At 70.9% G+C, this 230,686-nt stretch carries 173 protein-coding genes, 3 pseudogenes and 6 riboswitches (2 of these 182 cut by a window edge); of the genes and pseudogenes, 88 read left to right on the forward strand and 88 right to left on the reverse strand.

Going from position 1 to position 230,686, the window contains the following annotated elements:
• From cydC to ACN27G_RS00900, 9 genes are all read right to left on the reverse strand, one after another.
• Positions 1 to 1,730 carry the 5' portion of a thiol reductant ABC exporter subunit CydC gene (cydC, locus tag ACN27G_RS00860; RefSeq protein WP_421490855.1) on the reverse strand. 34 nt of this gene lie to the left of the window's left edge, so 1,730 of the gene's 1,764 nt are visible here — the first part of the coding sequence; its start codon is at positions 1,728 to 1,730; its stop codon lies off the left edge, out of view.
• Positions 1,727 to 3,469, reverse strand: a complete 1,743-nt coding sequence (locus ACN27G_RS00865; protein ID WP_421490856.1) for an ABC transporter ATP-binding protein — start codon at positions 3,467 to 3,469, stop codon at positions 1,727 to 1,729. The genes cydC and ACN27G_RS00865 overlap by 4 nt, the downstream gene beginning before the upstream one ends.
• The gene (locus ACN27G_RS00870; protein WP_421490857.1) at positions 3,463 to 4,275 is read right to left on the reverse strand and encodes an ABC transporter ATP-binding protein; all 813 of its coding nucleotides are present in this window, start codon (positions 4,273 to 4,275) and stop codon (positions 3,463 to 3,465) included. The genes ACN27G_RS00865 and ACN27G_RS00870 overlap by 7 nt, the downstream gene beginning before the upstream one ends.
• An 8-nt stretch (positions 4,276 to 4,283) precedes the next feature.
• Positions 4,284 to 5,333, reverse strand: coding sequence for a FecCD family ABC transporter permease (locus ACN27G_RS00875; RefSeq protein WP_421490858.1), 1,050 nt, complete (start codon positions 5,331 to 5,333; stop codon positions 4,284 to 4,286).
• 68 nt (positions 5,334 to 5,401) lie between these two features.
• Positions 5,402 to 6,421: an ABC transporter substrate-binding protein gene (locus tag ACN27G_RS00880; RefSeq protein WP_421490859.1), complete on the reverse strand. Its 1,020-nt coding sequence runs from the start codon at positions 6,419 to 6,421 to the stop codon at positions 5,402 to 5,404.
• Positions 6,422 to 6,598: 177 nt separating this feature from the next.
• On the reverse strand, positions 6,599 to 7,147 hold the full coding sequence (locus ACN27G_RS00885; protein WP_421490860.1) for a hypothetical protein: 549 nt from the start codon (positions 7,145 to 7,147) through the stop codon (positions 6,599 to 6,601).
• A gap of 61 nt (positions 7,148 to 7,208) precedes the next feature.
• Positions 7,209 to 8,447, reverse strand: coding sequence for a hypothetical protein (locus tag ACN27G_RS00890; protein ID WP_421490861.1), 1,239 nt, complete (start codon positions 8,445 to 8,447; stop codon positions 7,209 to 7,211).
• Positions 8,448 to 8,669: 222 nt separating this feature from the next.
• Positions 8,670 to 8,909, reverse strand: coding sequence for a superoxide dismutase (locus tag ACN27G_RS00895; protein ID WP_421490862.1), 240 nt, complete (start codon positions 8,907 to 8,909; stop codon positions 8,670 to 8,672).
• A 38-nt stretch (positions 8,910 to 8,947) separates the two neighbouring features.
• Positions 8,948 to 9,562, reverse strand: coding sequence for a superoxide dismutase (locus ACN27G_RS00900; RefSeq protein WP_421497193.1), 615 nt, complete (start codon positions 9,560 to 9,562; stop codon positions 8,948 to 8,950).
• An 84-nt stretch (positions 9,563 to 9,646) separates the two neighbouring features.
• Here ACN27G_RS00900 and ACN27G_RS00905 point away from each other — a divergent pair, with 84 nt between their 5' ends.
• Positions 9,647 to 10,099, forward strand: coding sequence for a Fur family transcriptional regulator (locus ACN27G_RS00905; protein ID WP_421490863.1), 453 nt, complete (start codon positions 9,647 to 9,649; stop codon positions 10,097 to 10,099).
• Positions 10,100 to 10,541: 442 nt separating this feature from the next.
• On the opposite strand, the gene tsaD is transcribed toward ACN27G_RS00905, so the two are convergent.
• A complete protein-coding gene (tsaD, locus tag ACN27G_RS00910) occupies positions 10,542 to 11,636 on the reverse strand; it encodes a tRNA (adenosine(37)-N6)-threonylcarbamoyltransferase complex transferase subunit TsaD (RefSeq protein WP_421490864.1) in 1,095 nt (364 codons plus the stop codon).
• Positions 11,637 to 11,638: 2 nt separating this feature from the next.
• The gene (def, locus tag ACN27G_RS00915) at positions 11,639 to 12,160 is read right to left on the reverse strand and encodes a peptide deformylase (RefSeq protein ID WP_421490865.1); all 522 of its coding nucleotides are present in this window, start codon (positions 12,158 to 12,160) and stop codon (positions 11,639 to 11,641) included.
• A gap of 49 nt (positions 12,161 to 12,209) precedes the next feature.
• Here def and alaS point away from each other — a divergent pair, with 49 nt between their 5' ends.
• The gene (alaS, locus tag ACN27G_RS00920) at positions 12,210 to 14,879 is read left to right on the forward strand and encodes an alanine--tRNA ligase (RefSeq protein WP_421490866.1); all 2,670 of its coding nucleotides are present in this window, start codon (positions 12,210 to 12,212) and stop codon (positions 14,877 to 14,879) included.
• On the opposite strand, the gene ACN27G_RS00925 is transcribed toward alaS, so the two are convergent.
• The 5 genes from ACN27G_RS00925 to ACN27G_RS00945 form a co-directional block, all read right to left on the reverse strand.
• Complete coding sequence (locus ACN27G_RS00925; protein ID WP_421490867.1) at positions 14,867 to 15,337, reverse strand: Fur family transcriptional regulator; 471 nt, start codon at positions 15,335 to 15,337, stop codon at positions 14,867 to 14,869. The genes alaS and ACN27G_RS00925 overlap by 13 nt on opposite strands.
• A 105-nt stretch (positions 15,338 to 15,442) precedes the next feature.
• Positions 15,443 to 15,955, reverse strand: coding sequence for a MarR family winged helix-turn-helix transcriptional regulator (locus ACN27G_RS00930; protein WP_421490868.1), 513 nt, complete (start codon positions 15,953 to 15,955; stop codon positions 15,443 to 15,445).
• Between the two features lie 10 nt (positions 15,956 to 15,965).
• A complete protein-coding gene (locus ACN27G_RS00935) occupies positions 15,966 to 16,274 on the reverse strand; it encodes a GTP-binding protein (protein ID WP_421490869.1) in 309 nt (102 codons plus the stop codon).
• 289 nt (positions 16,275 to 16,563) lie between these two features.
• Positions 16,564 to 17,295 carry a helical backbone metal receptor gene (locus tag ACN27G_RS00940; protein WP_421490870.1) on the reverse strand — a complete coding sequence of 244 codons (732 nt, stop codon included), beginning with the start codon at positions 17,293 to 17,295 and terminating at the stop codon, positions 16,564 to 16,566.
• 139 nt (positions 17,296 to 17,434) lie between these two features.
• On the reverse strand, positions 17,435 to 18,835 hold the full coding sequence (locus ACN27G_RS00945) for a hypothetical protein (protein WP_421490871.1): 1,401 nt from the start codon (positions 18,833 to 18,835) through the stop codon (positions 17,435 to 17,437).
• Between the two features lie 115 nt (positions 18,836 to 18,950).
• A riboswitch (cobalamin riboswitch) is annotated at positions 18,951 to 19,083 on the reverse strand.
• A gap of 263 nt (positions 19,084 to 19,346) precedes the next feature.
• On the opposite strand from ACN27G_RS00945, the gene ACN27G_RS00950 reads away from it, so the two are divergent.
• The 11 genes and pseudogenes from ACN27G_RS00950 to ACN27G_RS01000 form a co-directional block, all read left to right on the forward strand.
• Positions 19,347 to 22,052, forward strand: a complete 2,706-nt coding sequence (locus ACN27G_RS00950; protein WP_421490872.1) for a prenyltransferase/squalene oxidase repeat-containing protein — start codon at positions 19,347 to 19,349, stop codon at positions 22,050 to 22,052.
• Positions 22,049 to 23,014 (forward strand): hypothetical protein, encoded by a 966-nt coding sequence (locus ACN27G_RS00955; protein ID WP_421490873.1) that lies wholly within the window; start codon positions 22,049 to 22,051, stop codon positions 23,012 to 23,014. Before ACN27G_RS00950 ends, ACN27G_RS00955 begins: the two co-directional genes overlap by 4 nt.
• Positions 23,015 to 23,060: 46 nt before the next feature.
• Complete coding sequence (locus ACN27G_RS00960; RefSeq protein ID WP_421490874.1) at positions 23,061 to 24,197, forward strand: CbiQ family ECF transporter T component; 1,137 nt, start codon at positions 23,061 to 23,063, stop codon at positions 24,195 to 24,197.
• Positions 24,194 to 25,813, forward strand: a complete 1,620-nt coding sequence (locus tag ACN27G_RS00965) for an ABC transporter ATP-binding protein (RefSeq protein ID WP_421490875.1) — start codon at positions 24,194 to 24,196, stop codon at positions 25,811 to 25,813. Before ACN27G_RS00960 ends, ACN27G_RS00965 begins: the two co-directional genes overlap by 4 nt.
• The gene (locus ACN27G_RS00970; protein ID WP_421490876.1) at positions 25,810 to 26,613 is read left to right on the forward strand and encodes an ECF transporter S component; all 804 of its coding nucleotides are present in this window, start codon (positions 25,810 to 25,812) and stop codon (positions 26,611 to 26,613) included. The genes ACN27G_RS00965 and ACN27G_RS00970 overlap by 4 nt, the downstream gene beginning before the upstream one ends.
• A 165-nt stretch (positions 26,614 to 26,778) precedes the next feature.
• Positions 26,779 to 26,998, forward strand: a riboswitch (cobalamin riboswitch).
• A 139-nt stretch (positions 26,999 to 27,137) separates the two neighbouring features.
• Positions 27,138 to 27,647 (forward strand): acyl-CoA thioesterase, encoded by a 510-nt coding sequence (locus tag ACN27G_RS00975; protein ID WP_421490877.1) that lies wholly within the window; start codon positions 27,138 to 27,140, stop codon positions 27,645 to 27,647.
• The gene (locus tag ACN27G_RS00980; protein WP_421490878.1) at positions 27,644 to 28,285 is read left to right on the forward strand and encodes a LysE family translocator; all 642 of its coding nucleotides are present in this window, start codon (positions 27,644 to 27,646) and stop codon (positions 28,283 to 28,285) included. Before ACN27G_RS00975 ends, ACN27G_RS00980 begins: the two co-directional genes overlap by 4 nt.
• 187 nt (positions 28,286 to 28,472) lie before the next feature.
• Positions 28,473 to 28,587: riboswitch (cobalamin riboswitch) on the forward strand.
• Between the two features lie 85 nt (positions 28,588 to 28,672).
• The gene (locus ACN27G_RS00985; protein ID WP_421490879.1) at positions 28,673 to 29,716 is read left to right on the forward strand and encodes a peptidase; all 1,044 of its coding nucleotides are present in this window, start codon (positions 28,673 to 28,675) and stop codon (positions 29,714 to 29,716) included.
• A 53-nt stretch (positions 29,717 to 29,769) separates the two neighbouring features.
• Complete coding sequence (locus tag ACN27G_RS00990) at positions 29,770 to 30,213, forward strand: hypothetical protein (RefSeq protein WP_421497194.1); 444 nt, start codon at positions 29,770 to 29,772, stop codon at positions 30,211 to 30,213.
• Positions 30,214 to 30,551: 338 nt separating this feature from the next.
• Positions 30,552 to 30,759: riboswitch (cobalamin riboswitch) on the forward strand.
• Positions 30,760 to 30,889: 130 nt separating this feature from the next.
• On the forward strand, positions 30,890 to 33,280 hold the full coding sequence (locus ACN27G_RS00995) for a ribonucleoside-diphosphate reductase subunit alpha (RefSeq protein WP_421490880.1): 2,391 nt from the start codon (positions 30,890 to 30,892) through the stop codon (positions 33,278 to 33,280).
• A pseudogene (locus ACN27G_RS01000) lies at positions 33,277 to 33,912 on the forward strand (ribonucleotide-diphosphate reductase subunit beta); the annotation flags it as partial. The gene ACN27G_RS00995 and the pseudogene ACN27G_RS01000, both read left to right, overlap by 4 nt.
• A 42-nt stretch (positions 33,913 to 33,954) precedes the next feature.
• On the opposite strand, the gene ACN27G_RS01005 reads toward ACN27G_RS01000, so the two are convergent.
• From ACN27G_RS01005 to ACN27G_RS01015, 3 genes are all read right to left on the reverse strand, one after another.
• Complete coding sequence (locus ACN27G_RS01005; protein WP_421490881.1) at positions 33,955 to 35,238, reverse strand: IS256 family transposase; 1,284 nt, start codon at positions 35,236 to 35,238, stop codon at positions 33,955 to 33,957.
• Positions 35,235 to 36,113, reverse strand: coding sequence for a reverse transcriptase domain-containing protein (locus ACN27G_RS01010; RefSeq protein WP_421490882.1), 879 nt, complete (start codon positions 36,111 to 36,113; stop codon positions 35,235 to 35,237). Before ACN27G_RS01010 ends, ACN27G_RS01005 begins: the two co-directional genes overlap by 4 nt.
• 726 nt (positions 36,114 to 36,839) lie before the next feature.
• On the reverse strand, positions 36,840 to 37,304 hold the full coding sequence (locus ACN27G_RS01015) for a winged helix-turn-helix domain-containing protein (RefSeq protein WP_421490883.1): 465 nt from the start codon (positions 37,302 to 37,304) through the stop codon (positions 36,840 to 36,842).
• A gap of 284 nt (positions 37,305 to 37,588) precedes the next feature.
• On the opposite strand from ACN27G_RS01015, the gene ACN27G_RS01020 reads away from it, so the two are divergent.
• Together ACN27G_RS01020 and ACN27G_RS01025 are read left to right on the forward strand one after the other, a co-directional pair.
• Positions 37,589 to 38,737, forward strand: coding sequence for a Shedu anti-phage system protein SduA domain-containing protein (locus tag ACN27G_RS01020; protein WP_421490884.1), 1,149 nt, complete (start codon positions 37,589 to 37,591; stop codon positions 38,735 to 38,737).
• A 476-nt stretch (positions 38,738 to 39,213) separates the two neighbouring features.
• The gene (locus ACN27G_RS01025) at positions 39,214 to 39,891 is read left to right on the forward strand and encodes a hypothetical protein (RefSeq protein ID WP_421490885.1); all 678 of its coding nucleotides are present in this window, start codon (positions 39,214 to 39,216) and stop codon (positions 39,889 to 39,891) included.
• Positions 39,892 to 39,988: 97 nt separating this feature from the next.
• Here the strand turns inward: ACN27G_RS01025 and ACN27G_RS01030 are convergent, their stop codons facing one another.
• Complete coding sequence (locus tag ACN27G_RS01030) at positions 39,989 to 40,417, reverse strand: hypothetical protein (protein WP_421490886.1); 429 nt, start codon at positions 40,415 to 40,417, stop codon at positions 39,989 to 39,991.
• 44 nt (positions 40,418 to 40,461) lie between these two features.
• On the opposite strand from ACN27G_RS01030, the gene ACN27G_RS01035 reads away from it, so the two are divergent.
• Complete coding sequence (locus tag ACN27G_RS01035) at positions 40,462 to 40,821, forward strand: hypothetical protein (protein ID WP_421490887.1); 360 nt, start codon at positions 40,462 to 40,464, stop codon at positions 40,819 to 40,821.
• 44 nt (positions 40,822 to 40,865) lie between these two features.
• Here ACN27G_RS01035 and ACN27G_RS01040 read toward each other — a convergent pair whose 3' ends face one another.
• From ACN27G_RS01040 to ACN27G_RS01060, 5 genes and pseudogenes are all read right to left on the reverse strand, one after another.
• Positions 40,866 to 41,207, reverse strand: coding sequence for a hypothetical protein (locus ACN27G_RS01040; protein WP_421490888.1), 342 nt, complete (start codon positions 41,205 to 41,207; stop codon positions 40,866 to 40,868).
• Positions 41,208 to 41,300: 93 nt separating this feature from the next.
• Positions 41,301 to 41,846 carry a hypothetical protein gene (locus ACN27G_RS01045; protein ID WP_421490889.1) on the reverse strand — a complete coding sequence of 182 codons (546 nt, stop codon included), beginning with the start codon at positions 41,844 to 41,846 and terminating at the stop codon, positions 41,301 to 41,303.
• Between the two features lie 454 nt (positions 41,847 to 42,300).
• Positions 42,301 to 43,140 (reverse strand): helix-turn-helix domain-containing protein, encoded by an 840-nt coding sequence (locus tag ACN27G_RS01050; protein ID WP_421490890.1) that lies wholly within the window; start codon positions 43,138 to 43,140, stop codon positions 42,301 to 42,303.
• Positions 43,141 to 43,168: 28 nt separating this feature from the next.
• A complete protein-coding gene (locus tag ACN27G_RS01055; protein ID WP_421490891.1) occupies positions 43,169 to 43,321 on the reverse strand; it encodes a hypothetical protein in 153 nt (50 codons plus the stop codon).
• A gap of 19 nt (positions 43,322 to 43,340) precedes the next feature.
• Positions 43,341 to 44,583: pseudogene (locus ACN27G_RS01060) on the reverse strand (IS256 family transposase).
• Between the two features lie 708 nt (positions 44,584 to 45,291).
• Here ACN27G_RS01060 and ACN27G_RS01065 point away from each other — a divergent pair.
• Together ACN27G_RS01065 and ACN27G_RS01070 are read left to right on the forward strand one after the other, a co-directional pair.
• Complete coding sequence (locus ACN27G_RS01065) at positions 45,292 to 47,241, forward strand: DEAD/DEAH box helicase (RefSeq protein ID WP_421490892.1); 1,950 nt, start codon at positions 45,292 to 45,294, stop codon at positions 47,239 to 47,241.
• Between the two features lie 240 nt (positions 47,242 to 47,481).
• Positions 47,482 to 50,640, forward strand: a complete 3,159-nt coding sequence (locus ACN27G_RS01070) for an AAA domain-containing protein (protein WP_421490893.1) — start codon at positions 47,482 to 47,484, stop codon at positions 50,638 to 50,640.
• A 173-nt stretch (positions 50,641 to 50,813) separates the two neighbouring features.
• Here the strand turns inward: ACN27G_RS01070 and ACN27G_RS01075 are convergent, their stop codons facing one another.
• Together ACN27G_RS01075 and ACN27G_RS01080 are read right to left on the reverse strand one after the other, a co-directional pair.
• The gene (locus ACN27G_RS01075; protein ID WP_421490894.1) at positions 50,814 to 53,318 is read right to left on the reverse strand and encodes a S8 family peptidase; all 2,505 of its coding nucleotides are present in this window, start codon (positions 53,316 to 53,318) and stop codon (positions 50,814 to 50,816) included.
• A 13-nt stretch (positions 53,319 to 53,331) separates the two neighbouring features.
• Positions 53,332 to 54,300, reverse strand: a complete 969-nt coding sequence (locus ACN27G_RS01080; protein WP_421490895.1) for an AAA family ATPase — start codon at positions 54,298 to 54,300, stop codon at positions 53,332 to 53,334.
• A 101-nt stretch (positions 54,301 to 54,401) separates the two neighbouring features.
• Between ACN27G_RS01080 and ACN27G_RS01085 the strand changes: the two genes are divergently transcribed.
• The 3 genes from ACN27G_RS01085 (at position 54,402) to ACN27G_RS01095 (ending at position 55,926) form a co-directional block, all read left to right on the forward strand.
• Positions 54,402 to 54,644 carry a helix-turn-helix domain-containing protein gene (locus tag ACN27G_RS01085; protein ID WP_421490896.1) on the forward strand — a complete coding sequence of 81 codons (243 nt, stop codon included), beginning with the start codon at positions 54,402 to 54,404 and terminating at the stop codon, positions 54,642 to 54,644.
• A complete protein-coding gene (locus ACN27G_RS01090) occupies positions 54,641 to 54,802 on the forward strand; it encodes a hypothetical protein (RefSeq protein WP_421490897.1) in 162 nt (53 codons plus the stop codon). Before ACN27G_RS01085 ends, ACN27G_RS01090 begins: the two co-directional genes overlap by 4 nt.
• A gap of 86 nt (positions 54,803 to 54,888) precedes the next feature.
• A complete protein-coding gene (locus tag ACN27G_RS01095) occupies positions 54,889 to 55,926 on the forward strand; it encodes a hypothetical protein (protein WP_421490898.1) in 1,038 nt (345 codons plus the stop codon).
• A gap of 2 nt (positions 55,927 to 55,928) precedes the next feature.
• Here the strand turns inward: ACN27G_RS01095 and ACN27G_RS01100 are convergent, their stop codons facing one another.
• Both ACN27G_RS01100 and ACN27G_RS01105 read right to left on the reverse strand, forming a co-directional pair.
• Positions 55,929 to 57,017 carry a hypothetical protein gene (locus tag ACN27G_RS01100; RefSeq protein ID WP_421490899.1) on the reverse strand — a complete coding sequence of 363 codons (1,089 nt, stop codon included), beginning with the start codon at positions 57,015 to 57,017 and terminating at the stop codon, positions 55,929 to 55,931.
• A 15-nt stretch (positions 57,018 to 57,032) separates the two neighbouring features.
• Complete coding sequence (locus tag ACN27G_RS01105) at positions 57,033 to 58,043, reverse strand: hypothetical protein (RefSeq protein ID WP_421490900.1); 1,011 nt, start codon at positions 58,041 to 58,043, stop codon at positions 57,033 to 57,035.
• Positions 58,044 to 58,606: 563 nt separating this feature from the next.
• On the opposite strand from ACN27G_RS01105, the gene ACN27G_RS01110 reads away from it, so the two are divergent.
• The 5 genes from ACN27G_RS01110 (at position 58,607) to ACN27G_RS01130 (ending at position 63,309) form a co-directional block, all read left to right on the forward strand.
• Positions 58,607 to 58,909: a transposase gene (locus ACN27G_RS01110; RefSeq protein WP_018735371.1), complete on the forward strand. Its 303-nt coding sequence runs from the start codon at positions 58,607 to 58,609 to the stop codon at positions 58,907 to 58,909.
• Positions 58,906 to 59,358, forward strand: a complete 453-nt coding sequence (locus tag ACN27G_RS01115) for an IS3 family transposase (RefSeq protein ID WP_421490901.1) — start codon at positions 58,906 to 58,908, stop codon at positions 59,356 to 59,358. The genes ACN27G_RS01110 and ACN27G_RS01115 overlap by 4 nt, the downstream gene beginning before the upstream one ends.
• Before the next feature lie 85 nt (positions 59,359 to 59,443).
• A complete protein-coding gene (locus tag ACN27G_RS01120) occupies positions 59,444 to 60,490 on the forward strand; it encodes a tyrosine-type recombinase/integrase (RefSeq protein ID WP_421490902.1) in 1,047 nt (348 codons plus the stop codon).
• A gap of 119 nt (positions 60,491 to 60,609) precedes the next feature.
• Positions 60,610 to 62,850 (forward strand): tyrosine-type recombinase/integrase, encoded by a 2,241-nt coding sequence (locus tag ACN27G_RS01125; protein ID WP_421490903.1) that lies wholly within the window; start codon positions 60,610 to 60,612, stop codon positions 62,848 to 62,850.
• A gap of 9 nt (positions 62,851 to 62,859) precedes the next feature.
• The gene (locus ACN27G_RS01130; protein WP_421490904.1) at positions 62,860 to 63,309 is read left to right on the forward strand and encodes an IS3 family transposase; all 450 of its coding nucleotides are present in this window, start codon (positions 62,860 to 62,862) and stop codon (positions 63,307 to 63,309) included.
• Between the two features lie 390 nt (positions 63,310 to 63,699).
• On the opposite strand, the gene ACN27G_RS01135 is transcribed toward ACN27G_RS01130, so the two are convergent.
• The 5 genes from ACN27G_RS01135 to ACN27G_RS01155 form a co-directional block, all read right to left on the reverse strand.
• Positions 63,700 to 64,371 carry a hypothetical protein gene (locus tag ACN27G_RS01135; RefSeq protein WP_421490905.1) on the reverse strand — a complete coding sequence of 224 codons (672 nt, stop codon included), beginning with the start codon at positions 64,369 to 64,371 and terminating at the stop codon, positions 63,700 to 63,702.
• 404 nt (positions 64,372 to 64,775) lie between these two features.
• Positions 64,776 to 66,302, reverse strand: a complete 1,527-nt coding sequence (locus ACN27G_RS01140) for an alpha-N-arabinofuranosidase (protein WP_421490906.1) — start codon at positions 66,300 to 66,302, stop codon at positions 64,776 to 64,778.
• Positions 66,303 to 66,342: 40 nt separating this feature from the next.
• Positions 66,343 to 67,008, reverse strand: coding sequence for a ThuA domain-containing protein (locus tag ACN27G_RS01145; protein WP_421490907.1), 666 nt, complete (start codon positions 67,006 to 67,008; stop codon positions 66,343 to 66,345).
• A gap of 2 nt (positions 67,009 to 67,010) precedes the next feature.
• Positions 67,011 to 68,018, reverse strand: coding sequence for a hydroxyacid dehydrogenase (locus ACN27G_RS01150; RefSeq protein WP_421490908.1), 1,008 nt, complete (start codon positions 68,016 to 68,018; stop codon positions 67,011 to 67,013).
• 97 nt (positions 68,019 to 68,115) lie between these two features.
• The gene (locus ACN27G_RS01155) at positions 68,116 to 69,132 is read right to left on the reverse strand and encodes a LacI family DNA-binding transcriptional regulator (protein WP_421490909.1); all 1,017 of its coding nucleotides are present in this window, start codon (positions 69,130 to 69,132) and stop codon (positions 68,116 to 68,118) included.
• A gap of 280 nt (positions 69,133 to 69,412) precedes the next feature.
• Between ACN27G_RS01155 and ACN27G_RS01160 the strand changes: the two genes are divergently transcribed.
• Both ACN27G_RS01160 and ACN27G_RS01165 read left to right on the forward strand, forming a co-directional pair.
• On the forward strand, positions 69,413 to 70,720 hold the full coding sequence (locus ACN27G_RS01160) for an extracellular solute-binding protein (protein WP_421490910.1): 1,308 nt from the start codon (positions 69,413 to 69,415) through the stop codon (positions 70,718 to 70,720).
• A gap of 25 nt (positions 70,721 to 70,745) precedes the next feature.
• Positions 70,746 to 71,720 carry a carbohydrate ABC transporter permease gene (locus ACN27G_RS01165; protein WP_421490911.1) on the forward strand — a complete coding sequence of 325 codons (975 nt, stop codon included), beginning with the start codon at positions 70,746 to 70,748 and terminating at the stop codon, positions 71,718 to 71,720.
• A gap of 5 nt (positions 71,721 to 71,725) precedes the next feature.
• Here the strand turns inward: ACN27G_RS01165 and ACN27G_RS01170 are convergent.
• Positions 71,726 to 72,025, reverse strand: a pseudogene (locus ACN27G_RS01170) (transposase); the annotation flags it as partial.
• 68 nt (positions 72,026 to 72,093) lie between these two features.
• Here ACN27G_RS01170 and ACN27G_RS01175 point away from each other — a divergent pair.
• From ACN27G_RS01175 to ACN27G_RS01205, 7 genes are all read left to right on the forward strand, one after another.
• Positions 72,094 to 73,041: a carbohydrate ABC transporter permease gene (locus ACN27G_RS01175; protein WP_421490912.1), complete on the forward strand. Its 948-nt coding sequence runs from the start codon at positions 72,094 to 72,096 to the stop codon at positions 73,039 to 73,041.
• Between the two features lie 50 nt (positions 73,042 to 73,091).
• A complete protein-coding gene (locus tag ACN27G_RS01180) occupies positions 73,092 to 74,042 on the forward strand; it encodes a family 43 glycosylhydrolase (RefSeq protein WP_421497195.1) in 951 nt (316 codons plus the stop codon).
• Positions 74,039 to 76,225 (forward strand): glycoside hydrolase family 36 protein, encoded by a 2,187-nt coding sequence (locus ACN27G_RS01185; protein ID WP_421490913.1) that lies wholly within the window; start codon positions 74,039 to 74,041, stop codon positions 76,223 to 76,225. The genes ACN27G_RS01180 and ACN27G_RS01185 overlap by 4 nt, the downstream gene beginning before the upstream one ends.
• A gap of 164 nt (positions 76,226 to 76,389) precedes the next feature.
• On the forward strand, positions 76,390 to 77,799 hold the full coding sequence (locus ACN27G_RS01190; protein WP_421490914.1) for an alginate lyase family protein: 1,410 nt from the start codon (positions 76,390 to 76,392) through the stop codon (positions 77,797 to 77,799).
• Positions 77,800 to 78,037: 238 nt separating this feature from the next.
• The gene (locus tag ACN27G_RS01195) at positions 78,038 to 81,574 is read left to right on the forward strand and encodes a hypothetical protein (RefSeq protein WP_421490915.1); all 3,537 of its coding nucleotides are present in this window, start codon (positions 78,038 to 78,040) and stop codon (positions 81,572 to 81,574) included.
• Between the two features lie 2,419 nt (positions 81,575 to 83,993).
• A complete protein-coding gene (locus ACN27G_RS01200; protein WP_421490916.1) occupies positions 83,994 to 84,719 on the forward strand; it encodes a DUF5343 domain-containing protein in 726 nt (241 codons plus the stop codon).
• Between the two features lie 237 nt (positions 84,720 to 84,956).
• Entirely contained in the window at positions 84,957 to 86,582 is a 1,626-nt protein-coding gene (locus ACN27G_RS01205) for a hypothetical protein (RefSeq protein ID WP_421490917.1), read from the forward strand.
• 183 nt (positions 86,583 to 86,765) lie between these two features.
• On the opposite strand, the gene ACN27G_RS01210 is transcribed toward ACN27G_RS01205, so the two are convergent.
• Both ACN27G_RS01210 and ACN27G_RS01215 read right to left on the reverse strand, forming a co-directional pair.
• Positions 86,766 to 87,242, reverse strand: a complete 477-nt coding sequence (locus ACN27G_RS01210; protein WP_421490918.1) for a hypothetical protein — start codon at positions 87,240 to 87,242, stop codon at positions 86,766 to 86,768.
• 696 nt (positions 87,243 to 87,938) lie between these two features.
• Positions 87,939 to 88,793, reverse strand: a complete 855-nt coding sequence (locus tag ACN27G_RS01215; protein WP_421490919.1) for a hypothetical protein — start codon at positions 88,791 to 88,793, stop codon at positions 87,939 to 87,941.
• Between the two features lie 269 nt (positions 88,794 to 89,062).
• Between ACN27G_RS01215 and ACN27G_RS01220 the strand changes: the two genes are divergently transcribed.
• Entirely contained in the window at positions 89,063 to 90,295 is a 1,233-nt protein-coding gene (locus ACN27G_RS01220) for a DNA sulfur modification protein DndB (RefSeq protein WP_421490920.1), read from the forward strand.
• A gap of 123 nt (positions 90,296 to 90,418) precedes the next feature.
• Here the strand turns inward: ACN27G_RS01220 and ACN27G_RS01225 are convergent, their stop codons facing one another.
• Both ACN27G_RS01225 and ACN27G_RS01230 read right to left on the reverse strand, forming a co-directional pair.
• Positions 90,419 to 90,559: a hypothetical protein gene (locus tag ACN27G_RS01225; RefSeq protein ID WP_421490921.1), complete on the reverse strand. Its 141-nt coding sequence runs from the start codon at positions 90,557 to 90,559 to the stop codon at positions 90,419 to 90,421.
• A gap of 982 nt (positions 90,560 to 91,541) precedes the next feature.
• Positions 91,542 to 91,670: a hypothetical protein gene (locus ACN27G_RS01230; protein ID WP_421490922.1), complete on the reverse strand. Its 129-nt coding sequence runs from the start codon at positions 91,668 to 91,670 to the stop codon at positions 91,542 to 91,544.
• Positions 91,671 to 92,480: 810 nt separating this feature from the next.
• On the opposite strand from ACN27G_RS01230, the gene ACN27G_RS01235 reads away from it, so the two are divergent.
• Complete coding sequence (locus ACN27G_RS01235; RefSeq protein ID WP_421490923.1) at positions 92,481 to 92,717, forward strand: hypothetical protein; 237 nt, start codon at positions 92,481 to 92,483, stop codon at positions 92,715 to 92,717.
• Positions 92,718 to 92,822: 105 nt separating this feature from the next.
• On the opposite strand, the gene ACN27G_RS01240 is transcribed toward ACN27G_RS01235, so the two are convergent.
• The 3 genes from ACN27G_RS01240 to ACN27G_RS01250 all read right to left on the reverse strand — a co-directional run bounded on the left by ACN27G_RS01240 (position 92,823) and on the right by ACN27G_RS01250 (position 93,833).
• Positions 92,823 to 92,969: a hypothetical protein gene (locus ACN27G_RS01240; protein WP_421490924.1), complete on the reverse strand. Its 147-nt coding sequence runs from the start codon at positions 92,967 to 92,969 to the stop codon at positions 92,823 to 92,825.
• Between the two features lie 153 nt (positions 92,970 to 93,122).
• Positions 93,123 to 93,599, reverse strand: a complete 477-nt coding sequence (locus ACN27G_RS01245) for a hypothetical protein (RefSeq protein WP_421490925.1) — start codon at positions 93,597 to 93,599, stop codon at positions 93,123 to 93,125.
• Between the two features lie 36 nt (positions 93,600 to 93,635).
• A complete protein-coding gene (locus ACN27G_RS01250) occupies positions 93,636 to 93,833 on the reverse strand; it encodes a hypothetical protein (protein ID WP_421490926.1) in 198 nt (65 codons plus the stop codon).
• A gap of 197 nt (positions 93,834 to 94,030) precedes the next feature.
• Between ACN27G_RS01250 and ACN27G_RS01255 the strand changes: the two genes are divergently transcribed.
• From ACN27G_RS01255 to ACN27G_RS01280, 6 genes are all read left to right on the forward strand, one after another.
• Positions 94,031 to 94,177, forward strand: a complete 147-nt coding sequence (locus tag ACN27G_RS01255; protein WP_421497616.1) for a hypothetical protein — start codon at positions 94,031 to 94,033, stop codon at positions 94,175 to 94,177.
• A gap of 351 nt (positions 94,178 to 94,528) precedes the next feature.
• Positions 94,529 to 95,692: an amidohydrolase family protein gene (locus tag ACN27G_RS01260; protein WP_421490927.1), complete on the forward strand. Its 1,164-nt coding sequence runs from the start codon at positions 94,529 to 94,531 to the stop codon at positions 95,690 to 95,692.
• Between the two features lie 509 nt (positions 95,693 to 96,201).
• Entirely contained in the window at positions 96,202 to 96,912 is a 711-nt protein-coding gene (locus ACN27G_RS01265; protein WP_421490928.1) for an ABC transporter ATP-binding protein, read from the forward strand.
• Positions 96,913 to 96,917: 5 nt separating this feature from the next.
• On the forward strand, positions 96,918 to 99,443 hold the full coding sequence (locus ACN27G_RS01270; RefSeq protein ID WP_421497196.1) for an FtsX-like permease family protein: 2,526 nt from the start codon (positions 96,918 to 96,920) through the stop codon (positions 99,441 to 99,443).
• A 98-nt stretch (positions 99,444 to 99,541) separates the two neighbouring features.
• Positions 99,542 to 100,669: a sensor histidine kinase gene (locus tag ACN27G_RS01275; RefSeq protein ID WP_421490929.1), complete on the forward strand. Its 1,128-nt coding sequence runs from the start codon at positions 99,542 to 99,544 to the stop codon at positions 100,667 to 100,669.
• Between the two features lie 38 nt (positions 100,670 to 100,707).
• Complete coding sequence (locus ACN27G_RS01280) at positions 100,708 to 101,367, forward strand: response regulator (RefSeq protein ID WP_421497197.1); 660 nt, start codon at positions 100,708 to 100,710, stop codon at positions 101,365 to 101,367.
• Between the two features lie 830 nt (positions 101,368 to 102,197).
• Here the strand turns inward: ACN27G_RS01280 and ACN27G_RS01285 are convergent.
• Positions 102,198 to 103,886, reverse strand: coding sequence for a hypothetical protein (locus ACN27G_RS01285; RefSeq protein ID WP_421490930.1), 1,689 nt, complete (start codon positions 103,884 to 103,886; stop codon positions 102,198 to 102,200).
• Between the two features lie 362 nt (positions 103,887 to 104,248).
• Between ACN27G_RS01285 and ACN27G_RS01290 the strand changes: the two genes are divergently transcribed.
• The 5 genes from ACN27G_RS01290 to ACN27G_RS01310 all read left to right on the forward strand — a co-directional run bounded on the left by ACN27G_RS01290 (position 104,249) and on the right by ACN27G_RS01310 (position 112,197).
• Positions 104,249 to 105,268, forward strand: coding sequence for a LacI family DNA-binding transcriptional regulator (locus tag ACN27G_RS01290; RefSeq protein ID WP_421490931.1), 1,020 nt, complete (start codon positions 104,249 to 104,251; stop codon positions 105,266 to 105,268).
• Positions 105,269 to 105,598: 330 nt separating this feature from the next.
• Positions 105,599 to 107,347, forward strand: a complete 1,749-nt coding sequence (locus ACN27G_RS01295; RefSeq protein ID WP_421490932.1) for an RICIN domain-containing protein — start codon at positions 105,599 to 105,601, stop codon at positions 107,345 to 107,347.
• Positions 107,344 to 108,954, forward strand: a complete 1,611-nt coding sequence (locus ACN27G_RS01300) for a S8 family serine peptidase (RefSeq protein ID WP_421490933.1) — start codon at positions 107,344 to 107,346, stop codon at positions 108,952 to 108,954. Before ACN27G_RS01295 ends, ACN27G_RS01300 begins: the two co-directional genes overlap by 4 nt.
• A 34-nt stretch (positions 108,955 to 108,988) precedes the next feature.
• Complete coding sequence (locus ACN27G_RS01305) at positions 108,989 to 111,601, forward strand: right-handed parallel beta-helix repeat-containing protein (RefSeq protein ID WP_421490934.1); 2,613 nt, start codon at positions 108,989 to 108,991, stop codon at positions 111,599 to 111,601.
• 32 nt (positions 111,602 to 111,633) lie between these two features.
• Positions 111,634 to 112,197, forward strand: a complete 564-nt coding sequence (locus tag ACN27G_RS01310; protein ID WP_421490935.1) for a sigma-70 family RNA polymerase sigma factor — start codon at positions 111,634 to 111,636, stop codon at positions 112,195 to 112,197.
• Positions 112,198 to 112,248: 51 nt separating this feature from the next.
• Here the strand turns inward: ACN27G_RS01310 and ACN27G_RS01315 are convergent, their stop codons facing one another.
• Complete coding sequence (locus ACN27G_RS01315; protein ID WP_421490936.1) at positions 112,249 to 127,929, reverse strand: hypothetical protein; 15,681 nt, start codon at positions 127,927 to 127,929, stop codon at positions 112,249 to 112,251.
• Between the two features lie 143 nt (positions 127,930 to 128,072).
• On the opposite strand from ACN27G_RS01315, the gene ACN27G_RS01320 reads away from it, so the two are divergent.
• The 3 genes from ACN27G_RS01320 to ACN27G_RS01330 are packed head-to-tail and all read left to right on the forward strand — an operon-like array spanning position 128,073 to position 129,747.
• Positions 128,073 to 129,089 carry a hypothetical protein gene (locus tag ACN27G_RS01320; protein WP_421490937.1) on the forward strand — a complete coding sequence of 339 codons (1,017 nt, stop codon included), beginning with the start codon at positions 128,073 to 128,075 and terminating at the stop codon, positions 129,087 to 129,089.
• Positions 129,090 to 129,113: 24 nt separating this feature from the next.
• Complete coding sequence (locus ACN27G_RS01325; protein WP_421490938.1) at positions 129,114 to 129,419, forward strand: hypothetical protein; 306 nt, start codon at positions 129,114 to 129,116, stop codon at positions 129,417 to 129,419.
• A gap of 22 nt (positions 129,420 to 129,441) precedes the next feature.
• The gene (locus ACN27G_RS01330) at positions 129,442 to 129,747 is read left to right on the forward strand and encodes a WXG100 family type VII secretion target (protein ID WP_421490939.1); all 306 of its coding nucleotides are present in this window, start codon (positions 129,442 to 129,444) and stop codon (positions 129,745 to 129,747) included.
• Between the two features lie 152 nt (positions 129,748 to 129,899).
• On the opposite strand, the gene ACN27G_RS01335 is transcribed toward ACN27G_RS01330, so the two are convergent.
• Together ACN27G_RS01335 and ACN27G_RS01340 are read right to left on the reverse strand one after the other, a co-directional pair.
• On the reverse strand, positions 129,900 to 134,462 hold the full coding sequence (locus tag ACN27G_RS01335; RefSeq protein ID WP_421490940.1) for an FtsK/SpoIIIE domain-containing protein: 4,563 nt from the start codon (positions 134,460 to 134,462) through the stop codon (positions 129,900 to 129,902).
• The gene (locus ACN27G_RS01340; RefSeq protein ID WP_421490941.1) at positions 134,462 to 135,832 is read right to left on the reverse strand and encodes a hypothetical protein; all 1,371 of its coding nucleotides are present in this window, start codon (positions 135,830 to 135,832) and stop codon (positions 134,462 to 134,464) included. The genes ACN27G_RS01335 and ACN27G_RS01340 overlap by 1 nt, the downstream gene beginning before the upstream one ends.
• 214 nt (positions 135,833 to 136,046) lie before the next feature.
• Here ACN27G_RS01340 and ACN27G_RS01345 point away from each other — a divergent pair, with 214 nt between their 5' ends.
• From ACN27G_RS01345 to metE, 6 genes are all read left to right on the forward strand, one after another.
• The gene (locus ACN27G_RS01345; RefSeq protein WP_421490942.1) at positions 136,047 to 136,301 is read left to right on the forward strand and encodes a hypothetical protein; all 255 of its coding nucleotides are present in this window, start codon (positions 136,047 to 136,049) and stop codon (positions 136,299 to 136,301) included.
• Positions 136,268 to 136,567, forward strand: a complete 300-nt coding sequence (locus tag ACN27G_RS01350) for a Scr1 family TA system antitoxin-like transcriptional regulator (protein ID WP_421490943.1) — start codon at positions 136,268 to 136,270, stop codon at positions 136,565 to 136,567. The genes ACN27G_RS01345 and ACN27G_RS01350 overlap by 34 nt, the downstream gene beginning before the upstream one ends.
• Before the next feature lie 23 nt (positions 136,568 to 136,590).
• On the forward strand, positions 136,591 to 136,788 hold the full coding sequence (locus ACN27G_RS01355; RefSeq protein WP_421490944.1) for a DUF397 domain-containing protein: 198 nt from the start codon (positions 136,591 to 136,593) through the stop codon (positions 136,786 to 136,788).
• Between the two features lie 337 nt (positions 136,789 to 137,125).
• Positions 137,126 to 137,332, forward strand: a riboswitch (cobalamin riboswitch).
• A 131-nt stretch (positions 137,333 to 137,463) separates the two neighbouring features.
• Positions 137,464 to 139,854 (forward strand): ribonucleoside-diphosphate reductase subunit alpha, encoded by a 2,391-nt coding sequence (locus tag ACN27G_RS01360; RefSeq protein ID WP_421490945.1) that lies wholly within the window; start codon positions 137,464 to 137,466, stop codon positions 139,852 to 139,854.
• On the forward strand, positions 139,851 to 140,903 hold the full coding sequence (locus ACN27G_RS01365) for a ribonucleotide-diphosphate reductase subunit beta (RefSeq protein WP_421490946.1): 1,053 nt from the start codon (positions 139,851 to 139,853) through the stop codon (positions 140,901 to 140,903). Before ACN27G_RS01360 ends, ACN27G_RS01365 begins: the two co-directional genes overlap by 4 nt.
• Positions 140,904 to 140,948: 45 nt before the next feature.
• Positions 140,949 to 141,163, forward strand: a riboswitch (cobalamin riboswitch).
• A gap of 115 nt (positions 141,164 to 141,278) precedes the next feature.
• Positions 141,279 to 143,516, forward strand: coding sequence for a 5-methyltetrahydropteroyltriglutamate--homocysteine S-methyltransferase (metE, locus tag ACN27G_RS01370; protein ID WP_421490947.1), 2,238 nt, complete (start codon positions 141,279 to 141,281; stop codon positions 143,514 to 143,516).
• Between the two features lie 153 nt (positions 143,517 to 143,669).
• Here the strand turns inward: metE and ACN27G_RS01375 are convergent, their stop codons facing one another.
• Together ACN27G_RS01375 and ACN27G_RS01380 are read right to left on the reverse strand one after the other, a co-directional pair.
• Entirely contained in the window at positions 143,670 to 144,650 is a 981-nt protein-coding gene (locus ACN27G_RS01375; protein ID WP_421490948.1) for an NADPH:quinone reductase, read from the reverse strand.
• A gap of 42 nt (positions 144,651 to 144,692) precedes the next feature.
• A complete protein-coding gene (locus ACN27G_RS01380; RefSeq protein ID WP_421490949.1) occupies positions 144,693 to 145,310 on the reverse strand; it encodes an ester cyclase in 618 nt (205 codons plus the stop codon).
• Between the two features lie 95 nt (positions 145,311 to 145,405).
• Between ACN27G_RS01380 and ACN27G_RS01385 the strand changes: the two genes are divergently transcribed.
• From ACN27G_RS01385 to ACN27G_RS01445, 13 genes are all read left to right on the forward strand, one after another.
• Complete coding sequence (locus ACN27G_RS01385; RefSeq protein WP_421490950.1) at positions 145,406 to 145,786, forward strand: winged helix-turn-helix transcriptional regulator; 381 nt, start codon at positions 145,406 to 145,408, stop codon at positions 145,784 to 145,786.
• Between the two features lie 106 nt (positions 145,787 to 145,892).
• Positions 145,893 to 147,296 (forward strand): serine hydrolase domain-containing protein, encoded by a 1,404-nt coding sequence (locus ACN27G_RS01390; protein WP_421490951.1) that lies wholly within the window; start codon positions 145,893 to 145,895, stop codon positions 147,294 to 147,296.
• Between the two features lie 58 nt (positions 147,297 to 147,354).
• Complete coding sequence (locus tag ACN27G_RS01395) at positions 147,355 to 148,923, forward strand: ABC transporter substrate-binding protein (RefSeq protein ID WP_421490952.1); 1,569 nt, start codon at positions 147,355 to 147,357, stop codon at positions 148,921 to 148,923.
• The gene (locus ACN27G_RS01400) at positions 148,920 to 149,993 is read left to right on the forward strand and encodes an ABC transporter permease (RefSeq protein ID WP_421490953.1); all 1,074 of its coding nucleotides are present in this window, start codon (positions 148,920 to 148,922) and stop codon (positions 149,991 to 149,993) included. Before ACN27G_RS01395 ends, ACN27G_RS01400 begins: the two co-directional genes overlap by 4 nt.
• Position 149,994: 1 nt before the next feature.
• The gene (locus ACN27G_RS01405; RefSeq protein ID WP_421490954.1) at positions 149,995 to 152,049 is read left to right on the forward strand and encodes a dipeptide/oligopeptide/nickel ABC transporter permease/ATP-binding protein; all 2,055 of its coding nucleotides are present in this window, start codon (positions 149,995 to 149,997) and stop codon (positions 152,047 to 152,049) included.
• Positions 152,049 to 152,798 carry an ABC transporter ATP-binding protein gene (locus tag ACN27G_RS01410; RefSeq protein WP_421490955.1) on the forward strand — a complete coding sequence of 250 codons (750 nt, stop codon included), beginning with the start codon at positions 152,049 to 152,051 and terminating at the stop codon, positions 152,796 to 152,798. Before ACN27G_RS01405 ends, ACN27G_RS01410 begins: the two co-directional genes overlap by 1 nt.
• An 11-nt stretch (positions 152,799 to 152,809) precedes the next feature.
• On the forward strand, positions 152,810 to 156,301 hold the full coding sequence (locus ACN27G_RS01415; RefSeq protein ID WP_421490956.1) for a serine hydrolase: 3,492 nt from the start codon (positions 152,810 to 152,812) through the stop codon (positions 156,299 to 156,301).
• A 1-nt stretch (position 156,302) separates the two neighbouring features.
• Positions 156,303 to 157,427: a M20 family metallopeptidase gene (locus ACN27G_RS01420; protein ID WP_421490957.1), complete on the forward strand. Its 1,125-nt coding sequence runs from the start codon at positions 156,303 to 156,305 to the stop codon at positions 157,425 to 157,427.
• A gap of 5 nt (positions 157,428 to 157,432) precedes the next feature.
• The gene (locus tag ACN27G_RS01425; RefSeq protein ID WP_421490958.1) at positions 157,433 to 158,428 is read left to right on the forward strand and encodes a GNAT family N-acetyltransferase; all 996 of its coding nucleotides are present in this window, start codon (positions 157,433 to 157,435) and stop codon (positions 158,426 to 158,428) included.
• Complete coding sequence (gene menC / locus ACN27G_RS01430; RefSeq protein ID WP_421490959.1) at positions 158,425 to 159,531, forward strand: o-succinylbenzoate synthase; 1,107 nt, start codon at positions 158,425 to 158,427, stop codon at positions 159,529 to 159,531. Before ACN27G_RS01425 ends, menC begins: the two co-directional genes overlap by 4 nt.
• 130 nt (positions 159,532 to 159,661) lie before the next feature.
• Positions 159,662 to 161,272, forward strand: coding sequence for a PucR family transcriptional regulator (locus ACN27G_RS01435; RefSeq protein ID WP_421490960.1), 1,611 nt, complete (start codon positions 159,662 to 159,664; stop codon positions 161,270 to 161,272).
• A gap of 229 nt (positions 161,273 to 161,501) precedes the next feature.
• Complete coding sequence (locus ACN27G_RS01440; protein ID WP_421497198.1) at positions 161,502 to 162,500, forward strand: hypothetical protein; 999 nt, start codon at positions 161,502 to 161,504, stop codon at positions 162,498 to 162,500.
• A gap of 153 nt (positions 162,501 to 162,653) precedes the next feature.
• Positions 162,654 to 163,406, forward strand: coding sequence for an SDR family oxidoreductase (locus tag ACN27G_RS01445; RefSeq protein ID WP_421490961.1), 753 nt, complete (start codon positions 162,654 to 162,656; stop codon positions 163,404 to 163,406).
• Positions 163,407 to 163,558: 152 nt separating this feature from the next.
• On the opposite strand, the gene ACN27G_RS01450 is transcribed toward ACN27G_RS01445, so the two are convergent.
• A complete protein-coding gene (locus ACN27G_RS01450; protein ID WP_421490962.1) occupies positions 163,559 to 164,392 on the reverse strand; it encodes a helix-turn-helix transcriptional regulator in 834 nt (277 codons plus the stop codon).
• A 219-nt stretch (positions 164,393 to 164,611) separates the two neighbouring features.
• On the opposite strand from ACN27G_RS01450, the gene ACN27G_RS01455 reads away from it, so the two are divergent.
• Positions 164,612 to 166,039 carry an aldehyde dehydrogenase family protein gene (locus tag ACN27G_RS01455; protein ID WP_421490963.1) on the forward strand — a complete coding sequence of 476 codons (1,428 nt, stop codon included), beginning with the start codon at positions 164,612 to 164,614 and terminating at the stop codon, positions 166,037 to 166,039.
• Positions 166,040 to 166,053: 14 nt separating this feature from the next.
• Here the strand turns inward: ACN27G_RS01455 and ACN27G_RS01460 are convergent, their stop codons facing one another.
• From ACN27G_RS01460 to ACN27G_RS01485, 6 genes are all read right to left on the reverse strand, one after another.
• The gene (locus ACN27G_RS01460) at positions 166,054 to 167,304 is read right to left on the reverse strand and encodes a TIGR02679 family protein (RefSeq protein WP_421490964.1); all 1,251 of its coding nucleotides are present in this window, start codon (positions 167,302 to 167,304) and stop codon (positions 166,054 to 166,056) included.
• Positions 167,301 to 171,704: a TIGR02680 family protein gene (locus tag ACN27G_RS01465; RefSeq protein WP_421490965.1), complete on the reverse strand. Its 4,404-nt coding sequence runs from the start codon at positions 171,702 to 171,704 to the stop codon at positions 167,301 to 167,303. Before ACN27G_RS01465 ends, ACN27G_RS01460 begins: the two co-directional genes overlap by 4 nt.
• Complete coding sequence (locus tag ACN27G_RS01470) at positions 171,701 to 172,936, reverse strand: TIGR02678 family protein (RefSeq protein WP_421490966.1); 1,236 nt, start codon at positions 172,934 to 172,936, stop codon at positions 171,701 to 171,703. Before ACN27G_RS01470 ends, ACN27G_RS01465 begins: the two co-directional genes overlap by 4 nt.
• Entirely contained in the window at positions 172,933 to 174,519 is a 1,587-nt protein-coding gene (locus ACN27G_RS01475) for a TIGR02677 family protein (protein ID WP_421490967.1), read from the reverse strand. The genes ACN27G_RS01470 and ACN27G_RS01475 overlap by 4 nt, the downstream gene beginning before the upstream one ends.
• Before the next feature lie 78 nt (positions 174,520 to 174,597).
• Positions 174,598 to 175,215 carry a DISARM system phospholipase D-like protein DrmC gene (gene drmC, locus ACN27G_RS01480; RefSeq protein ID WP_421490968.1) on the reverse strand — a complete coding sequence of 206 codons (618 nt, stop codon included), beginning with the start codon at positions 175,213 to 175,215 and terminating at the stop codon, positions 174,598 to 174,600.
• Between the two features lie 913 nt (positions 175,216 to 176,128).
• Positions 176,129 to 176,302, reverse strand: a complete 174-nt coding sequence (locus ACN27G_RS01485) for a hypothetical protein (RefSeq protein ID WP_421490969.1) — start codon at positions 176,300 to 176,302, stop codon at positions 176,129 to 176,131.
• A gap of 223 nt (positions 176,303 to 176,525) precedes the next feature.
• On the opposite strand from ACN27G_RS01485, the gene ACN27G_RS01490 reads away from it, so the two are divergent.
• Complete coding sequence (locus ACN27G_RS01490) at positions 176,526 to 176,723, forward strand: hypothetical protein (protein ID WP_421490970.1); 198 nt, start codon at positions 176,526 to 176,528, stop codon at positions 176,721 to 176,723.
• A gap of 154 nt (positions 176,724 to 176,877) precedes the next feature.
• Here ACN27G_RS01490 and ACN27G_RS01495 read toward each other — a convergent pair whose 3' ends face one another.
• The 4 genes from ACN27G_RS01495 to ACN27G_RS01510 form a co-directional block, all read right to left on the reverse strand.
• Positions 176,878 to 177,780, reverse strand: a complete 903-nt coding sequence (locus tag ACN27G_RS01495; RefSeq protein WP_421490971.1) for a DNA-processing protein DprA — start codon at positions 177,778 to 177,780, stop codon at positions 176,878 to 176,880.
• 179 nt (positions 177,781 to 177,959) lie between these two features.
• Positions 177,960 to 178,652 (reverse strand): hypothetical protein, encoded by a 693-nt coding sequence (locus ACN27G_RS01500; protein ID WP_421490972.1) that lies wholly within the window; start codon positions 178,650 to 178,652, stop codon positions 177,960 to 177,962.
• Positions 178,645 to 178,977: a hypothetical protein gene (locus ACN27G_RS01505; RefSeq protein WP_421490973.1), complete on the reverse strand. Its 333-nt coding sequence runs from the start codon at positions 178,975 to 178,977 to the stop codon at positions 178,645 to 178,647. The genes ACN27G_RS01500 and ACN27G_RS01505 overlap by 8 nt, the downstream gene beginning before the upstream one ends.
• Complete coding sequence (locus ACN27G_RS01510; RefSeq protein ID WP_421490974.1) at positions 178,974 to 179,540, reverse strand: hypothetical protein; 567 nt, start codon at positions 179,538 to 179,540, stop codon at positions 178,974 to 178,976. Before ACN27G_RS01510 ends, ACN27G_RS01505 begins: the two co-directional genes overlap by 4 nt.
• A 156-nt stretch (positions 179,541 to 179,696) precedes the next feature.
• Between ACN27G_RS01510 and ACN27G_RS01515 the strand changes: the two genes are divergently transcribed.
• The gene (locus tag ACN27G_RS01515) at positions 179,697 to 180,098 is read left to right on the forward strand and encodes a YbaB/EbfC family nucleoid-associated protein (protein ID WP_421490975.1); all 402 of its coding nucleotides are present in this window, start codon (positions 179,697 to 179,699) and stop codon (positions 180,096 to 180,098) included.
• 63 nt (positions 180,099 to 180,161) lie between these two features.
• On the opposite strand, the gene ACN27G_RS01520 is transcribed toward ACN27G_RS01515, so the two are convergent.
• Together ACN27G_RS01520 and ACN27G_RS01525 are read right to left on the reverse strand one after the other, a co-directional pair.
• Positions 180,162 to 180,482 (reverse strand): DivIVA domain-containing protein, encoded by a 321-nt coding sequence (locus ACN27G_RS01520; protein WP_421490976.1) that lies wholly within the window; start codon positions 180,480 to 180,482, stop codon positions 180,162 to 180,164.
• 147 nt (positions 180,483 to 180,629) lie between these two features.
• The gene (locus tag ACN27G_RS01525; RefSeq protein ID WP_421490977.1) at positions 180,630 to 181,187 is read right to left on the reverse strand and encodes a hypothetical protein; all 558 of its coding nucleotides are present in this window, start codon (positions 181,185 to 181,187) and stop codon (positions 180,630 to 180,632) included.
• Between the two features lie 267 nt (positions 181,188 to 181,454).
• On the opposite strand from ACN27G_RS01525, the gene ACN27G_RS01530 reads away from it, so the two are divergent.
• Entirely contained in the window at positions 181,455 to 181,652 is a 198-nt protein-coding gene (locus ACN27G_RS01530) for a helix-turn-helix transcriptional regulator (RefSeq protein WP_421490978.1), read from the forward strand.
• A gap of 577 nt (positions 181,653 to 182,229) precedes the next feature.
• Here the strand turns inward: ACN27G_RS01530 and ACN27G_RS01535 are convergent.
• From ACN27G_RS01535 to ACN27G_RS01550, 4 genes are read right to left on the reverse strand one after another with little or no spacing between them, the layout of a single operon-like run.
• Positions 182,230 to 182,667 carry a hypothetical protein gene (locus tag ACN27G_RS01535; protein WP_421490979.1) on the reverse strand — a complete coding sequence of 146 codons (438 nt, stop codon included), beginning with the start codon at positions 182,665 to 182,667 and terminating at the stop codon, positions 182,230 to 182,232.
• Positions 182,660 to 183,277, reverse strand: coding sequence for a hypothetical protein (locus ACN27G_RS01540; protein WP_421490980.1), 618 nt, complete (start codon positions 183,275 to 183,277; stop codon positions 182,660 to 182,662). The genes ACN27G_RS01535 and ACN27G_RS01540 overlap by 8 nt, the downstream gene beginning before the upstream one ends.
• Positions 183,274 to 183,534 (reverse strand): hypothetical protein, encoded by a 261-nt coding sequence (locus ACN27G_RS01545; RefSeq protein WP_421490981.1) that lies wholly within the window; start codon positions 183,532 to 183,534, stop codon positions 183,274 to 183,276. The genes ACN27G_RS01540 and ACN27G_RS01545 overlap by 4 nt, the downstream gene beginning before the upstream one ends.
• A 16-nt stretch (positions 183,535 to 183,550) precedes the next feature.
• A complete protein-coding gene (locus tag ACN27G_RS01550; protein WP_421490982.1) occupies positions 183,551 to 184,165 on the reverse strand; it encodes a MarR family winged helix-turn-helix transcriptional regulator in 615 nt (204 codons plus the stop codon).
• Between the two features lie 7 nt (positions 184,166 to 184,172).
• Between ACN27G_RS01550 and ACN27G_RS01555 the strand changes: the two genes are divergently transcribed.
• Together ACN27G_RS01555 and ACN27G_RS01560 are read left to right on the forward strand one after the other, a co-directional pair.
• Positions 184,173 to 185,507 (forward strand): cellulase family glycosylhydrolase, encoded by a 1,335-nt coding sequence (locus tag ACN27G_RS01555; RefSeq protein ID WP_421490983.1) that lies wholly within the window; start codon positions 184,173 to 184,175, stop codon positions 185,505 to 185,507.
• 137 nt (positions 185,508 to 185,644) lie between these two features.
• Complete coding sequence (locus tag ACN27G_RS01560) at positions 185,645 to 186,685, forward strand: zinc-dependent alcohol dehydrogenase family protein (RefSeq protein ID WP_421490984.1); 1,041 nt, start codon at positions 185,645 to 185,647, stop codon at positions 186,683 to 186,685.
• 126 nt (positions 186,686 to 186,811) lie between these two features.
• Here the strand turns inward: ACN27G_RS01560 and ACN27G_RS01565 are convergent, their stop codons facing one another.
• Positions 186,812 to 187,687 (reverse strand): universal stress protein, encoded by an 876-nt coding sequence (locus ACN27G_RS01565; RefSeq protein ID WP_421490985.1) that lies wholly within the window; start codon positions 187,685 to 187,687, stop codon positions 186,812 to 186,814.
• 378 nt (positions 187,688 to 188,065) lie between these two features.
• Between ACN27G_RS01565 and ACN27G_RS01570 the strand changes: the two genes are divergently transcribed.
• The 4 genes from ACN27G_RS01570 (at position 188,066) to ACN27G_RS01585 (ending at position 190,985) form a co-directional block, all read left to right on the forward strand.
• Positions 188,066 to 188,767, forward strand: coding sequence for a CBS domain-containing protein (locus ACN27G_RS01570; protein ID WP_421490986.1), 702 nt, complete (start codon positions 188,066 to 188,068; stop codon positions 188,765 to 188,767).
• 150 nt (positions 188,768 to 188,917) lie between these two features.
• A complete protein-coding gene (gap, locus tag ACN27G_RS01575; protein ID WP_421490987.1) occupies positions 188,918 to 189,928 on the forward strand; it encodes a type I glyceraldehyde-3-phosphate dehydrogenase in 1,011 nt (336 codons plus the stop codon).
• An 80-nt stretch (positions 189,929 to 190,008) separates the two neighbouring features.
• Complete coding sequence (locus ACN27G_RS01580) at positions 190,009 to 190,425, forward strand: Hsp20/alpha crystallin family protein (protein ID WP_421490988.1); 417 nt, start codon at positions 190,009 to 190,011, stop codon at positions 190,423 to 190,425.
• 89 nt (positions 190,426 to 190,514) lie between these two features.
• Positions 190,515 to 190,985, forward strand: a complete 471-nt coding sequence (locus ACN27G_RS01585) for a Crp/Fnr family transcriptional regulator (protein ID WP_421490989.1) — start codon at positions 190,515 to 190,517, stop codon at positions 190,983 to 190,985.
• Positions 190,986 to 190,988: 3 nt separating this feature from the next.
• Here the strand turns inward: ACN27G_RS01585 and ACN27G_RS01590 are convergent, their stop codons facing one another.
• The 4 genes from ACN27G_RS01590 to ppdK all read right to left on the reverse strand — a co-directional run bounded on the left by ACN27G_RS01590 (position 190,989) and on the right by ppdK (position 199,711).
• Positions 190,989 to 193,742 (reverse strand): cation-translocating P-type ATPase, encoded by a 2,754-nt coding sequence (locus tag ACN27G_RS01590; protein WP_421490990.1) that lies wholly within the window; start codon positions 193,740 to 193,742, stop codon positions 190,989 to 190,991.
• 93 nt (positions 193,743 to 193,835) lie between these two features.
• Positions 193,836 to 194,609, reverse strand: coding sequence for a pyruvate formate-lyase-activating protein (pflA, locus tag ACN27G_RS01595; protein WP_421490991.1), 774 nt, complete (start codon positions 194,607 to 194,609; stop codon positions 193,836 to 193,838).
• Complete coding sequence (pflB, locus tag ACN27G_RS01600; protein ID WP_421497199.1) at positions 194,606 to 196,840, reverse strand: formate C-acetyltransferase; 2,235 nt, start codon at positions 196,838 to 196,840, stop codon at positions 194,606 to 194,608. Before pflB ends, pflA begins: the two co-directional genes overlap by 4 nt.
• 192 nt (positions 196,841 to 197,032) lie before the next feature.
• Positions 197,033 to 199,711, reverse strand: a complete 2,679-nt coding sequence (gene ppdK, locus ACN27G_RS01605; protein WP_421490992.1) for a pyruvate, phosphate dikinase — start codon at positions 199,709 to 199,711, stop codon at positions 197,033 to 197,035.
• Positions 199,712 to 199,914: 203 nt separating this feature from the next.
• Here ppdK and ACN27G_RS01610 point away from each other — a divergent pair, with 203 nt between their 5' ends.
• The gene (locus tag ACN27G_RS01610; protein WP_421490993.1) at positions 199,915 to 200,394 is read left to right on the forward strand and encodes an OsmC family protein; all 480 of its coding nucleotides are present in this window, start codon (positions 199,915 to 199,917) and stop codon (positions 200,392 to 200,394) included.
• Between the two features lie 64 nt (positions 200,395 to 200,458).
• Here the strand turns inward: ACN27G_RS01610 and ACN27G_RS01615 are convergent, their stop codons facing one another.
• Together ACN27G_RS01615 and ACN27G_RS01620 are read right to left on the reverse strand one after the other, a co-directional pair.
• Positions 200,459 to 201,397: a DUF6282 family protein gene (locus ACN27G_RS01615; protein WP_421490994.1), complete on the reverse strand. Its 939-nt coding sequence runs from the start codon at positions 201,395 to 201,397 to the stop codon at positions 200,459 to 200,461.
• A gap of 46 nt (positions 201,398 to 201,443) precedes the next feature.
• Positions 201,444 to 202,217 (reverse strand): GntR family transcriptional regulator, encoded by a 774-nt coding sequence (locus tag ACN27G_RS01620; protein WP_421490995.1) that lies wholly within the window; start codon positions 202,215 to 202,217, stop codon positions 201,444 to 201,446.
• 625 nt (positions 202,218 to 202,842) lie between these two features.
• On the opposite strand from ACN27G_RS01620, the gene ACN27G_RS01625 reads away from it, so the two are divergent.
• The 4 genes from ACN27G_RS01625 to ACN27G_RS01640 all read left to right on the forward strand — a co-directional run bounded on the left by ACN27G_RS01625 (position 202,843) and on the right by ACN27G_RS01640 (position 206,269).
• Positions 202,843 to 203,862, forward strand: a complete 1,020-nt coding sequence (locus tag ACN27G_RS01625; RefSeq protein WP_421490996.1) for an ABC transporter substrate-binding protein — start codon at positions 202,843 to 202,845, stop codon at positions 203,860 to 203,862.
• Between the two features lie 158 nt (positions 203,863 to 204,020).
• A complete protein-coding gene (locus ACN27G_RS01630) occupies positions 204,021 to 204,809 on the forward strand; it encodes an ABC transporter permease (protein WP_421490997.1) in 789 nt (262 codons plus the stop codon).
• A gap of 102 nt (positions 204,810 to 204,911) precedes the next feature.
• Positions 204,912 to 205,334 carry a cold-shock protein gene (locus tag ACN27G_RS01635; RefSeq protein WP_421490998.1) on the forward strand — a complete coding sequence of 141 codons (423 nt, stop codon included), beginning with the start codon at positions 204,912 to 204,914 and terminating at the stop codon, positions 205,332 to 205,334.
• Positions 205,335 to 205,378: 44 nt separating this feature from the next.
• On the forward strand, positions 205,379 to 206,269 hold the full coding sequence (locus ACN27G_RS01640; protein WP_421490999.1) for a metallophosphoesterase family protein: 891 nt from the start codon (positions 205,379 to 205,381) through the stop codon (positions 206,267 to 206,269).
• 44 nt (positions 206,270 to 206,313) lie between these two features.
• On the opposite strand, the gene ACN27G_RS01645 is transcribed toward ACN27G_RS01640, so the two are convergent.
• The 7 genes from ACN27G_RS01645 to ACN27G_RS01675 all read right to left on the reverse strand — a co-directional run bounded on the left by ACN27G_RS01645 (position 206,314) and on the right by ACN27G_RS01675 (position 214,229).
• Positions 206,314 to 207,183, reverse strand: a complete 870-nt coding sequence (locus tag ACN27G_RS01645) for a class I SAM-dependent methyltransferase (RefSeq protein WP_421491000.1) — start codon at positions 207,181 to 207,183, stop codon at positions 206,314 to 206,316.
• 256 nt (positions 207,184 to 207,439) lie between these two features.
• The gene (locus ACN27G_RS01650) at positions 207,440 to 209,104 is read right to left on the reverse strand and encodes a transposase (protein WP_421490796.1); all 1,665 of its coding nucleotides are present in this window, start codon (positions 209,102 to 209,104) and stop codon (positions 207,440 to 207,442) included.
• 142 nt (positions 209,105 to 209,246) lie between these two features.
• Positions 209,247 to 209,981: a peptidylprolyl isomerase gene (locus tag ACN27G_RS01655; RefSeq protein WP_421491001.1), complete on the reverse strand. Its 735-nt coding sequence runs from the start codon at positions 209,979 to 209,981 to the stop codon at positions 209,247 to 209,249.
• Positions 209,982 to 210,375: 394 nt separating this feature from the next.
• Positions 210,376 to 210,564: a DUF397 domain-containing protein gene (locus ACN27G_RS01660; RefSeq protein WP_421491002.1), complete on the reverse strand. Its 189-nt coding sequence runs from the start codon at positions 210,562 to 210,564 to the stop codon at positions 210,376 to 210,378.
• Complete coding sequence (locus tag ACN27G_RS01665) at positions 210,555 to 211,358, reverse strand: helix-turn-helix domain-containing protein (RefSeq protein ID WP_421491003.1); 804 nt, start codon at positions 211,356 to 211,358, stop codon at positions 210,555 to 210,557. The genes ACN27G_RS01660 and ACN27G_RS01665 overlap by 10 nt, the downstream gene beginning before the upstream one ends.
• A gap of 1,143 nt (positions 211,359 to 212,501) precedes the next feature.
• On the reverse strand, positions 212,502 to 213,419 hold the full coding sequence (locus ACN27G_RS01670) for a hypothetical protein (protein ID WP_421491004.1): 918 nt from the start codon (positions 213,417 to 213,419) through the stop codon (positions 212,502 to 212,504).
• A 3-nt stretch (positions 213,420 to 213,422) separates the two neighbouring features.
• Positions 213,423 to 214,229, reverse strand: a complete 807-nt coding sequence (locus ACN27G_RS01675; protein WP_421491005.1) for a MerR family transcriptional regulator — start codon at positions 214,227 to 214,229, stop codon at positions 213,423 to 213,425.
• Between the two features lie 735 nt (positions 214,230 to 214,964).
• On the opposite strand from ACN27G_RS01675, the gene ACN27G_RS01680 reads away from it, so the two are divergent.
• Positions 214,965 to 215,699: a class I SAM-dependent methyltransferase gene (locus ACN27G_RS01680; protein ID WP_421491006.1), complete on the forward strand. Its 735-nt coding sequence runs from the start codon at positions 214,965 to 214,967 to the stop codon at positions 215,697 to 215,699.
• Between the two features lie 10 nt (positions 215,700 to 215,709).
• On the opposite strand, the gene ACN27G_RS01685 is transcribed toward ACN27G_RS01680, so the two are convergent.
• The 9 genes from ACN27G_RS01685 to ACN27G_RS01725 all read right to left on the reverse strand — a co-directional run bounded on the left by ACN27G_RS01685 (position 215,710) and on the right by ACN27G_RS01725 (position 228,883).
• The gene (locus ACN27G_RS01685) at positions 215,710 to 216,975 is read right to left on the reverse strand and encodes an MFS transporter (RefSeq protein ID WP_421491007.1); all 1,266 of its coding nucleotides are present in this window, start codon (positions 216,973 to 216,975) and stop codon (positions 215,710 to 215,712) included.
• Complete coding sequence (locus ACN27G_RS01690) at positions 216,972 to 218,240, reverse strand: D-arabinono-1,4-lactone oxidase (RefSeq protein WP_421491008.1); 1,269 nt, start codon at positions 218,238 to 218,240, stop codon at positions 216,972 to 216,974. The genes ACN27G_RS01685 and ACN27G_RS01690 overlap by 4 nt, the downstream gene beginning before the upstream one ends.
• Positions 218,230 to 219,795, reverse strand: a complete 1,566-nt coding sequence (locus ACN27G_RS01695; protein ID WP_421491009.1) for an alpha-amylase family glycosyl hydrolase — start codon at positions 219,793 to 219,795, stop codon at positions 218,230 to 218,232. Before ACN27G_RS01695 ends, ACN27G_RS01690 begins: the two co-directional genes overlap by 11 nt.
• 63 nt (positions 219,796 to 219,858) lie before the next feature.
• Positions 219,859 to 220,833, reverse strand: a complete 975-nt coding sequence (locus ACN27G_RS01700; protein ID WP_421491010.1) for an aldo/keto reductase — start codon at positions 220,831 to 220,833, stop codon at positions 219,859 to 219,861.
• Positions 220,833 to 222,245 carry a glycosyltransferase gene (locus ACN27G_RS01705; RefSeq protein ID WP_421491011.1) on the reverse strand — a complete coding sequence of 471 codons (1,413 nt, stop codon included), beginning with the start codon at positions 222,243 to 222,245 and terminating at the stop codon, positions 220,833 to 220,835. The genes ACN27G_RS01700 and ACN27G_RS01705 overlap by 1 nt, the downstream gene beginning before the upstream one ends.
• Positions 222,238 to 225,675: a DUF4915 domain-containing protein gene (locus tag ACN27G_RS01710; protein ID WP_421491012.1), complete on the reverse strand. Its 3,438-nt coding sequence runs from the start codon at positions 225,673 to 225,675 to the stop codon at positions 222,238 to 222,240. Before ACN27G_RS01710 ends, ACN27G_RS01705 begins: the two co-directional genes overlap by 8 nt.
• Entirely contained in the window at positions 225,672 to 227,444 is a 1,773-nt protein-coding gene (locus ACN27G_RS01715) for a class II aldolase/adducin family protein (protein ID WP_421491013.1), read from the reverse strand. Before ACN27G_RS01715 ends, ACN27G_RS01710 begins: the two co-directional genes overlap by 4 nt.
• An 86-nt stretch (positions 227,445 to 227,530) precedes the next feature.
• Positions 227,531 to 228,280 carry an HAD family hydrolase gene (locus ACN27G_RS01720; protein ID WP_421491014.1) on the reverse strand — a complete coding sequence of 250 codons (750 nt, stop codon included), beginning with the start codon at positions 228,278 to 228,280 and terminating at the stop codon, positions 227,531 to 227,533.
• Positions 228,281 to 228,307: 27 nt separating this feature from the next.
• Positions 228,308 to 228,883, reverse strand: a complete 576-nt coding sequence (locus ACN27G_RS01725; RefSeq protein WP_421491015.1) for a transaldolase family protein — start codon at positions 228,881 to 228,883, stop codon at positions 228,308 to 228,310.
• A 567-nt stretch (positions 228,884 to 229,450) separates the two neighbouring features.
• Here ACN27G_RS01725 and ACN27G_RS01730 point away from each other — a divergent pair.
• Complete coding sequence (locus ACN27G_RS01730) at positions 229,451 to 229,627, forward strand: hypothetical protein (RefSeq protein ID WP_421491016.1); 177 nt, start codon at positions 229,451 to 229,453, stop codon at positions 229,625 to 229,627.
• A gap of 174 nt (positions 229,628 to 229,801) precedes the next feature.
• A protein-coding gene (locus ACN27G_RS01735; RefSeq protein ID WP_421491017.1) for a LacI family DNA-binding transcriptional regulator crosses the window boundary here: on the forward strand, positions 229,802 to 230,686 show its 5' portion. 165 nt of this gene lie beyond the right edge of the window; 885 of the gene's 1,050 nt are visible here — the first part of the coding sequence; the start codon lies at positions 229,802 to 229,804; its stop codon lies off the right edge, out of view.

Raw genomic sequence — 230,686 nt, forward strand, 5'->3', positions numbered from 1 at the left:
ACGAGTTCGGCGTAGTGGCCGCCGCCCGCGACGAGGTCCTCGTGCCGACCCTGCTGCACGACCCGGCCGTCGTGCAGGACGACGATCCGGTCCGCGGTCCGGATCGTGGAAAGCCGGTGCGCGATGATCAGGGTGGTGCGGCCACGGATGATTCCGGTCATCGCCTCGGCGAGGACCCGTTCGGTCTCGGCGTCGAGGTTGGACACCGGTTCGTCGAGGACGAGGACCGGGGCGTCGGTGAGCAGCGCCCGGGCCAGGGCGACGCGTTGCCGCTGGCCGCCGGACAGCCGTGCGCCCCGCTCGCCGACCGTGGTGTCGTAGCCGTCGGGCAGCGCGGTGACGAACTCGTGCGCGCCGGCGGCGCGGGACGCCGCGACGAGGTCCGCGTCGGTGGCGTCGGGGCGGGCGAGGAGGAGGTTGTCCCGCACGCTGCCGTGGAACAGGTACGGGTCCTGCGGTACCAGGGCGACGAGTTCCCGTACCTGGTCGACCGGCAGGTCCCGCAGGTCGACACCGCCGATGCTGATCCGCCCCGCCTGCGGCTCCCGGAACCGCAGCAGCACGTGGGCGGTCGTCGATTTCCCCGCCCCGGAGTGGCCGACCAGGGCGACGCTGGTACCGGCCGGGATGTCGAAGGTGACGTCCCGAATCGCAGGCCGCCCGCCCGGCTGGTAGCCAAAGCTGACGTCGTGGAACGCCACGTCCGAGGCGGCCGGCATGGCGGCGTCTGCCGCACCGTGGTCCGGGACCGGGTCGGGGGTGGCCAGCAGCCGGATGATGCGGGTGGACGCTGCGGCGGCGAGATTGAGTTCCTTGGCGACCTCGGCGACGGTCGAGACCGGAGCGAAGCTGAACGCGGCGAGGACGACCGCGACCGGGAACGCGGCGGCCGGCATCCGCGCGGTGGCGGTCAGCCAGGCAGACGCGACCAGGACGGCGAGCATCCCGGCGGTGACCAGAGTGTCGACCGCCGCCTTCTCCACCCCGGCGCGGCCCGCGTGCGCCCGCTGCGCCCCGACCAGCCGCGCCGCCGCCCGGGCCACCCGGCCGCGGTGCCGCTCACCGGCGGCGAACACGGCCAACTCCCGCTGCCCCTGCACGGCGTCGACGACCTCGGCGGCGACCTCGGCCGCGGCGTCCTTAACCGTCTCACCCTGCTCCCGGGCCCGGCGGGCCAACCACACCGGAACCGTCGCGACGGCCAGCAGGACGGGTACGAGCACGAGCGGCAGCAGCGGATGGAACACCCCGAGGACGGCCAGCGTGGTGAACGGCACGGTGAGCGCGACGACGAGCGGACTGAGGGTGTGGGCGAAGAACAGTTCCAGGGCCTCGACGTCGGCGACAGCCGTGGTGGCCAGGGACCCGGACCGGGCTTTGTCGAGGCCGGCCGGCGCGACGCGGGCGAACGTGTCCTGGACGCGGTCGCGGACGTCGGCCAGGGCCCGGAACGCCATCGCGTGCGCCAGCAGCGACTCCAGCCACGGCAGCGCCGCCCGGGGCACGATCAGGGCGACGAGGAGCCAGAACCACGGCCACAACTGGTCTCGGTCGGCGCCGGTGGCGACCAGGCCGACCAGGTAGGCGCCGACCCCGGCCGCGACAATGATCAAAAGTTGGTTGAGGATGCCGGCGGCGACCGCGGCGGCGAGAAGCCGGCGGTGAGCGCGCAGCAGGGCGCCCATGTGCCGCAGCCGGACCCGCGCCGTCGTCGCCTGACCTTTGCTCATGTGGTGCCTGCCTGGGTGGTGACGAGGTGGTGGTAGACGGTCCCGGCGGCGAGGAGCTCATCGGGCCGGCCGTGCTCGACCACTCGGCCGCCGTCGAGGACGACGACGTGGTCGGCGCTGCGGACGGTCGACATCCGGTGCGCGATGACCAGCGTCGTGCGGTGCGCGGTGAGCTGCTCCAACGCTGCCTGGATACCGGCCTCGTTGGCGGCGTCGACCGCGGAGGTGGCCTCGTCCAGGATCAGGATCGGCGCGTCCTTGAGCAGCGCCCGGGCGATCGCCAGCCGCTGCCGTTCGCCGCCGGACAGCCGCGCGCCGCGTTCGCCGACCATCGTGTCGTAACCATCGGGCAGGGCGGTGATGAACTCGTGCGCCATCGCCGCCCGGGCCGCCCCCTCGACGGCCGCCTGCGCGGCGTCGGGACGGGCGAGGAGGAGGTTGTCCCGGACGGTGCCGTGGAACAGGTACGTGTCCTGCGACACCACCGCGATCATCGAACGGAGTACCGGCAACGGAAGGTCCCGCACGTCGTCGCCGTCGATACGGACCGCGCCGTGCTGCGGGTCGAACAGCCGCAGCAGCAGCGACACGACCGTGGTCTTGCCCGCCCCGGACCGGCCGACCAGCGCGGTGCGGGTGCCGGGCCGGGCGGTAAGGCTCACCTGCGACAGCGCGGCGGGCGCGTCGGCATGGTAGGCGAACGTCACCTCATCGAGGTCCACCCGTGGCGGACCCTCTCGCCGCCGTGCTGTCCGCCCGCCGCCAGAATGCGTCGCCTGGTCGACGACCGTGGGTGTCTCGTCGAGGAACGCGAACACGTTTTCGGCGGCGGCCAGCCCAGGGTAGGCGGCGTGGAACGCCTTGCCCACGTCGGTCAGCGGACGGAAACACTCCCGCGACAGCAGCAGGATCACCAGTAGCGTCGCCACATCGATCGCGCCGGACGCGGCGCGCAGCGCCCCGATTCCGACCGCGAGCGTTGTCCCGGCCGCCGCCGCGACACCGACGACCACCTCGTACGCGGCGGCGGCGGCGACCAGCCGGGTCGAGGTGCGGGCGAACCGCGCCGACTGCGCCGACAACTCGACGCCGCGCCGCCGGTGCGCGTTGATTCCCTTCAACGTCACCATGCCCTGCAACGCGTCGATTGTGTCGGCGTACAGGCCCCGGTAGTCGGCGAGCCAGCGACGCATCGGCGCGTCCATCACCCGCCGGGAGATCCGTGGGGCGGCGACCACCCCGAGCCCGCAGCCGGCGATCGTGATCCCGACGACCGGATCCAGCCAGCAGACGTAGCCGATCAACCCGACCGCGCCCACCGCTGCGGCGCCGAGCTGTGGAAGGAACGCCGAGAAGTACCGCTCCAGCGCCTCCACCCCGTCGACCAGCACGGACTGCACCTGCCCGGTCCGCACTCCGAGGGTGTAGCCGGGGCCGAGCGTGAACAGCTTGTCCAGCAGCCGGCCCCGCAGATCCTCCTTGGTCCGGCCCGCCACCGTCGCGGCGAGGACCTCACGGGCCCACAGCAGCACGGCCCGCACCGCCTGCAACCCGAGCGCGCCGGCCAGCGCGACGACCGCCGCGCCGAGGCCCCGACCGTCCAGGATGACCACCAGGACATGCGCGATCAGCAGCCCTTGACCGGCATAGCTGCCGGTGATCGCCACCCCCAACAGCACCAGCACCGCCAGCCCGGCCCGCCGACCGGCGGCCAGTCCGAGCAGCCGACGACTCAACACGAGCCCACCTCCCCGAACACGCCCCGCCCGCCACCGTCGCTGCCGACGTCAGCAGATCGAGGCGAGAGCAGCAGGCGGGGCCGGCCACTGACCGGATGAGCCACCACCTGCGCATCGACGCCAAACACATCGGCCACCAACTCCGGCGTCAGGACCTCGACCGGGTCACCGCCGGCGACGACCACCCCCGCGTCAAGGACATACACCTCATCACAGAACTGAACGGCGAGATCCAGGTCGTGCAGCGCCGCGAGAACGGTCAAACCCAGCGACCGGACCAGCGCCAGAATGTCGTACTGGTACCGCACGTCCAGATGGTTCGTCGGCTCGTCGAGCAGCAGCAGCGGCGCCTCCTGCGCCAACGCCCGCGCGATGACCAGCCGCTGCCGCTCACCGCCGGACAGACCCGCCGCCAGCCGCTGCCCGTACCCGGCGAGCCCGACCCGGTCCAACGCCCGGTCGCACGCCTCCCGATCAGCGAGAGTGTCGGCGGAGAACAGCCGCTTGTGCGGGATACGTCCCATCGCCACCACCTCGGCCACGGTGAACCCCGCAGACTCCGGCTCCTGCTGGGCCACCACCGCGACACGCCGCGCCGCCCGCCGCCCCGGCAGCGACCACACATCGTCCCCGCCGACCCACACCGCCCCCCGATACGGACGCAGCGCCCGGTACGCGGCGCGGATCAGCGTCGACTTCCCGCTACCGTTGCGGCCGACCAGCCCGACGAACCGGCCGGCCGCGACATCGACCTCGACGCCGCGCAGCACCTCGTGGCCGTCGAGGACAACGCCAAGTCCCGCCACCCGAAGCCTCACGACACCAGCCGCCCGTCACGGCGGCGGGCCAGCAGCCACAGGAAGAACGGCACCCCGACCACCGCCGTGACCACCGACAGCGGCAACTCCTGCGGCGCGTCCAGCAGCCGGGCGGCGATGTCCACCGACTGCAGGAACCCGGCACCCAGCAGCGCCGCGACCGGCAACAGCCGCCGATGGTCCGCACCGACCAGCATCCGCGCCACGTGCGGCACGATCAGCCCGACGAACGCGACCGCACCGGTCACCGCGACCAGAGCGCCGGTCAGCAGCGACGTCAGCACGAACATCTGCGCCCGCAGCCGGGGCACCGCCACCCCGAGCGACGTCGCCACCTCCTCACCCGCGCTGACCGCGTTGAGGACCCGCCACCGCGCCACGAGCAGCAGCAGCCCAACACCGACCACCGCCGCCGGCAGCCCGATGTTGTCCCACCGCGCGCCAGCCAGGCCACCGAGGAGCCAGAACATCGCCGACTGCGCGGCCCGCGCCGCGTCAGCCTTCTGCAGCAGGAACGAGTACCCGGCCTGGAACAGGTAGGCCAGCGCCACCCCGGCCAGCACCAGCCGACCCGGCGTCAACCGACCACCAGCGCGCGCCATCACATACACCAGCGCCATCGCCGTCAGCGACCCGAGGAACGCCGCCCCCGACAGGCCGAACACGCCACCGGCCCCGGAGACCAGGACCAGGACCGCGCCGAACGACGCCCCCGACGAGGCGCCCAGCAGGAACGGATCCGCCAGCGGATTACGGACCACGGCCTGCAGCACCGCGCCGACCACCGCCAACCCGGCACCGGTCAGCACCGCGAGCACCGCCCGGGGCAGCCGGTACTCCCACACGATCCGCTCCTGCACCCGGGTGAAGCCCTGCCCGTCCCACCCTGGCAGCAGGTGTCCGCCGATGATCCCGAGCACGTCCCCCAGCGGCACCCGCACCGCCCCGACCAGCACCGACGCGACCGTCGACGCGACCAGTAGCCCGACCACACCCACCAACACCAGCAGGTACGACCCCCGCCGACGACCCGCGCCAGCCGGCACCGCGACCGCACCGTTCACCCCGAAAACCGGCCGGGTATCCGTAGTGGGTGAGGCCGGGCGCTGCGTCGTCAACTCACCGCGTCCGGATGTAGGAACCGGGCGATCTGCCGCAGCGTGAGTATGTTGCGGTACCCCGGATGCTGACCCGCCGCCGGCAGCGCCAGATACCGTTTGCTTCGCGCCGCCGCCGACTCCGGCACTAGCGCCGACACCGTCGCGAACTTCTCCGCGGCGGTGGGCCCAGGAAGGTAGTCGGTGACGATCATCGCCGCCGGTCGGGTCGCGGCCACCTGCTCCACACTGGCGTCGAACAGATCGTCTGACGCGTCGGCCAACACGTTGACCCCACCGGCCGCCTCGACCAACTGCTGGGTCAGACCCGCCCCGCCGTACGCCCGCACCGGTCCGGCACCGCCGTCGGTGACCAGCACCGGCACCTTCGGCCGGCCCGCCACCGCCGTGCGGACCTCGGCGAGGATTGCCTCCATCTCCGCGACGACCTCCTCCGCCCGCTCCGGCACTCCGAAAATCCGGCCCAGGTCACGCACGTCGCGCAACGTGTCAGCGATCTGGAACCGTCGCTGCCCGGCGTCGTCGCACCACCCGCCGGTGAGGAACACCGGGGTCCCGGCCCCGGTCAGCTCATCGATGGTCGCCTCACCCCGGCTGGCGTTGAAGTTGTACCAACCCTCACTGATCACGAAGTCGGCGTCCTGCGCCAGCAGCACCTCCCGGTTCGGGAACGCGATCGAGTCGGAGATCTCCGGGATCCGCTCGTAGAGCGGCTTCTGGCCGGGCAGGAACCCGTCCGGCCCGTTCTCGGAGAAGTTGACCCGGCCGACGATCCGGTCCGCGAGACCCAGCGCGAGCATCGTCTCCAGCACCGGCTGATAGCCGGTCACCACCCGCCGAGGCGGGGACTCGAACGTCAGGGTACGGCCGCAGTTGGTCACCGTGACCGGAAAGCCTGCCGCCGTCGAACCGGCCACCCCCTGTGGATCAGGTTCGCTCGACCCGCAGCCCGCCGCCAGCAGGCACACGGCGAGCCAGGCCGCCACCGGTACGACACCACGCCACGGCCGCCCCATCTGCCACCCCCAACAGTCGTCGATCTCATCGGCACTGTTGCGAGTAGTGTGCAAGAGCAATATTGAGGTGACAAGACACGTTCCGTTCCGGGGATCGCGCGGCCTGACCACAACCGTGCACGGTGTCACTCCACCTAACCCGTGCAACGGTTCGACCGGCGGGATGATCCTGTCCGGTCAGCGCCTCGTTGACGGCTGGTGCGACGACGTGGGCGGGGACAGTAGCCCGGCGACGGCGGGACTGAATCGATCGATCTGCTGCCACAGATCGGGGGACTCGGCGGCTCGGGCGGCCACCAGCGCGTCGGTGTGGCGGAGGAACGCCAGATGCCGGCAGGCGTGGACGGCGACGTCGACCGGACGGACGACCCCGGGCGCGGGGGCAAGGGGGTCCTGCTGACCGAGGACCGGACCGGGCTCCACGGGAGCGGACTGGTCGGGCTTCGGGTGCGGGTCGGGTAGCGCCACGTAGGTGAGGACGATTCCGGTGTCCTGGAACCGCCACGAGGTCGAGTGCAACAGGACGTCCCCACCACGGCGGGACATCCCGGCGAGGGCGCGAGCCACCGCGTCAGGATGTTCGCCCTCGGTCAGCGCTCTGGCGCGTGCCCGGAACCGCAGCCCGCCCGGGCTGGTGCTGAGCAGGATGGTTTCGACCTCGACCGGCACCGCCGGTGCGGCTGGGGGATCGGTCAGGTCGGGTACGGCTGTCGCTCGGGATGTCACGATGCGCAGCATATGCAACTGCGAAAAGCTGGCAGCAGCGTTCGCGGGTGTCCGATGCCGGTCAGCCGGTCGACCTCACCCGCAGGGCCCAACGGGGACCGGCGGGTGTGTCGCGCAGGTGTACTCCCGCGGTGGCGAGGGACTCGCGAATGCCGTCCGCGGCAACGTAGTCGTTGCGCTGCCGCAGCCGCTCACGTAACGCGACGAGTGGCTCCACCAGCGGACGGATCCGCTCGCCCGGGTCCTGGAGCCCGGTGCTGGCCGCCTGGCCGAGCCGGACGACAAGGGTACGCAGCACCGTGCGGGCCTGCGCGCTGCCGTCGTCCTCCTCGGTGTCGGCCGCCCAGGTATGCACCGCCGTCTCCAGGTCGAGGACGGCGCCGACCATCGCCTCGACGTCACCGCGCCGCAGACCGTCATCGAACCTCGCTACAGCGCCGGCGGCTGTCTCGCTCAGCGTGGCCGGCACCGATCGAAGCGACGCTCGTCCCATCTCGTTCGCCGCCCTGGGTCGGGGAACGAGGGTTCGACCGTGGACCAGGTCCCGCAGCTCGGTCAGAGTCAGGGTCGCGCCAGCCGAAAAGACCGCGCTTTGCCCACCGCGGCGTACAGTCATGCCGCCCCGGCCGACCACTTCCAGGTTTCCGGCGGCGAGGTCGAGCAGCACGGCGGTGTGTTCGTCGACGCCGAGTACGGCGGCGTTGTCGGGTAGCTGCTGTTCGAGGGCGCGCAGGCGCGGCTCGCCGAGGTAGGCATACCGGGTGTCGTGGGTGCCGCCCTCGGTGTTGTCGTAGTGCGGGATCACCGCCACCGGCAGGTTGAGATGGCCGAACAGGTCGAGCCCGTCGAGCCAGTGCGGCGCCGCGCCGACCTTGTAGATCTCGTACACCGGCACCGTGAAGCGGCCCATCGTGGCCGCGGCAGCGGAGGCGAACACGACGACACCGTGTGGACGGACGATCCGGTCGTGCAGGACGTGGGTGGCCCGGTTGGCCCGCCAGCACGTCAGTGCGTACGTCGGGCTGCCTGGGCCGGAGAAGATCCAGTCGGCGTCGGTCAACGCCGCCAACGCCCGGTCGGTGCAATCGTCGCCGGTGCCTCGCAGACCGTCGGGGACCGTGATCTGTAGGCCGACGCTGGTGTGAAAGTACATCCGGGCGCGGGCGGAGATTTCGGTCGCGTTCTCCTGGAAGCCGTAGGGCGTGTCGAGCAGCACGGCCCGAGGCTCGGACCGGCCGATCAGGTCGACGAGTCGGCGGTGGACGGTCACCATCGTCGGGCTGGTCTCACCGGATCCCATGATCGCCACGACAGCGGATGCCGTCCCGGACCGCATAGGCCACCTCCCGGCTGGGGCCGAACGACGCCTCGACGCGCTGCCACCGTAGCCCGCTCCGCCGCACCATGTCACGGCCGGCAACGCTCGCACCCGTTACCGCCGGACACCCGGAACCCCGAGCCGGCGGGCCGGAAGGGGAACCCCCTTCCGGCCCGCGCGGCGGTGGGCCGAGCCCGTCCGCCGCTACCGGCTCCCCGACGGTGGCTGGTCCGCGGCGGTGGCGAGGTGCAGGGACAGTTCCCGGACCAGGTCATCCATCGACTGTCCCGACTGCGCCTGCAACAACCCCAACGCGAGGTCGGCTAGAAGAAAGAAGCCGAGGGTCTTCGCCGCCTCGGTAGGGAAGGCGGCGAGGAGGGCTTCGGCTCCGTCGAGGTCGCCGCGTCGGCGTGCGGCGACGACTCCAGCGGCACGTTGCACCATCTCGGCAGCGTGGACCGGATCGGGGTGGCCCACCGTACTCAGATCTTGGGTTGGCTGGCTCGGGCGGCGTCGAACCGGGCGGTGACGTCGGTCCAGTTGACCAGGTTCCAGAGCCGGTCGACGTAGTCGGGGCGGACGTTGCGGTATTGCAGGTAGTAGGCGTGTTCCCAGGCGTCGAAGACGAGGATCGGGGTGGAGCCCTGTCCGACGTTGCCGTGGTGGTCGTAGACCTGTTCGACGATGAGGCGGCGGCTCAGCGGTTCCCAGGCCAGGACGCCCCAGCCGGAGCCCTGCACGCCCTTGGTGGCGGTGGAGAGCTGTCCGGAGAATTTTTCGAAGGAGCCGAAGTGTTCGTCGATGGCGGCGGCGAGGTCGCCGTCGGGGCGGTCGCCGCCGTCGGGGGAGAGGTTGTTCCAGAAGATCGAGTGGAGTACGTGGCCGGAGAGGTTGAACGCGAAGGTCTTCTCCAGGCCGACGAGGGTGCTGTAGTCGCCCTTGTCACGGGCTTCGGCGAGTTGGTCGAGGGCGTCGTTGCTGCCCTTGACGTACGCGGCGTGGTGCTTGCTGTGGTGCAGTTCGAGGATCTCGCCGGACATGGCGGGTTCGAGGGCGCCGTAGTCGTAGGGCATGTCGGGGAGCGTGTAGACGGCCATCCAGAGCTTCCTTCCCAGTTCTGCCACGAAAGTGCTTCTGCCACAATATGGCAACAGCAGCGATCGGGGGGCGGCTTGGCTGGCGTGACGGAGAACGCAGACGATCGCGTGGCGGCGGCCCTCGTCGCGCTGCGCGACAGCGGCCGCCGGCGGACCCTGGCCCGGCAGGCGGTCCTGCAAGCGCTGGCCAACGCCACCCACCTGAGCGCCGCGCAGGTGCACGACCGAATCGCTGTGGCCGGCACCCGCATCGATCTATCCACGGTGCACCGCATCCTGACCGCCCTGGTCACGGCCGGGGCCGTGCATGTCGTCCCGGTCCGCGGCCGGCTCACCTACGGCCTCGCGGACCATCCCCACCACCACGCCGTCTGCGGGTCCTGCGGCGACCTGCGGCAGCTTCCACCAGACCTCGTGGACGCCCTGATCAAGGTAATGAACTTGAAGGATTTCACCGTCGACCGGGACGGCCGCGACGGTGGGGTGGTCGTCTACGGCCGGTGCGGCGCCTGCCGGCAGTTGAGCGAACCCGCCTGACGAGGAACCAGCTGGTCGCTGCGGCGCGACATGGTGGTCAGCCACTGGGGGAGTGCACCGGCAACCGGCCCGGGTCAGAGGTTGGCCGGAGCCGGAAAGTAGTGCTCCCACGACGATGCGAACGCTCTCGTCCGTGCATCTGCGCGTGGATGGACCCCGACGGAAGGATCATCACGGGCCGTCGGGGTCCTCAACCACTTTCACCAATACCGGACCTCGAACGGGATCCGAACGCGGACGGGGCCACGGCCAAGCGACAACGTCCGGCTGCAAGTATGAGGTTGTTGCCAAAGATATGCAACAGGGCTCGGAGTGCTCCTGGTGGATCGTCGCCTGGTGTTCAGCGCCTGGCCACGTTCGCTGAGGTTGTCGACGATGCGTCGGATCGAGGGCAGGCTCGCCGGTCGGGGGAGAGCCCGCTACGGAGCCGTGATCGCAGTACTCAGCCGCGGGCGTCTTCGGGTGGGTAACTGTTCCGGACGGCCGCTGCCGGCCGCCGAGGCTGGCCCGGACCGGACAGCAGTGCTCCCCGTAGCGGTGCTGACGGGTCTGTGGCGATGTCGAGTGGGCTGGGGGTGGCGTCGGTGCGTACCAGCAGGTCGCCGACCGCCGCGATCATGGCGCCGTTGTCGGTGCAGAGCACCGGGCGTGGCACGCGCAGGGTGATGCCGTGCGCCGCACACCGCTTCGCGGTGAGTGCCCGGACTCGGCTGTTGGCCGCGACTCCGCCCACCAGGAGCAGGGTGTCGATGCCGTGAGCGCGGCAGGCGGCGACGGCCTTGCGGGACAGGGTGTCGGCGACGGCCTCCTGGAACGAGGCTGCGACGTCGGCGACCGGCACCGGTCCGGGTTGGCGTTCGACCCAGCGGGCCACGGCGGTCTTGAGGCCGGAGAAGGAGAACCTGTAGGGCGGGTCGGACGGTCTGGTCAGCGGGCGGGGGAAGGCGATGGCGGCGGGGTCGCCGTCGCGCGCGACGCGGTCGATCGCCGGCCCGCCCGGGTAGGGCAGACCGAGGAGGCGGGCGACCTTGTCGAACGCCTCACCGGCGGCGTCGTCGGCGGTGTCACCGAGGTGGATGATCGGGTCGCGGGCCAGATCGCAGAGGAGCAGGAGCGAGGTGTGCCCGCCGGAGACGATGAGGGCGACGCAGCGTGACGGCAACGGGCCGTGCTCGAGTACGTCGACGGCGGCGTGTCCGGCGAGATGGTGCACCCCGTAGAGCGGCACGCCGAGGGCGAGGGCGTACGCCTTGCCGGCCGCGAGCCCGACCTGGACGGCGGTGGCCAGCCCGGGTCCGGCGGTCGCCGCGACAGCGGTGACCTCGGACAGGGCGACGCCAGCCCGGTCGAGGGCGTGCCGGACCATCGGCTGCAGGGCGTGCAGGTGGGCGCGGGCGGCGATCTCGGGTACGACGCCGCCGAACCGGGCGTGCTCGTCCATGCTGCTGGCCAGGGCGTCGCCGAGCAGGACGCCGTCGCGGACCAGTCCGACGCCGGTCTCGTCGCAGGAGGTTTCGATGCCGAGGACGAGCGACATGGTCAGTTCCAGAGCCGGGCTTCGGCGAGGAGTTCCTTGCGCTGCGCCTCGGGCAGGTGGTCGAGGTAGACGACGCCGTCGAGGTGGTCGGTCTCGTGCTGGAGACAGCGGGCGAAGTAGCCGGTGCCGGTGACCGTGATCGGGTCGCCGTGCAGGTCGACGCCGGTCACGGTCGCCAGCGCCGCCCGGGACAGTTCGGCGCGTGGGCCGGGCACCGACAGGCAGCCCTCGCTGTCGGTACTGATCCCGGCGAACGCGGCCACCCGCTGCGGGACCGGGTTGACGACGTGCCCGACCTGCCGGATGCCGTCGGCGTCCGGGCAGTCGTAGACGAAGACCCGCAGACCGACGCCGATCTGGTTGGCGGCCAGCCCGACACCCTGGGCGGCGTACATCGAGGCGAACATGTCGTCGATCAGGTCCGCCAGGGACCGGTCGAAGGTGTCGACCTCGGCACAGCGTCCGTGCAGCACAGGTGTCCCGTAGCGGGTGATCGGGCGGGCGGTACCCCGGCGAGTCGGCATACCTGCACACTAGCGGCACCTGCAATCGGGTGGCATGTAGGCTGTGTGGGTGCAGACGGCGGAAGTCAAGCGGCGCTACCTGGCGCATTTCGAGGCCAACGGGCACACGGTGGTGCCGTCCGCTCCGCTGCCGGCGATCGACGACCCGAACCTGTTGTTCGTCAATGCCGGCATGGTGCAGTTCGTGCCGTATTTCCTGGGCCAGCAGACGCCGCCGTTCCGGCGGGCGGTCTCGGTGCAGAAGTGCATCCGTACGCCGGACATCGACGAGGTCGGCAAGACCAGCCGGCACGGCACGTTCTTCCAGATGAACGGGAACTTCTCGTTCGGTGACTATTTCAAGTCCGGCGCGATCTCGCTCGCCTGGGACCTGGTCACCAAGCCGGTCGCGGACGGTGGTTTCGGGCTGGACCCGGAGCGGATCTGGCCGACGGTCTATCTGGACGACGACGAGGCCGAGGCGCTGTGGCGCAAGATCGGGGTGCCGGCGGAGCGGATCGTCCGGCGGGGCAAGGCGGACAACTTCTGGTCGATGGGGATCCCGGGGCCGTGCGGGCCGTGTTCGGAGATCTACTACGACCGGGGTCCGGCGTACGGCCGGGAGGGTGGTCCGGCGGTCGACGAGGACCGGTACCTGGAGTTCTGGAACCTGGTCTTCATGCAGTTCGAGCGGGGTCCGGGGACCGACAAGGAGAACTTCCCGATCCTGGGTGACCTGCCGGCGCGCAACATCGACACCGGCATGGGCCTGGAGCGGATGGCGGCGATCCTGCAGGGCGTCGACAACCTGTACGAGATCGACGAGGTGCGGCCGATCCTGGACCGGGCGGCCGAGCTGACCGGCCGGCGCTACGGGGCGAAGTCGGGGCACGCGGCGAGCGAGTCGCATCCGGACGACGTACGGCTGCGGGTGGTCGCCGACCACGTCCGGACCGCGTTGATGTTGATCGGTGACGGGGTGACCCCGGCGAACGAGGGTCGGGGTTATGTGTTGCGTCGGATCATGCGGCGGGCGATCCGGGCGATGCGGCTGCTCGGCTGGCAGGAGCGGGCGTTGCCCGAGCTGCTGCCGGTGGCGAGGGACTGCATGTCCCCGTCCTACCCCGAGCTGGCCACCGAGTTCGACCGGATCTCGCAGTACGCGTACGCGGAGGAGGACGCGTTCCTGTCCACCCTGCGGGCCGGTACGACGATCCTGGACACCGCGATCGCGGAGACCCGTTCGGCGGGTGGGGCGAAGCTCTCCGGCGACAAGGCGTTCCAACTGCACGACACGTACGGCTTCCCGATCGACCTGACTCTGGAGATCGCCGCCGAGCAGGGCCTGTCGGTGGACCAGGACGGGTTCCGCCGGCTGATGGCCGACCAGCGGGCTCGGGCCAAGGCCGACGCGCAGGCCCGCAAGACCGGCCACGTCGACCTGTCGGCGTACCGCACCGTGCTCGACGCCTACGGACCCACGGAATGGCTCGCCTACGAAACGCTACAGACCGAGTCCCGGGTGCTGGATCTGCTCGGCCCGTACGGCCCGGTGCCGGCCGTCAGCGAAGGCGACATCGTCACCGTCTTCCTGGACCGGACACCCTTCTACGCCGAATCCGGCGGCCAGGCCGCCGACGCCGGGGTCATCATCGGGCCGGCCGGCACCGCCGAGGTCATCGACGTGCAGCGACCCGTCAAGGGGCTCATCGCCCACCAGGTGCGGATCGTCGACGGCGTCATCACCGTCGACGACCGGGTGCAGGCCGTCGTCGACCCCGACTGGCGCACCGGGGCCCGACAGGCCCACTCCGGCACCCACGTCGTGCACGCCGCACTGCGGCAGGTCCTCGGTCCGACCGCGTTGCAGTCCGGCTCCTACAACCGGCCCGGCTACCTGCGCCTCGACTTCCCCTGGCGCGGCTCCCTGTCCGCCGCGACCCGCAGCGAGATCGAAGAGGTCGCCAACAGCGCCATCCGCGCCGACCTCCCGGTCACCGCCCACCACCTGTCCCTGCCCGACGCCCGCAAGGCCGGCGCGCTGGCGCTGTTCGGCGAGACCTACGACGAGACCGTCCGGGTCGTCGAGATCGGCGGCAACTGGTCCCGCGAACTGTGCGGCGGCACCCACGTGACCAGCTCGGCGCAGATCGGCGTGCTCGCCGTCACCGCCGAGACCTCGGTCGGCGCCGGACAACGCCGCATCGAGGCCGTCACCGGTCTCGAAGCGTTCCAGTACCTGGCCCGCGAACGCGATCTGGTCAGCCAGCTCGCCGAGCAGCTCCGCGCACCCCGCGACGAACTACCCGACCGGGTCGCCGCGCTCGTCGGCCGGGCCAAGGCCGCCGAACAGCACGCCGACCGCCTACAACGCCAACTCCTCGAAGCCCAGGCCACCCGGCTGGCCGGCAAACCGGCGTCGATCGGCGGCTACAACTACGTGGCGGCGACCGAAACGGCAGGCGCCGATCCGCGACAACTCGCCGAACTGGTCCGTGACGCACTACCGGCCGACCGGCCCGGCGTGGTCGCCGTCGTCGACGGCGCCCGGATCGTCGTCGCCGTCAACCCCAAGGCGCACGCCCTGGGCGCGTCCGCGGCCGACCTGGTCAAGGCGCTGCCCGGCGTCCGGGGCGGCGGGTCCGACGCCCTCGCCCAAGGCAGCGCGCCGGCCGTCGACGCCTCGACGACCTTGGCCGCGGTCGCCGATCTGCTGACCGACGCGCGTCAGCGGGCCTGACGCCTTGCCGGCGGTTCCGGGCCGCTGCCGGCGGCGCACCTCGGACAGCGGCCGAACAGCGCCAGCCCCGTACCGCCGAGATCGAACTCGCTGCACCGCTGCGCCTCGGCGACCGCCGACGCGAGCGCGGCGGCCTGGATCTCGGAATGCGACCCGCACCGGTCACAGACCGCGTGCACGTGCGGCCGCTCGTTGAGCCCGTACAACGCCTCACCTGGCCACGGCAACGGGTGCACCACACCCAACTCCGTCAACGCCGCGACGGTACGGTGCACCGTCGACACGTTCACCTCCGGCCGGGCCGCGCTGACCCGCTGGTGGATGGCGCCGACCGACAGATGCCCGGACGCGTTGGCGAGCACGTCGACCACCATGGTCCGCGCCAGCGTCCGCCGCACCCCGGCAGCCGTAAGAACCTCCCACGTCCTCGCCGCCCGCGCGACACCGTCGACCTCCACGACCCCGAACCTAGTCGCTATGACGCCCCGGTACGCAACTCCCACCCATCGTGACCTGCGTCAAGCGTCCCTGCCCCGGCGAATTCACGGCGATCCCTGTCCGTGTCACGGGCGGGGGCGCCGTGGATGCGGATGCGCGCTGACCCGGGCACGTTCCTTCGCAGGGTGCTGCCCGAGGCCGTCGTCGGCCGTACCGGTCTCGCCGATGATGGCGGCGAACACCTGCCGCGCGATGTCGAGAGCCGATGCGCCGAGCCGGGCGACGACCTGTCGTTCCAGGTCCGCCTCAAGCTGCCGGTCGATCTCGGTCGCGGTACGACCGGCCGCCGTGATGCGAAGCACCCGGTGCCGTATGTCGCCAGCCGGGCCGCACCGCCGAACGTAACCGCGCGCCTCCAGCGCATTCACCCGTCGCGCCGCCTCTCCCATCGGGATCCTCATCTCGGCGGCCAGAGCACCGACCGAGGCGTCGCCTTTGATCAGCTTCCGCAGGATCGGTATGAGCGCGCGGTTGAGGTCGGGACACCCGGCCCGGTCGAGCACTTCCGCGCGGTGGCGCTCGCAGGCATCGTCGGCGAGACGCAGCAACGAGATCAGATCGCGCTCGTCGTCATTCATGCCTGGGGCCTCAACCGGTGTGCCGGTCTGACCGGCGCATGTGGCTACGAATCCAGGCGGCGGCCTCGGTGGCACCGTTGTCGTTGGCAACCACCGCGAGCCGCCATTCACCGGCCAGCGTGCGGCAGAGCGTGGCGACCAGCGCCGTCTTACCGGCGCCGACCGGACCGCCGATACCGACCCGCAACGCCCGCAGGCCGGCACGCAGCGGCGCGTGCGGGTCGACCCCTGCATCGGGATGGCTGTGCGGCACCTCGTCGGGTTCGTGCTCGTGCGGTAGGGCGCTCGGGCGCCCGAGCGGTTCTGCGTCGACAGTCATCGGCTTTCGGCCTCTTTCCGCAGCTGGGCTGAGAAGTCGTCGAGTGAGGCTGCCCGGCCCGAGCGGACCTGTCGGGCAGTCGCGATGGACGTGCACGTAGGCGACGGATCGAGTCGACCGACCCGGCGCTCGGCACTGCTGCACCATATCGGCATATGCAATCCACTCGCATGTGATCGTTCGTCGCGAGCGGCGTCGACCGCGAGCCGGTCGGCCAGCACCAGGGTCGGTCACGCGGATGGCTGGACCGTGACGAATGCCGAGCCGTGACCGGACCGCCGCGAAGCAATCAGTGCGGGGCTTTGCGGGCCGGCCGGGTGAGCTGGGCGGTCAGCAGTCGGGGTGCTTCGGCGAGTGAGGGGCCGTACCAGGTCAGGTGCCGTCCGGAGACCAGGGCGCAGGGGGCGTCGGGGAATGCCTCGGGGCCGTCGGCGGGGGAGAACGGGTAGGGCTCGTCGGGCAGTACGACCAGGTCGGGTGCTGCGGCGCGTAGGTCGTCGAGTGTCGGCCGAGGGTACCGGTCGGAGGTGTCGGCGTAGAGGTTGCGTAGGCCGAGCCGGAGTAGCACGTCGGAGGTGAAGGTGTCGCCCCCGGCAACGATCCAGGGGCGCCGCCAGACCGGAACGATGACGGTGCGTGGCGGGATGGCCGGGGTGACGGCGGCCCAGGCGGCGCGGGCCTGTGCCAGCCACTCGGGCTCCTGACCGGTGCCGAGGTCTCGCAGCAGGTCGGCGAGTTCGTCGAGCGCCTGGTCGACGGTGCGGGGGTAGGTGAGCCGGACACGTACCCCGGCCGCCTCGATCGCTTCGGCGTCGGAGCGCTGGTTCTCCTCGACGTTCATGAGTACGACGTCGGGGTGCAGGGCGAAAATGCGGTCGAGATCCGGGTACTTGCTGCCGCCGACGCGGGGCACGTCCAGGTCGGCGGGGTGGGTGCAGTAGTCGGTGGCGCCGACGAGGAGGCCGGGCAGGGTGGCCGCGACGGCTTCGGTCAGCGACGGGACCAGGGACACCACTCGCATCGCTGTTCCTCCTGTCCGCGCTGGAGCGGGCCTATTCTGGCCGGTGCCGCGAGCCCACGCCCGGAGCGGGGCTCGCGGCACCAGCGGTAGAGGGCGTTCAAAGAGCTACCGCAGGAGCGGGCGGCGGTGAGGGGTCAGGTCACGAACCGTAACGCAGGTAGACGACGTCGCCGACGGTGATGGTTCCGCCGCGGGTGGCGCTTGTCGGGCTGCCGCCGTCGCGGGACATCTTCCAGGTGGTGGTGCCGGCGTTGGCGAGTCCGTTGATCGCGGTGATCGTGCCGGTGCCTGAGCTGGGGGTGACGGCGGTGACGCAGCCGGCGGGAGCGGCGCTGGTCGCGGCGGCGGTCAGGACGGTGCCGAGCGTCGTGGTGGCGGCGGTCGGGGTGAGGGTGACCGCGCAGGGCAGGACGGTGGTGCCGTTGTCGACGACGAGGGTGATCTTCGCCGGGGCGCCGGCGGTGAATCCGCTCGCCGCGACCCATCTCGGAGCGCCGGCCGTGACCGGGGTGGGCGGTGCGGCAGTGAATCCGCCGCCGCCGAGGGCGCGGACGGCGTCGACGGAGGCGTACCCGGAGGGGCTGGTGTCCGACGGCAGGTACTTGAAGCCGCCGCTGGACAGTTGCTGGGCGCGGAGGAAGTCGATCGGGGTGCGCCCGGCGGGGGTGGTGAAGTCGGCGCCCTGACTGGGGATGCCGCAGGCGTTGAGGCCGGAGACGGCCCAGCCGTTGGAGTCGGTGTTGGCCCCGAACATGGAGTTGAACGCGCCGGTGGTGTTGACGAGTTTGCCCTTGAGGAATGTCTTCGCCTGGACCACGTCGGTGTCGGTGTTCGGGACTCCGGCCGCGCAGAGGGCGGCCATGGCGGCGCCGGTCATGTCGATGTCACTGGGCGCGGTGAGCTGGGACGGGTTGCCCTCGGCCTGGCTGTAGTTCCAGCCGCCGTCATTGTGCTGGTTGTTGCGGATCCGGGTGACCGACAGGTCGAGCAGCCGCTGCGGGATCCGGGCGCTACCGGCCTGGGTCCTGGCCCCGGCGAGGGCGAGGACCGCGAAGACGGTGCCGTTGAAGTTCGCCGGTGGCCCGTAGTAGCCGGCGGTGCCGGTCTGCCAGTAGCCGACGACGTCGGCGACGAGGTTGCGGGAGGCGGAGACCCGGGCGGGGTCGATGCCGGCGGCGTAGGCGTTGAGGATGCCGCGTTCGTAGTCGGTGACGACCGGTGAGCCGCCGGGCCAGGAGACGGCGGCCAGGTGGGTCTGGTACGCGGTGCGGGCGTTCTTGCTGGGGTCGCCGGCCGGGTACACGTCGACCGGGTGGGTGCCGGCGGCGGCGAAGGCGCTGAACGCCCACTCCAGGGACAGGCCGGCGCCGGCGTAGCTGCCGTCCGGGGCTTGCAGGGTCTTGAGGTAGGCGACGCCGTTGTTGCGGGCGGTGGTGATCTGGGCCGGGGTGGAGGTCGCGGCGGCCGGCGTGGCAACTGCCACGACCAGCGCGGTGGCGGCCAGCGCGGCCAGGGTGAGAGCAGGGCGCTTGCGGCGCATCGGGTTCCTCCAGGTCGGGGCGCGACTCGGCCCCGAACCGCACCCCGGACCGGACGGTGACGGGCAGCGGACAGCGAGGCGGGGCCGGACCCATGGGCGCGTGGGACGGATACCGCAGCTGGTACATCGCCGCGTGGGTGTTCGGGCTCGGGCGCGAAGTCGCACCCCTACCGTTGCGCGTCAGCCCCGGACTTGTGACCGGGTTCCCCCACGCGTCGACGGCGGTGACGCTACGACAACGATCGACGTCGCGCTGTTACCCAGCCGACATCGGCGGGCGATTGACGCTGGCGAGACCACTGTGTTGCGATGGAGTGCTCCAGCACCCAGGGGAAGCCGGTCGAATCCCGGCACTGGCCCGCAGCCGTAGGTCCCGCACCGTCGGGACGAGTCGGATTACCTGGCTGGAGATGCGTCAGCGTCGTCGAGGTCACGATGCGGGTACCGCACCGGGAAAGGCACCGGGGCGGCGGCCGCGTCTACGCCGCTCACACCCCTGGAAGAGTCGTCCATGCCGTCCCTCACCCGCCGATGGTCCCGCCTCTGGGCCGCCGCCGTCGCACTGCTCACCCTCGGCGTCACCGCGGTGGCGGTGTCGACGGCCGCCGCCGCCGATCCGATCGAGGCGTGCACGCCCAGCAGCGGCGCGATGGTCGCCGTCGACTTCCGTCCGTGGGAGGGTCAGGTGCTGCGGGGCTGCGACGCGACCCCGACGACCGGCTTCGACCTGTTGCACGAGGCCGGGTTCACCACGGCCGGCACGGCACACGACGGGCCGGGCTTCATCTGCCGGATCGGTAACGCTGCTTTCGACGGTGGTACGCAGTATCCGACGCCGGCGCAGGAGGCGTGCCAGCTCACCCCGCCCGCGACCGCGTACTGGTCGTACTGGTACGCCCCGCCGGGGCAGGACGGGTGGACGTACAGCCCGCTCGGCGCGATGGCGAAGGTGCCCGGGCCGGGGGAGGTGCAGGCGTGGGTCTACGGCGGCACCGACATCGGTGGTACGACAGGAAGGCCGACCTTCACCCCGGACGAGGTCCGAGCCGCCGGCCCTACGCCGTCTCCGACCGTCTCCCCGACTGCCGGTCCCGGCGGGCCGGGCGCCCCGCCGACCGAGGCGCAGATCACCGCCGCCTCGTCCTACCTGGTCGGGAAGCTGACCGACGGTGACCATGTCTACAACCAGGATGGGCAGTTCGTCGACCACACCCGCAGCATCGTGGTCGCGACGGCGCTCGCCGCCGCAGGCGGGCAGGACCCGACCCTGACGAAGATGCGCGACTACCTTGCCGCGCACGTGGAGGCGGCGGTCCTCCCCGACGGTGCCGACGGGCTGCCCAACCAGTTCAACGCGGCCAACCTCGCGCTCCTGGTCACCATCACCGGCGGCGACCCGCGTGCCGTCGGCGGTCGAGACCTGTTGGCGGTGCTCACCGATCGGGTGTGTACGGCGGCCGACGCCGGCGCGGGCTGCACCGCGGCCGGGGACTTCGCCGGCTCGTACGCCCCGGTGACGCACGCGTTCGCGCTGCTCGCCCTGCGCCGCGCCGGGGTGACTCCACCGGCGGCCACGGTCGAGCGGCTGTTGCGGTGGCAGTGCGCCGGGGGTGGGTTCGCCGACTCGCTGATCGCGCCCGGTGACCCGTGCACATCGGACCCGGCGAACACCGGTGCGGCACTGCTCGCCCTGTCCGTACTCGGCGGGCACGATAGCGAGGTCACGGCCGCGAAGGCGTACCTGACGGGGACGCAGCAGGCCGACGGCGGCTACCTGCCCTACGTCGGTGCCGGGGCGTCGGACAGCTACACCACCGCGATGGCGGCGCAGGGGCTGCTCGCGGTCGGGGCTGCGGAGCCGGTCGCGGCGGCGCGCGGTTTCCTCGCCGCCCGGACGGCCGCCGACGGCGGCCTGAGCCCGGATGCGACGGTGCCCGAGTCGGACCTGGTCGCGACCTCGGGCGCGCTGCCGACCCTGGCCGGGCAGAATCTCGCCACCTTGACGCATCCGCTCGGTGGGGAGCCGCCGCAGGGCCCGACCCCGGATCTGGCCAAGGGTGTGGCGTGGCTCGTCGCACCGGCGCAGCTCGTCGACGGACGCTACTACGAATCGTTCCCCGGCTTTCCGGAGTTCGGGCTGACGATCGACGGCGCGTTCGCGCTGGCCGCCGCCGGCCTCGACGACGCCAAGCTGCGAGCGATCACCGATTTCATAAGCAGCGGCGGCAAGGTGGGCGAGAGTGAGTTCACCGTCGACAGTTGGCTGGGGATCGGCACCGAGTTTCCGTCCGGCGGCGCGATCGGCAAGGTCGCGCTCCTCGCCCAGGTCACCGGCTACGACCCGGCCACCTTCGGCGGCCACGACCTGATCACCGCCCTGCACGACATCACCTGCACCACGGCCGATCCGGCGACCGGCTGCGCCGCCGCCGGGAACTACCGCAATGCCCCGTCGGTGTTCGCGCAGGTCCTGGGCATCATCGCGCAACTGCGGGCCGGGCGGACGCAGGACGCCGCCGCCCCGATCGAGTTCCTCAAGAGTCTCCAGCGGGCCAACGGCGCGTTCCCGAGTCTGATCCCGGCCGAGGGCAGCGGTGACGAGGTCGACAGTACGGCGATGGCCGCGATGGCCCTGGCGATGCTCCCCGACGACCCCGACGCTGCCACCGCCGCTGACAAGGCCCTCGGCTGGCTGGCCAGCCAGCAGCAGGCCGACGGCGGGTTCCCCGGCGCGGCCGGTATCTCCACCAACTCCACCGCATTGGCGATCCAGGGGATGACGCTGCGGCGCGGGACCTACAGCACCCAGATCGGTAAGGCACTGGCGTTCCTGGCCGGGCAGCAGAACCCCGACGGTGGGTTCAACGTCGCGGCCGACGGGCAGGCAGGCTCCGACGTTCGCGCCTCGACCCAGGTCGTCGGCGGGGCCACCGGCATCTCGTTCGGCACCCTGCTACGCGACGTCCACGGCCTCGACCCCTCCCCGACGCCAACCCCGTCCCCGTCGACCTCACCAACCCCGTCGACCTCACCAACCCCGTCACCGTCGGTATCCAGCGAACCGAGCGCGACGCCGCCGCCGGACGCGATGCCGGTGACCGGCGGGTCGATCGTCTCGCTGACCCTCGGCGCGCTCGTCCTGATCATCGCCGGTGTGGTCCTGCTCGTCCTCGCCCGCCGCCGCCGGACCACCACCGACACGGCAGGCCGGTCATGATCCGCCGTATCGGCGCCGCCGTCGCCGCGTTGGCCGTGGTGCAGGCGGCGGCCGTCATCGCCCCGGCGGCCACGTACGCGGCGCCGCTGCCGTTGGGCCAGTGCACCACCCGATCCGGGGTGATCCTCGCCGTCGACTTCAGCCGGTGGGGCGGTCCGCTGCTGCGCTCCTGCGGCACCACCCCGACGACCGGCTACCAACTGCTCAACCAGGGCGGTTGGAAGACTGCCGGCACCGGACACGACGGGCCGGCGTTCATCTGCCGGATCGGGTACTCCGGCTTCCGCAACGGCACCCAGTATCCGCCGCCGAGCGAGGAGCGGTGTGTGCTGACTCCGCCGGCGTCCGCGTACTGGTCGTACTGGCATGCCGACCCTGGCGCGAACACGTGGGAGTACAGCCAGCTCGGGGCGATGAGCTACAAACCGAGGCCGGGAAGTGTCGATTTGTGGATCTTCGGGGGAACCGACATCGGCGGTACCAAGGGCCGGCCGACGTTCAGCCCGGACAGCGTCCGGGCCCACAACACCGCCCCGGTCCCGAACGCGCCACCGGCTCCGGCCCCGACGACCAGCCGGCCCGCTCCCGGCGGCAACCCACCTCCGGTGCAGGAGGCACCCGCGCCACCCCCCGCGACGGCCGACGGCGTTCCCGGCACGGTGCCGGTGCCGACTGGTCCGAGCGGCGTTCCCGGCGTGACCCCATCCGCCACGGATCTGCCGTCCGGCTCGCCGAGCCCGGCGGCGTCGGACGCCGGTGCGGGGGCGACCGGTGGCAGCAGCGCTCCGACGGTCGTCGACGCCGTCCCCACCCAGGCGGCACCCGCCGACCGTGGCTCGGCCGGCCCGCTGCTGATCACCGTGGTCGTACTCGCGCTGCTCGGGATCGGCGGCGCGGTACTCGGCTGGCGTCGGCGGCGTACAAGCCTCGACACCATGCCACCGGAGGAGCCGGCACCGTGATCCGCGCTCGGTGCAGCGCGCGTCCGGGCGCGGCCCCCGGTCCGGCGTGAACACGGCGGGCCTGCGCGCCGCGCGGCTGCCCCGAGGGCTGCATCCGGTCGCCTGGTGGCTGTGGGCACTCGCCCTGGCCACCGCGGCCAGCCGCACCAGCAACCCGCTGCTGCTGGCCCTCGTCTTCGCCGTACTCGGCTTCGTGGTCACCGCCCGGCGTACCGACGCACCCTGGGCCCGGGCGTTCCACTACTACCTGATCCTCGCGCTGTCGGTCATCGTCATCCGGGTCGTGTTCCGGATTGTCTTCGCCACCGGCGTCACCCCCGAGGACCACATCCTGTTCCGGCTGCCGCATGTGCCGACCCCGGACTGGTATGCCGGAATCCAGATCGGCGGCCCGGTGTCGCTGGAGGCCACCCTCTCCGCCGCGCTGGACGGGCTCCGGTTGGCCTGCCTCCTCTGCTGCATCGGCGCCGCGAACAGCCTCGCCAACCCGAAACGTGCCCTGAAGGTGCTGCCCGGCGCCCTCTACGAACTCGGCGTGGCCGTCACCGTCGCGCTCAGCGTCGCACCGCAACTCGTGGAGAGCGTGCAGCGGGTCGCCCGGGCCCGCCGGCTTCGCGCCGGCCGCTCCCGAGGGCTGCGGGCGGTACGCGCGATCGCGCTGCCGGTGCTGCACGACGCCCTGGACCGGTCCCTGCGGCTGGCCGCCGCGATGGACTCCCGAGGCTACGGCCGCACCGGCACCGCCACCCGCACCTCCCGGCGCCTCACCGGAGCCCTGATGCTCACCGGCATGGCCGGGCTGTGCGTCGGCGTCTACGGCCTGCTCGACCCGAGCGTGCCCCGCCCCGTCAGCCTCGGCGCCCTGGCCACCGGCATCGTCCTGAGCGTCACCGGCCTGGCCGTCGGCGGGCGGCGGGTCTCCCGCAGCCGCTACCGCCCCGACCCCTGGCAGTGGCCGGAATGGGTCGTCGCCGGCTGCGGCATTGTCACCGCCGTCGTCCTCACTGCCGGGACCGGCTACGACCCCGCCGAGCTGAACCCCGGCCTGTACCCGCTGGCGTGGCCGACCCTGCCCCTGCTTCCCACCGCCGCGATCCTGCTCGCGGCGCTCGCCGCGTTCGCCGCACCCCCACCACCACGGCCCAGACCGATCGCCGTTCCCGCCGCCGGAGCCCATTCGTGATTCGCTTCGACCACGTCAGCATCACCTACGCCGGCACCGGCCGACCGGCGCTGCGCGACGTCACGCTCACCATCGACGAGGGTGAACTGTGCCTGGTCGTCGGGCACACCGGATCCGGCAAGTCGACCCTCCTCGGCGCGATCAACGGCCTCGTCCCGCACTTCACCGGCGGCACCCTCGCCGGCCGGGTCACCGTCGCCGACCGGTCCACCGCCGAGCACCCACCGCGCGAGTTCGCCGAACTCGTCGGCGTCGTCGGGCAGGATCCGGTCGCCGGGTTCGTCACCGACACCGTCGAGGAGGAACTCGCCTACGGCATGGAACAACTCGCCCTCACCCCGACGGTGATGCGGACCCGGGTCGAGGAGACCCTCGACCTGCTCGGCCTCGCCGACCTGCGCCACCGGGGCCTGCACGAGCTGTCCGGCGGACAGCAGCAGCGGGTCGCGATCGGCGCCGCCCTCACCGCCCATCCCCGGGTGCTCGTCCTCGACGAACCCACCTCGGCGCTCGACCCGACCAGCGCCGAGGACGTCCTCGCCACCATCACCCGCCTCGTGCACGACCTCGGGATCACCGTCGTCCTCGCCGAACACCGCCTCGAACGCGTCATCCCGTACGCCGACCGCCTCATCCGCCTCGACGGCGACGGCACCGCCCGTTACGGCGACCCGGCCACCCTCCTTGCCGACAGCACCGTCGCCCCACCGATCGTGCACCTCGGCCGCCTCGCCGGGTGGGCACCGCCACCGCTGTCCGTCCGCGACGCCCGCCGACACACTCCCACCCTGCGGCAGCGGCTACCCACCACACCATCGGTCCCACACCGTCCCGCATGCGCCGACGGCGAGGTGGCGCTGACCGCCAGGGGAGTGGTGGTCCGGCACGGGCCGGTCGTCGCCGTTCGCGGCGCCACCCTCGACCTGCACGCCGGTGAGGTGGTGGCGTTGATGGGCCGTAACGGGTCGGGCAAGTCGTCCCTGCTGTGGGCGTTGCAGGGCGCCGGCCGCCGCGCCGGCGGCACGATCCGCACGGGTGGTTCCGACCCGGCCAGGGTCACCCCGGTCGAGGCCCGTCGGCTGGTCGGGCTGGTGCCGCAGACCGCCACCGACCTGCTCTACCTCGACACCGTCGGCGCCGAGCTCGACCAGGCCGACCGTGACGGCGCCACCCCCGGAACCGCCCGGCGGCTACTCGACGACCTCGCTGCCGGCATCGCCGACACCGAGCACCCCCGGGACCTCTCCGCCGGGCAGCAGTTGGCGCTGGTCCTGGCCATCCAACTGGCCGTCACACCCCGGGTGGTGCTGCTCGACGAACCGACCCGAGGACTCGACTACACCGCCAAAGCCGCCCTGGTCCGCACCCTGAACCAACTCGCTGGGCAACGACACGCCATCGTCGTGGCCACCCACGACGTCGAGTTCGCCACCGCCGCCGCCGACCGGGTCGTGGTGATGGCCGGCGGCGACGTCGTCACCGACGGCCCCGCCCCGACGGTCCTCACCGCCTCGCCGACCTTCGCCCCGCAGGTCGCGAAGATCCTCGCCCCGCTGCCGTACCTCACCGTCGGCCAGGTCGCCGCCGCCCTCGACACACCCCAGGCGCAGCCGTGACCGCCGTACAGGTCCCGGCCCGGGCGACCGCGACGATCGTGATGGCGTCGTTCGTCGGCCTCGTCGCCTTCCTGTGGCCGTTCGTCGTCGCCCCCGGCACGTTCGGCGCCGCCGAAACACCACCGCTGATGTTCGGCGCCCTGCTCGTCCTCGTCCTCGCCGTAGTATTCGCCGAGATCGCCGACCGACGCATCGACGCCAAAGCCCTCGCCATGCTCGGCGTCCTCTCCGCGATCAACGCCGCCCTACGGCCCCTCGGCGCCGGCACCGCCGGAATCGAAACCGTCTTCTTCGTCCTCGTCCTCGCCGGACGGGTCTTCGGCCCCGGATTCGGGTTCGCGCTCGGCTGCACCTCCCTGTTCGCCTCCGCCCTCCTCACCGGCGGCGTCGGACCGTGGATGCCGTACCAGATGTTCGGCTGCGCCTGGGTCGGCATGCTCGCCGGCCTACTACCCAAAGCAAATGGCAAGGCGGAGATCGCGCTGCTGGCCGGGTACTCGGCGGTCAGCGGCTACCTCTTCGGCTTCATGCTCAACCTGTCCTTCTGGCCGTTCTCCCTCGACCCCGACAGCTCCATCGCCTACCAACCCGGACTGCCGCTGCTCGAACAGTTCCAGCGGTACTTCGCCTTCTTCACCGTCACCTCACTCGGCTGGGATACCGGCCGCGCCGTCACCACCGCCATCCTCGTCACCCTCACCGGCCCGGCCGTCCTCGGCGCCTTCCGCCGCGCCGCCCGCCGGGCGAACTTCCACACCACACCGACCTTCGAACACACCCGGCAGGGCGCCGACCGGTGAGCGCGGTGACTGTCTCGCCCGAGCCGCCGGTCAGGCGGCCCGGCCGTTGCGACCCGCAGGGGATGACGGCGTACTCGCCGCCGTCGGCGCCGCGCTGGTGAGACGATCCGCACACCCCGCGCTGGAGGCCCCTTCCGAAGCCCACAACGTGGGACGGCGGCGGCTATCATCGGCGTCAGCGCTGGTTCGCCCCGCCCGTGCAGGCGGGGCGTCGTAAGAGGGAACCCGGTGAGAATCCGGGACTGCCCCGCAGCGGTGAGCAGGAACGACCGCCGTCAACGGCACTGGGCGCACCCGCGCCCGGGAAGCGACGGCCAGTAGGAGACCGGACCCTGGTCCGGACGTGCCCGCGAGTCCGAAGACCTGCCCGCGCCGCACACACCGACCGGGTGTGTGCTGCCGCCGGCCTCGCGGGTGGGCCGGGCGGACCGCGTACCCGTCCGGTACCGCCTACCACGGCGCCCGACGGTCGGTGTGGTCTGTCCTTCCTGCCACAGGTCACGACCACCTTCGGGGGACAACCCGTGCGCGACACGATTCTGCCCAACCGCCCACCGTCCGCATCGCAGCTGACCCTGTCGCAGATCATGGACCAGCACCACACCAACCTGATGGGCACCGTGCACGGCGGCCGGATCCTGAACCTGATCGACGCCGTCGCCGGCGTGGTCGCCGCCCGCCACTCCGAAGGCCCGGCCGTCACCGCCGCCATCGACGAAACCGCCTTCCTCCAGGCGGTACGCGTCGGCGACGTCGTGCACGTCGAGGCCCGGATCACCTGGGCCGGCCGGTCCTCGATGGAGATCGCCGTCACCGTCACCGCCGACCGGTGGGACCGCGCCGTCCCACCCACCCTCGTCGCCACCGCCCACCTGGTGATGGTCGCCGTCGACGACAACGGACAACCACGACCGGTCCCCGCACTACTGCCGGAAACTGACGATGACCGCCGCCGCTACCAGGAGGCGCAGATCCGCCGCGAGCACCGCCTGACACTGCGCCGCGCCCTCGCCAGCCAGGCCGGCCTGGCATGAGCGAGTTCGGGTACGTGCCGGCCGGAACCCTCGTCGGCTACCTCGCCGTGATCACCCTGTTCATGCTCACCCCCGGCCCGGACATGCTGTACGTGCTGGCCAACGCCGTCCGCTACGGCGCCCGGGCCAGCGTCGCCGCCGCGGCCGGCGTCGCCGTCGGCGAGATCATCCATGTGGCCGTCGCGATCGCCGGGCTCTCGGTCGTGATCGCCAACTCACCGACCCTGTACGCGACGATCCGGTACGCCGGAGCCGCCTACCTGATCACCCTCGGGCTGCTGGCCCTGCGCCGACCGGCGAATCCCCCGACCGCCCGGCAGGACGCGGCGCCGGCAACGATCGGTCTGGTCAAGGCGGCCGGTCGTGGCCTGCTGACCAACCTGCTCAACCCGAAGATGATCCTCTTTACGATCGCGTTCCTGCCCCAGTTCGTCGACCTGAACCGAGGCCACGTCACCGCCCAGTTCCTGGTCCTGGGCGCCGTCTTCGTCGCCGTACAACTCGCCGTCGACATCGCACTCGGGCTGGTCACCGGCCGACTTGCCGGCAGACTGACCACCGGCCGGCCCGCCCGCCTGCTGCATCGAATCAGCGCCGTGGCCTTCTTCGGCATCGGTGTACACCTCGCCATCGGATAACCCGCCCGACGACCCACGTCGGCGCCCCGACAACCGCCGACAGGGCGCCAGTACGAGCGGCCAGCCGAAGAGCGTGCCCGCACAGGCAGATCCGTGACTTCGGCTGCCCGGAGGGTCGCATGTCCGGAGAGTCTCAGCAGGACGGCCGTTGACGACACGAGCCCGGATGGCCACACTGACTGCAACATCGTGATACCTGTGCGTCGATGGGGGAAGTCCGGTACAAGCCGGCGCTGGCCCGCAACGGTAGGCGGCGAACATACGCCGCGAGCCCGAGTACCCATCGACGTACCGCAAGGTTCCACCACCCGTCGTGGCCCACGGGTCGGAGCCGCCCGGGAGCGGTCCCGGGTCGCGTCGACCGTCGGGCCGGAAAGGCACCGATTGATGGCCGCCCTCCTCCGGCACCGCACCCGCACCCTCCTCACCGGCGTACTCGCCACCCTCACCCTGTCTGTGGCTGTCGCTGCACCGGCCGCCGCACAATCCACCCTCAACCGTGTCGACGCCGCCGCAGGATGGCTCGCCCGCCAGATGGTCGACGGCGAACGGTTCGAAGTCGTCTTCGACGGCGTCGCCTACCCCGACCAGGGACTCACCCTCGACGCGATCTTCGCCTTCGCCGCCGCGAAAGTCGCCGACACGAACGCCAGCAACGCCACCGCCTGGTTGGCGCAACCGGCGGTCACCACCGGCTACATAGGCGACGGCACCGAGGCGTACGCCGGAGCGACCGCCAAACTCGCCCTCGGCGCACAGGTCCGCGGCCTGAATCCGGCAGCGTTCGGCGGTGTCGACCTGATCGCCCGCCTCCACACCCTGATGGCACCAACCGGTAGGTTCACCGACCGGTCCGCCTTCGGCGACTTCAGCAACATGTTCAGCCAGTCCTTCGCGGTGCTGGCACTCGACCGGGCGGGCGGAGCACCCCCGGCGGCGGCGGTGGCCTTCCTGGCCGGCGCCCGCTGCCCCGACGGCGGCTTCCCCCTGCTACTCGCCCAGGCCACCTGCGTCAGCGACGTGGACGCCACCGCACTGGCGATCCAGGCACTCCTCGCCGCCGACCGTCCCCTCGTCGCCCAGGCGGCGGCTCGATGGCTGGTCTCCGTACAGGCCGACGACGGGTCGTTCACCGCGAACGGGGTGGCCAACGCCAACAGCACCGGACTGGCCGCGCAGGCGCTCCGCACCGCCGGCCGGGTCGTGCCGTGGCTGCACGCCCGCCAGTTCCTGAGCAGTCTCCAGCAAACCTGCACCGCGCCCGCGGTGAACCGAGGCGCGATCGCCTACACCGACGGCGGGTACGACGCCACCACCGCGACCCGCGCCACCGCCCAAGCCGTCCCCGGACTGGCGGGCAGCGGCTTCGCCACCCTGTCCGCCGCCGGCTCCCACCCGGCCGCCCCGACCCTGGCGTGTCCGCACCGATGACCACCATGGGAGGTTCACCAGTGCCTATCCCGATCCGCCGCCACATCGCCGCACTGATCGCCATCATCGTCGTCGCGGCCGGGCTGGTCGCCGCCGACCCGACGCCCCGCCCGGCGCACGCCGCCGCGTGCAGCCCCGGCACCGGGGTCACCGTCGTCGTCGACTTCACCGCGTTCGGCCTCGGCGTGCAGACCGCCTGCTACCTCGGCGACCCACCCACCGGCCTGGCCGCCCTGCAAGGCGCCGGCTACACCGTCACCGGCACCCAACGCTGGGGTCTCGCGTTCATCTGCCGCATCAACGGACGACCGACACCGGCCGCCGAACCGTGCGTCAACACACCCCCGGCCAGCGCCTACTGGTCCTACTGGCACGCCCCACCCGGCGGCACCTGGTCCTACAGCACCCTCGGCGCCACCAGCTACAACCCCGCCCAGGGCACCGTCGAAGGCTGGCGATTCGGATCCGGCCAGGCACCCTCGATTTCCCCACCGTGACCTCGGCCCGCCTGGCCGACCGCCGTGCCGGTGGCCGGCCAGGCATGCCACCACCATGCGATGCCTCGGACCAAGACGGGGTGGGAATCCGGCACGACGCTCGGTCGGCGGACGGTCATCGTCGACGGGTTCCTGCCGCTATGGCGGGTCAAGGACCAGGGGACGACCGGGCCACGTGGGGTACCGCCCTGATCGGTCACCGGCCTGCGGCCGACCCGTCCGCGTCGCCGTTGGCGCGCGCCCGACTCCCATGGCGCTGGGGAAGTCGGGCCGCAAATCCTGCACCGTGACACGCCCGACACAGTATCTGGTGTTTCCTCCTTTCGTCGTGCCCATATATGGTGTTGTCCGCAGCTGGTTCGACTGTCAATCCATGGTGGTCGAGGCAAGAGGGAACCCGGTGGGAATCCGGGACTGCCCCGCAGCGGTGAGTGGGAACGACCGCCGTCAACGAAGCACTGGACCCTCGGGTTTGGGAAGCGACGGCCAGTAGGGACGAGTACGACGCCCGCGAGTCCGAAGACCTGCCAGCGCGCCGCACGCGTCGCGTGCGGCGGTCGAAGGCCGCGCGGGACGGCCGACGCCATCAGCCGGACCGCGGCAGGAATGCCGAGGGTGACCGGTGGCGTCCTCCCGTGCGCCCGTCGACCTCTTTGACAGGCGTGAGGAGGGGGACATGACCGCGACGCGAGAGCAGGTTGCACCGGACCAGGCGGTGCCGGAGCAGCGCCGGCATGTGATGCGGGTTTGTAAGCGTAACGGCGATACCGAGCCGGTGGACGTCAACAAGATCGTCAGGGCGGTGGAGCGGTGGGTCGCCGACCTGGACGAGGTGGATCCGCTGCGGGTGGCGACGAAGACGATCAGCGGGTTGTACGACGGGGCGACCACGGCCGAGTTGGACAAGTTGTCGATCCAGACGGCGGCCGAGTTGATCGGCGAGGAGCCGCAGTACTCGAAGCTGGCGGCGCGGCTGCTGGCCGCGTACGTGGACAAGGAGGTCCGCGGTCAGGGGGTGGCGAGCTTCAGCCAGTCGATCCGGTACGCGCACGGTCTGGGGTTGATCGGGGACGAGACGGCCGCGTTCGTGGCCCGCAACGCCCGCAAGCTCGACGACGCTGTCGACCCGGATGGTGATCGGCGGTTCGAGTACTTCGGTCTGCGTACGGTCGCGGACCGGTATCTGTTGCGGCATCCGGAGTCGCGGCTGGTGGTGGAGACGCCGCAGTACTGGCTGCTGCGGGTCGCCTGCGGCCTGTCGCAGACGCCCGGTGAGGCGATCGGCTTCTACCGGCTGATGTCGTCGCTGGCGTACCTGCCGAGTTCGCCGACGCTGTTCAACTCCGGCACCCGGCACACCCAGATGTCGTCGTGTTTCCTGGTCGACTCGCCGCGCGACGAGCTGGATTCGATCTACGAGCGCTACCACCAGGTCGCGAAGCTGTCGAAGTTCTCCGGCGGGATCGGCATCTCCTGGTCGCGGGTCCGTGGTCGCGGCGCGTTGATCCGGGGCACCAACGGCAGGTCGAACGGGATCGTCCCGTTCCTGAAGACGCTCGACGCCGGGGTGGCGGCGGTGAACCAGGGTGGTCGGCGCAAGGGCGCGGCCTGCGTCTACCTGGAGCCGTGGCACCCGGACGTCGAGGAGTTCCTGGAACTGCGGGACAACACCGGCGAGGACGCCAGGCGTACCCACAACCTCAACCTGGCGAACTGGATTCCGGACGAGTTCATGCGCCGGGTGGAGGCGGACGGGGACTGGTCGTTGATCGACCCGTCCGACGCGCCGGAGCTGCCCGACCTGTTCGGGGAGGCGTTCGACGAGGCGTACCGGGCGGCGGAGAAGAAGGCCGTCCGGACGGTGAAGGCCCGGGACCTGTACGGGCGGATGATGCGCACGCTGGCACAGACCGGCAACGGGTGGATGACGTTCAAGGACGCCTCGAACCGGCTCTCCAACCAGACCGGCGCGCCGGGCAACACGATCCACCTGTCCAACCTGTGCACAGAGATCCTGGAGGTGAACAGCGACGCCGAGACGGCGGTGTGCAACCTGGGGTCGGTCAACCTGGGCGCGCACGTCGCCGCGGACGGCGTGGACTGGGAGAGGCTGCGGGAGACGGTCCGCACGGCGGTGGTGTTCCTGGACCGGGTGATCGACATCAACTACTACCCGGCGGAGCAGGCGGCGGCGTCGAACCCCCGCTGGCGACCGGTCGGGCTCGGGCTGATGGGGTTGCAGGACGCGTTCTTCACGCTGCGCCTGCCGTTCGACTCACCGCAGGCGCGAGAGCTGTCGACCCGGGTACAGGAAGAGATCTTCCTGACCGCGCTGGAGACCTCGGCCGGGCTGGCCGAGCGGTTCGGCCCGCATCCGGCGTACGCCGAGACGCGCGCGGCGCGGGGCGAGTTGCACCCGGACCTGTGGGGTGCCGAACTCGCCCAGGTGGAGCGGTGGGCCGCGCTGCGGTCCGCGATCGCCGCGCACGGCCTGCGCAACTCGCTGTTGGTGGCGATCGCGCCGACGGCGACGATCGCGTCGATCGCCGGCTGCTACGAGTGCATCGAGCCGCAGGTCTCCAACCTGTTCAAGCGCGAGACGATGTCCGGGGAGTTCCTCCAGATCAACACCTACCTGGTGCGGGAGCTGAAGTCACGAGGGCTGTGGACCGCCGCGATCCGCGAGCAGATCAAGCGCGCGGAGGGCTCCGTACAGGGCATCACCGACCTTCCCGGCGACGTACGGGAGCTGTTCCGCACGGCGTGGGAGCTGCCGCAGCGGGCCCTGGTCGACCTGGCCGCCGCCCGTGCCCCGTACATCGACCAGTCGCAGTCGTTGAACCTGTTCATGAGCGCGCCGACGATCGGCAAGCTCTCCTCGATGTACCTGTACGCCTGGAAGTCCGGGCTGAAGACCACCTACTACCTGCGGTCGCGTCCCGCGACCCGGATCCAGCAGGCCACCGTCGCCGTCACCCCGGTCGTCAAGCCGGTCGTCGCGGTCAGCGACGACGAGGCGTTGGCCTGTTCCCTGGAAAACCCCGAAAGCTGCGAGGCCTGCCAGTGACCACCACGTCCGAAACCCGCACCACCGCCAGCACCGGCACCAGCTCTGGTGAGCGGCACCTGCTGCTCGACCCGGGCATGGACCTGACGCTGCGCCCGATGCGCTATCCGCAGTTCTTCGACCGGTTCAAGGACGCGATCAAGAACACCTGGACCGTGGAGGAGGTCGACCTGCACTCCGACCTCGCCGACCTGGCCCGGCTCTCCCCGGCGGAGCAGCACCTGGTCTCCCGGCTGGTCGCGTTCTTCGCCACCGGCGACACCATCGTCGCCAACAACCTCGTGCTCAACCTCTACCAGCACGTCAACTCCCCGGAAGGCCGCCTCTATCTCTCCCGGCAACTGTTCGAGGAGGCGGTGCACGTTCAGTTCTACCTGAACCTGCTCGACACCTACGTCCCGGACGAGAAGGAACGGTTCGAGGCGTTCGCGGCCGTGGAGAACATCCCCTCGATTGCCCGCAAGGCCGAATTCTGCTTCAAGTGGATCGACTCGATCTTCGAACTGCGGGAGTTGCGCAGCCGCGAGGACCGTCGGGCGTTCCTGCTCAACCTGATCTGCTTCGCCGCCTGCATCGAGGGACTCTTCTTCTACGGCGCCTTCGCGTACGTCTACTTCCTGCGCTCCCGGGGAGGGGAGTGTCAAGTTAACGGCTGATCTTGGTTTTTGAAATGGTCAGTGGTTGGCCGGGGTGAGCCGGCCCTCGAAGGCGATCTGGAACGCGTTGAGAGGTGCTTTCCAGCGCATGGTCCACCGGCGGCGGCCGTTGCCGGTGGGGTCGAGGCTCATCAGCGCCATGTACACACACTTGAGCGCGGCCTGTTCGTTGGGGAAGTGTCCGCGGGCGCGGACGGCCTTGCGGATGCGGGCGTTGACGGACTCGATCGCGTTGGTGGAGCAGATGACCTTGCGGATCTCGACGTCGAAGGCGAGGAACGGTACGAACTCGGCCCAGGCGTTCTCCCACAGCTTCACGATCGCCGGGTACTTCCGGCCCCAGGCCTCGGCGAACTCCAGGAACCGCTCCGTCGCCGCGTCCTCCGTGGGCGCGGTGTAGACCGGCTTGAGCGCTTTGGCGATCTTCTCCCAGTCCTGTCGGGCCGCGTAGCGGAACGAGTTACGCAGCAGGTGGATCACACAGGTCTGCACGATGGTGCGCGGCCATACCGCCTCGACCGCTTCGGGTAGGCCCTTGAGTCCGTCGCAGACGAGCATGAGCACATCAGCGACGCCGCGGTTCTTCAGCTCGGTGAGCACGTGCAACCAGTGCTTGGCGCCCTCGCCGCCGTCGCCGGCCCACAGGCCGAGGATGTCACGATGTCCGTCGACGGTGACCGCCATCGCCAGGTAGACGGGCCGGTTCGCAACCTTCCCATCCCGGATCTTCACGTTGATCGCATCGATGAACACGACCGGGTAGACCGAGTCGAGGGGCCTGTTCTGCCACTCGGCCATCCCGTCGACGACCTTGTCCGTGATCGTCGAGATCGTCTGCTTCGACACCTCGGCGCCGTACACCTCGGCCAGGTGCGCGGCGATCTCCCCGTGCGTCAGCCCCCGGGCCGACAACGACAACACGAGCTCATCCACCCCGGACAACCTGCGCTGGCGCTTGCGCACAATCTGCGGCTCGAACGTCCCCGCGACGTCCCGCGGAACCCGCACCTCGACCGGACCAACATCGGTCAGCACCGTCTTCGCCCGGGTGCCGTTACGGGAGTTCCCGGTGCCCTTGCCCGCCGGATCATGCTTGTCGTAGCCGACGTGGTCGGTGATCTCGCCCTCCAGAGCGGACTCCAGAACCCGCTTGGTCAGCTGCTGCAGCAGGCCGCCCTCACCGGTCAGCTTCAGCCCCTCACCGCGTGCCCGGTCCACCAGCAGCGCGATCAACTGCTCATCCGTGGCCGCATCCACCGACCCGCCTGCCGGCTCCTGCTCGATGGTGGTCTCGGTCGTCATCTGGCGCATCTCCCTTGATCAGCAGATCCGCCGTTAGTTGTACACACCCGTGCTTCGGTGTCCTGCCTGGTCCCGTTGACCATGACGACGAAGTCGTCCGCGTAGCGGACCAGTCGCCACGAGGGCAGGTCCTTGGCCCGGCGTTGTTCGCGTCGGGAACTGGTGGACAACTCACCGCCGCTGTCCCATGCCCGGTGCAGGTGCTCATCGAGCGCCGACAGGGCGATGTTGGCCAGCAGTGGGGAGAGGATGCCCCCTTGCGGCGTGCCGGTCCAGGTGTCCTCGATCTCGCCGAGTTCCGTCAGGAGCCCGGCCTTCAGGAACGCCTTGACCAGCGCCAGCACCCGTTTGTCCTTGACCCGCTTCCGGACGCGGTCCATCAGCGCCACGTGGTCGATCTCGTCGAAGCACGCGGCGATGTCCGCGTCCAGCACCCACCGGTATCCGTGGCTGCCGTAGAAGTGGATCTCGGCGATCGCGTCCTGGGCCCGCCGTTTGGGCCGGAACCCGTAGGAGACCGGCTTGAAGTCGGCCTCGACGATCGGCTCCAGCACCAGTTTCAACGCGGCCTGGACCACCCGGTCGGCGATGGTGGGAATCCCCAACCGCCGCACCTTTCCCGAACCGCCCGGCTTGGGGATCCGCTTCTCCCGCACCGGTAGCGGCCGGAACACACCCGCCTTGAGACGGACGCGTAGGTCGTCCAGGAACCCGGGAACACCGATCACATCCTCGACCACGGCGGCCGTCAGGCCGTCCACGCCCGCAGTGCCGGCGCCCCGGTTGCCAGCGACCCGTTCGAACGCCACGATCAGCGTCGCCGGGTCGTGCACGAGGTTGAACAGATCGTCGAACCGGCGGCCGGGATCGGCCACCGCCCAACGGTGAAGCTTGGCCTGCATCTCCGATACCCGCCGATGCGGTCCCGTGAGAGCCACCTCGATCGGAGCACCGCCATTCGGCGGCGCGTCTTCCGGCATTGCAGCGTCCTTCCCTTCTCGATACCGCTGCCGCCCTTCCCCATGCGCGCGGGCTCTCCCCGGCTCGGAGTACTACGGCGGCTCCGCCCCACCCGGCCCGTTCAGCGGTCGATGCGCCTATCCCAGGCCTGCGGACTGGCCGCCCGCCGCAGGGACCCCGACCAGGCGGTTCCCGTGTTCACTGCGATTCGCTCGTTGGAGGAGGAGCCCGACTGTGTCCCTGCGGCATCGCCACGGGTACGCCGTAGACCTTCCCCGTGGCCTCCCGGCCGGCTTCGAGATACCGGCCAAGGAGTTCCCCACCCGCCGAGGGTGGGTGCGCACCGCATCCGGCCCAGATCCGCCAGGTTTCGAGCCGGTGTAATCGTTAAGAGACGTAAAGACGCCGGTTCCTCGCGTACTCCTCTCCAACCCGCTCGCCGAACCCGCACCGTCTGGCAGTACCGACACGTCCCGGCTTTGTCAGGGCCGCTCCCACCCTCCCCAGCACCACCCGGGTCAGACTGCCCCCAGCTCCACCCACCTGCTACGACAGGTCAGCGGTGAAGGTCTCTCACCCCCACTCGAACCACAGCGCCTCACGGCGCAACTGGAAGCAGATCCAGGCGTTCCGCGCCGCCGCTAACCTCTTACCGACGGCCACCGCCGCCGGTGCCAGCTCGCGATCGCCTCGGGGTCACGTTCGACCGCCTGGCGGGTCGGTACCTGCTGGCTGTAGCCCATGCGGTGCAGCAGATAGGACACCCCGCGCAGGGTGTAACCGACCGCGAAGCGGCGTTCGATGACCTCGGCGACCCGGGCCAGGGTCCAGCGGGCGTCCGCCCAGCCGTGGGCGCAAGGACCTTCGTCAAGCATCCCCGCGAGTTCTTCGCGCTGGTCGACGGAGAGTTTGCAGTCTGAGCCACCCGGGCCGGCCGACGCCAGGGCGTTCGTTCCGCCAGCTACCCATCTACGTCGCCATTCACGGACAGACTTCTCGGAAACTCGCAGCTCAGAAGCGATCTGCGCGGTCGGTTTGGACTCTTCGAACATGGTCGCGGCCTCGATCCGGACCTTCTCACGCCGGACCCGGGCTGCCGCGTTCATGCCACCACCAGCCGGATACCTCATACCTCCGGCCTACCGAACCCATCGACCCAGATCACGCAGACACGCCGAGGGACGTCAGGCTTTCAACCTCTGTAGCAGCCTTGACGTCCCCGTCGGCGACTGGCCCACAGCGTGGGCGGCGCGTGCCTTACGGCCAGCGGGGCCCTGGCTAAGGTTGAAAACTGGGTGACGGCCCCCATTGGTGCTCGTCAGCCGATATCCGTGCTGCGTCGTACGAATGTTCCATCGACGTTCGGTGCATTCCTCGCTACAGTGCGGGCATGAGCCAGGAGGCGGCGGCCCAAGCGTTCCGAGTCCGCACCAAGACGCAGCGCAAGCCTCCCAACGTCTTGGAGTTCAAGACGGTTGATGTCAAGATCGGAAGAAAGGTCTTCAAGTCGGCAACCGTCTTGACGGTCTTCGACGAAGACACAGGCCAGATCAGACGACGCCAGATGATTGTGCAGACCTACGGTCGAAGCCTCAATGGTCCTGGCTTCAGTTTCGAGGACAAGCCGGAACACCGGTGGTACTGCGACGATAGAGAGATAGATGCAGTCAGAGAGCTGCTGAATGATGCATTCCCTGCCCCCGGAGTATACCAGTTCCCGGCGCACGGCTCGGCGGTGCAGCAACTGATTGCGGAGCTGGATGAGGGCCGTGTCGATGCAGATGCCGTCCACCGCGTCGTCACGGCTATCTGCAACGCTCCCGATTTGGCGGAAGCGCTTGCCCGGATGGATGAAGCGGGTGTTCTAGCGGACGTCATCGAACGCAACCGCCAGCTCCAGGGCCTCCGCAGGTGGCGCGACGTCGTGGAGGACCCCGCGAGTACCGAGCCCGACATTCAGAAGGTGCTGGACAAAGAATGGTGGGTTTTCGGGGGCCGCTACGTCAAGTCGGACGTCCGCCGGCAACTCGTGCCGGGAGATGAGCTGGACCTACTTTTGGTCCGGTCCGATGGATCTCTGCACGTAGTCGAAATCAAGCAGGCGAACATCCCCAAGCTGATCAGGGAGCACCGTAGCCACTACCGAGTCGGCAACGAAGTGCACGAGGCGGTCTCGCAGGCAGCCAACTACCTGCGGAGCCTGGATGAGCAGCGAGACTTCATCCTCAACCGCTTCAAGGTCGACCCACGCCGGGCGTCGGCAACAGTAGTTATCGGCCACCCGATGTTCGTTGATGCCAGAGTTTCGCAGGACGTCATTAACGAGACGATCCGAACTTACAACAGTCACTTGTCTCGCATCGAGGTCATGACGTTCGCAGATCTGATCGAGGGGGCTGAAGGGTCGTTCATGCTTACGGATGCGGAGGGCCTTAGCGACGGAGAGCGGGACGTGGAAGCGTACTGGCCGGAGCCCGAGGAAGACCCGTGGCCGGAACCAGCGTCGTACCGCGATCCTTGGGACGATCCGCCGTTCTAGCGTGCCGATCCGCTCGAAGGTCACCCTTGGGCAGGACCTGCTCGACTAGGGTCGGCGCGGATCGAGGCCGAAGCGGGTGTCAACTTATGTCGGTCTCGCAGCGCTTGATAGCCGAATCGCCCTGGCGTTGGCGTATCGGCGACGAGTACATCAAGGCGCGCCTCCGGTCGGTGCCTGACGGCTGCGACACATGTGGCGAACCTCCAACCAGCGCCTATTGATCAGTGCAATCTGCGGCGTCGACAATTTTCGTCACCTTCGCGATGCTGTTGGTGGTCACTCTGTCTTCAGTCCCAACTAACCGGCCCGCACCGTAGGCGTACAAGTCTTCCCGCTTTACAATGAGCGCCGGCAAAACGCCGACGTACTCCGCTCCAGCGGCGGCCGGACCGGTCAGGTCGGAGGCGTACAGCGCCGAACAGTCGCCTACCCGACAACTCCGTGACCGACGGCCCTCCGACGGCCATCATGCCCGCGTGACCGATCCCAGCTTGCCCCCTACACCGGGCATCTCCTGGAAGCGCCGAGCAGACGGCCTTTACCTCCCCGACAACCACGACCAGCCGCCAATAGGCACCGCACCGACTGAGGGGCGGCACAAGGTCACCGATTGGTTGCAAGGCATCGGCACCATGGTCGCAGCCGTCATCGCCGCTCTGGCCCTGCTCGTCGGAGCACAAACGCTCCAAGATCAGCAGCAGATTAATCGCGATCAGATGGCCTTGAACCAAGACGCCCGCGATCGGGCACTGAGGCGGTATATCTCTCGGGTGACATGGCGACAGGAGAAGGATGGCTATTTGATTCAGAATCGATCACCCGTACCCATGGTCGAAGGGCACCTCGTTACTCCAAGCATGGTTGTGTCGGAAGGGAAGATCGGTCCAAACCTGTTGGTTCGATTTTTCCTTGCATACGACATACCACCGTGTACGGCTATCGCCATAAGCGCGGAGGGTGGCCCCGAGGGTTGGATGCCAGCAGACACCTCCACCTTCTATTTTACAGACATCCTTGGGCGCTGGACACTACCCATGGGTATGGGACCCAGTCCCGGTGGTGCGCCCAACGATGAGCAGAAATATTTGGTCCCGAGTGGATATTTTCGTGAGAATGCGCGGCGAGAAATCACTGACTGCGGAGAAGGTGGCTGATGCCCTGCCGACACTCGGCAATCCGCTCTCGCAACACCATGTCATCCGGACTCGCCGTGCTCGAAACGAGCCGAACGAGTAGCCGCCCGGCTTAGGATCACCAGCGCAACGCAGACGGATCCAACGGCTCGTCCGCATAAATCTGGTCGTGGTAGCGCAGCACCGCAGCGACCGCAGCCTCACGCTGCTCGGTGGTCATCTTCTTCGTCACCCACTCCCAGCTGCCCTCCAGCCAGACCGTGTGCATCGCACCGTCCAGCTCGTCGGCCGGGCTACTGCCGGCTGCGGCCCGTCGGGCAGCCGACCACGCCTGCTCCTGGGTGTCGCCGAGCCACACCTCAACAGTGCCGAGGGGGCGTTCGTAGGTGCGGCGGGTGCCGCCGTCCGGGTCGACGCGGGCCACGACGGCGCGGGCGTGCTCATCGCCATCTGCGGGGATCCAGCCGATGATCCGGCCACCCCACACCTCGCTCTTGCCGTCACGGCTGACCTCCGCGCACCACAGCGGGTACGGCTGAGGGATCATGAAAGCTCCTTCGGGTAGGTCCAGGGGCGTTGAATCACATGTCGATGACAGTGCCGCACGAGGCGCGACAACAGGTGCGGGCAGAACCCGCCTACCAGCGGGCCGTCTGGGGTCTGCGGCTCGCACTGCTGGCGCCCGTGCTCATGGGCCTAGCCGTCGGCGGCGTCGCCCTCAACGTTCGGGGAACTGGCCTGGTCATCATGTTCGCGTTCCCGTTCGGGTCGATGGTCGTCGGTCTCGGACTGTCGTGGAGTTCGATCCTGCCGTTGATGAGGGTGCAGCAGACAGTGCTTGCGCCGTGCGGGTTGGACCGCTTCGAGCAGGCTGCGGCTGTGCGGGGCATGGTGCTCCGGGACGTGTTCGCAATCCGGGCCCCAAGACGGTCACCGCATCCAGAGGTTTGAAACGGGCAGGCGTCACCAACCGGACTCGCCGTGCCCGAACAGGCTCACAGCGCCCCCTCCGGGCCGAACACCGGCATCGACCCGAGCCGGTCCGGATGCACAAGGCAGTAACGAACCTTGTCGACCGTCGTGTCAGGAACCAGGTAGCCGGCCGTCTTCAACGACTCGACCATCTCCACTAACGGCGGGTCGTCCGGGTGCGGCTGCCGCTGGTCGACGGGCCGGATGACCCGGCCGAGCGGGAAATTCGCCAAGAAGACCAGGAACCCCTTCTCCGCGAACGTGATCTCCTCGTCTTCGATCCAGGCGCTCGGGATGTACGTCTGGCCGTCCTCTTGGTGCAAGTCGACGTCACAGACGATGTCTGGAATCTCGGGGTCGGCCATGAGCGGGTCTCGCCTCCAAACCGGCGTCGGGAATGTGGACCGGCCGGTAAGGCTCTGTCCCTGTCGGTCATCTCGTCGATGACGAGAAAGGGTTTAGGCGAACGGGACGGGCAGTGCGTCGCCGGGTAGAAGAACGACGAGGCCGTCAACGTCGGCAAGAAACCCACTGGCGTTGACTCCAGCGGGTAGCGTGAACATCTGGACCTGTAGGCCGGACGGAAGCGCCGCACGCCTGGTTCGTGGCAGCGCGCCCTTGTCACGTTCGATAAGCGTGAACGTCGATGGATGACCGAATAGACCGATGACCCCAGCGGGAATCCGATCCTCGCCGGGGACGTACAGAGAGCGGGCTCGGACGCCGGGCCCGATCCGCGCAACGTGGATGACGGACTTCTCCGAGATCTCCCTGTCCGCCATGGTGGGCATCTCCATCCGTTCTGCGGCGGTGATCCACCGGCAGCGATGCTCCGCGTCTGGCCGCGAAGCGAACCAGTCGGCGTCTCCGGCCACGATAGCTTCGACGGCTTGGGCGGCTGGGCAGGTAGGGTCATGAACGAGTTGCTGTCGCACGGAGCGGCGACCGCAGTCCGGGCATCTGATGCCGCCCGGATGACCGCTCCGCCCCTTCTTCTTCGACACGGGCTGACGGCTCCTCTCAGGTCGCTATCGGGTAGGAATCAGCCGGGCCGCCGTGCTCAAACGGGCTGGACGGCAGTCCGCGTTGATCACTCAAACGACGAGTAGGCGGATTTGGTAGCCCTGGTATAGGCCTGGATCGCAGGTAACGATCACAGCACCCACGGCATTGGCCTCATGGACAGTCCGCCGGGTCGCAAGATCACCCGGCCATGTTCCGATATCCAAGGCGCAATGCTCGGCTAGGGGTACTGACCGCACACCAGGCACCAGCAGCAGGGCGACCACTCGTTCGGCGTGTGATCAATGACCGCCTGCGCAACAGCCATCGCCGTTGTTGGAAGCAGCAAACCCACACGACCTGCCTCGCTGTCGTCCAGTAGGTCCATGAGGAGCGGATGGGCGTCAAAGAACGCTACAAGGGCGGATGCATCGAACACCCGCAGCGGGCGCGGGCTCATGCAACGTGGCGCCGGGGGTCACGACCCACGTAACGGGCGGCATCGGCATCCGCCTCGTCCTGCCGGCGCCGCCATTCTGCCTTCTCTTTTGCGTTCAGCGGACCTGGATGAGGCTTACCGATCGCGGCGCAAAACCGCTGCGAGGCGGTCTGGCGACGAGGTGTGCTCGATCCATCGCGCTGATGGCGAAGGTAGTCCACCACCGCATACTTCAGATCTTCAGGAATTTCAGGCGATTGCAAGATCGCTAGAAAGTCCTCGGCCGCGTAGTGAGCTGAACGTGCTGCAACAGCGTTGCTGTAGCCAACGGCGGCGAGCTGAATGAGAGGTATCCCAAGCGCCTGGTATAGAGGTCGTATCTCGTCTGGCGGACAGTACCCGCCAAACCCTGCCTCGATGAGAATCAGTCGATCAACGGGAATCCCGGACCGGCTGGCGAGTTCTTCTGAGGCCCAGCCCTTCTCCTTGCGGCCAACTCGGATGATCGCGCCAAGGGCCCGGCTTGCACGAGCCGCCTCCCTGGTCAGTTCGTAGCCAGCGTCATCCTCGCCAGCAGCGCTCGATGTCGCTCCCTCCGGCTCATCGATGTATCCAAGAGCTGCGGCTGCCTGTCGGGGATCAACATCGAGCACCTGGCAGACGGCGCGGACGTCGGCGGGCTTGGGGCTGTCAATGTTACCCCCTTCCCAGCGGATGATCGTCCGTAGCGGCAGACCGGCTTTCTCGGCGACTTCCGCTTGGCGAAGTTTGGCTCGCTCGCGAGCGCTGCGCAGAAGGGTGGCGAAGGCCTTGCCATGCTCGGAGCGTGGGGAGCGCTGCGGTGCGGGGTCAGCCATCTTCGGATGGTAGCGAGGTCGCGGCCGGTCAGGCGAGAGCTTCCGGCGTGGCGCGTGGCCCGCTTGAGCCGTAGCAGGCCAGCACCTGCCGGTCAACCTCGTCCATCTGTCGATCAAACGCCGCCTTTTCCTCGGGGTCCAGTGGGGTCACGTCCGCGCTGGTGGTGTAGGAGACGGCCATCGCGGGATCCGGTCTGATGTTATGCGGCGATCGGGGTGGGGTCGGGCTGGTCGGTGTCGTGTTGTTCGGTCTGGATGGTGACCATGCGGGCTTTGGTGAGTAGTTCCAGGCCCATGTAGCGGCGGCCTTCGGTCCATTCGTCGGTTTGCTCGGCGAGTACGGCGCCGACGAGGCGGATGATCGCCGGCCGGTTGGGGAAGATCCCGACGACGTCGGTGCGGCGGCGGATTTCTTTGTTCAGGCGTTCCTGTGGGTTGTTCGACCAGATCTGTCGCCAGATCTCGCGGGGGAAGCTGGTGAACGCGAGCAGGTCGTCGCGGGCGTGGTCGAGGTGTTCGGCCGCGGCGGGGAACTTGGCCTCGATCGTGGTAACGACCCGGGCGAACTGGGCTCGGACAGCGTCGGAGTCGGGTTGGTCGAAGATCGTGCGGACGAGGGTGGCGATCCACGGCTGCGCCGACTTTGGCACCTTCGTCAGTCGGTTGCGTAGGTAATGGGTCCTGCACCGCTGCCACGACGCCCCGGGCAGCGCGGCGCCGATCGCGGCCACGAGGCCAGCGTGGGCGTCGGAGATGACCAGGCGTACCCCTGTCAGGCCGCGGGCGGTCAACGACCGCAGGAACGCCAGCCAGCCGGCGCCGTCCTCGTCGGAGGCGACGTCCATGCCCAACACTTCGCGTTGGCCGTCGGCGTTGACTCCGACCGCGATCAGCGCGTGGACGTTCACCGTCCGCCCGACCTCGCGGACTTTCAACGTCAGCGCGTCCATCCACACGAACGGGTAATGGCCTGAGTCCAGGGGCCGGTTGCGAAACGCCTCGACTTGCGCGTCCAGGTGGGCGGCCATCTCCGACACCTGCGACTTCGACAGTTGCCGGATCCCGAGCTGTTCCACCAGCTTCTCCACCCGCCGGGTCGACACCCCGAGCAGGTAGGAGGTCGCCACCACCGACACCAGGGCCTCCTCGGCCCGCCGCCGGTGCGTCAGCAGCCAGTCAGGAAAGTAGCTGCCCTGCCGCAGCTTGGGGATCGCCAGATCGATCGTCCCGGCCCTGGTGTCCCACTCGTTGCCGGTAACCGTTGCGGGAGTTCACCCGCTCATCGCTGCGCTGTCCGTAACCGGCGCCGCAGATCGCGTCCGCCTCGGCGGACATCAACGCCTGCGCGAACGTTTCGATCATCGTCTGCAACACGTCCGGCGACGCGCCCTCGATCTGCTCGCACAGCAGCTCAACAGGGTTCACACTCTCTGACGCGGCCATCGCGTTCTCTCTTCCTTCTCTGACTTGGTCGTCTTGAAGGATCGACGCGATGGCCGTCTCTTATCTACGCAACACGCCTATCACGGGCAAGTCGTACACCACGTCCCTGGCAACCGCGCTGTGGCGGCCACCAGGACGGCCACATGGTGGGCGCGATGTCTGCCCTGTAGTGCGGATGGACGAGGCTACAGATGGTTTCCTTGCTGATCATGCCTCACACCACGCGTTATTACTTACGGCTCTGAGGCGGACGAAAGGGGCTCGATGTATGCCGAGACCTATCTGGGGTCGGGCGCCGCAGTAACGGGACTTTGTCAATCATCCATCGGACACGGCGGCACCGTTGTGACGGCGCGTGCAGGTGACGGAGGCTGAGTGTCCCGACGAGCCGAGGGAGTGGATGAGACTGTGGGGCGACGGGAGGCTGCCCAATCAGAGCCTCGGGACGCGACAGCGACATCATCCTTCGATCGGTCGGCCGCACGTGACGCATGGCGCCGCGGGCATGCACTGGTGGAGCAACTCGCCGCTCTTCGATCGGCCCCAGCGGCGGAGGAGCGCGAGGTAGGAAGGCTCTACCACCAGGCCCACGAAGCTACCGTGCTTGATCAGTTGCGTGCGATGCCGGTCCAGGAACTCCGGTCGGCAGGCCATCGTCTCCGACTTGTATCCAGCGTCGAGCGAGCGGGATACCGGACCGTCCTGAACGTGCTGCAGGCGCCGCAGGACGAGCTTGTACGCCTCCCAGGAGTAGGTGAACAGAGTGCGGCGGCGATGAAACGAGCGGCGAGGGACCTGCATCGCGTCGTTGAGCAGAACACCGCTGTACGCTTGGACGCCGACCGCAAGGATCCCGCGCTCGATCCGCTCCTGCGCGCCCTACGGGCACTGCGCCGCGTTACACAACTGCACGCCGACGCCGCCAGCCTCGGCTCATATTCCGCCGATCTGACGGACGCACTGCGCAGAGCCAAGCCAGCCAACAGTCGCATCCACCTGCTGCTCGCACGGCGAGCCACCAAAGCTGCTGCCCGAGCGGCGGCAGCGGACGTTGCACGACTGCTGACCGGCCGTCAAGCGAAAGCGGCCGTTGCTCTCCTTTCCGAGTGGACCCGCTCGATGGCGCAGGTGCACGCTGTCGGCCACGACGATCTGTGGGCGGAGTTCACGCGTGACGCCGCCGCCTACCACGCCCACCTGGAGCGCGTCAGCGGTAGGACGGCGGACGGTGCAGCCGCGCACGGCCATCTGCCCCAAGCTCTCCAGGATCAGGCCGCGCAGATCAGCCTTAACGTAAGCATGCTGCGGGTGACGCTGCGCGGTTATCAAGCGTTCGGCGTCCGGTACGCGCTCGCGCAGCGACGGTGCATCCTCGGCGACGAGATGGGGCTCGGCAAGACCATCGAGGCGATCGCTGTCTGCGCTCACCTCGCCGCCGGTGGCGAGCGTCACTTTCTCGTCATCTGCCCGGCGAGCCTCGTGGTGAACTGGCTCGGTGAGGTAGCCCTGCACAGCACGCTGACCGCCCACCGGCTACACGGGCCGCAGCGCGACGAAGCGATCGGCCAATGGAGCCGCGCCGGCGGCGTGGCGGTAACGACCTTCGAAACGCTGGGCAGGCTTGCCCTACCTGACGATTTCCGGCCGGGCCTGGTCATCGTCGACGAAGCGCAGTACATCAAAAATCCGGATGCCCGGCGGTCCCAGGCTGCCGCCGTCTTTCTTGCTCGCGCTCCTCGCGCCGTCTTCCTGACCGGCACGCCGATGATGAACCGGGTCGAGGAGTTCCGGAACCTCATTCGCTACCTCAACCCGCAAGTGGCAGCCAACATCAATGTCACGGACGGGTTGGCTGGTGCAGCCAGCTTCCGCCGCAAAGTCGCGGATGTCTATCTACGTCGAAACCAGAAGGATGTTCTCGCCGAGCTCCCGGACCTGATCGAGCTCGAAGACTGGGTGGAACTGGGCCGGTCCGAGGCGCGAACTTACCGGCAGGCGGTGCAGGACCGGAAGTTCGTCGACATGCGCCGCGCCGCCGTGGTCACCGACGGGTCAGAGGTACCGGCGAAGGTGGAACGGCTGCGCGAAATCGTCCAGGAGGCCGCCGACAACGGGTGGAAGGTCGTCGTCTTCTCCTTCTTCTTGGAGGTTCTGGTCCGCGTGCGAGCGAGCCTCCACGGTGCGCCGACATTCGTGCTCAACGGCACCGTTGCGCCCGCTAATCGGCAACAAATAGTGGACGAGTTCAGCGGCATCGACGGTCACGCTGTCCTGATCAGTCAGATCATAGTCGGAGGGGTGGGCTTGAACCTTCCGGCAGCGTCGGTGGTGGTGCTCACCGAACCGCAGCTCAGCCCGGCACATGAAGAGCAGGCCATTCGGCGGTGCTACCGGATGGGCCAGACCCGTGGGGTGCGGGTTCACCGGCTGCTCGCCAAGGACACCGTGGATCAGCGGCTGTTGGAGATGCTCGGACGCAAGTCCGCGTTGATCCGGGCCTACGCCCACGACAGCGTCGCGAAGAGAGCGGATCCGTTGGCTACCGACGGCCGCTACGTCGACCACGGCCTCCTCGCGGATGAGGCGATACCACTCGAACAGCGAATCATCATGGTCGAGCGGCAGCGTCTCGGGTTCGACAAGCGGCGGGTTTTCTGACAGCGCGATGGCGTCGGCCCAACTGCTCAGCGGGACTGAGGATGGGATCACCTCAGGCAATCCGGCGAGCGACCGGAGGTGATGGGCGTGGGGTGGCGCGAGGACGTCTGTGCCGTGGTCGACATGTGGAGGTCGACCGTCGGCGGTGCGAGCACGGCGACGTGGGGACGCGTGGGGCGGGCCCATGCGATGGGGGAGGCGGGTTGGTACAGCGTCGATCTACGTGGGTCGCGTGCCGACGTGGACCAGATCGACGCGCTGCGTGTGGCCGGCCCAACACGGCCGAAAGGGGAGGGCGGGTACCGGCTGCTTGAGGTGCTGCAGGAGGAACAGCAGCTACGGGTTCGGGTGGCCGAGTTCGTGGACCTCTCCGACGCCCATCTGTGGCAGCGACGCCAGTCTCCTGCCTATCTGCTGGATCGCCTGCGTGACGTTCTCGCCACGGTAGATCCGGCGGGACTGGCTGGAGATCTCGCCGCCGGCCGTCTAGCCGCCGTACCGCGGACGCTGGAGCATGTCGCGGGATTCACGCCGGCGCAGTGTGAGGCATACACGTCCTGTCTGCGTCCGGGGGTGCGGCTGGTGTGGGGACCGCCGGGTACCGGAAAGACGCGGGTACTCAGCGAGGCGATCAGTTCCCTGATCGCGGCCGGTAAGCGGGTCCTGCTGGTGTCGGCCACCAACATCGCCGTCGACAACGCCCTCGCTGGAGTCATGCGGCACCGTCGGCACCGTCCCGGAGATCTGATCCGTGTCGGGCCGCCCCACCTGCGGGAGATAGCCGCCGACCCCAACGTATCGCTCGCGCATCTCGTCAAGACCTCGCTGGCGGAGGCCGACAAACGGCGGCTGACCCTGCAAAACCAACTCCTGGTCCTCAAGCAGACAGTGAAGACCCTGCACGCCGTCGAAGAACTCGTCGCGGACTTCAGCCCCGAGGAGCATGCGCGTGCCCAGGCAGCGGTGGACCGGGATCGAGACATGCCTCGGCTGGCGCGACAGTTGGCGGACGCCGGTGACCACGTCACCGAACGCCGTCATGCTCTGACACAAGCCGATACCGCCGTCCAGGCGGCTCGTGTAGCGGTCGCGGAAACATCGGACTCCCGAACGGCCTTGGACGCACTCGACGACATCCAGCGGCAGGCCACGCTGGCCCAGCAGGAGGCCGACCGGGTCGCGGTGAAACTGCTCGCCGCGTTAGCTGAATGCGGGCGCATCGAGTCGGACATAACCTCAGTCCAGGACGGCGGAGCGTGGACCCGGGCCCGCAACCGGCGTCATCTGAGTCGACTTCGCGAGTTGCTGCAGGCGCAACGGGCGACGGTGGCGACGCTCGAAGAGCAGGTACAGCACAATCAGTCACTCCTCGCCCGGTTCCACCGCGCTACCCAACCTCAGGTCGTAGCACTGCGGGCCAAGGTGCGTTTCAGCCGCGATCAGGTCGACGCCCGCGACCGCGACTTGGCAGAAACGCAGCGTGTCCGCGAAGCGGCGGCCTCTGATCTGTCCGCAACGATCGCCGACCATGAGGCTGCTCAACAGCGGCTACTCGCAGCCGAGGCAGCCCCACGTGCCACGCCAGCACAGCGAGCCCTTGTCGAACGGGCCGACCGCTACCACCTGCTCGCCGAGTACGAGCGCATGCAGTCGTTGCGCCGCCGTGTGACGGCTGAAGCACCTAACCGGTCTCGCCTCGAGCAAGCACACGCCAAGGCACACGACGACTACGATCGCCTCCGCCGCGACGCGGAAAGCACCCTGATCCGCCAGGCCCGCCTGATCGCCACCACCCTCGCGCGGCTGCGCACCGCCAAGGTCCTCCTCGACGGCCCCTACGACGTCGTGCTCGTCGACGAAGTCGGCGCAGCCACCATCCCCGAAACCCTCCTGGCGGTGTCCCGCGCCACCACGACCGCCGTACTCCTCGGTGACTTCATGCAACTTGGCCCTGTCCTACCCAGGCCCATCGCCACCAGCGATCGTCCAGACGTGCAGCGCTGGCTGTGCGACGACGTGTTCGGACTGTGCGGCATCACCGTCGCCGCAGACGCGATCACCCACCCCGGCTGCACCGTCCTCGACGAGCAGCACCGGTTCGGTCACGACGTCATGCACGTGGCTAACGCCGTCGCCTACGACGGCTTGCTGCGCGCCGCGCCAAACATCCGAGTCCGAGACACCGACGACCCGGAAATCGTGCTGATCGACACCGACAGGCTCGGTGACCTCGCCATCGTACGAGCGACCGGCCCCAGCAAAGGCTGGTGGCCGGCCGGGGCACTCATCAGCCGAGCCTTGGCTGACTACCACCGCTCACGTGGGGAAACCATCGGCGTCATCACCCCGTACAACCTGCAAGCCGAAGCGACCCTCGAAGCGTTTCGCGATCGGGAGGAGACCGGCTCCCAATTCACTGAAGTCGGCACCGCTCACCGCTTCCAGGGCCGGGAGTTCGACGTCGTGGTCCTCGATCTCGTCGAGGACGACGCCCAGCCGCGGTGGATCGCACAGGCCAGCGCCTCCCGTGGCGGCTACGCCCGTGAAGGCCTCAAGCTGTTCAATGTCGCCGTCACCCGAACCAAGAACCGCCTCTACCTCATCGGCAGCCGGCGCCGCCTTGAACACGCGCCTCCTGACACGGCACTCGCCCGCGTCGCACCACTGCTCGGCAACAAAATCCGTACCGTACCGGCCGAACGGCTGATCACCGCACCGTCGGTACCTGAGCCTGACCGACCGGTGCTGGGAGAGTTCGGCACCGAGCTGGCCGAAACCCTGGCCCAACATGTCCGCGTCGCCGAGATCCAGGACGAGAAGCGGTTCTACGAAACCTTCGTCGACCATCTCGGGACCGCGCGCCACTCGATCTGGATGTGGGCCACCTGGACGGCAAATCGCACCAAGTCGGTGGCGCCTGTACTCGCCGAAGCAGTTGCGCGCGGCGTCAAGGTCGTTGTCTTCGTTCGCGATGCCAGGGACTACACGCAGGGAACCGACAACTCACAGCAGAACCTGACGACGCTGCGAGCAGCGGGCCCCACCATCGTGGAGATGTACAAGATGCACCAGAAGATCGTCGTCATCGACGAGCGGCTCGTGCTCCTCGGAAGCCTCAACGTACTCTCGCAATACGAAAGCCGCGAGGTCATGCTCGTCATGGAAGGCGGCCACTTCGCCCGGAAGTTACTCGAGCACGAACGCGCGGCGCAGTTCAGCCAGCCACCACCGCTGTGCGGAGCGTGTGGCAGCACAATGATCGCGCTACACCGTACCGCCAAGGGTTGGCGGTGGCGCTGCTACGCCCGCCGCCCTGAAAGCACCGAGACGCGAAAACGTACCTGCGGTTGGGCGGCAGAACCGGCCAAGCCGATCGGAGATTCGCCGCACAGCAGCTGAGATCGGTGCAGCCTGCACCATGACACGGGTTCGGTCGGTATTGATCGACCTGTCAGGACCGCGTCCGACAGCTGCTCGCCGGGCCACGCGAGGTCGCCTGAAGGAAACGGAGGTCCGCAGCCGCGCCAGCTGTGTGCCGATCTCGCGGGCGTGGCCGGCCGAATGGTGCTTGCTCATGCCCCGTTGATCTCGGTTTCGACTGGAACGGCGAGTTGTACGGCGATCGGTGTGTATAGGTCGACGTCCTGGCTGGCTGTGCGCAGGGAGACGATGAGGCTGTAGCGCAGGGGGAGACTTGCTCGGTCAGCGCGCCTGTTGTTCTTCCACCAGCCACCCACTGGGTGGACGGCGATAAGGCTGCAGTCAGCGAGCTCCGCTCCGTACCCTTCCCAGATGTCGTGGTGGAGTGAGCCGAGGTTGCGCTGGTAGCCCCCGACGAGCCAGCGCTCGGATCCACTGCGTGGACGAGCGCCTGCTTCTTCGTCCTGTGCTGCGCGGTTGACTCGGGCGACGAAGGCATCGAGAGGTTCGAGGGGTGCGTTCAGCTCGAATCGTAGGCTGTGCGAGGCGTAGGCGTAGCGGCGACGCCAGCCCCGGCGAGATGCGGTCGGTTCAATGAAATACGACAGGGTGACCCGTAGTTGCACCGCTGCGTCTGCGAGCCCACGGAGCGTCTCGGTCGGCCAGGGTAGTCGATGCAGGCGGAACCGTCGGGCGGTATGGTCCGGGCCGTCGAACGGAACAAACTCGTCTTGGGTTACCAGGGTGACAGCGTTGGCGCTGGACGTGAGCACGGCCGCTTCGGTTGGTACGCCCCAGCCGTAACGACGCAGCATGCTCTGTCGGGCGGTCTTCGTTGTTGCACCGTGGACATCGGCTCTCATGGCCGGCGTCCAATCGGCCTCATGGACCAGTAACCCCCGGATGGTCTCCGGCCAGTAGGACGGGTATTCCGCCATTGCCTTGGCCGCAAGTCGGGCCGCTTGCGCGGTGGCGGCGCTCGTGGCGTTGGCTGAGGCGAGGGCGAGGTCGTCTCGGGCTGAGGTGCTACGGACGGAAAGGAGCGGATGCCTGTCGTGGAAATCGACACCGTTGCTGAGGACGTTGCCGCCTTCCATGCAGATGTCCGGCTTGATCGGCCAGGTGCGGGTCGCGAACGACACCGACGTGCGACTGTGGGGGGAGAGTTCACCTCGGCGAGCCAGCGCTGTCCAGTCGGCGAGGGTTGGGTCCGTTGGAGGGTCACTCAGGTCGGTGCATGCACCTACCGTGAGCGCGTTCCAGGCGTGCGCCGGGTCCTCGATAGCCGAGGTGTCGCACAGTTCCCGGTGGTCGAGCCCTGGCTGCCGGTCCCGCACGTTGCCGGCTGAGATCAGGAACAGTCGAGCGGCACTGGGGTCGGGCTGCCCGATGAGCGCGATGCCAGTGTCCGATTGGCCAATGTCGGTCCCGACACTCAACGCGTCGATCGCCGCCGACCACAGTGAAGGCTCGCCGGCTCGCGCCTCGGGCGGCGCGGTGATCGGCATGCAGAAGGCGCGCCGCCGCTCCGGCGCTGACGTCTCGGCTGCCGCTGCCGCCTGAGCCGTGATTAGCCCGTAGGCGGTTGGATCGTTCAGGGCCGGCTCGTCGGGCAGGATCTTGACCGACTCGAGGCGATGCGCCAGCACAACAGGCCCGGTTCCCCACAGCAGAGAGTCGAGCGGGCCGTAAAGAGCGAGCCCAGCCATCAAGGTGCCGTGGTCACGCCGGTCCTCGCCGCTGTCGCCAACCACTGAGTGAACATCGGTAGCGTTGATCGACTCGGACAGCAGTACATGGGCCCGGCTTACACCACTGTCGAGGTGGCAGACCACGGGCGCCGCGGCCGAGGCAACCGTTGTGCGTTCCACGAGGTCCGTGGTCAGGTCGTCCTGCTCGTCCCGGGGAAAGTCCTCAACCGTGTCGGCGAACTCGGGGCGCCGGATCTCGGCGACGGGGACGGCGGTGAACGGCAGCGCGTGTAGGTCGTCCCAGCGGGCCTCCAGCCAGACCACGGTCCGGTCGACGAGATCCATACGCCGTTCAGACATTCGGAAGCGGTTGGCTGCGAACGCACGGAGTAGGTCCACTCCGTTGTCGGTTCGCGTCAGCCAAATCTCCCACCATGCCAGTCCCGTTGGCGGATCGCCGGAGGACTGCCAGAGATCACGAAGAATGCCGAACCGGATCGAGGCGATGTTCGCCACGAGGGCACGATTTTGCGGCTCTCCGGTGGCCGTGTCGCGTTGGAGGAAGTCCTCGAAGATCCTCAGAAACGCCGCACGGTACTCGTCGCTGACCCACACCACCGCGCTCTCGGGTCGGTCGTCGGCAGCCGGGTTGACCGCCAACAGCAGCCATTGCGGGCGCTTGACGCGGTGGTTCGACATGCGCTCAAGGGACTCCAGCTTCAACGGAAACGCCGGATCAGCCGCGTCAAGCACCAATATGATGCCGAGCGCCTTGAGTTCCTCCAGAGTCAAATCATCGGCTACCGCGGCGCGTTCAGCGTCCGCTTGACTCAGGGACCGGTGGAGGTCGCCGCGCAGTTTCGTCCCATGGGCCCGACGTTCCACGTCACGGATCCGTGCATTGCCCCCACCACTGCGGTTGAAGCTGCGGTCCTCGACACTGTGGGTGACGGTCAGATGCGCCAACGGCGCGGTCGGACTATTCACTGCCTGCCGTTCGACGCTCCTGCAACGCTCCGGTCAGGTCAGCCACCGCGATCTGCCTTTCGCCACGAAGAATGGCCTGCTTTGCGGCGGTTTCGGCAGCCTTGACCAACTCGGCGTGACTCAGCCCTGCCACATGGTCTTGAATCGCTGCCCATCGAACGCCCCGCCCCATCGAGCCAAGGCGGGCCTTCATAACCTCTGCTGCCTGTAGATCATCCGGCAGCTCGTACTTGATCGTCACGTCGAAACGACGAAAGAGGGCATGGTCAAGGATCGATCGATGGTTCGTGGCCGCCACGACGATGCTCTCGGCGTTAGCCTGCTCCAGAAAGATCAGAAATGAGTTCAAAATCCGTCGGGCTTCGCCGACATCATTACTGCTGCGATCCCCGCCAAGGGCATCGAACTCGTCGAAGAGATAGACAGCCCGCTGAGACGCCACAGCATCGAACACCGCCCGTAGCTTGCTCGCGGTCTCGCCGAGGTACTTGCTGAGCAGACTCTCCAAGCGGATGGTCAACAACGGCAAGCTCAACTCATGAGCGATCACCGCGGCGGTCATCGTCTTACCCGTGCCGGGAGGGCCTTCCAGCAAGAGTCGATGGACCGGGGCGAACCCATGCTCCGAGAGTGCCTGCCGTTGCCGCTGCTCATGCAGCACACGAGTGATCGCGTCCTTCAGGTGTGACGGACCGACAAGATCGCGAAGAGATACCTCCGGGAACGCCGCTGTGACGAGATCGGCCAAATCGCCCCGTGGGCGGGCGATCGCAGTGACCTTGCTCGCCACCGGCTGGCGCCGGGCAGCGTCGATCGCCTGCTTAAGATCGTTGGCCAGCGTGCCGTGCCCCTGTCGGGCCGCCTTCGCCGCCACCTGGAGCGCGACGGCATAGAACGCGGCGTCATCCCCGGCGGCGTGGCTACGCACGAGCGCCTTGATGTGCTCTCCCGACGCCGTCACAGGCCTGATCCCCCTCCACCAACTACAACCTAACCCAGCAGGACGATCACCTGTAGCGGTAAAACTTGACCGGTCGGAATTTACCACTACTCTTCGTAGGTGTGCCAGCAGGGCGCGCGAGGCGCGAAAACAGTCGATTTCGGGACCAAGCTGAGGTATTGGCTGCCCGACTCCGGACCCTGCGCGCTCACAGCGGCCTAACTCAGGAACAACTCGCCGGACGTGCCCAGGTTGCCGTGTCGACCCTGAGGAAGATCGAGTCGGGACGGGTGATCGAACCCGGCTACTTCACGATGCTGTCAATCGCCAACGCACTGGGTGTCGACCTACGCGAACTTGCGTGACCGCAACGCTGAGTCTCTACTCCTCGCTGTGGCAACTCGTCCGCGGCGGCGAGATCGACCACGTGGAGATCGGCAGCCGTCGGTACGACAGCCGGGAAGCCCTCAAGTCGTTCATTGAGGCCAACACCCGCCGCGGATCCCACTACCCGCACCGCTGAACACCGCAACTACCTGCGCCGCGTGCGGCCCCGTTCGGGTGAAGGTTGTTGAGGACGTCTTGGCACCGGGGTCGAGGTTCGCGACGATGGCCGCAGTGCTGTGCCTGCCCGCCACCCAGAAGCCACCGGCGACCGCCGCCGAGTTCCTCGATCTCCTGGAACAGGGCGGCGGATCAGTCCAGGTCGTTGGCCCATCGGACACGGTGCGGGCGGCATGGCGGCGGTTCCTGCACGCGGTCAAGCGATCCGGCGAGGTCCCGTCGGGCTGGCACTTACTGCATCGGGGCCGGGATAGCGGCGATCTGACCATGGAGTTGCGCCGTGGTGAGCATCCCTTCCGCGAGTATCAGCGTTCCGCGCAGCCGTCGCGCATCCCGGTCTCCGAAGAGTTGGTCGATCCGCACCCGGTGGTGAACCGGCTGCGCGACATGCCGCACCGGCTGCCCGCGTCGACACAGAACCGGTCGCGCACGCTGATGATCATCCAGGCTCTCGCGGACGCAGCCCAGGCAAGAGGTCATCGGGTGAAAAGCGGCCCGGAGGATGTTCTGACCGTCGTCGAGGTGGACGGTGAGGGGTACGGCGTCCGGATCTTTGAGGAGACCGGCGCACGGTGGTCGCTGCGCCTGGTTTTGCAGGTCGATGGTGCTGGTGGCGAGCCGGCGCGGTGGACCGATTACGCCCGGCGCCGGGTCGAGGACGATCTGGCCGAGGTGCTGGCGGAGATCGAGCGGCGTGCTGCGGCCGTGCGCGTCGAGCGGGAGACTGAACAGCGCGTGGAGCGGCAGCGTCTAGAGGACAAGCGTCAACGGCGGATCATTAAGCGACGCGACAAGGTGTTGCGTGCCGAGGTCGCCGCGTGGCGGCTGGCGCAGGACATCCGCGGCCACTGCGACGAGTTGGAGGTCGCGGGCATGCCGGTCGGCGACCCATGGCTGGTGTGGGCGCGCGAATACGCGGCCCGCATCGATCCGCTCGCCGACGCGCCGGGCCTGCCACCCGATGCCTCTCCGGACGAGGATGACCGCGACGAACCACGGGCTGCCCCGACGGACCGGGCTTCCGATTGTCTGCCGTCGTTGCCGAAGCCGTGGCACCCGAACCGGCGCTGGTACCACGGCTAATTTCAGTACCCTGCGCTGGGCAGGTACTGCCGCAGTTCGTCGTGCGTGGGCTTGGGCGTCTCGGGCGTGCCCGCCAGGGTGCGGCGTGGGTCGACGCGGTCGGCATGCTCGAACACCCATTGCGCCCAGGCGCGCACCTGTTCGGCGCGGGGTCCGTCAAGCTCGACGGCTGCGGCCAGCAGCGCTGCGCCGTACGCACGGGCGTCCTCAGCGAACTGGGCCTCCGCCAGCCGCCGGGCGATCACCTTTCGTCGGTGGTCCTCGGCGAACTCGCGTCGGGCCTCGGCCTCGGCCTGTTCTCGGCGGCGGCGGGCTTCCAGTTCGCGGCGGCGTTCGGCCTCGCGCTGCTGGACGAGCAGGTCTGCCCACCGCTCGATGAAGGTGAACACCTCGCCGAGCTTCTTGTGCAGCGGATCGTCGTCGGAGCCGGTCCAACTGTCGTACCCACGCCGACGGTGGGGATGTCGTTCGGTCATCCGCAAGGTCAGCGGCTTACCACGGGTCCCGTACAGCGAGAGCGGGAAGTCGTCGCGGCCGATGCGCACGACAAGCTTGCCGTGGTCGTAGTAGCGCGCCTCCCGCTCGAAGTGGACGGAGTAGCCGCGGAACTCGGCTTCATTGACGATGGCCTGCCATATCCGCCGCATCTTGACCAAGGGATACTGTCGGCGCGGCGCGCGCCACGAGTAGTCAGGGCCATACGTCATCCGGTCGGAGACATGCAACCCGTCAACCAGTTGTTCCACCAGAGGGTGCACGCTGGTCACCCTCGACGGCACCGGCACCACCCGACCCAGAAACTCCGTCGTACGCGGCAGCACCGGCTTGGGCGCCCACTCGCGCATCCGCGCCGCGAGTTCCTCCGGATCCGGCTCGGGCTGTTTCTCGTCAACCCGTTCCAGGTACAGGTTCAGCGATCCCGGTTTGCTCGACCGGTGCAGACGCTCGTGGCCCGCTCGCAGCAGCCGTAGATAGGCGACTTTCGAGGCGTGCCGCCACGCGGCCAGTTCCTCCTCGTCGATACCTTTCAGGGATAGCCGACCGCCCGCGGCGCGCACCCGCTTGATGACCTCTTCCGGTGTGATCTCCATCGTGGCCAGGTCCTGCTACTGATCCTCTTGCAGCTGACGGATCAGGGCCTGCCGCTCCTGCTTGTTCAAGCGACGCCGCAGGTCCCGTGCGGCCGTGACGACCGGGTCCGGAGGCGACGACGGTACCGGTGGTATCCGGATCTTTCCCAGCACGCCGAGCCGCCGCACGCCGCGCACCTGGCGCTGGTCGCACGCGTCATCGATGCACCGCAGCCCATTGCGGCTGGGATGCGCCGCCCGGTACGCCGCCGGATCATCTCGACACTCGACGGGGATGTAGTGATCAGTCCCCATGTGGCCGCAGTCCAGCTCCACCGTCCAGGTCTGGACCATCCGATCCGGGAGGCGCTCACCGAGAGCCACGATCTCAACGTCGAAGTCCGGGTCGTCGCCCCCGCAGCTCCGGCATACCAAGTAGTCACCGACCCTGTCCTCGACCTCCTCGCCACGCAGCACCTCGCCCGTGTGACCGCAGGCGAGCGCCACCGACCACCGCGTAAAGCCCATTCCCTCGTATTTCGGCTCGGGTTCACCAGGCTCGACATGGCGGACGGCCGTTCTACCGTCGTTGAACTGGCACGACCAGAAGACGGGGCACCGCGCCTGCTCCGGAGCAGGCTTGGAGGCGTCGGCGCGCCTCGCGAGCCAGAACTCTTCATGGCCGCATTCGGGGTCCAGCGCGTACGCGACGACTTCAGTCGGTTGCGGTAGCTCCGGTAGATGTATGCGGAGGAGCAGGTCGGCGACGACTGGGCCGAACCTCTCCGTCGCGGCTGCGCGGCCGTGCTCGCGTCGTTTGGCGTGCGCCGCAGCCCATTCGGGCCACTTGGCCCGAGCTTCGGCCAGTGTCAGCCGAAACGGCGCGGGTGCCGCCGTGCCCTCTTCGAGCCGGCGTACCACCTCCAATCGCTCCTCACGACGTCGCCTGCGCCGATCCACGTCATCAGCCCCGTCATTGCTGGCTACCATGCTCAGACCAACGAACGAGACGAAGGCATCGATGCTCCGCCGGCCCGATGCGCGCACACTCGCAGCTCGACACCCGTGCTAGAGGCTCCGGGTGGCGGCGGATGGGGCTCATTGGGCACGACCTCGGGTCCGTGACCTGGCCAAACGTGCGGGTAGTGGATCGCCGGCCACTTGGACCTGCGGTTCGCGTGGCGACGCGTCGACAGCCTCGTTTCTCTCACCCTCGGCGAGGTTCGCAGTCTCCTGGCGCACCTGATCACCCAGTCCGATCCTTCGACCACATCCATCGATGGTCACGATGGCGACGCCGTCGCCAATACCGCGCCAGAACAGCCCACTACCAGCGAAGACACCGACTTCACCAGGTACGGCGGGAACACTGGGCCTTGTGAGCACGTCGGTGATCAAGCTGATGGCCCGATCGAGACAGATGTTGATTGCTAAACCCCGCTGACTTGTGGGCGACATGAGGAGTGGACGAGTCGGCATGGGAGTTCCACATTTTTTGTGCTCACGCACGTGCTCACATATCAAGATCAAGTAGTGGGCCTGACCCGGTTTGACGGACATCCGAGATCAGGGGGCTGTGAGCCCTCGGGAGGATGTTCATCATGGAAGGCATGGGAAAGAAGCCACGCCGGCCGCGCAGGGCGTTCACGCCGGAGTTCAAGGCGGAGATCGTGGAGGTGTGCCGGCGGGGTGACCGTACGGTCGGTCAGGTCGCGAAGGACTTCGACCTGACCGAGACGGCGGTGCGGGACTGGGTCAAACAGGCCGACCTCGACGCCGGGACCCGTACCGACGGGCTGGCCAGCGCGGAGCGCGAGGAGTTGGCGCGGTTGCGGCAGGAGAACCGTCGGCTGCGTGAGGACGTGGACATCCTCAAACGGGCCACGGCTTTCTTCGCGAAGGAGACCCGGTGAACGTGTACCCGTTCATCGAGGCGGAGAAGGCGCAGCAGGGCAACGTGAAGCGTGCCTGTGAGCTGTTGAAGGTCTCCCGGTCCGCCTACTACCAGCACCGCGCCGCCGGCCCGTCGCCCCGCCAGCGGGTCGACACCGAGCTGGCCGAACGGATCGCTGAGGTGCATGACGCTTCGGCCGGCACCTACGGCTCCCCACGGGTACACGCCGAACTCCGCGCGCAGGGCCGGCGGCACTCCCGCAAACGGATCGCCCGGCTGATGCGCACGGCGGGTCTGTGCGGTCGGACACCGAAGCGGTGGCGCACCACCACCGTGCCCGACCCAGCGGCAACCCCGCGCCCGGACCTGGTCGGCCGGGACTTCACCACCAGCCCCGCCGACGTCGACACCCGATGGTGCGGCGACATCACGTACATCAACACCTGGGAGGGCTGGCTGTACCTCTAAGTTACGTGGAATCTGCTGTTATGTGGAATCTGTCTGGTGGCTGACTCTTGCCTCACGGCTGGGGTGGTGGCGGCGTTGAGCGACCGTGGAGTTGGTGGAGCGGTGGCCGGTACTCGACCGGCATGAGATGGCCGCGGTGTGGCTGCAGGTCTGGGTCGATCTGGGTCGGGCGGCGCGCACCATCGACGCGTACGGGCGCGGGCTGGCCGAGTACCTGGAGATGTGTGAGCGGCTTGGCGTCGATCCGCTGACGGCGGGTCGGGCGGACGTGGCGGTCTACGTGCGTGAGCTGACGCGGCGGCCGGGCCGTCTCGGCGTCAACGTGGTGTCGATCGAGTCGGGCGCTGGGCTGGCGAACGCGACGATCCAGCAGCGGCTGGTGCCGGTGCGGCTGTTCTACGACTTCCTGATGGAGGAAGGAGTGCGCCAGTCGAACCCGGTCGGGCGTGGCCGGTATACGGCGGGCCGCACGTTCGGCGGTGGGCAGCGGGGTCTGGTGCCGCGGTTGACGAAGCTGCCGTGGATTCCGACCGATGAACAGTGGCTGTCCATCTTGGACGTTGTGCGGAGCGAGTCGGCGCGCACCCGGGTGATGCTGGCGCTGGCCTACGACTGCGGTCTGCGCCGGGAGGAGCTGTGCTCGCTGCGCACCGACGATCTGGATCCAGGGCACCGGATGGTGCGGGTGCGGGCAGAGACGACCAAGAACAGGTTGGAACGGGTGGTGCCCTACTCGGCGGTGACCGGTGCGCTGTTGTCGGGGTATCTGGCCCACCGGGCGACGGTCAGCCGGATGCGCGGCGCGTTGTTCTTGTCCGAGTCGCGCCGCAATCATGGCCAGGCGCTGACGTTGTGGACGTGGTCGAAGGTCGTGCGGCGCATCGCGCTGGCCGCGCAGACGCCGCGGTTTTCCACCCACACCACGCGGCATCTGTGCCTGACTGACCTGGCTCGGATGGGCTGGGAGATCCATGCGATCGCCACTTTCGCGGGCCACCGCAGCACCGAGTCGACGATGCGCTATATCCACCTGTCCGGCCGGGACCTGTCCGCGCGGTTGGCCGCGTCGATGTCACAACTGCACGCGTGGCGGGTCGCTGCCCTCGCCGCGCTGGACGGGACCGGCCAATGAGCACCGCGCCGCTACGCCTTTCTACCGGCGGATCGTCTGCAGTAGACCACGCTGCTCTCGTTGAGGGTTCGGACGGATGGGACCGCCGGCCGCGGCTGTCCCCGGGTGAGGCCGCGGCGTTGGTCGCGCTGGACGCGAAGGCGTTGCGCCGCAACCGCTGCCGTGGCGTGCCCCGGCGCACTGCCCTGTCGTGGCGAGCGTTGTCGCGGCTGGTCGAACCTTTGGACGCCGCCTGCGCCGCCCTTCACGACGCTCACGGCGACCCGGTCCGGTTCGGCCGTGCCGGCCGGCAGGCCACCGCGATCGTGCTCGGCGGTTGCGCCACCGTGGGCCGGACGTGGTGGGGGTGGACCAGCTGGGACTGGGCCCGGCTGGTCGGCGCCAGCAGCCGGGCGTTCCGCGACGCGCAGCCACTACCGACCGAGGTCACGGTGCGCCCTTTCCTGCTCGCGCTGGGCTGGCTGCTGGGCGGGTTCACCGACTACCAGCACGTGGGCAACTTCAACCGGCTGCACTTGGCGCACCTGGTCTTCGGTGAGCAGCCGGTCGCCGCGGCGATGGAGTCGGTAAGCACGATCACGCAGGGGTGGGGCTACCGCAGCCAGACCGACTCCGAGGGCCGCTACCGGTTACCCGGGATCCTGGCCCAGGCTCTGCTGATCAACCGCAGCCCGCGGCTGGAGGACCTGACCACTGGGGCGTTCGCCGGCCTGCACACGCACCCGGCCAGCACCGGACGTCACCCGACCACGCTCTACACGCTGCAACGCGCGGTTGCCGGCCTCGGCCACTGCCAGCCTCCGGTGCGTCCCGGGTTCAACCACGCGCCGGGGTTGCCCGGCGTCCCGGCGGCCTGGGCGCAGGTTCTGCAACGCTGGTACGACACCTCGGCGCTGACACCCGACGTCCGCGCCAACATCCGCTGCAACATGGCCAAGACCGGACGGTGGCTGGCCGCCGAACATCCCGATGCGGTCGACCCACGCCGGTGGACCCGCGCCATCTGCGCTGCCTGGGTCGCCGCGGTGGACCGGATGACCGTCGGTGACTGGGTCGGCCGCCGCGACCACCTGCACGAGCGCATCGGCGCGCCGATCGCCCCGCGCACCAAGGCCCACATCCTGATGGGCACCCGCACCTTCTTCCGCGACCTGCAGGAGTGGGAGTGGATCCCCCGCAGGTTCGACCCAGCCCGCGCGCTCGCCGTCCCGCGCAGCGTCGCCGCCCTGATCGGCACCAACCCCCGCGTCATCGCCGACGACGTGTGGGCCAAGCTGCTGTGGGCCGGGCTCAACCTGCAGACCACCGACCTGCTCGGCACCGCCGCCGGCAGCTACTACCCGATCGAGCTGACCCGCGCACTGGCACTGACCTGGCTGTTCGCCGGCCTACGCAGCGACGAACTCACCCGGCTCCGCGTCGGCTGCATCCGCTGGCAGCACAACGGAACCCCCATCGCTGGCGACTCCCGCGACGTGCTCGCCGAGGACGCCGTCTGCCTACTCGACGTCCCCGTGCACAAGACCGGCACCGCGTTCACCAAGCCCGTCGACCCGATCGTCGGCCAGGCCATCGACGCCTGGCAGAACATCCGACCCGTCCAACCCAAGCGGCACGACCGCAAGACCAGCGAACACGTCGACCTGCTGTTTTCCACCCGCGCCCACCCGGTCGCCAAGGAGTACATCAACCGCACCCTCATCCCGACGCTATGTGCCAAGGCGAACGTGCCCACCAGCGACGTCCGCGGCACCATCACCAGCCACCGGGCCCGCTCCACCATCGCCAGCCAGCTCTACAACGCCAAAGAACCGATGACCCTGTTCGAGCTGCAAGCCTGGCTGGGCCACCGCAGCCCGAACAGCACCCAGCACTACGCGAAGATCACCCCGGCCACCCTGACCAAGGCATACACCGAGGCCGGCTACTTCGCCCGAAACCTACGCACCATCGAAGTCCTCATCGACCGCGACGCCGTCACCACCGGCACCGCCACCACCGGAACACCTTGGCAGCACTACGACCTCGGCCACGGCTACTGCAGCTACACCTTCTTCGAACAATGCCCTCACCGCATGGCCTGCGCCCGCTGCGACTTCTACACCCCCAAGGACTCCACCAAGGCCCAGCTGCTGGAGGCCAAGACCAACCTGCAGCGCATGCGCGCCTCGATCCCACTCACCGACGACGAACGCGCCGCCGTCCACGACGGCCAGGCCGCCCTCGACACGCTCATCAGCCGACTCGCCGACACCCCAACCCCCGCCGGACCCACCGCACGCCAGCTCGGCATCCCCACCACCGCCACCCTGCTACCCATCCTCAGCGTCACCCACAGCCAGGCCATTGAAAATCACTGATTCCACAGAATGGCCACCGTCATCGACCTGGCTACCCGCCGGGTCGTCGGGTGGGCCGTCGCCGACCACCTCCGCACCGACCTGCCCGCCCAAGCCCTGTCCAACGCCATCACGTCACGACGACCGACCGGGCCGGTGATCTTCCACAGCGACCGCGGCTGTCAATATACGAGCGGCCAGTACGCCCACCTCGCGAAGCGGCACAACGTCCAACTCTCAGCCGGACGCAAGGGGCAGTGCTGGGACAACGCCGTCGCCGAATCGTTCTTCGCCACCATCAAAACCGAGCTACTCGACCGGCGGGCCTGGCCCACCCGAGCCGCCGCCCGCACGGCGATCTTCGACTGGATCGAGGGCTGGTACAACACCCGCCGCCGGCACTCCACCCTCGGCTACCTCAGCCCCGCCGCCTACGAGGCCACCGCCTATACCAGCAGACCGCTCGGCAAGGTAGCGTGAGATCAACTTATCGACCCTGTCCGTCGAATCGGGTCAAGCCCAGTAGGTGTAATCGGCCGGTATTCGATGGCACGGGGTGTGATCCGGTTGTTTGAATATCTCCTGTTCGGAGCACGTAGCGACATCGGCCGGGATGGCGTGACAGAATTGTTACCTTACTGGCAGTGTGGGGGTCAGGGGTTCGAGTCCCCTCGGCTCCACCCAAAACCGCAGGCCAGCGGCATTTTCAAGCGATGCTTGTGAATGCCGCTGGCTTGGCGTCTCACATCGTCTCACGACGTGGAGGCTGTTGACCTCCTGGAGAGGGCCTGCTCCAGTGGTCGGAGCATGGCCAGGGCAACCCCAAAACCCTGCTTCACCGGAGTGTTTTCCCTGGCGATAGTGGCTGCATCAGCCCGTTGGTCCGCCCGGCTCGTCGAAGTTGGCCGGGCCCGAGACTGTCGGCGAGGCACCGCACCACATCGAATGTGTGGGGATCACGGGGCCGGACTCAATTCTTGGTTGGTCGATGTGGCAGCAGTAGGCGGCCAAGACAAAGGTCGGGCCCTGCCGCCGCCGTTCATGGCCGCGCGGACGCGTCGAGCTGACTTCGGCGCAGCAGCGCCAGCCACGTCCCGCCAGCGATCGCCATGAGCAGGCCGACGGCCACGAGCCCTGGGGGGAAGCCGGTCCACCGGGATGCCGCCGACCAGGGACGACGGGGGCCAGGGCGGCGGTCGCGGTGGCGGTCCACAGGGCCATGAGCCGGCCGCGCATCGCGTTGTCGGCGTGGCGCAGCAGCACGGCGATGGCCACCGGGCCGGACAGGACGTCGGCGGCGGCGACGGCCCAGCAGGCGAGGGCGAAGCCGACCGCGGGTGCCAACCCGAACGCCATGGTGGCAAGGCCCTCGCCCAGGCAGGAGAGGCCGAGTACGGTCAGTTGTCCCCGGGCGGGCAGCCGTTGGATGCGGGCGACGAGGACCGCCGCGGTGGTGAAACTGCGACTGCGTGACAGGCTGACCCGCAGGCTGCTGGACTCAGTCCCGGTGGGACAGCGGGCCGCCCGGTCGGCACCATCCACACCGCCGTCGCCGACGGTGTGGAGGCCCTCGACGCGTACGTCGGCTTCTGCCTGCCGCAGGCGGTGGTGAGCGTCGCCGGACCGGCGCTGGTCGTGGCGGTTCTGGCGTCGTTGATCCGGTCAGTGCGATGGTCGTCGATGTCTCGGGTGAGGGCGAGGCACGTGCGGAGGCGGATGCGCGCGCCGCCGAGGGAGCCCGGCTCTGCGTGCCGCTGCTGTTGGTTCCTCGGCGTGTCCCGGTGTTCCAAGTTGACCTTGACGGAGAGGGGGTGGCGGTGCAGATTGGCCCCCGGACCGGACTGTGCATGTTGACCAGGACCGGGTACGTGGGGCCGTGGTCGCCAATGCCCTGATCTGGTCCGGCTCGAGCGGCTTCACCCTCCCGCTGGCGCCTCTCCGCTTCATCAGGCCAGATCGAGCGAGACGGTGACGTAGGCGTGGGCGGGCAGGTCGACCTGAAGGCCGCGTGGGTGCGGGCGGACTCCGTCGTGGGTGGTGGGCGCCACGGCGGTGGGTGCAGCAGGGGTGTTGTGGGACTCGAGGCTCGGGGCGGTGAGGATGCGGGCGGTGTGGCCGGTGACGTCGCGGCCGCGCAGGTCCAGCACGAGCGTGGTCGCGTCCTGGGCGTGGAGATTGGACAGGGATACCAGGGCCGTGTCGTCCTTGGCTGTCGCCGACGCAGAGATCGTGGGGAACGGACGGTCCCCGGCGTGGGTGGTCGGGACGTCACGTAGGTGCACGGTCAGCGCGTGCGCGTCGTGGTGGGCGGTGTTCATCTCGAATACGTGGTAGGTCGGGGTCAGCACCAGGGCACCGGTGTCGGGATCGGTGAGGATCATGGCTTGCAACACGTTGACGGTCTGGGCGATGTTGGCCATCACCAGGCGGTCGGCATGGCGATGGAAGGCGTCGAAGTGGAGTGCAGCGACCAGGGCGTCGCGTAGGCCGTTCTGCTGGTACAGGAACCCAGGGTTGGTGCCCGGCTCGACGTTCCACCAGGTGCCCCACTCGTCGAGCACGAGCCCCACCTTCTGATGCGGGTCGTAGCGGTCCATCACCGTCGAGTGGCGGGTGAGCAGCTCATCGACGTGCGCCGCCCGGGACAGGGCGAGGTACCACTCGTCGGTCGTGAACCGGGTGGCCGAGCCCTTGTCCCCCCATGACCCGGTCATCGTGTAGTAGTGGAACGAGAGAGCCTGGAACGGCCCGGGTCGCGAGTCCGGTCCGGTCAGGTCGTCGAACGAGCGCATCAGCGTCTCGGTCCAGTGGTAGTCATCCTCGGCGGCGCCCGCGGCGATGCGGTAGACGGTATTGTCGCCGTGGTTGCGTACGTAGGTGCCGTACTGGCGGGCCATTGAGGCGAACTGCTCGGCGCGCAAGTGCCCGCCGCACCCCCAGGCCTCGTTGCCCAGGCCCCAGAACGGGACGCGCCAGGGCTCGTCGCGGCCGTTGCTGCGGCGCAGCGCCGCCATCGGGGAGTCGTCGCCTCGGGTGAGGTACTCGATCCACTCGGACATCTCGCGGACCGACCCGGACCCGATGTTGCCAGAGACGTACGGGTCGGCCCCGAGCAGCTCGCACAGGTCCATGAACTCGTGGGTGCCGAAGGAGTTGTCCTCGACCACGTCGCCCCAGTGGGAGTTGACCATCCGCGGCCGCTGGTCGCGTGGGCCGATGCCGTCGCGCCAGTGGTAGTCGTCTGCGAAGCAGCCCCCGGGCCAGCGCAGGTTCGGGATGTGCATTGCCCGCAGTGCCTGGACGACGTCGGTCCGGATGCCGCGCACGTTCGGGACTGGCGAGTCCTCGCCGACCCAGAATCCGCCGTAGATGCACCGGCCCAGGTGTTCGGCGAAGTGGCCGTAGACATGGCGGGAGACGACGGGGCCGGGCAAATCGAGGTCGATCACGGCGGTGGGAGCAGTCGAGGGCACGACGAGGCCTTTCTCTGTGTTCAGGGGTCAGGGCGGGGTGTCAGTGCGTGCCGGCGGCCCAACGTGCCAGGCGCTGGACCAGCGTCCGGTGGCCCGGGGCGGCATAGGAGGGCAGACCGTGCCCGAGGACGTCGACCGCGATCCGCGAGCGCCCGTGCGTGCGCACCCAGGCGGCCGGGTATCGCACACCGTCGTGGGTGAACTCGGCCACGACAGTCGAGTGGCCGAGTCGTTGCAGGCGCAGGTAGCGCTCGTCCACGATGTCGAAGTCGCTGAGGCCGGCCAGCGGGTCCGGTCCGGCCGGCGACGCGAGGACGTGGACCGTCGTCGTCCCGGCGGGCGGATGCCACGACAGGCCCGGTATCCACATCGCACCTGTCGCCGGTGCCCAGGCGGGGTAGTCCCGAAGGGACGAGACGGCTGCGTGCAGCGCGAGCACGCCGATGCCTCGCTCCAGCGCTCTGTCCAGGCCGTCCACCGAGGCCTCGGCGGGCAGCGCCTCGGCCTGGGCGCCGCGCCACGGGTCCCCGGCATCGACCACCAGCAGGCCCACACCGTCCAGACGCGTCATCGCCTCGTCCACACCGTCGACGGCGACCTCGAACCCGGTCTCGGCCAGGATGTCGGCGAGCCGTGCGGAGGTGAGCTCATAGGGGTGCCACGGGTCGGAGTAGCGCCCGCGACCGGACGCGATCCTCGCGCGCATTCTCAGGCCTCCGGTGCGGTGGGCAGAGGTTCGGGGTCGAGGGGCGGCAGGCCGGCGGCCAGCCGTTCGAGCTCGACGACCACACGTTCGCCCAGTCTCAGCAGCTCGTTGCCGATCGAGCCGGCCACGTGCGGAGTGAGCAGCACGTTCGGCAGGTCCCAGAGCGGGTGGTGCGGTGGGAGCGGCTCGGGGTCGGTGACGTCGAGGACGGCGTCGATGCGGCCCGTGCGCAGCTCGGCGACGAGGGCGTCGCTGTCGACCAGGCAACCGCGGGCGGTGTTGATCAGGGTCGCGCCGTCCGGCATCGCGGCGAGCTGGGCGGCGCCGATCATCCCGCGCGTCTCGGGAAGGTCGGGCGCCTGGACGGATACCACCGGACAGGTCCGCATCAGCTCGTCCAGCCCCGCGACCTCGACCCCGAGCGACCGAGCCTCGGCGTCGCTCAGGTATGGGTCGTGGACGATGACCTTCAGGTCGAAGGGCCGTAGCAGGTCGATCGTCAGGCGGCCGGTGGACGATGCGCCCACGATCCCGACCCGGGCGCCGTTGTTGCCGGCCGTCGCCAGCTCGGCCTCGCGGTCGATGAGGTCGCGACGGCGGTCGTACAGGCGTGCCGCGGGCAGGGCGCGCTTGCCCGCGAGCAGGATCGCCGCGGTGGCGAACTCTGCGACTGGCCGCGAGTTGGCCCTCCTGGCGTTGGTCAGCAGCAGCCTGCGGTCCCGGGCTGCGCGGCCCAGCATGTGTCCGGCGCTGCCGGTCGCAGCGAGCACGGCCCGCAACCGGGGCGCGGCCTGAAGGGCCTCGTCGGTCAGTCGTGGTGCGCCCCATCCGGCGACGAGCACGTCGGTGGTCGCGAGCGCGTCCCGCGCGGCTGCGGAGTCGAGCTCGTCGAGGACCACGTGGTGGAGGTCCGCGACGGCCCGCACACGGTGCCGCAGCGTGACGTCGAAGAGATGGTCGGCGAGCGAGGCGGGGCGCATCGTCATCGACACGCGCAGCCGGTCCGTCATCGGAAGCTCCGAGGGTTCGGGCGATCAGGCGGGATAACGTTATCCCGGAAGGGTGGCGGTTGCGCAAGAGGGTCGGGGCCACCGGCCCGGACGCGGTTCACCCGCGTGGGGCCGCGGTCGACTCACGCACGACGAGTTGGGGCACGACGACGCTGGAGGCCGTGTCGCCATCACCGTCGATGAGTCGTTCCAGCAGGCCGAACGCCCGTTCTCCGAGATCCTCGAAGTCCTGGTCGACAGTGGTCAGGGACGGTCGCCACATGGCGACCAGGGGCTGGTCGTCGAACCCGACGACGGAGACGTCCTGGGGGACGCGTACCCCGCGGTCAGACAGGGCGCGTATGAGCCCGATGGCGATCTCGTCGTTGCCGCAGAGTACGGCGGTCACGTCGTCGCGTCCGGCGATCCGTTCGCCCCAGCGGTAGCCGGATGCGGCGTCCCACTCGGCGTTCATCACCGTCGGCACGCTCGTGCCCACTGCCGTCAGTGCGGCACGCCAGCCGTCGGTGCGGCCCGAGTGCTTCCCCGCGGTCGGCCCGGCGACGTGGTGGACCGTGCGGTGCCCGAGCCGCAGCAGGTACGCCGTCGCCTCCCGGGCCGCGGTGCGCTCGTCGATGAGCGCCGCCGGGACCCCGCCCGGGCGGCGGGACCCGCCTCCGGCCACCACGACGGGCAGGCCGTCCGGGAGCAGGTGGCGAGCATTGATCCCGGCCCTGTCGAACTCCAGGACGATCGCACCGGCGGTGGGCTGTGCGAGCGCGAGGTCGACCGACCGCTTGAGGTCGTCGTCGCCAGACGCCACCACGGTGATCGTCACCGACATGCCGGCGCGTCGGGCGGCCGTCTCGATGCCTTGCAGGGTGCGCGCGTACCCGTAGTTGGCAGTGGCTCCCGACAGCACCGAGACCAGGGTGCGCCGGCCCGACCGCATGGAGCGGGCGGCCTCGTTCGGCCGGTAGCCGAGCGTCGCGATCGCACGGTGGACCCGTTGAGCGAGCTCGGGGGCGACGTACTTGGTCCCGTTGAGGACGCGCGAGACGGTCGGCACGGACACCTCAGCCTCGCGGGCGACGTCGGCCAGCACCGGTGCGCGATAGCCCTTATGCGTCCTCATGGATCGAGGATAGCGGGCTCGCGCGGAGCATCGTTTTCCTATGTCGCGTCAGGCGTCGATTGCCCGATGGCAACGAGTTGGTAACAAGCTCTTTACACTCTTCCCGGGGTGCCTAGGATAACGATATCCCGAGCGGATGTTCACTTGGTGCACGGTACGGCGGGGATGTCGGAACGACCCCGCCGGCGGCGTCGGCAGGGGTGTCGCATGCCGGTGAGAACGACTCCCCGTTCGACGGAGTGACGGGGAGGCGCACAGGCGGTCTCGAAGGAGAGAGCTGATGAGGATCAACCGCACCCGCTGGGTCTCGGCGGGGATCGCCGCGGCGGCGGCCCTGAGCCTGGCTGCCTGCTCCGGCGCGGAATCCAAGCCGCAAGGCCTTGTGTCCGTCGAGATCTGGGGCTGGGACGCCGAGGTCGGTAAGCAGATGGTCGATGCGTTCAACGCGTCTCAGGACGAGGTCAAGGCCACCTACGTGCTACAGGCCGACAACGTCGCGACCCAGACGAACTTCCGCAACGCCTTCGAGGCCCGCCAGCAGCTGCCGTGCCTGGTCCAGGGCTTCGGACCGCTCACCACGGCCGTGGTCAACGGCTGGGCGCAGGACATCACCGACGCGGTCACGCCGCTGAAGGACGTCTTCAGCGACGGCGCGCTCGCATCGGCGAAGGTCAACGACCGCTACTACGGCACCCCGACCGGCTCCGACGGCCAGTTCCTGATCTACAACAAGGCCACCTTCGACGCGGCCGGCGTGTCGGTTCCGACGACATGGGAGGAGTTCGTCGAGACGGGCCACACGCTCAGGGCCAAGGGCATCGACGTCACCAACCTCGCGGGCGAGGACCCGACCACACTCATCAATCTGTCCCAGATGGCGGGTGCCGAGTGGTTCGCGATCGACGGCGATCAGTGGGTCGTGAATTTCCTCGACGAAGGCACGCTCAAGGCGGCCAACATCATCCAGCAGCTGATCAACGACGACCTGGTGTCGAACCAGACATACCAGGACCGCCCGGCGCTGTACGCGTACTTCGACTCCGGCAAGATGGCCTCCACGCCGACGCAGTGGTGGTCCCTGACCGGGCTCAAGACCAACCTCACCGCATCGGCCGGGGACTGGGTAGCGACCGCGATCCCGCAGTTCGCGGGTGCCAGCAAGCCGGTCGCTCCCGGCCGTACGCAGCCGTCGTTCGTGCCGGTGGGCTGCGAGCACCCCGACGCCGTGATGGCCTATGTCGCCTGGGCGGCGTCCCCGGAGGGCATCAAGGCGGGCCGCAACAAGGAGACCGGCGCGGTCAGCTTCCCGACGCAGATCTCTGACCCCTCACCCTACGTCAAGGACATCATCCCCGACGGCCTCTTCGTCGACAATGCGCAGGCCGGCAACGTCATCGTCGAGGCGCAGGCGCGGGTCGTCGGCAAGTTCGAGCTCGGCCCGAACTACGACGCATGGTTCCCGGAGATGCAGGACCAGTGGGGCAAGGCCGTGGCCAGGGAGATCACCGTTGAACAGGCGCTCCGGGCGGTGCAGAACTTCGTGATCGCCGACCTCGACGCCAAGGGCATCGCCCACAAGGCCAGCTGATCACGATCGCGAGGCGAGGACACCGATGACCGCCATCACCGACCGGACCGCGTCCGGGACCATCAGCCGGAACGAGGGCGGTCCCGGTGTCTCCCTCCGCGGGCCACGCCTGCGCTGGCGCACTGTCGAGGCGTTGAAGGGGGCATCGCTGACGTTCCCGTTCCTCGCGGGGTTTGCACTCTTCGTGCTGGTGCCCGTCGTCATGGCGCTACGCGAGAGCGTGTTCGCCACGAAGTCGTCGGGGCTGGGCTTCGGGGGCCAGACCATCTCCTTCGTGGGGCTGGACAACTTCGTGGCCGGCGTCCAGGACCCGGTGTTCTGGAACGGGATGCTGCGCGTGTTCCTCTACGCGCTGATCGCTGTACCAGTGACCCAGTTCCTCAGTCTGGGCGCCGCCTTGCTGCTGGACGCTGCGCGGAGGCGGACAGCGGCACGGTTCCGCGTTGTGCTTCTGTTGCCGTACATGGTCCCCGGGATCATCGCGACGCTGATCTGGATCTACCAGTACAGTCCGGCGGTAGGGCCTCTGACCCAGTTCTTCGACCTGTTCGGTCTCCACCTGAACTTCTATTCCGCCGACCTGTTCTGGGTCTCGATCGGCAACCTCGCGCTGTGGGGTGCGTTCGGGTTCAACATGCTGATCCTCTACGGCGCGCTGCAGTCCGTGCCGCACGAGATCTTCGAGGCCGCGCGCCTTGACGGCGCGTCCGAGCTTCGACTGGCGTTGTCGATCAAGGTGCCCTTCGTGCGTGGATCGCTCGTTCTGACCTTGCTGCTGTCGATCATCGCCACACTCCAGCTGTTCAACGAACCCCTGCTCTTCCGCGCGGTGGCGCCGGAGGCGATCAGCAAAGACCTGACCCCCGCGATGATGATCTACAACCAGGCGTTCCAGGTGGGCAACCTCAACTACGCCACGGCACTGTCGATCATTTTCGCCCTCGTGGTCGGTGTGGCGTCGGCCGTGATCTACCGCGTGATGAACAAGGAGTTTCAATGACCAGGTCAAGCCGCGCTCGCGGTGAGTGGCGGTGAGGTATGGAACTCGCGGCCGTCGCGCAGCAGTGCCCAGATGACGTCGATCAGGCGGCGGGCCAGGGCGATCAGGGCTTGGGTGTGGAGTTTCCCTTCCCCACGTTTGCGCTGGTAGAAGGCCCTGGAAGGGCCATCGGGGTTGATCGCGGAGAGGGCGGCGAGGTAGAAGACGCGGCGCAGGCCGCGCTGGTAACGCCTGGGCCGGTGCAGGTTGCCGGGTACGCGTCCGGAGTCGCGGGGTACCGGGGCCAGGCCGGCGTAGGCGGCCAGCCACACCCCACCGCCCCCGGGCATCCGAGGCACCAACCCCAGACGATCAACAACCTTATGGAGCAACCATGAGTGACGCGGCCCTCACCGACGCGCCTGTGCCCGCCGCGCACGACGGGGGTGTCGCGGTGCGGACGAGGCGCCGTCGCCGTCGTACCGTCGGCTCGTCCGCCGCTGTGGCCGGCGGTTCCTCCCGGTGGGTCGTGCTCGGAGTCCTGGTGCTACTTGCCGTGTACGCCGTCGCACCGCTGTGGTGGCTCCTCGTCTCGGCGACCAAGAGCCGGGGCGACCTCTACCGCAGCAATGGCATGTGGTTCACCGAGTTCCACCTCGTCGAGAATTTGCAGGCGCTGTTCACCTACCAGGACGGCATCTTCACGCGGTGGCTGTGGAACACGGTGGTCTACTCGGGACTCAGTTCGCTCGGCCTGACGGCCGTCGCGCTCGCTGCCGGGTACGGCATCGCGAAGTACCGCTATCGCGGGCGCGGGTTGACGATGGGTCTCATCATCGGCTCGTTCCTGATTCCCGGCAGCCTGCTCATCGTTCCCACCTTCATCCTGTTCACCAGGATCGGCTTCTACGACACCGTCTGGGCGATGATCCTGCCGGGCATGTTCGGGCCGTTCTCGGTCTACCTCGCGAAGGTCTACGCCGAGGGCGCCGTCCCGAGCGAGCTCATGGAGGCCGCGCGGATCGACGGGGCGGGAGAGTACCGGATCTTCTTCTCCATGGGCGCCCGGATGATGTCGACCGCGGGCGCGACGATCTTCCTGCTGCACTTCGTCGCCACCTGGAACACGTTCATGTGGCCTCTGGTGTTCCTCAAGGGCGCCGACAAGTGGCCCGTGATGCTGGGCCTGTACTCGTGGCTGCGGCGCGGGATCGACAGCCAGTACGACCTCACGGGCCTCGTCATCACAGGCTCTCTGGTCTCCACCATCCCGATGGTCCTGCTGATGATCGCCATGCGGCGGTACTGGCGCTCGGGCGTGACCATCGGCTCCCTCAAGTGACGCCCCACCCGTCATCGGCTCCCACCCTCTCCCGGAGGCTTCCCTTGACCGTGCCCTCGTACGCCCCGCGCGGGGTTGTCGCGCCCGGCAGGCTCTTCGTCGACCAGCACGGCGAGGTCGCCCAGCTGCACGGTGTCGGCATCCAGCGGTACGACGGCGTCTTCTGGGCCTGGGGCGAGGACAAGACCCACGGCGGGACGTTCGGTGGCGTCGCCTGCTACTCCTCGCCGGACCTGGCGACGTGGACGTCCCACGGGCACGCGCTCGCCGTCGACGAGACGATCGGCGACCTCGCACCCGGGCGGGTCGTCGAACGGCCCAAGGTGCTGCGCAACCCCACCGGCGCGTACGTGATGCTGCTCCACGTCGACTCCGCGGACTACTCCGACGCCCGCCTCGGGTGGGCGGTGGCCGACCGGCCGCAGGGTCCGTACACCTACCTGCGTTCGGAGCGACCACTGGGCAACCTCAGCCGTGACATCGGCGTCTTCGCCGACGACGACGGCACCGGCTACCTGCTCAGCGAGGACCGTGAGCACGGCCTGCACGTCTACCACCTCGCCCCGGACCTGATGTCGGTGCGGGAGACCGTCGCCACGACCCTGACCGCTCCCGGTGACCACCCGGCCGGGCCCCACGGCTACGAGTCGCCCACGATGGTCAAGGCCGGCGGCCTGTACTACCTGTTCGGGTCCGAGCTGACCGGCTGGGCCACCAACGACAACCAGTACGCCACCGCACCGTCCCCGGCCGGACCGTGGAGCGAGTGGCGGGACTTCGCCCCGCCCGGGGCGGCGACGTACGACTCCCAGGTCTCCGTCGTCGTGCCCGTGCACGGCAGCGAGACGACGAGCCACGTGTACGTCGGCGACCGGTGGGATCCCGACGACCTGTACCACTCGACGCCGGTATGGCTACCCCTGCGGATCGAGGAGGGCCGGGCCGAGCTGGTGTGGCGCGATCGGTGGACGATCGACCCGGTCACCGGGGTGATCGCGTGACCGTCACCCTGCCCGGCCTCCCCGATGCCGACGAGCAATACCTGGAGTGGGGCAACGATGTCGTTCGGCTCGCCGTCGCACACGGCCCGGACGCGGCGCCCCGGCTCGTGGCGCTCTGGCACACGTCCGAGGCCCGGCCCGACCTGGCGGGCCTGCGTCGCTCCGCCCTGCCGGTCCTGGAGGTCGCCGTCCTCGGTGACGGCAGGACGGGCACCGCCGGCAAACGGCACGTCGATGGCGCAGCGGCGCAGCGGCTACGGCTGACGGGGCACCGGGAGCTGCGGGACGGGAACGTCTCGCGCCTGGAGCTGGACGTCGCCGAGGACGGGACCGGGCTGCGGGCGACCGTCGTCTACGAGGCCGCCGACGGCATCCCGGTGGTGCGGTCCCGGGCGCGGGTCACCGCCGTCCGCGAGGCGGTCCTGGACCACGCGACCACCAGCGCCCTGGGCGGGCTGGGGCACGGGGCGCGCTGGGAGAACGACCTGGGTGTCTGGCAGGCGGTCAACCCGTGGAGCGGAGAGTTCCGCTGGCACCGGGCAACGCTCGCCGAGCGCGGCCTGGTCGATGTCGGAATGGTCCGCTACGGGCAGATCGGCTCCAAGAACCGGGTCGCACTGACCTCCACCGGTGCCTGGTCGACCTCCGAGCACCTGGCGCAAGGCATCGTCGAGGACACCCGGACCGGGCGGATGGTGGCCTGGCAGGCGGAGACCAACGGCGCCTGGCACGCCGAGCTCGGCGACCGGTACGGGGACGTCTATCTGCTCGTGACCGGCCCGACGGCGGCCGAGCACCAGTGGGCCGGACGGGTGGGGCCCGCGACCTCGTTCGACACCGTGCCGGTCGGCCTCGCCGTCGTCCCCGGCCACCTCCACGGCCGTACGGCGACGTTGGGTGCAGTCGGTGCCGCCCTGACCGCGGACCGGCGTCGCAGGCGCCGGGCGCACCCGGACCACGACCGCCTGCCGGTGGTCTACAACGACTTCCTCAACGGACTCATGTCCGACCCGACGACAGCCCGTGTCCTGCCTCTCGTCGAGGCGGCGGCCGACCTGGGCGCCGAGTGCTACGTAATCGACGCCGGCTGGTACGACGACGAGTTCGGCGGCTGGTGGGACTCGGTCGGGGCGTGGCAGCCGTCGACCAACCGGTTTCCCGGCGGTGGCCTCGGCGCGGTGATCGACCGCATCCGCCACCTCGGCATGCGGCCGGGCCTGTGGCTCGAGCCCGAGGTCGTCGGCGTACGCAGCCCGGTGGCCCGGACCCTGCCGCCCGAGGCGTTCTTCCAGCGCGGCGGGCACCGGGTCACCGAGTGGGGCCGTCATCAGCTCGACCTGCGCCACCCCGCGGCCCGTGCCCACCTCGACGGGGTCGTCGACCGCCTCGTCGAAGACTTCGGCCTTGCCTACCTCAAGTTCGACTACAACGTCGACATCGGTCCCGGGACCGATGCCGGTGCCGGGCAGCCGGTCGGCAACGGGCTGCTGGAGCACGGCCGCGCGATGCTCTCCTGGGTTGCTGCCGTCATGGACCGGCACCCGGGCCTGGTCGTGGAGGGGTGCGCGGCCGGTGGGTCCCGCACCGACGCGGCCGGCGGGGCGGTGTTCCCCGCCCAGTCCCTGACCGACCAGCAGGACTTCCGCCTCATGCCGCCGATCGCGGCGGCCGCGCCACTGGCGATCGCACCAGAGCAGGCGGGGGTGTGGGCGTCGGTGGACGGGTCGATGACCGCTGAGGAGATCGCGTTCTCGCTCGTCACCGCGCTGCTCTCGCGGGTCCACCTCGCCGGCCGGATCGACACCCTGGACGCCGGGCAACGTGAGATCGTCCGCCAGGCCCTCGCGGTGCACCGCGACGTGCGGCGGGCCACGGCGCGCTCCGTCCCGGTGTGGCCGCTCGGCCTGCCGGCATGGCGCGACCCGTGGATCGTCCAGGGTGCCCGCGACGATGCCGATCTGTACCTCGCGGTGTGGCGGCGCCCGGCCGTCGGCGGCGGGCAAACGGAGGAGGCGCTGCGCGTGCCGTTGCCCGGCCTGAGCGCGGCCGGCGGGGTCGAGGTCCTGTTCCCGACCTGGGGCAGTCAGGCGGCAGCCGTCGTCGACGGCGGGACGGCGGTGGAGGTCAAGCTACCCGCTCCGCTGTCGGCCCGGCTGCTGCGGCTGCGGGTCACCGACCGGTGAGGAGGTGGGACAGCACAGCTAGGTGAATGGCATGGACCGGTTCCACCGTCGGGCCGACGTGGTCTCGACGCCGCGCCGAGAGGACCGTGAGATGAAGCGAAGTCAGTAAGGCCCGGATCGCGGCCGACTAGGACGGCCTGCTCGACGAGGCCGCCGCCCAGGACATGTCCGACTACTCCCTGGGTGGCTACGACGAGGACGGCACGATCACCGACGTCACCTTCGACAACCTGGTCATCAACGGCGAGCTCAATCACGCAGAAACCGTACTGGTATCTCACGTCGGATTTCCTTCCCCTGTACGCGAACGAGCACGGGCACAACCTCAAGTTCCGCCGATACGCGAATGGAGGCATGCAATGAGTCATGACCCAAGCCGAATCAGTCGCCGGAGTGTCCTGCACGGAGCGGTTGGTATCGCCGCAGCCGGAGCCGCCGCCGGAGTGCTCGGAGAGAAGACAGCGAGCGCCGCACCGCCCACGTTCACCCATCCCGGTATGCTGCACAACTGGGGTGACATCAACCGGGCCAAGGCGCGGGTGGCCGCGGGCGACGATCCGTGGCTGTCCGGCTGGAACCGGCTGACCGCCAATTCTCATTCGTCCAGCGGCTGGAGGCCGAACCCGCAGGAGACGATCGTCCGCAGCGCGACCGGCGGAAATTACGGGATCCTCTACAACGACATCGCCGCCGCCTACCAGAACGCCTTGCGCTGGAAGGTCGCCGGGACGCGCGCGAACGGCGACACAGCTCGGAACATCCTGAACGCCTGGTCAGACACGCTCACCTACATCGATGGTGACTCGAACCGGTACCTGGCCCTCGGCATCTACGGCTGGCAGTTCGCCAACGTCGCCGAACTGATGCGTGGCTACGACGGCTTCGACCTCGGGCGCTTCCAGGACATGATGGTGGACGTCTTCGCCGTGTGGAACCACGATTTCCTCGTGCGCCACAACGACACCTGCGACTCCCACTACTGGGCGAACTGGGATCTGTGCAACATGGCCTCGCTCATGGCCATCGGAATCCTCACCGACGACGGCGCCAGGTACGACGAAGCCGTGACCTATTTCAAGCAGGGCCTGGGCAGCGGCGCGGTCCGCCACGCAGTCCCGTTCCTGTATCCCGATGTGGACGGTTTCGACCTCGGTCAGTGGCAGGAGTCTGGCCGCGATCAGGCCCACTCCATCATGGGCATGGGTCTGATGGGCGCCATCTGCGAGATGGCCTGGAACCAGGGCGACGATCTCTACTCGTACGACGGCCGCCGCTTCATGAAAGCCGCACAGTACGTCGCGAAGTACAACCTGGGGATGACCGTGCCCTACACAAGGTACGCAAACTGTGAAGGGGTGACGCAGAACGTCATCTCCTCGGCATCGCGCGGACAGGTCCGGCCGGTGTGGGCGCGACTGCACTTCCACTACAACCGTCGGCTGTACCTCGACGACAGGTACATCTCCGCCATGTATTACGACCTTGCCGCCCCCGAGGGCGGCGGCGGTGACTACGGCCCGAACAGTGGCGGCTACGACGAGCTCGGTTTCGGCACTCTCATGTACGCCAAATAACCGGTCATCCAGTTCTAGAAAGAACCAAGCACGACGTTGAAGCGTCGGACGCTCCTGGCCTCGGCCGGGCTGGCGGTGGCGGACGGTTCGTTCGTCAAACTCCCCGCCCCGCTGTCGGCCCGGCTGCGGGTCACCTACCGGTGAAGAGGCGGGACAGCGCAGCGAGGTGAATGGCATGGACCGGTTCCGCCGTCGGGACGATGTGGACTCGACGTCGGTGCCGAGAGAGGACTGTGCGATGAAGCAAGCCAGTAAGGCCCGGATCGCCGCAGCGGTCGCCGCGGCGGTCGTGACCCTCGGCGGGCTGGTGGTGCCGTCGCCGGCCGCCGCCGGACCGCCGCCGGCCGCCGTCGACCCGGCTGCCGCAGATCTGGTCGAGATTCACCGGACCACCAGCGAGGCCGGGTTCTCCCACCCCGGTGTCGGACTGACGGCCGACAACCTGGAAAACATGCGGACCCAGGTGCTCGCGGGCGTGGAGCCGTGGGCGAGCTACTACGACGCGATGCGGCAGACGCGGTACGCCGCCGTCGACTTCCGCGCCTCCATCCAGGGGCCGACCGACGAGACACCGACCGCCACCGCGTACGACAACGCGAGCATGCGCTCGCGGCAGCACACCGACAGCATCGGCGCGATGACGCAGGCGCTGCTGTACCTGGTGACCGGGGACGAGGTCCACCGGGCCAACGCCCTGCACGTGGTCCGCACCTGGAGCAGCCTGGACCCGACTCGGTACCAGTACTTCGCCGACGCGCACATCCACACCGGCGTGCCGCTGTACCAGACGCTCGTCGCCGCCGAGATCCTCCGGTCGACCGAACCCGCGCGCGACTCCCTGGACGGGTACGACCTGCGCTGGACCGACCGTGACACCCAGCGGATCGAGGACAACCTGATCCACCCCGTGCTGGACACGTTCCTGTTCTCGCAGAACCGGCTGTGGAACCAGCACCTGTACGGCGTGATCGGTATGATCGCCGCCGCGATCTTCACCGACGACGCTGACCTGTACGCCGAGCGCGTCGAGTGGTTCACCGTGAACTCCACGTACACTCCGGAGATCCCGATCAACGGCGGCGACGTCAGCGGCTCCCTGGCCGACCTCGTGCGAATCATCGACGCCGACGACCCGGGCAACGCCACGGGCAAGGACTTCGTCCAGGTGATGGAGATGGGGCGCGACCAGGCGCACGCCGAGGGCGACATCGACCTGCTGACCGCGATCGCCCGCGTGGTGAACAACCAGGGCACGCGACTGCACCCGGTCCACGGCACCGTGTCGACCGCGGCGGACGCCATCAGCCCGTACGAGTTCCTCGGAAACCGGATCCTGGCCGGCGGCGACGTGTTCTACGCGTTCATGATGGGCGAGGATCTGCCCTGGGTCGACACGTCCGGCGGGCAGGGCAAGCTCGCCCAGGGCTATCGCGGGCGCGTGCGCGAGCCGATGTCCGAGTTGTACCTGCAGTACGAGTACGTGGCGGGCGTCGACGTCGAGCGCGAGGCGCCGTTCGTCGCCGAGACGTACGCCCACCGCGACGGCCCGCTGTACTACTCCGGGTCGAGCCTGGCCAACTTCTGGAACGAGTCCGGCTCCGACTTCACCGGTGCCGAGTACTGGGTCGCGTTCCCGCCCGAGCTCGCCGAGCAGGACGTCACCGTCCCGGCGGCGATCGGGCCCGAGCTGGGCCTGCAGCAGTTCGGTCACACGCTCGGCAAGGGCGCCAAGCACCTCACCGACCGCGACGGGACGGGGTTCGTCCGGCTCAAGGCGCAGAAGTCTGACGCGACGGTCGCGGTGCGCCGCGCCGTCTGGCCGGACCGCTCCCGTACCGCGCTGGTCGGCCTGAAGGTCCGGACCAACGGCGTCGCCACGCTCCGGGCAGCCCGCACCTCGGGCGACGAGCCGTTTGCCACGATCGAGGTCCCGGACACGCACGGGCGGTGGCGCTACGTCTGGATGGACGTCTCCACCGCGAGGGTGCCGCGCATCGGCGACAACATCGTCTACCTCACGGCCAGGGGGTCCCACGCCCACATCGACGTCGCTGCCCTGCTCGCCGACGCCAACGGCACGCTGAGCCCGCCGGTGCTCGGCGACGGCGCGGCACTCGACGTCGTCGCCGTCGCCGGGGAGCCCTACCGCCGACGGATCGCTGTCAGCGACCCCGACGGCACGTACGAGCTCAGCCTGCAGGGAGCGCCGAACGGCGTCCGGCTCGCCCCGGACGGGATGCTGACGTGGCTCCCGCGCGGCAAGGGCAAGGAGCGGGGGAGGTCGGAGTTCCTAGTCGTCGCGTCCGATGACAGGGCCGACACCACCCTGCCGGTAACCGTCACGGTCGCCCGCAACCGTCCGGCGGCGATCGACGCCCTGACGGAGGGCCTGCGGGACCGCGAGGTGTACACCACGACGACCTGGCAACCGGTCGCGGAGGCCCGCGCCGCGGCCGAGGCCGCCGTCGCCGGCACGGACTCGGCGCAGTTCGGCGCGTTGCTGGAGGACCTGCGGGTCGCCGTCGCCGGCCTCGAACTGCTCGAGCCGCGCCTGGCCGACGGGACGCTCGACTACTCGCGGATCGTGACGTCGCCGGACCTCTCGGCGTCCGCGCTCGCCGCGATCGTCGACGGCGACAACCAGACGTTCTGGGGCGACATCCGCCGCCCGAGCGTGCTACTCGACTTCGGTGCCGGCTACCGCTACCGGGCCGACGCGATCGGCTGGCTGGCTCGCGACACCTTCCCCGACCGCTCCCACGGCGCCAACGCCTACGGCTCGAACGACGGTGCCACGTGGACCCTGCTCACCGAGCGCCCCACCGAGGGGAGCGACGTGGAGATCGAGACGATCCCGGTCCGAGCGCAGGCCCGCGACCAGTGGTTCCGGTACCTCAAGCTGCAGGCCGACGAGCCGACCGGCGCGATCTTCTCCATGGCCGACCTGCGGATCGACGGCGACCGACGCGAGGTCGACCTGGACGGCCTGCTCGACGAGGCGACGGCGCAGGACCTGTCCGACTACTCCCGGGCGTCCGCCGTCCTGTTCACCCGCGAGATCGACGCCGTCCGTGCCGCGGCAGCCGAACCCGGTGCCGACACCCGGGCGCTCGCCGTCCGGGTTCTGGCGGCCTGGGACCTGTTGACGCCGCCGCCGTACCAGACGGCCGACGTCGTCCGGTCCTGGGTCACCGCCAGCACTCCGTCGTGGGACGGCACGAAGGACGCCGCAGCCAACGGCTGGGCGATGTTCGACGGCGACCCAGCGACCTTCACCGACACCCAGCAGGCCGCAGGATGGGTCAGCGTCGTGCCGCCGGACGGCACCACCCTGCACGTGAAGGCCGTTCGCTACCTGCCACGTTCCGGCTACGCCGGCCGGGCCGAGGGCATGCGGCTGCAGGGCTTCGCGGACGGCGGCGGAAGCTGGCACGATCTGGCCACGTTCACCGGCGCCAAGGAAGGGTGGAACCAGCTGGCCCTGCCGTCGGCGTCGGACACGACCGCACTGCGGCTGGTTTCCACGACCGGCAACACCAACATCGCCGAGGTGCAGCTCGTCACCAGTACCGTCGACAAGACCGCGCTCGACCTGTATCTGGACGAGACAGCCGACCTCGACCAGGACGACTGGACGGCCGAGTCGTGGACGGCACTCGTGGCCGCACGCACGGCGGCGGTCCCCGTCGCAGACGACGACGCGGCCGACCAGGCCCGGGTCGACGCCGCGGTGCAGAACCTGCAGGAGGCGCTCGCAGGGCTCGATCGCCGCTGACGAGACAGGGCGACCTCACACCGGAGCCCCGGTCGGTCAGCCACGCTGACCGGTCGGACTCCGGCTGCGCTCGCGCGTCGGACCGCCGGCGGCCCGGTGCCTACGGCGGCGCGATGTCCTGGCGCGGAGCCCGGACCACGCGGATCAGTGCCTCTCTTCAACTCGGCGATACGACGCCGCGCGGCGATCAGCTCGACCTGGTCCCTCGACGTGATCCCGGGAAGCTGCCCGGTGTATCAACTCCTGGCCACGCCAGGTATAGATGGTCTGGTCGCTGATCTGCAGGTCCCGGACCAGGTCTGCCACCGATCGGCCAGCCTTCAGTAGATCAAGGACTTTGCGGCGGAACACGGGTGGGCTGGTTGTTGATCTTCGGCGCCCCTCCCGGGCCGAATGGCCGTGAAATCTCACAACCGTCTCACGGACGGTCTGACAAGCCCCGGCGGAGGCCGATACGGTCCGGACTCTGACTGGGCCAGTGACCTGCGCGTTCGTCACGATCCGGCACTGCCCCGGCGGACTCCGACAGCCTGGCTGGTTCACTGGCAGTGTGGGGGTCAGGGGTTCGAGTCCCCTCGGCTCCACCCGAAACCGCAGGTCAGAGGCATTTTCAAGCGATGCTTGTGAATGCCGCTGGCTTCGCGTATCACATCGTCTCACGAGGTGGAGGCTGTTGGGCCTCTTGGAGTGGCCTGCTGCAGCGGTCGGAGCATGGTCGAGGCAGCCGCGAACTGTCCTTCTTTCCGGAGCGATGTGCCTGGTGGTAGTGGCTGCGTCGGCCCGTTGACCCGCCCGGCTCGTCGAAGTCTTGCCGGGTCCGAGACCGTCAGCGAAGCACCGCACCACATCGAATCTGTGCTGGTGTGGCAATGGGCCTGGGTAGCCGTGGAGTACCTGTCCGATGCCGTCCTGCCGGGGCTGCGGGCCGTGATCACTGCCGTTCGGTGTCGCGGTCTGACGATGGGGGTCGGAGGTCGGCGAGTGGCAGCTACCAGATCCGCTGGATCGCCGGGGTTCGGATTTGCGACGACCTCGTCGGCCGTCCGGCTTGGACCGTGTCAACGATGTAGCACGAGGATCTAGTCGCAGCTCTGCACGGCTTCGCCGAGGGCATGGGTGATGAACAGAACAGCCAGGCCGATGCCCTGTCGGCGAGTGGCGCAGGGTGATGGCGACGCCGGCCCGGGTGGAGACCTCCAGCATGGACGTCGCCTCGTCGGCGATTAGCAGCCCGGCTCACTGACGAGGGCGCGGCGATCGCGGCCTGTTGCCATTGCCCGCCAGATAGTTGGTCGGGGCGGATGCGGGCCAGGCCGGTGGGGAGCCCGGCCAGGTCGGGGGACCGGCTGACCTGGGCCGGGTGGTGTCGGCGTACAGGTCCGAGTGCAGAGGTAGGTACGGCTGCAAGTGCACACCGGCGCTGAGTTCGGTCTACGTCCGGCGACACGCCGCCTGGCCTGGTGGCGATCCGAGTCGTGACGTTGCGTGATGCTGTTGCTAAGCCCAGCCGTTTCCCCAGCGCGCGGATCTGCCGATGAGCGTGCCTGCCCCGGCGTGCTCTGACAGACTGGCTAGTTCAGAGAATGTGTGGAGGAGCGCAGGCCATTACAGGAGCGTGGGGCGGTCGCAGAGGGCTCGGGCGTCGGGCACTGGACACGCGCGGCGCGCGAGCAGGTTTCGCCTGGTCTGCAGCGCCGGCAACGTCATTACGGCAGCGGGTTTCCGGGAGTGTCGAGGTGCTGCAGGGGCTTCATGGCTCGGTCCTACCGCATCCAGGAGGCGGCCAGTGCCGCTGCTGCGAGAGCGGCGACGCCGGCGAGTCCTACGCCTCGGCCGGGTGCAAGCGCGACGTGAGGCTGGTCTCTTCCCACGGAGCTTCGTGTCGCGGTCGTCGAGCCGTCAGCGTTGTCATCGACGACCTTGTGCTAGTTCCTAAGCGTCTGGGTCGACCTTGACGTCTTCCACCGGAAACGGCACCCGCGATCGCAGTACGTTGTCTGGATAGTGCTCACGGCGGCAGACGGTGACAACCTCAAACAGCGCCCCGCGGGTCGGTGGCTGTATGGCAACCCGGGGCAGCCACCGATCATGCAGATCGCGCACCAAGACAGGTGTCCCTTCCTCGATCGCGCTAGGCGTGGTCTCTGGTTCATGTTCCAGGTCGACCAAGCTAGCTTCGCTGTCGGTTCGCATGCACCAAGTGTTGCAACGCCAGACCTGGCTTGCACCCTGCTTGCCTGGCAATCCTGAATCAGGTTCAGCCATGCCAGCGCCGACGTAGGTGGTCCAAGGGCGATCCCGGAGTTCGTCCGGGTTTGGCTTGTGACCAGAGCTGCTGCATCCTCCTTGCAATCCGCGCACGCTTCCGGCATCCTGAACCTCGTCCTTGACTGATCCAGGACGAGGTTTGGAGTGTCGGATGGCCCCGAGGAACGGCGAGTCGACGGTGATACCGGTCGCCTACATCTCGTTCAGCACTGTGACGGGTCTGCTTGATCGGCTGAGTGAGGGAGGCGTGCCGCATCGGATCGACCCGAGCTTCCTCGACAACTACGCCGGTGGATACCGGCCCACGATCTTGGCCTCCCTGCGCGCCCTGGGGCTCATCGACTCGGCGGGAACCCCGACAGACGTGCTCGACGCGCTGGTGCAGGCGGACGACCCTCAGCGTCGCAAGCTTGTAGGGGAGTTGGTTCGTGCTCACTACGGCTTTCTGCTGAAGCTGCCGAGCAACGCGACCCAGTCCCAGATGGAGGAGGCGTTCGAGCAGGTCGGGGTTCGTGGGGACACCCGCCGTAAGGCAGCCGCCTTCTTCCTTAAAGCGTGCGAATTTGGGGGCGTGTCGGTCAGCGCGCTGTGGCGAGTACCGAAGGTGCCCTCCTCGGCGGCGCGTCGGCCGTCGCGCAGGGCCTCGGCTGCTGGGGACGTGCCGGCCGAACCGCTGGCGGTGGCACCGCCAGTACCCGCTATCGGTGACGGGCTACCCGCTGAGATCGTCGGGTTGCTGCGCAAGATCCCGAAGGAGGGAGAGACTTGGCCCCCGAGTGACCGTAGGAGGTTCACGGTGGCATTGGAGGCCCTGTTCGACCTGTTCTACACAGACAGCGTCAGCCCTCAGCCGGAGCCGGCTCTTGACGGAGGCTAGCCCTCGCCGTCCTTTGGCTCGGACAGGCGAGATCGTGACGGAGACAGGCAAAGGCGGGAGCGGCTGTATGAGCAGCGGCTCCCGCCTGTAAGAAAGTTGCACCGAACCTCTGGCGATGCACGACAAGGATAACTCATGCCGCGTCCCGATCGTAAGACCTCGACGCCATCGCGTCCGCCTCGTCAAGGAACGCCCTCAAGTGTCGCAGGGCGAAGTCCCACGATCGAACGGTTTGTCATGGCTCGCCTGCTGGAGCTCGCCGACCAACGCAGCCCGTGGAATCGGGCCCTCTGGCAGGCTTCCAGCGCCCTCGCTATCCGGGAATGTCTGGAATATGACACTGCTGTACGGATCGATGGCATTTCCGGAGAAGGTCTGACATACGTCTCTACGTTCACCGCTGAACAGGTAGCCAACGACCCGGGATGCGGCCAGCCAGCCGCCCGTCAGCGTGTGACTGACCTTCTCGCTGTGGCCAGCACCGGCAAGAGCGCTGGAAAGCCGCTGTCGGAGGGCAACCACGATGCGCTGTCCCAGCTCGCCGGCCGCATCAGCGGTGGCTACCTGGCAGCATGGCATGCCGAGATCGAAGCTGGATTCCCCAGCGCAGGTACTCCGGGATCGGCGGCGGGCCCAGCCGAGCTGGTGGCGCGATGCATCGCGTCGCACTTGTTTGATGTCGGGTTCTCCGGCCACCACCTCCACGGATGGTTCCTCGCCGCCCAGCAGAGAATCTGCGACGGCGCTGATCCCCGCGCCGAGCTGCTGAAACTCGTTGCCGAGGCCGACACTGCAAGTCGCCGCCCGCTTCGTCAGTGGCGAGTACTCGTACCCGTGAATCAGAAGCCCCACCGTGCGGTCGACGACACTGAGGATCAGCTCTTGTCCGCCGAGGATCTGCAGCAGCTGTGTACCCGCAAAGGCTTGCGGCCCCCGCGACAAGGTACTCGCGGCGTCTGGGTGACGGTGACCGCGCGCGATGCTCACGCAGCGCTGGCGGAAGCCGATGCGGTCATCCGCAGGCTCGCCGCCCGAGCCCGGGTCGGCGGGCGCGGGACGCTGCAGCCCAGCGGTAAGGCATGGATTGAGGACGAGGCTGACTGGCGCAGCCTCGGAACGTGGGCGCCGGTCGCTCATCTACCCTCCGTGCAACGACATGACTTGCTCCTCGCCCCGCTGGACACCGATGAGGTGACCGCAACAGCACACGCGCAGCTCGATGACGCGCTGGAGTTGTTCGCCGCCCTAGACGCGTCCACCTCGGGCGCCTCCGTGGCCAGCGCCTGGGCGGCGATTGAGAGTCTCCTTGGTGGTCGGGCCCCTCGACCCGGCGTAGGAGCCGCCGACCGGCTCGCCGCGATCATCACCTGTTCCTACTCCCGAGCGGAGCTGAACGTACTCGCGCACAACTGGAAGATTCACGGCAGCGATCCGGTCGCCGAGCGCCTCGCCGCGACCGGATCCGTGACCTGGCGGCTCGACATCATCACTACCGCGCTGCGTGCCGCGGACGTACCGGCCCCCGTCGAGGTTGCCGATCCGGTCGGCGCAGCCAGGGCCATCGCGCTAGTGCGTAACCCTGCGGCCGTCCTCGTTCGGGTAAGACGGTACATCGAGGCATCGCTACGTCGGCTCTACGATCAACGCAACCGGATCATGCATGCTGCCAGGTTCAACTCAGTCGCACTGCCAGTTGCGCTGCGCACTACCCCCGCGCTCGTTGCGGCAGGGCTGGATCGCATTGTCAACGCAGCGCACGCGACTCCACCGATACCTCCCATGAAGCTGGCAGCTCGTGCGGACAATGAGCTTCATCTGCTCGCCACCCCGGCCGCTCGGCAGCCCCACCGCCTCCTCGACTAGCAAGGCCGTTTCAAGATCATTGTTACGGTGGGTAGTGGTCGCCGTGTTGGCGTGTCGAGTGTTGCCCGGCGCCGAAAATGAGGATGTCGGTGTCGTTTTCGGTGAGGACGTAGCGAACAATCTCGTCCTCACCGTGGCGGCCAGGTCCTCGCGGTGACGGATGGTCATCGTCACGGTGACGGCCTACTGCGGGCAGACTCGTCCCCCGAAGCCCGCATGTTGATCATCGAGCAATGAGGTGAGCAACCGCCCGCCGGTGAACATGACGATCAGCGTCCAAGCCGGCAGAGTGCGCTGCGCGTGACGCCGCCACGCGACCACGGCCGCCGCCAGCGCGGACAGGGCGTCACCCAGGACGCTGCCGGCCGGTTCCACCTGGTTGAGCACGTCCGCGTCGAGGCGGGCCGCCCGGGTGACGGCCTGCTCGTACAGCCTGTAGGGTGCCAAAACCTGTAGGGTGCCAAAACCTCGATTCCGGCTGCTGACCTGCGGTTTCGAGGATCGTTCAGGCTGCTCGGTGGTACTCGTTGATGTTTCTCCCAGCCGTCGTCGGCGTTGGACGACGCCGTCGATCGGTACAAGTACCTTCGGGTCGTGGCTGGGTGGCAACTGTCCCTCCACCCGGTGTCCGGCGTGGTGTAGGCGTTCGAGGGCTTCCATGCCGGTCGTGTCGACAGGGTGGGCGTCGACACGATGGACGGAGAAGTCATCCCGGAAGGTGCCACGCGTCCAGCCGACATCGGCGTATCCACCCGACCGTAGCCACCATCAGCAACCCGGGGCCCAACGCCGTACAGACCCTCGGGCAGAACACCGACCAGTAGGTTGACGTTGAGTTGTTCGTGCCGCTCGACGGGTGCGGTATGCCGCTGATGCGCGTGCTGATCCAGTCGAGCAGCCTACTGGTGTATTTCCCCGTCTCGGCCTGCGGCCATCGTCGTGGTGACGAGGCGGCCGGTCGGCTGGGGGCGGGCTTTCGTCGGTGGGGTTGGAGAACACCACCGGTGCGACGGACGAGACGTTCGTCCGTGGCGCGGCGGCCGGCTCGGGCAGCACCAGCTCCGGCTCGTCGGGCGGTCTCTGCCAGCCGGCAGCTGGTCGACCCGTACCGGCCGCCCGTGACGTCCAGCCTCGGCGGCTGGGACCGGCCGCGGTATCCCGGTCGGTCGGCGGGGACAGGTCAACCCGCATCCCCGCAGGAGACCAGATCACTGGCTGCCCTCTTGCGGGCCGAGGTCCACCGGGTGCGGCCGTGCTCGGTGCCGACGACGCGTTCTCGGCCGGGCGCAAGGCGTGCCGGATCTACGCCGACCGGTTGGACATTACGGGCATCCCCCGGCGGATGTAGGACACGGGTCACGGACGCGGCTGCTGACCGATCGCCTGCAGCTGTGCGACGGAGGCCGGCGGTTCCGCCAATTCGGGCAGCTGGTCGACGCCGTCCAGTAGCCGCCCCAGATGCGGGTACAGGTGCGGCAGCTGCCGGATGTTGCGCATCTTCCCGGCGGCCTGCAGCGCGTACAGGCCGCGGTGCGCCATGCTCAACGCCCCGTAGTCCAGGGGCTCGCGGTACTGCGCGATCCAGCCGTCGAAGACACTGGTGTAGTGGGGAAGTGCCAGGTAGGCCAGCTGGTATGGGGCGCGGATCGCGCCGATTGCGCCCTGCAGCAGCACGTCGCGCTCGCCGACCGGCAGTACGAGCGGGGCGCTCTGGTTCAGGCTGCCCTGGTGGACGGCCCGGTTGAGCTCGGGGTGCTGGGCAACGGTCGCGTCGACGAGCCGGCCGAAGCTGTCGGCCCACACAACCATATGCCCGTTGGTGGTCCCGTCCGGGTAGACGGTTGCCTTGCCATTCACGCCGATGCCGCCATAGGGCTGGCCGCCGCTGGCGACTTCCACGTACGCGGCCATCATCTCGGCGGCGAAGCCGAAGTGCCGCAGCGCTCCGACGATCTGGTAGCAGACGGGCAGGCAGGCGTTGACGGCTTTGCCGCTGAGTTCGAGGTGGACGGCCGTCAGGACGGCGTACAACGGCAACGCCTCGATCGGGCCGTTCACCAGCGAGCCGAGCATAGGGCTGCCCGCGTCCAAGGGCAGCACAGGCGAGTCAGGATCGAACGGCGGCCGCGGTGGTGGCGCGGTCAGCCTGGCCTCGGGGATGGGCCGGCGGACCGGCTCACGCCGCTGCCGTTTCGTGTTCCGCTTGCTCACCGCACCACTCCGATCAGGACGCACGCTTCCGGCGGCAGGCCGGAAGGCTGACCTGTCGCACGCTACGTCATCGGCGCAACACTCTTCGATGTCATTGCTAGCCGATCTATGTCGCCGGTCATGGGCTCACGGGAGTCACAAGCCGACGTAGCGCTCCGCCTCAGCCCATAGCAAGTTGTTGGGGCAGTTAGCGGATTCCTTCTTGCGTTAAGATTTTAATCTGCTATCTTGGAGTTAGATGAGCCAGTTAAACCGCTAAGGAGCCCCACGTGTCCGTTCCCACCGGCTACGACCCGAACATCCGCTTCTACGCCACCCGCTACCAGCAGGGTGGGCGCACCGTCTTCTCCCTCGATCTGTCCCTGACCCAGATCGCCGACCTGCTGCCGGCGCCGGACCCGAACAACCCGACCGAGGGCAACCGCAAGGTGAAGGAAACCCACGCCCGCGACTTCGGCGACTACATCCGGGCGACCCCCGACTGGGTGGCGCCGGCGCTCGTGCTGCGCGCGCCCGACATCTTCGAGTTTGAGGTGAAGGAGGAGGTTGCCGGCACCCAGTTCGGGATCATCTCCTTCCCGACCGACGCCCGAACCGACCTGCGGATCCTCGACGGGCAGCACCGAACCCTCGGCATCCACCTCGCGATCCGCGGCATCGCCGCCGACCTGGAGAAGTCCCGCAGCATGCTCGCCACAGCCAAAAAGAACGGCGAGGTCCAGGCCGTCCTCGACAACTTCCAGGCCAAGATCGACAAGCTCACCGACCAGCGCGCCCGGCTGTCTCGGGACCGCACCTCGCTGCAGATCTTCATTGAGGACGACCAGACCGCCTACAAGCAGATGTTCTTCGACATCGCCGAGAACGCCCTGGGCATCACGTCCTCGGTCAAGGCCCGCTTCGACAGCCGCAAGGTCGTCAACCGCGCCCTGGACGGGGTCATGAAGCACGCGCTGTTCAAGGACCGCGTCGACCTCGAACAGGACCGCATGGGCGGCGGCAACCCCAACATCGTCGGCGCCAAGCAGATCGCCGAGATCATCCGCACCATCGCCGTCGGCATCGACGGCCGCGTCGGCCGCCGCCTTGAGGACGAGCTCGACGAGGGCGAACTGGTGGAGAAGACCAACAACTTCCTCGACGTCCTGCTCGCCGCCTTCCCCGCGCTGGAGGCCGTCGCCGACGGCACCGTTCTCCCGCAGGATCTGCGCACGAGCAACCTGCTCGGCTCCACCGTCATGCTGCGGATGCTCGCCGGGGTCTACGCCGAACTCACCGACCGCCAGGCCTTCGATGACGAGGATGTCACCGAGTTCTTCGCGCAGCTCGCCCCGTCGATGGCTGGCCCGCTCACCGCCGCCAGCATCTGGGTCGAGCACGTCCCCGACAACGTCTTCACCGTTGGGTCCCTCTCGCCCCGCAGCCGCCGCCAGGACCTCAAGACCCTCCGCGACACGATGGTCAAGTGGGCCCTCGACAAGCCCGTCTGGCTGACCAGCTGACACCCGCACGGATCACCCAGAAAGGGCCCTCGCCGCGTGTACCGGCGAGGGCTCTCGACGTGCGTGAAGGCCGAACCGTGAGCCCCGGCCCACACCCGAGAAGGAGTACAGGCCCAGCACTGGCTACAGCGGTTCCAGTTCGTCGTCAGGGTCCTCGGTCTCGGCGCGGGGGTGCAGGGCCTCGCGCAGCCAGCCCAGCTCGTCCGGGTGAGTGCCGACGGTTCTCCGGCGGTTGATTGCCACGTCGTTGTCGAGGTCGTTCACGCCTCTGTAGGTGGGGGTCGAGGAAGAGCGGAACGGAGATTGGCGCTAGGGCTACGTCCTTCTCGGGCCTGTTCGTCGGTGCTCGGCTGTTCTCTCGGGCTGTGGGTTCGGGCGCCGCAGAGCTGTTCCGTGTTCCGTAGGGCCGACGTCAACAGGTCAACGAACTTGCTCCTCGGCTCCGCTGTTACCGGCATCGAGGCAACGACTCTCGGCCCTCGGTACGCCCACATTGATGTTCCTCGACGCAGGGAGGTGGTGCGGGCGAAAGGCGCTTTGGTCCAGCTTCAGCCAGGGTACGTCGGTCGCGGTAACGGCCGGTAACGCCTGGAAACCCCTGACCGTGCAGCGTGATGGAACGGTGCGACCAGCTGGTACGGCAGGGCGGGGGGTGTTTGGCTGTCCTGAGGAGGTGCTGCGATCGCGCGTACAGCTCGTCTCGGCGGTGTGCCGGCGGGCTGAACCCGTCCGCCTGCGAGATGAGGAACTGCTCCGCCGCCGCAGGTGAGCTGGCGCCGTGTTTCCGCTGGTGGTCGCGGTGACACCCGTTGAGCCCCGTCGAGCGGCCTTGACCGAAGGGACAACTTTGCGCTTGATGGCGGCGCGTCGGCTTGACGGACGTTCGGCATCTGGGCGTGTGGACGCGGGTGCGGGACTCGCGGGAAGGGAATCTCGGCCCTTAGGTTCAATTGATCATCCACATTGCACGGTGTCGTCGCTCTCCGAAGGCGTGGGAAAGTCATCGAATAAGGACGTTTCGACGAAGCCCTGGTGTCGATTAGTGCGCAGATGCCGGCCCGGTCGCAAGCAAAGAAGCAGGTCACAGCGCTGAGATCGGAAGATGACCACTAACGTGACCCAAGTCGGGTTTTGATACGCGCGGGGGAGTGGTCGGCAGGTCGGTGGCGATCGATGATCGGAGCGGGCTGCGCCTGAGTCAGGACCTCAGCCCGGTCGCAAGCTCGCGAATTGCGTCCCAGCGGACTCAGTCGTGGGTATCGGGCGGCACCGCGACCCCGGCTACCCGCTGCCGGTCACTCTTCTTGGCGGCCCGGAACTCCGGCATGGTCAGCGGCCTGTTCGCCAGCTCGTCGCGAAGCCGTGCCCGTTCCACGGCGCTGAGTCGCTCCGGGCAGTCGTCGAGGTTGCCGTGTGAGGCCCCGGGACCGCGAGTATTCGCTGTTCTCTCTGTCCTGCCGCTCGTGATACCAGGGCGCTTCCTGTTCCCAGAAGTGAATAAGGCCGCTCGCCGCGAACGCGGCGGAGACACGGCCGACGGTGCCGCGGTGCTTGAGTAGATGCTCCGGCGCGGGTTCTCGGTGCGTTGTCGTGTTCCGGCCGAAGGGCTTGAGGTACAGCACACGACTGCCGAGCTTCTCGGCGAGCGAGGGGAAGCCGGTATAGATCCAAGGTCTGGCTGGATGGAGACTCCTGGGCCCATGTCGTGCTCGGGTACCGCGGGCACCAGCGCTGTGATCTGGATCACGAGAGGGGAGGGGTGCTGGTTGTTGATCTCCAGCGCCCCTCCCGGTTCGGATGGCCGTGATATCTCACAACCGTCTCACGGACGGTCTGGCAAGCCCCAGTGCAGGCCGGCGCGATCCGGACTCTGGCCTTGCCGCTGACCTGCGCGCCCGGCACAGTTCGGCACCGCCCGACAGGCCTCAACAGGCCGTCTAGTTCACTGGCAGTGTGGGGGTCAGGGGTTCGAGTCCCCTCGGCTCACCTTGTGTTTGTGCAGGTCAATCGGCATCAGTCATCGACTGGTGCCGATTTTTTGTGATCTTGTGGTCACAACTTTGGTCACCGGGCGCCCCACAGGTACAGCATCTCGCGCTTCTCAGCGCCCTCCTGCGCGTGTAGGTCATGCGCCGCAGCTGCGGGTCGGGCAGGACGCCCTCGTTGTAGATTCGCCCTTGACGCCGTGCTGCGGATGATCGGCGGCCATGTTGAACTGTTCGGCAACCAGGTCGAGCGTGCCCGTAGCACGGCGGACGGCTGCGGGACGGCCGGTGGCGCCGCGGTCGCGGTCGGCGTACCGACCAGACCTCCGGCTGCGGTGAGCAGTAGCGCGACGATCAGTGGCCTGATCCTCAGCGGTCCCCAAAATGTGCGGGGACGCAAACACGACGAGCGCGCCCCGGTCACGTCATGCCGGTGACCATCTTTACCGATGTCTCAGGCCGCCGCCGCAGCAGGAGCAGGTACGCTCACCTCGAAGCTGCCGACGGCACCCGTCACGATCCATCCCGAAGCGATCCCGCACTCACGTTTCGAGCAGGCGGATCGCCTCGTCCACCAGCCGCGCGGCATCTCCGCGCTGGTTCTCCGGTCGCTTGGTGAAGCGGATGAGTTCCAGCCGGTTGACCAGGTCGGTGAACCGCCGCGGCGGCTCCCTGTCCTCGTACGGCAAGACCTCGTACAGCGTGCTCTCGAAGGAGATGCTGAACTCGTCGAGGTCGATGTCACCCCGCCTGAGCGCCTCGCGCAGCTCCGTCAGCCGTGCTGCGCCTGCTCGCCGCTCAATGGGTTATCACCGTCACGACCCGGCCCTCCCGGCTCACGATTACCTGAAGCCGGGCCTCGGCGAGTAGCGGAGCCCGCTCGGCTGCATCCGGTCGACGACATGCCGCCTGTAGAGCCGGTTGCCGATCCTCGCGTACGTCTGGCCGTTGACAACGACCTTCGGGTAGTTGTTCCAACTCGTCCAGAGCAGACCTCCTACTGGCGAGGGGCAGACGATCCCGGCGCCCCGGGCGGCGGCACGCTGTGCCAGGGTACCGGCCAGCCCGCCACCACCTGCGATGGCGCATCCCCAGGCGAAGTCGTTGGCGGCGTCGCCCCAGGTGTGGTCCTGGCCGGTGGCGGCGGCGACCCCGGATCCGTAGAGAGCGCTGCCGGCGCCGCCGACGATGACCGTACCGGCGAGCTGGGTGGCTCCGGCCCCGGCTCCGGTGATGCCGGCGTAGGCTCCCGTACCGACGCTGCCCGCCGCGCCCATGGTGGCGCCGGTGAGCGCACCCGCCGCTGCTCCGACGGCCACCTTCTTGATGCAGGTGTTGCGGTCGTCGCCGCTGAGTCAGCAGTCGATGCCGCCGACGGCTCCACCAGCGACGCCGCCGATGATGGCGGTGCAGACGATCGGGCACAGCCGCGTGGGGTCGGTGAGAACGGTCGGCCGGTTGTAGCCGTAGTGGTAGGTCTGGGTGAACGGAGTGCTCATCGCGGCCGGCAGCGGCTCTGGGCTGGTGAACCGGCCACTGATCAAACAACTCATGTAACGGAACGGCACCACGCCAACAAGATGCTCATCCCGACGCTACTCAACGCAGCTATCCGATAACCGAACGACGTTGCTTTGGCTCTGGGCACCTCGCCGGCGGCCCACTTCACTCGGCGGGCGGGTCCGGGAAACGGGCCTGGAGCAACCCCGACACCGCGCCCCGGGCCCGACCCAACACCATCGGCTGGCTCATGCACCACCGCCGACTGGCCCGCGACTACGAGACTCGGCCCGGCAACTCCGCCAGCATGATCACCCTTGCCATGATCGACAACCTCACCCGGCGTCTCACCGGCGAAACCACCTCCCAACCTGGCGATACGACCGAAACCACGTAACACACAAACTACGTTGAGAAGACGTCCTCTGAGGAGCGCCCGAGGCACAACATGATCAGGTTCGGCCCGGCCCAGATACTCCCGGAGGAGTACCGAATGCCTCCCGTCGGCGGATGGCGACCCGTGCGTTCTCGTTCACAGTGAAAGGGCATCCCCCAACTGAAGGGACATGTCCTGAAAGCACCCGCCACCACTCGACCTCTGGCCAGCAACGGGCCGGCCATGTCGCGCCACGCCCGCGCACCGTCAAACTCCGCACGGAGTTGTCATGACCCTTGAGGACGAGCTCCTCGGCCTGTTCCACGAACTCACCGACCCGCACTACACAAGACAACAAGAGGAGCACGTGGCATGAGATCGATCGGAGAAGGCACAGTGAAACCGTTGATTGGGCGCCGCAGCTTTATCACTCGCGCGGCTGCAATCGGCGCTGGCGTTGGATTGTCCGCGACGGCACTCGCGGCATGCACCGACGACGAGGAGGATTCGAAAACCTCGCTCAGTGAGAAAGACATCTCGCTTCGTGATCAAGATCTGAAGTTCATCGGCACGGAGGAGACCTTTTCGACTCCCGCGTTGTTGAAGGTGAACTCCATCAATGAGGATCACATAGCGTTCCTTGAGGAAATCGGTCTTACGGATCTAGGTGAACGCCGCATCGGCGATATGGACAAGGGGGGACTCAACGTTCAAATCCTCTCTGCTCATACACCGTCCGTACAAAATGTCCCCGGGCAAAGGGGCATCGACCTTGCCTATCGTCTCAACCGGCAACTTGTAGAAGGGCCAATCGCCAGTTATCCGGGCCGCTTCAAGGCTTTCGCCACCTTGCCCTTGCAGAGCCCGGAGGCGGCGGCGGACGAACTGGAACGCTCGGTTCGGCAAGACGGCTTCTTGGGCGCACTGACCAACGGACACATCGCGAAGAAGTATCTCGATCATCCCGATTTCGAGCCTGTGCTGGCACGTGCCGAAGCTCTCGATGTCCCGATCTACCTGCATCCCGGCTATCCAGCTGACGAGATCTTCCAGATCTACTACAGCACCACACGGTCCAAATACACGGAAGAGTACCAAGACTACATTTTCAGTGGGTCTGGATATGGCTGGCACCAGGAGGTGCTGACCCAATGCATTCGGATGATCGCGTACGGGGTTTTCGACAGATTCCCCAAACTGAAAATCATCATCGGCCACATGGGCGAAGGTCTTCCCTTCTACTACGAGCGGATCGTCGGAGACATGGGCGAGCCGACCGAAGACTCGCTCAAGAAGCCCTTCGGGCAATACTTCCAGGACAACTTCTGGGTCACAACCAGCGCGTTCTTCCAAGATAACCTGCTCCATCTCCTGCTGAAATACATCAGCGTGGATCGAGTGATGTTCGCAACCGACTATCCCTTCGCAGGCATCAAAGAAGGGACCGACTGGTTCCGGGCAGTCAATCTTCCGCGTGAGGACAAGGAAAAGATCGCATTCCGCAATGCCGAGAAGCTGTTCGGCATCAAGGTCTGACGCATCGGGGGTGCCGTCGACAAGTTCGAGGCGGTATATCAGTTGGGAACGTGTTGATTCTGAACCGCTCCGGGTTCGCCGGCTCTTCCCGGTTGAGGGTGCGGGTCGTCGCTGACATCGCCGACGGGTTCAGTCCGCGCGGTTCTTGACACCTCCGCCGCACCGTGCCCGAGGAATGTGCCTACGAGGGCTAGTTCGACTCGGCAACTCGTCAGTGTCGAGGTGCGGTAGAGATCGAAGCGGCCATGTCGCTTGTTGCTACCTTGAGCCGGCCGCGCGTAACCACCGTCATGCTCGGACGAGTTGGCGGACCCCTAGCGCGGTCGCTCAATTGCGCCCGTGGGAGTACGTGTCGCCTCCTGTGGGCGGACGCGGGCTGCCATGACTTACTTCATGGTGGTGGAGTCCAGCTACTTATCGGAGGTCTCGTGTCCCAACTTTCAGCATCCACGGTCGCCGAGCGGCAGTCCGGGAGCGCGTGGTCAGCCGACGGTGATGACGCTGCGGCCATGCTCGTCGGTGCCGTCAAGCGGTACGGCTCCGGCGAGTCGGCCGTCGTCGCACTCGACGACGTCACGATCGCGTTCCCGGCGGGGAGGTTCACGGCTGTGATGGGCCCATCGGGTTCGGGGAAGTCGACGATGCTGCATTGCGCCGCCGGGCTGGATCAACTGACGTCGGGCCGCGCATTCGTCGGCAACACCGATCTATCGGCCCTCGACGACCGAGAGTTGACCTTGCTGCGCCGAGAACGGATCGGGTTCGTGTTCCAGTCGTTCAATCTCGTGGCGACGCTCACGGCCGAGGAGAACATCTGCCTGCCGTTGACGTTGTCGGGCCGCCGGCCGAGTGCTGCAGTGCTCGATCAGGTGGTGTCGCTGCTGCACCTCGGTGACCGCATGCGTCATCGGCCGGCGGAGCTCTCGGGTGGCCAGCAACAGCGAGTCGCCGTCGCCCGGGCGCTGGTCGCCCAGCCGCAGGTGGTGTTCGCCGACGAGCCCACCGGCAACCTCGACACCCGGTCCGGAGAGGAAATCCTCGGATACCTGCGATCGGCGGTCGATCTGCATGATCAGTCGATCGTGATGGTCACGCACGATCCCAACGCCGCTGCCTGGGCGGACAACGTCGTGTTCGTCGTCGACGGCCGAGTGCACGACGTTATGGACCGTCCATCGGCCGATTCGGTGGTCGACGTGCTGAAGGGCCTGGGGCGTTGAGCCAGATGGTGCGGAGCGCGGCCCGGAGCGTGTTCGGTAGCCGGGATCGGTTCCTGCTCACGGGCGCGGCGATCACACTGTCGGTGGCGTTCCTCGTCGCGACGCTGGTGCTGTCCGACTCGATGCGCGGCCGAGCGGCCAGCGATATCGCCGAAGCGTTGACCGGCACGGACGCCGTGGTGCAGGGCGTCGCCCTCGGCGAGCCCGGCGGAGGACCCGGAGATCCGGCCAGGTCGGTTCAGCAATCACTGGATCCCGACATCACCGAGCGCGTGGCTGCGGTCGATGGCGTCGACAAGGCCGCCTCGCAATGGGTCGGCTTCGCGAAGCTGGTCGTCGACGGATCGTCGGTCGGAACCGGCACGGCGAGCGACGTCGGTCGCAACTGGGTCGCAGATCCGGAGCTCAATCCGTTCCGGCTCGCGAGCGGGCGACCACCGATCGAGGTCGGAGAGATCGTGATCGACCGATCGCTCGCCGACGACGCAGGCGTGACTCCGGGTGACGTCGTACAGGTCCTGACCGCGACGGGGATGCACGACGCGACCGTCACCGGTATCGCGACGTTCGCGTCGGCGGACGCGGCACCGTTGCAGCGAACGGTTCTGTTGCCCGACGGAGCGGTGTCCGCCTGGCTCGACACTGCGGCACCGACGGAGGTGCTCGTCGACATCGCGGAGGGTGCCGACCGTGCCGAGGTGCTCGGCCGACTGTCGGCGCTGTCCGATGCCGAGGTCGTCGACGGGCCCGACCACATCCGGACGATGCAGGACGCCGCGACGTCACCGCTGCAGTTCCTGACCGTGTTCCTCGTGGCCTTCGCCGTGGTCGCGGTGTTGATCGGCGTGACGATCATCTTCAACACGTTCACGCTCACCGTCGCCCGCCGCCGGCGGGAGTCGGCGCTGCTGCGTGCGATCGGTGCGGAACGACGCCAGGTGCTCGGCGGAGTGGTGATCGAGGCGGCGTTCGTCGGAACGATCGCCACGCTCGCCAACCTCGTATTCGGGGTCGCGGGAGTGGGCGCGCTGCGCTGGGTCGTCGGACTCACCGGCGTCAGCCTGCTCACCGGGCCGTCGATCGTGAGCCCGACGTCGATCGCGGTCGCCGCGACCGTCGGTATCGGCGCAACGATCCTCTCGGCATGGATCCCGGCTCGCCGGGCGGCGGCGACACCGCCGATCGAGGCGCTGCGCGAGAGCGCGGCGGAACCCCGGGTCGTGAGCCGAGCGCGGACTGCAAGCGGACTCGTGCTCGCCGCGGCGGCGATCGCTGGAGGAGCGGTGGCTGTGGTGGGCTCGAACCCAGTGTGGCTCATGCTCGCTGCCGCCATCGTCCCGGCACTCGTGCTGTGCGGCCCGGCGATCGTGACCGCCGCAGCGCGTGGCGGCGCTCCGGTGGCGCGCCGCGCCGCCGGTGTTGGCGGCTCGATCGCAGCGGGCAACCTGGCTGCGAGCCCACGTCGATCGGCATCGACGGCGCTCGCGCTCATGCTCGGCACCGCGATGGTGACGATGTTCGCCATCTTCGCGAGCTCGCTGACGAGCGGAATCGGCAAGGATGTCCGTGAGGGACTGCAAGCGGACCTGGTGGTCACGTCGGCGACCCCCGACTTCCCGACGATCGACCCCACCCTGGCCGACCGGGTCGCAGCGCTGCCCGACGTCGACGCAGTGGCTGCGCTGTCGATCGCCGAAGGGATCGTGGCGGGAAGAGCCGAGGCGATCGGCGGCATCGGCCCGACGGCCCTGCCCACGATGTTCGACCTCGACCCGATCGCCGGCGACCTCGCCGACCTGAGCGAGGGGGGCGTGGCCGTGGTCGGCGACGATCCGACGCTGCTCGGCGGCACCGTCGCGATCAAGTTCGAACGCTCGACACTCGAGGCGCCGATCGTCGCCGTGGTCGCGAGGAGCACCGGCGGTTTCGAAGCCCCCTTGTACTTCGTCGACCGGGCGACACTCGACGCCTCGGTCGGTCGTCAGCTCGATGCACGGGTGTTCGTCGACCTCGCCGACGGAGCGGCCGCGGACGCCGGGGAAGACGTGCGGGCGCTGGTCCGAGCCACGCCCGGGTCGTTCTTCGAGACCCGGGCAGAACACGTGGCCAACAGCGGGAGCGAGATCGCCGCGCTCGGGAACTTCATCGACGGGATGCTCATCCTGGCGAGTTTGGTCGCGCTCCTCGGAGTCGCCAACACCACGGCGCTCGCGATCAACGAACGCTCTGGAGAGATCGGGCTGCTGCGAGCCGTCGGCGCGACTCGCCGAGAGCTGCGGCGGATCGTGCGGCTCGAGGTAGCACTCCTGTCGTTCGTGGCAGCATCGATCGGCATCGCCGTCGCAGCCGGCTTCGGCTGGGCGCTGATCGACGTCGCCGGTGGCGCGGAGATCCCATCCGTCGTCGTACCGTGGTCCCGCCTCGCAGCGACGCTCGCCGTTGCGGTCGCAGCCGGCGTCGTCGCCGCAGCGTGGCCCGCGTTCCGGGTCTCCCGGGTACCCGTGCTCGAGCTGGTGGGCCGGGACCGCTGATGCAAGGGTCTCTGCACCGGGGCAGGGTGGCTCACGACCGGTCCCGGTGCAGAGACCGTCGGAGCACGCGGCCCATCGGTTGCGACGATGATGGTCACGTGACGCACACCGATCCCCGCATATCCCGCGCCGATCTCGCCGCGATCATCGCCGCGCTGGCGGTCTCCGTCGGCGCGCTGGTCACCGATCCGGACGTCGTGGCGGGACGACAGGGCCCAGGCATCGCGCTTGCGGCCATCGCGGCAGTTCTGTTCGTCGTCGCCGGTCGGTTCGGACTGGCCACCGTCGCGGCAATCGGTGTCCTCAACGTGGTCACCCTGGCCTGGACCTCAAGCCCGGTCGCGCTGCATCCGCTGCTCGCCGTCGCGCTGTTCCGCCTTGTGCGCCGGAGCGACGATCGCTCTGCGATCTGGTTCGGATCGTTCGTCGCGATCGCCGTCACCGGCTTCGGGGCACAGCTCGGCGATGAGCAGTTCTGGTTCGAATGGGCCACCGACGCAGCGGTTCTCCTCCTCCCAATCGCCGTCGCCGAGGCCCTTCGCTCCAACCAGCGGCGTCGATCCGACGCAGTGGAACGGCAGGTCGCCGAGCGGCTTCAAGCAGAACGCCTTCTCATCTCGTACGACCTGCACGACATCGTTTCCCATTCGCTGTCGGCCATCACCGTCCAGTCCGGTATCGCGGTCCACGTGTTCGAGCGCGACCCTGCCGCCGCTTACTCTGCGCTCGTCGAAATCAACCAGGTAGGGAGACGATCGCTCGACGAACTGAGATCCTTCCTGGGGCTGCTCCGGTCCGAGGAGTTGGTCCCGCGTCGCCCCGCGCCCGCAGCCACGACTACTCTGAGCGACGTTGTCGCTGCCGCTGGACACTCGAAGAGGACTAATATCGTGGAAGATGGTCACTACCCTGCGGACGCGGCGGAGAGCACCGTGGTGACGGTGCATCGCATCGTGCACGAGTGCTTGGTCAACGTGGCCCGCCACGCCGGCGACGTTCACACGATCGTCCGGCTCCGGCACGCAGACAGCGGGGTGCACCTCACCGTGTCGAACGACGCCCCGGCCACCGCCCACGTCGCGGCGCGTGGAACCGGCTTAGGTCTGGCGGCGATCCGCGAGCGAGCCGAACTCCTCGGCGGAACCCTGCACGCGGAAACCACCTGCGACGGCGGGTTCACGGTGCGAGCGTTCGTGCCCTATCAACTGCCCGGGCGAAATGCGTGACCGGCCAGCACGACGCACCAACCACAGCGAGGCGCGACATCCGAGTGCTGATCGTCGACGACCAAGAGCTGGTGCGCCGCGGGTTCGTCGCACTGCTCGCCAGCGAACCTGGTATCGAGGTCGTCGGCGAGGCCGGTGACGGCGCGCAGGCGGTCACCGAGACCTGGCAGACACGCCCCGACGTTGTGCTGATGGACATCCGCATGCCTCACATGGACGGGCTCGATGCGACAAGAGCGATCTGCGGCGACGAACGGCTCAATGCCACTAAGGTGCTCATGCTCACCACCTTCGCGCTCGATGAGTACGTCTACGAGGCGCTCCGGGTCGGTGCCTCCGGGTTCTTGCTCAAGGACACCCCGCCGCGGCTCCTGATCGAGGCGATCGCCGCGGCCGCCGACGGTGACGTCCTCATCTCACCAGCGATGACCAGGCGGTTGGTCGCCGATCTCGTGCGCCGACCCGGCATCCGTCCGGGGGACTCGGGTCCCCTCGATGTCCTGAGCGAGCGTGAGCGGGAAGTGCTCGCCGAAGTGGCACGGGGCAAGACCAACTCCGAGATCGGTGAGTCGCTCTACATGTCGCCCCTCACGGCGAAGACGCACGTGAGTCGCATCCTCGGCAAACTGGACGCGCGCGACCGTGCTCAGCTCGTGGTCATCGGATACGAGACCGGGCTCGTCCGCCCCGGCGAATGAGTATCGCGGGCTGCCGAGCAGCCGTGGATCCGCGACGGGCTGTGAACGGTCGCGCTGGCAGGTCTGAGTGGGACGGGCATAAGCACCACTCTTGACGCAGACTCCAGCACCCGAGCCGCCGGCCACCCAACCCGCCCGTGGCTGCGCAGCAGGTGGCATCTGATTCCGGACGTGCACGGCCAGGACGACGGTACCGGATGGTTCCTTGACAGCGTGGAAGGATTCCACGACGGCCCGCTGGGGTCCCCGACCCCTTGAGCGCGGTCGTGGGAGTTGCCTGCTCGGGGCCGTGGCTGGCGACGCCGAGTCGGACGGCTGCGGACAGGTGCGCGCCGGTGGTGTCGGTGACGTAGCGTTCGATCAGCCAGACCTGGTCGACGTGCGGGAACGGCAGGTTGGGCGGTGCGGGCAGCACCTGGATGGTGCGTCGGGTGATGCGTCCGTGGCCGACCTCGGTGCGGCTGTCGGAGCGCAACCGCTGTTCGTCGCGCTGCTCGCCTACCGGTACGCCCCCGACGAGCGCCCCCAGGGCTGGAAGGGGTGCCGCTGGCATCGCCATCGGGTTCGTCGGACTCACCCTGCTCTTCGGGGTCGATCTACGAGGCGGCCGACTCGCCCTCCTCGGTGGCGCACTCGTACTGGTCTCCGCCCTGTGCTAAGCCGCCCGCAACGCCAGGCCGTAATGGGACGCCTACCCGCTCCCCGCCGCGCCCGGCACGACGATGGTCGTCTTCACGGCCCAGCCCGGCAACGAGGAGCGGTTGCGGCTGCTCGCCACCCTCGCCAGGGCCGCCGCGGATCGCGGTGGCCCTGGCGACAGTTCGTAACTGTCAGGTCAGCTCGATGTAGTCGAGCTCGGCGTAGCCGGTGCCGCCACCGAAGTATGGTGCGCCCTTGGCGAGCCGGATGACGTTGTATCCGGCGCGCAGGCTCACCGTGGTGCTGACCGTGGCGCCGAACTGGCCCCACGCGCTGGTGGGTGGGTAGCTCACCGTGGACCAGGACCCGCCGTTGTAGGCGAGACCGTGGGTCGCCGTGGCGCCGGTGGCGTTGGCGTAACCGATCCGCATGGTGTACGCACGGGCGCTGGGCACATTGACGATGAAGTCGACGTAGCTGGCAGTGCGGGGGTCGCCGGTGTTGTCGATCTGGCCGACGTACGCGCCGGCGGAGGCGCTGGAGCTGCCGAACCGGTTGGCGCGGAAGATGGAGGCGTTTTCGGCTTCGTACCGCTGCTGGTAGCCGGGTACGCCGCTGGTCGGCTGGACGACGATGTGGTAGCCACTGGTCGCGCTCATGTTGGGCACGGTCACGGTCAGCTCGCCGTTGGTCACGTTCGCGGTGGTGTTGCTGATCGTGGTGGGCGCGGAGACCTGGGTGTGCCGTCCGGACGCCGGCGTCGACTCGACCGTCACCCGCAGCTGGCTGCCGAGAGATGACAGTCCGGTGAAGCGGACGTGGTTGGTGCCGGACTCGCCGCCGAAGACGGCGTGCACGATGCGGCGGGTGGAGTCGTGTGCGGCGAAGCCGTCCAGGCCGGTCTGGGCCCGGGGTGTGGTGGTGACCATGTTGCCGGCCATGTCGCCGTACCACTTGTAGAGCCACCAGCTTCCGGTCGGCTGGTTGTTGGTGGTCAGCCCGTTGACGGTGCCGTACTCGTACCAGAAGGCGCGTTCGGCGTTGTCGACGCCGCCGCGCTCGAACTTGGCGATGTAGCTGGCTACCGGGCCGGGCTGGTCGATCTCCGTCGGGGTGGCGTACTCGTTGATGGAGATCCGCCGGGCGCTGATGCCCAGCGACCGCTCCAGCGCCCGGTAGTTGGCGATGTGCGCGGCGACGTTGGCGGAGGTCTGCAGCTCGTGCCAGCAGATGATGTCCGGCAGCGTGTTGGTGTTGCGGGCGTGCGTGAGGAACGATCGCATCCACGACTCGTTGTACGTGGCCGTGCTGGGCCCGACGATCGGGGTGAGCGTGTCGCGCGCCCGGACCCGTTGGTAGGTGCGGACCCATGCGGCGTTGAAGTCGCCGGCGGCGGCGGTGTCCCAGGTGTAGTCGGGCTCGTTCCACAGCTCCCAGCCGGTGATGTTGCTGGTGCCGGTGGCGGCGAGCCGATCGTTGACCTGGGTGTCCACCTTGGCCAGCCAGTCGTTCCAGCTCACCCAACGGTACGGGAAGTTGGGGTAGATGTCGGGCATGCGGATGTATTCGGCGGCGCCGACCCGGGTGGCCTGGGGCGCGACGAGCAGGGCGTCCCCGCCGGGTGGCTGGCCGTTGGGGCGCTGGCCGACCCGGGGTGCGGGCTGGGTGAGCGTGTTGAGCTTGAGCGGCAGCAGCATGTTGTCGGCGGGGCGGTTGTTCTCGGCCAGGGCGTAGAGGCCACCGGCCGCGACATGGCTGACCGGGCGGAACGGGCTGGCCACGTTGACGGTGAGAGTGGAGTTGGCGGCGCTGGCCGTACCGCCGGTGAGGGCGACGCAGGCTGCGGCCGTGATGGCCGAGGCCAGTGTCGCGGCGGACACGCGGGTGGATGATCGCACGAGGTTGCCTCCCTGGGACGGGCTCGGCGCGGTCGGGGTCGGGGTTCGTGCGCCGAGCAGGAGCCGGTCTTGAGCTGTCGATCACGGGCGTAGTGGCGACGCAGGCGGACACCGGAAACGACCGTCCCGACGATCTCCACGGTTTCCGCGCCCATGTGAGCGCTAACGCGGAGTCGCAGGTGGTGGTTCGGGCACAGTACGGAAAATGTTTTCGGTGCTCGGTGTCAGCCGCCGCGCCCTTGTAACAGGTGGTTTTGCGTAGGCTACGTATTGACGGGACGGTCCGTCAACGGTCAGTTGTGCGGCGGATTGAGGCAAAGGTTTTCCGTCGCTAGGGTCGTCATGTGGCAGACAGGCGGGCGCGGGTGGGCATCGTCGACGTGGCGCGGCGGGCCGGGGTGTCGGTCGGCACGGTGTCGAAGGCGCTCAATGGCCGGGGACAGCTCCGGGACGAGACGAGGGCCCGGGTGCGGGCCGCGGCCTACGAGCTGGGTTTCATTCCCAGCGCGGTCGCGGCGAGTCTGTTGACCGGCCGGACGTACACCGTGGGTCTGATCATGACGGACCATCACGGCCGGTTCAGCCTGCCGATGCTGCACGGTGCCGAGGACGCCCTGGGCTGGGACGAGACGCTCGCCTTCGTCTGTGACACCCGGGACGACCCGATCCGTGAGCAGCACTACGTGCGCAGCCTGGTGCGGCGTCGGGTCGACGGCATCATCGTGGCCGGTCGCCGCACGGAGCCCAGGCCGCCGCTGGCCGGTGTGCTGCCGGTGCCGGTCGTCTACGCCTTCGCCCGCTCGGCGGACCCGGCCGACTGCAGCGTGGTGGTCGACGAGGGGGCCGGCGCCGTCCTGGCCGTGGAGCATCTGGTGCGCACCGGCCGCCGAGCCATCGCGCACGTCACCGGCCCGCACGGACACGCCTCCGTGCAGGCCAGGGTCGACGGTACGGTGCGTGCCCTGCACGCCGCCGGGCTGGACCTGCTCGGCGAGCCCTGGTACGGCGGCTGGAGCGAGGTCTGGGGTCGCTTCGCCGCCGCCGCACTCATCCGGACACACCCCGAGGTCGACGCCATCTTCTGCGGCAGTGACGCGATCGGACGCGGCGTCGCCGACGGCCTGCGCGCATGCGGTCGACGCGTGCCCGACGACGTCGCACTGGTCGGCGTCGACAACTGGCAACCCACCGCCGAAGGCTGCCAGCCACCGCTGACCAGCGTCGACCTCAACCTGCAACAGGTTGGCCGGACCGCCGGCACCCTGCTGCTGGAGGCGATCCAGCGCGGCGGGGCCGAGCCCGGTCCGCACGTCGTGCCGTGCCGACTGGTGGTACGCGCATCGTCCGCACCGGTCGGCAGCTGACCCTGCTTCGCGTACGTGCGGGTCTCGACGCGGCCGGGCGTCCGGCGTCGTCGTCACGCACCATTCGTTGAACCGGTTCGCCTGACATCCCGGACCGGGACGGCGCGGCGCGATCTGGTGGCGGGGTCTCACCTGCCGAGGGCCACGGGGACTGAGCGTGCCCGCGGGCCCCGGCAGCCCGGCCCTCGTCGGCGAGCCCAGGCGCTTGCCATTCCTTCGATTCATCCAATGTTCACGGTGGCGTCCCTTTGGGTGCCTGCGCTCCACACTGCCGACATCTACCTTGCAGTGCGTCCATTGCGGACAATTCTGGGGAAGGTGTGGGGGCCGGTGCCGAGCAGGACGACCCGGACGAGCATGTCAAGAAGGACCGTTCACCGGCTGTTCGTGGGGTTGGCCCTGGGGCTGGCCGCGACGTTCACCCTGACCGCGTCCATGGCTCCCCGCCCGGCCGATGCCGTGCAGCCGCTGGCCGGCACAGAGGTCTCCGACGCGGATGTCCGGCTGCTGACCGAGGCCGCCGGGGCGTGCCCCACCCTGACCCCGGCGCGGCTGGCCGGCCAGGTGATGGCCGCCTCCCGGTTCTCCGCGACCCCGGTCGAGGCGGTGCAGGCCGTCGGCGCGCAGGGCACCGCCGGGCTGGTGCCGACCGTCTGGCAGAAGTGGGCGCCGTGGGACGGGGCGCGACCGGGTGACCGGGAGGCCAGCGTCACCGCACTCGCCCACCACATGTGCCAACTGGTCGGCCAGATCCGGGTGCTCAGGCTCGACGGCGACCGATGGCAACTGGCGCTGGCGGCCCATCGGGTCGGTGTCGGGCCGGTCGTCGAGGCCGGCGACGTGCCGGCCGGTGCGGTCGAGTACGTCGACACCGTGGAGCGGTACGCCATCTGGTACGCGATGCAGCCGGCCTTCGGCGGCAGCGGTGACCCGGCACCCGAGACCACGCCGCCGATGGTCGCGGAGCGGGTGACCGAGGCGGCGCCGTTGCCGGTGCCGGACGAGTACCTCGAACCGATCCTGGCCGCCGGGGCCGTCTGCCCGCAACAACTGCCGCCGGCCCGGGTCGCCGCGCAGCTCATGGCCACCTCCGCGTTCGACCCCCAGCGGCTCGGCCCGACCGGCGAGCAGGGCATCGCGCAGTTCCTGCCCCAGGTCTGGGTCGCCTACGTACGGCCGTCGGCGACGGCCTCGCCGTGGACGCCCACCTCGGCGATACCGGCGCTCGGCGAGACGATGTGCGCGCTGCTGGAGGCCGTACCCGGCACCGGCGCCGACGACTACCCGCTCGCACTGGCGGCGTTCCTGCGCGGCGATCCGGCGGTCCGCTCACTGGCCGACGTGCCGGGCGGCGAACGGATCGTCGCCCTGACGGAACAGGTGGGCCGCTTCGAGACCGGGTACGCCAGGGACACCCGGCTGACCCCGCCCGCCGCCGCCCCGTCGAAGAGCCCGCCCGCCGCGCCCGGACGGACACCCGGCGCGACGACCGCACCGGCCAGGCCACCCGCGGCGAAGGCGACGAAGCCAAGCACCCCGGCGAAGTCGGTCAGCTCCGACCAGCCACCGGTCAAGGCCAGGGACGCCGCCGCGGACAACCGTTCGTACGGGCCGTACTTCATCCACAACCTCGGCACCAACATGTGCCTCGACATCCCGGGCACCGGGCCCGGTCCGCGCGACGGGCCCGTCAACCAGAACCTCTGCTATCCGCACACCCCGGACAACCAGGAGTACGCCTTCGTCCCGCGCCGGGTCGACGGCTCCGGCAACCAGCTGTACTGGATCCGCAGCGTCACCTCCCAGTACTGCCTGGACCTGCCGGGCCTGGGCTCGGTTGCCCCGGCGACGCCGCTGAACGAGACGGGCTGCTTCGACGACGAGAACCAGTACTGGCGGCTGCAGCCCACAGTGAAGTCCGGCAAGGTCCAGTACTACCGGATCGTCAACACCGCCTCGAACCTCTGCCTGGACGTTCCCGGCACCGCGGACGGCGGGCTGGATGCCCGCCTCGGGGTGTTCGGCTGCCGTTCCGGCGACGACCACGACTGGGCACTGATCCGAAGGGCCAACTGGTGACCCCGTTGGCCCGGGCGGCCCTGACCGGGCTGGCGATGCTCACGGCGCTGACGGCGGCCACCAGCACGGTGGCCGTGACCGAGTCCCGCGCCGCCCGGGCCGCGCCGGCCGGCCCGGAGGTCGAGCCCTATGTCCTCTACTACACCGTGCTGGCGTCGTTTCAGGGCAGGCCGGAGACCCTCTGGTCGATCGCCGACCGGTTCCTCGGCGATGCCGAGCGGGCCGGCGAGATCCTGGAGCTCAACACGGGGCGGCGACAGCCGGACGGCGGCCGGCTGACCGATCCCGGGCGGCTGCACAAGGGCTGGCACCTCGTGCTGCCCTGGGACGCGATCGGCACCGGCGTGCGGCACGGCGTGCTGCCCGGTACGACGGTCGCCGCACCCCGCCAGGCCACCTCGGCCGACCCGACCGCCGGCCCGGGCAGCGCACCAGCGCGGGGCGAGGCGCCCGCGGCTCCCACCGGTCCGCTGCCCGGAGCCGGCCGGCCCGCGGGTTCCGGATCCCCGGGCTCCAACCGCTCCGGTTGCCGGCCGACCGTTGTCGCCGCCCCACCGGCCACCTCGACCTGGGGGCAGCGCCTGATGGCTCCGGAGCGGGTGTGGCGGAGCACCACCGGTGCCGGCGTCCGGGTGGCGGTCATCGACTCGGGCGTGGCGGCGGGGCGGCCCGGACTCGGCGACCGGCTCGGTCGAGGCGCCGACATCGTCTCCGGCAACGGGCTGGGCGACACCGACTGCGTCGGCTCGGGTACCGCGCTGGCGGGCATCGTCGCCGCCGACGACGGTGCCGACGGCGAACGGGTCGGGATGGCGCCGGGGGCCGTGATCATTCCGGTCCGGCTCGTGGACCGGGGCGTCGCGGCGAGCCCACCGGCGACCGTGACCGCGATCCAGGTCGCGGTGGCCACCGGAGCGAAGGTGATCCTGCTCGGCGCCTCCGTCGACGTCACCGACCGCACGGTACGGTCGGCGGTCGACGAGGCGATCGGCCGGAACGTGCTCGTGGTGGCGCCGGCCCCCGCCGGAGACTCCACGGTGGCCCCGGCGGAGGGCCTGCTCCGCGTCGGCGGCCTCCGTCCCGACCAGCGGCCGTCCAGCGACTATCCGGCCGGCTCGGTGGACCTGCTCGCACCGGCGACCCGGATCCGCAGCATCGGCGCGGCCGGCACCGGGTCCTACGTCGGCACCGGTACGCAGTACGCCGCAGCCTTCGTCGCGGGCGCGGCGGCCCTGGTGCGCTCCGCCCACCCCGGGCTCTCCGCGGGACAGGTCGGCCGGCAACTCGTCAGCACCGCCGACCGGGGGCCCGGTGCCGGCGCGGAGGGCGTCGGGCGGCTCGACCCGTACGCCGCGGTCACCGGCCCGCTGGTCGACGGCGGGCGGGCCGCCACGGTCGCCGAGCGGAGCGGGCGGAGCCGGCCGGTCTCCTGGCCGGTGGTGCTGGCGGTGCTCGCCGCGATCGGGACACTGCTCGCGGCCGGGCGGCTCTGGCGTCGCTACCGGGCGGCACGCACCAGGCGTCGGCTGGCCGTGGAACAGGCCGACGACCCGTTCGGCAGCCGCGCCGGAGGCGCGGACCAGCTGGTGCGCAGCGGGAAGCCGTGAGCACCGGAACCAACGGGTCCGGTGGGGGTGAGTGATGGTACGGGGCGTACTCCGGGGCCGCCGGGTCGGCGCCGGCTCGGACGTCGTCCGGGTGTCACCCGGCGAACGGGGTGCCGCGCAGAGCATCGCGGCCGGCCTGCGGGCGGCCTCGGAGGGGCAGACCGTGCTGGTCGCACCCGGTCTCTACCACGAGGAACTGCTCGTCGACGGCGCGGTGCGGCTACGGGCCGAGCGGGGGCCGGGCAGCGTGTCGCTGGTGCCGCGCACCCCGCTGCGGATCACCGCCGGGGCGACCCTGACCGACCTGACGCTGGCCGGCACCGACCCTGCCGAGCCGCTGCTGCGGATCGAGGACGGTGGCGCCGAACTCGTCGGCTGCGTCCTGCACGGCGGCCGGATCGAGACCACCGGGGAGTCCCGCCCGGTGCTGCGCGACTGCCGGTTGACCGGCGCCCGGCTGGCCGGCCTGTACGCCACCGGCGGCACCGTGGTGCTGCTCGAGCGCTGCGTCGTCACCGACGTCGACGGTATCGGGGTGGTGGCCGGCGAGTCGGCGCAGGCCACGCTCCGCGACACCTGGATCGGCCCGGTCACCGGCTCCGGCGTGCGGGCGCGCGGCACCGCCCGACTCGACCTCGCCGGTGGCACGGTCGTCGCGGCCGGCCGCAACGGGATCCTCGCCGAGGAGGCGGCCTCGGTCACCGGGCGGGACGTCGCGGTGTCCCGCAGCGGCGGCGACTCGGTCTTCGCCTCCGGCACCACGAGGGTGGAGCTGACCGGGTGCCGGCTGACCGACCCGGCCGGCGCGGGCGTCGTCGCCGCCGACCGGTCGCAGCTGGCGCTGACCCGCTGCGACGTGGACCGGGCGGGTGCGACCGGCGTGGTGTGCCGGGACGAGGCCGAGGTCGGCGTCGTCGCCGGGTCGGTGCGCGGCTGCGCCGGAAACGGGCTCCTCGTCACCGACCGGGGCGTCGTGACGCTCACCGACACCGTGCTCGGCGACTCGACCTACAGTGTGCTGCACGTCGGCGGCGCCGGCCGGCTGACCGCCACCGGCGCCTGGGTGGGGCCCTCGGCGGAGCACGGGCTGCACGCCATCGGGGCGGGCCGGGCCGAGCTGACCGGGGGCCGGGTGCACGGCTGCGGGCTGGCCGGGGTGAGCACCGCCGACGGTGCCGAGGTGACGGCCACCGGCACCGTACTGGCGGCGAACCGCAACGGGGTGGTCGTGGGCGCGGACCGGCCGGTCCGGCTGACCGGCTGCGTGGTCGACGCCAGCGGCCGGGCCGGGGTGCAGGTCGGCGTCGGTGCCACGGTGGAGCTGACCGAGTGCCGGATCGACCGCGCCGGCACCGCCGGGATCGTCTTCGAGCAGGAGAGCGGGGGCACCGTCGACCGGTGTGCGGTGCACGACGCCGAGGGCTCCGGCATCGTGGTGTGGACCGGGGCGAAACCGCAGGTGACGGCCACCTCGTGCACGACCGGGGCGAAGAACGCGCTCTTCGTGGCCGAGGGCGGCGGCGGCCGGTTCGTCGACTGCGTCTTCACGGCCAGCGCGTACCCGGCGATCCACATCGGTGCCGGCGCGACGCCGGCCGTCGTCCGCGCCCGGATCCGGGACACCGAACTCGACGTCGACGTGGATCCGCAGGCCAAGCCGGTCTTCGAGGAGATCCGGCTGACCGAGGTGACCAGGTCGCTGTTGCCGCCGACCGCGCTCGCCGCCGCCGGTCAACCCGGCCACCTGGCGGCGGCCGGCGGGCCCGCGGTGGCCGCCGACCCGTCGACCGGGAGCACCGTGGGCACCGAGGCGGCCGTGCCCACCGAGGCCGACCTGCCGGAACTGCTGGCCGAGCTGGACTCGCTGGTCGGCCTGGACCGGGTCAAGCAGGACGTGCAGGCCCAGATCAAACTCATGCAGACGGTACGCCGCCGGCAGGAGGCCGGGCTGGCGTCGCCGCCGCTGAGCCGGCACCTGGTCTTCGCCGGCAACCCCGGCACCGGCAAGACCACCGTCGCCCGCCTCTACGGCCGGCTGCTCGCCGCCCTGGGCATGCTGGAACGCGGCCACCTCGTCGAGGCCGACCGGACCACCATGGTCGGCGAGTACGTCGGGCACACCGGACCCCGTACCCAGGCCGTCTTCCGGCGGGCGCTCGGCGGGGTGCTCTTCATCGACGAGGCGTACTCGCTGGTTCCGCCCGGGCACACCAACGACTTCGGGCAGGAGGCCATCGCGACCCTGGTCAAGCTGATGGAGGACCACCGCGACGACGTGGTGGTGATCGTGGCCGGATACCCGCTTGAGATGAGCCGCTTCGTCGCCTCGAACCCCGGCCTCGCCTCGCGGTTCTCCCGGACGTTGACCTTCGAGGACTACGGGCCCACCGAGTTGACCGACATCGTCGAGGCCCAGTGCCGGCGGCACGAGTACCAGCTCGCCGACGACGCGCGCGGTGCCGTACACGCCCTCTTCGCCGGGATGGCCCACGGCCACGGCTTCGGCAACGGGCGCGCCGCACGGCAGGTCTTCCAGCGGATGACCGAACACCAGGCGCAGCGGGTGGCGGACCTCGTCGACCCGTCGACGGACGACCTGCTGCGGCTGACCGCGTCCGACGTGCCCGCCGCCGGCTCGGTTGCCTGAGGCGGTCCGTACGGCCAGAGATGAGGTATCCGATGACGTCCCTCGACTGCGCTCCTCAGCCGATCCAGACCGACCTGACCACCTGGTACGAGCGGGTGTTGGTGCCGCAGAGCCGCCCCGCGCTGCACCGCTACGCCCTGCGTCTGGTGCCCGGCGACCCGCACCGCGCCGAGGATCTGGTCCAGGAGACGCTCCTGCGGGCCTGGCGGAACCTGGACTCGGTGGCCAGCGCCCGGTCGCCGCAGGCCTGGCTCTCCCGGGTCGCGCACAATCTCTGCATCGACCAGGCCCGGCGGGTGGCGGCCCGCCCCGCCGAGGTCGTCGCCGAGGACCTCACCGCCAGGGTCTGGGAGCCGGCGGAGAGCCTGTACGACGCCGCCCTGGACCGGGCCGAGCTGGAGCCGGCGCTGCGTAGCCTCTCGGCGGTGCACCGCGAGGCCCTGCTCCTCGTCTACTACCAGGACCGTACGCACCGCGAGGTGGCCGGGGTGCTCGGCGTGCCCCCGGGCACGATGAAGTCGCGCACCCACAACGCCACCCGCGAGCTGCAACGGGCGTTGCACCGGCGCGGCGTGACCGGCAGCGCCCCGAACTGATCCCGCCCGGTGTGGCAGGGCCGGGTCCGTCCGGTGTGGCCGGTGACCCGTTCAGGCGGCCGGCGGTTCCGGGGCCGGCTCGGTGAACTGGACCGGGCTGCCGTCGGTGCGTACCGGATCTCCCAGCACGACCCGCCAGCCCAGCCGGTCGTCGAGGTCCGCGAGGTCGTCCTGCAGATAGTGGAGGTCGTCCCGGGTGAGCGGCACGTCGGTCACCGGCACCAGCCGCACCCGCACCTCCCGCCCACCGTCCGGATCGACCCGGGTGCGGGCCTGGTCCCCGAGGAGCGCCAGCAGTGCGGCGGGAAGCGGGTCGTCGGGGCCGACCGGAGTGCCGCCCGGCGGTACCGGCTGTAGCCGGGGACCGGCCGGGTATGCCAGTACGAGATCGCCGTCGGCCGGCGGGGTCCCGACCTGCGGGCCGACGCCGGCGGTGGCCCATACCCCGGTGTCGAGCCGCGCGAGCCCGTCGAGGGCGAGGCGGATCCGCTCCGCGTCCGCCTGGTTGGCGGCGGTCAGGTGGGCCAACCCGACGCTCTGCTCCCGCATCCGCTCCAGCACCTGCATGAGCCGCACCGGAAGGTCGAGGGCCCAGGTGTCCACATTGGCCCCGTCGACCCAGGCGAGCAGGTCGGCCGCCGCGGACGGCCCCGAGGCCAGCGGAGCGGTCGGCTCCAGCAGCCGCAGCGCCTGGTACGCCGCGGTGAGCCGGCGGGAGCCGAAGCCGCCGATGCCGTACGCCCGCGCCGCCAGGTAACCGGCGGCGAGCAGGTTCCGCAGGGCGTCCGGGCCGGTGAGGCCGAGCTTGCCGGCCAGCGCGGTCAGCGCGTCGAGGAGCACCGCGACGTCCCGCTCACCCGGCGCCACGTCGGTCGCGTCGAGCAACGCGTCGATCAGGTGGTGCACGGTGAACGAGAGGTCCTGGCCCGGCACGACCTCCAGCGGCGGGTACGGGGTGGGGAAGGAGTATTCGTAGGCGGCAAGGGGATCCTGCTCGCCGGTGACCAGCCGGGCCAGTTCGGCGTCCTGCTCGGTCACGGCGTGCACTAGGTTGCCGTCGAGCCGCACCGGCGGCGGCTGCGTCTCGGGCCGGTGCACCCGGGCGATCGGGGCGTCCGGGTCGCCCTCCTGCCCGGCCAGCATCCGGGCCAGCCACATGCCGTGCTGCCAGGCCGGCCAGGGGGTGTCCCGGGACGGTGTACCGATGACCACCCGCGGGTCGCCCTCCTCGATCTCCGGTGTCGCGTCCTTCGGCCCCACCCAGACCCGGTCGCCCACGGAGGTCGCCCGCCATTCGTCGCCGAAGACCTCCCACCGGCCACCGCCGAGATTGCCCAGGTCGCTCGCGGGGGTGGCGAGCTGAGGGAACCGCGGCGTCCGGTGCACGGTGACGTACCGGGCGAACGCCGGCAGCGTCGCGGTGTGCAGCCGGCTGTACGACACGAAGTGGTCGGAGAGCTCCACCCCGGGCGGCTCGACCAGGTGGGGGGCGAACGCGAGCTGCTGCTCCGGGCCGAGCAGCCCGGAGAGCTCCATCGCCCTGACCGCGCCGATCGGGGCGGGGACGATCAGCTCCACCAGCACTCGATCGGGCAGTCGGGTGCGTAGCTCGGTGAGCAGCTGGTCCGCCCGGCCCGCGTCGGCAAGCGAGATCACGAGCAGCGGCCGGTCCGGATGCGCCAGCCGCCGGGGAGGCTCGGTCGCCGACCCCGCCGGGCGGAGGAAACCGCCCGCCCGACCCAGGCCGACCGACTCGTAGCCCTCCGGTGGCGCGAGCTGGGTGACGGGCGTACCGCTCCAGTCGCGTACCGAGCCGAGGGACGTGTATCGCAGCTGGGTCAGGAACGCCTGCATCTCCGCCGGCTGGGTGTTGTAGCGCAGGGGCGCGACCTGGCTCAGCGCGTTCAGCAGGTGGAGGCCGCGGCGCAGCCGGTCGAGGACCCGGGGCGGAAACTCGAAGATCCGCTCCGCGGCCGAGAGCCGCTGGTGTGCGTCGCGGGCCAGCAGCTTGGTCTGGAGGAAGGTCTCGTTGACGTGCCGGGTGGCGGGATCCATGTGGCTGTCCCACACCTGCTGTATCGCCGGATATCTGGGGTCGTCGGTCACCCGCCCCTCCCAGAGCTCGCGCTGGACGTCCGGGTGGGCGGTGACCGCACCGGGTGCCGCCGGATCGCCGGACCGGGTGGCCAGCAGTCGGGCGGCCACCGAGAACTGTTCGAGATGTGCCAGCTCGTGCACCAGGCACGCCATGACCTCGTCCACCGGACGGTCGGTGGCGAGCTCCATCATCCAGTGCTGGATGCGGAAGGCGCCGTCCAGGCCCGGGCGGGCGGCGGTGATCGCGCGTACCGGCGGCGCTCCGAGAGCCCCGGTGATGAGGCCGGCGACCTCCGACCAGACCTCGACCGGGAGCTCTCCCCGGTCGTCGGACTTCGTGGCGACCAGCCGGCTCACCTCGTCGTGCAGCCTTTCCAGGTGCGCCGCATCGGCGGAGCGGAGTATCCGGTAGTCCGGCCCCGGCGGTGGGAGGTGCCCCGGTGGCGCGGTCTGGGCGGTGGTCGCCGCGGCCGTCGCCGTGGTCACCGTCCGGGTGTCGGGCGCGGGCTCGGTGGCCAGGTCAGCGGTGACGGTCGTGGCCGGGCCGGCGGGTGCCGCCTGCTGCGTCGCCTGTTGCGCCTGTTGTGTCGCCTGTGTCGCCTGCTGCGCCTGTTGTGTCGCCTGTTGTGTCGCCTGTTGTGTCGCCTGTGTCGCCTGCTGGGTCGCCAGGTCGGCGAGCATGGTGTCGCGGTCGGCCGTCAGGCCGCTGGCGAGGATCCCGGCCGCCGCCGGATCGGTCCCCTCGGCCCGCAGGCGCTGCGCCTGGAACTCCACCCACCGCGCCCGCAGGTCGACCGCCGGTGGGACGGTCCCGGTGCCCTCGGCGAGTTTGGCAGGTGCGGTCTGGGCGGGTGCGGTCTCGGCAGGTGCGGTCTGGGCAGGTGCGGTCTGGGTGGCGGGCGGTGCGGCGGTGGTGTGCTTGTACGCTCGGGCCTCGACGGGTTCGCCCAACTGTTCGCCCAATACGACGGCGACGCCGTCGAGCCAGCGTTTGACGTCGGCCGGGTCGAGCTGGGGGCGGATCTTCTCGCTCATGTAGCGGCCGGACTTGTCGTCGACGACCCACCGGCCGGTTTCCGGGTCGCGGTGCAGTTCGCCGCTGATCCGTCCCTTGCCCACGTAGGCGCGACCGTCGGCGTCGAAGCGTACGCCGATGGTGGGGTGGCCCTGTTGGTTGATGCTCTCCCTGAGCTGGTCGAGGGTGAGGCCGGGATCCTTGGTACGCATCGCCGCGTGCAGGTCGTCGAGTTGTCTGGCGGAGACGACGGTGAGAATTTCCTCGCTGCCGATCATGATGTCGCCGGCCTCGGTGACCACGTAGTGCCAGCGGGCGTCGGGCCGGCCGGCGTGGATCTCGGGGGTGAAGTCGGACAGGGGCATCCAGGCCGGATTGACGCGCACCTGCTGGGTGCGCAGCGCGTTCCCGCTGACGGTCTTTCCGCCGGCCGTCCCGGGCGGGTCGATCTCGAACGGCTTGACCCCCTTGGGGTCGACAGCGGGACCCCTCTCCGTGTCGAGTTCGGCCGCTGTCGGTTCGGCCGCTGTCGGTTCCGTCGCCGTCGGCGGGCTGGGCGGCGAGGACTCCGGCGGTGCCGGTTGTCCGCCGGCCATCGCCTGGTAGTGGTCGCTGTGCCGGTAGACGTCGAACAGGGGCGCACCCTCGCGACCGATCGTCTGGCTGTGCTCGGGCGCGTGGATGCGTACCCGGGCATCCAACGCGGCGGCCAGCAGGCCGGGGTGGGCCTCGCCGACGGCGTCCTGCCAGTGGTCGGCCCAGTGCCGCACCGCCTGGACGAGGGCGGCGAACTCGTCGGCGTCGACCGGCCGGAGCGGATCCAGCAGGTGTGTCATGAGCTGGTCGCGCAGCGTACCGTCGGGAAGTGTCCGCAGCCCGACCGGATTGCCGCTGGCGGTGAGGTAGTCGAACATGGCCCGCATCGACAGGGACTCGTCGGCCAGGTCGCGGGGCGGTGAGCCGTCCGTCGCGGGTTTGAGTGGCACCTGACCCTCGGCGTGGGCGCGGGCCGCCGTCGGGTCCCACCCCGCGGCAACCAGGTCGGCGGTCCGCTGGTCGAGGTAGAGATCGCGCAGCTGCACCGCCGGTAGCAGGGCGGGGTCGTGCAGCCGCGTGATGCCCGCGTCCTGCAACCGGCTCAACAGGGTGTCGCGGTCCATCGCGTCCACCTCGGTGCGGAGCTGCAGTACCCGGTTGTTCCGGTATGCCTCGACGGCCTGCCCCGGCACGCCGTCCGGGCCCACCGCGCGCAGGTGTTGCTCGACCAGGTGGCGCAGCAGCTCTGCCGCCTCACCCAGTTGGGTGCTCGGCGGCACCAGGCCGGGCGTCCGGGCCGCCCGGCCGGTGATCTGGGCGCGGACGGCGTCGGGGTCGGCGAGCCACGCGTGCAGGGCCGGCGAGCCGAGCCCGGAGGCGGCCAGCCTCGTGCTCACCAACTCGGGGGCGCTACCGACGGCGGCATAGAGCTGACAGAGCCCACCACCCGGCGTCGGCAGCACCTGCGGCGCCCCCGTCGACAGCTTCGGCGCCGCGGTTGTGGACAGTCGGACCGGCGGTGGTGCGGTGGTCGGCTTCGGTGTCAGGGGCTGGGTGGTGGCCTGCGCCGGCTGGGTGGTGGCCTGCGTCGGCGGTTCGGCCCGGGGGACGCTCTCGTCCTGGATGTGCTTGGCGAGGGCCGCCGCATCGGCGTCCTTCGCGCCCTCGGCCACCCCGAGGTACCGGTGCCGGAAGTCGTCGAGCAGCCGGTGGTGCCGTTGCAGCAGATCCCACCAGGTCTGCCCGGCCCGATCCCATTCCTGGTGCAGCCCGGGCAGTTCGGCCTCGGCCGCGGCGCGGGCGACGTCGCCTTCCGGACTCGCGTACGCGTCGTAGCGGGCCTGGTCGAGCCTGTCGGCGGCGGAGACGAAATCTGCCGCCGCCCTGGCCAGCTCCGCTTCGTGCTCGACGATCTCGTCGAAGGCGGCGACCCGGTCGGGAGAGCCCGTGGCGATCCCCGTGGTCTCCGTCGGGATGTGCAGCGCCGTCCGCGCGTCGTGCAGGCCCATCCGCAACGAGACGTTCACCAACTCGGTCGGTTGGCTGGCGCTCGTCACCGTCCGGGTGGGCCACGCCGAGTACGACAGCGTGACGGTGACCTCGACCCGGCTCAGGTAGTCGACGGCGGCCGAGCGGCTCTCCGGCTTGACGTTGCCCAGGCCGCTGGTGGCGTTGCTGCCGCTCTCGGCGGCGGCCTGGGTGTCCCCGGCGGCGACACCGGGCCCACCGGCTTCCAACGCCTGGTACGGGTCGTCGGCGAAGCCCCGGCCGATCAACGGGATGCGGGGGATCCGCAGCTGTTGGGTCACGATGCTGGTGCCGGTGCTGTAGCCACCGCTCTGTTGGCGTGCGTGTTCGCGGAAGACGCCGGAGCTGACGCCGCCGAGCGACGCGCTCTCGGGCAGCAGCCTGATCGTGATCATCGCCTTCTGCCCGAAGATCTGGGCGCTGACCGCCGGCGGCAGTGCGAAACCCTCGGCGCTGATCAGCTTCGACATGCCGGGCAGCAGGATCTCCGGGGTGAGGCTCTGGTGGATCTGGTGTGCTCCCGCGTACCCCGTCGTGCTCAGCCGCTTCGCGGAGGTGGCCAGCAGTTTCGCGACGACGCGTTGCACCTGGGCGACCTGGTTGAGGTCCTCGGCGCTGAACCGCGGCGGCAGCGGCATCCCGTTGACCGTCCGCCAGCCGGGTGCCAGCGTTTTCGGCGGGACGATCCGGTAGGGCGTGGGCAGGTCCGCCGGCGCCGACCGTGGCGGCCGGAGGTCGTCGGCCCACCGGTCCTGGGTCACCTTGTCGTAGACGACCAGCAGGTCGCCGTCGACGCGCTCGCCCCTGTCGAAGATGGCCAGCGTGTACCTGACGCGGGTCTCCAGTCTGGCCTTGACGCCGCGACCGGAGCTGAGGTTCGTGTCGATCGTGGTGGAGTCGTCGTTCTGCGCGTTCAGCACCTGGGACACCCGCCCGACGGTGTCTCCCATGCCGACCGCGAGGTTCTCGCCGTGGTGGTTGGAGACGCCGGTGCCGGCCACCCCGGCGGTCGTGGTGTCGCCGTGCATCCGCTGCCTGGTGACGCCCTGCTCACTGGTGTGGGTGGTCTTGATGTCCAGGTCGTCGTGGTCGGCGACGAAACCGAGGACCTTCGGCTCGCCGACGGGTTCGGCCAGCAGGCGTACGTCCCGGGAGTGTTGCGTCATCCGGCCGGGTTTCATGTGCAGCACCGACACTCCACCGCTGACCATCGCGGGCCAGTGCTGCGCCTGCCCCGCAGGAGTGAACAGATAGAGCAGCCGGCGGCGGTTCAGCATCGGGTCGTCGAGCCCGGCGCCGGAGAGCGAGTCGGAGATCCTGCCGATCGATCGGTTCGTGATCCGGCCCTGCACCAGGTCGAGGAGGTTCTTGACCATGCCTCGCTCGGGGCCGAGATCGGCGGCCTCGGCCCGGAGCACGGTGGTCATCGACTCGGTCAGGGTCGGGGTCTCGTCGAAGGTGTAGAGGCCCAGGCCGGGGCTGCGTCCGGGCGGCAGGTCCAGCGCCGGAGGCAGTGTCGGCAACCACGGTTGCCCCATCGTGCCGGGGTCTCCGGCCAGCTTCGGCAGCAGACCGAGCCTGACCATGGTGGTGGCGGAGAGCCGCAGGAATATCGCGTTGCTGATGGTGCCGTGCCGGGCCACCGACTTGTGGTGGTGCAGCCACTCGCCGCTGCGCAGCGACTGCGGGATGGCGGCGTACCGGTCCGGCTCGGTGGTGATCTCCGCGGCCACCGACACCCGCATGTCGAAGACGACCAGGAAGGAGCGCTGGTTGCCCTTGCGATTGTTGGCGTTGCGCTCGATCGCGCCGCTGACGCTCTCGGTGTGCCGGGTGGATCCGGCGTAGAGCACCTTCTCGTAGCCGACCGGAAACAGCACACCGCCGCCGGAGGTGGTGCCGGTGCTGGTGCCGGAGCGGCGGACGTTCGCCGAGAAGTTGGCCCGCAGCGCGAGCTGTTTCTCGACGGTCCTGGCCGCGCCGACCTCGACCGATCCGACCGAGGCGGATTCGTTGGTGATGGTGGCGAACGCCGGCAGTACCGTCGGATTGGTCAACGCGACCGCGACGGCCAGGTCGGTCGCGGCGCCGTCCTCGGCGGTGGTGAGCCGGTCCACGTGCCACACATCGTCGAGCATCGAGGCGAGGCCGTGGATCTGGCGTGACTCGCCCAGCCGGTCGATCGTGCCGGCCCAGAGCGGCATTCCCTCGGCCAACCCGTCGGTGCCGCGCAGGCCGCCCAGCTTGGTCCGGGACACGGCGTCGGTGTAGTCCTGGGCGGCCCGGAGCGCGTCCCGGGCCAGCCGGGTGATGAAGGTGCTGCCGGGAAAGTCCTCCACCGACAGCCAGCGGTTGACGGTCGACGTCGGCCCCTCGTCGACCCACTCGCGCAGGCGGGTCAGCTCGAGCTGGGTCCGGCGGTCGACGGCCAGCGGATCGGGACGCGGGGTCAACGTGGTCGGCAGGCTGATCGGCTGGGCCAGCACGGAGGCGTTGTCGAACTGCACGGTGACCGGACGCGTCTGGACCAGCCGGAACCGGGTGAACTGCTTCCCGCCGACCAGGGCCGCCGGCTCGTGGGTCGGATCCACCACCCGGGCCGTGCCGGCCGGGTCGGTGGCCGGTCGGGGTAACCGCTGGTGCATCACCCGCCCGAACCTGACGCGGGACCTCGGATCCGGGCCGAGGCGTTTCGTGTACGCGTACACCTGCACGGTGATCTGCAGGTCGTTGCCGAACGCCTGCGAGTTCGGGGTGCCACCGTTGAGCCGGATCTCCTGACCGGCGAGCCGCGCGTCGCTCTGCCGGTCGAACCGGCCACGGAGCTCGACCGCGCCCGCCGGGACCAGCGCGCTGGCCGCCGCCCCGACCAGCCGGAACACGCCACCGCCCTCGAACGCCACGGCACCTCGCCACTGGAGGCCGGCGCTGATCCTCTCCTGGAAGGTGTCGGCGTGGCTGGTCCGCACCGCGTCGCCCGAGCTGGTGCCGAGGTGCTGGAAGGCCCTGGTGTAGCTGGCCGTCACGTGCACGATGACGTGCCGGGTGCCGATCTTCTTGGTGCGGCTCAGCTCGGCGATCAGGCCGGTCTTGAGCAGGGTGCCCCGGCCCTGACGCAACCCGGACACGGAGAGCACCCGGTCCAGCGCATCCTGGTTGGCCTGCCGTTCGACCGCGGCGCGGCTGGTGCGCATCCGCTTCACCCTGCCGGACGTGCCGTACTCGGGCAGGAAGCCGCCCTCGATGCGCCGGATGAGCCCGCTCACGTCCAGGTAGAGCTGCTGGAACCCGCTGAGCCCGTAGGTCACGGAGCGCCCACCACCGAGCGCGTACGGCGGCACGTACCACTGCGTCGGCGAGGGGATGAGGACGCTGCTGTCGCTGAGCAGTTGGGCCACCCGGGCCGCCGGCAGGTGGCCGAGCACCACCAGGTCGATGGTGATCGGTGCGACCGTGCCCTCGCCGAACAGCCGGCTGCCCGGCACCTCGCGCAGCCCGGCGTTCACGGTGACCCGGAAGTGCGCCTCCACCAGGACATTGGCGATGTCCTTGAACTCGGTGCCGGTCCTGGACGTGCCGCCGTGGGTGGCGGACGCGGTCATCGAGCGCAGGAAGCCCCAGAAGAGCCGGGCCTGTACGTATCCGGGGCCGAACGCCCAGCGGGCGGGGACCAGGGACAGACCCGTGCCGACCCGGCTCGAGTGGGAGAGCTGCGTCGCCTCGCTCTGCCCGGGCTGCCAGCGGAACGAGGTCTTGGCGACGTCGGCCAGGACGGAGAGCCTCGGCATGGTCGCGGTGAGTTCCAGCGAGAGCGCGTGCGCGCCGTGTGTGCTGGTGATCGTCGGTGGGTGGACCACCGTGTCCAGGGCCGGCAGAAGATTGCCGATCGTGGAGGACTCCTCGAGCAGGCCGCGGGCCTGCCCCGCGCCCACCGTGCCCGGCCCGACGGTCCTGGTGGGCCAAAGCAGGACGAGAGCGTCCTCGACCACGTCGTTCCAGGTGCCCGTCGGCTCGGCGCCGTCGTCCAGACCGATCCCCGCACGCAGGATGCGTACCGGCGTGAGGTTCTCCACCAGCATCGACGTGTGCCGGCTCGGGTCGACGGTGAGCCAGTCGGGCTCCCGGGGCCCGGCGTTGGCGATGTCGTCGACGGTCCGGAACGTCACGTCGGCCCCGACCGGCTCACCGAGGCGCCGCTCGGCCGCCTTCGGGCCGGTGAGCGGCGCCTCCGGGTCCGTCACGACGACCTCGAAGCCGACCGGCGCGGAGACCAGATGTGAGCCTGACCCGCTCCGTACGTTGTGCGAGTCGATCAGTTTGACGCCGTCCTGGAAGGACTCCAGTGGCCGGGACAGGGCGACGTCGACGGCACCGCCGGCACCGTAGCCGACCCGCTGGGGAAACATCGTGCCGACGCCGAGCGAGCCGGAACCGCCGGTGGTGGAGGCGTGCTTGATCCCGGCGGACTGGTCGCTGCGGGTGTCGAACTTCGCCTTGTCCGCGGACTGGTCGATGACCCGGGCATCGGCCGGCGACCAGGTCGGTGTGACGGTGACCCGGTGCCAACCGAGGAGGCCGTCGCGGACGTGGAAGCTACGGCCACCGGTGGTGAAGAACGTCTCGGCCTCGTCGCGCAGCGCCTGCCCGATGGTGCCGGCCTGCACCGAGAGCTTCGACAACCCCGGCACCAGCGGCAGCTTCTCGGCCACCCGGGCGCGCACGGCGTCGGTGACGCTCTGGTCGAGGCCACGGATCAGGCCGTCGAGGTCGTCGATGGAGTCGAGTACGTGCAGCAGGTCGGGCCGGGTCCGGTAGAGACCGGGCAGTGGGTTGTCGGCCGGCTCCGCGGGCTTGAGGAGCGTCATGGCGATCTCCTCGCCCGGCGCCGTCACGGTGATCGTGGGCGTCGTGCCGCTCGCGACAACGGGCGCCAGCGGCGCCGGTGCGGTGCCCGACGAGGTGGCGACCGTCCCGGCCTCGGCGGACACCGTGGCCTCGGCGGACACCGTGGTTTCGGCGGACACCGTGGTTTCGGCGGACACCGTGGTTTCGGCGGTGGTGACCCGGGGGGCGACGTCCACGCCGGAGGCCCAGAACTCCTCGGCGACGGTGCCGGCGACGGCATCCGGCACCGGACGTGGCGCGGCGGAGCCGGAGAAGTACGGTGCCAGCACGTCGGCGATCTGACCGAGCGCCCGGGGAGTCAGCACCAACTCGTCGACCCCGTCCGGGTGGCCGCCCATCAGGTCGCGGTGCTCGGGCTGGTGGGTGCCGCGCAGCAACGCGTTCGGCGGTGCCGTGGTGTCCGTCGCCCCGAGCTGGTGCGCGATCTCGTGGGCGTAGGTGGCCGGCGACGCGCCGACCGCCCACACCCGCTGGGACATCTGCGTGCCGGCGGGCGCGACCGTGACGGAGCCGCGTGCGTTGGCCGGGTCGTCGAAGTCCACCGTCACCCGCATCGGCACGTCCCACCCGGGCAGCCGGTGCCCGGGTGCGTTGACGTACCGCCGCAGTCCCTCGACGACCAGCGCCTTCACCGCGGCGATGTCCTGCGTCGTGACGCCGGGCGCGGCGTCGAGGCGCAGCTTCAGCGCGAAGTGCATCTCCTGCCCGCTGACGGTGAGCCGGTATCCGACACCGACCCGCTCACCGCTGGCCGGCGGGCGGGTGACCTTCGGCGGCTGGCCTGCGGTGGCCGGTGGCTCGAAACGGAAGGCGTCCTTCAGCGGTCTCCACCGCTCGGTGTCCACCTCGATCACCCGGGCCGGGCCGCCGGGCCGGCCGTCGCCGAGCAGATCGCGCGGTGGCATCGCCACCTTCTCGGCCGGCGCGGTGACCGCGTCGGCGGCGCGGGGCGGCGCCGGCAGTTCGAGAACGGCGTCACCCGCTGCCGGCGTCGGCCGGGCCGGTCCGTCCGAGGGCTTCGGCGCCGTCGGGCTTGTGCTCCCGGCCGGGCTCTCCGCCGGAGTGGTGACCGCCGGCGGGTCCGCTGCGGGTGGGTCGGTGCGGGTCGCTGCGGGTGGGTCGGTGCGGGTTGGTGCGGCGCCGGTGGAACCGGTGCGCGTCGTCGGCAGGTCGCGGGGCACGCTCGGGAGCTGATCGAGCCGGTGGCCGACCGTCGGGTCGCCGGCCCGCCGCCCTGGCGGCGGCAGGTCGTCCGCGGCCCGGCCGGGCACCGGCGGACCGTCCGGCCCGCGCAGCTCGGCCAACCGGTCACCGAGGGTGGTGTGGCGTGCCGCGGTCGAGTCCCGCAGGCTCTGGGAGAGGCCGCCGAGCGCCTCGTCCAGCCGGGAGTCGAGCGGGCGGAGGTGATCGGGGGAGGTGAGCGCGGCGTTGATCTGGGCGGCGCTGTCCAGCCGATACCCGTCCAGCCGGGCGGCGTACCGGGACAGCACGTGGTCGATGCCGGCCTGGTCGTCGCCGACCCGGGCGAGCGCGTCCTGCCAGGCCCGGTGCTCGTCGGCGGGAAGCGGACCGCTACCGCCGCGAAGCTCCGCGAGTCGGGCCTCCCGCTCCAGGGCGGCGACGCGTAGTTCGTACCGGGCCAGCACGTCCGCCTCGGCGGCCTCGGTGCCGGCGCGGCGGAACTCGGCGTCCCACTCGGCGCGCTCGGCCGGCGGCATGCCGATCGTCTCGTCCCGGTACGCCCGCAGGGCGGCGAGCCGTTCGGTCAGCTCGTCGGCGCTGCCGGGCGGCAGTGTCGGTACGTCGGGCAGCTCGGCGGGACCGGTCGGTGGGACGTCCGGATCGTCGGAGCCGCGCGGCGCGTCGTTGTCGGAGCCGCGCAGCGCGTCCAGCCGGTGGCGCAGTTCCAGGTCGGTGAGGTCCGGCTCCGGCGTGCTCTCCCCCCGCAGCGCGTGCAACCGCTGCTCCAGGTCGTCGAGGCTGCCGGGCGGCAGCGTCGGTGCGTCGGGCAGCTCGGGGAGCGGGACGTCGGGGCCGTCGGTGCCGCGCAGGGCGGCGAAGCGTTGCTCCAGCTCCAGGCCGGCGAGGCGCGGGTCGGGGGCGTGGTCGCCGCGCAGCGCGTCGAGCCGGGCCCGCAGCTCGGCCAGGTCGCCCGCGGATCCGGCCCCGTCGGGGGCACGGTCGGGCGTGGCATCGGGCACGACGCGGTCGTGCAGCTTCTGCTCGGCCAGCCTGCCGGCGAGGCTGTTCTCGTAGGCGTGGAGCAACCGGTGCAGCTCGTCGGTATCTCCGGCGGCGACCGCGCGTTCGATGTCGATGGCATGCTGCAACCAGGTCGACTTCTCCATGCCGAGCTGCGCGGCGCGGTGGTGGCCGGCGTCGACGTGCGCCCGGAACGAGTCGAGCCGCGAGAACAGGGCGTGCCGGTCGATCCGGTCGTGCAGCGCGTTCAGCCCCCGGGCGGCGTCACCGTGCCGGCCCTGCTCTATCGCGGTGCGGACCTCGCCGCTGAGCAGGCCCAGCTCCCGCTCGGGCAGCTCGATCCCGCGCCCGTCGGAGACGAGTTCGGCCAGCCGCTGGCGCAGTGCCTCCGGGCCGGGGGTGGCCGCCGGGTCGGCCCGCGGCACGCTCGGCAGGTCCGGCAGGCGGTCGCCGGCGCCCGCACCGTTCGCCCGCTCCGCCCCGGCCGGCGTACCCGCCCGGTCGGGGGTTTCCGGTCGGCCCGGCGCGTCGGCCCGTGATCCGGCGTCACCGAGCCGTCCCGTCTCGACGTCGGCGGGGACCTCCTCGGCGCGGGCGGCGGCCAGCTGGGTTTCCAGGTCGGCGAGGCGCTCGACGGCGGTGGCGCGGGCCGTGGCCTCCGCCGGAGAGATGGTCGGCACGTCCGGGAAGATCCCCGGCTCGACCGGGCGGTCCTGGGGTGCGGCGCCGGGGCGGAGCTGGTGGAAGCGGTGTTCCAGCTCCAGCTGACGGGCCGTCGGGGAGGGCGGGTCGGTGCCGCGCAGGGCGGCCAGCCGGCTCTCCAGTTCGGCCATGCCGGTGCCGGGCCGCTCGGTGGGCACCGACGGCAGGTCGGCGAGGTCGGGCGGGGCCGTCGGGCGCAGTTGCGCGAACCGGTGCTCCAGTTCCAGCGCCGCCAGGTCGATGCGGGGGGCGTCGGCTCCGCGCAGGTCGTCCAGCCGGGTCTGCAACCGCTGTACCGCTTCGTCCACTCCCGCAGCGGGTCTGGCCGCCGCGAGGTCGGGTGAGGTCGCCTCCCTGGCCGCCGCCAGGTCCGGTGCGACCGTACCGGTCGGGTGGGCCGGCGGGGGATCGACGGCGAGGGAGACCTCCCGGGCTTCGATCCTGAGGCCGTCGGCGGTCCGCCGGACCAGCGCCTCGGCGACCCGGACGTCCTTCTCCGCGCGGGCGACGGTGAGCGCGTCCCCGGAGGCGTTGGCCAGCGCGTGCTGGGCCCGCTGCAGCTGTTCGAGCGCGTGCAGGTGGCTGAGCTGCTGCGGCGACGGGCCGCCGGCCTGCTCCGGACGGGGCGGTGCGGGCGTCGAAACGTCCCGGACGGGGCCGGTGGGTGTGGTGACCGCCGGCACGTCCGGCCGGTGCAGGGCGGTGAGCGCGCTGGGGTCGGGCCCGTCGAGCAGGTTCAGTGCCTGGTGGACGGTGCTCGCATCGGCGACCGTGCCGAGCTGCGTCGGCGGCGGCGCGACGGACTCCGCCCGGGCGATGTGCGTCGGCGCCGCCGGGGCGGTCGCACCCGTGGGGACGGGTGTGGCGGGGCTGGTGGCGCCGAACGCCTTCTCCGGGGCGCCGAGGTTGAACGCCACAGTGGTCTCCGACACCCGGATCGCGCTGACCTCACCCATGTGCAGCTGGCGCAGCTCCGTACGCCCAAACCCCTCCAGCCCCTCCACGCCGCCCGCGACCCGGTTCAGCGTGGTACTGAGGTTGCCGATCTGCATGTTCGGCAGGGTCACCGAGCCCGGCGTGCCCACGGTGGGCACCGTGACCTGCGACGTCGTCGTCGCCGGGTTGACCGTCGGTACGTCGGGCCGGGCGATCGGGCCGAGGTCGACCGCGTGCGCGGCACCGGGCAGACCGGGCGCGGGAACCGGGGTCACCGCACCGGCCGTCCGCACCACCGGCACGTCCAGGTTCTGCGCGCCGCGCAGGCCGGCCAGGTCGTGCGCGCCGAGCACGCCACGCGTCGCGGCGAGGTCGACACCGCGGGCCGAGAAGCTGAGCTCCGGCATCGACGCGGCGCCGATCAGCGGCTTCTCGACCAGGTCGGGAAGGTACAGACCGTTCTGGCTGACGTTGATCCCGCCGGCGTGCGGTGCGCCGCCGGGCGTGACGACGTGCACCGTGGTGATGCCGTTGGCGAGCCGTACGCCGCCGCCGAGCGAGGCCAGTGCGTCGAACCGGGTCATCCCGAGCCCGCGACCCAACACGCCGAGCTTGAACGCCCCGGAGACCCGGAGCGCGCCGATCTCGTGACCGGCGAGGGGCAGGAAGATCCGCAACCACTTCCAGCCGCCGAACTCCCGCACCATGAGGTTGCCGAACGTGACGGCGTTGGCGGCGACGAACCGGCCGGCGTCGGCCGTCAGGCCGGCGAGCCTGCCCAGCCCCTGAGATCCCACGACACCCAGCCGGGTGATCGCGGACGGAACGGTGACCAGGGTGAACTTCTCCAGGGCCACGAATCCCCGGACGGCCAGGCCGTCGAGCGGGCCGACGATCCGCGGAATCATCAGCGCGCCGACCTTCACCGAGTTGGCCACGGTGACGCCGAGGTCACCGATGCCGCGCATGATCCCGCTGATGCTCAGCGTCGACACCGCTCGCCAGAAGTCGTTGATGCCGGTCCGCGCCAGGTTGAAGCTGTTCCGGCTGATCTGGGTGATGTTCCGCCAGGCGCTGCCGGCCAGCCTGGTCAGGTCGCCGAGGGCGATCAGCGGCCGGGTGCTGGGGCCGAGCAGGCCGAGCAGGCCGAGCGCCAGACCCAGCGCGTTCGTCCTGCCCATCGCGAAGTCGAGCGTCGCCTTCACCGCCAGGGCGGCGTTCATCGCGAAGGCGAGCAGGCCGAGCGGCCCGCCGACGAAGATGGCGACCACGGTGATGACGAGGGTCAGCCAGGTGAAGATCTCCCAGAAGATCTCACAGGCCGACTTGGGCGTCACCGGGGACCTGATGTGCCCGGTGGCGTCGAGGATGGCCTGCCGGGCGGTTGCCGCCGCGGTCGTCACGTCCGCCGCGGCGTTCTGCGCGTCCGCCTTGAGCGCGTTGATCCGTTCCTCGTCGTCGCCGGCCCCGGCCGCGCTGCGCAGCGCCTGGTCAGCCTTTGCCTGGGCCTCGCGCAACGCCTCGGCGTACGTGCGGATGGCCGGCCCGGCCGCGGAGAAGGCCGTCCGGACCCCGGCGATGAAGCCGCTCATCTCCTTGCTGATCTGCTCGCGCAGCCAGTCCGCGGTCTTGCCGACGAACGCTCCCTCGCCGCTCTGCCGCAACACCGCGGCGAGACCGTCGTCGGCGGTCTGGGCGTGGCCGGCCATCACGTCCATGTAGCCGGCGACCCGCAGCAGCACGTCGGGATCGCCGGGGGTGGGGTCACCGGACAGCGTGAGCGCCGACCAGTCACCGGGCCGTACCGCCACCGCAACCCTCCCGCCGCCCCGGACACCCTCGTCCTGTTCGACGCGACGCACCCGGGCGGAGGTTCACGGTGAACCGCTGACCGCCCCGGCCGCGTCGAACCCTACGGAGGGCACTCGTCGACGAGCGGGAGTAGGGGTGCGGAGTGGCCGACCTGGTGCTCGACTACGCGCTGCTGCACAACCTGGCGGGCAGCCTGCGCGAGCTGAAAAGCAGAATCCAGTTCGATGTGGACACCGGCTCGCGCCGGTCGGTCGTCACCTCCGACGGCACCGTCGTCGACTCCGGCCAGGTCGGCAGTTCGACGCTGTACGCGACGCTCAGCGCCTTCTTCTCCGCCTGCCACACACCGTTCAAGGACTCGATGGAGCTGCTCGACGAGCTGGCCAACACCTTCGACGGCATCGCCAAGGCCTACTTCGACCTGGACGCGGACGTCGCCGGCAAGGTCAACCTGGACCGGTTGCGGGCGAACATCAGCGGCTGGCAGGCCGACACCGTCGCGTACGAGCGCTACCTCGACCTGAAGGACCGGGAGATCACCTTTCAGTACTACGACAAGGACGGGAACCTGGTCGACGGCTCGGTGCCGGTGTGGAGCGGGGATCCGGTGCCGGAGCCGGGGGATGCACCCACCTCCATCGACGGCACCTCACCGGTGGGCGGCAACACCACCACCGCGGTCCTGGACGACGAGGGCAACGTCGTCTCCGAGACCACCACGGTCACCTCCGGTGACGGGCTGACCTACACCGAGACGACCGAGTTCACCTACCGCGACACCGACGGCGACGGAAGGACCGATGTCGTCGACTACACCTCCACCATCACGCACGCGGACGGCACCGAGGAGACGATCGAGAAGAAGACCAACGACGACGGCTCGTTCGTGGTGACCTCGACCACCGACGAGGGGACCACCACCAGCACCGTCACCCCGACGGCCGACGGCGGGTCGCATCAGGTCACCGTCGACCACGAGGGCGAGACCACCACGACCGACATCGTGGTGACCGGGCCGGAGAGCGGCACCAAGACGGTGGTCGGCCCGGACGGCACGAAGGTCTACAACGGCAACCCGACGACCGGCGAGTGGTCCCTCGTCTCCGAGGAGCCACCCGAGGAGGACGACTACGTCCCCTTCACCACCGTCATGATCTGACCCAACCCCCTTTGGAGCAGCGCCATGCCCAACATCACCGTCGACTTCGGCCGGGTGCAGACGGTCAACGACCAGCTCAACCTGGCGGTCACGCAGACCGTGCCACGGCTGGAGGATCTGCTCGCCGCGGTGTCCCAGTTGCTCACCAGCGACGGTGGACTGTGGTTGCAGAAGTCCAGCCCCACCCTCAGCGGGCAGTACCAGACCTTCAACACCGAGTTGACCGCGGCGATCGAGAGCATCCGCTCCTTCGCCCAGCAGTTCCACAACATCACCGTCCAGCTGCGCACCATGGACGAGCAGATCACCGCGTCCAGCAGCGCCGCCTGATCCGCCGAACCGGAGGCATCCGATGGCTGAAGTCAACGTCGACTACGACAGAATCCACACCGTCTCCGGGCGGCTGACCACCGAGGGCGCGGAGATCGCCGACGTGCTGAAGGGCCTGCAGAGCAGCGTCACCGAGCTGCTGACCAGCCAGGGCGGCCTCTGGATGCAGCAGGCCAGCCCGGTGATGAGCACGCAGTACACGGAGTTCACCGCCTCGCTGACCAAGGCGGTCAGCAACCTGGAGACCTTCGCCCAGAGCTTCGCGGCGATCGTGAAGAACCTGACCGAGATGGACCAGACGCTCTCCCAGCCGCCGCCCGCGGCGTGACCCGGCGCGGGCCCGGCTGCCGTCTCACCGGCATCCGGGCCCGCGCCCCGGCGGACCGGCTGCCGGCCATCCGGTCCGGGTCGGCGCGGCGGTGCGGGCCGGCGCGGCGGTGCGGGCCGGCGCGGCGGTGCGGGTCAGCGCGGCGGTGCGGGTCAGCGCAGCACGGTGTGCGGGATCGTGACCGTGCTCAGCGCGCCGGTCGGGTCCGGCGCATAGCCACGCCCCGGGCGGCTGCCGGAGCGCAGCAGCCCCGGCGGCACCCGGGCACCCACCAGGTCACCCTCGATGGCCGACTGCGGCGCCAGCAGCACACCCTGCCGGGAGCGCCGGGCCTCGGCGATCCAGCCGCCCAACGACTGGGTGAGGGTCTCGGCCGTTCCCGCGTACGCCAGGCCGAGGGCACGGTCCCGGCCGGTGGCCACCACCTGGCGCAGTACCGCCTCCACCGGATTGGCGAAGCCGAGCAGGTCGACGTCGTCGACCAGCACCACCGACGGACCGCCCAGCTCCTCCATCGCGGCGGTCACCCGCGCCGGGTCCGGAGCCGTTCCCTCGACCGCCCGCACCCGGGCGTGCACCGTCAACCGGCGCAACACCGACTCCCGGGGCGTCAGGATCACCAGCGCGGTGCCGCCGGCCAGCAGCGAGACCGCCAGCGTGGCCAGGGTGTTGCTCCGGCCCGAGCCCGGCGGGCCGGCGACCAGGAAGGTCGCCTGTTGACCGGTGAAGTCCACGTAGACCGGTGCGGCGGCGTCACCGCCGATCCCGAGCAGCGCGCGCAGTGGACGCCGGTGCTCCTCCGGGACCTGGGCGAACGCCTCGGCGAAGGTGACCGCCGTGGGCAGCCCGGCCACCGGGAACGGCCGGCGTTGCGCCGGCACGCCGCTGTCCCGGGCGGTGGCCCGGGCCGCGATCCGGCGGATCGCCTCGACCTGCGCCGGGCCGGACGGGTCCGGGTCCAGCAGGGCGACCTGGATCTCCGCCTGGTCCGCCGAGCGCCAGCCGCGTCCGGGCGGCACCACCTCCGGCACCCGACGGTGGTTGACGCCGATCGCCGAGTAGTCGGTCCGGTCGGTCATCCGCAGCATGATCCGGTGGTCGTTCAGGTTGGCCACCCGCCCGGTCAACAGCGACCGCTCGGAGGACATCACCAGGTGCAGCCCGGCGGCCGGCCCCTCGCGCAGCAGGCCGAGGAACTGGTCCAGCAGCCGGCCGCCGTCGTGGTCGGCCAGGACGGCGGCCAGCGAGTCCCAGCCGTCCACCAGCAGCACCAGATGCGCCGGACGCTCCGTCGGCGGCAGCGCCGCCCGCAGCTCGTCGAGACCGGCGCAGGAGTGCCGGGCCAGCAGGTCGTGTCGGCGGGCCAGCTCGCCCTGGAGCCGGCCGACCAGGCGTTCCAGGCGTTCCAGGTCGGCCCGGGGGACGACCGCGCCGCAGTGCGGAAGCTCCGACAGCACCACCGTCGACCCGCCGGCCGCGTCTACGGCGTAGAGGTGCACGTCGGCGCAGGAGAGCGACCGGGCCAGCGACGCGGCGAGCGTACGCAGCAGCTGTGACCGGCCGGTGCGGGAGGCGCCCAGCACGTAGAGGTGTCCGAGGGTGGCGAGGTCACAGGTCAGCACCGGCTGGCTCTGCTGCTCCGGCAGGTCGGCGAGCGCGTACGGCACCGGGGGCAGGCCGGGACCGGCCCGGGACTCCGGCGGGGTGAGGTCGTCCAGCAGCACCACCGGCGGCAGCGGTGGCAGCCAGGGGCTCCGCTGCCGCTCGCCGCCGGTCTCGCGGGCGGCGGCGTCGATCGCGTCCACCAGCACGTCCAGGTCGGTGGCGGCCAACTCGTCCGGTGCGGTGCCGGCGTGTGTCGGCTCCACAGGTGGCGGCAGCGCCCGACCCAGCCGGGACCAGGGCAGTTCCGTGGCGTTCACCGGGGCGGTCGGCGGTGCCTCGGACGGGTCGGAGTCGGCATTCTGGTACACCGCGCCGACGTACCCGGTCTGGAAGGGCACTGTGGAGCGGTGGGCGAGCCGGGCGAGCGCCCGCCCGGGGGTGGCCACCGGGATCATCGCGGCGTCCGGTACGTCGATCACGTCGGAGCTCTCCGTCGGGTCGGTGACCCGCAGCGCGATCCGCAGGTTGGTGTTGGCCCGGATGTCGGTGGTCACCACGCCGCCGGGGCGCTGGGTGGCCAGGATCAGGTGGATGCCGAGCGACCGGCCCCGCTGGGCGATGCTGACCAGGCCGGGGATGAAGTCCGGCACCTCCCGGGCGAGCGTGGCGAACTCGTCGATGACCAGCACCAGCCGGGGCACCGCCGGCAGCGAGGGGTCGCGGCCACGCATCACCCGGTACTGGACGAGGTCCTTGGCGGCGACCCCGGCCAGGATCTCCTCACGGCGGCGCAGCTCCGCGCCGAGCGACTCCAGCGCCCGGACCACGAGGGCACTGTCCAGGTCGGTGACCATGCCGAGGGTGTGTGGCAGGCGTACGCAGCTGTGGAACGCGCTGCCGCCCTTGTAGTCGACGAGCACGAACGTCAACTCGTCCGGGCGGTTCACCGCGGCCAGCGACACCACCATCGTCTGCAGCAGCTCGGACTTGCCGGCGCCGGTGGTGCCCGCGATCAACGCGTGCGGCCCGTCCCGGACCAGGTCGAGGGTGACCGTTCCGTCGAAGCCGCTGCCGATCACGAAGCTGGTGGACGCGGGTTGCCGGGACCAGCGCCGGGCAAGGTCGGCGCCGTCCGGCGGGTCGGCCGCCAGCAGGTCCAGCAGCCGGCTGCGATCGGGCAGTCCGGCGGTTTCGTCCGGGGTGACGTCCCGCAGCGGGGCCATGGCCCGGGCGACCCGGTCGCACCACCGCGGGGTGACGAGGTCCGGACGTACTCCGGTCGCCTCGGGCACGCCGGTCTGCCGTACGGTCAGCCCGTCCGCGTCGGCCCGCAGCACCGCGGTGCACTCCTCCGGCAGCAGCCGCTCCTCGGCGTCGATGCAGATCGCGAAGACCCGTACCGCCGGCCCCTCGGTGAGCACCTGCACCATGCCGGAGACGTCGCGCAGCCGGCGCGCCCCGTCGACGACCAGCAGCACGTCGGGTTCGCTGAACATGACCTGGCCGAGCTGGGATCCCCGGGCCCTGGTCCGGGCGGTGACCAACGACACCAGCTCACCGACCCGGTTCGCCACCGTCTCCGGGTCGTTGCCGACCAGCGTGTAGGGCCGCCCGGCCGGGACTCCGTCCTCCGGCGGCCGGGCGTGCGGCAGCCACCGCACCCAGCTCCACCGCTCCTCCCCGCCCGGCTCGGTCAGCAGGCGGATCTGCAGGTCGCGCGGGCTGTGCAGGGCGGCGGCCTGGAGGACGAGCCAGCGTGCCGTCGCGTACGTGGTCTCCGCCTCGCCGGCCAGGCCGACCACCTGGCGGTCGACCAGGTCCACGGTGACCGGCGCGTCCGGCACGGTCCAGCGCAGATGTCGGTCCGGGTCGGCGCGGGCCGGGTCCTCCACCTCGATGAGCGACGGCTGGTCCATCGTGCCGACCCGCAGCACCAGATGGTCGGGGTCGCGGCGGCGCCGCTCCCACAGCCGCCGCCCGGGGCCGACGGCGGTGTGCAGGACGGTGGCCGGGTCGGGTGACGCCTCGCACCTGGCCGACCGTTCCTCGGCGACCGCCGCCGTCAGCTCCCGCAGCATCCGGGCGCGCTTGCGCCGGTATTCGGCGAGATCCCTGCGGTACCGCTTGCGGCCGCTGCGCCGGTCGGTGTACCAGTTCGACAGGGCCAGCACCGGGCTGAGCACCATGATCAGCAGGAAGAAGTACGAGCGGAAGAGGAAGACGAAGGCCAGGCCCAGCACCATCGGGGCGAGGATCATCAGCAGCGGGATCGGGCGGCGGGTCGGCTTGACCGGCGGGGTGGGCAGCCGGCGCCGGGCGAAGAGCAGCGGTGGCACGATCCGGGGCGGCCGGTTGAAGTCCAGCATCGGCACGTCCACGGCCGGCGTCACCGCGGCGTCCGGCGCCGGCCGCGGCACCAGCCGCAGCAGGCTCTCACCCACCGCCAGGTCCACCCCGGGCGGCCAACGGCGGGCTCCGTCGTGCCGTTGCGCCCAGGTGTCGGTCCCGTCCTCCGCCTCGTCCTCCCCCTCGTCCTCCGTCCCGTCCCGCCCCTGCCCGGCCGCGGGCTCCGCCGGCCGCGACCGCTCCGAGTGGTCCGAGTGGTCCGGGTGTCCGGGTGGACCCTCCGGCTCGGTCCGGGCGGGGGGTTGCGGCGCCGCCAGGCGTACCTCCGGACCAGCGGTGGCCAGCCAGGCGCGACCCTGGTCGTCGACGGTGAGCCGTGCGGCGTGCGCGGGCACCCCGCTGCCGCCCGGGTCGATCGCGGAGCCCGGCGCCGAGCCGATGTCGTGACAGCCCAGGCCGACCGGCCAGATCCGTCCGGCGCCGGGGCCGCCGACGCCGTGCACCTCCAGCCAGTGGGTCCGCAGGTCGCCCGGCAGGTCCCGTACCCCACCGGCCGCCGCCGGCCCGCCGTCGGCGAGCCGGACCCCGGCGACCAGCCCGGCCCGGCTCACCGTCCAGGTCGGATCCAGCCGTGCCCCGTCCAGATACCACTCGCCGGCTGCGCCGTCCTGCTCGACGACCGCACCGACCGGCGTCCGCACCCCGACGTCCAGCGCGACGTCCCGGTCGGTTCCGGCGGAGACGACGGTCAACAGCAGGCGCATCAGCGGTCTCCGTTACGTCCGGCGGGCTCGACGCCGGAGTGGACCATCGGCCGTCGCTGCTCGTGCGTCTGCTCGATCAGGTCGTCGTTGGTGCCGGGCGGGGCAGGTGTGCCCGGCGGGGCAGGTGTGCCCCGCGGTGGTGGCGCGGCCGGCACGGCGGGCGACGCCGCGACGACCGGCCGGCCGTCGCGGGGCATCGTTGGTCCCGGTCCCGCTGGTCCCGCCGGTTTCGCTGGTCCCGCCGGTTTCGCTGGTCCCGCTGGTTCCGCCGGGACGGAGGAGGCCGCGCCGGGGGCTGCGGATCCCGGAGAGTACTCCTCGGCCCAGGCCGGTGCCGGTGCGGTCGTGGGCGCGGCCCGGCGGGCGGGCCGCAGGCACCGGGCCAGCGGCGCGGAGTCCGCGTCGATCCGCAGTTCCGGCGCGATCACCCGGCCGGCCAGGTCGACCCGTAGCCGCCAGCGTGATCCGGGCAGGTAACCGGCGACCAGGACCAGCAGCCCGGGATCGTCGGCGACCAGGGTGGCGAGCTGCGCCGCCGCCGGCGGATCGGGCCGCCGGCAGACCAGGACGGTACGTCCGGCCGGCTTTGCCGAACGCCGGGCGAGAGGCGGCCGCGCGAGGGTCGTCAGGGCCTCGGCCATCGGCATCCGGTCGGTGCCGGCCGCCGCCAGACCGTCGCCGGGATCCGCCGCGATGACCAAACGCCGCACGCCGTGCCCGTCGGTCAGGGCCGAGAGCTGGACGGCCAGCGCGGACACCAGCCGCTCCGCCGGCGTCGGGGCTCCGTGCACCGACACGATGCCGGGGCAGCGGGCGAGATCCAGCAGCACCAGCGTGCTGGCGCGAACGCCCACGGCGACCGGCAGCGGGTCGCCGGTCGCCGGCCCGTGGACCGGTGGCAGCGGCCCGCGGGCCCGCCAGCTGCGCGCCGTGGTGACCTGCCACGAGGATTCCGCCGCCGGTAGCGGCACGTCCGGCCCCGCACCGGCGAGCCGCACGCCGAGTTCTCCCGGGCCCAACAGCACCAGGTACGGCCAGAAGTCGTCCCGGTGGGCCAGCGCCGATCGTGCCGACACGATCCCGGCTCGGGCCGCCGGCACCGGCCCCGAGCCGGCGAAGCACTCGTTGACCACCCGCATGCCGCGCCGAAGGCGGACGACGTTGACGATCGGCGCCACCAGGTCCCGCGCCGCGCCGACGACGCCGCGCCGGAGGCGCCGTCCGGTGCCCCGCAGGCCGTACCGGCGGTCGAACCACCGCAGCAGCACCACCAGCAGGATCAGCACTTCCAGGACGGTGAGTACGGCCAGCAGCGTCTGCCGATTGGTGTCCAGGAAGCGGCCGAGGCCGCTGAAGGACGGCGCGTTCAACCGTGCTCCTCCCTCACCCGTAGCGCGCCAGATGCGGCACAGCCGTGCCTCGATGCTAACCGTGGGCGGATGGCCGCCCTGGCGGCCGAGATCCATCCGGGAACGTCAGATCCGCAGTTCACGCTGCGCGGCCGCAGGGCGGAGTCGTGACCATATCCAGCCGATGAACTCTTGGTGACGATCCGTCCCACGTGCGGATCGCGGTGCCGCGGGCGTGCTCGGCCGCAGCGAGTCGAAGATATACAAGATCGAAGCAGGCGATGTCGGCATCAACCGCGGCGACCTCATCGTCATGCTCGACCGCTACGGCATCATCGACGAACAGCGCCGCGCCACCATCTTCGACCTCCAGCAGCAGGGCAAGCAGCGTGGCTGGTGGGCCAAGTACGGCCAACTGCCCAGCAACTACATCGCCGCACCGGCGGGCTTGAGGTCATGCGCACCCAGCTGCGCCACCTGGTCGAGATGAGCAAGCGGCCAAACGTCGAGCTGCAGGTGCTGCCGTTCAGCGAGGGCTGGCACCCCGGCACCGTCGGCTCCTTCTCGATGCTGGAGTTCCCGGAGGATGTCCACAGCCCGGTGTCGTACGTGGTGAGCCAGGCTGGCGACGCCTATCTGGAACGTGAGGATGACATGCGTCGGGTTACCCTTACCTACACCCACCTGCACGCGGCGGCGCTCAGCGCCAGCAAGTCCCGCGACCTGATCGCCGCCATCGCCAGGGATCTGGCTTAGACCCGGAAGAAGGAGGCGCGGCGATGGATCTGTCTCGCGCCGTGTGGCACAAGAGCACCCGCAGCGACGCCAACGGCCAGTGCGTAGAGGTGGCGCTGAACCTTCGCGGCGTTGTGCCGGTACGCGACAGCAAGGATCCCTTGGGGCCTGTGCTGGTGTTCGGGGCGACGACCTGGACCGCGTTCGTGGCTTCGATAGCGGCAGGCGGGTACAGGGCGTAAGCCCCGAGCACGCCCGACCTCTTCCGGGCCTGTCGCCGGTGGCCACTGCTGGGCTTCGGTCGTCCCGGCGTGCGTCGACCCGCGCGCCCCGGATCGTGTCGATGCACTCGTAATTTCTTGCGGCGGCAGAGCGTTAGGCCCGGTCGACTACCGTCCCACCCTGCGTCTGTTGGCTGGGTCAAGCAACCGCCTCGCCTCCCAGTCCGGGTTCGCAAGACCCTGGATCAGGCGCCCTCGATCTCCCCACCGTGACCTCGGCCCGCCTGGCCGATGTGGTCTTCCACCGCGACACGCCCGACACAGCATCTGGTGTTTCCTCGTTCGGTCGCACCCATATATGGTGTTGCTCGCAGCTGGTTCGGCTACCGATCCTCGGTAGCCGAGGCAAGAGGGAACCCGGTGCGAATCCGGGGCTGCCCCGCAGCGGTGAGTGGGAACGACCGCCGTCACACGGCACTGGACCCTCGGGTCCGGGAAGCGACGGCCAGTAGGCACGAGTACGACGCCCGCGAGTCCGAAGACCTGCCAGCGCGCCGCACGCGACGTGTGCGGCGGTCGAAGGCCGCGCGGGACGGCCGACGTCATCAGCCGGGCCTCGGCAGCTGTGCCGACGGTGCCCGGCGGCGTCCTTCCGCGCACCCGTCGACCTCTTGGGACAGGCGTGAGGAGGGGGACATGACCGCGACGCGCGAGGAGGTTGCGCCGGACCAGGCGGTGCCGGAGCAGCGCCGGCACGTGATGCGGGTCCGCAAGCGCAACGGCGACACCGAGCCGGTGGACGTCAACAAGATCGTCAGGGCGGTGGAGCGGTGGGTCGCCGACCTGGACGAGGTGGATCCGCTGCGGGTGGCGACGAAGACGATCAGCGGGTTGTACGACGGGGCGACCACGGCCGAGTTGGACAAGCTGTCGATCCAGACGGCGGCGGAGCTGATCGGCGAGGAGCCGCAGTACTCGAAGCTGGCGGCGCGGCTGCTGGCCGCGTACGTGGACAAGGAGGTCCGCGGTCAGGGGGTGGCGAGCTTCAGCCAGTCCATCCGGTACGCCCACGGGCTGGGGCTGATCGGGGACGAGACGGCCGCGTTCGTGGCCCGCAACGCCCGCAAGCTCGACGACGCCGTCGACCCGGACGGTGATCGGCGGTTCGAGTACTTCGGCCTGCGTACGGTCGCGGACCGGTATCTGTTGCGGCATCCGGAGTCGCGGCTGGTGGTGGAGACGCCGCAGTACTGGCTGCTGCGGGTCGCCTGCGGCCTGTCGCAGACGCCCGGCGAGGCGATCGACCTCTACCGCCTGATGTCCAGCCTGGCGTACCTGCCGAGTTCGCCGACGCTGTTCAACTCGGGCACCCGACACACCCAGATGTCGTCGTGTTTTCTTGTCGACTCGCCGCGCGACGAGCTCGACTCGATCTACGAGCGCTACCACCAGGTGGCGAAGCTGTCGAAGTTCTCCGGCGGGATCGGCATCTCCTGGTCGCGGGTCCGTGGTCGCGGCGCGTTGATCCGGGGCACCAACGGCAGGTCGAACGGGATCGTGCCGTTCCTGAAGACGCTCGACGCCGGGGTGGCGGCAGTGAACCAGGGTGGCCGGCGCAAGGGCGCCGCCTGCGTCTACCTGGAGCCGTGGCACCCGGACGTCGAGGAGTTCCTGGAACTGCGGGACAACACCGGCGAGGACGCCAGGCGTACCCACAACCTCAACCTGGCGAACTGGATCCCGGACGAGTTCATGCGCCGGGTGGAGGCGGACGGCGAGTGGTCGCTGATCGACCCCTCCGACGCGCCGGAGCTGCCCGACCTGTTCGGGGAGGCGTTCGACGAGGCGTACCGGGCGGCGGAGAAGAAGGCCGTCCGGACGGTGAAGGCCCGGGACCTGTACGGGCGGATGATGCGCACGCTGGCGCAGACCGGCAACGGGTGGATGACGTTCAAGGACGCGTCGAACCGGCTCTCCAACCAGACCGGGGCGCCGGGCAACACCATCCACCTGTCGAACCTCTGCACCGAGATCCTCGAGGTGAACAGCGACGCCGAGACCGCGGTCTGCAACCTGGGGTCGATCAACCTGGGTGCGCACGTCACCGCGGACGGCGTGGACTGGGAGAAGCTGCGGGCCACGGTACGTACCGCGGTGGTGTTCCTGGACCGGGTGATCGACATCAACTACTACCCGGCGGAGCAGGCGGCGGCGTCGAACCCGCGCTGGCGACCGGTCGGGCTCGGGTTGATGGGGTTGCAGGACGCGTTCTTCACGCTGCGCCTGCCGTTCGACTCCGCCGCGGCCCGGGAGCTGTCGACCCGGGTGCAGGAGGAGATCTTCCTGACCGCGCTGGAGACCTCGGCGGGGCTCGCCGAGCGGTTCGGCCCGCATCCGGCGTACGCCGAGACCCGCGCGGCGCGGGGCGAGCTGCACCCGGACCTGTGGGGTGCCGAACTCGGCCAGGTGGAGCGGTGGGCCGCGCTGCGGTCGACGATCGCCGCGCACGGCCTGCGGAACTCGCTGCTGGTGGCGGTCGCGCCGACCGCGACGATCGCCTCGATCGCCGGCTGCTACGAGTGCATCGAGCCGCAGGTCTCCAACCTCTTCAAGCGCGAGACCATGTCCGGCGAGTTCCTCCAGATCAACACCTACCTGGTGCGGGAGCTGAAGGCGCGCGGGCTGTGGACGGCGGCGATCCGCGAGCAGGTCAAGCGGGCCGAGGGCTCCGTGCAGGGCGTCGTCGACATTCCCGGCGACGTACGGGAACTGTTCCGCACCGCGTGGGAGCTGCCGCAGCGGGCCCTGGTCGACCTGGCCGCCGCCCGTGCCCCGTACATCGACCAGTCGCAGTCGTTGAACCTGTTCATGAGCGCGCCGACCATCGGCAAGCTCTCCTCGATGTACCTCTACGCCTGGAAGTCCGGGCTGAAGACGACCTACTACCTGCGGTCGCGTCCCGCGACCCGGATCCAGCAGGCCACCGTCGCGGTCACCCCGGCGACGAAGCCGATCGTCGCGGTGAGCGACGACGAGGCGCTCGCCTGCTCCCTGGAAAACCCCGAAAGCTGCGAGGCCTGCCAGTGACCACCACTCCCGAAACCCGCACCAGCACCGGCAGCGGCACCGGTGAGCGGCACCTGCTGCTCGACCCCGGCATGGATTTGACCCTTCGGCCGATGCGCTATCCGCAGTTCTTCGACCGGTTCAAGGACGCGATCAAGAACACCTGGACCGTGGAGGAGGTCGACCTGCACTCCGACCTCGCCGACCTGGCCCGGCTCTCCCCGGCGGAGCGGCACCTGGTGTCCCGGCTGGTGGCGTTCTTCGCCACCGGCGACACGATCGTCGCCAACAACCTGGTGCTCAACCTCTACCAGCACGTCAACTCCCCGGAGGGCCGCCTCTATCTCTCCCGGCAGCTGTTCGAGGAGGCCGTACACGTCCAGTTCTACCTGAACCTGCTGGACACGTACGTTCCGGACGAGAAGGAGCGGTTCGAGGCGTTCGCGGCGGTGGAGAACATCCCGTCGATCGCCCGGAAGGCCGAGTTCTGCTTCAGGTGGATCGACTCGATCTTCGAACTGCGGGAGCTGACGACCCGCGAGGACCGGCGGGCGTTCCTGCTCAACCTGATCTGCTTCGCCGCCTGCATCGAGGGACTGTTCTTCTACGGCGCCTTCGCGTACGTGTACTTCCTGCGCTCGCGGGGTGTGCTGCACGGCCTCGCCTCGGGCACCAACTGGGTGTTCCGGGACGAGTCCATGCACATGGCCTTCGCCTTCGACGTGGTCGACACCGTACGCGCCGAAGAGCCGGACCTCTTCGATGCCGAGCTGGAACAGCAGGTCAGGGACATGCTGGCCGAGGCGGTGGAGTGTGAGGTCCAGTTCGCCGCCGACCTGCTCGAACAGGGGGTCTCCGGCATGTCGCCGGCCGACATGCGCGAGTACCTCCAGCACGTCGCCGACCGGCGGCTGGCCATGCTCGGCATCGAGCCGATGTACGGCAGCCGTAACCCCTTCGCGTTCATGGAGTTGCAGGACGTGCAGGAGCTGTCGAACTTCTTCGAGCGGCGGGTGTCGGCCTATCAGGTCGGGGTCACGGGGGCGGTGAGCTTCGACGACGATTTCTGATTCGTACGCCGGGCGGCCTGGCGCCGATCCGACCGCCGGACCCGTACCATGGCGGATGGTGCTGGTTCGCCCCACTCCACAGGGTGGGGCGTCGTAAGAGGGAACCCGGTGCGAGACCGGGACTGCCCCGCAGCGGTGAGTGGGAACGACCGCCGTCAACGAAGCACTGGACCGGAAGAGGTCTGGGAAGCGACGGCCAGTAGGCGACCGTAGAGGTCATGCCCGCGAGTCCGAAGACCTGCCAGCGCTGCGCACACCACCCGGTGTGCGCCGCTGGCGGTCTCTCGGGAGGGCCAGGGCGGAAGCCGGTACCGTGCCGTACCCTGCCTCCCCCTCCCGCGCCCGCCGGACGCTTCGAGGGAAGGACCCTGTTTGATGAGTACCGCATTCGGCCAGAGCACCGTGCTCGGCTATCCGCGCATCGGTGCCAACCGCGAGCTGAAGAAGGCCGTCGAGGCGTACTGGGCCGGCGGCATCGACGCGGAGGCTCTGGAGCAGACCGCCGCCGGGCTCCGGGCCGAGGTCTGGCGGACGCTGGCCAACGCCCGTCTCGACGCCATTCCGTCGAACACCTTCTCCTACTACGATCACGTGCTCGACACCGCCGTCGCGGTCGGCGCGATTCCGGCCCGGTTCGCCCGGCTCGGCCTCTCCGAGCTGGACACCTACTTCGCGATGGCGCGCGGCGTCGACGCCGCGCCGGCGCTGGAGCTGACCAAGTGGTTCGGCACCAACTACCACTACCTGGTGCCGGAGATCGGCCCGGACACCGTCTTCACCGCCAACCCGGCGAAGGCGCTGCGCGAGTTCGCCGAGGCCCGTGACCTGGGGGTCACCACCCGGCCGGTGCTTGTCGGGCCGGCGACGTTCCTGCTGCTGGCCAAGGGCGCCGACCCGTTCGCCCGGCTCGACGACCTGGTCGAGACGTACGCCGGGATCCTCACCGCGCTGGCCGAGGCGGGCGTGGCCTGGGTGCAGTTGGACGAGCCGGGCTACGTCGCCGACCGCGGCCCGGCCGAGATCGACGCGCTGCGCCGCGCCTACACCCGGCTCGGCGCGCTCGAACGGCGGCCCCGGATCTTCGTGGCCACCTATTTCGGCGAGCTCGGCGACGCCCTGCCGGCCCTGCTGGACACCCCGGTCGAGGCGGTCGGCCTGGACCTGGTCGCCGGGCCGGGCAACCTCGAACGGCTCGCTGGCGCCGGCCCGCTGCGCGGCAGGACCATCGTCGCCGGCCTGGTCGACGGGCACAACATCTGGCGTACCGACCTGCGCGGCGCCGTCGCGGCCGGGGCGACCGTCGCCGGGCTGGCCGACCACGTCGCGGTCTCCACCTCCTGCTCGCTGCTGCACGTCCCGGTCGACCTCTCCGTCGAGACCCGGCTCGACCCGGACCTGTACGCCCGGCTCGCGTTCGCCCGGCAGAAGGTGGACGAGGTCGTCCTGCTCGGGCGGGCGCTGCGCGACGGGACCGCCCACCTGCCCGAGCGGCTGCCGCCCGTCCCGGCGGCCTGGCGGCACGACGACGTCCGGGCCCGGCTCGGCGCGCTCGCCCCGGCGGACCGGCAGCGCGGCGACTATCCGGACCGGGCCGCCGCCCAGCAGCGGCGGCTGGGGCTGCCGGAGCTGCCGACCACCACGATCGGGTCGTTCCCGCAGACCGCCGAGCTGCGCAGGGCCCGTGCCGAGCACCGGGCCGGCCGGCTCGACGACGCCGGCTACGTGCAGCGGATGCGCGCCGAGGTCGAGCACGTCGTCCGGCTCCAGGAGCAGCTCGGCCTGGACGTGCTCGTGCACGGCGAACCGGAGCGCAACGACATGGTCCAGTACTTCGGCGAGCAGCTCGACGGGTTCGCCGCCACCAGGTACGGCTGGGTGCAGTCCTACGGCTCCCGCTGCGTACGCCCGCCGGTCATTCACGGCGACGTGGCCCGCAGGGCGCCGATGACGGTCGACTGGTCCACCTATGCCCAGTCGCTGACCAGCAGGCCGGTCAAGGGGATGCTCACCGGACCGGTCACCATCCTGGCCTGGTCGTTCGTCCGTACCGACCAGCCGCTGGCCGACACCGCCGACCAGGTCGCGCTCGCGCTGCGCGACGAGTGCCGCGACCTGGAGGCCGCGGGGATCCGGGTAATCCAGGTCGACGAGCCGGCGCTGCGCGAGACCCTGCCGCTGCGCCGGGCCGACCAGAATGCGTACCTGGACTGGGCGGTCGGCGCGTTCCGGCTGGCCACCAGCGGTGTCGCCGACGACACCCAGATCCACACCCACCTCTGCTACAGCGAGTTCGGCGAGGTGATCAGCGCGATCGACGCCCTCGACGCCGACGTGACAAGCATCGAGGCGTCCCGGTCGAAGATGGAGGTCCTCGACGACCTCGCCGCGATCGGCTACCGCCGGGGCGTCGGCCCCGGGGTGTGGGACATCCACTCGCCGCGGGTCCCGTCGCGCGACGAGGTGGTCGAGGCGCTGCGGCGGGCGGTCGCCGCCGTCCCGGCCCAGCGGCTCTGGGTCAACCCGGACTGCGGCCTGAAGACCCGCGGCTACGCCGAGGCCGAGGCGTCGCTGCGGCACCTGGTCGCCGCCGCCGCCGAGGTCCGCGGAGACTGACAACGCCAGGCCGGGTGGGCTCCCCGCAGGGGCCCGCCCGGCATGACCCGGGAGTGACCGTGAGTGTCGGGTCGACCGCCTTCCGCTCCGTGATCGAGGCGGTCCGCGCCGTCGAGCACGCCAAAGCCCTCTTCGACGCCCCTACGCCGACGTTCAGCCACACTCCGGCGCCAGCAGGATCCGGTCGCGGGATCCGGCGTCGACGAGGTCGTGTGCCTCGGCGGTTCGTTCCAGGGGCAGCGGGGCGCGGATGGGGATGGACAGCGCCCCGTCGTGGGCTGCGGCGGTCAGGTCGGCCGCCGCCTGCTGTTTGGCCTCGGCGGGGAAGTCGTCACTGCCCAGCAGCCGGATGGTGATGTTGTCGAACAGCATGGGCCAGAACGGGAGGCGGGGCTGCTCGTGGCTGGTGGCGTAGGCCGCGATGACCGCCTGGTTCTTCGTCACGGCGGCGTCGAGGTCGATGTTGTCGGAGAATGACACCTCGATGATGCGGTCCACGCCCTGAGGGGCGTGTTCCCGGATCGCGGCGGCCGGGTCGTCGGTGTCGAGGGCGATGACGGGGACTCCGGCGAGTTTGACCTGTGTGGCGTCGTGCTGCCGGCGGACGGTGGCGATGACGGTGGCGCCTGCCCACAGGGCCAGCTGCGCGGCCAGGGAGCCGACGCCGCCGAGTGCTCCGTGCACCAGCACTGTGCTGCCGGTGACCGGTCCGTCGGCGAAGACCGCGCGGTGGGCGGTGATGCCGGGGATGCCGAGGGCGGCGCCGACGTCGTCGCTGACGGTGTCGGGCAGCTCGACGGCGTGGTCGTACGGGACCACCGTGAATTGCGCGGCGGTCCCGTACGGCCGGTACGACTGTGCGCCGAACACCCAGACCCGGCGGCCGAGGCGGTCCGGGGTGACTCCGGTGCCGACGGCGTCGATGACGCCGGCGCCGTCACTGTGCGGGATCACCCGGGGGAAGGGCATCCCGTAGCCGACCCAGTCGGCCCGTTTCTTCGTGTCACCAGGGTTGATGCCGGAACGGGTCAGTCGGACCCGGACCTCGCCGGGGCCCGGGGCCGGGTCGGGCATCTCGCCGACCTGGAGTACGGCGGTCGCCGGGCCCGGGTGCTCGTACCAGACTGCGCGCACGTCGTCTCACTCCCTTTCGTGGGTCACGTCCGCCCGGGGTTGTCACAGACCGATCTGTGCGTAGAAGGACTGGTTGTCCCAGAAGAGGAACTCCTCGTCCATGTAACCCCTGCGGCGGTTCCAGATCCCGATGGTGGCCATGTTGATTGCGTACTTCTTGCCGGTGGGCGGGAGGAAACCGCCGTTGCCGTCGGGCATGGGGCGGGTGAAGGTGCCGCGCATGACCCCGGTGACCGCGGTGAACTCGTTCATGGCGATGCGGATCGGGTGTTCGAGGATCCGGGTGTCGGGCGCCCACACGAACAGCGCTTTCAGGTCGGCGATGTGCTGGTCGATGCCGTCGGTGTAGTGCCCGTCGGGCCAGTGCACCCGGATGTTCGGGGCGTGGCTCTCGCCGAGGCGGCTCCAGTCGGCGTGGGTGAAGACGTCGAAGTCGAGTTCGTCGAAGGTCTTCAGGTGGGCCCGCTCGGCTGGGTCGAGGCCGTGCGGGAACGGCGGGTTGGGCACCGGCGTGGTGGCCGGGTCGGGCAGCGGTGTGGTGCGCAACGCCTGGTGGGCCAGGGCGGGCTCGCCCAGGGCGAAGGCGCTGAGCGCGGTCGCGCCGAGCGCGGCGGCGCTGCTGTCGCGCAGAAGGGTGCGGCGGTCCATCACGGTACTCACTCTCTCGTGGGTTGCGATGTCGACCTCGAGCATCGAGGTTTCTGCAAGAAACCGCAATCCCCTAGATACCGCTGTGAGTGAGGTAACGTTGCCTGGTGGAAACCTGGACTGATCAGCCCGCGGACCTGTATGACGTGTTCGCGCGCATGTGTCCGTCGAGGTCGACACTCGAGCGGGTGACCGGCCGCTGGGGCAGCCTGATCCTGGGTGCGCTGGCGGGCGGGCCGATGCGTTTCAACGAGTTGCGGCGCCGGGTGGACGGCATCAGCCAGAAGATTCTGGCGCAGTCGTTGCAGGCGCTGGAGCGCGACGGTTTCGTCGCACGCAACGAGGTCAGCACTTTTCCGATGCACGTTGAATACTCGCTGACCGGCTCCGGGCGCGCCGTCGCCGAGCACCTGCTGGCCCTGTTCGCCTTCCTGCAGGCCCAGATGCCGGCGGTGCTGCAGGCGCAACGCGACTACGACAACCGGTAACCGCTGAGGCCGGCTAGCCGTCGTTGTTCGATTCGACCAGGACGCGGTGAATTTTTCGTCCGGATCGACGAACACCGGGTCGGGCCTGGGATTTTACGATCGCGATATGACGACGATCACAGACGTCCAGGCGATCCTGGAGGCTCGTGTTCCGGAACTGCTCCGGGGATACCGGATACCGGGCGCGGCCTGGGGGGTCCTGCACGACGGCCGGATCGTCGACGGCGCCGCAGGGCTGCTGAGCACCACCACCGGAGTCGAGGCGACGCCGGACTCGCTCTTCCAGATCGGCTCCATCACCAAGCTCTGGACGAGCACGCTCGTGCTGCAGCTGGCCGACGAGGGCAGCATCGACCTCGACGTGCCGGTCCGCACGTACCTGCCGGAGTTCCGGATCGGCGACGAGGAGGCCGCCGAGGTCGTCACGACCCGGCAGTTGCTGAACCACACGGCGGGCTTCGAGGGCGACATCTTCACCGACACCGGCGTCGGCGACGACTGCCTGGCGAAATACGTCGCCACCCTGCACGACGTGCCGCAGCTCTTCGCGCCCGGCGAGCAGTTCTCCTACAACAACGCGGGATACTGCGTGCTCGGCCGGCTCGTCGAGGTGGTGCGCGGGATCCCGTACGACGACTGCCTGCGCCGGCACCTGATCGGGCCGCTCGGCCTGACCCACACGGCGACCGGGCCGTACGAGGCGATCCTGCACCGGGTCGCGGTCGGCCACCTGGAGCCGGAGCCCGGTGCCGGTCCTCGTCCGGCGCCCGTCTGGGCGCTCGCCCGGTCCAACGCGCCGGCCGGTGCCATGCTCGCGATGCGCCCCCGCGACCTGCTCGGCTTCGCCCGGATGCACCTCGAGGACGGCCGGGCCACGGACGGCACGCGTGTGCTGGCGTCGGGCACCCCGGCCCGGATGCGGCGGCGCGAGGTGGCCCTGCCCGATCTCGGGCTGATGGGCACCTCCTGGGGGCTGGGCTTCGAACGCTTCGACACCCCCGGCGGCGCGCTGGTGGGGCACGACGGCAACACCATCGGGCAGGCCGCCTTCCTCCGCCTGGCCGTCGAGGACGGGCTCGCCGTGGCGCTGATGACCAACGGCGGCGATGCGATGTCGCTCTACCGCGACGTCTTCCGCCTCGTGCTGGGCGAGCTCGGCAGAGTCGCGCTGCCCGACCTGCCGCGACCGCCCGAGAACCCGCAGCCGGTGGACGCGCGGCGGTTCGTCGGGACGTACACCTCGCAGGTGGCCGACCTGACGGTCAGCCAGGACGAGGACGGCCGGATCTGGATCGAGCAGACGCCCAAGGGCGACATCGCCGAACTCGTGGGGCAGGCGTCCCGCAAAGAGCTCGTGCAGTACCGCGGCGACAGCCTCATTCCGCTGGAGCCGGAGCACGGCATCCACGCACCGCACGCGTTCGTCGGCGACGACGGCGCGGGCCGCGCCCGGTTCCTGCACGTCGGCCGGGCCGTCCGCCGGGCGGACGCCACCGCACCGCCCGCCTGAGCCGGGCCCACCACGCCCATCCCCCGTCGAGCCGGCAGGCTGGAAGAGGTTTTCTTTAATGAAACTCATAACTGGTACGAGAATTGTCGGTACCGCCGGGATCTGCGCGTCGCTGGCGCTGGCCGGATGCGGCGGCGGAGGCGGCGGCGGCACGGGACAGCAGTCGCAGGGGCAGGTCGTGGACGGCGGCACCTTCACGATGGCGCTCTCCGCCGACCCGGGCAACCTCGATCCGCAGTCCTCGGCCGCCACGGCACTCTTCACCGTCACCCAGCTCGGGTACGACACGCTGGTCAGCGTCGACTCGAAGAGTGGGGAGATCAGGCCGCAGCTCGCGGAGAAGTGGAGCGCGCGGGGCACCGACGTCACGCTCACCCTGCGCAAGGGCATCACCTGCGCCGACGGCACCCCCATGACGGCGAAGGTGGTCAGCGACAACCTCGGCTACGTCGGCGACCCGGAGAACAAGAGCCCGTTCCTCGGCACCTTCCTGCCGGCCGGCGCCACCGCCAGCGGCGACGATGCCGCCGGCACCGTGACCCTCAAGCTGGCCGCCCCGGCGCCGTTCGTGCTGAACGGGCTGGCGAGCCTGCCGATCGTCTGCCCCGGCGGGATGGCCGACCGTGCGACCCTGGCGAGGGGCACCTCGGGCACCGGGCCGTACACCCTCACGGAGGCCGTGCCCGGCGACCACTACACGTACGCGATCCGCGAGGGTTACGACTGGGGACCGGACGGCGCGACCACCGCCACCCCGGGCATGCCCGACACCGTCGTGATCAAGATCGTGGAAAATCCCGCCACCGCAGCGAACCTGCTGCTCTCCGGCGAGCTGAACGCCGCGCAGGTGACCGGGCCCGACGCCGAGCGGCTGGACAGGGCCGGCCTCTTCGCGGCGCGCACCACCGCGCTGCTCGGCCAGCAGTGGTACAACCAGGCCGAGGGGCACGCCACCGCCGACCCGGCCGTCCGGATGGCCCTCACCCAGGCGCTCGACCTCGCCGAGGTGCGGACCGTGCTCTCCGCCGGCAAGGGCACCCCGCCCACGACGCTCGCCGCGATCGAGCCGGTCGCCTGTCCCGGCGGGCAACTCGGCGACGCGCTGCCGGCCCACGACGCGGCGGCGGCCACCGAGGCGCTCAAGAGGATCGCCGGCAGGCCGCTGGTCTTCGCGTACCCGACCACCGGGGGGAGCGCGGGCACCGCCGCCGCCGAGCTCGCGGTGCAGCAGTGGAAGGCCGCCGGGGTCGAGGTCACGACCAAGCCGCAGAGTGCGGACGTGATGAACCAGACCCTCTTCGGCACCGGTGACTGGGACATCGCCTGGGCACCGGTCAACGTCAACAGCCCGGACCAGCTCGTGCCGTTCCTCTCCGGGCCGACCGTGCCCGACGGCACCAACTTCGCCGGGATCGGCAACAGTGGGTACGACGCGGCCGTGAAGCAGGCCAGCGCGATGGACGGCGTCGCCGGCTGCGCGAGTTGGCTTGCCGCCGAGACCGCGCTGGTGAAGGCGGCCGACGTGGTGCCGTTCGCGAACCAGCAGGTGCCGACGTACGGCGTCAAGGCCCGGTTCGAGACTCCCGGCCAGCTCATTCCGACGAGCATCCGGATGCTCGACCGATGACCACCGACCGGCTCGGCACGCGGCGGATCGGCAGGGTCGCCGCATCCGTCCGGTCGCGGCCGGCGGTGCGGGTGGAGGGGGAGGGACCGGCGGCCGTACCGCCGCCGGTCCTCCGGATCGTCGACAACGCATGGTTCCGCTTCGCGCTGCGCCGGGCCGCCCGGCTCCTGGTCTCGCTCTGGGTACTGGTCACCGCCGCGTTCCTGATGATCCATCTGGTACCCGGGGACCCGGTCCGCTCCGCGCTCGGCCCCACCGCCCCGGCGGCGCTGGTGGCCGAGCGCCGTGCCGCGTTGGGTCTGGACGACCCGCTGCTCACCCAGTACGCCGCGTACCTGAAGGGCCTCTTCACCGGGGACCTCGGGGTCTCGATCCTGACCCGGCTGCCGGTGACCGAGGTCGTCGGTCAGCGCCTGCCGGCCACGCTGACGCTGGCCACGCTCGCCTTCCTCGCCGCGGTCGCGCTCGCCCTGCCGGTCGGGGTGGTGATGGGTGTGCTCACCCGGCGGGGTCGCGGCCGGCGCGCCGAGGTGGCCTTCACCACCGGCAGCGTCGTGCTCGGCGCGATCCCGGACTTCCTCCTCGGCGTGGGTCTGGTGTATCTGCTCGGCGTCACACTGCAATGGTTGCCGGTGGCCGGCAACGCCACCGCCGCCGGATACGTGCTGCCGGTGCTCTCCCTCGCCGTGGGGCCGGCCGCGATCCTCGCCCGCATCCTGCGGGTGGAGATGGTGAGCGTGCTGGACGCCGACTACCTGCGCACGGCGCGTGCCAAACGCCTGCCGGTCCGCTCGCTCTACCTCGGCCACGCCCTGCCCAACGCCGCCACGGCCGCGCTGACCCTCTCGGGCCTCATCCTCGGTTCGATGGTCGCAGGCACCGTTCTGGTCGAGAACGTCTTCGCCTGGCCCGGCCTCGGCACCACGATCGTGCGGTCGATCCTCAGCAAGGACTACCCACTGGTGCAGGCCATCGTGCTGATCTACGGCCTGGGCGTGCTGCTGATCAACACCGCCGTCGACGTCGCGCTCGCGCTGCTCGACCCCCGGTCGATGATCCGGGAGGGTTGAGGTGAACCTCCGCATCGGACACCGCTGGCTCCGCGTGCTGCGTACCCCGACGGGCCGCACCGCGGCCGGGCTGGTCCTGGTGGTCCTGGTGATCGCCGTGGTCGGTCCCGCGCCGTGGAGCGGGCGGGCGAACGCCGTCGACACCGCCGACATCCTCGCCGGTCCGTCGGCCGAGCACTGGGCCGGGACCGACAACCTGGGCCGGGACATCGCCTTCCGGGTGCTCGAGGCGACCCGGCTCTCGGTCGGTCTCGCGCTCGCCGCCACCGCCGTCACGGTGCTGGTGGGGCTCCTGCTCGGCACCGCGCCGTGGCTGCTCGGCCGGCGGGCCGGTCGGCTCGTGTCGGGTGCGGTACAGATCGCGATCGCCTTTCCCGGCCTGCTGCTCGCGCTCTTCTTCGCGGTCATCTTCGGGGTCGGCGCGACCGGGGCGGCGCTCGCCATCGGGCTGGCCGGGGCGCCGATGTTCGCCCGACTGGTGCAGACCCTGGTCGCCGGTGTCGCGGCCCGCGACTTCGTCGCCGCGGCCCGGGTCGCCGGTGTCGGCCGCTTCCGCATCCTGCTGCGCCACCTGCTGCCGAACATCGCCGAGCCGCTCGTGGTGAACGCGACAATCGGTGCCGGCGGCGCACTGCTCGCCTTCGCCGGTCTCTCCTTCCTCGGCCTCGGCGTGCAGTCACCCGAGTACGACTGGGGCCGGCTGCTCTACGACGGCATCGGCGTGCTCTACATCAACCCGGCCGCCGCGATCGCCCCGGCGCTGGCCGTGCTGGTCGCCGGCCTGGCGCTCAACCTGCTCGGCGAGGCGGTGGCCAAGGGCTTCGGGATGGACGCGCTGGTCGGCCTCCCCGTGCCGGCCGGGCCGTCCACCGGCACGGCGACGGAGCGGGCGGCGGCCGGCGACGAGCGTTCCGGTGCCGAGGAGCCGGACGACGAGTCCACCGGCGAGCCGGCCGACGACGTGGTGCTCGACGTCCGGGACCTCACCGTCAGTTTCCCCGGCGCCGGCCGCCCGGTGCGGCCGGTACGAGAGGTGACGTTCACGATCCGCCGGGGCGAGGCGGTCGGCGTGGTCGGCGAGTCCGGCTCCGGCAAGTCGCTCACCGCCCTCGCCGTCTCCCGGCTGACCGACGCGGCCGGCCGGGTCGACGCGGAGCGCCTGCACCTGCTCGGCGCCGACCTGCGGGCACCGGACTCCGCCGTGCAACGCCGCCTGCTCGGCAGCTCGCTCGCGATGGTCTTCCAGGACCCGGCCAGCTCGTTGAATCCGACCCAGCGGATCGGTCGCCAGCTCGCCGAGGTCTCGCGGCACCACCACGGCCGCAACCGCCGCGAGGCGTTCGGCCGGGCGGTGGACCGGCTGCGCGCCGTGCGGATCACCGATCCGGAGCGCCGGGCCCGGCAGTACCCCCACGAGTTCTCCGGCGGGATGCGGCAACGCGCGATGATCGGCATGGGGCTGATGGGCACCCCGGCGCTCATCGTCGCCGACGAGCCGACCACCGCCCTGGACGTCACGGTCCAGCGGCAGGTGCTGGACCTGCTGGCCGCGATCCGGGCCGCCGACGACGTCGCACTGCTGCTGATCAGCCACGACGTCGCGGTGGTCAGCGAGGTCTGCGACCGGGTACTGGTGATGTACGCCGGACGCATCGTCGAGGACCTGCCCACCGAGCGGCTGACCGGGGCGGCGCTGCACCCGTACACCCGGGCGCTGACCGGCGCCGTACCCCGGATGGACTCCCCGCTGGACCGGCCGCTGCCGGTGATCCCCGGACGTCCGGTGGACCCGGCCGAGCTGCCCGGGGGGTGCGCGTACGCGGCCCGGTGCCCGCTGGCCACGCAGCGCTGCCGGGACGAGGACCCACCGCTGCGGCGGCATCCGTCCGGACACCGGGTGGCGTGCTGGCACGCCCGTCCGGCGGCGCCGGACAACGAGCGGGAGACCCGGGAACCGGATTCGGCGGCGGAGGCGGCACCAGCTCCGGCGGTGCGGACGTCGCCGACTTCGGCGACGCAGGCGTCGTCGGCGTCGGCCTCTGCGGTGGAGGCGTGATGAGCGAGTTGACCTTCGAGGAGGTGACCGTCCGCTATGGACGGCTGACGGCGGTCGACGACGTCACCCTGCGGGTGCCCGCCGGTCGCGTGCTGGGCCTGGTGGGCGAGTCCGGCTCGGGCAAGTCCACACTGGCCCGCGCGGCCGTCGGCCTGGTGCCGCCGGCCGGCGGCCGGATCCTGCTCGACGGCCGGCCGGTACCGGCACGCGGCAGGTACCGGCCGGTGCAGATGGTCTTCCAGGACCCCTACTCCTCACTCGACCCGCGCATGACGATCGGCGAGACCGTCGCCGAGGCGATGCCACCGGGGCCGTCGCGTGTGCAACGCCGCGCCGAGGTGGCCCGGCTGCTGGAACTCGTACACCTGGACCCGGCCCGTGCGGGCGCGTATCCCGGGCAGCTCTCCGGCGGGCAGCGGCAGCGCGTCGCGCTCGCCCGGGCCATCGCCGGCCGGCCCCGGGTGGTGATCGCCGACGAGATCACCTCCGCGCTGGACGTGTCGATCCAGGGCGCCATCCTCAACCTGGTCCGGGAACTGCAGCGCGAACTGGGGCTCTCCATCCTGTTCATCTCGCACAACCTGGCCGTGGTCCGGTACGTCGCCGACGACGTGGCGATCATGCTGCGCGGCCGCGTCGTGGAGCAGGGTCCCGCCGAACGGGTGCTGACCGCGCCCTCCCACGAGTACACCCGGGCACTGCTCGACGCGGTCCCCGGCCACCGCCTCACCACCTGGAGCAACACGTGACGGAGCAACACGTGACGGAGCAACACGTGACCCGACGGCTGCGCATCGACGACCTCCTCGCCCTGGCCGTACCCGCCGAACCGGCCCTCGCGCCGGACGGGTCGCACGTCGCGTACGTGCTGCGCACGCAGGACGGGGCGGCGGACCGTACCGTCCGCGAGCTGTGGACGGTGCCCACCGGCGGCGGCAGCGCCCGTCGGCTGACCGCCGGCCCGGACGACACGTCGCCGGTGTGGAGCCCGGACGGCAGCCGGCTGGCGTTCCTGCGCGGTGGCCAGGTCGCGGTGGCCCCGATGGACGGCGGCGAACCGCAGGTGCTCACCGACCTGCCGCTGCCGGCCGGCACACCGGCGTGGAGCCCGGACGGCACACGGCTCGCCTTCGCCGCTCCCGTCGATCCGGACGGCGGTGCGCGGGGCGCGGCGGCGCCGCTGGTCAGCGACGGGCTGGACTACCAGGCCGACGGCGTCGGCCTGGTCGGCGCGGTACGGCGGCAGTTGCACGTGCTCGACGTCGGCACCCGGCGGTGCCGGGTGCTCACCGACGCACCGTACGACGCCGGCACACCGGTCTGGTCGCCGGACGGCACGGAGCTGGCCTTCGTGCGTGCCGTGGGCGACGACAGCGACCTGCGTCTGCGCGCTGCCGTGCACCTGCTGGCGGTCGACGACCGCGACGGTGCCGGTCCCCTGGACGGCAGCGGTGCGCCCGGTGCCCGGGACGGTGCCGGTGGTGCGTCCGCTGCCCGGGACGGTGGTGCGTCCGGTGCCGGCGTGGCGCGGACGGTCGGGCCGGCCGGCGGCGTCGCCCGCACCGTCGGGTTCACCACCGACGGCTCCGCCCTGCTCGTGGTGGGCTGGCCGGGCGACCCCGTGGGGCATGCCCGGCTGCTGCGGGTGCCGCTCGACGGCGGCGAGCCGGTGGAGCTCACCGGCACGCTGGACCGCAACATCATGCCGGGGGCCGTGGCGTACCCGGGCGGGCCGCCCCAGGAGCACGACGGCCGGGTGCTCTTCTGCCTCCGCGACCAGGGTTGCTCGCACCTGTGGTCGGTGGTGGCCGACGGCGCCGACCCGCGCCCGGTCCTGGCCGGCGCGGGCCGGGTCGTCGACGGCCTCTCGGTCCGATCGGGCCGGGCCGCGGTGGTGCTCGGTACCCCGGAATCGTTCGGCGAGGTCGCCGTCGTGGAACTGGCCACCGGGACGGAGCGGGTGCTGACCGGGCACGGCCGCGCACTCGCCGACGTCGCACTCTTCGCCCGGGAGGAGCGCAGCTTCCCGATCTCCGACGGCCACAGCGTGCAGGGCTGGCTGATCCGCGACGGTGCCGGGACAGGACCCCGGCCGCTGCTGCTGGACATCCACGGCGGGCCGCACAACGCGTGGAACGGCGCCGCCGACGAGGTCCACCTCTACCACCAGGAACTCGCCCGGCGTGGCTGGGTCGTGCTGATCGTCAACCCGCGTGGCAGCGACGGGTACGGCGAGGCCACGTACGACGCCGTCAACGGGGCCTGGGGAGTCGCCGACGCCCCCGACCTGCTCGAACCGATCGACGCCCTGGTCGCCGAGGGGATCGCCGACCCGAACCGGCTCGCCGTCACCGGATACAGCTACGGCGGCTATCTGACCTGCTGGCTGACCGGGCACGACGACCGGTTCGCGGCGGCCGTCGCGGGCGGCACCGTGTCCGACCTGGTCAGCATGGCCGGCACCTGCGACGACAGCCAGCTCCTCAGCGCGTACGAGCTGGGCGGCCCGCCCTGGCAGGACCCGGAGCGGTACGCCGAGATGTCGCCGCTCACCCGGGTCGCCGACGTGCACACCCCCACGCTGCTGCTGCACGGCGCCGACGACCTCACCTGCCCGGTCGGCCAGGCACAGCAGTGGCACACGGCGCTGCGGCAGCGTGGCGTGCCGACCCGGTTGGTGCTCTACCCGCGCGCCTCGCACGTCTTCGTCCTGACCGGGCCGCCGTCGCAGCGGATCGACTACAACCGGCGCGTCGTGGACTGGGTCGAGCAGCACACCCGGCGCGGGGGCCGCCCGCCCGTCGACGCGGCGTACTGGCAGCGGCGCCTCGCGCAGCTGGCCGAGCGGCACGGCGTGCCCGGCGCCCAGCTCGGCATCCTGCGGCTGGCCACCGAGCCGGGCGACGAGGACGAGCTGGTCGAGGTCTGCGCCGGTGTGCTGGACACCGCCTCGGGCCGGCCGGTGACGCCCCGCGCGCTGTTCCAGATCGGCTCGATCACCAAGGTCTGGACCGCGACCGTGATCATGCAGCTCGCGGACGAGGGACGGCTGAAGCTCGACGCCCCGGTCGCCGAGGTGCTGCCCGGGCTGCGGCTCGCCGACCCGGACGTGGCGGCCCGGGTCACCACCCGGCACCTGCTCACGCACACCAGCGGCATCGACGGCGACGTCTTCACCGACACCGGGCGCGGCGACGACTGCCTGCGGCGCTACGTGGAGCTGCTCGCCGACCAGACCCAGAACCACCCGCTCGGCGCGACCTGGTCCTACTGCAACGCCGGCTACACGGTGCTCGGCCGGATGATCGAGGAGATCACCGGGCAGAGCTGGGACGAGGCCGTCCGGGAGCGGCTGTTCACCCCGCTCGGCCTGACCGCGACGGCCACCCTGCCGGAGGAGGTGTTGCTGCACCCGGCGGCGGCCGGCCACGTCGAGCACGAGGGCGACCTGGTCGCGGCGCCGGTGTGGCACCTGCCCCGCTCGATCGGACCCGCCGGCGTGATCAGCGCGAACGCGGCGGACGTGCTGGCCTTCGCCCGGATGCACCTGACCGGCGGCCTCGGGCCCGACGGCGCACGGGTGCTCGGCGCCGGGTCGGCCGCCGCGATGGCCGCGCACCACGCCGAGCTGCCGGACAAGCTCTCCCTCGGTGACTCGTGGGGCCTCGGCTGGATCCGCTTCGGCTGGGACGGGCACCGGCTGGTCGGACACGATGGCAACACCGTCGGGCAGGCCGCCTTCCTGCGGCTGCTGCCCGAACAGGGCCTGGCGGTCACCCTGCTGACCAACAGGGAGAGCGCCCGGGACCTGCACCAGGACCTCTTCGCCGAGCTCTTCGCCGAACTCGCCGGGGTGCGGATGCCGGAACCGGTCACCCCGCCGGCCGAACCGGTGCCGGTCGACATCACCCCGTACGTCGGCACCTACGAGCGCGCGTCGGTGCGGATCGAGGTGCTGGCCGGTGACAGCGACGGCGACGGTCACAGCGACGGCGACGGTCACAGCGACGACGACGGTCACAGCGACGGCGGCGGCGGTTCCGGGCCCCGGATGCGGACCACCCTCACCGGGCCGCTGGCCGCGCTCGTCCCGGATCCGGTCGAGGTGCAGCCGCTGGTCCCGGCCGGCCCCGGCCTGTTCCTCACCACGCCCGCGCACCGGACGACCTGGTATCCGGTCACCTTCTACGAGCTGGCGACCGGGGAACGGTACGTGCACTTCGGCGCCCGGGCCACCCCGAGGGTGGACTGAGATGCTGGACGCACTGCTGGCCGACACCCGGGCGCTGGTGGAGTGCGAGTCGCCCTCCACCGACATCGCGGCCGTCGCGCGCAGCGCCGAGGTGGTGGCGCGGGTCGGCGCCGCCCGGCTGGGCGCGCAGCCGCAGCGGATCGTCCTCGACGGCCGTACGCACCTGCGCTGGCGGTTCGGCTCCGGGCCGTCCCGGGTGCTGGTGCTGGGCCACCACGACACCGTCTGGCCGCTCGGCACGCTCGACCGCATCCCGTACGACGTCACGGGCGACGTGCTGCGCGGCCCCGGTTGCCTGGACATGAAGACGGGCGTCGCGATGGCCCTCCGGGCGATCGCCGCGCTGCCCGACCGGGACGGGATCACCCTGCTGGTGACCGGCGACGAGGAACTGGGGTCGCCGTCCTCCCGGGAGCTCGTCGAGTCCGAGGCGCGGGCGGTCGGGGCGGCGCTGGTGCTGGAGGCGGCCGCCGACGGGGGAGGGCTGAAGACCGAGCGGAAGGGCGTGTCCGGCTACGAGCTGGTCGTCACCGGCCGGGCCGCGCACGCCGGGCTCGCCCCGGAGCGCGGGGTGAACGCCACCGTCGAGCTGGCACACCAGGTGCTGCGCATCGCCGCGCTGACCGACACCGGGGCGGGCACGACCGTGACCCCGACCCTGTCCCGCGCCGGCACGACGACCAACACCGTGCCGGCCGGCGGCAGCGTCGCGGTGGACGTCCGGGTCCGGTCGGTGGCCGAGCAGGACCGGGTGGACGGCGCGGTGCGGCGCCTCACGGCCGTGCTGCCGGGTGCCGCCATCGAGGTCGTCGGCGGACCGAACCGCGCGCCGATGGAGGCCACCGCCTCCGCCGCCCTCTTCGCCCGGGCGCGGGAACTGGCCCGCGCGCTCGGGCTGCCGCCGCTGGTCGCCACCGCCGTCGGCGGCGCCTCCGACGGCAACCTCACCGCCGGCGTCGGCACGCCCACCCTGGACGGTCTGGGCGCCGTCGGCGGCGGTGCGCACGCCGACGACGAGCACGTCCTGCTGGAGTTCCTCCCCGGACGCACGGCGCTGCTGACCTCGCTGCTGGCCGAGCTGCTCTCCGCCGCACCGGTCCGGCCCCGGACGGCGGGTGCCCGGTGACCATGATGAGCCCCGAGAACCTCGACAGCATCGGCGCCGTGCCCGACGTGGCCCCACCCGCCGCCGCCCCGGTCGCCGAGCCGGATCAGCTCCCACGCACCGCCGCCGAGGAGCCCGTTGCGGGCCCCCGCGCCGCCGACGAGGCCGTCGCTGCTGCCCGCGCCGCTGCCAGGGCGGCCGGGGTAGACGTGCGCGAGGTGACCGACCTGCGCGACCTCGGACGGGTCGTCCGGCTCCTCGCCCGGATCTGGGGACGCGACGCCAACCCGCCGGTGAGCCTCGAACTGCTGCGGGCCTTCGGCAAGGCGGGCAACTACGTCGGCGGCGCCTTCGTGGACGACGAGCTGGTCGGGGCGTGCGTCGGCTTCTTCCACGCCCCGTCGGAGGACGCGCTGCACAGCCACATCGCCGGCGTCTCCCCCGAGCTGGTCGGGCGTCGGGTCGGGTTCGCTCTCAAGCTGCACCAGCGGGCGTGGGCGATGTGCCGGGGCGTCGACCACATCGCCTGGACCTTCGACCCGCTGGTGTCCCGCAACGCCTACTTCAACATCGTCAAGCTGGCCGCCCGGCCGGTCGAGTACCTGCCGAACTTCTACGGCCTGATGGTGGACAAGGTCAACCGGGACAGCGACACCGACCGGCTGCTCGTGCACTGGCCGCTGCGCGACCCCGCGGTCGTCGAGGCATGCGGCCGGCCGGGCGGCGGTACGGCACCCGCCCGCCCGGCGGCCGGGCGCGGACCGGCTCCCGACCGGGCCGCCGACACGGTGGTGGCCCTGGGCGTGGCGGCGGACGGGTCGCCCGCGCCGGGCCGCCTCGACGGTGCGACGAGCCTGGTGGCCGTCCCGCCGGACATCACCGGCCTGCGCGTCTCGGACCCGGTCCTGGCCGGGCGCTGGCGTGGCGCCGTACGCGAGGCGATGGCGGCCCTCATGGCGCAGGGCGCCACGGTCGTCGGCTTCGACCGGACCGGAGGATACGTGCTGCGGAGGGATCGATGAAACTCACCGGCTGCGAGCTGCGCTGGATCACCATGCCCCTGGTGGCACCGTTCCGCACCTCGTTCGGCACGACGACCAGCCGGGAGGTGCTGCTGGTGCGCGCCGTCACCGAGGACGCCGAGGGGTGGGGCGAGTGTGTCGCGATGTCCGACCCGCGCTACTCCTCCGAGTACGCCGCTGCCGCCGGGGCCGTACTGCGGGACCATCTCATCCCGGCGCTGTTCGCGGCGGCACCCGCGAACACGCCCGCCGTGGCCGGCGCCCTCGCCCCGATCAGGGGCCACCGGATGGCCAAGGCGGCGCTGGAGACCGCCATCCTCGACGCGGAGCTGCGCGCCGAGGGTCGCTCCTTCGCCCGGGAACTCGGCGCGGTGCGTGACCGGGTGCCCTGCGGCGTCTCCGTCGGGATCATGGAGAGCATTCCCGCCCTGCTCGACGCGGTCGACGGCTACCTGGCCGAGGGGTACGTCCGGATCAAGCTGAAGATCGAACCCGGCTGGGACGTCGAGCCCGTGCGCGCCGTACGCGAGCGGTTCGGCGACCGGCTGCTCCTGCAGGCCGACGCGAACGCCGCGTACGCGCTCTCCGACGCCCGGCACCTCGCCGCGCTCGACCCGTTCGACCTGCTCCTCATCGAGCAGCCGCTGGCCGAGGAGGACGTGCTCGGCCACGCCGACCTGGCCCGCCTGATCCGCACCCCGGTCTGCCTCGACGAGTCGATCACCTCGGCCGCCTCCGCCGCCGCCGCGATCCGGCTCGGTGCCTGCCGGATCGTCAACGTCAAGCCGGGCCGGGTCGGCGGATATCTGGAGGCGAGACGCATCCACGACGTCTGTGCCGCGCACGGCGTACCGGTCTGGTGCGGTGGCATGCTCGAGACCGGGCTGGGCCGGGCCGCCAACGTGGCCCTGGCCGCGCTGCCCGGCTTCACGCTGCCGGGGGACACCTCCGCCTCCGGCCGCTACTACGCCGCCGACATCACCGAGCCGTTCGTCCTGGCCGACGGGCACCTGCCCGTGCCCACCGGCCCGGGGCTGGGCGTGGCACCGGACCCGGACCGCCTGGCCGAGCGCACCACACGGACGGAGTGGATCACGGTCTGACCTCGGCGGAAGGGTCGTTTGTCGCCGGCAACCCCGGGCCCTTATCGTCGTAGCGACGTCCAGGCTCAGGGAGTGCCCCATCACCGCGAACCCCGCCCCGTCGACGCGACCACGAGCCAGTCTCGGTCGCGTGCTGGACGACCTCGGCTCCATGCTGCTGGAGCTGGTGCACGGCGACCCCGACCGGGCGGAGCCGGTCGGTGCCGTGGTGATCCACGACCCGGACGACAACCCGGTGCTGCCCCCGCGCGCGCTCGTGCTCGGCGTCGGCGTCAGCGACCCGGCGGCCATCGTCGACCTGATCCACCAGATCGGCGCAGAGCAGGCCGTCGCGCTCATCCTGCGCTCGTCGGTCCCGGCGCCCGCGTCGGTGCGGGCGGCGGCCGACGGGGCCGGGGTGGTCCTGCTCGGCCTGCGCCGGGGCGCACCGTGGGCGCACCTCGCGGCGATGCTGCGCTCGTTGCTCGCCGAGGACGAGGTCGGGGTGGCCGAGTCCGAGTCGCTGCTGGGGCTCCCCTCCGGTGACCTGTTCGCGGTCGCCAACGCGATCGCGGCGCTCATCGACGCCCCGATCACCATCGAGGACCGCAGCTCGCGGGTGCTCGCCTTCTCCGGCCGGCAGGAGGAGGCGGACGCCCCACGGGTGGAGGTGATCCTCGGCCGCCAGGTCCCCGAGCGCTACACGCAGGTGCTCACCGAGCGTGGTGTCTTCCGTGACCTGCTCCGCACCGACCAGCCGGTGCGGATCGACCCGATCGGGGACGGCCGGCACGGGTACTCGATGCCGCGCTGGGCGATCTCGGTCCGGGCCGGTGACGAGGTGCTCGGCTCCATCTGGGCGGCGACGCACCAGGATCTCACCGACGAGCGGGCCGAGGCCCTGCGGGACGCCGCCAAGCTCGTGGCCCTGCACATGATGCGGCTGCGGGCCGGCACCGACGTCCAGCGCAGGCTCCGGGTCGACCTGCTGAGCTCGGCGCTGGAGGGTGGTGCGGGCGCCCGCTCGGCCCTGGAACGGCTCGGCCTGGCCGGCCAGTCGCTGCTGCTGCTCGGCGCCGCGCCGTCGCAGGGCGGCGAGTCGCGCGCCGACGATCCCGCCTTCATCCAGGAGCGCCAGCGGCTCGGCGACGCGTTCGCGGTCTACCTGCACGCGGTCCAGCCGCGCAGCACCACGGCGCTGGTGGGCGGTACCGCGTACGGCCTGCTCCCGACCGCGCCCGACGACGCCGAGGCCCGGGGCCAGCGCCTCGCGGCCGACTTCCTGGACCGGGTCGGCGACCGGTACCGACCGGTGGTCGGAATCGGCCCGGTGGCGCGCGACATCAGCGAGCTGGTGCACGCCCGCGCCTGCGTCGACCGCACCGTGCGGGTGCTGGCCCAGGTCCGTGGCGACCGGCGGACCGCCCGCATCGACGACGTCCACGTCGAGTCCCTGCTGCTGGAGCTCCGGGACCTGGCGGCGACCCGCGGGGACGGCCCGACCGGCGGCATCCGCAAGCTCATCGAGTACGACCGCCAGCACGGCAGTCACCTGGTCGGCACCCTGGCCACCTGGCTCGACCACTACGGCGACGTCGCGGCCGCGGCCCAGTCGTCGTACGTGCACCCGAACACCTTCCGCTACCGGCTCCGCCGGCTCGCCGAGGTCGGCGACATCAACCTGCGCGACCCCGACGAGCGCTTCGCGGCGATGCTGCAGCTCCGGCTGCTCGGTCCCCGCCCGGAGAACCCGCCGGCCTGACACCGCCGCCGGTCGGTACTGCCCGCCTGGGCGTTGACGGGTGAACCCCCGACCCGACCGGGGGGTCTACCCGCCAATGCGCCGGGGGGCGTACCGGATGGTTACCCGGCGCGCCTTCGCCCAGGCTGGAGGAGAGATCAGCGTCCTCCACGGCGGGCCGGAGCAGCTACGACCCGTCGATCGTCGTAGGGAGCCTGGGTTGACCATTCTTGCCGCACGTCTCGGCGCGATGCGGGGCTGGCACCGTCCACTGCTGGCGAGCGCGACGCTCATGTTCGCCCTGACAGTGGTGGCCGCCGCCGGTCTCGTCGTCGACGATCGCCTGCTGATGGGCGAATCGGTCTGGGTGAAGCCGATGAAGTTCGGCTTCGCGATGGGGGTGTACGGCCTGACGCTGGCATGGCTGCTCAGCAGGCTGAGCAGGGGCAGACGTGTCGGGTGGTGGCTCGGCAGCGTCTTCGCGGTCGCCGGCCTGCTGGACGTCGGTGCCGTCTTCTACGCTGCCGCGCACGGCACCTTCAGCCACTTCAACAAGAACGCCGAGCCCGTCGCGCACACCGTGCGGACGGTCTTCTCCTTCGGCGTCATGCCGCTCCTGCTGGTCACTCTGATCATCGCGGTCCTGGTCCTGATCCAACGGACCGGCGACCGCGCCGTGGACCGCGCGCTGCGCGCCGGACTGGGACTTGCCGTCGCCAGCATGGTCGTGGCCCTCTGGCTGAGCAACTCCCCGGGCGCCGCGACCCGTACGGTGACCGACGCCAACGGAAACCCGGTGACCATGAGCGGCGGTCACGGCATCGGCGACCCCGACGGCAACGGCATGTTTCTCACCCACTGGAGCACGACCGGCGGTGACCTCCGCGTACCCCACTTCGTCGGCATGCACGCCATCCAGGTGCTGCTGCTCGTCACCGCGATCCTCGGTGTCCTCGCGACCACCCGCGGCTGGCTCCGCGACGAACAGGTCCGGGCCCGGCTGGTCGGCGTCGCCGCCCTCGGCTACACCGGTCTGTTCACGGTGCTCACCTGGCAGGCGAAGCGTGGCATGCCGGTGACCGACCCCGATCGGCAGACACTGCTCGCCTTCGTGGTCGTGGTGGTGCTCACCCTCGCGGCGGCCACCGCGGTGGTCGTCGACGCGCGTCGGCGGTCCGCGCCGCCCGCCGACCCGGGGCGGCGCGACGAGGAGAGGGAGGCGGTGAGAGCGGTCGACCCGGCCGGGTGAGCCCGGCGGCAACCGCCTGCGCCGCCCGCCTCGCCCGGGCCACCGTGGGTGGCGGGCGCCACGTTTGGCGGTTGTCACGAAACGCCGCCCCGCCCGGTCGAAGTGGTCGACAGGGCGCCCACCGGCGCCGGAACAGCCAACCAGGGGATCCAGATGAAGATCGTCGTTATCGGCGGCAGCGGACTGATCGGCAGCAAGGTGGTCGACCTGCTCGGCGGGCAGGGCCACCAGGTGGTGGCGGCGTCGCCGAGGACCGGGGTGAACGCGGTCACCGGCGACGGGCTGGCCGAGGCGCTCGACGGCGCCGAGGTCGTCGTCGACGTGTCGAACTCGCCGTCCTTCGAGCCGGCCACCGCGCTGGAGTTCTTCGAGACCTCCACCCGTAACCTGCTCGCCGCCGAGCGCGCCGCCGGGGTGGGCCACCACGTGGCACTCTCGGTCGTCGGCGCGGACCGGATGCCGGAGATGGGGTACATGCGGGCGAAGGTCGCCCAGGAGGCGCTGATCGTGGCCTCGCCGATCCCGTACTCGGTGGTGCGCGCCACGCAGTTCTTCGAGTTCCTCGACGCCATCGCCGGCATCGGCACGGACGGCGACACCGTACGCCTGGCGCCGGTCCTCTTCCAGCCGATCGCCGCCGACGACGTGGCCGGCACGGTGGCGGACGTCGCGGCCGGCGCACCGGTCGGCGGGATCGTCGAGGTGGCCGGCCCGGAGCGGTCCCGGCTCGACGAGGTGATCCGGTCGGTCCTGCGGGCCGACCAGGATCCGCGGACGGTGGTGGCCGACCCCGCCGCGGGCTACTTCGGGACGGCGGTGGCGGAGGACGCGCTGGTGCCGCTCGGCGAGGCCCGGACCGGCCGGATCCGGCTGGCGGAGCGGCGCGGCGGAGCGGGCGTGGCGTAGCCGCCCTACGTGCCCGGTGGATGGCTGCCGGGGCCGCGCCCTCGCCGCCCTGCTCGCCCTGGCGACCGGCCGGCGGGGCGTCGAGCGTCTGTTCGTCGTGGTCAACCCGGACAAGCTCCGGCAGTTCGCCGGCTGAGCGGCGGGCGGGTGGGTCAGATTCCCTGGCCCGCGACGACCGAGAGGAGTCGCAGCTTCTCCGCGCTCTCGCTGCCCGGGGTGGCGGTGAAGACCAGCAGCGACTGGGACTGGTCGGGGTCGAGCAGGACCTGGCAGTGCAGTTCGAGGAGGCCGAGCCGGGGGTGCCGGATCCGCTTCGGCGCGCAGTACGGGCCGGTCACCGGATGGTCGCGCCAGAGGCCGGCGAACTCGGTGCTGCGGGTGAGGAGGGCGGCCACGATCTCCCCGGCCCGGGAGTCCCGACCGGCCCGGGTGTACGCCCGGTGCAGGTCCGAGGCGAGCAGCCGGCCGTACCCGGGATGGTCCTCCTCGGGGTGGATGTGCCGGCTGGCCGGATCGGTGAACCAGCGGTAGTGCAGGCTGCGGGCCAGGCCGGTGTGGCCGGTCTCGTCGCCGAGCAGGGCGCTGGCGAGCCGGGTCTGCCGTAGCGTCTCGCCGAGGTCGCTCACCACCTGGGCGGCGGAGTCGCCGAGCCCGTCGAAGATGCGCATCATGCCCGGGTTGACGTGGTCGGCGCGGCGGACCCGCCGCGGCACCGGATATCCGCCGAGCCGGAACAGGTGGTCCCGTTCCTCCAGGGAGAGCCGCAGGCCGCGGGCGATCGCGGCGAGCATCTGCTCGGAGGGGCGAGGGCCGCGCTGCTGCTCGATCCGGCTGTAGTAGTCGGTCGACATGTCGCTCAGTGCGGCGACCTCCTCGCGGCGCAGCCCGCCGGTACGGCGTCGCCGCCCCCGGGGCAGCCCGACCTCCTCCGGTTGCAGTGCCGTACGCCGGCTGCGCAGGAACTCGGCGAGCCGAGCCCGGTCCATGACGCTTCCTCCCGCTCCAGGTCTCCCGGACCGATGCCGTCCGGTTCGCCGGCACCGCCCAACGTGCCGTAGTCGCGATCTCCACAACACGCCCCGGGCCGGCCGCGATTCCGGACGGTGTCGACCGTCGCACCCCGGCCGGGGCGGAAGCCAGGCGGCAGTCGTCCAGGGATCGACTGTCCCTGGTTGCGCCCGATGGCTCGTCCAAGACTCGGACCCATGACTGGATCAACCCATTCCGTGCCGAGCCACTGGATCGACGGGAAGCCGGCCCCGGCCGGATCGCCGGAGACCATTCCCGTGGTCAACCCGGCGAACGGCGAGATCGTCGCCGAGGTACCCGCCGGCACCGCCGGGGACGTGGACCGTGCGGTCGCCGCCGCCCGGGCCGCCTTCCCCGGCTGGGCCGCCACCCCGCCCGCCGAGCGTGCCGCCGTCGTGGCGCGGATCGCCGAGGGTCTGCGGGCCCGGAGCGAGGAGATCGCCGTGACGATCACCGCCGAGATGGGTGCGCCGCTGGCGCTCTCCCGGACCGCCCAGGTCGGCTTCCCGGTGGCGGTGGCCGAGTCCTTCGTCACCCTGGCGGCGGACGTCGACTGGACCCGGGAGATCGGGAACTCGCTCGTCGTACGCGAGCCGATCGGCGTCGTCGGCGCGATAACCCCGTGGAACTTCCCGCTCCAGCAGATCGTGTCGAAGCTGGCACCGGCACTGATCGCCGGCGACACCATGGTCTTCAAGCCCTCCGAGGTCGCGCCGCTGACCGCGCGGATCCTCGCCGAGGTCACCGCCGAGGCGGGTCTGCCGGCGGGGGTCTTCAACGTCGTGCACGGCACCGGACCGGTCGTCGGCGAGGCGATCTCCGCCCACCCGGATGTCGACATGATCTCCTTCACCGGATCCACCCGGGCGGGCCGGCGGATCGGTGCCGTCGCCGCCGAAACCGTCAAACGGGTCGCCCTCGAACTCGGCGGCAAGGGCGCCAACGTGATCCTCGACGGCGCCGACCTGGCCACGGCGGTCGGCACCGGGGTGGCGATGGCGTTCACCAACGGCGGCCAGGTCTGCGGCGCCTGGCCCCGGATGCTCGTACCGGCGTCGCGGCACGACGAGATCGTGGCGCTGGCGGTCGCCGCCGCCGCAGAGTACGCCGTCGGTGAGCCCACCGACGAGGCGACCCGGATCGGTCCGATGGCCTCCGAGGCGCACCGGGAGCGGGTCGACGGCTACATCCGGCGCGGCATCGCCGACGGCGCGACGCTGGTCTTCGGCGGCCCCGGCCGACCGGACGGGCTGGAGCAGGGTGCCTACGTCCGGCCGACGATCTTCGCCGACGTCGACCCGTCCTCGGTCATCGCCCAGGAGGAGATCTTCGGCCCGGTGCTGACGATCATCCCGTACGCGGACGAGGACGAGGCCGTGGAGATCGCCAACGGCACGGCGTACGGGCTGACCGGCGGGATCTTCGGCGAGCCCGGGCGTGCTCTCGGGGTGGCGATGCGGCTGCGCGCCGGCCAGGTCGACGTCAACGGCGGCAACTGGAACCCGTTGGCGCCCTTCGGTGGCTACAAGCAGTCGGGCAACGGCCGCGAGTTCGGCCGCGCCGGCCTGGCGGAGTTCCTGGAGACCAAGTCCATCCAGCGCTGAGCGCGGGCTCCGCGTCAGCCCTGGCCGCCCGTCAGGTCGAGCAGGAGATCGTCGAGGACGAGTTCCTCTTCGACCCGTACGCCGCGCTGCCGCATCGCCGCCGTCAACTCGGGATCCCAGCTCGCCTCGACCGGGATGCCGGGCAGCGAGTCCGGTGCGGCGGCCGGTGCGGCATCCAGATATCCGGCGGTGTCGTACCGCCACGGCCGCCAGGGCACGCGGGACCGGAGCAGGTTGGCGATCCGCACCCCACCCCAGTCGAAGTCGCCGTGGTAGTGCAGCTCGCAGCCCTGCTCCGCGAGTGCGCGGAGCAGCCGCAGCGCGGCGGTGGACGGTTGGCCGCCGATGCAGACCAGCGCCGGGCAGGCCCGGCCGAGCCGGTCCGCGGCCGTGGCGAGCACTGTCGGGTTCTCGCAGACGTGGACCGGGGTGGTGCGGAAGCGGAGCCGGTCCCGGCCGATCTGCCGCAGCGTGAGTACCACCGGTTCGCCGAGGTCGGCGGCGGTCGCGGTGAGGTCGTGCAGCCGGCTGCCGGCGGCGGCGGGCAGGTTGAGGACGAGCACGGTCGAGGAGAGCTCGTCGACGAGTACCCCGGCGACGTCCCACAGCGCCCGCCGCTGCTCGGCGGCGGAGGCGGGCAGCGGCCCGGCGCGCCACCAGGTGGCCCGCACGGCGGAGAGCACCAGTGTCGCGATCGGACTGTCGGCGTCGAGTGCGTGCGCGTCACCGACCGTCCGGACCGCGAGCCGGGCCAGCGGTACGCCCGCGGCGGGCAGCTCCCCGAGCACGGAGACCAGGTCGGCGGTGAGCCGGGCCGCCGCCTCCGGTGTCCGGCCGAGTCGGCGGACCAGTGCGCCGGTGCCGGGATCCGCGCACCAGTCGGAGAGTTCCGCGCGGCGGCCGCCCAGCGTCGACAGCGGGGCGAGCGCACCGCGCCACGCGGCCGCCTCGGCGGCCCGGACGTCGGCGAGTACCGGAACCTCGCCACCGAGCAGTTCGACGGCGGCGGCCAGCCCGTCGCGGTGCATTCCGCTGCGCCGGACGACCCGGTCGAGGTCGTCGAGGTTGACGGTGAGCGAGCTGCCCCGGCCGGGTCGCCGTCCCAGCAGCCGCTCGACCGCCCGCCGTTCCTCATCGGTGGGCTCGCCGAGCGAGAGGCTGCCGGTCAGCGCCCGGCCGTGTGCCAGCCGGTGGCGCAACCGCTGGACGAGCCGGGCGGTCTCCGCTCCGCCGAGCTGGCGGCGAAGCCGCTCGGGGTCCGTCACTCGAGGTTCCAGAGCCCGGGTGGCGGTCCGTCGATCTCCCCGCCGGTCGAGGGTGCGGCGGCGGGTCCGTCGGTTGCCGGGGGTGCGGCGGCGTTCTCGCCGGCCGACGGCACGGCGGGTGCCGTGTCGTCCGGGTCGCGCTGCCGGGGTGGCGGCTGCGGTGCGGGCCGGGGCAGCCGGTGCCGCTCGCGCCCGTCCCAGCGCCACGGCGTGACCAGGACGGCGTCGATCCCCTCGTGCCGGGCCAGTTGGGCGATGCCGAGCCCCGGCACCTGCGGGTAGCAGCCCCACTCGCGCTCGCTCGTCATCACCACGTCCAGGTCGAAGGTGGCGAGCAGACCGAGGCACTTGGCCCGGGAGTCGTCGTCCACCCCGGCGAACGCCTCGTCGAGGGCGATCAGCCTCGGCGCGTACGGGTTGCCGGCCGAGCCGTAGTAGGAGGAGGCCGCTGCGAAGAGCGGGATGCTGGCGGCGAGCACCCGTTCGCCACCGGAGGCGGGACCGGTCGCCGGTCGCCACTGCCCGTCCTGGCGGCGCTGCACGGCGAACTCGTGCCAGGCGCGGTAGTCCAGGGCCCGGGTGAGCTGCTCGGTCCAGGTGGCTCCCTCGTCGCGCAGGCGCTCCCGGTCAATCTGCTGTTGCAGGAAGGCGCCGACCGTACGCCGGTCCTCGTCGTTCCAGACGTCGGTGCTCTGCCGCAGCTGTCGGGCCCGCAGCTCGGCGAGACCCTCCGGGGCGTCCCTCGTCGGCCGCCACAGCAGCCGCAGCCGCATCCCGGTCGAGGTCGGACGGGCCTCCAGCTCGGCGTTCATGCTCTCCACCTGCCGCTCGGCGCCGGAGATGAGTTCCTGGAGCGCACCCGCGACCTCGTTGACGAGGTGGGTCTCCAGCACCTCCCGCTCGTGTGCCGAGAGGACCCGCTGCCGCTCCTCGACCTCGCCGACGAGCGCGGTGGCGAGGTCGGCGACGCTGCGGCCGTGCCCCTGGAACACCACCTCCACGACCATCGTCTCCTCCCGTACGGCGGGGAGCACCTGGTGACCGTGCCGGGAGAGGTTGTCGGCGAGGAGCTTGATGTCGACGCTGACCTGCTGCTGGAGGCGCTCCCACCGGGCGTGCTCGGTGTCGACCTCGGCGAGCGTCCGGTCGATGCCCCGGGCGAGCGTCACCGCCGGGGTGGCGGCCCAGGGCTGCCCGGGATCGGGCAGCTCCAGCCCGGGGCAGACCAGGTCGATCAGCCCGGTGCCGGCGAAGGCGCGCAGCGCCGCCACCGCCTCGTCCCGGTCCCGGCTGACCTCGTCGAGCTCCCGTTCGAGGCCGTCCCGGCGGCCACTGGCGGCACCGCGCGCGTCGCGGGCGGCGCCCTCCCGCTCCCGGGTGTGTCGCTGCGCCTCGTCGCACCGGGTCAGCGCCCCGGCCACCTCGGCGAGCTGCCGGCGCAGCTCGGCGACGGAGGCGCCCGCGGTCGCGTCGAGGGTGTCGAACTCGATCCGGGCCGCCGTCGCCTGCTGCTCGGCCGAGGCCGCCTCCTCGGCCGCCGGTTCGAGCCGGGTCAGCCGCTCCTCGTACGCCCGGCGTGCCTCGCCGTGCCGCCGGGCCGCCGCCCATCCGCCGGTCACCGCCGGCCACCAGGCGGCGAGCGCCACCCGGTAGCTCTGCAGCCCGTCGCGTACCCCGGCGAGCTCCTCGGCGGAGTACGGCAGCCCGACGTCACCGGCGAAGTCGGTGGCCTCGGTGAGCGCGTCGGCGGCCACCCGGGCGGCGGTCTCCAGCTCCGCCCGCGCCTCGTCCCGGCGGGCGAGCGTCTCCCGGCGGTGCTCGTAGGCGGTCCGGACGACGGTGTGCGCCTCGCGGAGCGGCTGGTCGGAGGGGAGCGACTCGGCTTCCTCGGTGACCCGTCGACGCCGTTCGTCGAGGGTGCCGCGCTGACCGGCGAGGTCGTCGGCCAGCGCCGACAGTTCATCGGCCTCCTGGCGCAGCCGGGCGATCCGGGCGCGCCGGCTCGCCGCCCGGGCGCCGTCACCGATGTGCTCCGCGGCCGGTTTCGTCCAGCGTCCGGCGAGGACGCCGGTGGCGTACCGGCCGTCGGCGTCGACCCAGGTCACTGCCGCCGAGCCGGCGCCGTACCCGATCGCGGCGAGGACGTCGGCGACGAGCCGGTCGGTGAGCGCGGCGGCGGCGGGATCGGCGGTGTCGATCGCCGGCCGGAGCAGGCCGTCGAGGGTCGCGGAACCGGCCGGCGTGCCTCCGGGGGGCGGCCCGCCGCCGGGGCGCGGGCCGGCCGGCCGCAGCACCGTGTCGCCGGAAACCGGGTCGCGCAGCGTGCCGTCCGGGTCGAGCCAGGCATCGAGTACGCCGGCAGCCTCCAGCGCCGCCTCGATGCCGGCCCGGTCCGCCTCCGGCACGCCCTCCGCGAAGTCCACCACCCGCCACAGCGGCGCACCGGCCCGGTCCGCCCGTACCCGCGGGTCCCGGGTGTGCGGGGTCGGCGGCGGCTGGTGCACACCGTCGGCGAGCCGGCGCAGCTCCGCGTCGATCTCGTCCAGCCGGTCCCGGGTGCGGCGCTGCTCGGCCTCCAGCGCGGCGTCCTGCCGGGCGATCGTCTCGGTGGCCGAGGTGGCGGCGCGGGCGACCTCCCGGCTCGCCGGGTTGTCGCCGGCCAGGGCCGGGACCCACTGCTCCAGCCGGGCGAGCAGGGCGTCGGGGTCGGTGACCGGAAGCTCGACCAGGCCGGCGAGATGTTCCCGGACCTGCCGGACCAGCAGCTCGCCCGCTCCGGTCGCCGCCGCCTCCGCCCCGGTGATCCGGAGGTCGGCGGCGGCCGTCTCGCCGTCGAGCCGGTCGAGTTCGCCGCGGGCGCGCTCCGCCCGGCTCCTGGCGGCGTCGGCCGCCGCACGCAGCCGGTCGAGGGTACGCAGCGCGCCGGTCCACGCCTCGATCAGCTCGGCCGCGGCCCGGCTCGCCCCGGTCACCTCACCGCCGCGCCCCGGCTCGGCGGCGTGGTTCGTCCCGGTGCCGTCGCCGGCCCGGCCCGGCCCGGCCGCTCCGGTGGCGGGGTCCGACTCGGCCGCCTCGGCGGCGGGGCCCGCCCCGCTCGGCCGGCCGGCGGGTAGCGCCGCCACCACCTGGTCCCGGTGCCGGTCGGCGATCCTCGCCCGCTCCGCGCTCTCCGTCACCTCCCGCCGGACGGCCGCCTCGACCTCCTCGGCGTGCCGCAGCTCTCCCGTCGCCTCGTCGAGGGCGCGGCGGTGCCGCGCGACGTCCGACTCGACGTCGCGCAGGTGCTGCCGCTGGCGTTCGGCGAGCCGGGCCCGCTCCTCGGCGATCTCCCGCAGCCGGTGCAGGTGCTCCGCCGTCCGGGCCTCCGGGCTCTCCGCGAGGGCCTGCCGGCGCGCGGCCAGTTCCCGGCTCTCGTGCTCCAGTTCACCGAGCCGGGACTGTGCCTGCCGGACCCGCTCGTCCTCCTCCGCGTACGCCCGCTGCGCCTCGACGAGGTCGCGACCGAGGTGCTCGTAGCGGCTGTGCCGCTGGCGCAGCACGCCCGCCTTGCGCTTCGTCGCCACCTGCGCGTAGCGGCGGTAACGGGCGAGGAAGTCGTCGGCGGCGCGTTTGGTCTCGGCGAGTTCCCGCAGCGTCTCCCGCTCGTCGTCGAGGCTGCGGAACGCCTCCGCCACCTGGGCGATCAGGTTCTCGTCCAGCGGCGGCAGAGCGTCGCCGAGCGCCCGGGAGAGACTCTTCTCGTCGGGCCGTTTCGACAGTTGCGGCTGGCGCAGCTTGATGAGCAGCGAGATCAGCGCCTCGTAGCGGTTGCCGAGCCCGAAGAGCGCCTCGTCGACCGCGCGCCGGTAGTCGCCGGCCCGGTCGTAGACCATGCCGGCGCCGCCGAGCGCGTCCCGGAGCCGTTCCCGGGCCAGGGCCGTGCCGGTCGGGGTGACGAGGTGCAGGTCCCCGCCGACGCGCTGGCTGGTGACGAAGAACCAGTGCCGGGCGATGCCGCGTCCGGCGACCGCCTTGAGCCCGGCGCCGAGGGTGAGATAGTGGTGGCGGCCGTCGGGGTCACGGCGGCCGAACTCCAGCCAGGTGTAGCCGAGCCGCTCCGGGTGCGGATGCCGGCCGCCGAGCAGCAGGTTCCACTCCATCCGCTTGTTCGGGTCGCCGTCCGGCTCCACCCGGTACGGCGCGAGTTCGCCGTCGAGCAGGAACGGCAGGGTGAGCGCCAGCACCTTCGACTTGCCGGTGCCGTTGTTGCCGCGCAGCAGCAGGCTGCCGCCGTGGAAGTGGAACTCCTCCTGGTCGTAGTAGAAGATGTCGACCAGGCCGGCACGGAGCGGCTGCCACCGTTCCTGCTGCGGCAGTGGCAGTGTCCGGGTCGGCAGTGCCGGGGGCGGAGACACCGTCACCGTACGGTTTCCTTCCGTTCGCGGATGGTCGGCTGGGCACGTTCGCGGATGGTCGGTTCGGCCAGGGCGTAGCGGGCGATCGCCGGTCGGGCGTGCACGAGCGGGTCGGCGCCGGGCTCGACGGTGACCAGCTTGAGGGCGCGCAGCGCCTCCAGCGCGGCCGTCACCAGGTCGACCTCGGCACCGGGGTCGGTGGCGTGCTTGCGCCAGTACGACTTGTGTTCCCGGGCCAGCGCCCGGGTGTGCCGGTGCAGCTCGCTGACGGGTACGCCCCGGTCGGCGGCGGCGATCCGCTCGGCGAGCAGCAGGGTCAGGTGGCTCTGCATCCCCTCGGCCGGCATCCGCACGTCGGTCAGCTCGTCGGCCGGGTCCACCATCGCGATCCCTTCGGACCGGACCTCGGCGACCAGGCCGGTGAGCTGGGTGATCCGGTTGAGCAGCGCGAACCGCTGGCTGGTCAGGTAGGAGCGTTCGGCCTCGGAGAGGTCGTCGTGGTAGAGCACCGGCTGTTCCAGCAGCAGCCGGGTGAGCCGGTGCCGCAGCGCCCGGTTCCGGGCGTCGTCGAGATCGAGTACCGCCTCGGCGGTCAGCGCGTCCAGCCGTTCCTCCGGCGTCGACTCGGAGATCATCGACGGGCCACGGGCGGCGGCGAGCAGCCCGGAGATCACCCGGCGGTCCACGTCGTAGAGGACGTCCCCACCCGCGCCCAGGTACGCCTCCTCGTCACCGGCGACCCGGCGCAGCGCACCCCAGTGCAGCAGCAGCCGGACCACCGCCACCATGTCGGCCCGGCGCTCCCGCCGGTCGAGGGTGAAGGTGAAACCGGTGTCGGCGAGGGCCGGCTCGGCGGCGGCCAGCACGATCTCCTCGGCCAGCCGACCCAGCGTCACCTGGCCGTCGGTGCGTTCCAGCGCGGCCAGGGCCAGGCAGGTCAGCACGTACCGCTGCCGGGAGAACGGGGTCTTCGCGCGCGGGTCGCGGGCCGGATGGGTCCCGTCGTACGGGTCGGCGGTCAGCTTCATCAGCCGGATCGTCTGCGCGTCGGCGACGAGCCGCCAGCCGGTCTCGCGCTCGAACCACTCCCGCAGCTCCGGCGCGCACGCCCGGACCAGCCGGAACTCCTCGTCGGCGGTGAGGCCGGCGACCAGCAGCGGGCGGGCGAGCAGGATCCGTGCCGCCTGCCGCAGCCGGGCCGCCGGCTCGTCGGCGGCCGGGATCCGGGTCCTTCTCATACGGCGGCCAGGGTGCGGGTCGGAAGGAGATCGGTGATCTCGATCAGGTGGTCGGGGCCGGTGAGCACGCCGTCCTCGGTGACGACGCGCACCTGCGGCGCGTCCGCCAGCCGGGCGAGCCGGACCAGCAGCGTGCCGTCGGAGGTGGTGGTCACCACCTCGTCGGCGTCCGGCCGGCGCGCCGCGAGCGCGTCACCGAGCAGGTGCAGGAAGAGCCGGAACTCGGCGCTGTCCAGCTCGCCGAGCCGGGAGAGCGTGATCGGGCCGGGCGTGGCGAGCGCGGCGCGGGCCCGAGCCACCTCCGCCGCCTGGCGTTCCATCCGCTCCGCGAGGAGTCGGCGCTGCTCGGAGCGGTCGACGACCCGGTTGGGCGAGCCGCGCCGCTCGTACGAGCCGGTGCGCCGCAGCCGGGGGCTGATCTCCAGCGGCGGCGCCTCCGCCCACGGTGTGGCACTGGCGACCGGCCGCTCCTCGGTGCGGGCCAGGCTCTCGGCGGTGGTGGTGAGGTGGCGGGTGGGGGAGAGGCCGAAGGCGGTGTGCCAGAGCCGGTGCGCGGACTCGTCGTCCGGAGCCTGGGCGAACCAGAGCGCCAGGGTCCGGAAGTCGGCCGAGCGGTCGGAGCGGCCGGCCCGGCGCTCGTTGATCGCCGTCACCGTGCCGAGCAGCTGGCGGATCGCGCCGATCGCCGCCGCCCGCAGCAGCCGGGCCTGCGACTGCCGCCCGCCGTCGGCGCTGACGAACCAGTCGCGCAGCCCCTGCCAGCGCTGTTGCCAGGCGGCCAGCGCCGCCCCGGTCGCGGCCTGCCGGGCGTGCTCGTCGGCCTCGTCGACCGGCGCGGCGTCGGCCGCCTCACGCCGCGCCGCCACCTCCAGCAGCGGCAGCACGCCCGCCGCCTCGATCTGGCCGGCCAGCGCGGCGATCTCGGCGCCCCGGTTGGCAAGATCGGCGATGAACCGCTCGATGTACGAGATCAACTGCTCCTTGTACGCCAGGAAGACGTCCACCTCCGCGTCGGCGAAGTCGACGGTACGGCGCAGCGAGGCCATGAACGCCTGCGCGTTGTCGGCCAGCCCGGTGAAGCGGTCGACCAGGCTCATCAGCAGCAGGTGCGTCTTGGCCGGGTCCGGGGGTTCCCCCGGTCCCGCCTCGGCCGGGTTCGCCTCGGTGGCGATGACCAGCAGCGCGCGGAGCTGGGCGGCGATGTCCGACAGCGCGACCGACTGGAGAGCGCCGCGCCGCGCCACCGTCTCCTCGTAGACCGCTATCGCCTGCTCGGCGGCGTGCCCCTCCGGGCTGAGCTGGTAGAGGTAGCGGGCCCGGTGGAAGTCCTCGACGGTGGTGACCCGGCCGGTGTCCGGGTCGGCCCGCAGGTTGCCCCACTCGGCGAGCTGGGTCAGGGCGGCGGTGACCGCCTCGGCCGGCGTACCGGGGCCGAGGTCGGCGAGGACGTCCTCCGGGCGCAGGTGCACGGTGAAGCGTTGCTTCGCCCGGACGAATGTCGACAGGATCGCGCGGTAGAGCGGGGCGTTCTGGGTTTGCAGGTGGGCGAAGGGCTGCGCGGAGGATTCGGTCCGGCCGGGCATCGAGCCATCATCGCACCGGCGGGGGCGGGCCGGTCGCACCGCCCCGGGCGTTTCGCGGCGGTGCGTGGGTGTGGGCAGTCAGGACCTGCGCAGTCGCTCCAGCGGGCCGCTCCGGGTGTCCATCAGCGCGCTGAAGTGGGCGACGAGCCGGTGTACCGGCTCGGGATCGCGGAGCACGACGCCGACTTCGAGGTTGCTGGAGAGTGCCCGGTCGGTCAGGTTGGCACTGGTGATCAGTGCGGCTCGTCGGTCGGCTGCGATGATCTTCGCGTGCATCGCGGCAGTCGAGCCTCCTGCTGCCGAGCGGCGCGAGGCCGGCCAGTGCCAGAAAACAGCCCGGTCTCGCAGCCGGGTGAAGGCGGCGGACGCGCCGGCCGAGCCCCGCAGCGTGCCGCCGTCGACGGAGGAGCTTTCCAACACCAGGTCGACCCGGACACCCCGATCGGCTGCGGCCAGCAGCTCGGCGACGACCTCCGGCACACCGTACGCGGCGAAGCTGACCACCAGCAGCGAGGTGCGCGCCGCCCGGATCAGCTCGACCACGACGGAGCTGGTCAGCCGCCAGGTCCGGCGCCGCGGCGTCGGAGAGGTCGTCCTGGGTCTCCGGTTCGACGGTGACACCGTTGGGGGCGAGCCGACCGAGGATGTAACGGTCGAGCGGATCCTCCCGGGTGGGAAACTCCTCGTCCGGCCCACCGAGCGGCCCGAGCAGGTCGGCCAGGACCAGCCGTTGCAACTCGTCGCGGATCACCCGCGCGTCCGGCACGGCGAGCACGCCCTCCCCACTCATGCAGGCCACCGTAGCCGGTACGGCCGACATCGGTAGCCGGGCGATCCGGCAGTAGATATGGACCGTGTCGGGAGGCTGTCAGGAGCACCGACAGTAGCCGAGGCTGGAGACGGCTACGCCGCACGACGGACAGGTTTCGGGACGGGGGGATGGAGCCGGAACCGACCTCGTCGGCCGCGCCGCGACCCGCTTCTTGGCCTTACGCGGGGCAGCGGCGATCGGCGAAGGCGCGGCCAACGCCTCCGCGACGAGGGCCCCTGTGATGCCCGTCCAGCCCTTCTGCTGCAAATGTTTGACGATCGTCTTTGTCTTGATGTTGGGATGCTGGGACCGAAGGCGGTGAACTTCCTGTACCACCTTGCGCCAGCCGGGGGCGCTTGCGCCCGCTCTCTTCGCTGCCGGTTGGCGCTGTCGACCGCGCGCGGCCCGGCCGCTCGTTCTCGAGCTACTGGGCGAAGTCACCGCACGGTCGAGCCAGGAGTCGGGCGTACGGTCGGGACGATCGTCGTTTTCCCAGTCGTAGCCTGGGTTGTCGAGTCCTCGACCTTCGGCGTCGGCGTACCAGCCGCCGATGCTGCGTCGACCTACCACGCGTGCCTCCGATGCTGGCGAACTGCCGGTACTCGGACGAGACGCTCAGGCGCGAGCGATGTGTTGATCGATGCTAGGGCGCGACCTGCGCGTACAGGAGTGGGTGAATCGGTCTACCAGGCGACCAGACGGCTCAGCTACGCAGCCGATCATGGAGAAGCGGCGGACGGTCTGGCGGGCCTGCACACCTGCCGGCGGTGACCGGTGAACCCGTCTGAGTGGGAGTAGTCAGCCGTCCGTCGGGTTGTCCAGGCCGCAGCGGGTGGTGTCGAAGGTGCGGTCGGCAATGGCGTCGAGAAGTCGTCTGGACGGTAGGTAGGTCGGGTCGACGTGCCGGCCGAGGATGATCGCGGAGACGGTGGTGGCGCCGGCGGCCTTGAGCGCGTACGCGAGCGACTGCACGCGGGCGCCCGTCGTCCAGGTGTCGTCGAGGATGAGTACGTGTGTCGGAGCACCGTGTGTGGTCAGGACGGGGATGAACCAGTCGGCGTGGAAGTCGTGTTCGTCCGGGCCGTAGCGTGGATTGACCCCGCTCGGGATCCAGGGCAGGTCGAGCCGGGCGCCGAGAAGCGCGATGAGTGGATGTGGACCGGGGCGGGCTGCGGGTACTCGGTACGGCGATGGCGTGCGTCGGCGCGGTGCCGGTCCGGGCGGTGACGCAGCCGAGGTGATCGCGCAGGAACAGGAGAAGTACGGCGAGCAGGTTCCACCGCGCCTGCTCCGAGCTTGGGGTGCCTTTGTAGGTGCGCAGATTGTGATGGTGCTGACCCGTGCGTGGGGAATAGGAGATCGGCAGCACGAGATCCGCGAGGCGCCCGCCTGACCGGCTGAAGTGGGATTGACAGCGCAGACAGCGCGGGTAGCCCTCGGTGCGTACGCCCCGGCAGGTCGGGCATATCCAGGGGTACTCCGGCAGGGGATTGCGCAGGTAGGCGCGCTGGACTTCGACGTATCGGCGGATGGTGGTCCAGCGCTGGTCAGCGGAGGGCGAGGTCAGGGAAGTTCTCCAGGCCGGCTTCGGTGGGCTGGTGGCTGAGAATGTCCTCGATCGCTTCAAGAAGCTCGACGGTGCCGTGCACCACGTACACGCCCGGGTTCTCGGCGAAGGTCTTGGCCCAGTCACAGCGCATGACCTGGCTGGTGAGCACGACCGGTCGGCCGTGCTGGAGCGCGAGTCGGGCCTGGATCCGCGCCCCGCTGGTCTCCCCCGCCTCGACGACGACGGTGGCGACCGCGTACCCGCTCATCACGGCGTTGCGCATCGGAAAGCTCTGCTTGGTGGGTTGGGCGTCAGGCCAGAACTGGGAGATCACCAGTCCGACCTCGGCGATCTGGTCCTGAAGCTGGCGGTTCGCGGCGGGATAGTAACGACGGATGCCGGTGCCGATGACGGCCACGGTGCGTCCGCCCGCGTCAAGGGCTGCCGTGTGCGCTGCGGTGTCGATGCCCTTGGCGAGCCCGCTGGCTACGGTCACTCCGCGTTCTGCCAGGGTGGTCGCCACCGCACGCGCGATGCGTAGGCCCTGCTCGCTTGCCCGGCGGCTGCCGACCACGGCCACAGCGCGATCATGAACTTGCAAGTCGCCTCGGCTGAACAGCAGCGGAGGCATCTCCCTGATGCCGAGAAGCTGTGCGGGGTAGGTGTCGTCGAAGAAGGCATGAACCCCGATGCCCTCGGCCGACCAGCCGGTGATCTCGTGAGCGGCAGCGCTGATCAGCTCGGCGGCGGGGATGGCGTCGGGGAAGAGTGTCTCCGGACTAGCGACGATGCGGTCGAGGAGTGCGCTGGCACTCCCGTTCTCCTGGATGCTCAGGGCGGTCTCGGTCCAGCTCACGCCCGGACGCCGTAGTAGTGCGACCAGGGCGGCGCGCTCGATCATCGCCCTATCCATGGGCACGATCGTAGGCCCTGCATCGCCACCATGCCTCGGCCCTTCTGGGTGGTGTCGCCGGCAGGCATTCCCGAGCATTCGCAGCCGGACCCACATGACTAGAACATATGTTCGACTGGGATGGCGGGTCAAGTCAGCGGGGTTCGCCCTGGGCGGGGAGGACGGGATCAGTCGAAGAGCTTGTTGCGCTCCTCGCGCAGCGGCCCCATCTCCTCGTCCGGGGTGCCCGTCAGGTTGCCGCCGACCTCGATCAGGTAGAGCGCCAGCCACATGACGCCCTTGGCGGCCTGCTCGAACACCCAGCCGAACCCGTCGCCGAGCGCGCCGGTGATGCCAAGTGTGGCGAGGTACGTGGTGTTGAAGACGGCCCGGAGTGCCGCCCAGATCATGTTGAGTCGTCCCGACTGCCCCCGTCCGCCTGATCGGATGATCACCACGATCGTCACGACGACCGCGACGACGGCGGCGCAGGCCGCGAGGGCCTTTCCGATCCAGCGGAGGATCGCGGCGATGGCGTAGAGGAGCATCGCGATGAGCGCGAGCAGCGCCCCGACCACGAAGAGGATGATCGCGGCGATCCACTTGAGTACCGTCAGCACCACGTCGAGGGCGTTCGCGGCGGCAGTGCCGGCCTGCCCGCCCCATGCCATGTCGCTGCGGAGCTGCGTCAGGTCGCCGTGTACCCGGAGGGCCTCCTCGGCAACCGAGCGATGCTGCTCGGCGGCGGACCGCAGCGCCTCGAAATCGGCGTCGGCCTGACGCAGGGGTTCGAGGATGTCCGGCAGCCGCTGGCCGTACAAGCCTTCTATCCGGCGGACGTCCGACATGTCGATGCCGTACTTCTCGGCCACGCTAGTCATGCGTCTTTCCTGGCAGGTTGCGCAGCATCCGATCAGCACCGCGGAGGTCGGCCTGTTCGTATCCCGCCGCTGCTGCCAGGATGCTGTCGGTGAACCGGGAGAGGCTTTGTCCGACCAGCGAGAGGCCGTCGACGAAGGCCGAGTTTCCGTCGTTCCAGACCGTGGCGGCGCGCTGTCCGACGGGGAGTTCGGGAAACTGGCTCCTGTCCGGCACCGCACCGCTGTCGCTGACGCTGCGGGACAGGACATCGACCCGTCCCGCCAGCACTGCCAGCCTGGACGCGATGCTGCGCAGATGATCCGGGTCAGTCGATATGTCGCTCATGAAGTCTCCTCGGTCGGGGGAAACTGCTCGGTCGGGTAGAGATCGGGGAATCGGTCGCCGGATGCCGAACGTATGACCCGGACAAGCGCCTCCGGTGGCTGCTCGAAGCGGTCGAGGGGTACGTCGAGGATCCAGCGGGACGGGTTGACCAGGCGTTGCACGAGATGTGTCACGGGGGAGGCCCGGACCGTCGCTTCGGTCGGGCCGGCCTGTCCGGGTACCCGGCTTGAGAAGATCAGTCGACGCGACCGGCGTGGTCGAGCCGTGACGACGACGTGATCTAGTTCCGTCCAGGCGACAGAGCCGGCGACGGCGCCGGACCAGTGCGCTCCGGCGCCGTCGAGCACCAAGGCGAAGTCCCTGAGCAGCGCTGCCTGGCGGCGGACATACCTGCCGACGAACATCAGCGGCGCGGCGACACAGAGCCCTCGGCCGGCCCAGAGGAACAGACCGGTGGCGAACCGCAGATCGTCCCCGGATGCCCACCGGATGCCGAGCAGCACGACGGCGACGATCGCCACGACGGTCGAGACCGCCAGCAGCGCACTGCCCGCGACTTCCATACCTTGGCCGAGCGCCGAGCGGGAAGCTCCACCGGCGGGGCGAGTCCGGATCGTTGATCGAGCCTCGGGCGATACATCCATTCGCAGCCTCCGATCGAACTCGCATCGACGGTATGGTGAGGCATCGCTGGGTGGTCGAGAGGTGGACCCATGGTAATGAGCGGGGGGCCCGAGCGGGACCCCGTCGCCGATCCGGTGCTGGCTGCTCTGGACCGGGTCAGCGGCCGTGGGCGGTCGGAGGACGGGCTGGTGCGGGCCGCCATCGACGGTGGCGGCATCCCCCGCGAACTCACCATCGACGCCGAGGCGATGCGGCAGCCTCCTGCGGCGCTGAGCGCGTCGATCCTGGAGGCGCTGCGCCACGCGCACGAGGATCTGGGCGTTCAGGTGGGACAGGAGCTTGCCAGGGTTGCCGATGCTGGTGACCCTGCCGGCACTCCGTCCGCTGCGGGCGATGCCGCCCGCGCCGCGGACGAACTCGATCGGATGGCCCAGGACATGTCCGGGGAGTTCGAGATGATGCGCCGGCGCCTCTTCGACGCTATCGACGGCAGGTAGTAGTCGAAGTTCCCCAGCCATCACCGGGATTGAAGTCGTGGCGCCAAGCGTGGTGGTGGCCGTCTACCAGTGGCCTCGGTTGGGCGTACCGGGGAGGGTGTGGCGGTGCGGGTCGACGAACCAGCAGCGGGCGTGACGGGCCTGCCATTGGTGCAGTTCGGTGCGGAGTCGATCCGCCTCGGTCCGGGCGGCTGACTCGGCCCGGCGGAGCCGGGCGATCTCGGCGGCGAGTCGGCGCAGGTAGGCGTACACCTGAACGGGGTCGAGGCCGCGCCAGCGGGTGCCGAAAGTCTTGGTGCGGGCCTGGCCCGGGTCGAGGTCCCGGCGGTGGTGGCGGCTTGCCGCGCGTCGTCGGGCGGAGCCGGGGTGGGGGAGGGGTTTCATGGCGGTCCTTCGAGGGGGTGGGCGGCGGCGCCGAGGCGGGCGGGGGCGGCCGTCGGCCATCCGGACGGTCGACGGCCGGAGCCCGGCACCCGCCCCGGGCCCTTCTCCGCTTCCGGCCGCCCGGGAGGCAGGCGGCCGAAAGAGGCTCTAACTGGTCGCGCCGGTCAGCCGATCGGTGTACGAGCTCAGCGCGGAAACCGCACCGGTCAGGCTCTCCGTCAGCAGGACGAGCTGATCGGACGCGTGTGACCAGTGACGGATCGCGGTGTCGGGGTCGAGTTCGGGGTCGTCGGCGTCGCGGAGCCGCTGGCCTGCGGCGCGCAGCCGCTCGGGGAACCCGGCGACCCGCTCGGCCGCCTCGGCGAACTGGGTACGCGACAGGTCCAGCGCGCCGGCCACCCGGCCGATGCTTGTCACGTTGGGGTCGCCAAGTTGGGTACGCAGTTCGGCGACGCCCTCGCCGATCAGCTCCTCGGCGTGCACGGCCAGCTCGATCGCGTCCTTGCCGCAGCGGCGGGCCCGGCGCAGCGCCGGGTGCGCCGAACCGTGGCTGGTCAGCACGAGTAGCGCGGAGGCCGCGACGACCGCCAGGTAGACCTTGCGCAGGTCGTCCGCGACCTCCTTTGCCGCGTACGCCACGCTCGCCGTCTCCGCCGGTGTCTCGTCGTCCGCCTGCTCCGTTGTCGTCGCTTCATGCACCGTCACGCCGGTCTCCTTCCGTGGGATGTGCGGGTGCTGCTGTTGGCGTGCCGAGGCGGCCCGGACCAGCTGAGGGAGGTTCGGGTCACCACCCGGTGGTTAGTGGCCACCTCGGCACGGTTTCCGGGCCGTACAACCCGGGCGAGGAACGTCCACCGCTCACCTGATGTTGGATACCTTGACTCATGACAATAGTACTCGTCAAGAGTGCTCAGCATGTTGACGTGTGACAAGATGACTCACGCCTCTTGACGTGCGCCTACCGTCGCGTTCATGCGGCTCATGGGTGCTCACGAGATCCGGATGCGGCTGGGCGGGATCAGCCGCCAGCGCGTCTACGCGATCACGTCGCACCGCTCGTTCCCGGCCCCGATCGCCGAGCTTCAGCAGGGCAAGGTGTGGCGTGCCTCGGACGTCGAGAAGTGGATCGCGAAACACCGGCCGGAACTGGCTGGTGAGGACGAAGAGTAGGCGCTCACGGCGCCAGCCTGGATGCTCCCGAACACAATCCCGCCGATCTCCTTGCCCTCAACAGGTGTCGTTCGGCGTGCCAGGGTGGCCCCGGTCACCGGTGAGGTTCCGGGGGATCGTCCGGCGACCAGCGGCCACCTCGGCACGGATTAGGGCCGTGCGGTCCGGCCTGAGTTGTCCCGCTTTGCCGACGAGGGAGCCTTCCAGAGGATGACACGCCAGCACGCCGCGACGGCGATCCGGCGGAACGGACGATGACGTTCATTGCCCAGGTGCCCGCGACATCAGGATGGTGGCCAGCACCTCCGGCAGGCGGCCTTGCCTCTCGCGCGAGCCTCGTGGGCGCTCACAGCCTCGACCTTGTTGACGTTCCGCCTGTTTTTCTCTGCTTGGCGCACACCTTGGCGGTAGCCGGGACAGTCCACGTCCCGGTGGAACGTGCGGCCTCCTGTTGTGACAATCCCGACGGTGTGGCCTCGTGGCCATTCATTGGCGAGCTGGACTGGTACGGCTTGGGCATCCCCTGACTGTCCAGTGGTCCCCTTGGTGCGCCGTCGATCGTCTCCACGTCGCACGGCTACTCCGCTGCCCAGCGTTCGGCAAGCGCGTCGACCTCCGCCAGGAACTGGGACATGTCGTCATCCGAGAGCGCTCTGAGCAGCTTCCAGAGAAGTAGCATCTCTGACTGGACGATGAGACCAGGATCGAGATGATCAAGTTCACTGGTGTCGCCAGTCGTTGTGGCGGTGATCAGCTTTTCAGCGACGGCGGGATCGAGATCGAATCCTGTACCGGCCATGTCGGCCCGGGTATCGGCGACGAACCGGATAATGTCCGCTGTGCTGGAGAACGCAAGCTGACGCTGGCGGGCTGCGAGGAAGAAGGCGGCGCCAACGACCAGACCAAGCTCGTCCCATCCCTTCTCGTCCAGTTGCTCACAGTGCTGGCGGTAGGCATCTGCGTTTCCCTTGACAAGTTCCCGGATAAGATCCAGGTGGGTGTCTCGGTCAGCCACGTTCTCTTTCCCTTCGCTCTTTTCTCAAACTCGCAGCCTTGAGGACAACCGCGAGCGCTGCGGCGGCCGTGACAGCCAGCGCCTCCGCGGCGTCGCCGGGTGTTCCTACTGCTGTAGGGTTCCGTGGCGGTGGCGGCAGCTTCTGCGTGGTCGACGTGGTGCCGTCCGGCCGTGCCTCGGCCAAGAAGTCGACAAGGTCCTTCACCTTTTCGCCGATCGACTCGGCCTGGTGCGTTGTCCGTTTCGCGAATCGGCGGAAGCCATCCTCCGCCCGTTCGGCCTCCTGGACGAGTTGTTCCCCGCCGGGGGCTGAGTCCGTAGCTCTGCCTCTGGATGGAACTGACCCCGGGGCTATCTCGTTGGCATAGGAGGCGAAGTGGTCGGCGGCTTCGCTGAGCAAACGGGCCGCTTTGCCCGCCTTGGCGGCGGCCTCGCTGCTCGCAACAATCGCCGCTCGGACCAGTGCATGGTCGCTGCCGCGTGCCACGTCACCAAGGATGCCGTGTACCTGATCTGCCTCGGCCTGACCCCGGCTCGCCCCGACGGCACCCCTGTCGAGGCGTTCGATCACCTTGGACAACCGGGACACCACCTCGCCGACACTGCTCACCCCAGCTTCTCCTGGAACTCGCTTGTGGAAGCCACGCTGGTGTCGAGACGGCGTACGACCAGAGTCAACTCGTCGGTGGCTGCCTTGAGGCAGGCCAACCCTTCCTTGACCTCGGGATGCTCGCTGTCGTGTAGGGCGTCGCGGGCAAGTTGGGCGGTGTCGACGCTGTCCGTGGTGACGGCCGCGGTGATCTGCTTGGCCACACCAGCCGCAGCGATCGCCCGTCCTAGCTTGACCTTGATCTCCTCGATGCTCACCGCGCCTCGATCGTGATCAGTCCGCCCGGTGATTCTCGGGGGATCGCAGCTGTCGATCGGCTAGACCATAGCCCGGCTCGGCGTACCGGAGGAAGGTCTTGCGGCGGTCGACGGTGTCGCGGTCCCGGTAGACGTGACCGGCGGTTTCGAGACGGTCGACGACCCCGGTCACCGAGCCGGACGAGAGGTTCAGCTCGGCGCGCGGGTCTCCGGGAGTGAGCGGCCGGTCGGCCAGGTCGGCCTCCATCACCAGTAGCAGGGCGTGCAGGTCGGCGTGGCCGAGCGGATTGCGGGCGGCGAAGGATTCGCCGATGTGCTGGACGTGCGCGACGTAGAGCCGCAGCTGACTGACGATCGAACTTATCGTGCGGGCTCGGTTCTGCCGGCCGGGACGACCGTACCCGGCCGCCCCGGCCGCCCGGCCCGAGCCGGCGCTCCAGCGTCGAGTCCCGGTGACGGTGCTGTTGCGAATATATTTAGTCTTCTTTATAGTTCGACGACAATTGATGGCTTGCCATGCGCCGGCCGAGCCGGCACCGTCGAGCGTCGGAGGAATCGTGAGGCGTACCCACAGAAAGCTCCTGCTGGCCGGGCTCGTCGCGGCAGCTACGGCGATCGCGGCGGTCGCCACGCTGCCGGTGACGGACGTCGCCGCGCGGGCGGCCTCGACCCCGACCGCATCGTTCGCGAAGGTCTCCGAGTGGGGCTCGGGGTGGGAGGGCCGCTACACCATCACCAACGGTGGCAGCACCGCCATCACCTCCTGGCAGGTGCGGTTCGACCTGCCGGCCGGGACCACCGTCGGCTCCCACTGGAACGCGACGCTGACCAGCAGCGGCCAGCGGCACACCTTCGGCAACGTCTCCTGGAACGGCCGGATCGCCCCGGGCGCCTCGGTGACCTTCGGCTTCATCGGTAACGGCTCCGGCGCGCCGACCGGCTGCCAGCTCAACGGCCAACCGTGCGGCGGCGGCACCGGGCCCACCCCGACCCCGACGGCGACGCCGACCGGCGTACCGCCGACGGTCCCGCCGGGCGGCGTCACCCCGGTCGCGGCAAACGGCCAGCTCCGGGTCTGTGGCCGGCAGCTCTGCAACGCCGCCGGCAAGGCGATCCAGTTGCGCGGGATGAGCACGCACGGTCTCCAGTGGTACGCCGACTGCGCCACCCCCGCCTCGCTGGACGTGCTCGCCCGACAGTGGCAGGCGGACGTGCTGCGGATCTCGATGTACATCCAGGAGGGCGGCTACGAGACCGACCCGCGCGGCTTCACCGACCTGGTGCACAACTACATCGAGATGGCGACGACCCGGGGCATGTACGCGATCGTGGACTGGCACATGCTCACCCCCGGCGACCCGAACCACAACCTGGAGCGGGCGCGCACCTTCTTCGCCGAGATCGCCGACCGGCACCGGGCCAAGAACAACGTGATCTACGAGATCGCCAACGAGCCGAACGGGGTGGCCTGGAGCGCCGTCAAGAGCTACGCCGACCAGGTCATCCCGGTGATCCGCAGTCGCGACTCCGACGCGGTGGTGCTGGTCGGCACCCCCGACTGGTCCTCGCTCGGCGCCTCCGGCAGCGGCGGCGGTGCCGACGTCATCGCCGCCAACCCGGTCGACGCCGGCAACGTCATGTACGTCTTCCACTTCTACGCGGCCTCGCACGACGACTACTACCTCGACACGGTCCGCAGCGCGGCCGACCGGCTGCCGCTCTTCGTCACCGAGTTCGGCACCCAGGACTACTCCGGCGACGGGCCGAACGACTTCGCGATGGCCCAGCGCTACCTGGACCTCTTCGCCAGCCGGAAGATCAGTTGGGTGAACTGGAACTTCTCCGACGACTTCCGCTCCGGTGCGGTCTTCACCACCGGCACCTGCGCGGCGGGCGCGTTCGGCGACACCGCCCGGCTGAAGGAGGCCGGGCGGTGGGTCCGGGACCGGATCCGCACCCCCGACGACTTCTGACGCCGGCCGCCGCAGCCCGGCCAGACGCCTCCCACGCCACCCCGGCCGGGACCTTCGACCCGGTCGGGGGTGCGGGCCGGCCCTGCCCCCACCATCCTGCCGCCGAGCAGGTTGAGGGCAGGACGATTGGAGGCGCCATGAAAGCGCTTGTGTACGGCGGTCCGGGGCAGAAATCCTGGAAGGACGTTCCCGACCCCACCATCGCCGATCCCCGCGACGCGATCATCAAGGTGGAGACCGCGACGATCTGCGGTACCGACCTGCACATCCTGGGCGGTGACGTCCCGGCCGTCGAGCCCGGCCGGATCCTCGGGCACGAGGCCGTCGGCACCGTCGTCGACGTCGGCTCCGGGGTCAGCGGCCTGAGCGAGGGTGACCGGGTCCTGGCATCCTGCATCTCGGCGTGTGGCGTCTGCCGCTACTGCCGCAGCGGCAGCTACGGGCAGTGCCTCGGTGGCGGCGGCTGGATTCTCGGCCACCGGATCGACGGCGTACAGGCGGAGTACGTCCGGCTGCCCTTCGCCGACCTGTCGACGTACAAGCTGCCGGCGAACGTCACCGACGAGGCCGCCGTGATGCTCACTGACATCCTGCCCACCTCCTACGAGGTGGGTGTGCTCAACGGCCAGGTCCGGCCGGGCGACACTGTGGCGGTGGTCGGGGTCGGGCCGATCGGGCTCGCCGCCGTGCTGACCGCCCGGCTCTACTCCCCGGCGCACATCATCGCGGTCGACCGGGCGGCGAGCCGGTTGCAGGCGGCCAAGCAGTTCGGGGCGGACATCGCGGTCAGCGCCGACGAGGATCCGCTGGAGGTCGTCCGGGCCGTCACCGGTGGCCTCGGCGCGGACGTGGTGCTGGAGGCGGTCGGCACGCCGCAGTCGTTCGAGACGTGCACGACGCTCGTCCGCCCCGGCGGCCGGGTGGCGAACATCGGCGTGCACGGCAAGCCGGCGACGCTGCACCTCGAAGACCTGTGGATCAAGAACGTCACGATCACGACGGGACTGGTCGACACGTACTCGACGCCGAACCTGCTCACCATGCTGGCCGCCGGGCAGCTCGACGTCGGCCACATCATCACGCACCGCTTCCCGCTCGGGGACATCATGGCGGCGTACGACGTCTTCGCCCGGCCGGCCGAGACCGGCGCGCTCAAGGTCGTGCTCTCCGCCGGCTGACCGTCGGGCGACCGATGACGGGCGAGCGGCAGGCGGAGACGGGCGAGCGGCAGGCAGAGCGGCGGGCCCCCGACCCTCATCGGGTCGGGGGCCCGCCGGCTCGTGCTCGTGTCGGACGCGGTTCCGTCAGGCGGTGGCGGTCGGCAGTTCGCGGACCACGGCGACCGGGCAGTGCGCGTGGTGCAGCAGTTGCTGGCTGATCGAACCGAGCAGCAGACCGCGGAACCCGCCACGACCGCGCGAACCGACGACCACCAGTTGGGCATCCTGGCTCGCGTCGACCATGACCCGGCCGGCCGGGCCCTCTATCACCTCGACAATCACCTTGACCTGGGGATGCACGGCCTGCCAACCTGCCAGCAGCTCGTCGAGCTCGGCCTGCTCGGCCGCCCCCTGCACCGCCGGCTCGTAGTCCGCCGGCCGCCAGCGCGGCGCCGGAGCCGTCCAGGCCCGGACGACCCGCAGCTCCGTGCCGCGCGCCACCGCCTGCTCGCCCGCGTACTGGAGAGCGAAGAGGGCACTGTCGGAGCCGTCGACGCCGACGACGACCGGGCCGGCCGGCGGGGGCGTCTCGCCGCGTACCACGACGACCGGGCAGTGCGCGTGTGCCGTGACGGTGATGCTGGTCGAGCCGAGCAGGAGGTCGGCGAAGCCGCCGTGTCCGCGACTGCCGAGTACCAGCAGGCGGGCCTTGCGGGAGAGTTCCCGCAGCACGACCGCTGCCGCGCCGTCCACGACGGTGCCGGTCACCGTCACCTCCGGATGGGTCTGCCGGGCCTGCGACACCGCCGCGTCGACCATCTTCCGGGCGTCCTCCCGGGCGCCCTGATCGGGCCAGTTACCGGGTACGGGTGCGATCGAGCCGGCGACGGCCTGCCACTCGAACGCGAAGATCAGCCTGACCGGGACACCGGCGCGGGCGCCCTCGTCCAGCGCCCACCCCAGGGCAGCCTGGGCACTCTCGGATGCGTCGTATCCGACGACGACGGGTTGGGTCTTCATGGCGGTCCTCCAACCAGACTCTCTACCGGAAGTCAACCGCGCCGGGCCGCCCCGCCCAAGGGCCGGTCGCCGGTCCGGTACGTGACCTTCGGCCCGCCGGCCGAACGCGTCGGGCCGGCAGCCGACCCCGGTCGAACGCGTCGGGCCGGCAGCCGGCCCCGGTCGAACACGTCGGGCCGGCAGGCGACCCGGCCGAACGCATCGGGATCGGCAGGCGACCCCGGCCGAACGTATCGGGCCGGCGGCGGTCGGCGGCAACGGCCGATGGCCCCGGACGTCCGGGCCACCCGGCCCTGCCCGATCCAGGGCCGGAAGGCGTGCCATGGAGGGGGAGACCTGCCGTTGCGGTGGGGCGAGTTCGCCGTGAGGAGAGAGGCAATGCGGAACTGGACGGTACGGGACGTCATGACCACCGAGGTCGCCGCCGTGCCCGAGGACGCCACCTACCGGGCCGTGGTGGACCTTCTCGCCGAGCGTCGGATCAGCGCGGTGCCCGTCGTCGACGTGGCGGGCAGGGTCGTGGGGGTGGTCTCCGAGGCCGACCTGGTCTACAAGGTCGAGTTCGCCGGCGCCGTGACCCGGCGGCGGAAGTACCCCACCCGGCGCCGGTCGCCCCGGGAGAAGGGCGGCGCCCGGGTGGCGGGCGAGCTGATGAGCTCGCCGGTGGTGACCACCGGTCCGCAGACCTCGCTGCACGCCGCCGCCCGGCTGATGACCGAGAAGGGCGTGAAGCGGCTGCCGGTGGTGGCCGAGGACGGCGCCCTGATCGGGATCGTCTCCCGTTCCGACCTGCTGAAGGTGCACCTTCGCCCCGACGAGGAACTGCGGCACGACATCGCGGACGGGCTGCTGCTGCGGACGCTGTGGCTGGAGCCGCTCGCGGTCGAGGTCGCGGTCGACGGCGGCCTCGTGACGCTTCGCGGTCGCCTCGACCGGCGCAGCCTGGCCGAGCTGACCGTTCAACTGGTCGCCGCCGTGCCCGGGGTGGTCGGTGTCGAGGACCACCTGACCTACGACCTGGACGACGTCGAACCGCCAGGCTCCCGGCGGAGCCGGGCCGTCCCGTCCCGTACCGCATAGCGCCGGACGGGCCCCAGCCCGCCTCCCGGCCGGGCACCGCTGTGGTCCTGTCCGCCCTGTACGCGGGACCTTCGCCCCTTGGGCCGTCCCGTGGAGCCGGCAAGGCTGTAGTTGCGGAGGCCTGCCCTGCCGACACAGTGGAGGAACGACATGAACTACCGGATCGCGATCAACGGGTTCGGCCGGATCGGCCGCAACTACCTGCGGGCACTACTGGACCGGCGTCTCTTCGACGACGGCTTCGAGGTGGTCGCCGTCAACGACCTGTGGGAGCCGGCCGCCCTGGCCCACCTACTGGCCTACGACTCCACGTTCGGCCCGCTCGACGCCGAGGTCAGCGTCGACGGTTCGGCGATCCTCGTCGACGGGCGCCGGATCGAGACCTCCCGGGAACGGGAGCCGGAGCGGCTGCCCTGGGCACAGTTCGGTGTCGACCTCGTGATCGAGGGGACCGGGAAGCTGCGTACCCGGGACGCGGCGGCCGGCCACCTCAAGGCCGGCGCCCGGCGGGTGCTGATCTCCGCGCCCGCCAAGGACGTCGACGCGACGATCGTGCTCGGTGTCAACGAGTCGACCTACCACCCGCGACAGCAGGTGATCTCCGCCGCCTCGTGCACCACCAACTGCGCGGCGCCGATGGTCAAGGTCCTGCACGACGCCTTCGGCGTGGCCCGGGGTTACCTGACGACGGTGCACGCGTACACGAACGACCAGGCGGTGCTGGACAGCCCGCACAAGGACCTGCGCCGGGCCCGGTCGGCGGCCGTCAACATCATCCCGACCAGCACCGGAGCGGCCAAGGCCATCGGTCTGGTGCTGCCCACCGTCGCCGGCCGGCTGGACGGTGTCGCGCTACGGGTGCCGGTGGAGGACGGCTCGGTGACCGACCTGACCTGCGAACTCGACGTACCCGCCACGGTGGCGGAACTCAACGACGCGTTCGCCACGGCCGCGGACGGCCCGCTGCGCGGCGTGCTCCGCTACACGGACCGGCCGATGGTCTCCCGGGACGTCGTCGGCGACCCGGCCTCCTGCGTCTTCGACGCCGCGCTCACCCAGTCGGCGGGGGCGCTGGTGAAGGTCTTCGGCTGGTACGACAACGAGTGGGGCTACGTCAACCGTCTCGTCGACCTCACCTCCCTGATCGCCGGTAAGGACTGACGGCAGGCGGTCGGGCCATTGGTCCCTGGGCGGTCGTGGCGCACCGAGGTGCGATTGAGGAGACCACGAAGGAGGTTGTGATGTCGACGATCACCAAGGCACGTGGCGGTCTGACCCCGCTCGAGTGGGTCAACAACCTGTCCCTGTTCCCGTTCCTGGCGCCGGCCATCCCGGTCGAGGAGTTCCTCGAGGGCGAGACCTACACCGTCCGGGCGGAGCTGCCGGGAGTCGACCCGGCCAAGGACGTCACCGTCACCTGTGCCGACGGTGCGCTGCGGCTGCACGTCGTGCGCTCCACCGAGCACAGGGACCGGACGCGTTCGGAGTTCCACTACGGGTCGTTCTACCGCACCGTCCCGCTGCCGGCGGGCGCCCGGGAGGAGACCGTCTCCGCCGCGTACGCCGACGGCATCCTGACGATCACGGTGCTCGTGGGCAAGGTCGAGAGCACCGGCAAGACGATCCCGATCGCGATCGGAACGAGCACCACGATGTGAGTGTCGGTGCGCGCATCCTGCGCGCCAGGAAGTCGGGCTCGGTCATCCCACCGAGCCCGATGGCGTCGTCACGGCGAAAGGGGAGACCCATGAACCGCACCCGCGACCTGCTCGCCGAGCATCCGTTCGTCGCCGGGCTGGCCCCGGATCGGGTGGACCGGCTCGCCCTCTACGCCCATCCGGTGTTCCGCAACCGTGGCTACCGGCTCTTCGCGAGCGGACGACCGGCGACGCGCTTCTGGTTGCTGCGCACCGGGGAGGTGGCGCTGGACCTGCACACTCCCGGCCGTGGCGACGTGGTCATCGAGAACCTGCGGGGCGGTGACGTACTCGGCTGGTCCTGGCTCTTTCCGCCGCAGCGGTGGCAGTTCGGCGCGATCGTGGTCGAGCCGATCCGGGCGATCGAGTTCGACGCGCCCGGCGTCCGGTCGCTGATGAACGACGACAGCGGGTTCGGCTACGAACTCACCCGCCGGTTCTCGGCCGTGATGCTCGACCGGCTCCAGGCCACCCGCACGCGCCTGCTCGACCTCTACCGCTACTCGGAATCCGCCGGCTGACCGTCATCCGGCCCGGCCGGGCGCCGCCGGGCCCTGGTCGCGAGACCCGGAGCGCGGAGCGCGAGACCTGGCGGCGGCGGCGACCGCGAGACCCGGCACGGCGGCGACGGCGACGCAGGCCGCCAGGTCGGCGGCGGAGAGTGCCGCGGTGCCGAGCAGGTCGCGCAGCGGCGGCACCAGTACCCCGGCCAGTTGCAGCAGCGCCGAGACCAGTACCGCCACGGCGAGGGCGGGGTTGCGTGGACCGCCGGGCCGGCGTGGTGCCCGGACGGCCAGCGCGATGCCGAGCTGCCCGAGGCCCAACACCACGAAGATGATCGACTGCCACGGCCGGTGCAGCGCGTGGGCCCCGACACCGGCCGCCAGGACGACGGCGGCGAGCAGCGCGCCGGTCAGCAGCACCCCGTGCAGCAGTCCGGCACCGAGCACCGACTCCTGCGGTGGGCGCGGCGGGCGGCGCATGACGCCCGGTTCGGCGGGTTCCGCGCCGAGCGCCACCCCGGGTACGCCGTGGGTGAGCAGGTTGACCCAGAGGATCTGCGCCGGCAGCAGGGGCACGGCCAGGCCGAAGAACGGCCCGGCCAGCATCACCAGGATCTCGGCGACGCCGCCGGCGAGCCCGTACCGCAGGAAGCGGCGGATGTTGTCGTAGATGCGGCGCCCCTCGGCGATCGCGGCGCCGACGGTGCCGAGGTTGTCGTCGACAAGCACCAGGTCGGCGGCCTGCCGGGCGACCTCGGTGCCGCCGCCCATCGCGACCCCGATGTCGGCCCGGCGCAGCGCCGGGGCGTCGTTGACCCCGTCGCCGGTCATCGCCACCACGTCGCCCCGGGCCTGGAGGCCCGCGACGATGTCCAGTTTCTGCTCCGGCTGGATGCGGGCGTAGACCCGCTCGTCACCCCTGGTGGTGCCGCCGTCCCGGTGGACCGGGTGGGTGGTCCCGTCGTTCCGGTTGGCCGTCCCGTCGTTCCGGTTGATCGTCCCGTCGTTCCGGTTGATCGTCCCGTCGTCGCCGAGGACGATCCCGTCGCCGTGCCGCCAGATGCCGAGCTGGCCGCCGATGGCGGCGGCGGTCGCCGGATGGTCACCGGTGATCAGCACGAGGCGGATGCCCGCCCGGGCGAAAGCGGCCGCGGTCTCCGGCGCCGCCGGCCGGACCGGGTCGCCGATCGCCACCAGCCCGGCCGGCCGCAGGCCGCGTACGGTCTGCGGGTCCGGCGGTGCGTCGAGCGTCGCGGTGGCGATGGCGAGGACGCGCAACCCGTCGGCGGCGAGCCGGGCGGCGTGCTCCAGCAGCTCGGGCGGTGTTTCGGGTACGAGGGGCGGCGCCAGCACCGACTCCGGCGCGCCCTTGCACACCACGAGGTAGCCCCCGTCGGGGCGGCGGTGCACCGTCACCATCCGGCGGGTCTCCTGCTCGAAGGGCAGCTCGGCGATCCGTGGCCAGGCGGCACGCTCGGCGTCCTGGTCGAGCCCGCACCGGCCGGCGAACGCGAGCAGCGCGGCCTCCAACGGGTCGCCGACCGGCGTCCACCGCGGACGATCGGCGGACGGCGCCGCCAGTACGGCGTCGTTGCAGAGCAGCACGGCGCGGGCCAGGTCCCGCAGGCCGGAGTCGGGACGGACCGCCCCGCCACCCGCCGCACGCGCGTCACCGACCCCACCCGTGCCGTCGGTGTCGCCGGTGCCGTCGGTATCGCTCGTGCTGCCAGTGCTGCCCGTGTCGCCCGGCTCGTCGTAGAGCTCGCCGTGCGGGTCGTACCCGTTGCCGCGTACCCGGTAGGCGGCACCGCCGACGGTGACCACCCGCTGCGCGGCCATCCGCCCCTCGGTGACCGTGCCGGTCTTGTCCGAGGCGACGACGGTGACCGAGCCGAGCGTTTCCACCGCGTGCAGCCGCCGGGGGATCGCCCGGGTGCCGGCCATCCGGCGGGCACCGAGCGCCAGTGCGAGGGTGACCACGGCCGGCAGTGACTCGGGCACGGCGGCGACGACGAGGCTGACCGCGGTGACGGCCATGTCGACGACGGCCTGCCCGCCGACCACCCCGATGACGAAGACGGCGGTCGAGAGCGCCACCGCTGCCAGCCCGAGGACGCGGCTGAGCCCGGCGAGCCGGCGTTGCAGCGGAGTGGGTGCGGGCCGGGTCGTCGCCACGAGGGTGGCGATCCGCCCGAGGGCGCTGGCCGGACCGGTGCGGACGACGGTGCCGGTGGCGCGCCCGGTGACGACGACCGTGCCGGCGTACGCCTCCGCGCCGGCCGGGCGGGCGACCGGGACCGACTCGCCGCTGAGCGCCGCCTCGTCGAGCTGGAGCCGGTGCGCCTCCGTCAGCAGCAGATCGGCCGGTACGACATCGCCCGGCTCCAGGTGCACCAGGTCGTCCCGGACCAGCTCGTCGGCGGGTACGACCAGATGCCGGCCGTCCCGCTCGACCCGGGCGGTCGGTGCGGCCATCCGGTCCAGCGCGGCGATCGCCCGATCCGCCCGCACCTCCTGGACCACGCCGATCGTGGAGTTGACGATGACGACCAGCGCGATGACGGCGGTGTTCGAATGGTCGCCGAGCGCCGTGGTCACCACGGCGGCGGCGATGAGCAGTGCGACCAGCGGGTCGCTGAGCTGGTGCGCGATCCGGGTGGCGAGGTGCCGGCGGGCCGGCGCCGCCACCGTGTTCGGCCCCTCGGTGCGGAGCCGGGCCGCTGCGTCCTGCGCCGTGAGCCCTCGGGGCGTCACGGGTGCGGTGGTGGGGGCCATGCCTCCAGCCTGCGGCCGAATCCCCTTCGGCGGCAGGGCCGGCGTGCTGGGGTGATTTGGGACCTTGGACCTTGACCAGACAGCGGGGTGCGCTCAGAAGGTGACCAGGCCGTGGGCGCGGAACTGGTCGCGTACCCGGTCCAGCAGCTCGGGGGAGGGCGGCGGGGTGTCGGCGAGCGGGAACCGCAGCCCGAGGGCGGCGTACTTGGCCGCGCCGAGCCGGTGGAACGGCAGCACCTCGACCCGCTCGACGGTGGTGAGCGCGGCGGCGTGCCGGGCCACGGCCGCCACGTTGGCCGGCGCGTCGGTCAGGCCGGGCACGAGCACGAAACGGATCCACATCCGGTTGCCGCGCTCGGCGAGCCGCCGGGCGAACCGCAGGGTCGGGGCCAAGTCGCCGCCGGTCACCCGCCGGTAGGTCCGCGGGTCGCCGGACTTGATGTCGAGCAGGACGAGGTCGGTGGCGTCGAGCAGCGCATCGCTGGCGCGATCGCCGAGGGCGCCGGAGGTGTCGAGCGCGGTGTGCAGGCCGGTCTGCCGGGCGCGGCGCAGCAGCGCCTCGGTGAAGGCGGGCTGGAGCAGCGGCTCACCGCCGCTGACGGTGAGGCCACCACCGGCGACCCGGATGAAGCGGGTGAACCCCGAAACCACCGTCCACAGCGCATCGACGTCGGTACGCTGTGCCGGCCGCATCCGCCAGGTGTCCGGGTTCTGGCAGTAGCGGCAGCGCAGCGGGCAGCCGGCAAGGAAGACCACCAGCCGGGTGCCGGGACCGTCCACTCCGGTCGAGATGTCCCAGGAGTGCACGGCCCCGGTCAGCGCAGCCCCGGCTCCGGTGGCCGTCCGGGCGATGGTGGTCGTGCTCACAGCGACCCGTGGAAGGTACGGGAGATCACGTCGCGCTGCTGCTCGGGCGTGAGCCGGACGAAGTTGACCGCATAGCCGGAGACCCGGATCGTGAGCTGCGGGTAGCGCTCGGGGTGGGCCATCGCGTCCTCCAGGGTGGCCCGGTCGAGCACGTTGACGTTCATGTGATAGCCGCCCGCGTCGGTGTAGCCGTCCAGCACGCCGACCAGGTTGCCGACCTGCTCCTGCCGGCTGCGGCCGAGCCCGTCCGGGGTGACGGTGCTGGTCAGCGAGATCCCGTCCCGGGCGCTCGCGTACGGCAGCTTCGCCACCGAGAGGGCGGAGGCGACCAGGCCGTGCCGGTCGCGGCCGTTGCCGGGATTGGCGCCGGGCGCGAACGGCTCACCCGCGCGCCGCCCGTCGGGCGTGTTGCCGGTGTGTTTGCCATAGACCACATTGGACGTGATGGTCAGCACCGACAGCGTCGGCTCGGCGCTGCGGTATGTCGGCTGCCGGCGCAGTCTCGCCATGAACGCCTCGACGAGCCAGACGGCGATGCTGTCGGCGCGGTCGTCGTGGTTGCCGTAGCACGGGAAGTCACCCTCGACCGCGTAGTCGACCGCCAGACCGGATTCGTCACGCAGCACCTTCACCCTGGCGTGCTTGATGGCCGAGAGGCTGTCGACGGCGACGGAGAGGCCGGCGATGCCGGTGGCGAGGAAGCGGTGCACCGGATAGTCGTGCAGCGCCATCTCCAGCCGCTCGTAGGCGTACCTGTCGTGCATGTAGTGGATGACGTTGAGTGCGTCGACGTAGGTGGCGACGAGCCAGTCCAGGGTCTTCTCGTACGCCGCCGCGACCTCGTCGTAGTCGAGGATTTCGCCGCCGACCGGTGTCGTCGGCGGGGCCACCTGCGCCCCGGTCAGCTCGTCCCGCCCGCCGTTGATGGCGTAGAGCAGCGCCTTGGCAAGATTGGCGCGGGCGCCGAAGTACTGCATGTCCTTGCCCACCCGCATCGCCGAGACGCAGCAGGCGATCGCGGTGTCGGTGCCGTACGCCGGCCGCAGCAGCTCGTCGTTCTCGTACTGCACCGCGCTGGTGTCCAGGGACACCTGGGCGCAGAACCGCTTGAAGCCCACGGGCAGGCCCGGTGACCAGAGTACTGTCAGGTTCGGCTCCGGTGCCGGGCCGAGGTTGTAGAGGGTCTGCAGGAACCGGAACGTGGTACGGGTGACCAGGGTCCGGCCGTCCTTCCCCATCCCGCCGAGCGCCTCGGTGACCCAGGTCGGGTCACCAGAGAAGAGCTGGTCGTATTCGGGCGTACGCAGGAACCGGATGATCCGCAGCTTGATGACCAGGTCGTCGACGAGTTCCTGCGCCGCCTGCTCGGTCAGCCGCTCCTCGGCGACGTCCCGCTGGAGGTAGATGTCGAGGAAGGTGGCGGTGCGGCCGAGCGACATGGCCGCACCGTTCTGCTCCTTGGTCGCCGCCAGGTAGGCGAAGTAGAGCCACTGGACCGCCTCCCGGCCGGTGGTCGCCGGGCCGGCGATGTCGTACCCGTAGCCGGCCGCCATCTGCTTGAGTTCCTCCAGCGCCCGGACCTGCTCGGCCAGCTCCTCCCGGTCGCGGATGATCGCCGGGGAGGAGGGGAATCCGTCCAGCCGGGCCCGGTCGGCGAGCCGGCTGGCGATGAGCTGGTCGACGCCGTAGAGCGGCACCCGGCGGTAGTCGCCGATGATCCGGCCCCGGCCGTAGGAGTCGGGCAGCCCGGTGATGACGTGCGAGCGGCGGGCCCGGCGGACCGCGTCGGGGTAGGCGTCGAAGACGCCGTCGTTGTGCGTCTTGCGGTGCCGGCTGAACGTCTCCTCGACCTGCGGGTCGAGGGTGTAGCCGTAGGCGGCGAGGGCGCTGGCGACCATGCGGATGCCGCCGGCCGGCATGATCGCCCGGCGCAGCGGCGCGTCGGTCTGCAACCCGACGATCAGCTCCCGGTCGCGGTCGAGATAGCCGGGGGCGTGGGAGGTGATGGTCGACGGGGTACGCGGGTCGACGTCGTAGACGCCGCGACGGCGTTCCTCGGCGAACCGCGGCCCGAGCCCGTCCCACAGCTCCGTGGTCCGTGCCGTCGGGCCGGTCAGAAAGGTGGCGTCCCCCTCGTACGGGGTGTAGTTCTGCCGGATGAACGCTTCCACGTCGATCCGGTACCGCCAGTCGTCTCCGACAAATCCGCGCCAGGCGTCGAGCATCGTCATGGCGTCGAGCATCGTCATGGTCTCCTCCAACCGGGCGGCTCCAGCCTCTCGTTTCCGGCCAGCTCCAGCCTTGGCTCCCGGCGCCGGGCGTGGCAGGGCCGGAAGTCCCTAAAGGAAGGGCCCCCGCTTATCGTTTTCTGTTGTAGCGGGGGCCCTTCCTAACACCTGCGGCGTTGGTGCCGGACGGTCCCGTCAGCGACTGTCGGCGGTCGGCTCCGCCGGTGAGACCAGCGCGGCGCGGCCGGCCTCCAGCCGGGCGATCGGGATGCGGAACGGCGAGCAGGAGACGTAGTCCAGGCCGGCGTCGTGGAAGAACCGGATAGAGTCCGGGTCGCCGCCGTGTTCGCCGCAGACCCCGATCGTCAGGTCGGGTCGGGCCGCCCGGCCCTCCTCGACGGCGATCCGGACCAGCCGCCCCACCCCGGTCGGGTCGATGGACTCGAACGGGGAGACACCGAAGATGCCCAGTTCCAGGTAGCGGGGGAAGAACGCCCCCTCCACGTCGTCCCGGGAGAAGCCCCAGCCGAGCTGGGTCAGGTCGTTGGTGCCGAAGGAGAAGAAGTCGGCCGCCCCGGCGATCTCGCCGGCGGTCAGCGCCGCCCGGGGCACCTCGATCATCGTGCCGATCGGGATCCGGGGCAGGTCGGTCCCGTCGAGGATCCGCCGCGCCTCGACGCGTACCGCCTCCAGTTCCTGGACGGTGGCGACCAGCGGCACCATGATCTCGGGCCGGGTCGACAGCCCTCGGCCGGCGCACTCGGCGGCGGCCTGGGCGATCGCCCGGACCTGCATGGCGAAGAGCCCCGGGACCACCAGGCCGAGCCGGACCCCGCGCAGCCCGAGCATCGGGTTCTCCTCGTGCATCCGGCGTACGGCGGCGAGCAGTGCGCCGTCCCGGCCCGGATCGTGCCCGAGTGCCTCGGCGCGGGCCACCCGGGCGGTCAGTTCGGGCAGCGGCGGCAGGAACTCGTGCAGCGGCGGGTCCAGCAGCCGGATCGTCACCGGCAGCCCGTCCATCTGCTCGAAGATCTCCACGAAGTCGGCGCGCTGCAACGGCAGCAGCGCGGCCAGCGCCGCCTCCCGCTCCTGCTCGCCGTCGGCGAGGATGAGCGCCTCGACAAGCGCCCGGCGCTTGCCGAGGAACATGTGCTCCGTGCGGCAGAGCCCGACGCCCTGGGCGCCGAACTGCCGCGCCCGGGCCGCGTCCGCCCCGGTGTCGGCGTTCGCGTGCACCTCCAGCCGCCGCAACCGGTCGGCGTGCGCCATCAGCCGTCCTACGGCGTCGAGCAGCGCGTCCTCGCCGGCCGCCGTCTCGCCCTGGAGGTGGCGCAGCACGGGCGAGGCGTGCACCGGCACCTCCCCGGGGAAGACCTCCCCGGTCGCGCCGTCGATCGAGACGACGTCGCCCTCGGAGACCACCGTGCCGCCGACGGTGAACCGCCCGGCCTCGGTGTCGACGTCCAGCGCGTCGGCGCCGCAGACGCAGGTCTTGCCCATCCCACGGGCCACCACGGCGGCGTGACTGGTCTTGCCGCCCCGGGAGGTGAGGATGCCCTGTGCGGCGATCATGCCGGGCAGGTCGTCCGGGCTCGTCTCGCGCCGGACCAGGATGACCCGCTCGCCGTCGGCGGCGCGCCGCGCGGCGCGGGCCGCGTCGAAGACCACCCGCCCGCTCGCCGCACCGGGCGAGGCCGGTACGCCGACCGCGAGCGGCGCGGGCGCGGCCGCACGGTCGAAGCGCGGGAACATGAGCTGGGCCAGTTGGGTGCCGCTGACCCGGCGCAGCGCCTCGTCCAGGTCGATGACGCCCTCGTCGACGAGTTGCGCCGCGATGATGAACGCCGCCGCCGGGGTGCGCTTGCCGACCCGGGTCTGGAGCATCCAGAGCTTGCCGCGTTCGATGGTGAACTCGATGTCGCAGAGGTCGCGGTAGTGGTGCTCCAATTTGTCCATGATGGACATCAGCTGGTCGAAGCTGTGCGGGTCGATCTGCTCCAGATCCTGCAACGGCACGGTGTTCCGGATCCCGGCGACGACGTCCTCGCCCTGGGCGTCGGCCAGGTAGTCGCCGTAGACGCCGCGCCGCCCGGTGGCGGGGTCGCGGGTGAAGGCGACCCCGGTGCCGGAGTCGGAGCCGAGGTTGCCGAAGACCATCGCCATCACGTTCACGGCGGTCCCGAGGTCCTGCGGGATCCGCTCCTGCCGCCGGTACAGCACCGCCCGCTCGGTGTTCCAGGAGGCGAAGACCGCCTCGATCGCCAGGTGCAGCTGCTCGCGCGCCGACTGCGGGAACTCCCGGCCGGTGTGGTCGAAGAAGACCTTCCGGTAGACCTCGACCAGGTGTCGCAGGTCCGCCTCGCCCAACTCGGCGTCGGTGGTGACCCCGGCGTGCGACCGGTGCGCGGCGAGTTCCCGCTCGAAGTCCTCGCCCGGCACCCCGCACACGGTCCGGCCGAACATCCCGATCAACCGCCGGTAGGAGTCCCAGGCCGCACGCGGGTCGCCGGTCTGCCCGGCCAGCCCGTGCACGGTCACGTCGGTCAGGCCGATGTCCAGGACCGTCTCCATCATCCCGGGCATGGAGAACTTCGCCCCCGAGCGCACCGAGAGCAGCAGGGGGTTGCGGGCGTCGCCGAGCGTCCGGCCCGCCCGCCGCTCCACCTTCCGCAGCTCGGCGTCGACCTGGTCGACGAGTCCCGCCGGCACCTCACCGGCGGCCAGGTACGCCCGGCACGCCTCGGTGCTGATCGTGAATCCGGGCGGCACGGGCAGGCCCAACCGGGTCATCTCGGCGAGGTTCGCGCCCTTGCCACCCAGTAGATCCTTGAGGTCCTTGCCACCCTCGCTGAAGTCGAACACGTACCTGGGCATCACCGGCCGCCTCTCGTCGGGTCGACGTGGGTCGTCATATCGGTGGTAACAGGGCGCCGGCCTCGGGCCACAGGGCCGGAGGAAGCCCGTCGGCGGGACCTTCGCCCCGGCTGCAAGGAAGGGCCCCCGCATATCGTTTTCTGTTGTAGCGGGGGCCCTTCCTTGCACCCATACTGCGAGCGAGCGAGTTGAGGGAGAGTGCAGTGCCGAGGAGCCACGACTACGCGTTGACCGTCACCTGGACCGGGGCCGGTGCGGCGGGCACGGTCAACTACCGCGACTACGGCCGGGACCACGAGGTCAGCGCCGCCGGGCCGCCGCCGCTGCCCGGCTCCGCCGACCCGACGTTCCGGGGCGATCCGGCCCGCTGGAATCCGGAGCAGCTGCTGCTGGCCGCGCTCGCCCAGTGCCACATGCTGTCGTACCTCAGCCTCTGCGCCCGGGGGCGGGTGGTGGTGACCGGCTACGTCGACGAGGCGGTCGGCACGATGGTGGAGAGCGGCGACGGCGGGGGCGCGTTCACCGAGGTGGTGCTCCGCCCCCGGGTCACCGTGGCGGCGCCGGAGATGGCGGAGCGGGCCGCCGAGCTGCACGAGCGGGCACACCGGCTCTGCTTCATCGCCAGCTCGGTCACCTTCCCGGTACGCCACGAACCCGTCACGGTCGTCGCCTCCGGCCGCTGAGCGTCGTCGCCTCCGGCCCCTGTGCGGCCGCTGAGCGTCGTCGGCCGGGGCCCTGTCGACGCGGTCAGGCCGGGATGCGGTCGGCGGCGGGCGCCGCCAGACGCCGGGAGTTCCGCACCGCCATGGTCTCGATGTCCCGTTCGGCGAAGCCGGCCTCCAGCAGCCTGTCGGCGAAGAGCGCGAGACCGTCCTCGACCGGCGGGTTGAACGGCTGGCCCAGGTCGCTGGAGAGGACCGAGTGCGCGACGCCGACCGCCCGGATGTTGCCGAACAGGTCCGGCCAGGAGACCTTTCCGGTGTACGGGGTGGTGAAGCAGCGCTCCAGCAGGGCGCCGGCCTCGGCGAGTTCCCGCTGCTGCGCCACGGGCAGCCGCTGCGAGGTGAACTCGGGATGGGTGACGACGATCCGGCGTACCCCCTCCGCGCGGGCGGCGTGCACCACGGCCACGATCTCCGGGCCGGCCAGGTGCCCGGTGGCGAGCACCAGATCGTGCCGGGCGATCACCCGGAGCACCTGGCGTACCGGCTCCAGCACCCGACCGTCGGGGTCGACCACCTCGACGGCTGCCGGCACGATGCCCTGGGTGTGCAGGTCGGCCTGGAGCGCGCCCCACATCGCCGGCTTCGCTCCCGGCAGGTCGGCGGCGTGGCTGCGGCGCTGGTTGCCGGCGTCGACCGTCGGCATCCAGACGACCCGGGCGCCCTGCCGGCCGGCGATCTCGACGGCGACCGGGTTCATCCCGCCCATCGCGCCGTTCAGGGTCACCGCGCCGAGCACGTCCACCCCGGGGCGTACCCTGCGGACCACGGCCGCCCGCTCGGCGGTCGCCACGTAGTGCGACTTGAGGACGAAGCCGGCGAGCCCGACCTCGGCGAAGCGCCCGGCCAGGTCGAGGTCGTCGATCCGCCGCGCCATGACGTCGGGCGCGACGTGCACGTGCGTGTCGTACGCCCCGGCGACCAGGGCACGGGCGCGGGCGGAGGGGACGGGGTGCTCGGACATCGGAACTCCTTCGGGGATGGGCGGGATGACGGGCCGGCGGGGTCGCTCAGCCCGGACCGGTGGGATCGGCCCGGCCGCCGCCCCGGCGACGGATCGCCGTCGCGGTCCTGGCCAGGGTGGACTCGACGTGTCCCAGGTGCCGCCGCATCGTCGCCTCGGCGGTCTCCGGATCCCGGGCGGCGATCGCCTCGACGATCGCGGTGTGTTCCGCGAGGGACTGGGCCGGCCGGCCCGGCACCAGGATGGTGCGGTACTGGAAGCGGACGAGCTGGGCCCGCAGGTCGGTGATGAGCCGGGACGCGGTCCGGTGCCGGGACGCCTCGATGATCGCGGCGTGCAGCTTGGCGTTCCCCTCGGAATAGCCGAGCAGGTCGTCGGCGGCCAGCTTGCGTTCCATCCGGCCGAGCAGCCGGCGGATCGCGGCGATCTCCCGGGCGGTGGCGTTCAGCGCCGCCTGCCGGGCGGTGAGCGCCTCCAGCACCGCCCGCACCTGGAGGATCTCGACGGCCTCCGCCTCGGTGACCAGCCGCACGTGCGCGCCCCGGTTCGGGGTGAGCACGACCAGCCCGTCCTGGCCGAGCCGGACCAGCACCGTGCGGACGACCGCCCGGCTGACCTGTAGCCGGGCGGCCAGCTCCACCTCGATGAGTCGCTCGTTCGGCATCAGCTCGCCCCGGTGGATCTCCTGCCGGAGCTGGTCGTACGCCTCGTCGGCGGATCGGGTCGGAGCCCGCCGCCGCCCGGCGGCCGGCGGCGGTTGCGATGGCGGTTGCGGCGGTTGCGGCGGTTGCGGCGGTTGCGGTTGTGCGGATTCGGTCATGCTCCGGTCACCGCCGGCATCCGCGCCCGGCCCTGCGACCAGACCCGGCCAAAGGGACCGGCCCGTGCGTTGCGGGCGAAACTCTGTCCGGTGTCCGGCATCGGTCAACATCTGGGCGATCTGGGCGGGGGCCGCAACGGAACCGATCCGGAGGGTGACACTGGAGCGTCGGGTCCGCGGGGTCCACCGTGTCGACGGGGATATGCACGCGTCGGACCTTAGCCGCAGTGTGCCCGCCCGCCGGGCAGTACGCCCGGCCGGCGCGGCCCCGGTCGGTCGGGTCGGCGGGTCGCGGGCAGCCCGCCACCTCCCAGTCCAGCGCAGCTGACCGCAACTCTGTCTCCAGGATCATCAACAATGTTGCGAACAGCCTGTGTCCTGTGAACGTCAGATGTCAAATGCTCTGACCTGCTTAAACACACTGACCGGAAAGCAATATGGCTTCAGCTTGCCAGAATCTTGACCGGATTCCGTCGATGACATTTCGGACACGGGTCATTTACGATTCTCGACCGAACGAGGGCCGGTGACCGGCCGCACGCCGAGGGGTCGCGGCGTGCGGTTCGTACGGGAGGCGTCGATACCCGCCCTCGGTACCGAATCCACAAGCGGGAGGCACACAAAGATGATCAGACGTTCTCGCCTGCTGGCCGCGGCATTCCTGGCCGCGGCGCTGGCGATCACGAGCGGCTGCAGCGGCGACTCAGGGGCGGACGCGAAGGCGAAGAAGGATCCCGACAAGGTCGGCTACATCACGGCCTTCGGGGCGGTCGGCCGGGACGCCTTCGTCTGGGTGGCGAAGGAGAAGGGCTACTTCGCCGAGGCCGGCATCGAGGTCGACATCCAGAAGGGCGCGGGCAACGTCCCGAACCTGACGGCGCTGAAGTCCAACAAGGTGCAGTTCGCCGCGCTCGACTTCACGGGTGCGGTGATCCAGGCCGGCAAGGGCGAGTTCACCGACTGGCGGGCCATCGCCGCCGTGCACCAGCAGACGCTGGTCGCGGTGATGACCACCAAGGACACCAACATCAACACCCCGAAGGACCTGGAGGGTCGGACGATCGCGACCGGCGCCGGGTCGGTCACGGAACTGCTCTTCCCGGCGTACGCCCGGCTGGCCGGGATCGACGCGGCAAAGGTGAAGATCCAGGGCGCGCAGGCCACCGCGCTGAACGGCCTGATGGCGGCGAACAAGGTGGACGCGCTCGGCACCTTCCTGCTCAGCCGCACCGCGCTGGCGAACATCTCCAAGAGGGAGGTCGTCGTGCTGCCGTACAGTGACTACCTCCGGGACCTCTTCGGCAACGCGGTGATCACCACTCCGGGCCTGATCGAGAAGGACCCCGACCTGGTACGCCGCTTCACCACCGCGCTGTTGAAGGGGTTGCAGTACGCGATCGAGCACCCCGAGGAGGCGGCGCAGATCCTCAACAAGGCGGAGCCGAGCTACGCGGTGCCGTCCGGGGTCGGTGAGATCAAGGCGATGACGCCGTACGTGTCACCGGCCGGCGGTGCCCCGATCGGATACATGGACGAGCAACGGGTCATGCGGACCATCGCCGTCATGCAGGGCGCCGGGCTGATCCCCGCCGGGCTGACCCCGGAAAAGGTGGTCGACTTCGGCTTCGTGCCGAAGGCCGGATAGCCCGACGTGTCGCGCCCGCCACCGGCGGGCTCGGCGACAGTGGCCGGGGCGGCAGGTCGGAGCGACCACCGTCCCGGCCGTGCGCCGTCCACGACACCGCCCGCCACCGCACACCGTCCACCACTGCACACCGCCCGTCGCGTCGTCCGGAGGCCGCCATGACCGGTGATCCGTCCACCACCACTCCGGCCCGGCTCTGGTCGAACGTCGGGCTGCCCGTACTCGGTGCGCTGCTGGCGATCGGTGCCTGGTGGCTGATCGCCGAGATGTTCGACATCAACCCGTTCTTCCTGCCCGCACCGCCGGACGTGGTCGACGCGTTCGTACGCCTTCCCGGCTATCTGCTCGGGGAGACCTGGGTGACCCTGCTGGAGACCGTCATCGGCTTCGGCGTGGCGGCGGGTGGGGGGCTGCTGATCGCCCTGCTGCTGGCGGCCTTCCGCACGGTCGAGCGGATGACCATGCCGCTGATGGCGGCGATCAACGCCATCCCGAAGGTGGCGCTCGCACCGCTGCTGCTGGTCTGGATGGGGTTCGGGCCGGGACCGAAGATCGTCATGGTGATCCTGGTCTGCTTCTTCCCGATCGTCGTCTCCGCGATGGCCGGGCTGACCTCGACCCCGAGCGACCTGCGCGAGCTGGTGCACTCGCTCTCCGCGTCGTGGTGGCAGACCTTCGTCAAGGTACGGCTCTCCTGGGCGCTGCCGCAGATCTTCGTCGGGTTGAAGGTGGCGATCTCACTGGCGATCATCGGCGCGATCATCGGCGAGGTGGTCAACCCCGACAAGGGGCTCGGCGCGGTCATCGTCAACTCCGGGGCCTCCGCCGACACGCCGTTGGCGTTCGCCGCGCTGACCCTGCTGGCGCTGATGGGAGCCGCGTTGTTCTACCTGATGGTGACGATCGAGCGGCTCGTCGCGCCCTGGGCGCGGGAGATCTCGTCGTAGCCGTTGGGTGACCGCCCGGAGTGGCCCTGGGCCACCGGCCCACGCTCCGATGGCTACGCTGTTTCTGTGTGTTGGTGATTCTGCACAGGTGACAGGTGACAGGTGGCGGTGGTGGTTGTGGCGTCCGGGAAGCTGTTGAGGTTCGACGAGGTACGTGGATACGGGTTCATCGCCCCGGACAACGGTGGTGAGGATGTCTTCGTGCACGCCAACGACTTCGGTGAGGACAAGCACCTGATCCAGCCGGGGATCCGGCTGGACTACGAGGTCGAGCAGGGTGAGCGGGGGCTCAAGGCTTCGGTGGTGCGGATAGTCGACCGCCCGGTCGCCGCCGACAAGCCCCGCACGGTGCGGACGGCGGGGGAGGACGACGGGCTCTGCGACGTCCTCTCCGGTGCGGAGTTCCGCGGCGAGATCACCGAGTTGCTGATCGACAATGTGCCGTCGCTGACGGCGGCCCAGATCGGCGTCATCCGCCAGCAGGTGGTGGCGCTGGCCCGGCAGCACGGTTGGGTCGAGTCCTGAGCCACCCGCCCGGGGTGGCCGCCCCGGCCCGGTAGGATCGCTCGGTGACCCCCTCGCGTTCCGGCGGCTCGCGTTCCGGCGGCGACCTGCTCGCCGTCAGCGATCTGCACGTCGGATATGCGGCGAACCGCAAGCTCGTCGAGGGCTTCGTGCCGGGTTCCGACGAGGACTGGCTGCTGGTCGCCGGTGACATCGGTGAACGGGTCGAGGACGTCTACTGGGCCCTGCGGCTGCTGACGGAGCGCTTCCGCACCGTGGTGTGGGTGCCCGGCAACCACGAGCTGTGGACGGTCCAGCAGGACAAGGTCCAGCTTCGCGGCGTCGCCCGCTACGACATGCTGGTCGAGGTGTGCCGCCGGCTCGGCGTCGTCACCCCGGAGGATCCGTACCCGGTCTGGACCGGGGAGGGCGGTCCGGTCACGGTGGTGCCGCTCTTCCTGCTCTACGACTACACGTTCCGGCCGGAGGGCGCGCAGAGCAAGGAGGCCGGGCTCGCCATGGCGCACGAGGCGGGCGTGGTCTGCACCGACGAACACGTCCTCCACCCCGATCCGTACCCGAGTCGGGAGGACTGGTGCGCGGCGCGGCTGGCGCTCACCGAGCGCCGGCTGGCGGAGCTGGCACCCGGCACCCGTACGGTGCTGGTGAACCACTTTCCGCTGGTGCGGGAGGTCACCCGGATCCTGCGCTACCCGGTCTTCGCCCAGTGGTGCGGCACGGTGCACACCGCCGACTGGCACCGACGCTACAACGCGGCAGCCGTCGTCTACGGGCACCTGCACATCCCGAGGATCAACTGGTTCGACGGGGTCCGCTTCCAGGAGGTGTCGCTCGGCTATCCGCGCGAGTGGCAGGCCCGGCGGAACCCGCCGCGCGGCCCGGTGCGGATCCTGCCGGTCGGCGCGCCCGAGCAGGACGCCGACCTGGTCTGGTGAGACTGGGACGGCCACCACCCGACTCGGCCGTGCCGCCCGGCCCGTCAGCGGACGGTGCCGCCCGGCTCGTCCACGCGGCGCATCCAGAAGGCGCCGGTGGGCAGTTCACGGAGTTCGGCGGGTAGCACCTCCGGATGCTGCGACCACAGCCACGAGGTGAAGAAGAGCACCTGCCACGCCGCGTTGTCGGTGAGGAAGGCCCGCAGCAGGTAGACCTCGGTCCAGTCCCGGCCCTCCCGGAGCCACCGTTCCGGATACTCGAACGGCCAGTGGATGTCGTGGATGTGCACGATCACGCCGGGATTCAGCGTGGGTAGCACGTGCAGCAGCAGCCAGACGACGTCCGAGCCGGCCTTGGCCACGTGCGTCGAGTCGATCAGCAGGATGTCGCCGGAACCGAGCCGGCCGAACATGGACCGGTCGACGTCCTGGACCCGGCGCTGCACCAGCTCGACCTGGTCGCCGGGACGCAGCCGGGCCCGCAGCCGCTCCGGGTGCGGCTCGACGCAGGTGATCCGCAGCTCCGGCAGGAACCGGTCGGCGGCGTCAAGGACGACCGCCGTGGAGTAGCCGGAACCGACCTCCATCAACCGGGCCGGCCGGTGGTGCCGGAGCATCGCGTGCAGCACGGCGGCATCGGCGCGGCCGTACAGCCCGTTGCGGTCGTGCCAGCGGTCGGCGGGCAGCTCGCGCATCAACGGGCCGAGTGCGGCGGCGAGCCGGAGCTGCTCGCCCTCCCGCAGGTCCACACCGACCGGTGTCAGGCCGCGCCACCCGACCGCCCTGCTCCGGTCCGCCGGGGAGGTGGCGGGGGAGTAGAAGTGCCCGGGTTTCACGTACGGCGGCGTGCTGAGGGCGGCGCTGATCCCCCGGGCACGCCGGACGACCTGCGTCTGGAACTCGCCAACAGTCATGCGGGGAATTCTGACCTTTATCCCGATACTTCGCTAGTAGCTTGCGAAATCGGAAATTACGTGTCACCCCAGGACCAGATCTTGACGACTTGTTGTCGCTCAAGAGGCTGTCGGGAAATCTGGGGGCCTTCGGTGAAGGGCATGGGGCGTGGCGGGGTCGGGGTCTGGTCTGGGCCGATGGTGGTTGCGGTCGTGTCTGTCCTGGCCTGCGTGGCGTCGGCCGGGTTGGGCTGGGTGCCTTCGTTGTGCTGGTCTGTCAGGTCGGTTCGTTGCGTTGGGCTGATCGGTCGGTGTTGGTCGCGGGCGGGCGGCCGCGGGCCGGGTCGCGGGTGTGGCGGTGCAGTGTGAGCAGGTTGCTGGTGGCGTTGATGAGCTTCCACTCGTTGTCGGCCGCGGGCTTGCCGCGGCGTTGGAATGCGGTGATCCCGCGGTTGTGTTTCGTGTCGCCGAAGACGGGTTCGATGGTGGGAGCGCGTTGGGCGTAGCTTTCCGCGCCGGTTTGGGTTCGTAGTCGGTGGCGCATCCGGTCGGCTGGGCTGGCGTCGGGTGGTGGCTCATCGGTGGCGTAGCCGTTGGCGCGTAGCTCGGTCAGCATCACGCGGTTCTTGCCGGGGGCGATGACGCGGTCGGGCCCGGGGGCGGTGAGGTTGTCGTCGGACCAGTAGCCGGCGTCGAGGGCGAACAGGTCGATCGTGCCCAGGCCGGCGCGGTCGGCGTTGACAACGGCGGTATCCATCATCGGGATGGCCAGGCGCACGTCGTTGGCGTCCTGGCTGACTGCGGCGGCGAGGACGAGACGTCGTCCGTGTTGCACCCGCACGGAGGCGGCCTGGCAGTTGTAGCCCTGGGTCCAGCCTCGCTGGGTCCTGAGCATCCGGCTGTCCGGGTCGGTGGCATTGCCGCGACGTGCGGCACTGGGCAGGTGTTCAACAGAGCACCCAGGCCGCACCGCGAGCGCGGTGCCGGGGGGTTCGGGTGTTGGCGTGGTGTCGGGGGGTTCGGGTGTTGGCGTGGTGTCGGGGGGTTCGGGTGTTGGCGTGGTGTCGGCTTGGCCCTGGGCAGCGGCGAGGTCGGCTTCGGCCTGGGCGATGAGGGCGTCGTAGTCGGGTCGGGAGCCGGGTAGGCGCCGGCCGGCGGCCTGTTCCTTGGCTACGCGCTGGTCCCGGCGCTGGGTGAGTTGGTCGAGCTTGCGTTGTGCGGTGGCGATCTTGTCTGCTCGGCGGGGCCGCCCGGTCGGGGTGGGGCCGTGCTCGTCGGCGTCGTGCTCGGCCCGGGCCTGGTCGATCTGGCGCAGGGTTTCTTTCAGCCGGGCCAACCGGTCCAGACGTCGACGCAGCTCGGCGGGCAGCTCGTCGCCGCGGTTGTCCGGACCGTACAGGCTGTCCTGGTGGGCGTCGGTGGCGGCGGCCTGCGCCAGCATCGACTCCACCTCCGCGGACAACCGCTCGTACTCGCGTTGCAGCGCCTCGCGTTCGCGGGTCTTGCCCAGCCCGGCCGACGCGGCGATCTTTGTCCCGTCCACCGCCACCACGCCGACCTGGCGCAGCCCGGCCTTGGCGCACAGCAGCAGCACCTCGGTGAACAACTTCTTGATCGCTTCCTCATGGTTGGCCCGGAACGCCGCGATCGTGCTGTGGTCGACCACCCGGTTACCGGTGACCACCCGAAAGCCCAGGTCCCGCACGCACAACGCCTCGATCCGGCGACTGGAGCGCTGACCCAGGCAGTACGCGTAGACCAGCAGTGTCAGCAGCATGTCCGGGTCGTACCCGGCCCGCCCGGCGCTGCCCAGACGGGACCGGGCGTGAAACGCTGTCGTATCCATCGCCGCGACCGCGTCGATCAGGAACCACGCGAGATCATCCTCGGGGATGAACTCCTGCACGCTCGGCGGCAGCAGAAACGGCTGGCTACGATCCACCGGCAGATAGCGCTTAGCCACACCCCATACTACAACAAACATCAATCACTATACATATTCTGGACATCAATTTCCCGACAGCCTCTCAAGGCGCAAGAAGTCGTCAAGATCCGCCCGACCGCTTCCCAGGAGGGCGGGCGGGTCAGTCCACGGTCACCGTCTGGAGGGTCAGGGGGAGAGTTGGTGTGCCGCCGCCGGCCGGGTTGGAGTTGTCGTGGCCGCCGGCCGCCACCCGGTCGACGATGTCGAGACCGGTGGTGACGGTGCCGAACGGGGTGTAGAGCGGCTGGAGCGCCGTCGAGCTGTCCCGGAAGATGATGAAGAACTGGCTGCCGTTGGTGGCCGGCTGGCCGGTGTTGGCCATCGCCACCACACCCCGGTCGTACCGCGCGCCGGTGAGGTTCTCGTCGGCGAACGTGTAGTCCGGCCCACCCCGCCCGGTGCCGCTCGGGTCGCCACACTGGAGCACGTGGATCCCCTCGGTGACGAGGCGGTGGCAGGTGCTGCCGTCGAAGAACTTCCGCCCGGTGAGGTGCTCGAAGCTCGCGACGGTGCACGGGGTGCGGGCCCGGTCCATCGAGATGGCGATCTCGCCGAGGTTGGTGGTCATCCGCATCGTGGCGGTGCCCGTCGTCGCGGCGGCGTCGAAGTCGGGCAGCCCGACCGGCCTGGTGTCGGCGTGAGCCTGCGTGGTCGTGCCCGAACATTCCGCCGACGAGGTGCGCGCGGACGAGCCCGGCGTCGCCGGCACGGCACCGTCGCGGCCCGTGTCCGAACTGCTGTCGCTGCCGGACCGGAGGTAGTAGACCACCAGGCCGGCACAGCCGATGCCGAGGCAGAGCACGACCGCCACCCCCGCCGCGATCAGCCCGATCACCAGCGGCCGCCGGCTCCGCGTCGGTGGCGCCCCCTGCTGGTACGGCGGAGCCGGCTGGCCGCCACCGACAGGCGGAGGCGGGAAGGGCGGAGCGCCGCCAGGTAGTGGCCCGGCAGGCGGTGGCCCGGCAGGCGGTGGCCCGGTGGGCGCCGGTCCGGAGGGTTCGGGTGCAGAGGATTCGGGTCCGGAGGGCTCGGGGCCGGGTCGGGGCGGCTCGGATGCTGGCGGTTCGGCAGGCGGCTGACTCACCGGGCCAGCCTAGCGGGATCGATCGATGGACACCCGGACCGTGGGCGGGAGCCGTCCGGCCCGGACCCTCGGCCGGCGAATCCCGTCGCCTGAAACCCAACGTCTCGGTCCGGCACCGCGTGCGGCCCTGACCCGTCGGGCGGTGCTACCGCCGGGCCAGCCCGGTGAGGAAGTTTCGCCAGGCTGCGGCGCCGAAGCCCAGCACCGGCCCGTCCGGGTCCTTGCTGTCCCGCACGGCGACGACCCCCGGCAGGTTGCCGGCGACCTCGACGCATGCTCCCCCGCTGCTGTTGCTCCGGCTGCTCTTCCGCCATCTGGCGTCGGTCAGCTCCACGTCTCGGCCACCTCCGCGATCAGGTCGATCGACTGCTGGTCAGGGAGTGCCACGCTGCGGATCGTCTCCCAAGTGTCGATCATATGGCGCACGAAGTCCGGTCGGTCGTCCACCTGGCCGTGCCAGTGCCCCTCGAAGTAGACGGCCGGCTCGCCCGCCTGCGGCGTGGCGAGCACGAAGGGGCCGTCCAACCCGGCGTAGGCCCCGGTCGAGGCCGGCACGACGTGGATCCTCACCTGCGGCACGCTGGTGGCGACCTTGACCAGGTGCAGCAGTTGCTCCCGCATCACCGCGCGGTCGCCGATCGGTCGCCGGAGCACGTGTTCGTCGACGACGAAGGTGAGCAGCGGCGGCTTCGCCCGGGCCAGGATCTCCTGCCGGTCCAGCCGGGTTGCCACCTGCTCCTCGATCTCCTCGGCGGAGAGCAGCCCCGGCCCCGCGAAGACCGCTCGGGCGTACGCCTCGGTCTGCAACAGCCCCGGCACGTACACCGGTTCGAACCACCGCAGCGCTTTCGCCTCCTGCTCGACGCCGGCCCACTCCCGGAAGTACTGCACGACGATCTCGCGGCTGATCCGCTTCTGGATGCGTACGAAACGGCCGTCGGTGGTGAAGACGGCGTCGCAGCGGCGGGCGAAGTCCAGGCTCGGGCGGCGCTCACAGCTCTCCACCTTGGCCACCATCGGCTGGGAGTAGTTGATCGCCTCGGCGAGGGCGGCCTGCGACATGCCGGCGGCGGCGCGGGCGAGACGCAACTCCTCGGCGAAGTGTTCGAGCATCGGTGACCGTTCCACCATGACTCCTCGATGACGAAGGGCAACACAGGGCGGGACAAATCCGGATACGCGAAGGTTGTACCGGTCGCGAAGCTCCTCAGCGTAGTGCCCTCCATAGCAGAGTGTCATCAGCGGAACCGCTCGGAGCCATGGCCTCGAAAAGGACCGGCCCCCGCTCTCAACCCGAGGAGGTGTCGGCGTGAACTGGTGTCGACGTACACCGAAAATCCACCGCCGCGACTGGCGGCGGCTCTGGCGGTACTGCCGGTGCGGCGAGCGCTGGGGATGTCTCGGCACTCTCCCGCCATCCGTGCCGATGGCGTTCTCGCCGTTGCCGGTGACGCCAACGGCATCACCACAGCCCGCGCCGACGATGCCGTCTTCGGACCGACCGACGAACCGGGGACCCGCGACGGATCGGGGACGCGCGACGGATCGGGGTCGGCTGGGGGGCTGGAATGCCCCGGCGGGTGCCGGGGACGGTCGGCGTGCGGGCCCGGAAGCCTCGATCGGGGCCGATGGACCGGGTCGCGCGGGCGCGCCGGCCGGACGGGCGGAGGCCGGCGATGACCGTGGCCGCCGTGGGCTCGGCTCCCGACGAGCCGCCGCCGGATGACCCTGACCCTGACGATGGCGGTGGCCGTCGGCGCGCCGGGACAGTCTCCGCTGAGGCCCCTGTAGAGCTGGGTGCACGGGCGGGGCGCTCGGCGGCGGCTGGTTCTGCCGGGTCGGCGGGTGCACAGGCGGGGCAGCTCGACAGTCTCGCCGGCACAGTAGTGGCGGCAGGCCGTCGTACCCCTCGGAACGAGGGTGGGGCCGAACGACCGGGCCGGGCGCACCTGCCGCAACGACCGATCTGGCTCTGCCGGGTCTGCGGCACCGACTGGCCGTGCCTGGCCGCGCGCTCGCTGCTGCCGCTCGACCATCTCCGGAATCCGGCCGGACTGGCGGCGGACCTGGCCGAGGCGTTCGCGGCCGCGATGCGTGACCTCTACCTGCTCAACCCCGACCCCGACGGGCGCTTCATACTGCCTTCTCTGCGGTTGCTGTTGGGATCTGAACGGTTTCGGTTGTCCGGTGGGCATGCCCGGGCGGTCGGCGTCAGCCCAGTCTGTCGTGGTTGGAGGTTACCGCCGGCCGTGCGCCCTGGACGCGGCGGTGTCAGCTGAGCGCGGCGGCCAGTTGTTCGTAGGTGGGCGCGAGCTGCTGCAACGTCTGGGCGGCGGCGTTCGTGTGTCCGTCGACGAGGTCGTGCTGGAGGCTGCCGACCAGCCGGGCCTGCTGGGTAGCGATGGCGGCGGCTTCGTCGCGGCCGATGCTGGTGAGCGCGGTCGCGGCGTCGGTGAGCCGTCGAGCGCCGACGCGGATCGCGAACTGCGTCAGGTGATCATGTGTGTCGGGGTCAAGTCCGTCGATGACCAGGTCAGCGAGGCGGTGCACGGCGGTGGCGCCGCCAATGGTGCCGGGGGGCACGGCAAGGTCGTCGCGCCCGCGCAGCCAGGCGACCGCGCCGGGCAGGGCCGCGCGCAACGCCGCCTCGGTGGTGACCTTGCGGACCTGCTGGAAGTTGCCGCGCATGGTGTACGGCTCGGCGTGGTAGAAGGTGATCGTGTCGGCACGCCATGCGGCCAGGAAGTCCTGGGTCGGCAGCGTCGCGTAGGGGCAGCCGTAGGGGTCATGGAACAGGACCTGCGTGTCGTCGGCCTCCAGGACAGCGACGAAGTGGTCCGACCCGATCGGTCCAGTCATTCCGGGCACGTGACGCAGCAGGCCCATCTCCAGCGGTCCGGCCAGGACAGGGCCGGTCTTGACCGCTTCCTTGAGCATCGCGAGGGCTTGTTCGCCGTCGTCGGCGCCTTGTCGGCGGCAGGTCCAGCCGAGCAGCGCGATCGCGTCGTCGATGCCGCGGTCGTCCCAGCCGTATGGGTCGAACAGCGGCAGCCGTCCGCCGAGCAGGTGCATGCCGAACGGCGAGCCGGTCAGCACTTCGATGATCGACGGGGAGGGTGCGGTGGGGCCGAGGGCCATGGCCAGCGAGTTGGCGTAGCAGTAGGGCCCGGAACCTATGTACGGATGCATGTTTCAGCTTCTTTCGATGGTCGAGACGGGGTAGGTGACGTCGAGGAGGGCGCCGTCGGTGCCGGGCCGGATCTCGACCGGGCTGGCGAGGTTGACCAGACGGTTCGCGTCGATCCATGCCTCCACCGTCTCGTAGGCGCGCAGGATGTCGGGGAACCCGGCGTCGGCTTCGGCGACCGGCAGGTAGATGTCGGTGCCGGCCGGCGACAGTCGGAGTCGCAGGTCGTCGACGGGTTCGATGGAGCCGGTGAACGGCACTGCGACCTCGACGGGTCCGTCGCTGTCGTGCGTCACGAATCCGTGGAAGTGCACCAACGTCGGCCCGTCGTGCGGCAGCCCGACCGTCTGCAGCCGGTCGCGGATGCGTCGCTGCGCTTCGGTGACGAAGGTGTCCAGGTCGTCGATGTGCACGCGCCGTTCCTGGCACAGCAGCTTGCGGAGTGGCCTGACCCGCGGTCTTGGAGGGGCGGTGGTCGGTGCGGCGGCACCGTCGAGAGCCTCGATCAGCTCACGGCGGCGCCGCAGTTGGGCCTCCTGGGCGGCCAGCCACGCGCGCAGTTCAGCCTGGCGGCCTTGTGGGCTCAGCTCGATCAGAGTGGCGATGCGGGCCAGCGGCAGATCCAAGGTGCGCAGCCGGGCGATCAGCCGACCGCGGGGAAGCTGGTCACGGTGATAGCGGCGGTAGCCGGTGGCCGGGTCGATGCCGACCGGCACCAGCAGCCCCTGCTCGGCATAGAGCCGCAGCGCCTTCGACGACAGCCGGGTCGCTGCGCCGAACTCGCCGGGCAGCATGAGGTCCGCGTCGTTCACCGGCCCAGCCTGGGCCATGCCCTTGGGGCGAGGTCAAGCTCACTCGCCTCCAGCTTCTTCATCGCGGCGGTGCCGGTGCTGGAGCCGGCCCGGCACCGCTCGCATGATCGGTCAGCCCCGGCCGGTCGACGTGGGCGGCGGTGGGGGCACGTTGCAGTACTGCATCCGGAGTCCTTGACCTGGCAGCTGTAGGTGACCTGCGGTCGCGCCGGTCGTAGCGGGTGCCGACCCGACCTCCGCACACGCCGCAGAAGATGATTCCCTGACACAGCGTTGCGCCCTCGCGCACCGGCCGGGCGTTCTTCTGGGTGCCGCCGCCAGCTTCGCCCCGTGCAACCGCCCCAACAGGGGGCGATCGCATCGACCAGCGCCCGCGCCGCGGCTAATACTGCAACGGCGGGTTGTGGCTTCGCTGGTGGGCCCAGTGCGCTTGCGCTGCGAAAACAGCACCGTCAAGCGCTGACCTTTCAAAAGGATGGAAAGGGTGAGTGATCATCAACGAGTCCGAAGAGTACCTTGACTGACGAGCCGTACAGGGCACGGGTTCCGGACCGGACCCGGCCCGGATGTACGCCCGCTTCCTGGGCTGGCTGACCCCGCGACTCGACATCGTCCGCAGGCGCGACAGCGGATCACCGGAACACGGTGACTAACGCTGGGTGAACAACCCTCCCCGAGGGCTGGCCAGACCATGCCCCAGTCGGTTAGCTGGGAGAATGCGGCAGAATCGACGCCATGTCACAGGCTGATCCCGTACCACCGGCCGACGCTGGGCCACCGGCCGAGGAGGTCATCGCCGGCCAGGCGGTCTACAACCGGCTGGTGCTGGCCGGCTACGACGCGTTCGTGCTCGCCTTCTCCTGCCGGCTGGTGTGGCGCTGCGACAAGCGGCACATGCTGGACAACTACCAGCGCAACATCGGCGGCCGGCATGTCGAGCTGGGTGCCGGCACGGCATATTTCCCGGACCGGTGCCGCTTCCCGGTCGACCGTCCGGAACTGACCCTGGTCGACCTGAACCCGACCGTGCTGCGGGTCAGTGCGGCGCGGGTCGCCCGCCATCGGCCCACGGTGGTGCGGGCCGACGTGCTCCAGCCGCTGCCCTTCGGCGACGGCACGTTCCAGGCCGGGCAGCAGGACTCGGTCGGGGCGAACTTCCTGCTGCACTGCCTGCCCGGCACGTGGGCGGAGAAGAGCGCGGTCTTCGACAACGCGGCCGCGGCGCTCCGGCCCGGCGGCCGGTTCTTCGGCAGCACGATCCTGTCGTCCGGGGTGCGGGTGAGCGCGGCGGCCCGCCGGCTGATGAAGGTCTACAACGCCAAGGGGATCTTCCACAACGCCGACGACGACCTGGCCGGGCTCCGCTGGCAACTCGACCAGCGGTTCACCGACATCCAACTCACCGTACGCGGCTGCGTCGCCCTGTTCGAGGCCACCAGGCCGGCGCCGGCCGGGGACGAGAGCCGGTAGTCCCCGGCGGTCAGCCACTCACCGCCGGATCCGGAGCGGCGGCGGTCCGCATCCTGCGCTCGGCCCGGCCGTCCTGGACCTCGTGCCGGACCAGGAAACTCAGTGCGGCGGCGATGGCCAGCATCGCCGCGATGATGGTCAGGGCCCGGGACAGGCCGTAGCCGTCGGCCAGGAAACCGATCGACGGCGGGGCGAGCAGGATGCCGCCGTAGCCCAGGGTGGAGGCCAGGGCGATGCCGTTCGGCCCGCCCTTCGCCCCGGCGAGCGCCAGCGCGGAGGGGAAGATGTTCGCCAGCCCGAGGCCGGTCACGACCAGGCCGGCGAAGACGAGCCAGAGCACCGGTGACAGCGCCATCACCAGCGCTCCCACCGCCGCGACGATCCCGCCGCCCACCACGACCATCGGATGGCCGAACCGCTCCAGGAGGCGTACGCCGACGATGCGGCCGATGGTCAGGGTCCCGGCGACCGTGGCGTACCCGGCGGCGGCGACGGCCGAGTTTCCGTTCAGGTCGATCTGGATGTGCAGCGGGACCCAGTTGTCCATCGCACCCTGGCTGTAGGCGGCACAGAGCGCCGCGACGGAGGCGATCACCACCGTCAACCCGGCGTGCCGGGTGCGGTGCCCGGACGGCACGGCCGGCGGCTCCGGCCGACCCGCCCGGGACAGCGGCGCCGACATCAGCATCCGGCCCGCCCAGCCGGTGGCGAGCAGCGCCAGGGGCATCGCGACCAGCATGTGGGTCAGCGGCGAGAGCCGGAGCGCCAGCACCGCACCGAGACCGGCTCCGATCAGGCTTCCGACGCTGTTGGCCGCGTGCAGGCCGGACATGATCGGTCGTCGGACGGCGGCGATGAGGTCGACCGCGACACTGTTCACCGCGACGTCGATCGCGCCGTAGCCGATCCCGAAGACCAGCAGCGTCAGGCCGAGGGTCAGCGGCGAGCGGGTAAGCGTCGGCGGTACCACCGCCAGCGACAGCAGCACGGCGGAGGCGATCGTCACCTGCCGGCTGCCCCAGCGGCGGCAGAGCCCTCCGGTCAGCAGCATCGTCAGCACCGCCGCCCCGGAGATGCCGAGCAGCGCCAGCCCGAGGGAGCCGGGTGTCGCCTGCACCTGCTCCTTGATGGCCGGGATGCGTACCGACCAGCCGGCGAAGAGAAACCCGCCGATGCCGAAGAAGAGTGTCGTGGCCGTCCTGAGCCGGACGAGTTGGGCGTCCCTCGATTCGGTGGTGGTGACCTGCCCGTCGGGCAGGGACGGTGTTCCGGTCATGCAATGGTTCCTTCCAGGTACAGCCGGGTGAAGGCGTTGCCGAAGGTGCCGTCGGGGTCGTACCTGCGCGCGAGTGACGCGAAGTCCGGTACGCGGGGGTAGCGCCGTCGCATCTGCTCGGGTGTGACCTCGAAGAGCTTCGCCCAGTGCGGACGCGCGTCGAAGGGAGCGAGCCGCTCCTCGACCAGCCGGATCACGTCGCGCACCGGGGACTCGTCGGGGATCCAGGTGAAGTGGATGGTGATCACGTCGGTGCCGTAGGCCGGGCTCAGCCAGAAGTCGTCGGCGGCGACCGTACGCACCTCGCAGATCTGCAGCACCGGATGGATGTCGCCGCGCACCCGGTCCAGCGCCTCGATCGCGGCGGTCGCGTACCGGATCGGCACGGCGTACTCGGACTGCAGTTCCGCGCCGGAGCTGGGCGTGAACTCGGGACGGAAGTGGGCCATCCGGGTGTGCCAGGGGCCGGGCACACCCTGCTGGGCGGTGCAGGCGGCGGCCGAGTTGGTGATCACCGGGTGGACGTCCCGGCCGGCGGGCGTGGCGGTGAACCACGGCTCGCCGGGCGCCTTCGGCTCCGGCTCGTCGGTGCGGGCGATCACCCACACCTGGGTGAAGTGCGGCGAGGCCCAGTCGGTGAAGAGGCAGACGCTGTAGGCGCAGGAGACGAGCTCCTCGAAGTGGTCGAGCGCCGGCCCCAACGGAAGGTCGAGATAGACGGTCTGCCGTACCTGGTAGGTGGGTTCGACGTCCAGCGTCAGGGTGGTGACGACGCCGACCGCGCCGAGGTTCACCACCAGGCCGGGAAAGTCGGGATCGCCCCGCCGTACGGTCCGCAGCCCGCCGCCGGCCGTCATCAGCTCGAAGCCGCGCACCGAGCCGGCCAGCACCGTGTTGCGCACGCCCGAGCCGTGGGTGCCGGTCGCGCACGCCCCGGCCACCGAGATGTGCGGCAGCGAGGCCAGGTTGGCCAGGGCGAGACCGGCGGCGTGCAGCTCCCGGGCCAGCTCGGCATAGCGGACGCCCGCACCCACCGTCACCGCCCCGCCCGCGGCGTCGATCTCGACGACCGGCGGCATCGCCTCCAGCGACACCAGGTCGTCGACGGTGTCGGCGACGGCGCTGAACGAGTGCCGGGTGCCGAGCGCGCGGATCCGGTCGCTGCCGGCGACCACGGCCCGGAGTTCGTCGAGCGTCGTCGGCCGGTGGACCCGGCGGGCGCCGTACGCCAGGTTGCCCGCCCAGTTGCGCAGCTCAGCCGACACGGAGCAGCACTCCCTCCAGTGCGCCGAGCGGCACCGAGCGCAGCGACACCGGCCCGGCGGACCGGGCGGCATCGGTGGAGAGCTCCAGCCGGGCCGGTCCCTCGCCGATCGCCAGCACGATCGGCCGGTCGGCGAAGTTGAGAGCGACCAGCAGCTCCTCCTCCGGGCTGCGCCGCCGGTAGACGAAGGTCTGCGCGGGCGAGTCCAGCGACCCGTAGTCGCCGAAGCGCAGTGCGGTGGAGGCGTGCCGGTATCGGATCAGCCGGCGGTAGAGGTTCAGCGAGGAGTCCGGCGCCGCATCCTGCACCAGGACGTTCGCGGTGCCGATGTCGCGGCCGAACGGCAGCCACGGGGTGCCGGTGGTGAAGCCGGTGCCGGTGGGCTCCCACTGCATCGGCACCCGCTGGCCGTCCCGGTCGTCGACGTCGAGCGCCCGCTCCGGCGGGGAGTCCGCCATGCCCAACTCCTCGCCGTAGTAGACGCAGGGCAGGCCGCGGAGCGTGAACATCATCATCGCCGCCACCCGGGCCTGACGGAGGCCGTACCGGCTCACCGTCCGGGGGATGTCGTGGGTGGCGAGCGCGTAGGTGGGCAGCGCGTCCGGCCGGGCCAGTGCGGAGAGCCGGTCGACCGTGCCCCGGAACGCGGCCGCGTCCCACGGCTGCTCCCAGAAGGCGATGTGGAAGGCGGTGTGCATCCCGTCCGCGCCGAAGTACTCCACCAGGCGGCTGTCGTCGCTGATCGGCACCTCGCCGAGCAGCAGGCCCGGCCCGTGGCCGTCGAGGAAGCAGCGCAGCTCCCGGAGGAGCTCGTGGCTCTCCGGCTGGTCCAGGTTGTACTGCCGCAGCTCCGGATGGCGGTGATACCGCCGGTACGCGGCCAGCGGCTCCGGGTTGTCCCGGAGCTGGCCGTCCTTGAAGAGCCGGTGCGCGACGTCGATGCGGAACCCGTCCACGCCCTGCTTCAGCCAGAACCCCCACACCTCGCGGATCGCCGCCCGCACCTGCGGGTTGCGCAGGTTGAGGTCCGGCTGCTGCGGGGTGAAGCTGTGCAGGTAGAACTGGCCGGTGGTCTCGTCCCGGGTCCAGGCCGGACCGCACCGCTCGAACGAGCTGAGCCAGTTGTTCGGCGGCCCACCGTCGCGCCCGTCGGCCCAGACGTACCAGTCGCGTTTCGGGTTCGACCGGCTGGAGCGGGACTCCAGGAACCACGGGTGCCGGTCCGAGGTGTGGTTCATGACCAGGTCCACGATGACCCGCATGCCGCGCTGGTGTGCCCCCTCGACGAGCTTCTCGACGTCGGCCAGGGTGCCGTACGCCGGGTCCACCGCCTGGTAGTCGCTGATGTCGTAGCCGAAGTCGGCCTGCGGCGACGGATAGAAGGGGGAGAGCCAGAGCGCGTCGACGCCGAGGGAGCGCGGCGTCCCGTCGTGCAGATAGTCGAGGTGCTCGACGATGCCGCGCAGGTCACCGATGCCGTCGCCGTTGGAGTCCGCGAAGCTGCGCGGGTAGATCTGGTAGATGACGGCGCTGCGCCACCAGTGCTCGGTTGTCATGCCGGACCCTCCTTCTCCGCCGCCGGCCCCTCTCCGCCGCCGGCCGGTGCGGGTGTCGTGTGGCTAGATGTCGACGCCGGACATGTCCGGGTAGCGGTCGCCCGCCGCCGCCCCCACCGGCGCGATGCCGTCGAGCAGCGCCAGGTCGTCGTCGCTGAGCCGCAGGTCGGCGGCTGCCACGTTCTCTTCGAGCCGGCGCACGCTCTTGGTGCCGGGAATCGGCACGATGTCGGGGCCCTGCGCCAGCACCCAGGCGAGGGCGAGCTGCGGCACCGTGACGCCGTGCCGGCCGGCGAGCTGCCGCACTCCGTCGACAAGTGCCGCGTTGCGGCGCAGGTTCTCGCCGCCGAACCGGGGCAGCGTGCTGCGGAAGTCGTCCCCGGCGAAGCGGGTCCGCGCGTCGATCGCCCCCGACAGCAGGCCCCGGCCCAGCGGTGCGTACGCGATGAAGCCGATCCCCCACTCGTGCAGGCTCCGCAGCAGTCCACCCTGCGGATCCCGGCTCACCAGGGAGAACTCGGTCTGCACGGCGGTCACCGGGTGCACGGCGTGCGCCCGGCGGATTGTCTCCGCCGACGCCTCCGAGATCGCCAGATACCGCACCTTGCCCTGCGCGACGAGCTCGGCCAGCGCGCCCCAGGTCTCCTCGACCGGCACGCCGCGGTCCACCCGGTGCTGGCAGTAGATGTCGATGGTCTCGACGCCGAGCCGGCGCAGCGAACCCTCGCAGGCCCGGCGCAGGTGGTCGGGACTGCCGTCGACCCGCACCACCCGGCCGGTGTCGTCCTTGACGTTGCCGAACTTCGTGGCGATCAGCGCCTCGTCGCGGCGGGACCGCAGCGCCCGGCCGATCAGTTGCTCGTTGGTGTACGGCCCGTACATGTCGGCGGTGTCCAGCAGGGTGACGCCGAGGTCCAGGGCGCGGTGGATCGTGCGGATCGACTCCGCGTCGTCCCCCGGTCCGTAGAACTGCGACATCCCCATGCAGCCGAGTCCGATGTCGGAGGTGGTCGGGCCGTCCCTGCCGAGTTGTCGCATCAGCGGTCCCCCCTGGTCAGCAGCGCGGTGATCAGCGGCTCCCAGCGCAGCAGGTGCCGGTCGGGCAGGTACTCGTCGTGCACGCGGCGCCGGGCCGCCGCACCGAGCCGGGCGGCGAGGCGCGGGTCGCCCAGCACCCGCCGGATCGCCTCGGCCGCCCCGGCGGTGTCCGCCGGGTCGAGCAGCAGACCCGACTCCTCCGGCACCACCTGCACCCGCAGCCCGCCGACCGCGTTGGCGAGCAGCGGGCGGGACTTCCACATCGCCTCGGTGGCGGTGAGGCCGAAACCCTCGGCGAGGCTCTTCTGCACCACCACCGAGGCGTGCTGTTGCAGGGCGTTCACGACCAGGGCGTTCTCCCGCTGGTCGGCCATGGGCAGGCAGAGCAGCTGGACCCGGGACCGGAGCGCCGCCGGCAGCCGCTCCCACTCGCGGCGGCACTCGGTGAACATCTCGGCCGCCTCGGGATCGTCGGAGACCCCGCTGACGTCCGGCCCGGCGAGGGTGAGGCAGCTCTGCGGCACGTCCGCGGCGGCGTACGCCCGGAGTACCCCGGTCATGTCCTTGAGCCGGTCCCAGCGGGAGACCTGGACCACCATCGGGGTCCGGGCGCCCGGCGGGTCGCCGTCGCGGACCGCGACGGCCGGACGCCGGAGCTCGACCGGCGGTCCCGCGCCGAGCGGGACGGTGGCCGGCCGCCCGTCGCCGCCGGCCAGGATGCCCACGGTGCGCAGCACCTCGACCGCCTTGGCGGGGCTGAGCCCGACGTTCTTCGGCAGGCACGGGTCGATCGAGGGGGCGACGACGTGCGGATCCGGCGCCCACGGCTGGACGTGCGGCGGGATCAGGAACGTCGTGGCGTCGGCCCGCTCGACGTACGGCCGGATGAAGGCCCAGCCCCGCGTGGTGTGCGCGTTCGGCTCGTCGCTACCGGTGTGCGCCCGGTACACCACCCGGGCGCCGAGCTCCCTGGCGTGGCCGACGAGCCCGGCCGGCTGCGCCTCGTGCACGACCACCACGTCGCCGGGGCGCACGTAGCCGGCCATCTCGTCGGCGTTGGCCCGCAACACCTTGCGGTAGTGCTCCTGCTCGGCCCCGCCGGTCGGCCCGCCGTCGCCGGGCGAGCCGTAGACCAGGGTGCAGAGCCGCTTCGTGATGGCGAAGAACTCGGCGTCCCCGTCGATCACCAGCCAGCGCACCGGCAGCCCGAGCGCCCGGGCGAGCGGGATCAGCGAGTGCAGCAGCTCCGCCACGCCACCCCCGGCGGCGGTCGAGTTGACGTTCCAGATGGTCCGTCCGGCCAGGGCGGCCCGGAGGCGCCCGGCGCCCGAGCGCAGCGTCGCGCTGCGCTCGGGGCCGAGAACCTGCCGGTACGCCGCAAGGTCGGCGGACCCGACAGCCACCTCACGCATCCGCCGGCTCTCCCAACGCCGCCACCGGCTTGGCCAGCGGCTCGAAGCCCTCGGTGATCCAGACACCGGTCCAGAACTCCGGGTCGGAGGGGAGGACCAGCTCGATGAGGGAGGGCCCGTCGTGGCCGACCGCGGCGGCCAGGGCGTGCCGGAAGTCGGCGAGCCGGGCCGCCGCGTGGTCCCGGTCGAGCCAGTTCGTCAGGTCGACCCGGCGGGCGTGCAGCCCCAGGACGGCGGCGGCGTCCGCATACCGCATCCCGGGTGCGTTGTCGAGGTAGTGGTGGAAACCGGCGTCCAGCAGTGTCTGCCCCCGCGACTGCTTGCGCAGCGAGACACTGCCGCCGTTGTTGCAGACCACGAACGTCAGCCGCGCGTTGGTCTGCACCGCCGCCACCAGGCCCTGTAGCCCGTTGGTGAGGCCCTGGTCGCCCACGGTGCAGATCACCTGGACGTCCCGCTCGGCCACGGCCAGGCCGGTCGCCGTGGCCGTCCCGCCGCCGACGAACCCGCCGTGGTCGCCGAAGACCCGCAGGCCGGCGGGGAGCAGGTCGTAGACCTCCGCCAGCAGCCCGCCGAACATCTGGCTGTCGTCGACCAGGGTGACCGGCTTCTGCTGCCCGGCCGCCACCTCGTCGACGGCCCGGGCGAGTCCCTGCCGCACCCGCAGCGCGGCGTCCGGCACCTCCCAGCGCGGCGGGGAGGGTTCGCGGACCAGGTCGGCGTACCACCGGGGCGCGCCGTTGCGGTCACCGAGCGCGGCGGCGAGGGCGTGCAGCGCGCCGACCACGTCGCCGCCGACGAGGGTGCCGTCGTCGCCGAGGTAGCCGTTCTTGCGCACCGCGTCGGGCTTCGAGGTGATCGCGACCTTCGGCCCCGCCGGAAGCTCACCGATCACCCGCGGATACATGTTGCGGTCCTCGACCGTGACGATCAGGTCCGTCGACTCCATGATCCGGCGGTGCGCCGGGGAGTTCGGGTCGTACCAGCCGACGAAGCCGGGCACCTCGGCGGCGTCGATCCGCTCGAACATCATCGGGCCCCGCCGGTATTTCACCTGGAGCACCGCGCTGCCGGTCGCCCCGCTGAAGGCGGCCAGGGCCCGCCGGATCCCCGGGTGTCTGAGCGCGTAGTCGTCGAGCAGCACCACCGGACGGGCCGAGGCGGAGAGGCGGGTCACCGCCTCGTGCAGCGCGTCCCGGTCGACCGGGGTGTGGTACGGCCCGGCCGGCAGCTCGCGCAGCGCGTCGAGCGGCACCCAGTAGCTCTCGGCGACGTCCTGCGGCACCCCGAAGAGCACCGGCCCGAACGGGGCCCGGCGCACCGCCAGGTCGGCCTCCCGCAGCGACCGCACGAGTACGCCGACGGCGGCGGCCCGCTCCGCCGTGGCGTCCGCCGGCGGCACCGCCCCGAGCTCGTACCACGCCTTGGCGAACTCCCCGGAGGCGGAGATGAGGTTGGGCTCACCGTGCGGCGGCAGGAACGGGGCGGATCCGGTCGACGGCATGCCGACCACGACAAGCGTGCCGACCTCGTTGCGCCGGGCCGCGCCGACCGCGCCGAGCGCGTTGGTCAGGCCGCGCGCCGCGTGCACGATCGCGGCACCGCGCCCCGGACGCAGCATGCTCGCGCCCGCGGCCTGGAAGACGCTCTCCCGGTCGCCCCGCCCGTTGCGCAGCATGCCGAGCCGGGCGGTGGCGTCGCAGAGCGCGAGTTCCGAGGTGCCGGCGTAGGTGAACGCCACGGTCACGCCGAGCCGGTGCATCGCCAGCGCGACGGCCTCGGCGCCGCTGAGCATCACGTCGTGCAGCTCCCGGGTCACCTGCTCGACGGCGTACCGGATCGAGTCGGGGGAGCAGGCCAGGACGGTGGCGACCGCGTCACCGAAGGCCGCGACGCCCCGGTCGGCGATCAGTCCCATGGTCAGGCCGCGTGGCGTGCCGGAGGAGTGGTGCAGCAGGTGGCGCAGGAAGTCCTCCACGGTCGCCGTCCCGCGCGCGGCGCGTACCTCGGAGGGGTAGAGGCCGAAGGCGAGCAGCGCCTCGTCGCGGATGCCCTCCGGCACCACGTCGAAGTCGATATCGGTGGCGTTGTCGGCGCTCAGCTCGTCGAAGATCAGGCCGTCGTCCTGGGCCAGCGTGATCCGCAGCCGGTAGTGGCCGGGCTGCTCGGGCACCCGCGCCCGCACCAGGACCCGGGTGGCGGCGTTCGGCGGCAGCGACCGCGGCAGCGCCGCCCGGATGTCCTGGGTCGGTACGTGCCGGCCGTCCGCGTCGTACCAGCGGTAGGTGACCCGCACCGGCTGCGGCGGCGCCGGGGTCAGCAGCGCGGTGCCGACGTTCTCCACCCGGCAGGTGAGGGTGAGCAGGCTGTTGGCCTCGACATCGTCGTAGATCGGCTCCTCCGGCGTGACGACGGTCCGGCACTCCTCCGCAGCGAGCCGGTCCCCGACCGCCCACAGTTGCCGGGGCTGCTTGCCGAGCTGCTCGAAGAGCTGGCGCTGGCCCTGCTCGTGGGTACGGGTGTGGTTGGCCTGGAAGCCGTGCCGCGCCCCCTCGGCCAGCGCGGCCGGCACGACGGCCAGGGAGTAGACCTCGCGGCCGGGCAGGTCCACCACCCCCAGGACCTTCCACTCTGCGCGGTCCACCACGGCCACCGCCGCGGTCTTCACCGAGGAGTCCACGTAGCGGTGCGGGCTGATCCCGACGAAGAGGTGGTCGTCGGTGGCGGCGAAACCGCGCGGCCAGCCCGGCAGCGGGAGGCGGCGGGACGGTCTTCGCGTCGCCTCCGGGATCTCGATGAGCTCACCGGCGGCGGAGTCGCAGACCAGCCACACGCCGTTCTCGTAGTGCGGGTGGTGCGGTGCCCGCAGGCCGGTGAGCAGTGGTTCTCCGGTGTCGAGGGCGACCACCCGGCCGGTGGACGGCTTGCCGTTCTCGTCCCAGCCGCGACGGCGCAGGAACGGACCGAACCCGGAGACGACGATCCGGTCGCGGTAGAGCGCCAGGCTGTTGAGGTGCCAGCTGTCCGGCTCACCGGGTGCCCGCCAGCGCCAGAGGATCTCGCCGTCCCGGCCGATCGACTGCACCTCGTTCTGCGTGGTGGCGACGACCAGGATCTGGCCGTTGACGCAGAGGATGTCGTGCGGCGTGGAGACGTCGTCGAGCCGCTGGTAGCGGCGTACTCCGGCGGAGTCGTAGGAGACCAGCTCCGCCGGGCTCCCCTCGGCGCTCCACAGGCAGCGGTACAGCAGGGTGCCGTCCGTGCACATTCCGGTGCTCGACACCCGGTCGACGGCCTCGACCGTCTCGCCGAGGGCGAACAGACCACCGCCGATGGTGTGGTGTGCGTCGAAGCACGATGCCAGCAGGACACGGCCCGGCGGTAGCAGATCACGTGTTCCCGACCATGTGTCGTACGAGCGTCCGGTCACGACGCTGCCTCCTTACTCCCCGCGGTCAGCGGGACCTCGCGATGCCGGGCCGCGATGACTCGCCCGGCGATCAGGGTGGGGTCGTGCTCGGCGATCACCTCGATGTGACCGCCGTCGTCCGAAGGACGGGCTTCTGGAGGGCCGGCTTCCGAGGGGCCGGCTTCCGCACCGGCGGTGCCACGACCGGCCAGACAGACCACGCCACGGCCGCGCTGCCGGGCGAAGACCGGTGCGGCGGCGCGGATCAGCCGGTCGTCGTCGGTCATGTCCACCACGACGTCGAAGCCGCCGAAGGTGCGTACCGCCTCGCCCACCAGGCGTGCCGGCCGGGTGGCCGGGGTGGTCAGCACCGCCAGGCGGTCGGAGCGGGCCGTGCCGGGCGGCCGATCGGGAGCCGCGCCGGCCACCATCACGTGGGCGCCGGCGGCCGCCAGTTCCTCGGCGACGTGTGCGGTGACGGTGCCGGCGCCGGTGGCGGCGACCAGGACCACCGCGTCGCCCAGCGGGCCGGCCGTGGTGTGCAGCAGTGGTTTCGCGCGCATCAGCGGCCAGTACTCGTCGGCGATGCCCTGCGCCTCGTGCAGCGACGAGTAGCCACCGGCCGCGTCGGCCGCCTCGATCACCGATCTGGTCTGCGCGAAGTGCTCCGCGCAGATCCGTGCCTGGGCGGCGTCGGCACCGCTGACCACCTCGCCGATGCCGGGCAGCAGCAGGACCCGGGGCAGGTCGCGGCGGGGGCCCTGCCGGCGGGCCTGCGGGTCCGCGTGGCGGTCGAACATGTCGGCGTAGCGGGCCCGGTAGCGGCCGACCGCCGCGCGTACCCCCGCCGGGGTCAGCTCCTGCGGGGTCAGCGCGAGGGGCCGGTAGCCGACCGTGACCAGGGAGTCGGGACAGCCGGGACCGTACTGGCTCAGTCGTGGTCCGCGCCGGGAGGAGGCGAACCGGAGCGCGCCGGGGCCGGTCTCCGCCCGTACGACGATCGGGTTGTCGCCGTCGCGCAGCGCACCACGGATCACCGGCAAGAGCTCGACCAGGACGTCGTCCGCCCGCTCCGGCGCCATCGCGGTCACGGCCGGACCGCCGAGAGTCCGGGTACGGGGGGTGCGGGCGGCGTGCAGCGCGTGCGTGGCGCGTCGCACGGCCTCCAGCGAGTTCCGGTAGCACCGCTCGCTGGTTTCGGCCCAGGTGAAGATCCCGTGGTTGGCGAGGAGGACGAAGCGGCAACCCGGTTGCGCCTCGATGCGGTCGGCGAGTTCCTGCGCGACGCCCATGTCGAACTGCCGGTAGTCGAACCAGATCGCCTCCTCGCCGAAGTGCGCGGCGGCCCGCCTGCGGCCGTCGGGGATGCAGGTCAGCGCGATGACCGCGTCGGGATGGCAGTGGTCGACGTGGGTGGCGGGGATGAACGCGTGTGTCAGCGTCTCGATGCCCGGAGGCTTCTGCCGCGGGCGCATCGCCGCGGCGGCGACCCGGTCGAGCATCGTGCGGCTCTCCAGCGGCGGCACGTGCCGGAGCTCCCGTAGCGTGGCCAGGCGCAGCGCCGGGAAGTCCTCCTCGGTGGTGCTGGCGCCGTCGCAGCCCCAGGAACTCATCCAGAGCGTCGGCTCGCCGTCGAGGGTGCCCTTGGCGGAGAAGTTGCCGCCGCCGGCCCGGGTCAGTGCGACATCGGTGCCGATCAGGTGGGACCGGAGCAGCACCTGGTCGCGGGGGGTACCGGCGTCGAACCGTACGCCGTCGCGCGGTAGCGGGGGTGTGAGGAGATCCAACATGGCACCCTCTCCAGGGCAGGGCTCGACGGCGCGGCAGGGCGCTGCCGAGCGGGGTGTTCTGGTGCTGGATGTGGGTGGTGTGCGGCCTAGCGGGTCGGGACTCCGGCCGGAGTGATGGGCAGGCCGGCGGGGGTGAAGGGCAGGATGGTCCGCCCGTCCACCGCCAGTCGGCGTCCGGTGGCGTCGAACCGCATGTCACGGAAGTCGGGCACCACGGTGTGTGCGCCGGTCGCGCGCAGGCGGTCCGCGCGCCGCTGCGGCCCCAGGGCCACACAGGTCGCGCCGGCCGCCACCGCGGCGGTCACGCCGCTGAACGCGTCCTCGAAGACGAGGCAGCGCCGGATGTCGACGCCGAGGCGCTCCGCGGCAAGGCGGTAACAGGCCGGGTCCGGCTTGCCCACCGGGATGTCGTCGGCCCGGACCTGCACGTCGAAGTGGTCGGCGAGGCCGAGTTGGTCGAGCACCGCGACCGCCTTCCAGTCCTGTGCCCCGGTGACCAGCGCCGTGGGCACCCCGGCGGCGCGCAGGTCGTCGATCAGGCGTATCGCGCCGGGGATCTCGACGTAGCGCAGGGTCTGGTCGTTGACCCGCAGCCGGTCGTAGATCGCCGGCTGCCGGGTGGCGGAGATCGCGGGAAAGAGCACCCGCAGCGTGTGCTCGGCGTGGCGACCGAAGACGTGGTCGTCCAGGTCGTCGTCGCTGATGACGAAGCCGAATTCGGCGGCCAGTGCCTGCCAGAAGGCGGTGACGGTCTTTTCGGTGTCGACCACGACACCGTCCATGTCGAAGAGCACCGCCTGGTATTGGTTCGCGGGCTGGTATTGGTTCGCGGGCATTCCGGTCACCCCCGTGTTCGGGATCGGTTACGGCAGCCGCAGGGCGGTGCCGGCGTACTCGGCGGTGAAGGTTTGCTCCGCCTCGTCCGCGGCGGGGTCGCGGAGCACTCCGTGCAGCACCTCCAGCGGTGCGCTGACCGCGTCGGCGCCGTCCAGGTAGGCCTGGGTGAACTGGCCGACGTTCTTCACCGACGCGGCGACGATCTGCGTGTCGCCGCGCCGCAGGGCGCCCAGGGCGCGCACGAGATGGGTCTCGGTGCGCGGGTCCCGCCAGGCCCGGTCCAGGTAGGGAATGACCGCCGCGCATCCGATCGACTCCGCGACCACCATCGCGTGAGGGCTCTGCGCGGCGGTCAGCGCCACCCGGACGCCCGCGTCGCAGAGCCGGCGGGCCAGCGCGATGCCGGCGGGCGTGAACATGAGCTTCAGGGTGACCCGTTCCGGGTCGAGCCGCCACGCCGCCCACGCCTCGGCCTCGATCTCGCCGTAGGCACCGCAGGGCTGGTAGAAGAACTCGAGTTCGCCGCTCTTGGCGAGCAGGTCGGAACAGTGGCGCAGCGGGTCCTCGGCGCACCGGCGCATCAGCGTCGGATTCGTTGTCACGCCATGGATCAGGCCGGTCTCGGTGGCCGCGCGAACGTCCTCTGGACTGGCAGAGTCGAGATAGATGGACGTCATTTCTGCACCTGTCTGTGGGTACGGATGGAACGTCTGGGGGAGTGTTACCGGCTATTCGGCCGGTGTCGGAGTCAGTAAAGCACAGAGGACATTGGACCGCACAAGACCGGCGACGCGGTGCGTGTGCGGATCACTGCACATTGTGCGTTGTAGCTGATCTACGTCTTCAGAAAACTGCTGGTCGAGTGGTGCGTGGCGCCGGGGGTGGTGGCGATGTTCGTCATATGAAATCTGGCTCCGGCGCCGAGAAGTGGCTGGTAGAACCGCCTCTGCGTACCCGATCATCGCTTCTCCCCGCGGAAATAACTGCTTAACAATGCAGAAAGGGAATGGAAAAGAGCACGTCTCTGCCGAGGTCTCCCGGTCGATGGCTTGACCGGTACAGGCCCGGGTGACCTGTACCGGTACAGGCCAGGAAGACACTGTACCGGTATAGCACAACATCCCTGTACCGGTATAGACTGCCGGAGGAACGCGTGCGAGGAGGATGCCATGGAACCGCCGACAGCGTTCGTCGTGGCCCTCGGCAGGGTCAACGCCGAACTGCACAGCGCCGGCCCGGTCGCGCCACCGGTGCCGCACGCCGAGCGTCCGGGACGCACCCGGGCGGTGCGCGTCGCGCTCGCCCACGGCCTCATCCGCGCCGCCCGCCTGATCGAGCCCGCCTGATCGAGCTCGCCTGGTGGCCGCGCTGATAGCCTGGAAGCCATCGGCGGTGGCGGACGCACCGCCGCGGCGGCGGCGGTCGCGAGCCTCGTGCCCGGGTGGCCGCGGGGGTGGCCCGATGACGGTGCCGGTCCCGCACCGACGACGAGAGCGGGAAGGGTCGACGTGGCGCGGCGGGTGACACTCCAGACGATCGCCGACCACATGGGCGTGAGCCGGATGACCGTCTCCAACGCGTTCTCCAAGCCGGACCAGCTCTCGGCCGGACTGCGACGCCGGATCCTCACCGCCGCCAAGGACCTGGGTTACGTGGGGCCGGACCCGGCGGCCCGCGCCCTCGCCCGGGGGACCACCGGCGCCGTCGGCATCGTGCTCACGTCGTCGCTGCGATTCGCCTTCACCGACCTGGTCGCCACCAGCTTCCTCGGTGCGATCGCCGAGCAGCTCGGACCGACCGGGCTGGCGCTGACCCTGCTGTCGTCGACGGAGAGCGGTGCGATCATCCCCGCCCGGGACGTCGCCATCGACGGCGCCCTGATCTACTCCTGCGACCCCACCTCGACCGCGGTGGACTACCTCTCCCGCCGCCGGCTCCCGCTGGTCTACGTGGACCAGGAACCGCTCGACACGGTCTCCACCATCAACGTCGCGGACCGCGCCGGTGCCCGGGCCGCGGCCCGGCACCTCGTCGAGCTGGGGCACCGCCGGATCGGGCTGCTGATGTCCGGGCTGCACGGCCCGCACGGGCTGATCGACCCGAAGGACGTGACGATCGACGGCTACGCGGCCAGGCAGCGCCTGCTCGGCTGGCTCGACGTGCTCGGCGCCGCCGGGATAACGCCGCTGGTCGCCCGGCAGCCCACCACCGACCTCGAACAACCCAGGATCGGCGCCCGCCTGCTGCTCGACCGTGCCGACCGGCCGAGCGCCCTCCTCTGCTACTCCGACGCCATCGCGCACGGCGCCCTCCAGGTGGCCGAGGAGTTGGGGATCGACGTGCCGCGGGAGTTGTCGATCGTCGGCTTCGACGACAACCCGCTGGCCACCCAGCTCCGCCCGGCC

Origin of the sequence: Plantactinospora sp. WMMB334 (assembly GCF_049179095.1) — a bacterium.
In the GTDB taxonomy this organism is placed as follows: Bacteria; Actinomycetota; Actinomycetes; order Mycobacteriales; family Micromonosporaceae; genus Plantactinospora.

What these genes read in the sequence shown, in the direction of transcription:
- ACN27G_RS01205 (WP_421490917.1), top strand. Translation starts at nt 84,957, where the DNA reads ATGGCTCGCCTGCTGGAGCTCGCCGACCAACGCAGCCCGTGGAATCGG.
- ACN27G_RS01395 (WP_421490952.1), top strand. Translation starts at nt 147,355, where the DNA reads ATGAAACTCATAACTGGTACGAGAATTGTCGGTACCGCCGGGATCTGC.
- ACN27G_RS01695 (WP_421491009.1), bottom strand. Translation starts at nt 219,795, where the DNA reads ATGACAACCGAGCACTGGTGGCGCAGCGCCGTCATCTACCAGATCTAC.
- ACN27G_RS01350 (WP_421490943.1), top strand. Translation starts at nt 136,268, where the DNA reads ATGCGCACCCAGCTGCGCCACCTGGTCGAGATGAGCAAGCGGCCAAAC.
- ACN27G_RS01360 (WP_421490945.1), top strand. Translation starts at nt 137,464, where the DNA reads ATGACCGCGACGCGCGAGGAGGTTGCGCCGGACCAGGCGGTGCCGGAG.
- ACN27G_RS01355 (WP_421490944.1), top strand. Translation starts at nt 136,591, where the DNA reads ATGGATCTGTCTCGCGCCGTGTGGCACAAGAGCACCCGCAGCGACGCC.
- ACN27G_RS01620 (WP_421490995.1), bottom strand. Translation starts at nt 202,217, where the DNA reads ATGACCGAATCCGCACAACCGCAACCGCCGCAACCGCCGCAACCGCCG.
- def (WP_421490865.1), bottom strand. Translation starts at nt 12,160, where the DNA reads ATGCCGACTCGCCGGGGTACCGCCCGCCCGATCACCCGCTACGGGACA.
- ACN27G_RS01455 (WP_421490963.1), top strand. Translation starts at nt 164,612, where the DNA reads ATGACTGGATCAACCCATTCCGTGCCGAGCCACTGGATCGACGGGAAG.
- ACN27G_RS01030 (WP_421490886.1), bottom strand. Translation starts at nt 40,417, where the DNA reads ATGATCCCTCAGCCGTACCCGCTGTGGTGCGCGGAGGTCAGCCGTGAC.
- ACN27G_RS01250 (WP_421490926.1), bottom strand. Translation starts at nt 93,833, where the DNA reads ATGAGTTGTTTGATCAGTGGCCGGTTCACCAGCCCAGAGCCGCTGCCG.
- ACN27G_RS01670 (WP_421491004.1), bottom strand. Translation starts at nt 213,419, where the DNA reads ATGCATCCGTACATAGGTTCCGGGCCCTACTGCTACGCCAACTCGCTG.
- ACN27G_RS00930 (WP_421490868.1), bottom strand. Translation starts at nt 15,955, where the DNA reads ATGAATGACGACGAGCGCGATCTGATCTCGTTGCTGCGTCTCGCCGAC.
- ACN27G_RS01450 (WP_421490962.1), bottom strand. Translation starts at nt 164,392, where the DNA reads ATGGACCGGGCTCGGCTCGCCGAGTTCCTGCGCAGCCGGCGTACGGCA.
- ACN27G_RS01505 (WP_421490973.1), bottom strand. Translation starts at nt 178,977, where the DNA reads ATGAGCGACATATCGACTGACCCGGATCATCTGCGCAGCATCGCGTCC.
- ACN27G_RS01445 (WP_421490961.1), top strand. Translation starts at nt 162,654, where the DNA reads ATGAAGATCGTCGTTATCGGCGGCAGCGGACTGATCGGCAGCAAGGTG.
- ACN27G_RS01040 (WP_421490888.1), bottom strand. Translation starts at nt 41,207, where the DNA reads ATGGCCGACCCCGAGATTCCAGACATCGTCTGTGACGTCGACTTGCAC.
- ACN27G_RS00880 (WP_421490859.1), bottom strand. Translation starts at nt 6,421, where the DNA reads ATGGGGCGGCCGTGGCGTGGTGTCGTACCGGTGGCGGCCTGGCTCGCC.
- ACN27G_RS01720 (WP_421491014.1), bottom strand. Translation starts at nt 228,280, where the DNA reads ATGCCCGCGAACCAATACCAGCCCGCGAACCAATACCAGGCGGTGCTC.
- ACN27G_RS01310 (WP_421490935.1), top strand. Translation starts at nt 111,634, where the DNA reads ATGACGTCCCTCGACTGCGCTCCTCAGCCGATCCAGACCGACCTGACC.
- ACN27G_RS01685 (WP_421491007.1), bottom strand. Translation starts at nt 216,975, where the DNA reads ATGACCGGAACACCGTCCCTGCCCGACGGGCAGGTCACCACCACCGAA.
- ACN27G_RS00985 (WP_421490879.1), top strand. Translation starts at nt 28,673, where the DNA reads ATGGCCGCCCTCCTCCGGCACCGCACCCGCACCCTCCTCACCGGCGTA.
- ACN27G_RS01615 (WP_421490994.1), bottom strand. Translation starts at nt 201,397, where the DNA reads ATGTCCGAGCACCCCGTCCCCTCCGCCCGCGCCCGTGCCCTGGTCGCC.
- ACN27G_RS01495 (WP_421490971.1), bottom strand. Translation starts at nt 177,780, where the DNA reads ATGATCGAGCGCGCCGCCCTGGTCGCACTACTACGGCGTCCGGGCGTG.
- ACN27G_RS01580 (WP_421490988.1), top strand. Translation starts at nt 190,009, where the DNA reads ATGTCGACGATCACCAAGGCACGTGGCGGTCTGACCCCGCTCGAGTGG.
- ACN27G_RS01625 (WP_421490996.1), top strand. Translation starts at nt 202,843, where the DNA reads ATGATCAGACGTTCTCGCCTGCTGGCCGCGGCATTCCTGGCCGCGGCG.
- ACN27G_RS01585 (WP_421490989.1), top strand. Translation starts at nt 190,515, where the DNA reads ATGAACCGCACCCGCGACCTGCTCGCCGAGCATCCGTTCGTCGCCGGG.
- ACN27G_RS00995 (WP_421490880.1), top strand. Translation starts at nt 30,890, where the DNA reads ATGACCGCGACGCGAGAGCAGGTTGCACCGGACCAGGCGGTGCCGGAG.
- ACN27G_RS01715 (WP_421491013.1), bottom strand. Translation starts at nt 227,444, where the DNA reads ATGTTGGATCTCCTCACACCCCCGCTACCGCGCGACGGCGTACGGTTC.
- ACN27G_RS01440 (WP_421497198.1), top strand. Translation starts at nt 161,502, where the DNA reads ATGCGGGGCTGGCACCGTCCACTGCTGGCGAGCGCGACGCTCATGTTC.
- menC (WP_421490959.1), top strand. Translation starts at nt 158,425, where the DNA reads ATGAAACTCACCGGCTGCGAGCTGCGCTGGATCACCATGCCCCTGGTG.
- ACN27G_RS01570 (WP_421490986.1), top strand. Translation starts at nt 188,066, where the DNA reads ATGCGGAACTGGACGGTACGGGACGTCATGACCACCGAGGTCGCCGCC.
- ACN27G_RS01005 (WP_421490881.1), bottom strand. Translation starts at nt 35,238, where the DNA reads ATGACGACCGAGACCACCATCGAGCAGGAGCCGGCAGGCGGGTCGGTG.
- ACN27G_RS01195 (WP_421490915.1), top strand. Translation starts at nt 78,038, where the DNA reads ATGAAGCAAGCCAGTAAGGCCCGGATCGCCGCAGCGGTCGCCGCGGCG.
- ACN27G_RS01190 (WP_421490914.1), top strand. Translation starts at nt 76,390, where the DNA reads ATGTCCGACTACTCCCTGGGTGGCTACGACGAGGACGGCACGATCACC.
- ACN27G_RS00945 (WP_421490871.1), bottom strand. Translation starts at nt 18,835, where the DNA reads ATGCGCCGCAAGCGCCCTGCTCTCACCCTGGCCGCGCTGGCCGCCACC.
- ACN27G_RS00935 (WP_421490869.1), bottom strand. Translation starts at nt 16,274, where the DNA reads ATGACTGTCGACGCAGAACCGCTCGGGCGCCCGAGCGCCCTACCGCAC.
- ACN27G_RS01055 (WP_421490891.1), bottom strand. Translation starts at nt 43,321, where the DNA reads ATGGCCGTCTCCTACACCACCAGCGCGGACGTGACCCCACTGGACCCC.
- ACN27G_RS01165 (WP_421490911.1), top strand. Translation starts at nt 70,746, where the DNA reads ATGACCGCCATCACCGACCGGACCGCGTCCGGGACCATCAGCCGGAAC.
- ACN27G_RS01050 (WP_421490890.1), bottom strand. Translation starts at nt 43,140, where the DNA reads ATGGCTGACCCCGCACCGCAGCGCTCCCCACGCTCCGAGCATGGCAAG.
- ACN27G_RS01255 (WP_421497616.1), top strand. Translation starts at nt 94,031, where the DNA reads ATGCACCACCGCCGACTGGCCCGCGACTACGAGACTCGGCCCGGCAAC.
- ACN27G_RS01175 (WP_421490912.1), top strand. Translation starts at nt 72,094, where the DNA reads ATGAGTGACGCGGCCCTCACCGACGCGCCTGTGCCCGCCGCGCACGAC.
- ACN27G_RS00950 (WP_421490872.1), top strand. Translation starts at nt 19,347, where the DNA reads ATGCCGTCCCTCACCCGCCGATGGTCCCGCCTCTGGGCCGCCGCCGTC.
- ACN27G_RS00895 (WP_421490862.1), bottom strand. Translation starts at nt 8,909, where the DNA reads ATGGTGCAACGTGCCGCTGGAGTCGTCGCCGCACGCCGACGCGGCGAC.
- ACN27G_RS00940 (WP_421490870.1), bottom strand. Translation starts at nt 17,295, where the DNA reads ATGCGAGTGGTGTCCCTGGTCCCGTCGCTGACCGAAGCCGTCGCGGCC.
- ACN27G_RS00890 (WP_421490861.1), bottom strand. Translation starts at nt 8,447, where the DNA reads ATGGGATCCGGTGAGACCAGCCCGACGATGGTGACCGTCCACCGCCGA.
- ACN27G_RS01565 (WP_421490985.1), bottom strand. Translation starts at nt 187,687, where the DNA reads ATGAAGACCCAACCCGTCGTCGTCGGATACGACGCATCCGAGAGTGCC.
- ACN27G_RS01520 (WP_421490976.1), bottom strand. Translation starts at nt 180,482, where the DNA reads ATGAAACCCCTCCCCCACCCCGGCTCCGCCCGACGACGCGCGGCAAGC.
- ACN27G_RS01200 (WP_421490916.1), top strand. Translation starts at nt 83,994, where the DNA reads ATGGCCCCGAGGAACGGCGAGTCGACGGTGATACCGGTCGCCTACATC.
- ACN27G_RS01150 (WP_421490908.1), bottom strand. Translation starts at nt 68,018, where the DNA reads ATGACGGACCGGCTGCGCGTGTCGATGACGATGCGCCCCGCCTCGCTC.
- ACN27G_RS01015 (WP_421490883.1), bottom strand. Translation starts at nt 37,304, where the DNA reads ATGAACGCGGCAGCCCGGGTCCGGCGTGAGAAGGTCCGGATCGAGGCC.
- gap (WP_421490987.1), top strand. Translation starts at nt 188,918, where the DNA reads ATGAACTACCGGATCGCGATCAACGGGTTCGGCCGGATCGGCCGCAAC.
- ppdK (WP_421490992.1), bottom strand. Translation starts at nt 199,711, where the DNA reads ATGCCCAGGTACGTGTTCGACTTCAGCGAGGGTGGCAAGGACCTCAAG.
- ACN27G_RS01110 (WP_018735371.1), top strand. Translation starts at nt 58,607, where the DNA reads ATGGGAAAGAAGCCACGCCGGCCGCGCAGGGCGTTCACGCCGGAGTTC.
- ACN27G_RS00955 (WP_421490873.1), top strand. Translation starts at nt 22,049, where the DNA reads ATGATCCGCCGTATCGGCGCCGCCGTCGCCGCGTTGGCCGTGGTGCAG.
- ACN27G_RS01425 (WP_421490958.1), top strand. Translation starts at nt 157,433, where the DNA reads ATGAGCCCCGAGAACCTCGACAGCATCGGCGCCGTGCCCGACGTGGCC.
- ACN27G_RS01730 (WP_421491016.1), top strand. Translation starts at nt 229,451, where the DNA reads ATGGAACCGCCGACAGCGTTCGTCGTGGCCCTCGGCAGGGTCAACGCC.
- ACN27G_RS00980 (WP_421490878.1), top strand. Translation starts at nt 27,644, where the DNA reads ATGAGCGAGTTCGGGTACGTGCCGGCCGGAACCCTCGTCGGCTACCTC.
- ACN27G_RS01095 (WP_421490898.1), top strand. Translation starts at nt 54,889, where the DNA reads ATGGCCGCAGTGCTGTGCCTGCCCGCCACCCAGAAGCCACCGGCGACC.
- ACN27G_RS01410 (WP_421490955.1), top strand. Translation starts at nt 152,049, where the DNA reads ATGAGCGAGTTGACCTTCGAGGAGGTGACCGTCCGCTATGGACGGCTG.
- ACN27G_RS01265 (WP_421490928.1), top strand. Translation starts at nt 96,202, where the DNA reads ATGCTCGTCGGTGCCGTCAAGCGGTACGGCTCCGGCGAGTCGGCCGTC.
- ACN27G_RS01325 (WP_421490938.1), top strand. Translation starts at nt 129,114, where the DNA reads ATGCCCAACATCACCGTCGACTTCGGCCGGGTGCAGACGGTCAACGAC.
- ACN27G_RS01100 (WP_421490899.1), bottom strand. Translation starts at nt 57,017, where the DNA reads ATGGAGATCACACCGGAAGAGGTCATCAAGCGGGTGCGCGCCGCGGGC.
- ACN27G_RS01590 (WP_421490990.1), bottom strand. Translation starts at nt 193,742, where the DNA reads ATGGCCCCCACCACCGCACCCGTGACGCCCCGAGGGCTCACGGCGCAG.
- ACN27G_RS01515 (WP_421490975.1), top strand. Translation starts at nt 179,697, where the DNA reads ATGAGCGGGGGGCCCGAGCGGGACCCCGTCGCCGATCCGGTGCTGGCT.
- ACN27G_RS01130 (WP_421490904.1), top strand. Translation starts at nt 62,860, where the DNA reads ATGGCCACCGTCATCGACCTGGCTACCCGCCGGGTCGTCGGGTGGGCC.
- ACN27G_RS01560 (WP_421490984.1), top strand. Translation starts at nt 185,645, where the DNA reads ATGAAAGCGCTTGTGTACGGCGGTCCGGGGCAGAAATCCTGGAAGGAC.
- ACN27G_RS01400 (WP_421490953.1), top strand. Translation starts at nt 148,920, where the DNA reads ATGACCACCGACCGGCTCGGCACGCGGCGGATCGGCAGGGTCGCCGCA.
- ACN27G_RS01630 (WP_421490997.1), top strand. Translation starts at nt 204,021, where the DNA reads ATGACCGGTGATCCGTCCACCACCACTCCGGCCCGGCTCTGGTCGAAC.
- tsaD (WP_421490864.1), bottom strand. Translation starts at nt 11,636, where the DNA reads ATGTCGCTCGTCCTCGGCATCGAAACCTCCTGCGACGAGACCGGCGTC.
- pflB (WP_421497199.1), bottom strand. Translation starts at nt 196,840, where the DNA reads ATGACGATGCTCGACGCCTGGCGCGGATTTGTCGGAGACGACTGGCGG.
- ACN27G_RS01330 (WP_421490939.1), top strand. Translation starts at nt 129,442, where the DNA reads ATGGCTGAAGTCAACGTCGACTACGACAGAATCCACACCGTCTCCGGG.
- ACN27G_RS01645 (WP_421491000.1), bottom strand. Translation starts at nt 207,183, where the DNA reads ATGACTGTTGGCGAGTTCCAGACGCAGGTCGTCCGGCGTGCCCGGGGG.
- ACN27G_RS01705 (WP_421491011.1), bottom strand. Translation starts at nt 222,245, where the DNA reads ATGCGTGAGGTGGCTGTCGGGTCCGCCGACCTTGCGGCGTACCGGCAG.
- ACN27G_RS01035 (WP_421490887.1), top strand. Translation starts at nt 40,462, where the DNA reads ATGACAGTGCCGCACGAGGCGCGACAACAGGTGCGGGCAGAACCCGCC.
- ACN27G_RS01335 (WP_421490940.1), bottom strand. Translation starts at nt 134,462, where the DNA reads ATGCGCCTGCTGTTGACCGTCGTCTCCGCCGGAACCGACCGGGACGTC.
- ACN27G_RS01390 (WP_421490951.1), top strand. Translation starts at nt 145,893, where the DNA reads ATGACGACGATCACAGACGTCCAGGCGATCCTGGAGGCTCGTGTTCCG.
- ACN27G_RS01470 (WP_421490966.1), bottom strand. Translation starts at nt 172,936, where the DNA reads ATGAGAAGGACCCGGATCCCGGCCGCCGACGAGCCGGCGGCCCGGCTG.
- ACN27G_RS00900 (WP_421497193.1), bottom strand. Translation starts at nt 9,562, where the DNA reads ATGGCCGTCTACACGCTCCCCGACATGCCCTACGACTACGGCGCCCTC.
- ACN27G_RS01680 (WP_421491006.1), top strand. Translation starts at nt 214,965, where the DNA reads ATGTCACAGGCTGATCCCGTACCACCGGCCGACGCTGGGCCACCGGCC.
- ACN27G_RS01020 (WP_421490884.1), top strand. Translation starts at nt 37,589, where the DNA reads ATGAGCCAGGAGGCGGCGGCCCAAGCGTTCCGAGTCCGCACCAAGACG.
- ACN27G_RS01530 (WP_421490978.1), top strand. Translation starts at nt 181,455, where the DNA reads ATGCGGCTCATGGGTGCTCACGAGATCCGGATGCGGCTGGGCGGGATC.
- ACN27G_RS01475 (WP_421490967.1), bottom strand. Translation starts at nt 174,519, where the DNA reads ATGCCCGGCCGGACCGAATCCTCCGCGCAGCCCTTCGCCCACCTGCAA.
- ACN27G_RS01210 (WP_421490918.1), bottom strand. Translation starts at nt 87,242, where the DNA reads ATGGAAGCCCTCGAACGCCTACACCACGCCGGACACCGGGTGGAGGGA.
- ACN27G_RS01510 (WP_421490974.1), bottom strand. Translation starts at nt 179,540, where the DNA reads ATGGAAGTCGCGGGCAGTGCGCTGCTGGCGGTCTCGACCGTCGTGGCG.
- metE (WP_421490947.1), top strand. Translation starts at nt 141,279, where the DNA reads ATGAGTACCGCATTCGGCCAGAGCACCGTGCTCGGCTATCCGCGCATC.
- ACN27G_RS01500 (WP_421490972.1), bottom strand. Translation starts at nt 178,652, where the DNA reads ATGACTAGCGTGGCCGAGAAGTACGGCATCGACATGTCGGACGTCCGC.
- ACN27G_RS01145 (WP_421490907.1), bottom strand. Translation starts at nt 67,008, where the DNA reads ATGCGCGCGAGGATCGCGTCCGGTCGCGGGCGCTACTCCGACCCGTGG.
- ACN27G_RS01305 (WP_421490934.1), top strand. Translation starts at nt 108,989, where the DNA reads ATGGTACGGGGCGTACTCCGGGGCCGCCGGGTCGGCGCCGGCTCGGAC.
- ACN27G_RS01155 (WP_421490909.1), bottom strand. Translation starts at nt 69,132, where the DNA reads ATGAGGACGCATAAGGGCTATCGCGCACCGGTGCTGGCCGACGTCGCC.
- ACN27G_RS01260 (WP_421490927.1), top strand. Translation starts at nt 94,529, where the DNA reads ATGAGATCGATCGGAGAAGGCACAGTGAAACCGTTGATTGGGCGCCGC.
- ACN27G_RS01420 (WP_421490957.1), top strand. Translation starts at nt 156,303, where the DNA reads ATGCTGGACGCACTGCTGGCCGACACCCGGGCGCTGGTGGAGTGCGAG.
- ACN27G_RS01160 (WP_421490910.1), top strand. Translation starts at nt 69,413, where the DNA reads ATGAGGATCAACCGCACCCGCTGGGTCTCGGCGGGGATCGCCGCGGCG.
- ACN27G_RS01270 (WP_421497196.1), top strand. Translation starts at nt 96,918, where the DNA reads ATGGTGCGGAGCGCGGCCCGGAGCGTGTTCGGTAGCCGGGATCGGTTC.
- ACN27G_RS01700 (WP_421491010.1), bottom strand. Translation starts at nt 220,833, where the DNA reads ATGCGACAACTCGGCAGGGACGGCCCGACCACCTCCGACATCGGACTC.